The sequence below is a fragment of the Bacillus sp. FSL K6-1145 genome (genome assembly GCF_038003425.1).
Lineage (GTDB): Bacteria > Bacillota > Bacilli > Bacillales > Bacillaceae > Bacillus > Bacillus pumilus.
Genome location: NZ_JBBOPC010000001.1, coordinates 403,700 through 634,385, shown reverse-complemented (window position 1 = coordinate 634,385; position 230,686 = coordinate 403,700). Strand labels below are relative to the sequence as shown.

The following is a 230,686-nucleotide window of genomic DNA, read 5'->3' as shown; positions in this document are numbered from 1 at the left end:
CTCCAGTAAATTGATAATCAACTGTTACAGAATGCCCCTTTTGCTCTATTTTATTGATTTTGATTCCAATTCCATGATGCTTTGTTTTGAACTGAACAGGCAGCTTTGTCTGGAGAGGAATGATTTTGCTTTCTTCTTGTTCGTCTGTCACACCTGTGTAAAATGTTAATTCAGTTGCCTCTGGATCAATCGGCTGATCTAAAATGGTCAAATGATTTTTTCTAGTTTTGTCAGGAGTCAGTTGTTTTTCTCCTAAGACTGTTCCAATTTCGAACTGATAATCATTCCCTAGATTATCCTTCATTCTTTCTATACTAACTATATCGTCTTTAGCAAAACCATTGTAATCAATGGTATATTGAATAACAGAGCTTTTCACTCCATTTTCTACCTGTACATTTCTTAAGTGATAACGCCCATTAAAAATAGACACGTCTTTTTGTCCCGCTAATAAAGTGGTTTTTTGCTTGACCACTGGTACTTTGAAGCGCCAATTCCCTACAATATCCCCAATTTTCGAAATGACAAGTGGCACTTGTTGACCTTGTTTGATCGTTTGACCATTTGTATAGACTGTCACTTGCCCAACATAACGGCCATCTTTTAATTTTTTCAATTCATGATTGTAGGAACTCGATTGGGAAGCTTGATTTACTGGATCTAAGTCGACTATGAAAGGGACAACATCTTTCTTTGTATTCAAACGATTCACAGTAAATGTATAAACAAGCCGCCCTGCATCATAATACACACTGTTCACTTCCACATTAACCCCTCTTGATTCAGCTCCCTCATTGACATGCTTCACCATCTCACTCTGAAAAAGAGACATTCCTACTTTATCGTGAAACATCATATAAAACTGCCCAATAATCGGGACACGTGCCATCGCTGTATTAAGAGAAGGAAAAAGGAAGCCTGATGACAAATAAAGAACGATTAGTATGATGACAGAATATATTGGCGTTCTCCAATTCCATGTGAACCAACGTCTTTTCTTTTCCGCTTTCACATCTCCTATTGCTTGGCGAATTGCAGAGGTTACTTCAACCTTTGGTACTTCAATCTCATCATAAAGCTTTTTCATTTCTTTTCGTTCCATCGACACTCTCCTCCTTTTCCAATGTTTGCTTTAATAACTTTCTTGCGCGATACAAATGAGTTTTAACCGTTCCTTCAGGCATATCCATCTGCTGAGAGATCATTGAAATCGAATAATCTTGAAAATAAAATAGCTGAATCACAATCTGGTATTGCTCATCTAACACATCAAGAGCATGTTTTAAATCTAGCTTGTCTTCCAAAAAATCATTCCGCTCAACGCTTTCGTGCTGCTGTTCAAACGGCACAACATCTTGCTGCCTTTTCTTCATCGCAAAAATCGTATTGACCAAAATCCGAGTCAGCCAGCTAGAAAAATAAGCTGGTTCTTTCAAGCCAGATAGATGCTTAAACGCTTTAAATACTGTCTCCTGAACAGCATCTAACGAATCCTCTTTATTTCTTGTGTAGAGAAAAGCCGTTTTATATAAACGCTCCTGATACATCAGCATTAATTTCTCAAATGCCGGGACATTCCCTTTTTGTGCTTTTTTAATTAGACGCACATGCTTCATCTCACTCACACCTCCTACACCTGTTAGAGCACGCTTTCTCTCAAACGGTTTCAACAAACGGAAATTTCTTTTACTTAGCATATGTCGGATAAAAATTGAGAAAGTGAAGAATAGAGTCGAAAGAACAAGTTGGATATTTGATATAATGGAAGAAATATCTACAAAAAGGAGTATGTCGATTGTTTCGATTCGAAGAACCCACTTGTGCTAGCTGTCAGAAAAAAATAGAAGGAAACGAAGAAGTGTACGTCAAGCTGGTCTATCCAAAGAGAAAAGGAATGACAGAGGTGAAGGCTTGGCTGAGGAATGAAGGGGTTTTTTATTGTAAGGCATGTTATAAAAAAACAACATAAAAACGAGCATTTCAATAGAATGCTCGTTTTTACTTTCTACTATTTCACTCCTGCTTACTACGAAGTTCAATGAGTGCTAGTGTATTATCATTGAAAAAGAACTCCAAAATGATACCGTTTGATTGATCTTGATATTGTATACCTTTGCTATACCCTTCGACAAACCAGAGCTTCTTGAATTGATCTCCATATGTTTGTATAACAGATGAATAATCTTCTCCAATTTTAACTCCCTTAGATGTTTGAAGATTTTTTTGTTTTGATTGATTGTAAATAGATATAACTCGATGATTTTGATCAACTGATAAGACAAAATCTTGATTTTCTCTTTCCATATAGACTGTCTGTTTAGGATGAGAGAATTGAGAATTCTCCACAAAAGTATGATCTCCCTTGAATGTTTGACCGATCTTAAAATCACCAAGTGATTCATCTGTTAAAGTGATAGAGTGAAAATTAAAAAACATTGCTATCCATACAACTAGTACAGCTCCTCCTAAAACAAAACCTACTATCACTAACACTTTAGAACGAATGATTCCCTTTTTAAATATATAAATCACTGAAGATACGGTGATCATCACGATACAAATCATGATTAGAAAAATGCCCATTGCTCTTATCCTCTTTCTCTTTAGTATAATTCACATGTAAATGATTACCACGATGATAATTTCATATTATACCAAAGCATTCCACAAATTCGACCAGTACAGGTATAATTTAAATAAAATAAACAATAGGAGATAAATATGACTAGAGATAAATTGATATTTCCACAAACATTTCCAACTATTCATACCGAAAGACTAATCTTAAAACATGCAACGACCGAAGACGCTAAGGATATGCACATCTATTTATCTAATGAAACCGTGTGCCGCTACATGGGCATTGATGCACATGAAACCATCGAAGACACAAAAGGAGAAATCAAGTGGTATGACAATATCTTCAAAGAACAAACAGGCATCCGCTGGGGCATTTCTCTAAAAGACAATCCAGCCATTATCGGCAGCTGCGGCTTTCTCCATCTAGAAAAACAGCACTGCCGTACGGAAATTGGCTATGAATTACATCACGATCATTGGAGAAAAGGCATTATGAGCGAAGCGATTGCTGCGGTGCTACGATATGGGTTTCAGGAAATGAACCTGAATCGGATTGAAGCGATTATTGATCCTGAAAATACGTCGTCTGTTCAATTATTGGAGAAGATTGATTTTGTGAGAGAGGGATTATTGAGAGAGTATGAATTGGGTCAAAAGGGGTTTGATGATGTGTATATGTATTCGATTTTAAAGAGAGATTACGAAAAATCCTAATAGACAGAGGAGAAACAAATGAAAACGGATATTCATTTCATCCAAAAGCCGCAATCAGAGTATGTTTCTTTTCACATTTATGAGCTAAATCCTACTATTGAAAAGCTAGTTCAACAAGTGGAGCAATCATCACCCTATTTCCTAGCGCAAGAGCCCACAAAAGAAAGAATGAAGAAGGTCTATTATCACGAGGTTTTATATATAGAAAGCGTCGATAAAAGATCGTTCTTGTATACGTCAGATGGGGTGTTTCTCATAAAGGAAAAGTTATTTGAACTTGAAGAACGGCTTGAAGCGCATGATTATTTGAGGGTATCTAAATCGATGATTCTTAATATTGATCAGATCGCCGCTATTTCTCCTAAAACGAGTGGCCGTTTTGAAGCAAGCCTTATGAATGGAGAAAAGGTAATGATTTCACGTTTTTATATTCAAGCATTAAAAGAGAAGCTTGGGTTACGGAGGAAGTGAACAGGATGAAACGTTATATCACAAATCTTTTGATCACATTTTGTCTGATCTTTACTGCACTCGTATTGATTTACTGTTTCACGTTTGGAACAATGCCCATCTATATTTTACAAGCAATCATGTTCAGTTCCTTTTTTTCAAGCGCCCTGACCTTCTTGCTATATCCAAAACAAACGTACAGCCACAAACGGATTCTTTTTCAACAAATCTTATATATCGTCCTTGTGATGTGTATGATTATGACAACCATCATCATCGTCAGCGGTGAAATCAGTCTCCTTTCGTTCATCGTGAATTTCCTTGTGGTCATGGCATTATTCTTTTTGATGAAGTACCTATTGTATAAAAAAGATCAAGCAACTGCTGAGGAAATCAACGAACTTTTAAAGCAGCGAAAGAAACGAACAACATCTTAAAGTGCATCTTAGGGCTAAATATTGACATGTTAGGAAGATTTAATTGTGACTTATGCTTGATTCCACTACTCTGACGTTAGAGGGGGAATCAAAACATGAAACCAATCACAATCATTCGAAAATCAGTACTTCTACTGTTGTTTTCTTTAATCATCCCAACAAGTGCAGGTGTCTATATATCCATCAAAGAAGTAACCGATCCAACGAACATCTATCTCATCAATGGCTGTGCGATGCTGGCTGGGTGTCTTTTACTTCTATTCATTATTCAAAAAAGTCGTTTTCACTTGAAAGAAATAGGTTTTCGAAAAGGGTCTCTTGGTGTGTGGATATTTCCCATCCTTATCATCGAGGCCATTCCATTTATTGCTGGATTAAATAAGGATCTAACCCTTTCTTCCTTTATAGCACTTTGTTTCTTCATGGTGTGTGTCGGTCTGTTTGAAGAAGGAATCTTTCGAGGCATTCTGTTTCAATATTTAAGACAAATTAACTTGAGCACTGCCATAGGGGGCTCCGCTGTACTATTCGGCCTCGGTCATTCTGCTAATTTACTAAGCGGAAAAAGCCTCACATTAACAGTGGCACAAATCATATTCGCCTTTTTATTTGGATTCGTTGCAGCTGAAATTGTGGCACTCACTAACAGCCTGCAATGGGTCATCATGTGGCACGCGGTGCATAATATCGTGGATCAAATGACAAGTGGGCAAACGTCTGTTGAATTGCAAATGTTTTTACTATCGATTCAATGTGTCATCTTGCTGGTTCTTGCGCTCGTGTTGTGGAGATATTTAAGAAGGAAAAAAGTGAAACATCGTCTATAAATGTATTTTCGACACCGATAAATGAAGTGAACAGGAGATTAATTTTACTCCATCACCCCAATAGAGTAGATCAGTCTTTGATTAATAAGCAAGGTTTAGAATAGCTCAATATCACCAGATGTAAGTGTTACTAGAAACTAGTCACAGAAATGAATTGTAAAACGCCTTATATGTCGCATTCTCCTGCTTTGAAATCAAGTTTAACTTAAACTAGATGTTCACACCTGAAATTTCATTTTGTTTTAGGTTGAACGAATTAAAAAAGGCGTAGTATCACCGCCTTTTTTAATTAAGATTTAGTCTTAAAATTTTTGGGGAAGTCTCTCGTCGATTTATCTGCGTAATTAGGATTGTCTGTCCATCCACTACTTATGTTTCTTTCTTTACATGTACGATATGCTTCTTCTCCAATTAACAATCTTGTTTTCTCTAAATTTTCAGGTGTGGCATTAGATTTGATACCATCGTGAGGTATCCATTTATAAAAATAAATTTTATTTTCTTCTTCAACAATTTTTCGATAGGGAGCAATATCAGCAGGAACAAGACGATCATTTTCTGATATATTATGAGGAACTCTGTCATTGACATAACTTAGAAAAGCATTAGTGCTAAATTTGTTTTTATCATCTCTCTTTATACCTAATATCTCACATAATCGATAATACTTATCTTTTTCTATGTAAGAGTTGACTTTAAAATCTTTTTTAATTTCAAATTCCAAATAAAAATTCTTTCCTCTAGCTGCTAATATTAATTTAAATGGGGCCTTATCAATAAGAAAAAGACATTTAAATAGTACTCCCTTAATTGAGAATTCAAATTTGGATCGATCAATATTTTTTCTTCTCATATCCTTATAAAGTAATTTTAGGTTATTTAATTCCAAACATTCGACACCTCTCTTTTATTAGAATAACTACGTTCTATGTTTCTACGCCTGAATACCTTGAAAGGTTTCATTTGCATGCCTGTTTGTTTCTGTTGTGTAAACAAACACCTTTTTCCTTATCTGAATGTATTTCAACATATTTGAAATTTTCTGTTCCAAGACATAATTTTGCAATTTATTGAACAAGAGCCATCTGGTATATGTAAGAAATTATCTAAGGGAATTTGATAAAGTTGGGCATTTTAAGTGGGATGCTTATTTTGAAAAAGAGTAACTTGACTGAAAACCAAGAGTTTTTAATATCTGAAAAGTCAACTCCTTATATTGAAGGAATTAACTTTGCCAAAGCACCATAATTTTATATTTTGTTTTGTCACATAATACATAAATTGAGTTTTTTCGTTCAAAGATAAAGATGATTACTCTGGATATAAATTTGAATTATGTTCTTTTATTTTTTGTAACAACTCTAAAGTATTTTAAGTTTCACTCCACAAATTAGTAAGCTTGATGTCATCACTAGCTGGGCGGAGCGATTTTTCTTTATCAATTTTCACAAATACAGGAACTTTCATAGCATTACCCGTTATAATCGCTTCACCTTGTCCTAAACTTGGAATCATCTGATACGAACTTTTATCAAGTGTAGGCATAGTGTTCTCAAGCATTCTTAAATCTTTCTCATTCACTAAACGATGAATCAAGTAGTTATGCGTTTGTGAAAGAATCGTGGGGGAAATATCTGCAGGCCTCTGACTTGATAAAGTTAAGAAAAAACCAAACTTTCGTCCTTCTTTAATAATTTCTTCAAAAATAGTTAATCTATAATCTTGCCAGTCATCTCCATTATTCTTATACTCAGAATTTAAAATATTATGAGCTTCATCAATAATTAAGTGTTTAGTTTGATTAACACTGTTTCCAGAAACTAATCTTTTTTGCTCATCATATATCATTTTAGATAATAACATAGGGATTAAGCGAGTGATTTCTTGATTTGCATGAACAAGTGAAATAATATTTATCATTTTATAATCTTCGATAGCCATATCTTTTACTTCTATGACTTTCTCAAGACTCTGAAAAGAAGAGTTAATTCGGCTAAATAGCGGATTTAAATGTTCACGATTTATTTTTCCCCAAGCAGTTCGGTGGACTCTCTGAAAATCTAAAAATATTTTCAATTGGTTTAATGGTGTTATTTCCATATACTTAAAATATCTAGTAAGACTCTCAGATATTGCTTGGATTTTTGAATAATGTAGAGAAGATGGAGCAATACCTTCGTCTGAGCCACTATTGAACCAAATATCTAATGAAGGAATCTTATAATCCCCATTATTATATTGCACAATTTGGTCTAATTCCGAAAAAAGAGACGAATCTTGCAAGTATTTTTTCGCTGTATCTATCCAGTCTTGTAAACTATCTTGATTAGCAGACTTTCCAGATGTTAAAATTTTCTTGAGAGTTCCTGTTACATATACACCAAAACAAAAATTTATCTCTTGAGATATTTCATTAAAACTCGTTATCGAACTTCTTAGAAAAGGGACTTGTGTTGCAGGTCTTGCATCAAAAAGTATTGATAGAATGTCTGCATCAAAAAGGTACTTCTTTTTAACTGGCAATTTTTTTCCTTCATTTAGATTCTGAGTATTAATTTCAAATATTTCTTTATCTTCGTTAGGAACACCAAAAACCCCTTTTTGAGTAACTTCATCAATTTCTGGGGATGAATATTCTCCGTTAAAATCAATTAAGAAAAATTGGGATTTATTTATTATTTGTTTATAAAAATTCGATCTAAATAGCTCCAAATATAATTTATGTAAAGTATTAGACTTCCCACTTCCTGTGTTACCAAATATACCTATGTGAGAAGCAAAGAACTTATTAATTGATAATTGGATTGGTTGATTTTCTAAAATTGATTTTCCAATTTTAATTGTTGATTCATTAGTTTCAATTCCATAAATAATTTTTAACTCTTCTATACTAGTAAGAGAAACCTCATTACCAATCATGGGTACATATTGACTTGTTAATTGAAATTTCCCTTCTTCAATGACTCCTCTAGTCTTCACAGAAATAATTCTATTTATTGAATTTTTAGAATATCTGTTATCAAATTCAGTACTTTTTATAGAGTTTTGTTGATCAATTACTTTCTCATTTGAAACAGTTACTATTATTTTAATCTCATTTTGATTAATAGTAAGATAAGCTCCAATTTTTGGCCCTGCCAATATTTCACCATACCAGATGAATTCTGCGTCATTTGACATGCTGTACATTCCAACTTGTGAGATATCACTATCAACAGAAGTAATTACTCCTAGTTTTTTCTTAGGACTTTCCATCTTTTATGGCCTCCAAACTTGTACCAGATAATAGACAAGTTAAATTTGATAGGTTAAAACTGTGCCAGACCTCTTCACCATTATTCATGTTTACTGTTTTATATTCATCAGAAAAATTTTCAGGAGTTAAAATAGTAAAATTACTTCGCTCTCTCTCGAATCCTAAATTCTGTAAAAAAAACACTCTATCTTTGTCAGTAAATCCAAAAACATATACCATTAATTCTGGATTTTGAATTGCTCTTTTAACCATTTTTGCAATATGCTTATCTTGAAAAGAAAATCCAATTACAAATAAAACTGCTTGTGGCTTGTCTAACTCTAACTGAAAAACTCTAAGCATCTCATGGAAATGATTATTGTAAAAAGTCTCTTGTTCTTCATATCCTGTGGGTTTTACAAGAAGTGGATCATCAACAACACTATTTCTAATAAACACTGTGCCATTATTTATTTCCCAATTCATAGAACCATGAGGTTTTATTAGTGTCAATGAAGGTATTTCATTTGTATAGTTATCATTCAATCCCTTATAAGATACAGTTCGATTATAGTTAGAACCATCAAGTTCTCTTTCAAAATAACCACTAGCACCATCATTAACCACAAATCTATAATTTTGTAGTACTTTGTCAAAAGCTTTCTCAATGAATAAATCATAGTTTGTCGTAAAGAGGTTTGCTGTACGAGAAGTTTGTCTTGAATTTGACAAGTTAAGTATATCTATTATGGTTGAAAGGAAATTTATATAATTATTCAATGTGATAGATATTTCTCTACATCCTTCAATATTATTTAATAAATCTTTACTTACTGCTTTAACTTTTTGTTTTAATTTTTCATTTCTTTTTTCATAATCTTTCTCATCAATCATTCCCATTAAAGGTATAGCAGGTAAGGAATTACCCGAACCAATCAAAAAATTCAACTGCTTTGTAATTGCCATTTTTCTAAGTGTTTTTACTATTTCATCATTGTTATTATTTATCCGTTCGTCAACCATATTACCCTCCTGCTCAACTATTCATTACCACAATTATACAACAATTCACAAAAAATGAATTTAATTTGCAGAAAATATCTATTGATAAAATAACACTAAGTTTACACAGGTCCTCTTCATATAATATTAAAATTCATGGCTAAATTCACAGATAACAAGTTTGAAATTGTGAAAATCACCTTTAAACTCTCACAAATCCCCATTAAATATCATTTTAAGATACCATCTTATTTCTATTCAATCGAAGCAGGCGGCCTAATCCTAATATCAAACACAACACGATTAACATTCTTCACTTCATTCACGATACGTGTTGAGATCTTTTCAAACACGTCCCAAGGGATTCTTGCTCAGTCATTCGTCATACCATCAATAACTGTAACGCACGGATGTCACTTGTGGCTAGAAGGTTCGTTCTAAAATTGCAACATAGCACAAAAAGTCAAGTTTCCTAAAGAGTATTTCCGCTATACTAAACTCGTAAAGCAAGGAGGTGCTCTGTTGTCCTATCAAGAACATGAGAAAACAATTCAAGAAACATTAAATTATATTGAACAACATTTGAAAGACGATTTACCGCTTCAAACTCTAGCGAAACACGCTGGTTATTCTAGGTTTCACTTTCACCGTATGTTCAAAAAAGTGATTAAGAAGTCAGTGGTTGATTATATACGGGAACGTCGAATGACCCAAGCGGCGAAGGATTTAATTCATACGGACCAACGGGCGATTGACATCGCATTGCAGTATCGATTTAGTTCACAGGAATCCTTCACTAGAGCCTTTAAGAAGATATATGGCATGTCACCCGCACGTTATCGGAGATTATTAAGGAATGTGATTAATGAGGAGGAAACAAATATGGCTGGTCATCATAATACACCTACTGGCTGGATTATGACGGGGGATACCCCATCTGACTATGAAACAGGTTTGGATAACAGAATTGTACACAGTGGGACTAACTCCGCTTATTTGAAATCAAAAGATGAAAAAGCTGGAGGTTTCGCAACATTGATGCAGCAAATTAAGTCTGATCGTTATCGAGGAGAACGGCTTCAATTTTCTGCTTTTGTTAAAAGCGAAGATGTGAAAGGCTCCGCTGGTTTATGGATGAGGATAGACCATTCTTCAGGTGAAATTCTTGCGTTTGACAATATGATGAACCGTCCTATTACAGGAACAAATGGATGGAATCATTTTAGTGTCGTACTAGATGTTCCAGTAAAAAGTGAAGTCATTGCGTTTGGCATATTACTACAAGGTCCAGGTCAAATTTGGATGGACGAACTTAGTTTTAAAATTGTAGATGAAAGTGTGCCAGTGACAGAACAAAATACTGTGGATCATTTAGAGGATGAACCAGTGAATTTAAATTTTGAAGGCTAACAGACTGAAGTGAAGAGGAGGTTAATTGCCATGAAAAAAATCAGTGCCATTTTATTGTTCGCTGTGAATTCACTTACCTTTATTTGTGGCCTTGGATTTTTATTTGGTGAAGAGGATACCACATTAAAACAGAAGTAAATGAAGATAAGACACCCATAGGACAAAAAAAATCAATTGAAAAAGATATCCCTACCACTATCTCTTTTTTGTAATCTTGGTATAATAGAAAAAATCAGAAAAATTAGAATGCGATGATAAGGAATAGTACTTGCCGAAATGTTTTCAGAAAGTTGCTGGTTGATGAGAAGCAATAACAAAAAGGCAGGGAACTCACCTTAGAGTAGCCTTAGTGAAATGAAAAAGGATTGATGTAGTTAAGGTCGGTACCCCACCGTTATATGGGAAGGATATAAGATACAACAATCTGTATCCGAATAAGGGCATGATAATGTATGGTTATCATGAAACAGGGGTGGTACCGCGTAAGAAGAAGTCTTTCGTCTCCAAGTTCAATCTTGGAGATGATAGGCTTTTTTTATATTCCAATTACAGGAGGAATCGATGATGTTTAACCACAAAAAATACGAAAAGAAATACTTTTTGCCACCGAACCTTACTTATGATTGGGTGAAGAATGAAACATTAGAGAGTGCTCCGATATGGTGCAGCGTGGACTTACGGGATGGAAATCAAGCATTACCTATTCCTATGAACTTAGAAGAAAAATTAGAAATGTTCCAGTTACTAGTAGAGATAGGTTTTAAAGAAATTGAAATCGCATTTCCAGCTGCTTCTGATACGGAGTTTAAGCTATTAAGGACACTGATTGATCAACATATGATCCCAGACGACGTAACGATTATGGTGATCACACAAGCAAGAGAGCATATTATCCGCCGAACCTTCGAAGCAATTAAGGGGGTACCGAAAGCGATTGTTCATTTATATAATTCGACTTCAGAAGCACAGCGCAGACAAGTATTTAAGAAAACAAAAGATGAAATTAAACAAATTGCCATTGATGGAGCTATTTTAGTAAAAGAACTGGCAGAAAAAACAGAAAGCGATATTTATTTTCAATATAGTCCTGAAAGCTTTCCAGGAACAGAAGTGGATTATGCGTTAGATATTTGTAAGAGTGTTTTAGATATTTGGAAACCGACACCAAATCATAAAGCAATCATCAATATTCCGACAACAGTTGAATATTCAATGCCTCATATCTTCGCAAGTCAGATTGAGTATATACACAAAAATCTGTCTTACCGAGACAGTGTGACATTGTCTGTTCATCCTCATAATGACCGTGGCTCTGGGGTGAGTGATGCAGAATTTGGTGTGCTAGCTGGTGCAGAAAGAGTCGAAGGTACATTATTTGGTATCGGTGAACGTACGGGGAACGTAGACTTGATTACTTTGGCGATGAATATGTACTCACAAGGTTATGATCCAAAATTGAATTTCAATAACCTAGAAGCGATTCGTAAAAAATATGAAAAACTAACCAAAATTACTGTTCATGAGAGACAGCCATATTCTGGTGAGATGGTTTTCACCGCATTCTCTGGGTCACATCAAGATGCTATATCTAAAGGTATGAAATATAGAAAGGAAAATCATGTTGATAAATGGGACGTTCCGTATATCCCAGTAGATCCAGTTGACTTGGGGAGGAATTATCAAACGGATGTGATTCGAATCAATAGCCAGTCTGGAAAAGGCGGCATAGGCTATATACTAGAAACAAATTATGGCATTCAACTTCCTTATCAAATGAATGAAGCCATGGGATATGAAGCGAAGAAAGTATCTGATCAGACAAATAGGGAATTGTCTGTCGAAGAAATATATCATGTATTTGAAGAACAGTATGTTGATTTTCACCCTCATTTCCAGGTGCTTGATTATCAATTTCATAAAGGAGAGAAGCAGGAAGTCACCTTAACTTTGCTGAGAGATCATCAACAAATTGAAATACAAGGAACTGGCACTGGAAGTTTAGATGCAATCAGTCATGCGTTAAAAGCTTACTTTAATCTCGAGTATGTTTTGGAAGTCTATGAGCAGAATTCTTTGGGCAAGGATTCTCAAGCAAAAGCCTGTGCACAGATTGGTATTTCATATCAAGGAAAAATGCATTGGGGTGCTGGAATTGATAAAGATATTATTGAAGCAACAGTGAAGGCCCTGGTGGTTGCAGTAAATAAGCTAGAGGTTTGGATGTAGATGGAAAAAGATAAACTTGAAAAACATGAAGCGATGCAATATTTAAGAGAATATAACGAGCAAGAAATCTTTTATCAACAATACCAACAGAAAAGGCATGACAATCAATCATTGCAATTATTTTTGAAGGATTATGATCAAAACAATTTAATGCATAAGCAAATATATATAGAAGAATTTTTGCTTAAAGGGCAGAACGAATTTGAAAAAGAGGATACCATGTGGTTAGGTCAGGAGAAAGATATCGAAGTGAGAAAGTATAGCCGTTTTATGCCTCCATTGTCGGCTATCCATGATTTCTTTGAGATGATCTATGTTCTGGAAAATGAGATGTATTTAGAAGTGGAAGATAAAAAAATGACTTTAAAATCAGGAGATATTGCCTTTATTCCACCTGATACAATACACAAGCCAATTGTCATGGAGAATACAATCGCAATCCAAATCATGATCCGTAAAAGTACTTTTCAAAAAGTGTTTTTTAAAATGTTAAAAGGCAATCATGTCATTTCAGAGTTCTTTTTGAATGCATTGTATATAAAAGAAAATAAAAATATTCTTATTTTCCATAGTCGCTTGGATGAAAATTTGCTAGACTGCTCTCTTCAACTATTTACAGAAAATTATAATCGGTTTCCTAGTTACCAATTGATTATGAATAATTTGTTTGAGATATTATTATGCCTCTTATTAAGATTCAAACCAAGTCATATGAACGTAAATCAAGTCAAACAATATAGTGATATACGTATTATTCAAATGCTCCAATATATTCAGCAATGTTGTGAGCATATCACAATCCAGGAGATGGCAGAGGAATTTAACCTTTCACAATCTTATCTGTCAAAATATATAGCTCGTAAGCTTGGCAAATCATTTAGTGAGATTCGACAAGAAATAAGATTGGAAAAAGCCTGCGAAATGCTCACTGGTAGTGATTTGAAAATAGATGATATTGCGACAGCTGTTGGTTATCAAAATGTAGAGCATTTCATTCGTTTATTTAAGAGAAAGTTTCACCTAACACCACATCAATATCGTTTAAATAATAAAGTCGAGCAAACTTCAAATCAATACTAATAAAAAGGAGAAATCATCATGTCGATCAAGAAAGTAAAAGATTATTTTAAACAATATGATATGGATACTCGAATTCAAGAATTTTCAGTATCTAGTGCAACCGTAGACTTGGCTGCTTCTGCATTGGGCTGCGAACCTGAAAGAATCGCAAAAACACTCTCCTTTCTAGTAAATGGACAAGCTATTTTAGTTGTGACCTCTGGCGATGCAAAAGTTGATAACAAAAAATTCAAGGAATATTTTAAAACAAAAGCTAAAATGCTGCCTCCTCATGAGGTCGTTGACTTGGTCGGTCATGAAATTGGCGGAGTATGTCCTTTTGCTATAAAGAATGGCGTTTCTGTTTATTTAGATATTTCACTAAAACGTTTTGAGACAGTTTATCCAGCCTGCGGGAGCAGTAACAGTGCGATTGAACTAACAATAAAACAATTAGAAAAATACTCCGGTTATTCACAATGGATTGATGTGTGTAAGGGATGGAATGATTCATTAACGCATTAAAACGGAAGGAAAAAGTGCAATTAAAAATAAAAAAGAGCTAGAGACCCTTGATACACAAAGGTTTCTAGCTCTTTTATAACTATTCCCACTCAATCGTAGCAGGCGGCTTACTCGTAATATCATACACCACGCGGTTCACATGCTTCACTTCATTCACGATACGAGTAGAGATCTTTTCAAGTACATCCCAAGGGATTCTTGCCCAGTCACTCGTCATACCGTCAATCGAAGTAACAGCACGGATGCCGATTGTGTAGTCGTATGTTCTTGCGTCACCCATAACACCTACACTGCGGATGTCTGGGAGTACCGTGAAGTATTGCCAGATGTCGCGATCAAGACCGAAGTTGGCAATTTCTTCGCGTAGAATCGCATCCGATTCGCGGACGATTTCTAGTTTTTCTTCAGAAATTTCACCTAGTACACGGATACCTAGTCCTGGACCTGGGAATGGCTGTCTCCAGACGATGTCGTCAGGAATACCCAGCTCTGAACCTAGGGCACGGACTTCATCCTTGAATAGCGTATTGAGTGGCTCAATCAATTCGAACTGCATGTCTTCTGGAAGACCACCTACGTTGTGGTGAGATTTGATTGTTTGTGCCGTTGCTGTTCCGCTCTCAATGATATCTGTGTAAAGTGTTCCTTGTGCTAAGTAGTCGATTCCTTTTAGCTTGTCCGATTCATCATCGAATACATAAATGAATTCGTTACCGATGATTTTACGTTTTTGCTCAGGATCAGACACACCTTTTAGCTTGTTTAAGAAACGATCTTTCGCATCTACTTTAATCACGTTCATGTTGAAACCTTCGCTAAATGTCTTCATAACCCCTTCTGCTTCGCCTTTGCGAAGAAGACCGTGGTCAACGAAAATACATGTCAGCTGATCGCCGATTGCTTTGTGGATCAATACCGCCACAACAGATGAATCTACACCGCCGCTTAGTGCGCACAATACTTGTTTGTCGCCTACTGTTTCACGGATTTTCTGCATTTCGATTTCAATGAAGTTCTCCATTGACCATTTGCCATCGCAGTCACACACGCCGAAGACAAAGTTTTTCAAAAGGTCATTTCCGTACTCAGAGTGACGAACCTCTGGGTGGAACTGAACGCCATAGAAATTCTTCTCAGCTAAGCTCATCGCTGAGTTTGGACAATGTGCACTTGTTGCATCAACTGTAAAGCCTTCTGGTACTTCAACAACAAGGTCACCATGGCTCATCCATACGACTTGATCAGTCGGAAGGTCTTTGAATAAAGCAGGCGTTCCATTAATGTGGATATCTGCTTTTCCGTATTCACGCTGGCTTGCCGCTTCTACTTTCCCGCCTAAATAGTGAGTCATAAGCTGCATGCCATAGCAAATGCCTAGAACCGGAATGTCTAGATCAAAAATCTTTTCATCACAGCGGAAAGATCCTTCATCATAAACACTGTTTGGTCCGCCAGAAAGGATGATTCCTTTAGGCGCCATTTCTTTAATTTCTTCAGCAGTTAAAGTGTGCGGATGAAGCTCACTGTACACACCAAATTCACGAATACGGCGTGTGATCAGCTGATTGTACTGACTGCCGAAATCTAGAACCAAAATCATTTCATTTACTAAATTTGTCATGGTGTCACCTCTATGTCCAATATAGTTTTTATAAACGCACAGAAAAAATGAGAGGAGAAAACCTGCTCTCAGTGTGAATCACGCTTTTGAAGCGCCCAGACTCACATCCGAACGCTTCAATTTCATGTATTTTAGAAGGTTTTAATATTCACCTATTCTAACAACAGGATGGTACGCGGTCAAGACTATCTCCTGTTTATTAAATTTTCCCATAACTTCGCCGACTGCCGCCAAAGCGCCGATGCATCTTCTCGTCGATAGAGCGCCCGCTCATAGAGCTGCGTCAGCTCTGACATCCGATGATCTCCATCCTTGTCATCGATCAAAGAAGCGAATTCTCTCAGCGTCATGCCAGGTTTTTTCTCAATTCCTCTGCGTTTCAGCTGCTTTAATAGAGCAGCATACGCATAAAAGAATGCTTCCTCCTCTGGCAGACGTTTCACCTTGCTCACAATAAAGAATGGCAGCCAGCTTGCTCTGAATCGATAAAGCAGCCAGCTTATCAATCCTAGAAGGATCATAGCTCCTGCCGCAAAACCAAGGATTGAACCAACATGTACCATATTAGGCTTCGCTTGCGCTGTTTGTTTCTTTGGTTCAGCCGGCTGCGCTGTCTCCTGCTGCTGTGGCTGTTCTGCCTGCTGATCTTCGTTTGTATTAGAGCTAGGCTGATCTTCTTCCTTTTGATCATCATCTGTCTGATCGCTAGAAACCGATTCATTTGTAAAGGTCTCTGGGTTCGTAAACCCTTTTGTCGGTTCGAAGGTCACCCAGCCTCTATTTGGAAAATACACCTCTACCCATGAATGCGCATTGTTATTGGTTACTTCATACACATTGTTTCCATCCATCTGTGTTTCATATAATTGACCTGACGTGTACCCTTTCACCCATCTCGCCGGAATCCCGATCGAACGGAGCATCACAATCATAGAGGATGAAAAATTATCACAGTAGCCGATCATCGTATCAAATAAAAATTGATCCACATAATCTTCATTACGACTAGGCACAGCGACATTTTGCGTTTCATATGAAAACTTCGCTGACCCTAAGTAGTCCTCAATCGCTTTGGCCTTATCGTACATATTATCCTTCGTTTCCGTTAAGCTGTTTGCCAATGTTTTCACTCGCTCTGGCAATGAGGAAGGAAGCTGCAAGTATTCACGGCCAACCTCCTGATTGACCTTTTGCTTTGTCGGTACTTTGATGCTCTGCAAATCCTCAAGGATAAATGTAGGCGATAAGAAGCTGACTTGGTAGTTCCCTAAATTTTTAGGCGGATTTTGAATGGATGGGACGATTTTCTCCGTTTTACCCATTATTTGCAGCGGAATGTTTTCCATTGGCGTCAGCATGATCGTCCCAATCGGATAGACGGCATGATTAAATCGATAGTCCGATTCCATATCGATCCTCGTTTCATGCTCCTCAGTTTTCACACGATTAGTAAACCACCGATTCGGCACATCATGGTCCTTTAGCCGCGTAGGCTTCGTATCATTTGAGGCATCCTCCCAGCCCTTTCCGGTGTAGATGCTCTTTGTTTCGACACGAAAGTAGGACGGCTCCTTACCGATCCATTTAAAGACCGGCGTGCGGTCCTCACTAAACGGTCCGCCAAGCGAAGAATCATCTGTACTATATCCCACCTTATTCTGTCCGGCAGAGCCATCTTGATTCGTCACCGCCTTAAAAAATGGGACAGGATCAGGCCATTTCGGATCAGACTTTGGTAAAGAAGCGCCGAGTGTCGCTGACAGAAGAACGAGCGCCAGCATGGGCAAAAACCACTTTAGGCGCGCCTTCTGCGACACCCGAATGCCTTCAGCCGAACGCAGTCGATCGAAATACAGCAACCCAAGCAAACAAAAACCAAACACCATAATACGAACGATCGCAAAGGTTGCATCATATGGCGTAAACGTATCCAGAATGGTGACATACACAATCGTCATGAGTAAAAAGAAAAAGATACGCTGCTGATAGACCACCCAATAATGAAGCAAGTAGACAAGCAGCCATAACAAAATATAAAACAATAATGTGCGGAAGGAGGGGTACATGTCACTCCACATGCCTGTGCTCATCAAGGTGATATTATCTTTAATATCACCTAATAATGCAGCCGGATAGCTTGGCTCTGCTTGATAAAAGATCAAATATAAGGCGAGTAGAATCAAGCCAGTACAAATAGGAAACGTCACATACCATTTCAAACGAAAGAATGTAAACAAACATGTAAGCCCTATAAAAATGATGAAATAAGACGTATGACTCGTCTCTGTAAAATCTTGAAGCGGTCGAAGCCACTCCCAAAGCAGCAGAAATGCTACAGCATAATAGATGAACAACTCAAAACGGCTTTGCCGCTGATGCGTATGCAGCATAAATGTTTGTCACCTCACAGTTCTTTCGTACAGCCGGTCTTCAAATAAAACGGTCGTGCGTATTCCAGATGCCCTAAGCCGGTCTACAAGCTGTTTTTCTTTTGTCGTGAATCGATCCACGGCTCTCTTCACTAAAAGAACAGTGATGTTCTTTCTGTTTCGATTTCCAAAGAGACTCGCAGCAAGCTCCTCCTGCAGCTGACCCGTGATGACATATTTTCCAGAATGCTGATACTCACTCGCTGCTAACGCCTTATACTCTTGTACGCGAGAAGGGTGATGCTGCACTCTTGTTAAATAATAAAGCATGTCCTCTAAATGAAGTTCTCCTTGATCCACTCGAAAGGCATGCTGATCTCCTAGAGGTACAAGACCTAACGGCACCCCTTTTTTCACTGCCGATTGTAGGACAGATGCTACAATAGACACGACGGTCTCAAAAACTGCTTCATCGGTAAAATCAGCAAACACGACAAGATCCTTTGTTTGATTCTGTTCAAATTCCTTCGTCATCAGCTGACCCCTTCTAGCCGTCGTCTTCCAGTCCACCCAAGCAAAACGGTCGCCTTGCTGATATTCCCTTACGCCTGTTGTCACATGGGTCGGTTCATTTAACCACGAGTGAACCGCTTTGCCTCCATTTTCATTCAATGACTCAGCAGACTCCACCTGAAGATCGAGCATTTTCGGATAAACAAGCAGCTTTTTTTCTAACGGAATGATGACTTCTTTCTCCACAAAACCAAACATATCACCCGTTTTGATTCGAACTGCTGACAAATGATGTTCTCCGCGCATGACATCATTCAATTGATAGGAAAAACGCCACGTTTTCCGAAACCAAGGAAACAGCATTTGCTTCATTTCAATTTGTTCCTGTAAACGAAAGGTGTCCGGCGGATCATCCTCAATCAAGACGTAAACGTATGGAAATAGATTTGTCCGCTTAATTTCAAGGTCAACAGGCAGCACGTCTCCCGCCTTCAAGCGGGTTTGTTGTAAAGTCCTTTTCGCTGTCACTCTCAGCGGAACGAGCGCAAACAGCAAAGCATACAAAGTATATGGTAAAAATGCATAAAAAAGGAACCAGCTCACAAACCCTCCCTGAAACATGGCATAACAAAAGACTGCCGCAGTGAGGATGATAAGCATCATCACCCGTAACCATAATGAAAAAGCGAAACGATGACCTAATTTCATTGAGTCATCGACTTTTGAACTGGCACGCCAATTTGCTCAAGCATTTGTCGCAGCAGTGTCTCCGCCTTCTTCCCTTCATACGTCGCTTCTGAAGTCAAAATCATTCGATGCGGCAATGTATAAGACGCCAAATACTGTACATCATCAGGAATTACATAATCTCGCCTGTTCAATAGTGCATACGCCTGAGCCGCTTTCATGAGGGCGATCGATCCCCTTGGACTCACACCTAAATAAACAGATGGATGCTGCCGCGTCGCTTGTGCAATTTCAACAATATATTCTTTAATGGATACATCCACATGAATAGTCTGAACCGCTTGCTGCAACGCATGGATATGATCCTTGGTCATGACTGCTTGGAGCGTATCAATCGGGGACTGCTTTTCCTGCAAGTTGAGTACCTCCAGCTCCTCCAGCATGGTCGGATACCCCATTTTCAGCTTGAATAAAAACCGGTCCATTTGTGCCTCTGGCAGTGGATAAGTCCCTTCATATTCAACTGGATTCTGCGTAGCCATGACGAAAAAAGGATCAGCAAGCAGCATTGTTTCTCCGTCCACTGTAACACTTCCTTCCTCCATCGCTTCGAGCAATGCCGACTGTGTTTTGGGAGAGGTCCGGTTGATCTCATCAGCCAAAATAATCTGCCCCATAATCGGTCCTTGTCTAAATTCAAATTCATTTGTCTTTTTATTATAAATCGACACGCCTGTTACATCTGAAGGCAAAAGGTCAGGAGTAAATTGGATTCGCTTAAACTCACAGCCAATGGATTTTGCCAAAGCACGAACCATCATCGTCTTCCCAACACCAGGCACATCCTCTAGCAGCACATGCCCCTTCGCCAAAATCGCAACAAGGCTTAATATCGCAATGTCTTTCTTCCCAACCATGACTTTATTGATGTTATCTACGATTTTTTGTAAATCTGAATGCATCGGTTCATCAAATGCCATCCTGATCCTCCTATCACGTTTCCGTTAAATTTCATATAGTCTAACTTTACCATACAACGTGCAATAGCATAAAACATCAACACGTAGAAAAAAAGAAGCCTTCTCACGATGGATAAGACTTCTTCTCTTCTTTTGGCTCACCTGCTGGCTCCATATGAACATGAGAGTGTAAAATATCATGTTCCTTCTTCATTCTACGTTCGATCTCATCTGCAATATCATGGCTTTCTGCAATGTTCAAGTGCGGCTCGACCTCCACTACTACATCCACATGGACCGTACTTCCGAGATACCGTGCCTTAATATCTTTCAAATCGCCCACCCCAGGTGTTGCTTCAATGGTCTCTTTATATTTGGACATATCTTTTATATGAAAACCGTCCGTTAACGAATGAGAGGCATCTCTGAAAATCTCCCACGCCGTTTTACAAATAATGAGCCCAATCACAAACGCTGCAAGCGTATCAATCCATGCCAGTTGAAACTGAGAGGCGATAATCCCTACAAATGTTCCGATACTCACATACGCATCTGATTTATTATCAGCTGCTGCTGCATGAAGAGCTTGGCTATTGATCCGTTTGGACAGATTGCGGTTGTAAATATACACACCATACATCACCACAGCACTTCCTGCTGCCGTCCAAGCTGCGATCATATCAGGCGTTTGATGCTTAGATGAGAAGAGCGACTGGCCTGCACTCAGCAGAACCTGAAGTCCAACAAGCATCATAATAAAGGACGCCACAAGAGACGCAATATTCTCTGCTCTAAAATGACCGTATGGATGATCTTCATCAGGCGGCTTTTGAGAAATACGCAATCCAATCAACACTGCAAGGGATGCAATAATATCCGTCGTATTATTCAATCCATCTGCCGAAAGAGCCTCTGAATGAAACGTATACCCAATCAGAAGTTTCACCGCAGATAAGATCACATAGGCAATGATACTGACCCAAGCACCTGTTTCACCTTGTCTTAATTCGTTATAGCGCTCCATGTCGAACCGCGCCTCCTCACACATCACTTTTCTATTATTTATCTTACAAAGCAAAGCCCGTGTGGGTCTACAGCAACATGATTCGCTTGTGTCAGCAAAATAGGATACATAGAAATGTGTTGACCTAAGTAAACTTATTTTTATAAGGTCAATTGACCTCAAGACCTACTCCCATCAACCTTTCTCCAATTCACTCTGTGATGATTATATTGGCAATATCACTCTTTCTGAGAAATTATCAGAATAATTTTATTTTGAGACACAACTTCTCCCCATCCGATCTTATGCTATTTTTAAGAATGAACAGAGGAAAAAGAGGGAACATAATCTCTCAAATCCTTTATACTTTTTAACATCATGTTAAGAGGTTTGAAATGTCAGTTTGATAACCTGTCCAATGCTGAATGACAATTCAGTATGATAAAATTTAAAATATTCTAAAAACAAAATCTCTATAAGGAGAAATGTTTGGAGGTAAAGACATGTCCAACATGACAAACGGTCTTCAAAAAAATCTGAAAACAAGACATATTTCAATGATCTCCATTGCTGGGGTTATTGGCGCAGGGCTATTTGTTGGTAGCGGCGCTGTCATTCATTCTGCAGGGCCTGGATCCATTCTTTCCTATTCTTTTGCAGGACTTCTCGTAATCTTTATTATGAGAATGCTTGGAGAAATGGCATGCGCCTATCCGACAAGCGGATCCTTCTCACAATATGCGAGCGATGCCATCGGTCCATGGGCCGGCTTTACAATTGGCTGGCTTTATTGGTTCTTCTGGGTGATTGTCATCGCGATCGAAGCCATTGCCGGTGCTGCCATTATTCAGTATTGGTATGGAGATGCACCTGTTTGGCTCACAAGTCTTATCCTCACTATCCTCTTAACATTAACAAATATCTTTTCTGTTAAATCTTTTGGCGAATTTGAATATTGGTTCTCATTAATAAAAGTCGTCAGCATTATTCTCTTTCTACTCATCGGTTTTGCATTTATCTTTGGTTTTGGTGGTCATCATACTGTAGGTCTTGCCAATTTAACGGGGAACGGCGGTTTCCTTCCAAATGGATTCAGCTCTGTTTTACTCGGAATTGTCGTCGTCATCTTTTCCTTCATGGGAACCGAGATTGTGGCAATAGCGGCCGGAGAATCAGCAGACCCCGTCAAGTCTGTGACAACAGCTACCCGCTCTGTTGTATGGCGTATCATCGTGTTCTACGTCGGTTCCATCGCTGTCGTTGTGACCTTGCTTCCATGGAATTCAGCGAGTATTTTAACAAGCCCGTTCGTTGCGGTATTAGAATACATCGGTGTCCCATCAGCTGCTCAAGTGATGAACGTCATTGTTTTAACAGCTGTTCTATCTTGCTTAAACTCTGGGTTGTACACAACGTCCAGAATGCTTTATTCATTGGCAGAAAGAGGCGAAGCACCGAAACGCTTTATGAAAATCAGCAAACGTGGTGTTCCTGTAGCGGCTACAGTCGCAGGCACCTTCTTTTCCTACATTGCCGTGATGATGAACTACTTTTATCCTGAAACCATCTTTTTGTTCTTAGTCAACGCATCCGGCGCGATTGCCCTTCTTGTCTACTTGGTCATTGCTGTTTCACAATTAAGAATGCGCCGTAAAATCGAAAAAGAAAATCCAGAACAGCTCAAAATCAAAATGTGGCTGTTCCCATACCTCACGTATTTTACCATTTTGGTCATTTGCGCCATCTTGGCATCAATGCTGTTTATCGAATCAATGAGACCGCAGCTCATTTTGACGAGTATCATTACCTTCGGTGTGCTTGCCGCTTATTTCTTCTTTAAACCGAATAAAAAAGTGCCTGCAAATGCAGCGCTTGAAAATAAACATCCGTAATGCTCCCGCTGAAAAGCGGGTTTTTTATTTTATTCACCTATTTTGATGTCCGCACTTATACTGTATCAAATTGGATTTTAAGTGAGGATTAGATAACATGAACCTAGAAAAATTTGTTGACGAGCTGCCAATTCCAGAAGTTGCGAAGCCCGTCAAAAAGAACCCAAGACAAACGTATTATGAAATCGCTATGGAGGAGGTATTTCTAAAAGTTCATAGAGACCTGCCCCCAACCAAGCTATGGACCTATAATGGCAGTTTGCCTGGTCCAACCATTCATGCGAATCGAAATGAAAAAGTCAAAGTGAAATGGATGAACAAATTGCCACTTAAGCATTTTCTACCGGTCGATCACACCATTCACGAAGGCCATCGTGATGAACCAGAAGTCAAAACCGTCGTTCATTTACATGGCGGCGTCACACCAGCAAGCAGTGACGGCTATCCAGAGGCTTGGTTTTCACGAGACTTTGAAGCAACCGGCCCCTTCTTTGAACGAGAGGTGTACGAATACCCAAATCATCAGCAAGCCTGCACATTGTGGTATCACGATCATGCGATGGCATTGACACGATTAAATGTGTACGCCGGATTAGCTGGATTTTATTTGATTTCAGATGCGTTTGAAAAATCGCTAGAATTACCGAAGGGTGAGTATGATATTCCGCTAATGATCATGGACCGTACGTTTCAGGAGGATGGCGCGCTGTTTTATCCAAGCAGACCAAACAACACGCCAGAAGACAGTGACATACCAGATCCGTCTATCGTGCCCTTCTTTTGCGGAGAAACCATTTTGGTCAATGGAAAAGTATGGCCGTATTTAGAAGTAGAGCCGCGAAAATACCGTTTTCGTATTTTAAATGCGTCCAATACAAGAACTTACGAGCTGCATCTAGACAACGATGCGACGATTTTGCAAATTGGATCTGATGGCGGCTTTTTACCAAGACCTGTTCACCATCAATCCTTTAGCATTGCTCCTGCTGAGCGATTTGATGTCATCATCGATTTTTCAGCTTATGAAAACAAAACGATCATCCTTAAAAATAAAGCCGGCTGCGGACAGGAAGTGAATCCTGAAACAGATGCGAACATCATGCAATTTAAAGTCACACGTCCGCTAAAAGGGAGAGCACCTAAAACATTACGGCCTATTTTCAAACCGCTTCCACCGCTTCGTCCTAGTCGAGCTGATAAAGAGCGTACGCTCACACTTAGCGGCACACAGGATAAATACGGCCGCCCCATTTTATTGCTAGATAACCAATTTTGGAATGACCCTGTCACGGAAAATCCTCGTCTTGGAAGTGTGGAGGTTTGGTCTATTGTCAATCCAACAAGGGTCACTCATCCTATTCATTTACACCTTGTTCAATTCAGAGTGATAGACAGAAGACCATTTGATACAGAGGTCTATCAATCGACAGGGGACATTGTGTATACAGGATCAAACGAAGCACCTCCCTTACATGAACAAGGCTACAAGGACACCATTCAAGCGCATGCCGGTGAAGTCATTCGGATCATCGCTCGCTTTGTTCCATACAGCGGCAGGTATGTGTGGCATTGTCATATATTAGAGCACGAGGATTATGACATGATGCGGCCGATGGATATTATTAAGTAACATGAAACCGATCTCCCGTCACATGCGTAAACACATATATTGACTACATCATTGCGAAGGGCTAACAGACAGCGATATATTAGCCCTTTCCTTCCTTTTCATTGAATCATTCTAAAATAAAACAATGCATGACTTGAAATGGCATTTATTTGTACATTCAACACTTAAAAAATTGACGAAGCAAACCGATAATACTACTATATACCCATTGCATCTATCAAAAGGCACATTTGCCACACTGAACGAACAAATGGAAAATTGCGATAAAAAACGGAGGAGTTCAATTTGAATGAAGAAAAAGAGACTTGCCAGATCACACAAGAAACAACGGCAGGTAACATAGAGAAGCTTTCAATTCAAAAAAACGAGAGCATTCGATCAAATATTGAACAGCTAACAATTGAACTCGGTGAACAAAAAGAATTCAACCACTTCATTTTAGATGAAAAACAAAAGGCCATCAGTACATTATCTGCCCTCATTACAAAAGGCGATTGTGATGAAGAATTAAAGACTCATTTTGAACAAGCATTACATATCGGACTTTCTGTCATAGTAATTATGGAGATTATTAAGCACTGTACAAAGGTTGCTGGATTCCCTCACTCCATTAATGCCCTGTTTATCTTTCAAAACTTATTAGACAATAACACCAAATAAATCAGAGAAAACGAGAAGCATCTGTCCTCTCGTTTTTTTATGTCCACTCATATTACTCTCTTTCCTTTCCTCTGTCACTTAAGCAAAATATGAAAATACCACACGTTTCCCACCTTAAAAACTGATTTTCCTTACATAAATTCCTTAATTTCTGCAACATGTCAAATGGCAAAATAAAAAAACGTCCAGTTATATAAAAATAACTGAACGTACCTTTTATCGATTGACAGTGAAATTGTTAACAATCCCGCCATCCTTCTCCCAAACGGCTTCCACTGTTTTCTTCTTGATATTGTATTCAAATATCGTTCTTACCTTTGCTTTTCGACCGGTGTCATCCTTTAATTCCTTTGCGTTTTTAGCAACACCTAAGAAATAAATAGAAGACCCATCCGTAGAAAATTGCGGCTGTGCGGCACTTAAAATATGCACATCCTCACTGTTCTTAACGAGTGTCGCCTGTTTTCCTGTTTCTACATCAAGCATTTTAATAGAGGCTACTTCTTTTTCGTTTCGCACCTTCACTTCTGTATAAATCAATGTCTTATGATCTGGTGAAAATGAAATATCATTGATCGTTTGCGAGATACGTGCAATTCGCTTCCCCTTCACGCCTGTTTGAAGGGTGATCTTCATGGTCGTTGGTTCAGGGTCTCTTCCCTTTTCATTCGCTTCATCGGTTTTCTTGTAATCTTCTTTTAAGGAATAATGCTGGATTGCCAGAAGGTTTGACGCAGGATCATATGCAAAAGAACTTACCGTGTCATCCTTGCTTTTTTCTGGATATAATACCTTCACTTTGTGTGTCTTTACATCAAACATAGCGACATAAAATTGTTCCCCAGAATCCTTATTATACCTAAGATATAACTGTTTCCCGTCTCCAGACAGCCTCATACTGTCGATGGAATCTTCACTCGTAAATAGCGTTTTTTCTTCATCCGTTTTTACATTCAGTTCTCGAATACTCACTTTTTGCGTGTCTTCATCCGTATACGTGTAATATAAAAGCTGTTTCGTAGAATCATAAGCAATCGAAGGATAGGCTGTCAGTTTCTCCGTATGAAGTGCCCGGTCATGCAAGTAATACGTATTGTTTAACTGTTGATCTGTAAATGAAACGAGTAATTCGTCTTTTGCATCCTGATTTGTTTTCACTTTTACCGCATGCTTCGGCTCTTGCCCCGGCTTCATCATAAAGAAAATGATGGCCGCAATCACTGCGACTCCGATGACCGTGATGATCCACCATGTTGATTTTTTCATTGCCTTTCAGACCCTCTCTACAAGAAAAGAAGCCAGAAAATGAACTTTTCCCGCTTCTTTGCATGCCTATGTATTAATAAGTGTAATGTCCTTTTACGACACCTTTACTTGTTTTAAACCCTAGTGCTTTGAATGCTTTTGGGCTGACGTCTAATACAGCGTTTGGCATTCTACCTACATCATATTTATATACTGTAATCACTTTATGTGGTTTCGCTTTTGTTGTCACTCTTAGTTTTGTACCTTTTTTTGGTACGTCAAATCCCATTTTAGTTGCTGCATCCCAATGACCGAGTTTTTTTCCATCTGCGCCTTTTTTACCGACACCATTATACCAAGTAATATTGCCGCTTACTTTTTTTGCACTTGCTCCATGTGAGAAACTAAACGCCAAAAATAAACTAGCTACTGTTACGATTGTCGCGATAAGCTTTTTATTCATTAAAAAATCCTCCGTATTTGGTTTCTGCACTTATTATACATGAAGATGCCCCCAGTTATTTTACAGTCACATTACAATTCGAATACAAATTGACCACTTTATGACCGATTTTGTTCATAAAAAATACCAAAATCAGCCAGAACAATGTAAGCAACTCCTCTCTTTCATTTTATATAATAAAAATGAATCAAATATAAGGAGGAATTTTTATGAAAAAGTGGTTCATCGTTTTGAGTGTGAGTTTAGCGTTGGTTTTGATGCTTTCAAGTCTTCCTGCCTCAGCAGCTAGTCCTCGTCACGGTGCGATTGTGACACAAACGGATGAAGCCAAATGGTCAGGCATCTCCGCTGATATTGTGCTTCCGAAAACAGCGACGATTAAAAATGGCTATGCGGACTGGTACCTCGGTCTCGGCTCTGCCGTTATAGAGAGCGGTATTTCAAAAACGTCTTCTGGCTATAAAGTCTTTCTAGGCAGCGGCTCACAAGGTGGCAGCCAATATTGGAACAGCGAATATGATAAGAGCATTAAGGATGGTGCACGTGTCAACTTAAAGCTCATCAACAATGGTGATGGCACAGTGTCACTATACGTCAATGGGACATTGCGCTATAAACAGCCTGTTTACAAACCTAGCCGTCTGAAAAACCTCGATGTCGTCAAAATGGTACACGGCGTTCAGGATAATGGGGCAAACAGCTACACACAAGCAAGCTTCTCGAATGTACAGCTTCGTGCAGATACATCAGGAAGCGTCTATAAAAAATGGGATGGGTCCATCAAATCATCGCTTTTACGTAAAAATTTAGAATCAGGTGCTGCAGCTCCTAAATTCACCGTCATTTCTTCTGTTCCATTAAGTACAAGCCTTTCCGCACAATAAGAAAAAAGCGCCCTTTTTGGGTGCTTTTTATTGTTCACAGCTTATCAACACTTCTCTTTTAATCCAAACAAGGATTCGTGGTAACATAAACATACATACTTCGAAGAAAAAAGGAGAACGAACGTGAAAAAAAGTCTACTTGTTTTCATGAGCCTAGTTGCAAGTCTCTTCATGCTAGCAGCTTGCTCAAATACAACAAACGAACAAAAAACAGAAACGAAGGCACTTCCAACGATCAATGAACGCATTCAAAAAGAAACGAAAGAAGTCATGGAACAGTCTAAACTCATAAAAGACACAGCGATTACCGTTGATCAAAAGAAAAAAGTCATTTCATTAAACGTGATCGCTTCCTCTGACACCAATAGTGATTACGCTGAAGTCATCGGTTTAAACTTTGCCAAGACACTGGCCATTGGAGCTTCAACTGAAAAAGAAAACAACCTGCACAAACCGGAAAATGACAGCCTTGGTGCTCTCTATTCCTTTTACGACCTAAACATCACCGTGAAACAAGAAAACGGTAAGGTGCTGGCAAAGGGAACGAAAAAAACAAATGAAACAAAGATTACTTGGGAAAGAGCCCAGTAATTTAGAAAGGCTTGTAGAGGATCGCTCTACAAGCTTTTTTCAAGTTTATACAGACAAATCGTCTCTCATCGCATCGACCAGTGTGTGAATATCTGAGTGAGCCCACGATGCTAATCGTACCAACAGATCATCTATACACTCATACAAATGATGTTCCCTCAAAATATACTCCTTATAAAATGGAATGACAAAGAAATAGAGCAAATCAGCCAATTCAAGTGCAACGTTATCGTCATCCTCATCTTCTAACGCCTGTCCAACACTTTGAATCAACCAATGCAAATCTGCTTTCTTTTCAATCGGAACATACATCAGTTGATGAATATTATCCGTATCGTTCGTTTGTAAAATCCGCTCAGCCGCTTCCTTTGACAGCGCCCCAATTTCTGTAGAAGAAATATTCACAACAGCTAATTCATCCTCTGATCTCACTTGATTCATTTGCAGCAAGTTTTGGTCCATCTCGACTCACTCCCCATTCTCAGATACTTTTATTATAAGGAATTGATCTGATTTTTTATGGAAATAGTGGATTTTTTATGTAATTTTAAAGAAAATGTGACATTATAAGTCAAGGTATCTCATATCTCTCTGAAAACAAAAAAGCACTCTTGATTATAAGATTGGTTTTCTTATACGTCCTTTACTCTCTCTTTCATTGTTTCAGCCATTTCCACTTCCCCCCTCTGCATCAGCTTTTCAATGATGCGAGCACAATCTAAAGCCTACAGTGCTTTTCATTTTGCTTCTCTTAATAGTTCCTCAGACAGCGTCTCCCATAAAAACTCTCTGAAGTCGGTCATATCAACCACTTCAATTTTTTTTATATATGATCACAATGACAAATAACATCATATTTCACAACTTAGATTTTTCTATTTTAGAAATATTTTTATACAGAGGATAATTTTAGATTAAAGAAGAGACAATCTTGAATATACTAACAGGTTCTATTTTGAGGTACAAAACCACAAATAAACATCAATTTATAGTCTAGTTTCAAAAGTATGAGGTATAATCATCTTATAAAAAATACCAATTAAAAAGGAGAAGCATTAATAATGAAAAAGTTCGATTTGAACATCGAAAAAGTATTAGAGCACTGGACTATTCCTCACGCCTTAAGAGAAATCATAGCAAATGCACTGGATGAATCAAATTTAACGAACACGAAAGAGCCCCTTATTTTTAAAGATGAAGATAATAAATGGCATATCAAGGATTTTGGGAGAGGTCTAAAGTATGAACATCTAACGCAAAACGAGAATATAGAAAAGACAGAGAACCCAGATAAAGTCATTGGTAAATTCGGGGTAGGTTTAAAAGATGCATTGGCGACATTCGATCGAAGGAACGTAGAAATCCTCATCCAATCAAAATATAGTGATATTACAATAAAGAAGTTATCTAAGGGAGACTTTGACGATCTGGTAACCTTGCACGCCATCGTCCATAGTCCGACTAATCCTAATTTGGTAGGCACAGACTTTACGTTTACTGGTCTCAAAGATGATGATATCGAAAAAGCCAAGGATTTCTTCTTACTTTATTCCGGAGAAAAGACAATTGAAAAAACGAAGTATGGGGAACTCATTGAAAACAAAAAAAAACGTTCAAGAATTTACGTTAACGGAATTTGTGTAGCTGAGGAAGACAATTTACTCTTTTCTTACAATATCACTTCCACCACTAAGAAACTTCGTCAATCTTTAAATCGGGAGCGAACAAATGTAGGAAGAAGTGCTTACACAGACAGGGTGAAGTCTATTCTCTTAGAATGTAAGAGCCCAACATTTGCTAGAAAGCTGGTGGATGATTTACAAAGGATTCAAACAGGAGATTATCACGATGAATTACAATGGGTTGATGTTCAACTACACGCCTGTAAAATATTAAGTAGCAAGGACAAAAAAGTGATGTTTTTAAGTGCTTATGATTTAATGGATGGCGGTAAATACTTAAATTACGCAAAGGAGGAAGGGATACGTATCATTACTGTTCCTGATTCACTAGCGAATAAACTTGAAACTAGTAAAGATCTGAATGGTAATAACTTCAGAAATTTGGAAACTTATGCGTTAGAATGGAACGAACAATTCGAATTTGATATCGTAAAAGTCAACCAGTTAACGGCTAAAGAAAAAGAAATTTTCAATTACAAAGATATCATTGTAAGTTGGTTCCCAAAAAAGAGTAATCTCGTCAATGATATTGTGATTTCCAATTCAATGCGGCCAGACAATTATACGGGTAATGATGCACTTGGGTTATGGGAGCCGTCCACTAAACGAATTATCATTAAACGTAGCCAACTGAAAAATATACAATCATTCGCAGGTACACTTGTGCATGAGTTGGTTCACGCTCATACAAATACTGATGATAACACCTTAGAATTCGAAAGTGAATTAACTGAAATGCTTGGGAAGTTATCTACCCTTATCCTTGAAAGTTCAAATCCTGTAAAACCCAAAAGTATGCTAAAAAGATTATTAAACAAATAGAATGTGTGAATTATACAAAGATTTATCAAATCACATATAAACAATAAGGAGCCGCTCATATTGTGGAAGAGCGACTTCTTTTTTAATATTTTTCTGCCCTAAAAACGATGTATAAAACCGCTACAAAGAAGCACAACATCAAGTAATCGAACGAACGACTTATTACAATGTTAAATAATAAATGAAAAAAGAGGCTTCCCACAAGTTTGTTCAACTTAAGAGAAGCCTTCGTTAAAAACTTCATGTTAACAACCCGCTCTATTCTTACATAAAATCCCTATATATTAAGGGATTGGAGCGCGTATTATATCATTCTACCAATGCATTGCCTAGTTATATGTATTTTTATGACCTTATGTAAAATGAAGCGGGGAATTTCCTAAAGGTGATTTAATATGATCACTTTTACTTCTCTATATTCAATTATACAGCTTTCAACATCAAAAAAGTCTCCTTCTGAGCGGCCATGGTGCGAGCTAACCAATGCAATGTATGAATTTTCAAATCAAAAAACTCATCTACATTACAAAAGACAGAAAAAAAGAAGCTTCTCAAAAGTTCGGAGAACTAATGAAAAGCCTCTAATTTTTCTATGTGGTATCAAAATGGCACCAAAATGAGTGCGACTTACGGTTAAACCCTTGATTAATAAGGGGTTAAATCCGTAATTACATCATTCCACCCATTCCACCCATGCCGCCCATATCTGGCATTCCGCCGCCTGAGCCGCCTTCTTCTGGTTTGTCAGCAACGACTGCTTCAGTTGTTAGAAGCATTGCTGCAACAGAAGCTGCGTTTTGAAGTGCAGAGCGAGTTACTTTTGTTGGGTCAACGATTCCTTTTTCGATCATGTTTACCCATTCGTTTGTTGCTGCGTTGAAGCCTACGCCAATTTCTTCGTTTTTCAAGCGCTCAACGATGACTGATCCTTCAAGACCTGCGTTGTGAGCGATTTGACGGATTGGCTCTTCAAGAGAACGTAGAACGATGTTCACGCCAGTTTGAACGTCACCATCTGCTTCGATTGAAGCGACTTTTTTGTATACATTCACAAGTGCTGTACCACCACCGGATACGATACCTTCTTCAACTGCTGCACGAGTTGAGTTGAGTGCATCCTCGATGCGTAGTTTACGCTCTTTTAGTTCTGTTTCAGTTGCAGCACCAACTTTGATGACAGCGACGCCACCAGCTAGTTTAGCAAGACGTTCTTGTAATTTTTCTTTATCGAATTCAGAAGTTGTTTCTTCAACTTGCGCACGGATTTGGTTTACGCGTGCTGCGATTTGAGCAGAATCTCCTGAACCTTCTACGATGGTTGTGTTTTCTTTTGTCACAACGACTTTAGACGCGCGGCCAAGCTGACCGATTTCAGTTGATTTCAGGTCAAGTCCTAGATCTTCTGTGATTAACTCTCCGCCAGTTAGAACAGAGATGTCTTCAAGCATTGCTTTACGACGATCACCGAATCCAGGTGCTTTTACTGCCACTGCGTTGAATGTTCCACGAAGTTTGTTCACAACAAGTGTTGCAAGTGCTTCGCCTTCTACATCTTCAGCAATGAGCAATAATGGTTTTCCTTGTTGTACAACTTGCTCAAGTACAGGAAGGATTTCTTGAATGTTTGTGATTTTTTTATCAGTGATTAAGATGTAAGGATTTTCAAGAACCGCTTCCATCTTATCAGAATCCGTCACCATGTATGGTGAAGCATATCCGCGGTCAAACTGCATTCCTTCAACCACTTCAAGCTCAGTTGTGAACCCTTTAGATTCTTCGATTGTGATCACGCCGTCGTTACCTACACGCTCCATTGCTTCAGCGATCAGGCTTCCAACTTCTTCATCTGCTGCAGAAATAGACGCAACTTGAGCAATTGATTCTTTGCCTTCGATTGGTTTAGAAATCTCGTGCAAGCCTTCAAGTGCTACTTTCACTGCTTCTTCGATCCCTTTACGAACGCCAACAGGGTTTGCACCAGCTGTTACGTTTTTAAGACCTTCACGGATCATCGCTTGAGCTAGAACTGTTGCAGTCGTTGTACCGTCACCAGCTACGTCGTTTGTTTTGCTTGCAACTTCAGCCACAAGTTTTGCACCCATGTTTTCAAATGCATCTTCTAATTCGATTTCTTTTGCGATCGTTACACCATCATTTGTGATAAGTGGAGAACCGAATTTTTTCTCAAGAACCACGTTACGTCCTTTAGGTCCTAAAGTTACTTTTACAGCATCTGCAAGTGCATCTACACCACGTAGCATCGCGCGACGTGCTTCTTCACTGAACTTAATATCTTTTGCCATAATAACGAAACCTCCTCAGTCTTTTTAAAAATGTATCTCAATGTTTTTTATGTGATTAACCAATAACAGCTAAAATGTCGCTCTCACGAAGAATTAAATATTCTTTGCCTTCATATTTCACTTCAGTGCCTGCATATTTTGAGAAGATAATGCGGTCGCCTGTGTTTACTTCTAACGCAACGCGCTCACCACTTTCAAGTACACGACCTGAACCTGCTGCAACAATTTTACCTTCTTGCGGTTTTTCTTTTGCAGAATCCGGTAACACAATACCGCTAGCGGTTTTTTCCTCAGATTCAACGAGTTCAATGATTACGCGATCGCCTAATGGCTTTAACATAAGAAACAACCTCCTCAATTTTTATATGTAGTCTTTTTTTAGCACTCATCACCAGTGAGTGCTAACACATTTATTATAATAAAGAATGTCTTCTGCAATTTCAAGTAAAAACCTTTAAAAATTTTTACGCTTTCATGATCTTTTTTCATCTCAGATTCTTTCCTTTTCATCGAAAAAGAAGACTTGTGTTACAATAAATCTAGTTCTTTTAGTAAAGGGGTTTTCGTTACTTGAAAAAACAATATTGGTACATCATCTTAACGTATATATTGGTGCAGTTTTCTGCGTTTCCGTATGTATTCATCATGAAGTGGTTAGGTTACATTCAGACACCGATGACACAAGCAGAGCTCTCTAAATTGTCAGGTACATGGACAATTATCAGCTTCTGTGTCGGATTAATCATTATTCTGCTCATTCTTCGGACTGTGCCAAAAGCTTCACTTCGAAATGAGGCACCGGCTTCAGTCGGCGCGGCAATCGCTTGGATCATTGGTGGTTTCTTTCTTTCCCTCTTTGCACAATCGATTGCAGGAGCGATTGAACAATATGCATTTGGCATTGGCCGTGAATCCGAAAATACTCAAAACATTTTAGCCATAATGGATGCAGTTCCATGGCTTGTGATCGTCATCGCCCTGATTGGACCGATATTAGAGGAAATCATTTTTCGAAAAATCATCTTTGGTGTGGTTTATGAAAAAACGAATTTTTTCATTGGAGCACTTGTCAGTTCAGTGGTTTTCGCTGCTGTACACAATGATTTTCCCCATATCTTGCTCTATACCGCAATGGGCTTTACCTTTGCCTTTTTATATGCGAAAACAAAACGAATCATTGTTCCAATCGGTGCTCATATGCTGATGAACTCACTCGTTATTCTTGTGCAGATTGAGCCAGTAAGAAAAATGATTGAAGAACAATCTCAAACAATGCAAATGATTATTGGAGGCTTTTTCTCATGAGAAACCCTGTTGTATGGGGCATCATTTATTTTGCCGTAGGTGTGGCTTTCACCTATATGGCCATTCAAAATCCAGGTGACATGTGGTCATTTTACAGCATTTTGCTGATGGTGTTTGCGGCCTATAATATTAATATCGCGCTTAAAATGTTTGCCTTCTCTGTCAAACTCAAAAAACAGCAGCAAAAATAAATCAAAAACCATTTTCCGCACTTGGAAAATGGTTTTTTTATGGAGGACAAGTTTTCATGGAACAAGAAAAACTGAACATCTTAAATGAGCAGCATGAAACGATTGGAGTCGCTGCCCGATCAGATATCCATGCCCAAGGCCTTTGGCATGAAACCTTTCATTTTTGGCTTCTCAAAAAGGAACATGACACCAACTATCTCTATTTTCAGCTAAGAAGTCCCGCAAAAAAGGATTTCCCTTCTCTTTTTGATATCACCGCAGCAGGTCATCTTCTTGCAAATGAACAGCCTTCTGACGGTATGAGAGAGGTAGAAGAAGAGATCGGTCTTACTATACCTTTTGAGGATTTGACCTTTGCAGGAGTTATACAGGATGAAATCCATCTACCCAGTTTTACTGATCGTGAATGTTGCCATGTCTATCTTTACGTCCATCAAGAAGAGCAGATGAACATTCAATTACAAAAGGAAGAAGTCGCTGGACTTTACAGAGCAAATCTAATGGATGCACAGCAGCTTTTCACTAGAAAATATGAAAACATGCAGCTGGAGGGCTTTGAAATTGATGAAGCCGGAGAACGACGTGAGGAAAGCAGAGTAGTCTGTATACAAGATTTTGTCCCGCATGAGCCTTCCTATTATCAGCATCTATTTCAAGCGATCAATCAATTCCTTTCACAATAGAAAAAGCATCGTGACCCTTATTCGGATCACGATGCTTTTTTATGTGACATCATAACTTTCTTTCTCCTCTGTTTGCTGCATTTTGCGATAGGTCACTCTCGAAATGACGATACTCACTTCGTATAGAACGAGCATCGGCAAAGTGACCATGAGGTGAGAAACAAGCTCTGGTGGTGTAATGAGTGCGGCAATGACAAGGAGGACAAAATAGGCATACTTCCGTATTTTTGATAAAAACATCGGTGTGATGATGCCAAGTCTTGTGAGAAACATCAACACAACGGGCATCTGAAACAAAAAGCCAAATGGAAGTGTTAACTGCATCAGAAATGTAAAATACTCATGAATCCCAATGACTTGCTCTACATTTAAATCATTCGACATTCGCATCATAAAATCAACGACAAACGGAAACAAAATAAAATAAGAGAAAGCCACACCGCTCAAAAATAAAAGCAGTGCAATCGGAATATAAGCAAGTGTCACCTTTCTTTCTTTTTCATATAAGCCGGGGCTCACAAACGCCCAAAGCTGATATAAAATCACGGGACACGTCAAAACCAAAGCGATGACAAATGCGAACTGCATAAACACGTACAGCGGATCTGTGAGCTTAAATGCATTCAGTGTCAGTGTGGCCGCTTCATCGGTATTTTGTAAATACACAATGACCGGCTTAGCAAGAAAAAAACCAGCCACCATAAAGGCGACAAAAAACATCGCAATGATCACTAAACGTTTTCGCAGTTCCACAATATGCTCCATAAGCGGCATATCTTTGACATTCATGAAGCTCATCCTATTCTACTGATCTTCTTTTTTCTTTTTTTCTTCCTGATCATCAGCTAAACCTTTTGTGGCATTTTTGAATTCACGTAATGTATCTCCTGCTGCTCTTCCTAATTCAGGAAGCTTTTTCGGCCCAAAAATAATGAGCGCAACAATCGCAATCAGAACCAAACTTCCAGGACCGATCGGACCCATTTGCTCCACCCCCTTTACCCCTTTTCGTCAATCCTCCTGTGTAACAGAGTAATGCTTTAAGAAATACACAAGTGACTGAAGTTCAACCGCCAAATCTATATGATGAATTCGAATGTGTTCCGGCACATTCAATCGAGCCGGCGTAAAATTAAGGATTCCTTTGATGCCAAGGGCAATCAAACGATCTGTAATGGGTTGAGCTGCTACGGCAGGTACTGTCAAAATGGCAACAGGAATATCTCCTACCTCTTGAACATGCTCTTCAAGCTTATCCAAATCATAGACAGGCACGCCGCCTATCTCACTTCCTATTTTACTCTCATTGACGTCAAAAGCCATTGAAATTTTTGTATTATTGTTTTTGATGAAATTATAGTGTAAAAAAGCAGTCCCTAAATTCCCGACACCGATGAGCATGACATTGGTCATTTCATCTTGGTCAAGTGTCTTTCTGAAGAAGGTCAAAAGGTAATCGACATTATAGCCATACCCTTTCTTCCCAAGTGCACCAAAGTACGAAAAATCTCGGCGAATGGTAGCAGAATCCACTTTGACTGCATCACTAAGCTCTGCTGATGACACCCTTTGTTTTCCTGATGCATGCAGATTTTTTAAAAAACGGTAATATAGCGGCAAACGTTTGGCTGTCGCTTGTGGAATTTTTGACTGATCTATATTCATATAAGGTCCTCCAACTTAAATATCAGATGCTCTGTGAAAATCACCGTTTTTCCCGCCTGTCTTTTCAATTAAATAGGTAGGACCGATGATCATGCCTTTATCAATCGCTTTGCACATGTCGTAAACAGTCAGTGCACATACTGAAGCAGAGGTGAGCGCTTCCATCTCCACACCCGTACTTCCTTTTGTTTTCACTTGTACTTGTATGTTCAGAATGTGCGCATTTCCGTCTTCCTCCCAATCAAAGGAGATATCCACACCTTTTAGTGCAAGCGGATGACACATTGGAATGATGGTAGATGTCTGCTTTGCTGCCATAATGCCAGCAACCTGTGCAACAGACAGCACATCGCCTTTTCCAATTTCACGTTGCTCTATTTTATGAAACACTTCTTTTATCATACGAACACTTGAAGCAGCAACGGCGGTTCTCACGGTAGACGATTTGTCACTAATGTCGACCATCTTTGCTCTTCCTTGTTCGTTAAAGTGGCTAAATTGACTCATCTTTTCAACGCTCCCTCACTCAAATGATACACTATTTTTTCCTATCTGTCTTTCATTTGAATATGGCGATTGTATGTAACATTTGCTGGTTTACTGCTGATAAGCTACACTTAACATATTATAGCAGAGGTGAAGTTACATGATGATTCTACAAGTGAATCAGCTGTCCAAATCGTTTGGTGCTGATACCGTTTTAACGAATATAAAATTGGAAGTCAAAGCAAGGGATCGGATTGCCATTGTAGGTCGTAACGGCGCAGGCAAATCCACCCTTTTGAAAATCATTGCCGGTCAATTGTCTTACGAGCAAGGTGAGATCATCAAACCGAAAGACCTATCGATCGGCTATTTAGCACAGCATACCGATGTGACGTCTACACGTACGTTAAAAGACGAATTATTATCGGTTTTTGATCATTTGAAAAAGATGGAACAAGAGATGAGAACCATCGAGGAGAAAATGGCTTCCTCTACAGGTTCTGAGCTAGATTCCCTCATGAAAACCTATGACAGACTACAGCAGGAATTTAAAGACCAAGGCGGCTATCAATACGAAGCAGACGTCCGCTCCATTCTTCATGGGCTCGGCTTTAGTCACTTTGAAGATGGGACAACCGTTCAATCCTTAAGCGGCGGCCAGAAAACCCGTCTAGCGCTTGGAAAGCTCTTATTAATGAAACCAGAACTCTTAATTCTGGACGAGCCGACCAACCATTTAGATATTGATACCTTATCATGGCTGGAGCAGTATTTGCAAAATTATACAGGCGCCATTCTGATCGTGTCCCATGACCGCTACTTCTTAGACAAAGTGGTGAACCATGTTTATGAAGTCTCAAGAACTGCCATGAAAAAGTTTGCAGGCAACTATAGTAAGTATCTTGATCTGAAAGCTGAGCAGCTAGAGCGCGATATGAAGCTTTACGAAAAGCAGCAAGAAGAAATCTCAAAGCTTCAGGATTTCGTAGATCGCAACCTAGCAAGAGCCTCAACCACAAAGCGCGCTCAGAGCAGACGCAAGCAACTGGAACGGATGGATCGTATAGATAAGCCATTAGGTGATGAAAAATCTGCAAACTTTCATTTTGATATTACGAGACAAAGCGGCAATGATGTGCTGAAGGTACATGATCTCGACATTCGTTATGATGAAAAAACACCGCTCCTATCCTCTCTTTCTTTTCAGATCAAACGAGAGGATAGCGTGGCACTCATTGGTCCTAATGGGATCGGGAAATCAACCCTTTTAAAAACGTTAACGAACACAATAAAGCCTGTAAAAGGCGACATCACCTTTGGATCTCATGTCACAATCGGCTACTATGACCAAGAACAAGCCAAACTGACATCCTCCAAAAAAGTGCTGAATGAGCTTTGGGATGACTATCCTCATATGAATGAAAAAGAAATTCGAACATGTTTAGGGAACTTCCTCTTTTCCGGTGACGACGTCTTAAAGCCCGTTCATGCATTAAGCGGTGGAGAAAAAGCGCGCCTTGCCCTGGCAAAGCTGATGCTCCAAAAAGCCAATTTCCTGATACTTGATGAGCCTACGAACCATTTAGACTTAGATAGTAAGGAAATTTTAGAAAATGCACTGATTGATTACCCAGGAACCATCTTATTTGTGTCTCATGACCGTTATTTTATCAACCGTCTGGCAACGAAAGTATTCGAACTGTCGCCTACAGAAACAAAAGAGTATCTCGGTGATTATGACTACTACCTTGAAAAGAAAAATGAACAATTAGAGCTTGAAGCGATTCAAGAAAATGAGGCGCTGAAAAAACAAGCAGCCAAGCCAGTTGAAACGGCAAAGCTTTCTTATGCGGAAGAAAAAGAACTGAAAAAGAAAGAGAGACAAAAGCAGCGCAGAATCGAGGAAATTGAAGAACGGATTGCTGTCATTGAAGCGAAGCTTGGTGAAAATGAAGAGCTTCTATGTGATCCTGCTATTTTTCAAGATCACGAGAAGGTCCAAAACATTCAAACAGAAAACGATACACTTCATCAAGAGCTGGAATCCCTTTTGGCAGAGTGGGAAGAGCTATCCGAATCGTAAAGAGTGCCCTAATGGGTGCTCTTTTTTCTTTTAGTGAAGATTTCTTATCCACATTAATATCCACAATAACTTCTTTATTATTCTTTTAAAAATCGGACTTATCCACTTTATACACAGAGATTTAATCACATATCCACATAAAAGAACGTATTTGCGCACATCCACTTCATTTTAAAACGAAATTTTCTAACAATTGTGGATATATCACGTTTACTTGTGAATAAATCGCTTTCATTAAAAATGAAAAAAACCTGTGTATCCACAGGAGTTTTCATTCATATGAGACAAGCGGTAAGCCTGGCTGCCCATTCATCGCCATATCGCCTCTTATACCTTTTTCAAACGCAATGGTTCCAGCAGCAGCGATCATGGCTGCATTGTCTGTACAAAGAGATAATGGTGGAATAATGACCTTCACGTCAGGAAGCTTCGTGAATGCTATCGTTAAGGCTTCTCTCAGTCCTTTATTGGCAGCGACTCCACCAGCTAGGACAACCTGCTTGACGCCATAGGCCTCAGCCGCTTTTAATGTTTTCCCAACAAGCACCTCAATGACACTTGCTTGAAAACTTGCTGCCAAATTCTCTGGAGCAATTGTTTCTCCCTTTTGAGATGCATTGTGTAGTGTGTTAATAACAGCTGATTTTAATCCACTAAAGCTAAAGTGATAAGAACCTTCTTCAAGCCATGCACGTGGAAGCTTAATCGTTGGCTCTCCTTCATGTGCTAACCGATCAATATGAGGTCCGCCTGGATACGGGAGACCCATCGTCCGGGCCACTTTATCGTATGCTTCTCCAGCCGCATCATCTAATGTTTCTCCGATAACCTCAAAAGACCCGTGCTCTTTCATTAGTACAAGCTCAGTATGTCCACCAGAGACGACAAGAGCCAAACATGGAAACTGCAATTCATCTACAAGTTGGTTTGCATAAATATGCCCCGCGATATGATGTACACCAACAAGAGGAATTTGATGAGCAAAGCTCAGTGCCTTGGCTGCATTGACACCGATCAGAAGAGCACCAACTAAGCCCGGTCCTTCTGTGACAGCAATGGCATCTAAATCCTGAAAGCTCATATTGGCCTGTGCCATCACTTCTTCTAACACGATGGTGACTTGCTCCACGTGATGCCTTGAAGCAATTTCTGGGACAACTCCGCCAAATCGTTTATGGCTTTCTATTTGCGATGCGACAACATTCGCTACAATTTCTTTCCCATTTTTCACAATAGATGCCGCTGTTTCATCACAGCTTGTCTCTATACCTAATATAAATCGATCTGTTTGTTCACTCATTTATATTCACCCACATGACCAATGCATCTTCCCCATTATCCGTATAATAATTCTTTCGAATAGAAGCTGGTCTGAAACCAAGCTTTTCATAAAGGGATTGTGCAGGTGTATTCGACACCCGCACCTCTAAAGAAAGATGATCTGTCTTTTTTTCTTTACAAAATTCCATGACATATCGCAGCAACGCTTCCCCGTAACCCTTTCCTCTATGCTCAGGGAGAATCGCAATGTTCGTAATTTGTGCATCGTCCATGACGATCCAGACCCCGCAATAGCCAACAGGCTGCTCATCTTCTTCAATGAGGAAATAATGGCTGTACTGGTTATGGAGAATCTCATAGACAAATGATTCTTTTTTCCAAGGCGCAGTAAACGAATGCACTTCAATCGTATATACCTCTGGAATGTCCGCTACCGTCATTTTTCGAATCTCGGTTATGTTGAGATTATTTTTGTCCTTCAAGCCATTTCACTTCCGCTTCTGCCAAACGAATATAGTTAGGAACAAGCTGATGGACATCTTCAGCAGGACGATATGCCCCTAAAAACGCAAGCATTGAAGGTCTTGGGTTATGAAAAGCTCCCTCCGCTATCACAGCCGTTTCTCCTAAAATGGAGCCAATGCTTTCTTCATGAAGATGCACATCCTGTCCAAGGAATAGGACAGGCTTTCCTGTCTGCTTCAGCTCATGAAGCCAATCCGTGAGCAAGATATTTTGGTCTGGTTTGATCTCTTTGATTTTTCCTTCTTTAAACGTATATAGCCCAGTATATACTTGTCCTCTTCTCGCATCGAATAGTGGCGAGATCCATCCATCAAAGTATTGACCATTTGCCGCAAGTGTTTCTAAACTCGAAACAGCTGATATCGGGATAGACAGCGTCCATGCGAGTGTTTTGGCAATGGTCACACCAATTCGGACCCCAGTGTAGGAACCAGGTCCTTTTGCTACAACAATTTTACTTAGTTCACTTGGGGCTACACCACATTCTTTCATCAATGCCTCAACAGTCGGCATCGCTCGGACGGAATGGTTCTTTTTTAAATACGTAATGCTCTCGCCAATCACTGTGGAATCTTTGACAAGGGCAATTCCTAGTGTATGGTTTGACGTATCAATTGCCAGTATGGTCAAATTCTTTCATCTCCTTACAAAGGGTCTCATAGCGTTCCCCTTTTGCACTAAACGTGAGATGACGTTCTTCTTCACGTTCTGTTCTTAGCATTTCTATTTTCAAGTAGGAGGAAGGCAATTGAGGTCCAATGAGATGTGCCCACTCAACCAAGCATACACCTTCGCCCTCAAAATATTCTTCGAGCCCGATATCTTCTTCCGCATCTTCCATGCGGTACACATCCATATGATAAAGTGGCAGTCTGCCATCGGTATATTCTTTAATAATCGTAAAGGTAGGGCTGTTGACGATACGGGTAATCCCTAAGCCTCCTGCAAAACCTTTTGAAAAAGTCGTTTTGCCTGCGCCTAAATCTCCTTCTAATGTCAAAACATCGCCTGGCATCACAAGTTTGGCCAATGCAGCGGCAATTCGTTTCGTCTCATCCGCACCTTTTGTCGTCCACGTTAATTTCACAGTGGATGTCACCTCATTTCTTAAAATGATTATATCCTTTTTTCATTAACATTGTTTGCTGTTCATTGTCTTTTAATAGTACGCTTGCTGCTTGATCACCTTTGACTTGTCCAATGCGTTTGACTTGAATGTCTTTTTTTCTACATTGCATTTCAAAGCTATCCCAATCAGCCTCTGAAATTGTACCAGTTAATACAAAGTCTTCCCCGCCAAATAACACCCATTCCAGCCAGTCTTTACGCAGCACTGGTAAATTTGGATGTACTGGGAGCTTGTTTGCTTCTATCTCTATCGTCACACGACTCGCTTCAGCTATCTCATTCAGCTCACTCGCTAATCCATCACTCACATCATTCAAGGTGACCCGCGGGAAGCTTGAGCAAATGAGGCCAGCAGCAATGTGGGGCTGAGGCTTTTTATGACGCTCAAGAAAAAAGGCTGTGTCGACTGCCTTGGGAGGGGCTACTTCGTTCATTAAAAGTGATAAGCCAGCAGCTGATGAACCAAGCTCACCTGTGACAAAGACGACGTCTCCTGTCTGAGCACTGTGACGATAACAAGCTTTTCCATTTGGTACCTCGCCAATGACCGTCACTGTAATGACAAAGTCACTGCGAGTGGCAACCGTATCTCCACCAATCAAATCCATATGATAAGTATCAGCCAATGCTCTCATTCCCTCGTAAAGAGCTGAAACGATCGTCTCATCACCATGAGGCGGGATCGCAATTGATACAAGATAATACTTTGGGGTTCCTCCCATTGCGGCGATATCACTGACATTGACCGCTAGTGCTTTAAAGCCAATCTCAAAAGGTGTGGAAAAATCAAAGCGAAAATGAACATGCTCCACCATTGTATCAACACAAACGACCTCTTCACAATGTGAATGAGGTTGATAAACACTTGCATCATCTCCGATACCCATAACCAAAGAACGCTGATGTGTTTCTTTTGGTGTAATTCGGCGAATAAGATCAAATTCATCCATAAAAAGACAGCCCCTTCATGCAATCAATTGATTGAATAGACACGATGTCAGACATAATTAGTATTAGTGTAAGCCAATATGAGTTTCAGTTTCAATTAAAAATGATATAAAGAAAGCCTGGTATGAAAAAACCAGGCTGGGTTGAAGTGATCTATCTTTTCTTTTTACATAACGTGTAACCAAACACAAAGCCATTCAATGTATATTGGATACGTATGAAAAGAAAAAGACATAAAAAAAAACGAAACTATACGTTTTCGTTTACAAGTCATAAAAATGGCGGTCCGGACGGGACTCGAACCCGCGACCTCCTGCGTGACAGGCAGGCATTCTAACCAACTGAACTACCGGACCATTTTGGTTGCGGGGGCAGGATTTGAACCTGCGACCTTCGGGTTATGAGCCCGACGAGCTACCGAACTGCTCCACCCCGCGACGATATAAATATAACAAGCTTGGCGGCGTCCTACTCTCACAGGGGGAGACCCCCAACTACCATCGGCGCTGAAGAGCTTAACTTCCGTGTTCGGTATGGGAACGGGTGTGACCTCTTCGCTATCGCCACCAAACCTGATGGAGAGAATGTTCTCTCAAAACTAGATAACAATGTTCAAACTTCACATTAGAATATAGGTTAAGTCCTCGATCTATTAGTATCTGTCAGCTCCACGTGTCACCACGCTTCCACCTCAGACCTATCAACCTGATCATCTTTCAGGGATCTTACTTCCTTGCGGAATGGGAAATCTCATCTTGAGGGGGGCTTCATGCTTAGATGCTTTCAGCACTTATCCCGTCCGCACATAGCTACCCAGCGATGCCCTTGGCAGAACAACTGGTACACCAGCGGTGCGTCCATCCCGGTCCTCTCGTACTAAGGACAGCTCCTCTCAAATTTCCTGCGCCCGCGACGGATAGGGACCGAACTGTCTCACGACGTTCTGAACCCAGCTCGCGTACCGCTTTAATGGGCGAACAGCCCAACCCTTGGGACCGACTACAGCCCCAGGATGCGATGAGCCGACATCGAGGTGCCAAACCTCCCCGTCGATGTGGACTCTTGGGGGAGATAAGCCTGTTATCCCCGGGGTAGCTTTTATCCGTTGAGCGATGGCCCTTCCATGCGGAACCACCGGATCACTAAGCCCGACTTTCGTCCCTGCTCGACTTGTAGGTCTCGCAGTCAAGCTCCCTTGTGCCTTTACACTCTGCGAATGATTTCCAACCATTCTGAGGGAACCTTTGGGCGCCTCCGTTACATTTTAGGAGGCGACCGCCCCAGTCAAACTGCCCACCTGACACTGTCTCCCTGCCCGATAAGGGCAGCGGGTTAGAAGGTCAATACAGCCAGGGTAGTATCCCACCGATGCCTCCACCGAAGCTAGCGCTCCGGTTTCCAAGGCTCCTACCTATCCTGTACAAGCTGTACCAACATTCAATATCAGGCTGCAGTAAAGCTCCACGGGGTCTTTCCGTCCTGTCGCGGGTAACCTGCATCTTCACAGGTACTATAATTTCACCGAGTCTCTCGTTGAGACAGTGCCCAGATCGTTGCGCCTTTCGTGCGGGTCGGAACTTACCCGACAAGGAATTTCGCTACCTTAGGACCGTTATAGTTACGGCCGCCGTTTACTGGGGCTTCAATTCGCACCTTCGCTTACGCTAAGCGCTCCTCTTAACCTTCCAGCACCGGGCAGGCGTCAGCCCCTATACTTCGCCTTACGGCTTCGCAGAGACCTGTGTTTTTGCTAAACAGTCGCCTGGGCCTATTCACTGCGGCTTCTCGGGGCTTTAACACCCTAAGAAGCACCCCTTCTCCCGAAGTTACGGGGTCATTTTGCCGAGTTCCTTAACGAGAGTTCTCTCGATCACCTTAGGATTCTCTCCTCGCCTACCTGTGTCGGTTTGCGGTACGGGCACCTCTCACCTCGCTAGAGGCTTTTCTTGGCAGTGTGGAATCAGGAACTTCGCTACTAAATTTCGCTCGCCATCACAGCTCAGCCTTTATGGGAAACGGATTTGCCTATTTCCCAGCCTAACTGCTTGGACGCGGATATCCAATACCGCGCTTACCCTATCCTCCTGCGTCCCCCCATTGCTCAAATGGTGAGGAGGTGGTACAGGAATATCAACCTGTTGTCCATCGCCTACGCCTTTCGGCCTCGGCTTAGGTCCCGACTAACCCTGAGCGGACGAGCCTTCCTCAGGAAACCTTAGGCATTCGGTGGACGGGATTCTCACCCGTCTTTCGCTACTCATACCGGCATTCTCACTTCTAAGCGCTCCACCAGTCCTTCCGGTCTGACTTCACAGCACTTAGAACGCTCTCCTACCACTGTTCGTAAGAACAGTCCGCAGCTTCGGTGATACGTTTAGCCCCGGTACATTTTCGGCGCAGAGTCACTCGACCAGTGAGCTATTACGCACTCTTTAAATGGTGGCTGCTTCTAAGCCAACATCCTGGTTGTCTAAGCAACTCCACATCCTTTTCCACTTAACGTATACTTTGGGACCTTAGCTGGCGGTCTGGGCTGTTTCCCTTTCGACTACGGATCTTATCACTCGCAGTCTGACTCCCAAGGATAAGTCATCGGCATTCGGAGTTTGACTGAATTCGGTAACCCGGTAGGGGCCCCTAGTCCAATCAGTGCTCTACCTCCGAGACTCTTACCTTGAGGCTAGCCCTAAAGCTATTTCGGAGAGAACCAGCTATCTCCAGGTTCGATTGGCATTTCACCCCTACCCACACCTCATCCCCGCACTTTTCAACGTGCGTGGGTTCGGGCCTCCATTCAGTGTTACCTGAACTTCACCCTGGACATGGGTAGATCACCTGGTTTCGGGTCTACGACCACGTACTCATGCGCCCTATTCAGACTCGCTTTCGCTGCGGCTCCGCATCTTCTGCTTAACCTTGCACGGGATCGTAACTCGCCGGTTCATTCTACAAAAGGCACGCCATCACCCTTTAACGGGCTCTGACTACTTGTAGGCACACGGTTTCAGGATCTATTTCACTCCCCTTCCGGGGTGCTTTTCACCTTTCCCTCACGGTACTGGTTCACTATCGGTCACTAGGGAGTATTTAGCCTTGGGAGATGGTCCTCCCGGATTCCGACGGAATTTCACGTGTTCCGCCGTACTCAGGATCCACTCTGGAGAGAACAACATTTCAGTTACAGGGCTGTTACCTTCTTTGGCGGGCCTTTCCAGACCTCTTCGCTTATATCGTTCCTTTGTAACTCCGTATAGAGTGTCCTACAACCCCAAGAGGCAAGCCTCTTGGTTTGGGCTGTTCCCGTTTCGCTCGCCGCTACTCAGGGAATCGCATTTGCTTTCTCTTCCTCCGGGTACTTAGATGTTTCAGTTCCCCGGGTATGCCTTCTCATACTCTATGTATTCAAGTATGGATACTACTCCATTACGAGCAGTGGGTTTCCCCATTCGGAAATCTCCGGATCAAAGCTTGCTTACAGCTCCCCGAAGCATATCGGTGTTCGTCCCGTCCTTCATCGGCTCCTAGTGCCAAGGCATCCACCGTGCGCCCTTTCTAACTTAACCATTTCTTACTTTAGAAAGAATCACTATGTGTGATGAACTTTGCATTGCATTCAATGTGAATGTATTACTTATTGTTATCTAGTTTTCAAAGAACAATCCTGTCTCGCTAGAGACATGTCTTGAAGGAATGATCCTTCAAAACTAAACAAGACGAAAACGCACGCTGCTCCATATATCCTTAGAAAGGAGGTGATCCAGCCGCACCTTCCGATACGGCTACCTTGTTACGACTTCACCCCAATCATCTGCCCCACCTTCGGCGGCTGGCTCCATAAAGGTTACCTCACCGACTTCGGGTGTTGCAAACTCTCGTGGTGTGACGGGCGGTGTGTACAAGGCCCGGGAACGTATTCACCGCGGCATGCTGATCCGCGATTACTAGCGATTCCAGCTTCACGCAGTCGAGTTGCAGACTGCGATCCGAACTGAGAACAGATTTATGGGATTGGCTAAACCTTGCGGTCTCGCAGCCCTTTGTTCTGTCCATTGTAGCACGTGTGTAGCCCAGGTCATAAGGGGCATGATGATTTGACGTCATCCCCACCTTCCTCCGGTTTGTCACCGGCAGTCACCTTAGAGTGCCCAACTAAATGCTGGCAACTAAGATCAAGGGTTGCGCTCGTTGCGGGACTTAACCCAACATCTCACGACACGAGCTGACGACAACCATGCACCACCTGTCACTCTGTCCCCGAAGGGAAAGCCCTATCTCTAGGGTTGTCAGAGGATGTCAAGACCTGGTAAGGTTCTTCGCGTTGCTTCGAATTAAACCACATGCTCCACCGCTTGTGCGGGCCCCCGTCAATTCCTTTGAGTTTCAGTCTTGCGACCGTACTCCCCAGGCGGAGTGCTTAATGCGTTAGCTGCAGCACTAAGGGGCGGAAACCCCCTAACACTTAGCACTCATCGTTTACGGCGTGGACTACCAGGGTATCTAATCCTGTTCGCTCCCCACGCTTTCGCTCCTCAGCGTCAGTTACAGACCAGAGAGTCGCCTTCGCCACTGGTGTTCCTCCACATCTCTACGCATTTCACCGCTACACGTGGAATTCCACTCTCCTCTTCTGCACTCAAGTTTCCCAGTTTCCAATGACCCTCCCCGGTTGAGCCGGGGGCTTTCACATCAGACTTAAGAAACCGCCTGCGAGCCCTTTACGCCCAATAATTCCGGACAACGCTTGCCACCTACGTATTACCGCGGCTGCTGGCACGTAGTTAGCCGTGGCTTTCTGGTTAGGTACCGTCAAGGTGCGAGCAGTTACTCTCGCACTTGTTCTTCCCTAACAACAGAGCTTTACGATCCGAAAACCTTCATCACTCACGCGGCGTTGCTCCGTCAGACTTTCGTCCATTGCGGAAGATTCCCTACTGCTGCCTCCCGTAGGAGTCTGGGCCGTGTCTCAGTCCCAGTGTGGCCGATCACCCTCTCAGGTCGGCTACGCATCGTCGCCTTGGTGAGCCATTACCCCACCAACTAGCTAATGCGCCGCGGGTCCATCTGTAAGTGACAGCCGAAACCGTCTTTCATCCTTGAACCATGCGGTTCAAGGAACTATCCGGTATTAGCTCCGGTTTCCCGGAGTTATCCCAGTCTTACAGGCAGGTTACCCACGTGTTACTCACCCGTCCGCCGCTAACATCCGGGAGCAAGCTCCCTTCTGTTCGCTCGACTTGCATGTATTAGGCACGCCGCCAGCGTTCGTCCTGAGCCAGGATCAAACTCTCCGAGGTATGCAGGATGCATATCACACATGCGTTGCTACACGATGTAGCGAACTTAGCATGTGATCATTTCCTGCCTCGCCAGTTTGACTGACTACCTATGATATAACATAGGATTTTTTATAAAAACTCGAATTAACAGGTACGTTTTGTCTTGTTTAGTTTTCAAAGATCATATTTCAAAAAATGGAGCGGGTGATGAGAATCGAACTCACGACATCAGCTTGGAAGGCTGAGGTTTTACCACTAAACTACACCCGCGTGGTTTGTATTGGCGCGCCCGAGAGGAGTCGAACCCCTAACCTTTTGATCCGTAGTCAAACGCTCTATCCAATTGAGCTACGGGCGCTTAATCAGGCGACTTAATTATCTTAACATATCGTTTTTATCAAGTCAATATCTTTTTGAGATTTGTTTGTCGCATGTGTTTGAATGTCTTTGTTTCAAATACGTCATCAGCGACGAATAAAAATATACCATGGATCACATAAAAGGGTCAATACATTTTTCTAAAAAAGTTTCATGTTTTTTAAGAAGTCGTTTTTTCTTAGATAAATAGAAATGCAATAGCCCTATTTTCTTCCCTTTCTTCATAATTCCAATGATTCTTAAATAAAATCTTTCTAAATCCAAAGGAGGACAAAACATGGTCACATAGAATTTTTATTTATTGGAAAATTCTTAAAATTTTCCAAGCATTTAAAGGGGGTAGGAGATGATGAAAAAGTTCGTCGCTTTTCAAATCATGATCGCTTTGGTGATAGGAGCTCTTATCGGCCATTTCTTTCCTGACTTCGGGATGGCTCTCAGGCCAATTGGAGATGGATTCATCAGGTTGATTAAAATGATTGTTGTTCCTATCGTTTTCTCTACCATTGTTATTGGTGCAGCCGGCAGTGGTGGTATGAAGAAAATGGGAAGCCTAGGATTAAAGACGATCATTTGGTTTGAGGTCATCACAACCATCGTTCTAGGAATTGGTCTATTGCTGGCTAATGTTCTAAAGCCTGGCGTTGGCCTTGATTTCTCTAAATTAGCTAAGAAAGATATTGGTGAATTAGACGGCTATACGCAGAAAGTCGTCGACTTTAAACAAATGGTACTCGATATCATTCCAACGAATATCGTCGATGTCATGGCTCAAAATGATTTACTAGCTGTCATTTTCTTCGCCATATTATTTGGTGTAGCGGCTAGCGGTATCGGTAAGGCATCCGCTCCTGTTCTCAACTTCTTTGAATCAGTGGCACAAATTATGTTTAAGCTAACGCAGATGGTCATGGTGACAGCACCTATTGGAGTGCTTGCATTAATGGCTGCTTCTGTTGGTCAATATGGCATTGTGTTATTAATCCCGATGATGAAGCTTGTTGGGACTGTATTTTTAGGTTTATTCATTATTCTCTTTGCTTTGTTCCCTCTGGTCGCACTGATCTTCCGTTTTAACTACTTCGAAGTTTTAAAAATGATTTGGGATTTGTTCTTGGTTGCCTTCTCTACTACAAGTACAGAAACCGTCCTTCCTCAGCTTATGTCACGAATGGAGAAATACGGCTGTCCGAAAAGAATTGTCTCCTTTGTCATTCCATCTGGTCTTTCTCTCAATTGTGATGGGTCCAGTTTATATTTATCGGTTTCCTGTGTGTTTCTTGCACAAGCGTTTGGTGTCGACATGAGTTTGTCACAGCAGCTTTTGATGATGCTTGTTCTTGTGTTAACGAGTAAAGGGATTGCAGCGGTGCCATCCGGTTCACTCGTCGTCCTTTTGGCAACCGCCCATGCAGTAGGTCTTCCAGCAGAAGGCGTCGCCATTATCGCCGGTGTCGATCGAATTATGGATATGGCACGAACAGGTGTGAATGTTCCAGGTCATGCCGTTGCATGTATTGTCGTATCGAAATGGGAGAAAGTATTCCGCGAGTCTGCTTGGGAAGTTCCAAAAGCAGGTGAAGAAACAAAAGGAATGTAGTGTTATATGAAGGAAAGGGCTTCCCCTTTCCTTCAGCGTGTAGACAAACCCTCGCATTCGTTGTCAGTCCTGCGCTCCGGTGCTCACGAATGTCAAATTCGCTCCGCTCCGGTACTCGTCCTTCCTAGACTTCAAAGGTTTTCTATCACGCTGAAAAGAAAACAAAAGGAAAGGGCTTCCCCTTTCCTTTTCTTATGATAAAAATGCTTGCTTTAGGACCGCTTTGCCTTGAGGTTGCAGCTGCACTTCTGCATATGCGCCATTAATTAGCGTCATTTGCGGCGGGACATGCCCACAATCTATATCGTAAAAAATGGGGATTTGTAATTCCTTTTGTAATTCTTCATATACATCATGATACTGATACCCTTCCACAGGCACATCTACTGCACTTCGCCCAAACATAATACCTGAACAATGGTCAAACCATCCTGCTAGTTTCAATTGAACAAGCGATCTCTTCACGCTTACAGCATTTAATTCACAGTTTTCAAAGTACCAAAGAATTGGTTCATCTTTTAAGAATGTTTTTTGAAAAGCTTTGACATCTCCAAAAGGCGTCCCAGCTAAGTGGCGTATGACATCAATACAGCCGCCCATTAGCCTCCCCTTTACCATCTTTTCTTGTCGATCAACCGTATGCCATGCGGTCGGTTCTGTTAAATGAAAAACATGTTCAATCGGATTGTCATACTGCCATTCCTTTTGATACATTGATGAAGAATATTGGCTGATGTCCATTTCCCCTTTTGTTGAAAGTACTTCTTCCCACATGACAGTCGTTTGATCAAGCTCTTCTCCCTGAAGATCTACTAGGTTCGGTCCATGCGCAGTGGCAATGCCTGTTTTTAAAGTTAACGCCAGCAGAAGCGCACTCGTATCTGAGTAACCAAGAATCCACTTTTTTTGCATCGATGAGAAATCAAGGTGCTCTAACACCTCCATCAGAAGCTGCCCTCCCCATGGCGGGATGATGTGATCAATCTCATCACAGGTCATCATGTACTGAAGCTCCTTTGCTCGTTCTACGGCAGGAGCTGATTTTGCCTTTTCCTGGTGCCATACCGTATCTCCACATATGACATCATAGCCTCTTTTTTTCATTCGCTCGCATGAGAGCTGAAACATGTCATGCAAAGACGGCTGTACACCTGAGGAAGGTGCTGTGACGCCAATTGTTTGTCCTTTTTGTAATTGTGGAAATTGTATCATCCTATTTCCCTCCATCCTCTCTCAATCTCTCATTTATAAAGAGGAGCCCCTATTACAAGGGACATCTTCTTTTATTCCTTTTGACGCAGCACAGTATAGACACCTGCAAAGATACATAGAATGCCAATGAATGAGCGTAATCCCATTTCTTCTCCCAAAAGCAGCCAGCCAAGAACGGCACCTACGATCGGTTGAAAGAAAAAGAACAAACCGCCGCTTGAGGCATCCATTAATTGAAGCCCTCTATTCCATAAAAAGAATGCTAGAGCTGTTGAGATGATGCCTAGATAAAGAATACCGCCCCAAATCTCCGGCCTTGCCATCTGTTCCACATCTAGGTGAGGTAAACGAAATAATACAGGCGGTGTTAAAACAATGAATGCAATGATGATCGCATATGTGGTTGTCACCACCTGAGGGTACTTTCCTGGGACACGTTTGAGCAAAACAGACATCAGCGCCCATGTTAAAGCAGCGAAGACCAATGAAAGACCACCGACAAATTCATCTGTCTGTACTGCAACTGGTCCAATCATGAGCCATACACCTGCTGTAGCAAGCAGGATGGATGCGCATTTTCGAACAGTCATGGCTTCTTTTAATAGAAAGAAAGCAAACAGCACCATAAACGCAGGAGTTGCAGATGTAATAACAGCCCCCATTTGTGCAGAGGTATACATCGTCCCAATTTCTTGGGTCACGATTGAAAGGAAATTTCCGATCAGCCCAATCAACACCATAAGGGGGATATCTTTTTTATCTAATCGAAAGGAATAGCCCAAGCGCCAAATGGTGATCACCAACACGACTCCTGCTACAGCATATCTCATCCAGACGAGTTCAAGTGGCGGAACAACCGCTACTGTTACTTTGACAACAACGTACATGCCGCCCCAAATACTTGCTGCGATTGCTAGGTAAAGGGCGCCTATATATTTTTCATTCATCATTTTCCCTCCGTTATTGGATATTTTGAATACCATATCCACAAACGGAGATCACTCTCCGTTATGGACGGAGGGCATTTGGAACATCATGTTCAAACAAAGGTTTGCACAGCATTGTCGTCACTCCAATTTTTTTATTTTCTGATACTTTATAACAGATTCTGGATGACTTCAATCCTTTTTGCACCTTTTTTCTTTATATAATAGAAGATAAGGGGATATTGACATGCTAAATTCGTTTTCATATAGTAAGTAAAACTATAGGTCGTCACGCAGAAAAGGAGTAGAGGTCGTTGGATATTGAAGCTAAAAAACATATTCCCAGCACGGAACATGAACCATTTCTCGAGGGAATAAAAGATTGTGTGCCAACCCTGCTTGGTTATATGAGTATCGGGTTTGCCTTTGGAATTGTTGGAATTAGCGCACAGTTGAGCCTATGGGACATTGCGCTTCTAGCAATCTTTATTTACGCAGGTGCTTCACAGTTTATTATCTGTGCACTGCTTGTCACGGGAAGCCCCCTTTCCGCTATTATTCTCACTACATTTATTGTGAATCTGCGTCATTTATTACTAAGCCTGACGCTGGCTCCTCATTTTACATGCTACTCTTTAAAACAAAATATTGGATTCGGTCTATTGCTGACTGATGAATCCTTTGGCGTAGCCATGAATAAATTAGCTCAGCATGGAAAGCTGAATAACCGGTGGATGCACGGGCTGAACATAACGGCTTATTTGTGCTGGATTGCTGCCTGTATACTTGGCGGCATTTTTGGACACTGGATCTCAAATCCTGAAGCACTTGGTCTTGATTTTGCTCTTTCCGCTATGTTTGCTGCACTGCTGGTTCTTTCTTTGCAAACTGTGCCTAAAAGTAAATTAACCCATCGCCTGTCACTTGTTTTGTATATGGTCGTTGCGATGTTTGTCCTGCTTCATTTTGTTCCATCACACGTGGCTGTTCTATTAGCCACCATAATTGTCGCAACCATTGGGGTGGTGACAGATAAATGATCAGCAGTTTTATGATGTGGCTCATTCTCGGCTGTATGATTGTCACTGTGATTCCAAGGGTCGTTCCCTTTATATTTGTACGAAGTATCGAGCTGCCTGAAGTGGTGCTCAAGTGGTTATCGTTTATTCCCATTTGTATCTTTACGGCTTTAATTGCAGAGCATTTGTTCATTCATACCACAACAGGTGTCACCATTCACTGGATGTACCTTGCTGTCTTGGTTCCTACCGTCGTGATCGCTGTTTGGACAAAGAGCTTATCACTTACTGTTCTTGTAGGCGTCCTGCTGATGGGGACTGCCAGATGGTTTTTTTAAAAGAAAAAGCTTAACCGCATGTGGTTAAGCTTTGTTTCATTTTACGATTCCGTATACAAATCCATCGTAACCCTTTTCACCAACAGTTTGAATGGCTGTAGCCTCTATTCTTGACTCTTGTTTGAGTAAATTGAAAAATTCACGAGTTCCTTGAACTCGCTCATCCCCATCAGAGTCATGAAGGACTGCTCCATTTCTGACGACATTGTCTGCAATAATGACTGTTCCCTTTTTTGAGAAGTGTAACGCCCACTTTAGATATTTCGGGTTGTTCGGTTTGTCTGCATCAATGAAAATCAAATCGAATGGAAGCACATCCCTCTCTTTTAACTGAGATAGCGTATCCAATGCCTTTCCTTGCAAAATGCTCACCCGTTCCGATAAGCCCGCTCTACTAATGTTTTGCTGCGCAATCTGTACATGGTGGCTGACAGCCTCTAATGTGATGAGTTCTCCATCCTCTTCAAGAGCACGCGCCAACCAAATGGTACTGTATCCACCAAGTGTCCCGATCTCTAAAATGCGCTTTGCATTCTTGGTTTTTGCTAATAAATAAAGCATTTTCCCTTGAGCTGGTGACACATCAATTTCTGGCAGGCCTGCTTGCTTATTATGAGTAAGAGCTTGCTCCAAAACATCATCTTTAGGAATCAACTTGTCTGTGATATACTCGTCAACTTTCTCCCACACTTGCTTCATCTCAACCATCTCCCTTGATCATGTCTTCTGTCTCAAGTCTACATGATGATAGCGAGCGCGTATAATCAATTCTTTTCACACATCTATTCATTTTATTGATGAAAGACATGTCATGATGGAGACATGAAGCAGTGCCATGTTTTCGGATTTACTGGTTCAGGTGATTTTTCAAATCCCCTTTTTTATCTTGAAGCTTTCCTTTGGCTTGATCCTTTTTCCCTTCTGCTTTCAGGTTTTGATGATCTGTTGCTTCGCCAAGCTTCTCTTTCAATTGACCTTTGGCTTGATTTGTTTTTCCTTTCGCTTTATCCATATGTCCTTTTTCTTCACTCATTTGTTCCACCTCCACGTTTGATACTATTCATTTAGCCTTTTTCACAGATACAAAACATCTGAGTGTGCGATCCAAGAAACTACAGCAACAAGAAAATCCAGCCAAGGTCGGCTGGATTAAAAATAATGATCTATAAGATAGACTTAAAAGCTTTAACCTGTTTTACTCTGATCGTACTCAACAAGATCACCTAGAATTTCGTCAATCTGATTCATCATCTCAGTTTCAATTTTCACCTCAGATGCTAAAGCATTCTCCCTCACCTGTTCTGGACTAGATGCACCGATAATTGCTGCAGAAACGTTCTGATTTTGCAGTACCCATGCTATTGCAAGCTGAGCGAGAGTAAGATCAACCTCTTGTGCGATGGGCTTAAGCTTTTGGATCGCCTCTAAGGTATTATTATTCATCCAGCGTTGAGCAAGGTTTTTAAAAAAGGGTTTTCCAGCAGGTGAGTTAGCACGCGAATTAGTCGGAAGTGATTTTCCTGGGAGATACTTTCCAGTAAGGATTCCCTGGGCCAAAGGCGACCATACTACCTGGCCAAGTCCTTCGCGCTGACAGGTCGGTATTACATCACTTTCAATGATTCTCCATAACATGGAGTATTGAGGTTGGCTGGCAATTAGGGGGACTTTTAGCTCTCGTGCAAGCGCTGCCCCTCGAGTAATTTGTTCTGCTGTCCACTCACTTACACCAATATAGTTCACTTTCCCCTGTCTTACTAAATCTGCGAAAGCTAACATCGTTTCTTCCAGAGGTGTAGTTGGATCAAACCTGTGTGCATAGTAAATATCAATATAATCCGTTTGTAAACGTCGCAAAGAGGCATGACAGTTTTCCAAAATATGCTTGCGTGATAATCCTCTATCGTTTTTCCCAGTACCGGTTGGATGACATACTTTTGTACATAGTTCAATGCTCTCCCGCCGGATCCCTTTTAAAGACCTGCCTAGTATCTCTTCAGCCTTGGTGTCTGAATAAACATCAGCAGTATCAAACGTCGTAATACCAACATCAAGAGCAGCTTTCACACAATCATGGGCAGTTTCTTCATTTATCTTACCACCATGATTAATCCAGTTTCCGTATGCAAGTTTACTAATTGTTAATCCACTATTTCCAAGTTTACTATACTCCATAATAATGCCCTCCTTTTGAAAGAATACTTTCATTATAAAAAGAGGCCGTTAATATGTATAATATATATATTAAGATAAATATATATATATATTATATAACTAAAAATATTTCCATTAAAAAAACACAATAAGCAAGGTTGAAATTTATAGGGGGCATAAAAAATGGATCTGAGACAAATACGTTATTTTATCATGGTTGCTGAAGAACTAAATTTTAGCCGGGCAGCTGAACGTCTTAAAATGGCACAGCCTCCATTAAGTCAAGAAATTCGCAAATTAGAAGAAGAGTTAGGTGTTACGCTTTTTCATAGAACGAGAAGACAGGTTGAACTTTCAGATTCGGGGAGAGTATTTTTAGAAGAAGCCCGCCGTACGCTTCTTCAAGTAGATAGAACGATTAAAGCAACACAGCTTGCAGATGACGGAAGAATAGGTCATTTGACGATCGGTTTCGTTGATTCTACTGATATTGTGATTGATATTATTAAAAGGTTTCGAGAAAGTTTCCCTAACATCCATCTTGTCTTATGTGAAATGGCTACAGAACAGCAGTTAAAAGCACTATATAAGAAAGAAATTCAAATAGGATTTATTCGTTCTAACCAAAATAATAAGATACTTACCTCAGAAATTTGTTGTGAGGAATCATTAAGCTTGGTTTTGCCAGAAAATCATCCTTTAGCTTCATTTCCCAAAGTTCCAATTCATTTATTAGCCAATGAACCATTTATCATGTTCCCACGTCATCTAGGTGCAGCATTTTATGATTTAATTATCAGCTACTTTTGGGAAAATAGCATAAGTTTAAACGTAGTTCAGGAAGCTATTCAAATGCATACGATTGTGAATTTAGTTGCTGCAGGAATGGGAATCTCTGTGGTTCCATCCTCAGTAGAAAGCGTAAAACGTTCAGGGGTTGTTTATAGAAAAATCCAAGAAACTACACCAAAAGTAAATTTATATGTTTCATGGAGACAAGATGAAACATCAACCGTCGCTGACCACTTTTTAACAGTTGTGAGAGAAGCCTATTTAAGTTCTCAGTCTAAATCATGAAAATCCAGCCAGGGTCAGCTGGATTAAAAAATAATGATCTATAAGACAGACTTAAAAGCTTTCACCTGCTATGTACACGTTTCAGGTATGATAGACATAATGGAAAGAAAGGTTGGTGTTCTATGATTACCTCTGAAAACATATTCACCGTTCGTGACTTGACCTATCGTATTCGGTCTGCTGCAATTGGCGATGCCAAGCAGTTATCAGCGCTCAGACTGAAAATTGATGGTGAAACAGAATATTTAGACCGTGAACCAGGCGAAGCCTTTCTTCATGAAAAAGATTTTGAGGTGTTGATTCAAGATGATACCAAAAAAAGCAGGCATTTATTTTTGGTCGCTGATATTGAAGGAGAAATTGTTGGTTTCTCCAGATGTGAGGGACATTCACTCAAGCGCTCTGCTCACAAAGTGACTTTTGGGGTCGCCATTCAAAAGGATGTTTGGGGCTATCACATTGGCAAAGAGCTTTTAGCCGCTTCTATTGACTGGGCTGATCAGCAAGGCATCCAGAAGATGTCACTTCAAGTGCTAGAAACGAACCAAAAAGCCATTCGGTTATATGAGCACCATGGCTTTCTGATTGAAGGGGTATTAAAAAAGGATAAACGTCTGGCAGATGGACTTTATTACAATACTGTTGTGATGGGCAGGCAGCGGCCAAGCTTCTGACTACTTACATCACATAACCCCATACCATTGAAATCGCACTGTATATTAGAAGCAGCCCCATGACATACTGGAACGGTCTTTCATAAGCAGTCAAAAAGCGCTTATACAAAGAGCCAAATAGGCTCCAGCTAAATGTACCGAGAAATCCAATAAGTGCGAGAATCAGCGTCCATATGACATACTGCATATTCGATTGTCCATATGGCAAAACAAATGTTGAAATCACAGTCAATCCATACAAAATCGCTTTTGGGTTGATAAATTGCAGCATCATACCAGGGACAAAATGATTGTAACGATCAAGTGTTTCGTCATCCCCGCCTTTACTTTTCATGATTTTGACCGCTAAATAAATCATGTATGCAGCTCCGATGAACGCCATGACCCAGCCTATTTTCGGCATCACTTGATAAAGAATGATATTAAAGAAGCAACTCAAACACAAAATAACGAGAAATCCGATACCCACACCTAAACAAAATCGAAATGTTTGCTTGACCCCATATTTATTCGTAAAGACCATGGCCATGATGTTGTTTGGCCCTGGGGTAAAGCTGCTCACAAAAGCATAGATCAACATAGAAAGAATCATAGTTGCCGCCTCCCTTGTACGTTATTAAGACTTTAATTACTTTATTGCGTATGTTACGTTTTATTGTAACGTTCGGTCTTTATAAAGTAAATAGAGAAAGGAGTTTTTTTCATGGAAGATGTACAATCGATTATTTCTAAAAATGTGAGGCTTCTTAGAGACCAAAAGAAATTAAGCCTCGAAAAGATGGCAGAATTAACAGGTGTCAGCAAAACCATGATTGGACAAATTGAAAGAGGAGAATCAACCCCTACCATCACGACTTTATGGAAAATCGCCAACGGATTAAAGGTATCTTTTAGTGAGCTCATTCACGCACCACAGCCTGAAATCAAAGTAGTACGCAATGAAGATGCACAGATTTTAACGGAAGATGATGGGCGATATCGCGTATATACGACTTTTCCTTTTGATAACCGGGGGAAATTTGAAGTGTACCGAGTAGAAATTGATCCTGGCGGGTCGCTGCATGCAAATGAACACATTGGCGGGACAGAGGAATTGATTACCGTTTTTGAGGGAGCGCTTGATATATCCATTGGAGATGAGCAATACAGCTTAAACGCCGGCGACTCCATTCGTTTTAAAGCGGACCGTACGCATGCATATAAACAAACCGGAGAACAAATGGTCCGGCTGCAAATGATTCTTTATTATCCTCATGAAAAAAGCTGACAGGCTTGTCCACCTGTCAGCTTTGCATTTTATTTAATTAAATCCTGGATCGCGTACCACTGTTCCAGTAAATGTGACACTATATTTTCCTAATCCCAATTCTTTAATAGAGGTTTGTTTTAAAATACCGACCCAGCCATCCTCTGCATATACAATACTTTCTGGGATGTTTGATGTCGTATATGTTCTTGTTACTGAAACAGTTCGACTGGCCTGAGCCGTTATTTCACTGTTTGTTTGCTCCTTTGCTTCCACTGGAGTAGTTGTGACCCCAGCACCCGTTAAGACAATTGCTCCAACTAAAACAGAAGACATGACCTTTTTCATAAAAAAATCCCTCCCTTTTTTTGTAGAACATAATAACCATACCATAATTCAGTACTTATATAAGATATTTTTTCATTTTTTTGAAAATTATGATATGATTGTCTTATGTTGGATAGAGAGTGTTTTATACTTCTGTGCTTTTATCCTCATCTCATTCCGTCAAACAATTGTGAACGGAGGTGATTTCATGAAAAAATGGCTCATCTGTTTTCAACTTGTTTTTCTCTTCACCTTGACGACCACACCACTTGCTTCTGCTGCTTCATGCCCTACAGTGAAACCTTGTGTCATTGATCCTTAAGCATCAAAAAGGTCGATCAAGCCTATTCACTTGATCGACCTTTTTCGTTATGCTTGCTCTGCTTCCCAGCGGGCAACCTCTTCTCTTACTTTAGGAGCGACTTCTTTTCCAAATAGCTCAATGGCTTTTAATACTTGATCATGCGGCATTGAACCAACTGGTACATGAAGCATAAAACGCGTGATTCCTACATTTTTTCTTAGGTGAATCACTTTCTCTGCCACTGCATCTGAATCTCCTACATACAGCGCGCCTTCTAACGTTCTCGCTGCATCAAATGTAGAACGAGTATAAGGTCCCCAGCCTCGCTCTCTTGCTAACGTATTCATCACATGCTGTGTGGAAGGGAAGAATTGGTCTGCTGCCAGTTCTGTTTCTTCCGCAACAAATCCATGCGAATGTGACGCCACGGTTAATTTCTCAGGGTCATGTCCAGCGTGCACTGCCGCTTGCTTGTACAGCTGAACGAGCGGTGCGAACTGTCTAGGACTTCCGCCAATGATGGCAAGTACTAAAGGCAGTCCCAATAATCCAGCACGTACGACAGATTCACGGTTTCCTCCACTGCCGATCCAGATTGGAAGCGGATCTTGAACAGGTCTTGGGTACACCCCAACATCCTGAATAGCTGGGCGATGCTTTCCGCTCCATGTGACACGCTCAGACTGCTGTAATTTGAGCAACAAATCAAGCTTTTCTTCAAATAATTCTTCATAGTCATCAAGGTCATAGCCAAAGAGCGGGAATGATTCAATAAATGAACCACGGCCTGCCATAATTTCTGCACGCCCGTTTGATAGTCCATCTAGCGTTGCAAAATCCTGAAAGACACGAACAGGATCTGCTGATGAAAGGACTGTCACTGCACTTGTCAGGCGGATATTCTTTGTTTGTGTTGCCGCAGCCGCTAAGACAACAGCGGGATTCGATGCAGCGAAATCCTCACGGTGATGCTCACCTACGCCAAATACATCGAGACCGACTTGATCTGCTAAAATAATTTCTTCGACTACTTCTCGAATACGCTGTGCGTGACTGACTGTTTTTCCTGTTTGAAAATCAGGTGTTGTTTCTACAAATGTACTAATTCCTAGTTCCATGAGTGGAACCCCCTATCTTATAAATATGTCACAAATTCAGAGACAGGCTTTCGGTAGCCTCTCGGTTGTCTGCTCTCTACTTTTTCTTTTCCTAGTGTGATCATTAACACGGGAACCAAATCCGACTCGATGTTGAGCACCTTTTTCATGACATCAGGGTCAAAGCCGATCATTGGGCACGTGTCCCAGCCCTTGTTTTTGGCGGCGAGCATAAACAGCATCGCAGATAATGAAGCATTGCGGATTGCCTCTTCTTTCTGAAAATCCGCTCCTCTCTGTTCATAAAAGCTCATCGTCTCTCTGACCATTTCTTCGTATTGCTGCGTGTTTAAAATGCCAAGCATTTTCAGACCTTCATAAATGTTCGCCGCTTGCTGATAAGCCTTTGGGTCTCCCAGTACAATGATCGCTGCTGAGGCGGAATGCACTTTATATTGTCCAAATGCAGCTCCTCTTACTTGTTCTTTGAGACCTTCTGTTTGGACGACGACATATTGTGTGTGCTGTAAGTTAAAAGCAGATGGTGCCATTTTGACCTCTTCAAAAATGCTGTTAAGCTCTTCTCTCGAAATCGAGATATTTGGCAAAAAATTTGATGCGGATCGTCTTTCACGTACCAATGTATCAAAGCTGAGAGTCATCTTGTTTCCCCTTTTCGTGAAGTTGTTTTGCACCTAAACCGACTTTTTTTAATAATTCAATGAGCTGTTCTTTTTCTTCTTTTTCAATAAAGGATAGGTTTTGTGAAATGACATCTGTGTGTTTAGGAAAAATGTCGTCAAACAATTGCTTTCCTTTTTCCGTCAGTAATACATGAAATACACGTTTATCAGAGGGCGCACATTGCCTTTTCACGAGCTCTTGTTTTTCTAGTTTGTTCACGACATATGTCATACTTCCACTTGGGATTGACAGGATGTCGCTGATTTTTTGGACGGGATGCGGTCCCTTACTATAAAGCAATTCAAGGATCTGAAAGTTTTCAAATCCGATATCATAACGTTCAATGTCTGTTTGAATATTTGTAAAAAGAGCTTGATAGGCTTTCATCCACACGCGGAATAGCCTTAAGTCTAATTCATGTTCATGCTGCACCATGGCAACTACTCCCTTTTTAAGAAATCCTAAAACTAGGATAAATTTATCCTAACACTAGGATATATCATTGTCAACGAGTTTGTTTCATAAAAAAAAGACCACCTCAAATCAGTGATCTTCTTCTTTTAAGACAAAATGCAATTCAGCTATCTGCTTGTATTGTTTGACTTCTTTTAATGAAAACCTGGATTCTATATCCGCTGGGGAAAACAGGGGAATGCCTCTCCCAATCATGACAGGAGCAATTTGAAGATAAAGCTCATCAACCAATCCTGCTTTTATGAAAAACTGAAGCAGTTCCCCGCCGCCGACAATCCAGATATGCTGACCTTCTTCATGTTTTAATTTTTTCATAAAAGATAAGATATCTTCACGAATGATATGGGTTCCTTTCAAACTGTCTTGTAAAGTACGTGACATGATATAACATGTCTTTCCTTCATAAGGAAACTCATCTGGTGACAGCTGTAGAACCTGCTCATATGTATTTCGCCCCATGATCAGCGTATCAACTGACGCATAAAAGTCATCATACCTCGTTTCTTCTTCGCCCTCTGTTCCTATTAACCAATCGAGCCTGTGATCCTCTCTCGCTAAATAGCCATCGATACTCATTGCCCCATAAAAAAGCAGCTTCCTTTTCTGACTCAATTCCATCACTCCCTTATCTTAAATGAGAACATATATTCTATTTTAATTGTATCAGAAAGGAAAGACAAAGTATATATGGATTTTTCATCATCCGTTTTCATGCCTTCAACACCGTGATTCACTAAGGTATCCTCTTCAAGTAATGATATAATAAAATCAGTTCAATCAATGATCATACTTGGAGGAGAAACTGATGATACGACGACTTGATCATATCGTGTTGACTGTACAACATATGGAGGACACCATTCGCTTTTATACAAACGTATTAGGAATGAAGGAAGAAACCTTTGGAGAAGGCCGTAAAGCGCTTCGTTTTGGTTTACAGAAGATCAATCTTCATGAAGCTGGTCATGAATATGAGCCGGCAGCGGCTCACCCACTTCCAGGCTCTAGTGATTTGTGCTTTATCACCGATTTAGATATGGACAGTTTGCTGCTGCACCTTCGCAAGCAAGTGGTTCCTATTGAAGAGGGGCCTGTCAGGCGCACAGGTACATTAGGTCCGGTTGAATCTGTTTATATCCGTGATCCTGATCTGAATTTAATTGAAATATCTCGATATATAGAGGAGGGTGATCCGTCATGACCCGCTTATTTTTGAGACCGATTGAAGAACAGGATTATCCGGGTATTCAAAGAGGATGCCAGCATGAAGAAACACTTTACATGACTGGCACACGAAAAACGTTCACACTAGAAGAAATTCGTTCAGCCTACACCCGATTTTTACAAGATGACAGCAGACGAGATTTCGCCATTTGTCTGTTAGACACGAAAGAAATGATTGGGGATGCGGCGATTGTGGATATTGATCCAATCAATCATACGGCAAGCTTCCGCATTGCGCTTCATGGACCAGAACATTTCCAAAAAGGCTATGGCACCGAAGCTGTCCGAATGGTTCAAGCATTCGCCTTTGAGACATTAGAACTCAATCGCCTTGAGCTCGAAGTCTTTTCCCACAATCCGAGAGCCTTCAGAAGCTATGAGAAAGCCGGATTTCAATATGAAGGAAAAAGGCGCCAAGCGCTTTATTTCAATGGTACCTACTCAGATGTGATCATCATGGGCATCCTTCGTGAAGAATACAATCAGATGAACAGTGGAGATGCCCCTGCTTAAGAAGGGACATCTTTTTTTAAAAATTGAATCGCTGTGACGATGATCAAACAAATCATGGAAGAGAGAACGATAGAGACGCTTGATATACTAAGCGCCATGCCTTCCCATCTGCCAATGAAGAAACTCGCTATCAATAAAACCAATCCAAATAGAATAAAGCATATAGGGAGGATCAGACCCGCATGACGGTTTCTGCCTTTTTTCCCTGCCCACCATGAGAGACTCAATACAACGATTGTAAAAATAGCGGTTTGCAGCCAAAACATGTTGTTTCAACTCACTTTCTCTTTTTTTATTTTATGACGATGGAGGTACTTCCAATGAACATGAGACCCATTGAGCAAAAAGACAACCCGTATATCGCAGCGATTATCCGCCAGTCACTAGAATCGGCGAATCTGGCGATTGAAGGAACCGCCTACACTGATCCCCACCTTGACCAGCTGTTCGAATACTATCAATCATTGACTCATGCAGCCTATTGGATTGCTGAAGAGAATGGCGATATTCTGGGCGGCGTAGGCATTGCTCCATTTACTAACGGAATATGTGAATTACAAAAGCTTTATCTGAGTCCAAATGCTCAAGGAAAAGGTGCTGGCAAAAAACTGATGGATACAGCGCTGCAATATGCCCTACATACTATGAAGCATGTTATTTAGAAACCCGCCAGGAATTAACTGCAGCCACCGGCCTTTATCAGCGATATGGCTTTTCTCTTCTTTCAGAGCCGATTGAAGGCTCTGAGCATTCTGCAATGGATGCTTGGTATCTCAAAACCTTCTCATCATGAGCTGTAAAACAATCGATAGGTTTTTGTCCGCTGCCAGTTTGATCGAAGTTAGGTGATGGACATCGCAATCCCAATGCGGTGTCCTCTTATTTTCAAGACAACTCTTGATCATATGCTGACCCGCCAGCTGCGCTAAACCTTTCCCCCGGCAGGCTTCTTCTGTCCAAATATCTATCTCTACACGATCTTCACTTGAAAAAATGGAGACACATTCACTCACCACGTTCTCACCATCTAAGATGGCAACTCCGATTCCTTTTGATAGAAAGCGCGCCGCTCTCCCCCAATAGGCTTCGTAATAGCTAGGCGTGAAAGCCCTGCTTGCATTGATCACCTGTTCTTTTGTCCGCTCTACTCTGTAGCCTGAATGAGACGCAGAAACATAAGATTGTGCTTGCGAAAAAACGTACGCATGTCTTTCCATCTCTTTCAGATGTGATCCAAGACAATTTTTCATCATCACATCTGTCGATTGATTCGCTGAAAATATGGTAAATCGGCCGTTTTGTCTTTTCTGCCTTTCGTAAATATCCACAATAAACGCCGAGAAGTGTGACAGCTCTTCTTCTCTCTTGCCTGCAACATAATAAATGCCGCATGCTGTTTCGAGAAAATAAATACGAGGGTGCACTGCATCATCTACATAAAGATTCCCTTGTATGAAACCATCCATGACCGCATCTACAAACACTGGATATGCCGGATCGATCTGGCGAATCCCTTCTTTTATCGATGCTGTCCTTTGCTTTTCCAAAAGATGCATGGCGCTCCCCTTTTCCAAACATGTTCTTTCCTTCCATTATATATAAAAAAATGCGCGCATGCAGTGACTCTTTGCAACTAATAAAATTCTTTCTCATTTGCTTTCCTCTATTGCTATGCTCATTGTGAAAGGAGGTTTATGAATGAGGGTTTGGTTTTATTTAGAAACAAGAAAAGGTTATGACATAAGTAAACGTCATCAACCATCCACATGGCACAGGCATTAAAACACCTGAAGCCGCAGTCTTAAAAAAAGAGACCTCGTTTAAAAGGTCTCTTACTTCTTCATTCATTATTCTGCTGCTGTCTCTTCTGTCGCCTTCACCTTCCAAATAAGGGGTAAGCCTACCTGCGAATAAAAATGGGACATGAATATTTTGATCGGATAATATGCCGCCAAGTGCCGGGTCAAAGATCGTACCATTACTTATGTAGGCAGAGTTCATTTTCCTACACATACTGAAACCGCAGTGGAAGAGATAATAAATCACTTGACGCTGAAACTTAACAGAGCAATGTTTCTTGTCATCATCTCATATGATCATTCGCTCTCTCTAAAAATGAATCATCCCTAATTCTACTGCTGCTTTAATTGCTTCCGCTCTTGAAGTGACCTCCAGCTTTTGATAAATATTTGTTAAATGAGCTTTGACAGTTCTCTCAGAAATCCCCATATCAAATGCAATTTCCTTACTTCGAAATCCTCTAGCCACTGCTTGCAAGACAAGCATCTCTTTTTCAGTCAGCATGTTTATTTCTTTTTTCAAATGGTTCGGAGTCACTTGATGCTCTGTTGATTCAAATACCTTAGCAGCGACGTTTGCTTGAAGAAGAATATCTCCTCTGATAGCTGCTTCAATTGTATAAAATAAATTTTCCCTGCTGGCATCCTTTAAAAGATAGCCCTTTGCTCCAAGTTGCAGCCCTTCAATCATTAATTTCTCTTCGTTATAGGTAGTGAGAATCAGGACCGGTACTTTTAATTGAAGAGACTGCATCTCTTTTAGCATCTCAAGCCCACTCATGTTAGGCATGTTGAGGTCAAGTAATACAAGGTCTGGAGCCTTCTCTTTCAAGACATCTAACCCCTTTGCCCCATCCTCTGCTTCACCAACAACATCAAATCGTTGATCTGTCTCAAGAATTAATTTTAATCCTTCTCTAACAACAAAATGATCATCGACAATCACAATTTGATAAGACATTGTTTTTACTCCTTTTTCAAAGGTATGGTTACCGTCACTTGTGTACCTTCATTTTTTTCACTTTTTAAGTGTAGCTGTGCATCAAGCAGTCGGGCACGTTCTGACATACCTATTAGACCGTAATGCCCGGAAGTGGATTCTTGTTTTTTCTCATCAAAACCCACTCCATTGTCTGTGATTTGCAAGGAGATGTGATCTTCTTTTTGCTCCATCACCAATTCGACTTTACTTGCTTTGGCATGCTTGGCAATATTCGTCAAACATTCACTGACAATGTATACGGTATGTTCGATGAGAAAAGGGGACACTTGATAGGAGACAGCCACTTTTGTATGAACTGGAATATTCGTCGCCGTCATAAACCGATTCACTTCATCTTTCACAGAATCAGCTAAGTCATATTGATCCTGGCTATATGTTCGAAGGTCGTCAATGACCAATCTCGCCTCACCTAATGTCGTCCGCGCATGGCTCATTGAACCTTTAATAATGCTTTGAGCACGCTCAACATTCTGATTCTCTAAATGTGCATGGGCCGCTTCTAGCTGCATAATAATACCTGCCAGTCCTTGTGCAAGGGTATCATGTAAATCTCTCGCCATTCTTTGACGCTCATTTGCAAGTGTCAGCTCTTCCACTTGTTGATGTGCCAATTCAAGTTCCTTTAAAAATGTTTGTGTACGAATTCTAGCTTTGACTTGTCTAAAAAATAAAATGGAGTATGCGATGACTACAATCAGAATCAAAAACAAAATAGGAATGTATACCGTCAAATCATCTGTATCATTGACCAAAATAAGGGCAAGAAAAAAAAGGACATAAAAACTAAGCCCTGTCAAAATCACCTTCAATGTATGATAATATACCCCAATACTTTGCGCAATTAGTACCGGTAACAGACCAATTAAGATCACAGGGGAAGCCGCCTGCATGACTGAAACACACAGTAGAATCACAATTCCTTGAATCAGAAAATATACCCATGGATTCTGCTGAAACCAGTAAAATGCCCACCAATGCAGAATCAGATGTATGGCAATAAGTGCAGAAAAAAACAGGCCAGAAATTGCTATTGGGGTGGTTATAAACTGAAATATCATTGCTGCAATATAAACAAGAATGACCCATAATAATGTTGGAATCCGCGAATAGATCATTTCATTAAAAGGGTATACCCGTCGTTTCGCCATAAATAATCACCATCCGAGCCTCATATTCACTCAAAAAATACCGCCCACCCTTTATCGAGGTAATGGCGGTATCATCAATCATACCATGTAAGACTATCAGTGACTAAATCACCTTCTCTTCTTTCTCATCTTTCTGAGAAATAGACTCACCTTCAATGTCTATACGTGGAAGCCAGCTTTCGAACCATTTGGGTAAGTACCAAGCAGCTCGTCCGATCAGCATCATACAAGCTGGGATAAAAGTCATTCTTATGACAAATGCATCAAACAGAACGCCGAATGCCAATGTTAATCCCATTGTTTTAATGATCAAGTCATCTGCAAAGATAAAACTAGCAAAGACGAGGATCATGATTAAGCCTGCGGCAGTCACTACTCTTCCACTGTGCTTCAAACCTGATACAACGGACTTTTTCGCATCACCTGATAGAAGGAAATCTTCTCTCATTCGACTGACTAAAAAGACTTCATAATCCATTGCAAGACCAAATAATATTCCTGTCACTAGTACAGGCATAAAGTTTAACAATGGGCCATTTGCTGGTATTCCAAACAATGGCGCAAGGTGTCCATCCTGTAAAACAAAGACTGAAAAACCTAGTGTAGCCGTCAATGTCATAAGGAATCCTAAAACCGCTTTTAATGGAACAAGGAATGATCTAAACACAAGAATCATCAAAATCAAAGCAAATCCAATAATGACTCCTGCAAATTTCGGTAACGCTTCACTGAGTCTATCTGAAATATCTATATTAACTGCCGTAGAACCAGTAACAAGTAATTTCGTATCATACTTTGCAGCAGTCTGACTAGATTCATTTCGTATATCTTTGACTAATTGCTTTGTCGCCTTATCTTCTGGACCGCTTTTCGGTAAGATGGTCAGCATGGCGTACTTACCCGATGGATTAGGAACAGCCGGTGCCACTTGTTTGATGCCATCCATCTTCTCTAATACTTTTGTTGTTTTCTCAATAGATTTCATTGCGTTATTTGCATGGGAGGCATCAATGATAACAACCAGTGGCCCATTAAACCCTTTGCCAAACCCTTCTGCTAACAGGTCATAGCCCTTGCGTTCAGTTGTTTCCTTCCCCTTCATACCGTTATCAGGAAGACCCAACTCCATATGAAGTGCTGGCCAACTGAGTAGAGCAGTCAATACAATGACACCTAGGATGATTTTACCTGGATACTTTTTGATAAACCTTCCCCAAGCTGTTGTTTCTTCTTTTTGTTGAGATTGTAATTTAGAGAACCATTTATTCTTTCTTGAAGGGCTTACTTTATCACCAATAATCCCTAGTATCGCAGGAACAATTGTCAGAGACACAAGCATAACTGATAGTACCATGAATGCAGCTACAAGACCCATAACGCCTAAAAATGGTATACCGACTAATACAAGTCCGCATAGTGCAATCACGACGGTGACACCTGCAAACAATACAGCACTGCCTGCTGTAGCAACAGCTCTAGCAGCTGCTTCTTTCAATTCGTAACCCTCTGCTAATAACTGTCGATATCGAGAAATGATAAATAATGCATAATCAATTCCTACGGCAAGTCCAATCATCACAGCTAATGTAAGACTAAATGCAGACATATCAACAAAATTTGAGGTAATTAATATGACCATCACGCCGATTATTAACCCAATGACAGCCGTCAAGATCGGTAGTCCTGCAATCAATAATGAAGCGAAGGTAAAGGCTAAAATAAAGAAGGCCATGACAATACCTATGACTTCCGAAATCCCGCCTACCTCAATTTCTGAGAATGTGACGGAGCCTCCTAATTCTGTTTGGATGCCAGCCTTTCTTGAAATCTTAATACTATCTAATACTTTCTCTTTTGAGGATGCTTTTACCTCACCCGCCTTCACCCGGTATGTAATATCCGCATACCCTATTTTCTTATCTTTACTAATAGCAAATGTCTGATATAAATCCGTCACTTGCTTGACTGCTTTATCCTTTTTGACTTCTTTGATCGTTTCGTTCAATTTATTTTTTACTTTTTTTGTTTCTAATGTTTCGCCCTTAGGTGCTTTAAAGATCAGACGAATCGTCCCGCCATCATCACCTGCTGGGAACTTTTTCTCCAAGAGATCCATTGCCTTTTCTGACTTTGTTCCTGGAATCGACATATCTCCATTAAATGAAACACCTGTCCCTATTGTTGCCGCCACAACAGCTACTAAAACAAGTAACCAACCGATAATCATCCGTTTCGGCTTAGAAAAAGCACTTTTTCCTAAATGATATAAAAATTTTGCCATTCACTTACTCCTTTTTCTTCAACTTCATGAACTTCATCTTTTTATTCTAAGCAATGAGATGATCGATTAAAATTGTACTTTTGGGCAAAAAGCACTGTACTTTTAGGCAACAAAAAAAGGGCATCTTCTTAAGATCCCCTTTAAATCGTTTATGAGGCGACTGTTTTTCGTCTCGTTCTGTTGATTTTACCGACAAACATATAGCCATATTTATAATGATTTGCTAACCGAGACAATAGGATAGGTCCAGCAATTGCAAGTGCTGATATTATGAATGTCCCCACAAAGAATGGATAATCTTTTAATTGTCCCCATAGTAACACAGAAATACCTAGAAAATACCCGTGAAGCAAATAGATGGTGAATGAATATTGACTAATGACAGCTACGAAAGGTGGAACGCTTTTTACTTTAGAAAACAAGAGAAAGCATAAGAAGACAATACTGATTGTATAAAGAACAACATCTGGCCTCTTAGAAGAAGGCTCGAAAAAGCCTACATATGTATTGCTTAGAAGGGTCACTGCTGAAATCAGAACAAGTCCATACACGGCAAACTTAAATTGATGAAGTCTTGTGATAAACTGCTGATAATTCACTCCACAATAATAGGCTAAACAAAAATAGAATAACCAACCTGGAAATGGAATCCATTCTAAGCCGAACATTGGATTAGGTAATTGAGGTTGTGGGATTTTGACGAGGTTCATGACACTTAAATAACCAACTGTGATGATAAAGGAGATCGGCAATACCCATTTGGCTGAGGTACGCTTAGCCATTTTGTGAAAAAACATATGCAAAAAGTAAAATTGAAAAATAATCAGAACAAAATAACCAATATAATTTCCCAATAAGACATTTGCTGAAGCTCTTTTAAAGAAGTCAGCTGCCCCTCCATTTAACGATGCAGAATACAAAAACCCATCGACAATCCCAATAAATGCAAATGGGAAAAAGATGGCTTTCACTCTCTTCCACATAAATCCTTTAGGTGTACCATTTGGATAAGAATGCGCCAATAAAAACTCAGAAATGAAAATAAAACTCGGTGTACTGAACATGAGTAGTGCTACAAGAATAGATGATGATTGTGGGCTAGATAAAATGGCTATTGCATGAATGAGCACAACACTCAAACACGAGATACACCGAATATAAAAAATCTCTTTAATTTGCATTAAAAATCCTCCTTTAGCATTTTGGTAAAATATGTATCATGTTAACATGAATAACACCTCATCAACAGGGACCTTGTGATTATTTCAATACTCTATCCACAGGAACAAAAAAAAGAGCCCTAGTTAGAGCCCTTAATTAGATACAACCGTCGCCTTCCCCTTCCAAATAAGGGTTAAGCCTAATCCGAGAAATAAGACAACACCTGCGAATAGAAATGGGAAATGTATATTTTGATCGAATAAAATCCCGCCAAGGGCTGGGCCGAAAATCGTACCAAGGCTTGTGTAGGTAGAGTTCATCCCTGCGACAAATCCTTGCTGATTGCCAGCGATTTTTGATAAGAAGGTCGTTAATGCTGGACGCAATAAATCAAACGCTAAGAAAATCACACATGTGACAATGAGGACTACCATAAATCCTGAGACGACAGTTGAAACAAAAGCGAGCACCGCTCCGACAATCAAGCAGAGCTGAATGACTCTTTTTTCCCCTAGGGTATTTACGAGTTTCCCAAAAACCAGCACTTGGATGATAACCGCCACAATCGAACTGACCGTAATAATCACCGCAATATCTTTTGGACCAAAACCAAACTTATGATTTGTAAACAAGCTGAAGACCGTTTCATACGCAGACAGTCCAAACGCGAGGACAAACACAATGATAAAAGCGATGAGATAGCTTGGATGGATCGATTTTTTCAAATCCTTAAAGAAGGTCGATTCCTTCACTTGATCCATCTGCTTCGCTCGCTCTTCTTTTGTTAATGGCTCCTTCAGCAAAAGCATAGACGAAATGACGGCTATAAAGGCAATCCCTGCTGCAAAGAAGAATGGCAGGCGTACACCGTATTCTGCAATAAATCCGCCAATCCCAGGTCCGATAATAAAGCCGGTACTAATGGCCGCTGATACATATCCCATTGCCTTTGATCTTTCTTGAACGGTCGTGATATCTGCGACATAAGCAGTCACAGCTGGCATAATAAATGCCGCACTAATACCGCCTAACAGCCTTGCAAAATACAGCACATACACGTGTGTCCCAAGACCGAAGACGAGTTCTGATAACGCAAATAGAAATAGTCCTGACACAATCATAATCTTTCTTCCATAGCGGTCTACCCATCTCCCTGCAATAGGTGATGCAATGAGCTGAGCCACAGCAAACGCCGCCACAAGGTATCCCATCGTACTCCCTGTTAGATGCATCACATTCATGAATAGCGGCATGACAGGAATAATAAGACCAATGCCTAAAAACGCAATAAATATGTTACTTAATAAAATAACGAGTACAGCTTTTTGCTCACGAATCGGTTTTTGCATGATGTTTGTTTCCCCTTTATTGATTCAATTGTTACTCATGATGGTTGATTCCGTGAATAATCAATGAGATCGCTTGTTTTTGTAATTCTTTTTTCTCTTCGATTGGATCATTTTTATACAACACGTCTAATCCGTAAAAAACGGATAATAATATTTTCACCGTTGACTCGACATGCTGGATCGACCAGCTGCCATCTTTGTTACCTTCAAGTATGATGTCTCTCATCACATCATCAAAGTCGGCGTCAATCTTGTTCAGCCGTTCCATGACCTCGTCTGATGTAAAGGCACTTGCACAAAATTCCTCACTTGCTCTCATTAATGGGTAGTTAATGCCCATTTGACTGAGCAGCTCTGCAAATCCTGCGAGCTGATCAATGGCCTGGTGCATCGTTTGTTTTTCCTGATGCCACGTCTCCATCATCAAGAGGTGATCCTCTTCCATGATATGAAGGAACAAAAACTCTTTTCCTTTAAAATGGTGATAAAGATTGCCTTTACTCACTTCAGCCGCCTCTAGAATATCTCGCACAGATGTTTCTGAGTACCCCTTTTTTGCAAATAAATCACGTGAAGCGGTGACGATTTTTCGCTTCGTCTTCTCGCTCTTTTCAGCCCCGCTTTGTGTACTTGTCATCTTTTACAATCCCTTCTATCTTGCTTTTCTTCATCAGGACAATTCAAAACCGACCAGTTGGTTTATTTTTTTATTATAAATGGATCTTTTTCAAAATACAATGAAAAAGTCGTCGAAACAATCACTCATGCCATCTCCTCATTTAAATTACCTTAATATTTAACTTCACTTAACTATAAACATTGCCTATAATGGAATAGAGGTGATGTCATTGGATGCAGAAATCATTCATTACAGTAAAAAAATCATTGAATACTCGAATGCACTAGGCTCCATCTATGTAGAAGAGTATCAACGATTTTTAAAACATGAATATGCAGATTTATCAGCCAAACAAGAGCTGACACTTGAATTATTACGGACAAAAACAAGAACAATCAACGAACTAGCTGATTACTTTTCCATTTCGGCAAGTGCCGCCAGCCAGCTTGTATCAAAGCTTGAACAACTCGGCTATGTCAAACGAGAAATTAATCCACATAACCGGCGGGAAATCATTGTTGATTGTGCTCAAAAGGGTCATGACTTTCACAAGAATACAGAAGAAATTCAATTGCACCTCATTCAAAAATACTATGCAAAGCTTCCAAAAGAAGATTTAAAAACATTATTGTCTCTATACGAAAAAATCTATCAGATTGCGAAAGAAACGCCTTAATCCGGTGTTTCTTTCTCTGACATTTAAGTTAGATAAACTATTAAGGGGATGAAAGTATGGATAGTATTCATTTACAAGATGGACGTCATATTGGTTTGTGTGAATACGGGGATCTTGAAGGGTTTCCAGTATTCTTTTTTCATGGAACTCCTGGATCAAGAGTGATGTTTTTAGATGATGACCCCATTTCTAAAGAGCTCGGTGTTCGTCTCATCTGTTTAGACAGACCAGGATTTGGTTTATCTACCCCTCAACCTGAACGTACGATTTTAGATTGGGCAAAAGATGTGTTGGAAGTCGCAGATCATCTTGGCGTTCACCATTTTTCAGTGATGGGTGTATCTGGAGGCGGCGCATTCGCTGCTGGCTGTGCTTATCAATTGCCGAACCGAGTCCTTTCAGCCGCTCTGATTTCAAGTACAACGCCATTTCAGGACGGAAAACCGCCTAAAAGTATGCTCAAAGAAAACAAATTGGCTTTTTTCCTCAGTAAGAAGTTCCCTTGGCTATTAAGAGCAAGCTATCGTTCCCAGAAGAAAATGATTGAGAACAAACCAGAGAAATTTAAGAAGCTGGCCAAAAATGGGAACAAACATTTACATCCATGGGACCGTCAATTTCTTCAAACCGATGAGCAATTAGAGATGATGATGACACATTTACACGAAGCCACTCGTCAATCGGTGGATGAATGTATTCATGAACCAGATTTGCTCTCGCGTCCGTGGGCATTCGATATGAAGGATATTCAAATCCCTGTTGATGTATGGCATGGAAAAGAAGATGCGATGGCTCCGTTTGTCGAAATAGAAAAATTAGCTCCTAGCATTCCAAACGTCAAAACCTATTATATCGATGAAGCGGGACATTTTCTTACAGATGTAGACGATATTTGGCGAGATATTTTACTCTCTTTAAAAACACGTGCAGAACGTGCAGAAGAGCATCATCAGGAGCACGCATAAAAAAGACCCGAAGCTTCGGGTCCCTTTCTTCATTAATACTTTTCATAATATGCCTGCACTTTACTTGGATCTTTTGTCTTCGTTAGAGCGAGCATAAGCAGAATGCGTGCTTTTTGTGGATTCAATGAATCTGATGAGACAAAGTGATGTTCATCATCCATTTTTTCATGGGTCACAATCCCATTTCCTGCACGGCTTGACCTCACGACGACTACATCTTTCTTTACGGCATCTGTTGCCCCTTTGATGGCTTCTGTGGACATCGTTCCATTGCCTGCTGCGGCAACGACTATCCCTTTCGCTCCCGATTTTACTGCTGCATCATACATGTATTTTTGATCATTTTGATAGCCGTATAAAATATCGACTTGTGGTAATTCTTTTATTTTTGATACATCAAATTCACTTTCAGACGTATGTTTTCTTGTTGGTTCGTTATAAAAGGAAACCACTTCACCAGCAATTTCTCCAATGTAGCCTTGCTCAAGAGACTTGAAGGAATCGGTTGTCGTCGTGTTTGTCTTTGTAATAAAACGAGCTGATGCAATTCGGTCATTTAATGTGACCATGACCCCTTTGCCCTTTGCTTCTTTTGTAGAGGCAATTTTGACAGCATGATACAAGTTTAGCGGGCCATCCGCACTGATAGCAGATGCTGGACGCATTGAGCCAACGACTACAACTGGTTTATCACTTTTGACAACCAAATGTAAAAAGTAAGCGGTCTCTTCAAGTGTATCTGTTCCATGTGTGATGACAATCCCATCGACTTGATCATCGTTTAAGAGTTTATTGACTCGTTTAGCTAATTTTAAAAGAAGAGCATCATCCACATTTTCACTACCTACGTTTGCCACCTGCTCACCTGTTACGTTTGCAATATCCTTGAGCTGAGGAACTGAAGCAATGACTTTATCGATGCCAAGTGAACCAGATTTATATCCTGTCGTATCTGTATCACTGTCTGAACTGCCAGCAATCGTCCCGCCTGTCGCTAATACCTTAATATTAGACAAGGACTTATTCCCTGTTTCTACGGCTGTCGTTTTGTCCTTTGATTCCTTAGATGCGGTTTCGTTTTCGCTTTGATTTTTCTCTTGGGTACTTGTATTGGCACAAGCTGCTGTCGACATTAATAAAACTGAAAGAAGGACAGCACCTAACCATTTTGTTACGTTCATTCGATCATCTCTTTTCTTAAATATGATGGATTCAAAGCTAGATCTCTTTCTATAGGGTTTACTTTATAACATTCCTTCATTCATCAGCATGAGGCGAAAGTTACAGAACCAAATAAAGGCAAAAAGGTCATTATCACAATCATTTCTTTACATCTAAATACCTGAATTTTTTTTAAAAAAAGGTAATATTGAGGTTGTTCAATTATTAACAGTAAACGATGCTAGATCATCAATTTATGATAAAATATAGTAAATTTTACAAAAAAGGAGTATACATATTGCAAAAGCTTCAATCATTTCACAAAATCCTAATAACACTATTCCTTAGTTCGATTTTACTCAGTCTGTTCGTATGCTTCTATCCACCGATTCAGGGAGAGCCTGCGTTCATGGTATTTTACGTTCCCATCTTTTTTGTTTGTTATTTCGTCTTTGCGGTTCCTTTGCAGTTGTTGTTTTCTTTGCAGCCAAAGGCTTTCCATCCACTTTATCTTGCTGCTTATTTACTGATCGCAATGGTTGTCATGCTTTTTGTGATCGATGGTATTGGGAGTTCAGTATCTATACCTATCATTATCATGAGCAGTCTCATCTACTGGATCTTTGATTCTTTGCTTTATCAAAGAACGCATGAAAAAAACACCTAATGTGAAGGTGTTTTTAGCTGCTCAAGTATATGTTCACAATGATCCAAGTACGCTTGGCTAAGCAGGAAGTCTTTCGGTGCGGCGATCGCTGCTAATGTGATCAGAGTATTTGAATGATGAATGAGCGGATTCAGCATTGAATGCTCTACATCTCTTATTGTTTGAATATGCAACCATTGAGGTGCTACTTCTTTCTCGTAGATCGTTTTTGTTTCAGCGGAATCTACGTTTCGGTCATTTTGTGCCAAAACCAAATAGATCGGTGATTGGATGCGCTTGATATCTGAAGTGGCATCGGCTTTCATGTTCTTTTGTATGAATTCAAATCGATCTTTTGTCATCTCTTGATCGTCCGTTTTCTTTTGATATGTGCGAAATGCCGCGCCTTCTTCTAATAATTTGTTTTGCTCATCTTCTTTTTCGATTGTTTTTTGAATTTGTTCTTGAGATGCATTCGTTTCTTTTAATGTTTGAAGTGTATTGTACCTTCCCTGTCTCATCCAATTGATAGCAGGCCCGACAAGGATGGAGGCTGTGATATCGGTTCGATCTGTCATTACTTTTGGGATCACCCAGCCCGCTTGGCTTGCTCCCCATAAGATGATTTGTTTTGATTGAAGATTATGCTCTTTCTTCGCCCATTTGATCACATTCTCTACTTCCTTTGCACGATCATCCATGGATTGATGCAGCCAGTTTCCTCCTGATTGACCCACCCCGGGCTTATCCCATGATATAGACGCATAGCCTTGCTTTGCAAAGCGTTCCATTAAAGGTCTGTATCCTCCGTCATATGTGGCATTTTGTGGACCATCTCCGTGTACAAAAAGGACAATTCCTTTTATTGACTCCTTCTTAGGTGTTGTGACGATACCTGATAATGTCCCATCCGCAGTCTCCATGACGACTTCCTTTTCATTCATAGCAAAGCTGTTTTCATAAAATACAAATGCTGTGATACAAATGAAGGCCGCCACTGCGATGATCAGCCAAACCCTTTTTTTCAATTTCTATTCCCCGCTCTCTGTTCAACTGTGTACACCATGGAATCTTGGTACGTGACAGAGACTGGTACATTCTCATATAAGATCATATAAGAAGGCTGGTCAAACGGAGCTTCGTGTAGAAAAGCCTCAATTTCTTCAATGACTTTCTCTTCATCCCCGGCTAAAAAACTTTTGACCGCGTAAGAACCAGCATCCAGTCTCACATCGTAATCCTGTTCATTTGATACATAATAAGAAATGGTTGAGTCATCTTGCAGATTGATCACATAATATCTCTCCTCAAAAAGAGACAGATCCAGCTCCTTTTGGTGAACGATTTGTTTAAAGTCGAGCTCTGTTTCACTCTTTAGAAGATGATCTGGGATCTGTTTTAAATAACGAATTGGCCGATCTTGAGTCGTTGTTTGATTAAGCTGAAGGCTGTTTTGAATCGACAGCATATGCTCCAGACGCTGTTTCACTTCGCTCAATTCCTGTAGTTGCTTCTCGACCTGATCCAGCATACCTCGATAGGACAGAGTCATACCGGGTTCTTTCGAAAAGCTCTCGCTGATATCTTTTAAAGAAAACCCCGCCTTTTTTAAGAAGAGGATTTGATAAAGGGTGTAAATTTCTTTTTCATCAAATAATTGGTATCCATTTTGAGCGACCTTCGCAGGGCGGACGAGATCCTGTTCTATATAATGACGAAGCGTATACTTTGTGATGTTTAATAGCTTACATACTTCTCCACTTGTTACATACGTCACTAGATTCCCTCCTTGTGTACATAGTCTAAACCATGTGGTTACCACACAGTCAATCATGCCATAAAAAAATCACCGAGGACATCTTCCCTCAGTGATGTGTCATTTCTATTTCATACTTGGACCAGCATGTGAAAAAATCGGATCTTTCAATTCAAAATCAAATGTCTTGCCGTCAACAATACCGACTGTTTTCTCATGATCATACAGCTCGAGCAGACAAGCTGCCATTTCTTTTGATGTATGATATTTCTTGATATTGCCTTCATATTCGAATTGATCTACATCTAATGAACGCTTTGCAAATTCCGATTCTGTTGCAGAAGGTGCTAATATTTTTGCCTGTAACTTAGCTCCCTTTTCTTTCAACTCTAGTGCCAGTCCTTCTGTAAAGGCACTCACGTAAAACTTTGTGGCCGAATAGGTGACGGCATTGCCGACGACTGTATAGCCCGCTCTTGAAGAAATGTTGATCAGCTGAGCCCCTTCTACTTGCTCATAATCACGAACAAATAAAGTGGATAAAATCGTTAAGGCTTCGATATTCAGATGAAGCATATCTCCAATTTTACTTACATCCTGTTCTCCTATCGAGCCGAAATGGCCGAATCCTGCATTATTAATGAAGGTGTCGAGCTCATATTCAGCCAATGATTCATAAAATGAATACACTTGCTCCATGTCGGTTAAATCGACAGACTGTATATTTACTTCGATATCGGGATATTGATCAAGAATTTCCTTCTTCAGTTCTTGGAGTTTCTCGAGCCGGCGTGCAGCTAAAATAAGATTTTTGCCTCGTGCTGCAAAGGCCAGTGCCGCCTCATATCCAATACCTGAACTTGCTCCTGTAATGACTGTATAGCTCATTTTATATCCCCCTATGAACGTCTTCTAACTAGTTAAATTATAACGACAGCACTTCGCTCTAGTCAATTTTGAAGAGAATCACAGGGGTGATTAGCTTGTCTATCTTCATTCATCATGTTGGAGGATGTCATGTTGAGATTTTTTTGTTAATTTGTGAAAAACCAATTGGTAGGAATGTTCGATTAACTCCTCTACAAATGAAGCTGGAATGTCTGCATCAAGGTAGATGGAATTCCAATGAGTCTTATTCATATAATAGCCCGGAATAATCCCCTCATGCATCTCTCTTAGTTCTTCAGCACGTTGAGGGTCACATTTTAAAGTGATCACAGGCTTTCGATTCGCATCCCCGCCCATCATAGCAAACATCTTTCCACCAATATGATATCGATCTGCCTGCCATTCTGGCTGATAATCATGGGTGACTCCTTTTAAAGAAAGGCAAAATGCCTGTAGATTCTCTTTTTCCATTAGATTTGCTCCTTTTTAAGTCGTCTTCTATCTTTCTATTATATCGACAATGAAGGCATATATCTGATTTTTTTCATTCACTTCACAACAATAAAGCACAGACCCGCTGGGTTCTGTGCTTTTCTATCAATGCTTCTTTCTTATTCAAATGCCTTCTTCAATTGATCACTCATGAGATGCCAAGCTTCTTCAGCTATTTCTAAATCTCCGGCATGCGTGAAGGCGTGAGGGACTCCTTTAAACTGTCTGTACGTGACGTCTATCCCTGCTTCTTTTAACTTCTCAGCATATTGTTCGGCTTCTTGAGCTAGCGAATCTCTTTCAGCTGTGATAACGAGAGCTGGTGGCATTTGTGCCAAGGATGAACGATCGGCAAAGATTGGAGAAACGAGCGGATTGCGCGGATCTTGGCCTTGCAGATAGAAGGCATTAAAGAGCCTCGCCATTTCAACTGGGATCGCTTCTTCAAACGCTGGCTTTTGTGCTGGATCAGTGGCTAAATCAAGTGGCGGATAATCAAGCACTTGATAGACAATCGGGAGTTGGTTCCCTTTTTGAATATTTAAGAGACAAGCAGCCGTTGCCAAGTTTCCTCCTGCGCTATGTCCGCCAATGGCTATTGCTTTGGGATCTATTTGAAGCTCATCAGGGTGTTCATACAGCCACTTCAGCACATCGTAGCATTCATGAAGAGCGGCTGGGAAAGGGTGCTCTGGAGCAAGCTGATACTCGACATTGACGACGATACATTGGGCTCGGTCTGCAATGACCGGACACCAGTGGTTATCCATTTCAGCACTGCCTAGAATAAATCCTCCGCCATGTAAATTCACAAAAACAGGAAGCGACTGCTTTGATGTGTTGACCGGCTTAAATACCCATACCTTTGTTTCGCCAGCACTTGTTGGAATGTCATATTCCATTTTGTTCACTTCAGGTGGATGGACTGGTTTTAGTTCCGATTGACTCGGTAATGAACCTTCAGATGGTTGACGTAATGACTCAGCGATTTTGATTTGTTCTTCTAAGTTCATGATCTCAGTCTCCTGTCTTATTTATTTCTTCTTAACTCATTCGTTTCTTTTTCCTCTTTTCCTTCTACTGAATCAGCAGCACATTCACATTGGTTCACTTTTTATCTATCTCCCCATTTTCGCCCTCTTTGAAACAAGCATTGAGAAAATAAAAAAAGCACTGCGGCGCTAAGTCCTCAGTGCTTTTCATCTGTTTTATGAAACTTGCTGTTCTACCTTCACTCGTTTAATGAAGAAAGCGATGATCAAACCAATGACTGTCATGATCACAGCAAAGATAAATGCATGCTGGACGCCATTTGTAAAGGCGAGCAGCTTGTTCATCGGATTTGCAGGATCAGCCACATTTTCCATAAAGCTGCGGGTTCCTGATGAAAGGATTGAAATACCGACCGCAGTACCAATGGCTCCTGACACCTGCTGCAATGTATTCATAATCGCTGTACCATGCGGATATAGCTCTGGCGGCAGCTGATTTAATCCATTTGTTTGTGCAGGCATCATGATCATCGCGATTCCGACCATTAATGTAATATGAAGAGTCACAATGTATCCAATTGATGTATTCACACTTAGATTGGTGAAACCTAACATCGTCGCTGCGACGATCGCAAGCCCTGGAATCACAAGCCATTTCGGTCCAAACTTATCAAATAAACCACCCATGATAGGAGATAGCAGACCGTTGATAATTCCACCTGGCAATAGCATTAAACCTGCTGTAAAGGTCGTTAGTGCCAAGGATGTTTGCAAATACAATGGCAAAATCATCATAGCAGACAGCATCACCATCATACACACTAAGATCAGCAGTAACCCAATGACAAACATCGGATATTTAAACGGGCTTAAGTTCAGCATCGGTTCCTTCATATTCAACTGTCTGAGAGAGAATACAAGAATCCCAATGACACCTACTACAATTGCCACGATCACATGCATACTGCTCCAGCCGCCGCCTTCACCGGCGCTACTAAAGCCATACACAATTCCTCCGAAACCAATGGTTGAAAGCACAATCGATAAGATATCGATTTTCGGTCTTGTTGGCTCAGTAATATTTTGCATGAAGATAAAACCAAAGACGAGTGCAGCTATTAATAGCGGAAGTGAAATCCAGAAAATCCAATGCCACGTCAGCGATTTCAAAATAAGGCCAGAGACTGTTGGACCAACAGCTGGTGCAAACATGATCACAAGACCTATAATCCCCATAGATCTACCTCGTTTATGAGGCGGGATGATTACCAAAATCGTATTGAACATCAATGGAAGAAGCAATGCTGTTCCGACTGCCTGTACGACACGTGCCACCATTAAAATACTAAAGACTGGCGCAACTGCTGCGATAAAAGTTCCAATGATCGAAAAGACGAGCGATGTCATGAAAAGCTGTCTTGTTGTAAACCATTGAAGAATGAGTCCTGAAATTGGTACGAGAATACCAAGTGTTAATAAATATCCTGTTGTCAGCCACTGAGCTGTCGTCGCTTCAATTCCAAAGTCTAACGTTAAGCTTCTCAGCGCCATATTTAGTGCCGTTTCACTGAACAGGCCAATAAAACCGGCTGTGATAAATGAGATAATAATGGGCAGCGTTCGAATATGAGAAGCTGCTGCTTGCTGTTTGTTCATAGTAGGTTGGCTCCTTTTCTTTTTCAAATTAAATCAATCATAGGAAGTAAGGACGGTCAGAAATGAGCCACTTCAATGTCTATTGAAAACAGATAAAATCTGTTTTTCTGCAGCGAATTGAGCGATTTTTTCGATTGAATAACCAGATTCATGAATATAAAACATCAGTTCAGGCGTCATCGGAGAGGACATACAAAGTGTCGTCAGTTCAATATCCTGTATGTTCGCTTCCCCTTTTTCATCTGCTTCTTCTAGCAAATCACGAATCATTTGCCTAAGCGATTGACTGTAATGACAGTCATACACTTTGCTTGTCTGCTCTAAATTCCCAGATATCGTAAGCATCCGAATCCAGTCTAAATGATGACCGACAATGAGATGAATTTCTTCGAGCACATAACGCAAACGTTCACGAACTGGCTGGTCACTGATTTTGCTCAAGTAAAGATGCAAAGCAGGGATCAGCTGTTCAAATCTTTCTCCAAGGATCGAAAGGCACAAATCACTTTTATTGGCATAACGGCGATAAAGAGTACCCTGCCCAACACCAGCTGTTTTGGCAATTTTATGCATGCTGACATTTTCCACACCAAATTCCTGAAACAAAGTAAAAGCGACTTCTTCAATTTCCTTCCCAATATCCTTTTCCATGATGCTTCACCTTCTTTACCTTCATCCATATTGCACTTCTCTCTATGTGTTCAATCAAAACTTTTTGATTTTCATTAGGACAATTGTACCGGTATTATCTTACGGACAACTGTCCGCTTTGTCAATCATTCTTTAGTAAATCGCCTGAAAAAGATCATTTTCTTTCATAACTTCCTATAAAAAAATAGAAGAGTCTAGTAAAATATCCTCTTTAATATCATATATTAGACCGATTTTCCATTTCGAGAGAATCATGTATGATCAATTAAGAAAACGCTTTCAAAACAAGAGAGGGGAATGCCTACATGTCTTACCGTGTGAAACGAATGTTAATGCTGCTTGTCACTGGAATCGTCTTGAGTTTGTCCACATTTACTGCGGGTGCCTCGGCCCAAACAGGCGGGTCGTTTTATGAGCCTTTTAACAACTATAATACGGGGTTATGGCAAAAAGCCGATGGGTACTCGAATGGAAACATGTTTAACTGTACGTGGCGTGCAAACAATGTCTCCATGACGTCGTTAGGGGAAATGCGGTTATCGCTTACAAGTCCTTCCTATAATAAGTTTGACTGCGGAGAAAATCGTTCCACTCAAACATATGGCTACGGGCTTTATGAAGTCAGCATGAAACCAGCCAAAAATGTTGGGATCGTGTCTTCGTTCTTTACTTATACAGGACCGACTGATGGTACGCCTTGGGATGAAATTGACATCGAATTTCTAGGAAAAGATACGACAAAGGTTCAGTTTAACTACTATACCAATGGTGTAGGAAATCATGAAAAGATCGTCAACCTTGGTTTTGATGCAGCAAACTCTTATCACACGTATGCATTTGACTGGCAGCCTAACTCGATTAAATGGTATGTGGACGGACAATTAAAACATACTGCCACTACTCAAATCCCTCAAACACCAGGAAAGATTATGATGAACCTCTGGAATGGTGCAGGTGTCGATGAATGGCTCGGCTCCTATAACGGTGTTACACCACTCCATGCGCATTATAACTGGGTGCGTTACACAAAAAGATAACCACATTACAAAACCTGTGACTTGTCACAGGTTTTTCTTCATTCAAATGGAATTGGTTTTTAGTTGATGAACGAGCTTTTGTTCATAACTGTGGATAATATCTTCATAACTTTCTATCTTGTAATCTAACCGCTTAATCGTCTCTTCGATTTCCTTTTGCTTTTCTACAAGTCTTTCTCTCTCATTGACCAAAATACTTTTCCGCGAGGACAGGGTATGATCCTCGCCCTCGATAAATAAAGCCGTATATTCTCGAAGTGCATCAATTGAGAGACCCGCATTTCTCATGCATTTTATAAATTCAATCCACTGAATATCCTCTTCTGCATAATCACGAACACCGTTTTCATCCCGCCGGATCGGTCGAATTAACCCAATATTCTCATAGTACCTGAGCGTAGCAGTAGATAAATTGAGCTGCTTGGCGGCTTGTGCTATTTTCATTGTTTTCACCCTTCTCTTCTTCTTTCACCTTATGAAAAATGAAATTCCTTCTTCTCATCATCTCCAATTTGATAGAGAACGCAAGATGCTTTTGGCTCAATTCTTTATTTAAGGATGTTGAAAAGCCTGAAGAGGGTTCTCTATTGACTTAGAGTTCACTTTAAGACGTACAGTATAGAAGTAGAACAGAATCTTACTTTTGAAAGGATGATCCAGAATGTGTCAGACGCACCAATCAAACGTTTTAAGTGTTTCACATGCAAAAGCGAATTTTGAACGGACAACCATTGAACGAAGAGCACTTCGTCCACATGATATTTTAATTGATATTCAATTTAGCGGGATCTGTCATTCAGATATCCACAGCGCCTTTGATGAATGGGGCGGCGGTATTTTCCCAATGGTTCCGGGTCATGAGATTACTGGAGTTGTTACGGCTGTCGGTGATGCTGTGACGAAATTTCAGATTGGAGACCGTGTAGGCGTTGGCTGCTTTGTTGATTCCTGCGGCACCTGTGAATATTGCCAAAACGGAGACGAGCAATATTGCACGAAAGGAGTCGTCCAAACCTATAATAGCATTGATTATGACGGAGAACCAACTTATGGCGGCTATAGTCAGAAGATTGTCGTGACAGAGCGCTTTGTCGTCAGCATTCCAGATCAACTATCCCTTGATGCCGCAAGTCCTCTTCTGTGCGCTGGCATTACCACTTATTCTCCGTTAAAGCACTGGAAGGCAGGCCCGGGTAAAAAAGTGGCCATCGTCGGGATGGGTGGACTCGGTCATGTCGCCATTCAATTCGCACGTGCACTTGGCGCTGAAGTCACGGTATTGAGCCGCTCTATGAATAAAAAAGAAGAGGCACTGTCATTTGGTGCAAAAGACTATTTTGCCACAAGTGATCCCGATACATTTAAAACATTAGCCGGTCAATATGACCTCATTCTCAATACAGTCTCTGCCAATATCAATGTAGACGCCTATTTATCCTTACTTCGCGTGGATGGAACCTTAGTGAATGTCGGTGCACCGCCTAATCCAGATCAATTCCATGTCTTTTCATTAATTTCCGGCCGCCGTAGCATTGCTGGTTCACTCGTTGGCGGCATCCAAGAAACACAAGAAATGCTCGATTTCGCAGCTGCTCACCATATCGCACCACAAATTGAAGTGATTAACGCAAGTCAAGTTGATGAAGCGTATGAACGTGTGCTGAAAAGTGATGTGCGTTATCGGTTTGTCATTGATATTTCGACATTATGATCGGATTCTATCTGGAAAGACCAGCTCAATGGCTGGTCTTTTTTAATGGTGGATATCCTGTTTTTCTTGTAGTGAGATTTTAGAGGATATGTTCAAAAATCATCCAACATTTTCATGAAATCATCTCTTTTTTTTAGAACTAAATTTATTGACAAAAAATAAATAAACATGTTATTATTAAAAATTTGATTATTTTATCTCTAAGTGTGGTACCCTTAAAGTAGATACATGATATGGAGGCGGATGATATGTTTCAAATTGGTGATAACATTGTTTATCCAATGCACGGAGCAGGTATAATTGAAGCCATAGAAGAAAAAGAATTTTCTGATGAAAAACAACAGTATTATGTGATTAATATGTCAATCAGTCATATGAAAGTGATGATTCCAACACGGAAAATATCGGGTTCACGCATTAGACCTGTTACAGATATACTGGCATTAAACAATGTGATGGACATTTTCCAGCATGGCAAATCAGAGCAAATACTGACATGGAAAGAACGACATACAATTAATACAAACAAAATAAAAACGGGTAGCATCCAAGACGGTGCTGAAGTTGTACGTGACCTGATGCGTATGAAAAAAGAGAAAGCACTAAATGCAAGTGAAAAGAAAATGCTAGATGATGCCCATGAATTTTTGCTAAGTGAATTAGAGGTCATCAAAGGGATTACAGAAAAACAAATCAAAAGTTTCTGTTAAGAACTCTGCCGCTCTTTTGGGCATCCCTCACCATTTTTGAATTCAAGTTCTCTGACCCACCCTTCAATTAATGAAAGAAAAAAGAATTTATTTAGGCAAATTCCGCATATTGTAAATCCAATATGCTATACTGTTGATAAACCTTTGAAGCATGAATTTTTTTACGATTACCTTGTAACATCTCCCTACTTGTACGCTGAGTAGGGTTTTTTATTGAAGAAATAAATGAAAGCACAAAAAAACAGGCTCTCTACAGAGAACCTGTTTTAAAAAAATGAAGATTAAGCAGTTTTTTGAACGTTAGCAGCTTGAGCTCCACGAGAACCTTGCTCTACGTCAAATGTTACTTTTTGACCTTCGTCTAAAGATTTGAATCCGTCACCTTGGATAGCTGAGAAATGTACGAATACATCGTCGCCTTCTTCACGTTCGATAAATCCAAAACCTTTTTCTGCGTTAAACCATTTTACTGTACCTTGTTCCATGTTTGTTGCCTCCTAGTGCGTTATCACACAATGTATTATACTATCCTTGCCCAAAGTATCCTCAAGACGAAAAGTCTTTCTTCATGCTATCCTTTACGCCGAACAAAAATAATTAATCTTATTGTAACATGATTCGGAAATAATTGCAATTTAGGATTTAAAAGAGCACAAAATGTGCTATGGTAACACAAATAAGACAGGGATTTAATGATGAAACGTTCATTTAGCTATGTTAAAGAAGAATGTTGGTTTTGGTTAAAAAGAAGAAACTCTCCTTTGTGCATAAAATCAGTTTTTTTCAGCACGAAAAGAAATCTTTATCTAAATTCTCTCTAAAATCGACTGAACAAAGTTAGTTTTTCCGTCGGCATATTTGTGTTTGTCATTTTTATTTAAACTAGATAGGTTCAATTTGAGCTGCTCGTACTCATTTCTCACTAATTCGTCACTTCTTAAAAAATCCCTAAAATTTAACTGTTCGAGTAAATATCTATTGCCTGTTTGATACATATGGATTTGGTGAGTACGTGGTTCTCCTTTGTTGAAATAGTGTCTTTCAGGTAAAACATTGGTCCCTCTATATGAATAACCAAGCCTTCGCAAAGCTGTTACGCACTGTTTCCCGTCAAGAAAATGATCTATTTCAATCGCAATATCAATAATAGGTTTCGCACTCAAACCATTTACTGCTGTACTTCCAATATGATGCACATTCACCGTGTACTGCCCAATGACCTCTACTATTCGTTTCTTTTCCCTTTCAAATTCTTTGCCCCATTCAGCAGACCAAGGAACTAAAAAAACTTCCCCTCTTGGTAATCCAAGCATTTACTCAACTCCACTTTATGTTTTCGTTGTTTAGTTGGAAATTTTAATACAACTAACCAGAGAGCAATCTCAAACAAAAAGTCCACTTATTTAAAATGCTCCTTCATATTCTAAAGAATCGATCAAATATCTGCTACAATAAATTGACAACGTATACATTGAACCGCATACTCTTCATTCACGCTAAAATATAAAATTCCGAGAGGAGAAATCAAATGAATCCTTTGTTTTTAGATATTCCTTTACAATTAGAGACAGAAAGACTCGTTCTTCGAGCACCACACCAAGCAGGAGACGGGAAAATTGTAAACCAAGCAATAAAGGATTCCTTTTCTGAATTAAAAGCGTGGTTGCCATTTGCTCAAGAACTTCCTAGTGTTGAAGAAACAGAGATCAATTTAAGAAATGCTCATATCAATTTTTTAGAGAGAGAAAGTTTTCGTTTTCTTATTTTTGATAAAAACAGTAATCACTTCATCGGGGTAACTAGTCTTCAGAGGATTGACTGGACCATTCCTAAATGTGAGATCGGGTACTGGGTAAATACAAAATTTAGTGGAAATGGATATATGACAGAAGCAGTGGAGAAATTGGCTGACTTCGGATTAAACAATATCAAATTTAGAAGAATTGAAATAAGGTGTGAATCAACAAATCTCAAAAGTCGAGCTATCCCAGAAAAACTTGGCTTTGTATTTGAAGGCACTTTGAGAAATGATGATTTATCCGCAGATGGAAGCAAGCTGACTGACACTTGTTTTTATTCCATAATAAAATAACATTGTACGCTTAATATAACGGATGCTATTAAAACAAAAAGGCATAACATATTTTATAAAAGTAAGTGGTCAGTTTTGGTTACAAAAAACAACAAGGGACTCACCCCCTTGATATCATTGATGCGGCCGAGAGGACTTGAACCTCTACGGGTTATTTATACATACTATTACACTTTCCAAAGAATGTGGGCAATTCATGGCCAGCTTTAACAGATTGAAATATCTATTTCAATTTATTAAATACAAGTTCATGTTACAAGCCTGCCAAATGAATTTACATAATAAATTTCTATCGTGGAGTCTTTGTAAAAACACATTCGTTTCATAATGACCAACCATTCAACTTTATTAAAGGAAAAGTAAAATTAATCATATAATTCTTTCATCATTAAAATTCCTTATCAATTTACAAACTAACATCCTTTTACATTTTTCGGAAAAATTGTATACTTAGTTCATAAACTATTGAAAGGATGTATATTTTGTTTGATGCTGTTATTTTTGAAAGAGCTATATTGTTAATAGGTAGCGGAATAATACCTATTGTTGGCTTGTTCTTATCTTTATCACAAAATCGTCTTAAAAGAGAAAAAGAGTTTCAAGAGTCTCAACAACAAAACTATAATTTTATACAAAATGGCTATTATAATGAATTTAATGTTGCTATTCAACACAATCATGCTCAAGAACATTATTATTACCATCAACAAAAAAAAGAAGAATTTAAAGAAAAACAAGCAAAATTAAATTCTCGTGCAAATTTTATAGAGTCTATTATGACTAAAACATTTTTAGTTTTGATTATTATAGTAGCGTTAAATGAAATTTTTTCATCTTTTAAAAAATTCGAATTAAAAGATATTATTAATTATAGTTATATTTTTTGGGATTCTTTCCAAGTTGCAGGAACAATTGTTATTCACGCATCGTTCGGTTTAATTACAGCTGTTTTTCTAAGTTCTCTTTTAACAAAAAATGCTCTAATTCGAAATCTTTTTATAATCTTCTTTACAGCGATAGCAAATTTTAAAACTCTAAATTTTTGGAATAACAACCCTATAAACATGAAAATAATTCAAGAAAATGCACAAAAAATTTCTGAACAAGTAACAGTGAATTCAACCATTGATCACTTTATGCCATTTCTTCTAATAATTCATGTTATTACTGCCGTTATCGTTACAACATACATCACTAAGGTTCTTTATTTACCAGAAAATAAAAACCTATCAAGAACATTTTCTTTATCTTTAGCGTTTTATATCCTTTTTCCTTTCCTTTATGAAAAAGTTCTTGCTTTGCTTTAAACAACTTATTGAATAATACAAAGTAAAGTGAAACAGAAAAATAATAAAGTTCCTAATTATATAAAAATATCTGTTTTATACAAAAAAATCCACTTACTTAAAATAAGTGAATAGATTTATTTAGATATTATAAAAAAACCAAAGGTTTACCACCTTTGGTTTCTTAGATGCGGCCGAGAGGACTTGAACCTCCACGGGTTATTCACCCACTAGGCCCTCAACCTAGCGCGTCTGCCATTCCGCCACGACCGCGTGTATGATGTGCTCATATATTCATAAGTGCACTGTTTGAAAAAACAATGCGGGTGAAGGGACTTGAACCCCCACGTCATAAAGACACTAGATCCTAAGTCTAGCGCGTCTGCCAATTCCGCCACACCCGCGTGACAATGGTGAGCCATGAAGGACTCGAACCTTCGACCCTCTGATTAAAAGTCAGATGCTCTACCAACTGAGCTAATGGCTCATCTGCTATGCAGAAAAACATATAAAAAAATGGCTGGGCTAGCTGGATTCGAACCAACGCATGACGGAGTCAAAGTCCGTTGCCTTACCGCTTGGCTATAGCCCAACGAATGAAAAAAACAAAACATGACCCGTACGGGATTCGAACCCGTGTTACCGCCGTGAAAGGGCGGTGTCTTAACCGCTTGACCAACGGGCCATAAAATAATGGCGGAGAAGGAGGGATTTGAACCCTCGCGCCGCTCGCGCGACCTACACCCTTAGCAGGGGCGCCTCTTCAGCCACTTGAGTACTTCTCCATTATGGCTCCGCAGGTAGGACTCGAACCTACGACCGATCGGTTAACAGCCGATAGCTCTACCACTGAGCTACTGCGGAATAATAAGACATGTTTCATTATATATATGCCAGAAAAATGTGTCAAGAATTTTTAAGCGTTTCATTCCTGCTCAATTTGCGACGGCTTTTATAATTTAACATATACTAATATAACAGTCAAGCCTTTTTCCATGCCATTTGTTTAACTTGGCAGAAAGCCCCCGACCTCTTCAAGTAGACCAAGGGCCTTGATGCAGCCTTCCATGAGATTAAGACAGATGAAACTTTCGCATCCACTTATAAAAAGTACTTCTTGGCACCCCTGCTAGCCTCGCTGCTTCTGACACATGACCTTTCGTTTTATGCAGTGCGTCTATCACTGTTTGCATTTGAATGCGTTCCCTGAATGTGAGTTCTTTTGGAGTCTCGGTACACTCTGCTGGATGCAGCTTCTGCTTTTTCTGATCAACCGCCTCTAATACTGAAGCGTATTGCGATTCACCAATCCATCCGCCTTTCGGAAAGAGGACCCTTAGATGCTCAAACAGATTAAAAAACTCTCGTATGTTTCCTGGCCAATGATACTCTTGCAATTTCTGAAAAAATGATTCAGGAAACGCTGCATTCCAGTGGTGCTTCTTTTGGTAATAACGATATAAATCATGAATGTCTTCTTTTCTTTCTCTAAGCGGCGGGATATTGATCGGATAGACATGAAGACGGTAATACAAGTCTTCTCGTATTTTTCCTTCCTTCAGCAGTTCGTTCATATTACGGTGAGTCGCTGTAATAATCCGAATATCCAAAGGGATTTCGTGTGTCCCGCCAAGCGGTACGACTGCCCTTTCTTCTATCACCCGAAGAAGCGCTACTTGCATCGCATATGGGATTTCGCCTATTTCATCTAGAAAGAGTGTTCCTTTATGAGCTTGTTCAAATTTGCCTTTAGCTCCGTGACGTTTTGCCCCTGTAAATGCCCCTTCAGCATAGCCAAACAGCTCACTTTCTAACAGGCTTTCAGGAATGGCTCCGCAATTAACAGCAATAAACGGCCCTTTATGCCTTTCACTGGCGGAATGAATGGCTCTAGCGGCGAGTTCCTTCCCTGTCCCTGTTTCTCCCCAAATATACACATGAGCATCTGTTTGTGCTGCTCTCTTCATCTCGTTAAGCGTCTGTTGAAATACCTTACTTGTTCCTGATTCCCCGGGAAATTGAGCAAAAGAAACGGTGATGCTGCTTTTCGCTGCTTCTTCAAGGGAAAGGGACATGCCTAGCACCTTCCTGTCTTGCTCTGATTGAATGATCTGCTTTCCCCGAATAACAAATGGATGACCCTTAAGCCGCTCGACATCCATTCCATACCAGTCTGAAAATCGTTCTCTAATCGACCTGCTGGCAGACACAATTTGCTTTTTTTCATTACAGACCACATACGGTTCGTCTGTTTCCACCTGCTGGAGACAATGAGTGATGAGCTCCAACTCTCTCCTTTTTTGCTGGACTTGAATTTCTCTCTCGATGGCATAAGCAACCGTTGAAGCCATTCCAAGCATAAAAGGGTGCTTGTTATCCGTCATACAAGAGATGTCAATCACCCCTATGATTGTACCACCTGCATCGCGAATAGGAGCGGCTGAACAACTCCAATGGTGAGAGGCGATAGAAAAATGCTCAGTTCCGTTGATCGTCACCGCTTCTCCGATGACGAGTGCCGTTCCGATCGCGTTTGTCCCTACATCTGTTTCAGTCCAGCGTGAACCCTCCATAAAATTAATTCTTTTTGCTTCCACCATCGTTCTTTCGCTTCCTGTCAGACTTAGCACATAACCGTCTGCATCGATGAGTAAGGCCAGCATGTCAGATTCTTTTAATTGCTGACTGATTTTATTTAAGTAAGGAAGAGCCGCATTTAGGAATAATGAATATTTCTTTTTTTGGGCACTGAAACGCTCCTTTTCTAACAACGACTGTCCTTTATCTAAATACGGATTCACATTTGCCTGTTTACACCTGTGCCATGATTCTACCACTCTCTTATTCAGACGAGACTGATCAAGCAAACCTTCACGAACAAAACGTTTCCACGTATTTAAATAACAAGGCGTCGGATTCATTCCATCCTCTCCTCTAGGGGCTTTTTATTCATTATAGATAATTATAAAAGCGCTTTCAATTATCATTAGCTAACCCTAGAAGTCAATCGGATAGAAAAGAAGCCTTTTTCAGCAGTGCACCGCTCGTCCAATGGTTTGCAGAAAGGCTTCGTGTATCGCCTCTGAAAGTGTCGGATGTGCCGCAATAAACTGCTCTAATGTATCAGCGGTCAGCTCTGTATGCATCATCACCGCCGCTTGTCCAATCAGTTCTGTTGCATGCGGTCCGATAATTGAAACACCTAATATTTCTTGATATTGCGGTTCTACAATGACCTTTACGTGACCGGCTGGTTGATTTAAGATTAATGCTTTTCCATTTGCAGAAAATGCACATGTCCCTATCCGAATCTCCTCATATTGTTTTCTAGCACTCTCTTCATTTAAACCAACACTGGCTATTTCTGGAGAGGTGTATATGCACCTCGGAATCACTTGCTCATTGACCTTTACATGCTCACCTGATGCATGGGATGCCGCAACCGTTCCTTCATGAAAGGCAGTATGAGCAAGCTGGACCCCACCTGTCACATCACCGCACGCATAGATATGCGGGAGATTGGTTTGCATATGTTCATTGACGTAGATACCGTTTCTATCAAATGCAATACCAACCTGATCAAGATTCAACTCTCCAAGCCGCGGAGTTCTGCCAATGGCCACTAAGCAAAGATCCGACTGGATTTCACACTGCTCGCCTTGATTATTCTCCACCACTACTTTACTTGAAGAGGAATCAAGCTGCTTGACTGCGGCGGACGTCAAAATGTCTACACCCGTTTCTTCGAGCTGCTCGTGAAGACATTGTGCAATATCACGATCTTCTTCAGGTAAAATGTGCACTGCCCGTTCAACCATGACAACCTTTGATCCCATTCTGCTAAAGATGCTCGCAAACTCACAGCCGATCACCCCGCCCCCAATGATACAAAGCGAATTTGGAATCGAAGAAAGTGACATGGCATCCTTGCTGTGAATAATCCATTCGCCATCAAAAGGTGCAAACGGTAAAGCAGCAGGCGCTGCCCCTGATGCAATAATGATTTGTTTTGCTTGAATGATTTCAGACTTTCCTTCACTTTCTATCAATAGCTCATGTGCTGATAGAAATGAAGCCTTCCCATTTACCACGGTGACTTTGTTTTTATTCATCAAGTAGCGAACACCATCAGTGAGCTGCTTGACGACAGACTGCTTCCGTTTTTGGACAGCATCCCATTGGATGGTAGGCTCATGTTCTGGAAGCTCAATTCCAAAATGTCCAGCCGATTTCACATGCTCATACATATCGGCGCTTTGCAAAAGTGCTTTGGTTGGAATACAGCCCTCATTGAGGCAGGTACCTCCCAGCTGACCTTGATCAATTAACACAACCTCCCTGCCAAAACGAGCGGCTGTTATGGCCGCCACATAACCTGCTGGTCCGCCTCCTATAATGACCAGTGTCATGGTACGTTCACCTTCTTCCTATAAAAGAATGGATATTGGTTCTTCTAAATGTGCTTTGACCGTTGATAAAAATGCGGATGCCGGTGCTCCGTCCAGTAAGCGGTGATCAAACGTAAGACTGAGAGGCAGGATGGTCCCTTTGCACAATTCATCCTCTCGATAAACAGGGGTGTCATACATTGTTCCGACGCCAAGGATACCTGCTTCCGGAGGATTCAAAATTGGCGTGAAATGCTCTACACCATACGCTCCAAGATTGGTCAATGTAAAGGTCGAACCTTGGATTTCATCATGGAGAAGCTTTCCTTCACGTGCTTTTTGACCATACAATTTAATGCTCTTCGCCAGCTCTATCAGCGTTAACCGCTCCGCATGCCGAATGACCGGTACAGCCAATCCGTTATCTAACGCAGCAGCAATCCCAAGATGGACATTCTCAAAGGTTTCCACAACTCCGTTATGATATTGACTGTTCATCGCAGGGTGTTCTAACAACGAAAGGATCGCTGCTTTGGCTACAAAATCGGTGATGGTCAACTTTGTATCGTAACGTGCTATGGCTGTTTCATTCAGCTGTTGTTGTAAGTTTGTAAGTTTTGTCACGTCCGCTTTCATCGTAATAGTTAATTGTGCACTTGTTTGCAGGCTTTCCATCATTCTTGAGGCAATTGTTTTCCGCATCATGTTAATAGGTTGATGCTCTGTTTCGTTTTGTTTTTTCTCTTCTTGTTTTTTCTCTTTCCGTTCAGGAAGCGCATGAAGCACATCCTCTTTCGTAATTCTTCCACCTGGTCCTGTCCCCACGAGCGTATCAATGTCTAGGTTGGCGCTATTCGCCATTTTACGGGCAACAGGAGAGATTTTCTTTCTCTCTTTCTTAGGTTTTGGCTGCAGGTCTTTTCCTTCCACTTGTTCATTTCCTTCACCGATATAGCAGATGACCGTGCCAGGCGGTACACCTTCTCCCTCAGATACTTTTATATCCAATATGGTTCCTTCAGCAGGTGATTCGATCTCCATTTCAATTTTTTCGGAGTTGATGCTTGCAATGCTTTCCCCTTTATTTACGGTCTCACCGACCTCCTTATTCCAGACAGATACCGTTCCTTCTTTCATCGACATGCCCAATTTAGGCATCACAACTTCGACCGCCATCTCCCTCTCTCCTTTCTTTAGTTCAAGATCTTGTCATGGCTCTTGCCAATCAGCTCTAATACGGTGTTCACAACTTTATCAGGTGTTGGCAGATATATATCTTCAAGAGGTGGTGAAAATGGTACCGGTGTATGAGGAGCCGTTACTTTTTTGATTGGAGCGTCAAGTAAATCAAATCCTTTATCTGCAATCAAAGAAGAGATATCTGCGGCAATTCCGCACCTTGGATTTGCTTCATCGACAATGACAAGTCGATTTGTTTTTTCTACTGAAGTCAGAATGGCCTCTTCATCGAGCGGCGACAAGCTTCTTGGATCAATCACTTCCGCTTCAATACCTTGAGCAGATAATTGCTCTGCCGCTTCGAGTGCTGTATGCACTTGTTTGCCTACTGCAAAGATGGTTACATCAGATCCTTCTCTCTTCACATCTGCTTTACCAAGCGGCAGTGTGTAATACCTCTCCGGCACATCTCCTGTGATATTGTAAAGCGTCTTGTCTTCAAAAAAGATGACAGGGTCCTGATCCTCGATGGCTGCCAGCAGCAGCCCTTTGGCATCATATGGTGAAGAAGGCACAACTACTTTCAATCCAGGGATGCTTGTAAATAGTGCATACAAACTTTGTGAATGCTGGGCAGCTGCTCTAAAACCCGCCCCATGTGTCGTTCGAATCGTGATTGGAACCTCTGCTTTTCCGCCAAACATGTATCGGAATTTTGCGCCTTGATTCAGGACTTGGTCCAGACAAGTACCGATAAAATCATTAAACATGAGCTCCGCAATTGGTCTTAGCCCTGTTGAAGCAGCTGCCATAGCCGCGCCTACATAGCCGGCTTCACTAATCGGTGTGTCAAGGACACGCTCACGTCCAAATTCCTGGACGATTCCTTTCGTTACACCAAGAACACCACCCCATGCTTCATCATCCTGTAAGTGATCTACATGAGCGCCACCCGCAACATCTTCTCCCATTAAAATGACATCTTCGTCTCTTCTCATTGCCAGTTTAATCGCTTCATTCAAAGCACTAGACATGCTGATTTCTCTTGTCATTTCCCTCTCCCCTTTCAGGTTTATTAATATGAAACATACACATCAGTCAGCAATTCAGTATGATCTGGATATTCACTTTCTTCACTGAATCTCACGGCCTCATCTATCGCTTCTGCTACAGCCGCTTCAATACTTGATATCTCTTGATCCGTTAGCAGCTGCTGCTTTAATAATTCATTTTTAAAAAGAGTGATGGCATCTTTCTCTTCTTGATGTTCGGTTTTTTCCTGATTGGTTTTGTAGCGCTGGGCGTCTCCTTCAAAATGACCATAATTCCGATATGTCATGCATTCAATCAATGTCGGACCTTCTCCATTTTTTGCTCGTTCTATCGCTTGTTCTGCTGCTTGATAAACGGCTGTCACATCTTTTCCATCTACTTGAATACCCGGAATACCATAACTGGCGGCTCGATCCACAATCGATTTGCAGCTTGAAGCATAGGAAAATGGCGTCGCTTCCCCGTAACCATTGTTTTCTGCGATGAAAATGACTGGCAGTTTCCAGATGGCAGCGAGATTGATTCCTTCGTGAAAAGTCCCTTGATTGTTAGCACCATCCCCAAAAAAGCAAACGCTTACATTATCTGTCTTTTTATATTTAGCTGTGAGGGCTGCCCCGCACGCAAGTGGAAAGCCGCCTCCAACAATTCCGTTGGCACCGAGCATTCCTTTATCAAAATCTGCAATGTGCATAGATCCACCTTTTCCTTTACAAAGGCCTGTGGCTTTTCCATAGATTTCTGCCATCATTCCTTTTAGATCACAGCCCTTAGCGATACAATGACCGTGGCCACGGTGTGTACTTGTAATACTGTCTTGTTCATTCAGATGAGCGCAGACTCCTACAGCAACAGCTTCTTCACCAGCATAAAGATGGACAAAACCTGGCAAGATCCCCTTTGTAAAAAGCGTGTGTACTTGATCTTCAAATTGGCGAATTTCCTGCATTTTTCGATACATCCAAACGGCTTTTTCTTTTGTGAGTGCCATTTCCATGATAAAACCTCCTATCTTTTTTGCTTGCACTTCTATACAAGCAAAAAGCGTGCCAACATCATGGCGCTTGAAAGCTTAGGTTTTTGAGCGATTCACACTGATCAAAAAAGAGACAAAATGAGACTTGCGTCTCTATTTGTCTCAATATGTCTACTTCATCTCACAAAAAAAGCATCCCATAAAGGAATGCTTATCACTCTGAACCGATTGTACGCTGCCATTTTAATTTTCCTTTGCAGACGCCGCACACATAACGAGAGGTATCAACTCGCCTTTTCCTGATAAAATACTGACCGCATCCTGTGCAGACATATTCTTGCCGTTTCTGTACACGCCGTTTATTTTGTACGGTCTTTAGCGGTGTACAAAAACGCGGGGCTCCTACTTGTTTTAATAACTCTTTAAAGGAACGGTCACGATGCTGATAGCCTTTTCCCTCAAGATGCAGATGATAATGACACAGCTCATGCTTGATGATCCCGATTAATTCTTCTCGTCCATGTTCCTCTAGGTATCGGCGGTTCAGTTCGATATTGTGTGTACCAAGTAGATACCGCCCGCCTGTCGTTTTGAGACGGTCATTAAAAACAGCCTGATGGCGGAATGCCTTACCAAAGAACTGCTCAGAAATATGCTCTGTTAACTGCTGTAACTCTCTCTCCTTCAATCAAGATCGTTCCTTTCTATAAAAACATCGAACGGGACAATTTCCCCTTTGCATACATTGAAGGTACACCCACTGTTTCGATCAAAGGAGGAATGGGCGATGCCCAACTGGCTGAAAAATCAGATGCAGAAGGCTTTTTTCGAAAAAAATCATTACCAAATCAAGTTGTTGAATCAATGCTGGTACTTCTACAGAAAAAAACATTCAGTCGCATCAAGGCACACCCCATCCTGAGGTGCGCCTCGTTTTTTGTTTACTCTGGTTTCAGCATGGAGAGGGCAACGCGGCCTTTTGCCTGGTCAACGGAGTCCACCCATACAGTCACAATGTCACCAACTGATACAACGTCAAGCGGATGCTTCACAAAGCGGTTGCTGAGCTTGGAAATATGGACAAGCCCGTCCTGTTTTACACCAATATCAACGAATGCGCCGAAGTCTACAACGTTTCTCACTGTACCTTGCAGCTCCATTCCTTGCTTCAAGTCCTCTAATTTCAACACATCTGTTTTTAAAAGAGGTTTTGGTACTTCATCGCGCGGATCACGCTCAGGTCTTGTCAGCTGATCGACGATATCTTGTAATGTAATGATACCAATATCAAGCTGCTCTGCTGCTTCGTCCAGCTTGACCTCTGCGATTTTCTCCTTTAATTGCTCTGTGCCAAGATCATTTGGTGTCATCTTGATCATGCGTAAGAACTGTTTTGTTTCTTTATAGCTCTCTGGGTGAATGCCTGTCCGGTCAAGTGGATCTTGTCCGTCTGCAATGCGCAGGAAGCCGATACACTGCTCATAAGTCTTAGCACCAAGTCTTGGAATGTCCTTTAGCTCTTTTCTGCTTGTGAATCTTCCAATCTCTTCGCGGCGCTTGATGATATTCCCTGCGACAGCTTTTGAAAGACCTGACACATATTGCAGCAGCGCCTGTGAGGCCGTATTGACGTTCACACCGACTTGGTTGACGACCGTCTCTACCACGAAGGTTAACGAGCTGTTTAATTGCTTTTGGCTCACGTCATGCTGGTATTGGCCCACTCCGACAGACTTCGGATCAATTTTCACGAGCTCTGCTAAAGGATCTTGTAATCTTCGAGCAATGGATATGGCGCTTCGTTCTTCGACTTGCAGGTCTGGAAACTCTTCTCGCGCCAGTGCAGACGCAGAGTATACACTTGCTCCTGCTTCATTCACAATCAAATAGGAGACTGGCTGATCCAGCTCTTGAATGAGGTCTGCAATGAATTGTTCGGTCTCTCTTGAAGCTGTTCCGTTTCCAATCGCAATGACTTCAATGTTAGATGATTGAATGATCTCTTTCACTTTTTGTTTCGCTTCCGCTTTTTTCTGTACAGGCGGGTGCGGGTAAATGACGCCGATATGATGGACTTTTCCTGTATCATCCACGACGGCTAATTTACAGCCTGTACGAAACGCAGGGTCCACTCCAAGTACACGCTTCCCTTTCATCGGAGGCTGAAGCAGCAGTTTTCTTAAATTTTCAGCAAAAATATGAATCGCTTGTTCCTCTGCCTTTTCTGTCAGCTCTTTGCGTATTTCTCGTTCGATGGAAGGCTGAATGAGACGTTTATACGCATCGTCAATTGCCGCTTCGATAAACGGTCTCGCCGTCGTCTGTTTGCCTTTTATGACTTGTTTGTCGAGATAGAAACGAATATTTTCAGCAGGTGGCTCGATGGCTGCCTTTAAGATGCCTTCTTTCTCTCCACGATTGACCGCTAGTACGCGGTGAGGCACTATCTTTTTGATGGGCTCTTGATAATCGTAATACATTTCATAGACATTTTTCTCATCGCTCTCGATGTCTTTTCCTGATGTGACCAGACTTCCCTTTTGGTACGTTTCGCTGCGAATCCATTTCCGCATATCAGGATCATCTGCCAGCTGTTCAGCAATGATGTGCTGCGCGCCTTCAAGTGCCTCTTCTACACTTGTTACTTCCTTTTCTCCGTTGATAAAAGAAGCGGCCTTCTTCTCGATCTCATCGCTTGGCAGGGTGAGTATATATTCTGCCAGCGGCTCGAGCCCTTTTGCTTTGGCTACATTCGCCTTTGTTTTACGTTTTTGTTTGAATGGTCGGTATAAATCTTCGACCTCTTGCAGTTTATGAGCTTGTTCAATTTTTTGTTTTAATTCATCCGTCAGTTTGTCTTGTTCTGCGATTAAGCGAATGACTTCTTCTTTTCGGTTCATGACATTTTGGATATATGTATAGCGCTCTGAAATGGTTTGAATTTGCACCTCATCCAGAGAGCCTGTCTGCTCTTTCCGGTAACGGGCAATAAACGGGACGGTGTTACCATCCTCTAAGAGCTTGATGACACTTTCAATTTGTTTTGTTGAAAGCTTTAATTCTGTTGCAATTTGTTTCAATAAAAAGTCAGATGTCTTCATACTTTGCATCCCCTCACTGTGTCTTCTCTTTTAGTGTATCAAAAAAATCGGCAAAACAGAAAAAAGGTCAGCTATTTTACGTGAGCTGACCAAGTACATAGGTGAGATCGTCTTTCTTGTCTTGTGTGTATGTTTCAAGCTGTTTGGCAATGTCTGCAACTGAATGACTATGCTTTAAACACATTCTCATGTTTGGCACATTCAGTCCGTCTGAATACATAATGAATGTCGATCCTTTTTCGTAGGAATAGGTGTATGTTTTATATTTTCTAGGTTTCCCTGATAAGTATCCTGATGTCGGAAGTGGATAAATATAGTCGCCAGAAGGGGCATTCAAGATGAACCGAATATTACCAACCGAACAATAGGTAAACTGCTGCTGGGAAAAATTCACCTTTAATATGGCTACAGTGGCTCCGCGTTTATTTTTCATCGCCTGATTGCATCTGTCGATGAGGGTCGTCATATCCTCATGTCCATATTCTTCGACAATTTCGCTGACTAAAGAAGATGATTCATTGGCGAACTGACCGCTGCCTAATCCGTCTGCCACAGCACAAATTAGTTCTTCATCATCTGCTTTAATAAAAAAACTGTCCCCGCAGCATGATTTCCCTTCTTTATTCGATTGATAGATAATGGCATTCACATGCTCATGCTGTTCAATCTGCTTCATTACCCTAGCTCCATAGACGCATCTTCTGATAATGCATCTCGTAGCTTTTTAACTGCCTTCCGTTGCAGTCTCGATACATGCATTTGGGATATCCCTAGTAAATCGCCTGTTTCTTTTTGACTCTTATTTTGCAAATAAGTCAGATTGATAATCTCTTTTTCTCGGTCTGTCAGAACATGAAGCACACTTTCAAGCATCATTTTTTGGTTTACACGTTCGTAGCCCTCTTCCTGTGAGCCAACAACGTCTAAAATGGTGACTGTGCTTCCTTCAGAATCAGCCTCTACGCCTTGGTCAACAGACAGTGCTTGATAGCTTTTGCCCATCTCCATGGTTTCCAGTACTTCTTCCTCTGTCACATCTAGGTATTCTGCAATTTCTTGGACTTGCGGTGATTTTTGCGTCTCTGTTGTTAGATGATCAACAGCCATCTTGATTCTTGGTCCAAGCTCTTTGATTCGCCTTGGTACATGGACACTCCATGTTTTATCTCGTAAAAAGCGTTTGATTTCCCCGATGATGGTTGGAATAGCAAAGGCTTCAAATGATTTACCGACTAGCGGATCGTATCGCTTAATGGCGCCAAGTAAACCAATCATTCCAACTTGTCTGAGGTCCTCATGAAAGCTTTTTCCTTTTGAATATTTTTTTGCCAGCATATCAACCAAGTTTGTATAGCATTCGACCAGTGTGAGCTGCGCCTGCTCATCTTGGTTGGATTGATAGCTTTGGATAAGGCGATCCACTTCATCTTTAGTTAGTTTCATAGTTTTGGATGGTTGTGTCATGGTCAACTCGCTCCCTGTTTAAAAACTTTGTCATCGCAACGGTAACTCCGGAGTTTGCTTGCACCTCGACTTCATCCATCAATGTTTGCATTAAGTATAAACCAAGACCTCCTTCTGCCAATTGATCCACCGTATGAGCAGATGTATACGGCCCTAGGTCTTCCTGCTTTTGCTTAAAGTCAAAGCTACCGCCTTTGTCCGCGACAATGATTTCTAGACGATCCTCGTAGACAAGAAAGCGAACAGCTACCTCTCCATCTTCGCCATTTTCACCTTTGTAGGCATGCTGAACTGCATTTGTACAGGCCTCACTGACCGCAATTTTTAAGTCCTCAATCTCTTCATAGGCATAACCCATTCGACTTGCTACGCCTGAAAGAGTCAGGCGGATGATGCCTACGTATTCTGGTTTCGCTGGGATTTTCATCTCGATTAGATCTACTGATTCGTTCATTGTACCCCACCCTCTGTCTTTGCAGAAATGTCAATGATGTCCTTTAGTCCAGTAATTTCAAACAACCTTACAAGCCGATCTGACAAGTTCTCAAGCTTTAGTGTTCCACCTGCTTTTTGAGCCGCTTTAAACAGCCCAACAAATACACCTAGTCCTGTACTATCCATATACGTAACATCCTTCAAACAGATCTCAAGATGCTCTCCCGCCTCGGCTTTAGGCATGAGTGTTTCTCTTAGCTGAGGAGCAGAGTACACATCAATTTCTCCGCTGACACTAATTTTCGTTTTTTGATCTATTTGATGCTCTTTCACTGTCATATTCATTATGCATTCACCTCGAAATTCTTGTTTCCTAGAATTTTATATACCCGCATCTTCACTTTCTAAACCTTTCTTTTGAGCACAAGTAAAGTGAAGTCATCGTGAAGCTGAAAATCTTGTAGCTTGAGTAAGCTGGCATAGATGGCATCGACCATTTCCTGAGCTGAGTAGGGTAGGTGCTCTGCTATAAGCGCTTTGATATCCTCCCGCTCTAAAAAGCCGTCCTCCGACTTAGATTCTGTAACACCATCGGAGAATAAGATCACCATATCTCCTACGTCCAAATGCTTCTCATACTGCTTATAATCAAAATCTGGTGCGATTCCAAGTACAAGCCCTTTTGCATCTAAATCGTAAAATTTGTTCTCTTTATTGCAATAGAAAAAGCCCGGCTCATGACCAGCCGATGCATATTTAAATTCATGCGTTTCTTTATTATAACTGCCATAAAACATGGTGATAAACATACTTGGGTCTACGTTTTGCTCGACAACACGATTAAGGGTTTTCAGCACTTTAGTTGGACCGCTCCCTGACTCAGGCAAGGAATCCATCGCATATTTAATCATCGACATACAAAGCGCAGCTGGGATTCCCTTTCCAATGACATCTGCGATCGCAATATTGATCGTATCGTGATCAGTGACAAAATGGTAATAATCTCCACTCATCTGTTTTGCCGGTACACTGATCGCCCCAATATCGAACGTATCTCCTTCTGGAATTTTCGTTTCCAGAAGGGTTTGCTGAACGTTTGCAGCAATTTCAATTTCAGATTTAATTTCTTGCTGAATGCCTCTAAGTGTTAAATGTTCCTGATAGGCAAGTCCGTACCCAATCATGACTTCAATTAAGAAGTCTAGTGAATGAAAAACATCTTCCGGCAAATCAGGGTAAAGCTCCTGAATCACTTTTCGGTGAACACTCACTATTTCTTCAGGAGGTATTTGATGCTCAATGGTTTTACGGCTAAATTTTTGAGCTTGATAAAGCGATGTTTCAGTTAAATCACTGATATAACGACTGAGCAGCTGATGGTACCGCTGCTCCATTACCTCCTTAAAATCCATGGTTTCCCTCCTAGCGAAGCCACTTAACAGCTTGTATCTCCGTTCCTTGTTCTGGTGCAGAATCTAATTTAAATTCATCCATCAGTCTTCTGACGCCCGGCAAGCCTGCTCCGAGTCCGCCTGATGTAGAAAATCCGTCTTCCATCACTTTACGTATATCCATGATGCCAGGCCCCTCATCGGCTGCGATGACCTTGAGTCCACGCTTTCCGCGCTCCATCACTTCTTCTATACAAATCTGACCTTTACCAGCGTATAAATAGATGTTTCGAGCTAATTCTGAAATGGCCGTCGTAATTCTTGCTTGGTCAACTGTTCCAAAACCAAGTTCTTTTGCAACATTGCGCCCCAATTGTCTTGCTGCGACTATATCCCATTCCGTCAATATTTTCACACAGGATTGGTCTTTCATATCTATTCCCCCAATTCCCGCTTCAGTGTCTCAAGCCCTTGTTCAAGATCTAGTGCTGTTTGAATTTCTTCCAGCGATATACCAAGTTCAATAAGCGTCACAGCGACTGCCGGCTGTATTCCTGTTAATACAACTTTTGCCCCCATGAGCTTGGACATGGTGATCACATCGCCTAATACCTTTGCGATAAATGAATCAATCATATCGACGGATGTTAAGTCAATGACAACACCGTTTGCTCCTGTTTCATGAATTTTATTCAGTAAGTCTTCTTGAAAGTGAAGAGCTGTTTGATCATCAAGCTCCCACTGTATTGAGATCAGAAGACAATTATATAATTTTAAGATTGGAATCTTCGGGTGATTTCTCAATTGGTTATCCCTCCAATGAAACAATTTTTCGATTTGTCATTTCCAAAGCAGTTTGAATTCCTTTTTGAAGGGTATTCTTTGTTGTAACCTGAGATAAATCAATTCCAAGGTTAACGATCGTTTGGGCTATTTCTGGGCGAATACCGACAAGTAAACACTTCGCTCCTACTAATCTCACAGCCTCTGACGCTTGAATGATATGGTGGGCCACCATTGTATCCACGACAGGTACCCCCGTGATATCAATCAAGACGACCTGTGAGCGATGTTTGACGACACCATTGAGCAGATTCTCCATAATTTTTTTCGCACGATCTGTATCAATTGTTCCAACAAGTGGCATGACGGTGATGTGCTCAAATACAGGAATAAGCGGGGCAGAAAGTTCCTGTAGCGCCATTTTTTGAAGGCTGACGGTTTTTTCCCATGAGATGGAGTACTGGTTTAAGATCTCGTTATGGATGGGTGTGATGAATCGATCGATTTGCCAAATGAGGTCATGACTTTCTTGTGTTGTATCTTTGTCATCGTTCATTTTTTCATATAAATGTGTACGGATTTCCGTTAGACCGTTTGCCAGTAACTTAAGTGATATACCCATTTGAACAATTTTTAAAGCAAAATTTTGCACTTTTTCTTCAAAATCCTCACTATACCCCTCTGAAAGAGATGTAATGATCAGTTGAACATATTCCGAACAGATGGTTTCATACATTTTGTCGTTCAGCATCATGTCCGTTTCTTTTTCTCCGAGTCGTTTTAAAATGTCCGTCCACTCATTTTCTAATTCCTTTTGATGCTTTCTTGCAAAAGCTAACACGATATGATTCGACATGTTTTACCCCCTACTTACATTTAAAACTCTTCTTTAGTCTGTCTTCATTATAACGTTAATAAAAATTGAACACAAAAAAAGTTGCTCCCAGTAGAGCAACCATATCTCACCATATTAAAAATCAATAAGAGCCAAACTAACTTGTAAGGCTTCATCAACCTTCTCCATCATCTCATCATCAAGATGTGTGATTTTATCTGTCAATCTTTGTTTATCGATTGTACGAATCTGTTCCAAAAGAATGACAGAATCTCGTTCAAAGCCGTAGCGCTTTGCATTAATTTCGACGTGAGTCGGTAATTTCGCTTTTTGTATTTGGGCTGTTATGGCTGCAACGATAGCAGTCGGGCTAAAGCGATTTCCAATGTCATTTTGAATCACCAATACCGGGCGAACCCCGCCCTGCTCGGAGCCAACAACAGGAGATAAATCAGCAAAGTAAACATCACCGCGTTTAACAATCAAATGTTTAACCCCCGCTGACTAATCGCTCAACTGTATTCTCAGCCTCAAACTCTGCGTATTGTGCCTCTGAAGAGATATTCAGATTAATTTTCGCCATCTCCATGTAGCCGCGTCTCATCGATTCACGATTTTGTCGAATATTACGTTCACGAATATACGTTTTTGTCGCTCGGTAGATCAATTCATTTCTTGTTACCTTATCCTGCTCTGCTACTCGTTCGATCTCAGACATTAAAGCCTCCGGCAGTCGAATCTTCATTTCATTTGTTGCGCTGGATTCAGACAAAAAACATACACCTCCACAAAACTTACGGATACCGTATCGATCCATTCCAAGACTAATCATACCATTATTCAATGCACAAGCAAAGCTGTTTTTTCATGAATTCTTATTAGAACATGAAGCGGCTCGCCACCCGTAAATCAAGATGATAATGGAGTTCCTCTTTCCCATTATACGCTTTTTTCCGAAAATCATACGGTATTTCCAAAATCTCTAAAAAAGGGAGAATGTTTACCCTACTTTTGTCGAATAAAAAAGAACGAAGTCAGTTTGACTATCGTTCTTTTGAATGTTGTTTATAAAAAACTTGGCCCGCCTTGAAGGAGCGGATTCCGCACATGCACTCTTTCGCCGTCCTCTAAATATACTCTTGGGACGCGGTGGCCAATCGAGCAAGTGACTTCATAGTTAATGGTTTCAAGCCTTTTGGCGATTTCATCGACTGATACCATGTCTTCTCCTTGCTTACCAATCAAAACGACCGGCTCGCCTACTGGAAGCTTGTCTTTCAGTTCAATCATGAATTGATCCATACAAACCCTTCCTGCGATCTTCCGGCGTTTTCCGCCAACAAGCACTTCCGTTGCTGCCAGCTTCCTGATCCACCCATCTGCATAGCCGACTGGAACCGTGCCGATCCACGTATCTTGATTGGCTGTATACGTCGCCCCATAACTGACACTCTCACCCTCTTGAATATGCTTTACATGGGCAAGCTTTGTATGAAGAGACATGGCTTCTTCGAGCTTGAAAGGCAATTCATCTTTGATTTCTTCAGACGGTGACAGCCCGTACATACTGATGCCGAAGCGAACCATATTAAACAAAACGTCTTTAAACCTTAAACCTGCAGCACTGTTGGCGCAATGAACGAGCAGCTTGTCCGTATGAAGCGGCTCAAGCAGTGTTTGAAAGGTGTCGACCTGCCGATCAAAGTAGGCTTCACCCTTTTCATCTGCTGTCGCAAAGTGAGTAAATACGCCTTCCAGCTGTAAATAAGAGTGCTCGCTGACAAGCTTTTTCACTTCGTTCACTTGCTCTATCGTTTTCACACCTAATCGGTTCATTCCGCTGTCTATTTTCAAATGAAAACGTATCGGTTGTCCCATCTGCCCTTTCACCATTTTGGTGACGTCTCTCAGCCAATCGATGGAGTAAGCGGTCATGATGACATTGTAACGAACGGCGACTTTGACATATTCCGGGGGTACTGCGCCGAGTACAAGTATTGGTGCTTTGATGCCTTTATTTCTTAAAGAAACCGCCTCATCTAAAAAGGCGACGGCTAATACGTCTGCTCCTGCTTTGAGAGCAGCTCTCGCCACTTCTATATCTCCATGTCCATATGCATTGGCTTTCACCACAGCCATCAGTTGAACACTTTGACCGATATGATCTTTCATATGTGAAACATTATGCTTGATTGCTGATAAATTAATTTCTGCCCATGTGTCTCTATAAAAGGCATTTGTGTCCATCCGTCACACTTCCCTATTGAATGATTCAATCCCCTCATATGATACTAAAAATCAAGAATAATGTGAAACAAATCAAAGAAAATCAGCCCATGCATAGGGCTGATGTTTCATTTCTAAGGCTCTCGCCTGAGGTATTTATTTAGCTGACTGGCCTTCTACACTCTTTGCAACCATCAAGAGCTCTTCCTTCGATAGATCACTTGAAGAAATCAAGTAGTCCACTCCGTCAGATGTCCATGAAAGGGATTGATCTGTGAGAACCCCAACTGTCATGCCAAGGTCGACTGGCTCACCGTTCATTGTCACAGGCGTAGATGCTTCAGCGACTCTCGCTTTTTCCTGAATGAGTGTGAAGGATTTCTTTCCGCCATACGTCATGACATAACGCTTACCTGCATCTGTCATCATTTCTTTCTCTTCCATCTTCTTCACACCCTCTGGCATGTCAACTGGCGTTTTCACCGCAAAGCTGTCAGATGGGTCTGCACTTGTGGCAACATCCATTTGAGAGAGTGTCATGTTTTTCTTCTCATCAAATGCATCTTTGTCAAAGGATTTATTGAATTCAAAGTGAGAGAATTCCACTTTCACCATTGGCTTTTTGTCGCTATCCAGTACTTTCACACTGGCAGGCGCCATTGTTTTTTTATGAAAGGTAATCTCTTGGGTAGGCAGCATTTGGTTGTGCTGATAATTGGTTTTGGTTTCAAACACATACTTTGAATCTTTCGCTTTGAACTGAGCGGCACTGTCATTTTTAATGTCCTTCACGAGTGACTCAAATAAGTAGACCTGACTGCTATTATTTGGCCAATCACTGTGGAAACGGAAGCTCTTGTTCAATGAAGGTGTCAGCACAAACACACCATTGCCATTTCTTAAAATGACTTGACTCTGATCCTTTTTCGGATTTTCTAAATAGACACGGTAAAGTTCCGGCTTCTTGTACCAAATTTCTACTTGATACTCCTGCGGGTCATTTCCTGTCTCAATGGTCATTTTTGCTTTGGCTTTGTATGATGTCATTTCCCCTGCCTTTTTGTTTAAATCTCCAACGATATCCTGCTGAGATTTTTGACCGCATGCGGAGAGAATCAGTACAAAAAGGATTCCCGTTACAAGCAAAACAAAGCTTTTTCTCACCCTTTTCAACCCCTTCGTTAATTGTGTTAAAAGGAAGAAACCGCTTGTTTGACTTTAACAGTACGCCTCAAGAGTTAACTGCGTACCGCGAACCATCAAAGCCTGTTAGCAACTCGCCCTTCCTTATCGCACTACCCAATATATGAAGGGGGGACAAACAATATGCAGACTAGCTTGACAACCTTTCAATTAAAACTTGTGCAGCAGCATATTCTTTCGTGTGAGTGATGGACACGTGAACCTGGTCACCCTTCGTCTTTTCGCTTTTGATGAAAGGTTTTCCAAGTTCGTCTTTCTGGATCTCCATATCATGAAAGCTTAAATGCCGGCCGATTCCCGTTCCGTATGCTTTAGCGAAAGCTTCCTTTGCTGCAAAACGTCCTGCCAAAAATTCCAGCTGCCTCTTTTCACTGAGTGTGTGAAAGATGTCTTGTTCACTTAACGTTAAAATCCGTTCTGGTAAACGAGGCTGTCTACTAAGCACGCGCGCGAGCCGGTTGATCTCTACTATATCAATACCTATTCCTTTGATCATGAGGTACCTCCTATGAGACTCGTACTAATTTGGATGTTCTCTTCATAAACGTGTTACTATAAACTTACCATTATCTAGTCAAAAGGGGTTTGTTATGTTTATTCGAACGGAGAGCTTTCAACAATTTATTAGATCGTATCCAATCGTCACAACGATCCTTGCTTTGCAATTTGGTCTATGGCTTATATTTGCGCTTCCTATCCCTCTTATACAGCTTGGTCACGACCATCTCGTCGGTTTCAATTATGGTGTAGCTACTGGAGAATGGTGGCGGCTCGTCACACCTATTTTCCTTCACGGAAGTCTGACCCATATTTTGTTCAATTCTATGTCTTTGTTCTTATTCGCTCCAGCGCTTGAGCATTTGCTTGGGAAGGTTCGATTTCTCATTATCTATCTTGGTGCAGGGTTCATTGGCAATCTCGGAACCTATTGGGTGGAGCCTTTAGAGTATGTACATGTCGGCGCGTCTGGTGCGATCTTCGGTTTGTTTGGCGTTTATTTATACCTTGTTCTATTTAAACCGCATATGATGGACCGCGGCAATTCTCAGGTGATCTTAACGATTCTTGCCGTCTCTGTCATCATGACGTTCGTCAACTCGAACATCAATATCATGGCTCACTTATTTGGATTAATCGGCGGCATGCTCCTAGCACCTCTTACGCTATTTTTCCATTCAAAAAAAAGACGCTACTAACCTCATAAAAAAATGTCGATCACTCCTATGAACAGGAAGCGGATCGACATTTTTTGTTTAAGAAGATTTATTTTTTTCATACGAATACCAATCCATTACACGTGCTGCATCTTCTTCCTCAAGGTGATGCACACCAAAGGAATCAAGCAGCGCAGAGGATTTCACAAAGGTGTGAATACTCGCCACTCGGCCTTTCTTTTGGAAGAAAGATTGCGTCATCGTATAGTTTTGCATTCGTTTTCTCAAGACAATGCCAGTGGTTTTGCCAATGCCTCTTGATGTCAGTTGAATCAATGGATCTTTGATCTTATAGCCTGATTGTTTATAAGCTAAATAACCAAAAAACAAAGCAATAGGCAGCGGAATAAGTGCCAAATACCCCCATGGCGGAAAACGGACAGATAGGATTACGCCGACAAGTAATGGCACAAAGCCGAAAGAGATCAGGTAGCGCTTGAGCGAACGCTTTGGCACCTTTTTCAGTTCAGCTTCTGGCGCCAAATGATAATCATCTGTGAATTGAGAGAGCAGTTCGTTGATTTTTTTCTTCCGAATCAGTGGAAATAAGACGGAAGAGGTTTCTTTTTCTGTAATAGAACCTCCTGCACTCACAAGCATCACCGTCGCAAAGCCAAAGGGTTCACGAAGAATATTTTCTTTGATTTTCACTGCTTGAATTCTCGCAAGCGGAATGGTCATTTGATGCCTCTCAATGAGCCCTCTTGTGATGATGATGTCTTTCCCTTTTCGTTTCGCGGTAAAATTCGCATATTGAAGGGCTGTTACCCCAACACTAAGAATCCAAGCAATCAATACGGCAATAAATATGAGAATCGCATAAATCTCAACACTCGCATGACTTAAAAAAGAAAACCGCTTGAGGAAACCGTCCAAAGGAAGAATTTCATCTATTTGTGTGTAAATGGCGAGGCACCCAGAAATAATGACTCCGATCCCACTGGAAGTGGTCGCAGCCAAAAGCAGCTCTGGTATACCCATTCGGTAGGAAACATTGATTTCTTTTTCTACAGGTTGCTGCGCTGTCAGAGGATCATGCGGGACATCCCCATTTTCATCCACTTCTTCTTGCTGCAAGCTTTTCTTCCGGTTGAAAATCGATTGCTTTAATTGTTCCGCTTCTGCTTTTGTAATCGCCGTCAGACTCACTTCCGGACCGTCTGTTCCGCCAGCTGTTTCGATTTGGACCCGCACCAAACCAAAAATCCGTTGGAAGATACCTTCACTTGTATTCACCGTTTGAATTCGCTCTAACGAAATATATTTTTTCTTTTTTGTGATGACGCCCGATTCCACGCGAAATTCATCCTCTTCCATCCGGTAGGTGAAGCGCCTCCATGCTAAAACGGTTAAAACAGCTTTCCATAAAAGAAGCACACCAAGAAAGATAAATGCATAAAAACGAATGCTCGAATTCGAGTTCACAAAAATAAGCACGAAAAAAGGGATAATGAAGTTTTTAATCATGGATACGGCATCTGATATAAAATCAATGAACATCGAGATTGGATGTACACGTTTTGGTTCAGACATCATCTTCCGTCACCCTTGCTAAACGAGATATGTAATCACGAAGCTCATCTGCTTCTTCTAATTCTAGCGCCGGTATATCATGAACTGTGGCAGCAGTCGATATTTGAACAGATGCCAAACGGTAGCGCCTTAAGAGCGGCCCTTGTGATGTATCGACATGCTGGACACGCACCATCGGTACAATCACACGTGTAACGCGAATGAGTCCATGCTGAATTTCAATTTCATTTTCGAATACTTCGTAGCGCCAGATGCGATGACGTATTTTCGGTATAAGCCAAATGCCAAAAATAACCTGTAAGACCCATAAACCGGCGAGGATGGCGCCAATCCAATATGGCCACTGTAGATAATAACTAGCAACAAATACCCCAATGATGATGAGTAAGAAAATCAATGAGATAATTCCATTTTGAAGACGCCATACCTTTAAACCATTTAAACTAATTTGACGTTGCGGCTGTTTTCTCACATTCTTCCCCCATTCTCTTACTTTTCTATCAATATATTACGAAAGAAAGCCTAAAAAGTTTCAGTAAACCTGTTAAAAAAAGCGAATCCTGCAAAGGATTCGCTTTTAAATTAGCTATTATAAGATTTCTTTTGACGGCGATCGCTAGAAGAACGATTGCGGTCATTTGAAGAACGCTTTTTATCACCGTAAGATGAACGACTTTTTCCGCGATAGCCGCCTCCGCCGCCACCGTCTCTACGTTTAGAAGAGCTGCGGTTGTTACGATTGCGTTTTGAAACCATTGGTGCTTCATCTGTCAAACGAACAGGCGTTGCATCTGGCTCTTTTGTCATCATTTTGATGGCAGCCGCAACCACTGTGACAGAATCATGATCTTCTAGTAATTCAGCAGCAGCTGTCATGTAGAAGTTTAAGTTGTTTTCACTGATGATTGTGCGCAGACGATCAATTGTTACTTGTTGTTGTCCCTCGATTGCCTCATCTAGTGTTGGTTCTTTCATACGATCCATTTTACGTTTAGTTGTTTGCTCAATCGCACGAAGCATATCTTTTTCACGCGGTGTGATAAATGTCACCGCCATACCTGTACGTCCAGCACGTCCAGTACGTCCAATACGGTGTACGTAACTTTCTGGATCTTGTGGTACGTCAAAGTTATACACGTGTGTTACGCCTGAGATATCAAGTCCACGTGCTGCAACGTCTGTTGCTACAAGCACATCGATTGAACCTTCTTTGAATTTACGAAGCGCAACCATACGTTTCGCTTGAGTCAAGTCACCATGAATTCCTTCAGCTGTATAACCTCTAAGGTTAAGTGCTTCAGTCAATTCGTCAACGCGGCGTTTCGTACGGCCGAAGACAATTGAAAGCTCAGGTGATTGAATGTCAAGAAGACGAGTCAATGTATCAAACTTCTTACGCTCATGGATATCCAAGTAGAACTGTTGGATGTTAGAGACAGTCATTTCTTTCGCTTTTACTTTTACGTGTTCTGGGTTTGTCATGAAACGTTCTGCAATGCGCTTAATTGGTGCAGGCATTGTCGCAGAGAATAAAAGTGTTTGGTGTTCACTTGGTACATTTGAAAGGATCGATTCAATGTCTTCGATGAAACCCATGTTTAGCATTTCGTCTGCTTCATCAAGCACAACAGTTTCAACATTTTGAAGACGCATTGTACGACGGTTAATGTGATCGAGTAAACGTCCTGGAGTCCCTACGATGATATGAGGATTTTTCTTGAGCGAACGGATTTGGCGACCGATATCTTGTCCACCGTAAATCGGAAGTACACGCGCACGCTTGTCTTGGCCAATTTTGTATAGCTCTTCAGATACTTGAATCGCTAATTCTCTTGTTGGCGCAATGATAATCGCTTGGATATTTGGAGACGCTGGGTCAATTTTTTCTACAAGAGGAATACCAAACGCTGCAGTTTTTCCTGTTCCTGTTTGTGCTTGTCCAATGACATCTTTATTCTGAAGACCGAGAGGAATTGTTTCCGCTTGAATCGGTGTTGCTTCTTCAAATCCCATGCGGTTAATAGCTTTCATGAGACTTTCGCTTAATTGAAAATCTTGAAACGTTATAGTCAAATTATTCAAACTCCTTCTAATTGCTGTTTCAGTAATCTCGTGAATGATCATTAAAAACTGCCCTTACCCGAAAGGACAGGTCCATTATATACAAAGCCCGAATTACCCTACCTTATATCTTACCATTACACTATTTGTTTTTCAACAAGACAGAAATGGATATATCTACTGTTCCACAATGACAGATTCACCATCACTTTGATCGCCATCCATCCATTTCCACTTTTCGAACAGTTGAATTTTTCCGTTATCCAACTGCTTAGGTGTAGAATTGCAAGACCCGCTTCTCATGCTGCCGTCTTTGCTGACATGGTGGTACCTAAAATGAAGTGTTCCATCCTCATTTACAGTTCCTACAAGTACACCAGATACAATACTGCCGCCTTGATATGTGCCCGTTAATATATTCCCGTCCTGACGATATTGAAATATGGTGCCTGCCGATACTTCTCCGTTACTCGAATTAGACTGCGGGACAAAGGTTTTTCCGTCGTATTGAAACAACCGAATCAGCCACCTTTTCTTTCCTATTGTACCATAGGCTTGTCACTCATTCGACAAAAATGATGCAATTTTTAACAAGTGGGATTCAATTTATATTAGTTTAGCCACATTTTCGCTTTTCTATAGATTAAATTGTTTTTTTAGAAATTGCTCTACTTTTTCAAACAATTGCTGTGCACACGGCTCGTGACAAACATGATGTTTACAGTCAGGTAAATAAAACACTTCTTTCTGACGAGACGGGATTTTATGATCAATAAATTGTGCACTTGAAGCTGGCACAATCCCATCGCTTTCCCCTTGAACAATTAACACAGGGAGGTGTAGTTTCTCAAGGGAGCTCTTCGTTTGCTTCACCAGCTTCATAAATTCAACAGCGGCTGACAGCGGTGTGCTCGTTAGCTTATGACGGTATCTATCATACAAAGGGTTCGTATCAATCAGCCCAGACAATGATTCTTTCACCAACTGCCTTGTGTCTTGAATCATTTGTTTTGGATTCACATATTTCGCCGCAGCACTTAAAAGGACGAGACGGGCAACCGGATACTTCGATGCAAGATAAGAAGCAATCATTCCTCCCATGGAAAACCCGATCAAAAAAATGGTATCACATGTTCTGTAAAGAGAAAGAAGTTCTAATTCAGCTGTCGCAATCCATTCTTGATAGAGAATACCCTTTAGCTGAAGTTCATCTCCATGCCCCGGAAGCGTGACAGACTGAACGTTCCAATCTGTCTTCTGCTTTAAATATTGCGCTAGCGGTTCCACTTCATAGGGGGCGCCAGTGAATCCATGTATACATAGACAGCCAATCATTCTGTCACCTTCTTTGCCGCTCACTTTTTATAGCGCAGTAATGACTTCTTCTAATCTCATGCCGCGTGAGGCTTTGACGAGAACAACATCGTCAGGACCTGCTACACCAGCAAGTTTTTTCTTCAGTTCCTCTTTGTCCATAAATGAGGACACGCGCGCGTCACCGAATGATTTCTTTGCTCCTTCAGCGATGAATGCACCTAGGCGGCCATACGTCATCACATGATCAATGAATTCAGGCTTGATGTAGCGGCCTAGTTCATAATGATACGTTTCTTCCTCGCTGCCCATCTCAAGCATGTCTCCAAGTACAAGAATCCTATTTGCAAAGCCGTCCATATCTCCTACAAGATCAATGGCAGCTTTCATGGAAGTAGGACTTGCATTATACGCATCATTGATAACAGTGATTCCTTTTTCTGTTTTAAACAGTTCAAGACGCATTCCTGTTAACTTTGTTTGCATGAGTCCTTGGGCGATTTGTCTTTCATTCAGTCCGAAATGCTGGCCTATGGCAATGGCAGCAAGGGCATTCTTTACATTATGTTTCCCTAATACAGGAATGAGAAACCCCTGGGCATACCCTTCGACCTGAAATTCAGTTCCTTCTGCAAGCTGGTTGATATGCGTTACCTTGATATCACAGTCCTCTGCTTCTCCAAAGGTTTTCACTTGCTGCGAAAGTGCAGTCGCTCTGTCGCGGATCAAAGGTTCATCTCCTAAATAATAAAAGGTACCATCCTTTTTTAGCCCTTTTGTGATCTCACATTTTGCATCAGCAATGGCTTCTCTTGATCCTAAATCTTGCATATGAGATTCTCCGATATTGGTGATGACTGCTGCATCAGGCTCAGCTAGGTTCGACAAGAACTCGATCTCGCCTTTTGCACTCATGCCCATCTCCAATACAGCTATCTCTGTACCTTCTGGCATCGCAAGAATGGTGAGCGGAAGACCGATATGATTATTAAAGTTACCGTCTGTTTTATGAACTTGATACGTTGTTTGTAAGACGGAATGAATCATATCTTTTGTCGTCGTTTTCCCGTTACTTCCTGTAATACCGACAACACGAGGGTTTTCTTCTTTTAAATATGATTTTGCCAATTGCTGCAGTGCTGCCAGTGTATCGTCGACAAGAATGACAGGTACACCGAACGGTGGATTGGCTTCTTTTTGATTCCAAAGAACGGCTGCGGCTCCAAGCTCCACTGCTTTAGAAGCAAATGTGTGACCGTTAAAATGTTCTCCAATTAAGGGGATAAACAATGCACCTTTTGATACTTTTCGTGTATCTGTCGTCACTCCGTAAATTTGCTCTTCGCCAAAAGCTTGATTAGATAGTGTCCCACCAGCCATTTGGGCGATTTGATTCACTGTACGTTTGATCATGATTTTTTCGCCTCTCTTTCTCATTTCACGTTTGAAGGAAAAGAGACACTACCTAAGGATAGTGTCTGCTTGTTGCTCACATTAAAAAGTCGTTTTAATGGTTTGTTTTTCTTGATGGCGTTCAATTGCAAGTGACACTAGCTTTTCAATGAGCTCTGGATACTCTACACCAGTGTGCTTCCAAAGAAGCGGGAACATACTGAATGGTGTGAATCCAGGCATTGTATTCACTTCATTGATCAACACTTCGCCTTTTTCTGTGAGGAAGAAGTCTGCACGTACAAGACCAGAACCATCTAGGGATTTAAATGCCTTAATCGCCATATCATGAATCGTCTTGTATTCATCTTCTGACACACTCGCAGGAATGATCAAATCTGTATCGCCATCTTCATATTTTGCTTTGTAGTCATAAAAATCTGTTTTAGGTGCAATTTCACCAACGACAGAGCACTTCGGCTCGTCATTTCCTAATACACCTATCTCGATTTCTCTTCCTACGACGCCTTCTTCTACGACCACACGACGATCATATTGGAAAGCCAAGTCGAATGCGGTTTGCAGCTCTTCTTTGCTGCGGCATTTGCTTATTCCAACACTTGATCCCATGTTGGCAGGTTTCACAAAGCATGGATAGCCAAGTACTTGTTCTACCTGTTCTAAGCTGTCTGCTGTGGCTTTCTCATAGTCTTTTTTATTGAAGGAAAGGTGCTTTGCTTGTGCAAGTCCTGCTTGAGCAAAAACATCTTTCATCATGACTTTATCCATACCCGCGGCAGAAGCAAGAACGCCGTTGCCGACATACGGGATATTTAGCAGTTCAAGTAATCCTTGCATCGTTCCATCTTCACCATTTGGCCCGTGCAACAATGGGAAGACAACATCAATCTTCTCATCAGCGGATGTAGGCTGTGGAAACATGCTCTCATTTAAAGAAGTTGGTAAAAACGTCTTTGCGTTCTGTTCAAATTGAAGCATTCTGACGTTTGATACTGGTTCAGTGAGTTTTTCTCCTCTTAGCCATTCGCCCTCTTCTGTAATATAAATTGGATGTATATCGAACTTCTCAGTGTTAAGTGCTTTTGTAACTGCAAGGGCTGTTTGCAGTGATACATTATGTTCGGCTGACTTTCCGCCGTAAATCAATCCTAAACTTATTTTCAATGGATACTCCCCCCACTAAAATTCATCTTTACTATCTTATCACTTTCAAGCAAAAATGCTCTAATTAATTTTTGTTGTTACGGAATTGAAATGATTTGTAAAGTTGTAAGCGCCTCCCGAGCATTTGTATGTCATTCGCCTTTATTTTATATTAAAATGACATTGAAAAGGAGTTGTGACAAATTGAAAAAAATCACAAGTACTGAACAATTCAATGAAATCATTCAATCTGACAAAGAAGTCATCGTTAAATTCTTTGCAACATGGTGTCCTGACTGTACAAGAATGGACATGTTCATTCCAGACATCTTAGAGGCGTATGCTCACCATGAATGGTTTGAAATAAACAAAGATGATTTCCCTGAATTAGCAGAAACATATCAGGTCATGGGTATTCCAAGCCTTTTAATTTTCAAAAATGGCGAAAAAACAGGTCATTTACACAGCGCAAACGCAAAATCACCTGAAGAAGTGACAGAGTTTCTTCAAGGGCACGTTTCTTAAATCTTGAAACGAAGGACATCAGCTAACTGCTGGTGTCTTTTTTTCTCCATCCCTTACATCAAATCTCTTCATAAGACGATTTGTTCAATCAAAACGTTTCAATGTGCGAAAGAATGTTTTATATAGATGCTTCTCTTACGACAAGAAATGACAGGAATTATTTCCTGGGAAAGAATGAGCGTCGACTAGGCTTCGAATTTGTCGATTACGTGAATTTTCTGAATATAATCTTTACTTCCGACATTGCGCTTTGTATAATAGAGGTGCTAATTGAAAATGATTATCAATTTCATCTATGTGAAATCCTATAGACGTCTATTCTTATAAAGGAGCGATGAGTCACATGTCTAAGAAGAAAATCAAAACGTATCAGCAATTGATTGAAGAGAACAAGAAAGCCATCATGCGCGATCCTAAAATGATGGAAAGTATATACGAAACCATCGACAAAAAGCATCAGAAGCAGCTTGCAGCTGCTGGACGTGAATCATAAACATTAGGGGGAGCAGTCAAAGCTGGCTGCCCCTCTCTTTTGTCTTTTCCAACAAAAAAGCCGATAAAATCAAAGCATAGATTTTATCGGCTTTTGTTTTAATGTGATTTCGCTACACGGTCCTGCTTCATTCCTAAATAAATGAGCATATATGTGAGATAACCCATTGTCATTGTTAAACCACCGAAGAAGAACTGAGAAAAGACAGGTTCCTCAAATGTTGTGACAGCAGCAAGAATGATCCAGCTCGCATATAAATAAACCATGAACCATTTCATGTTTCTTTTAAGTGTATACAGAAAGAAAAGACCCGCTAACGAAAAGATCCCCAGCGCTAGTCTGAAATAAATAAGATGATCAAACTGGAAGGCAAAAGACACGAACGAAAACGACAGCAGCAACAAAATAGGTAAAGCCGTAATGAAATTTTTCACGATAGTGCCACCTCCAAGACTCCCTCTTATTATAAGACAAAATCAGCCGGTTATCGTGAAATGCAGACTCGTTTTCACAAAGATGTCACGAATTTTTCTTGTTATTTGACACAATTTTTACACATTTACATCGCGCTTCCAAAAAAGAACCCAAGCCGTTCCAACAAAGAAAACAAAATGCGCCCCTACCATAAATAGAGAAAACAAAGGGCTCATGCCATGGAAGGGCGGCGGTCCTTGAAAGCTGTACTGAGTAAAGTCCGTATTAGCAAAAAGCAGGATTTTCCCCCACTGATTTTCTAAAAGAGACATAATAGGCACAAGTGATTTAGCCGCATATAAAACAAAAAACGAGGTCACAAGCGCAACGAGGCTGTTCCTAAACAAGCTGGAACACATAAAAGCGAAGCTTGCCATCATCAACACTTCCACCCACTGAGATCCGATCACAGCAAACGTATGCTGAAATAATCGTCCCGTACTTTCGTCAAATGCAGTACCAAAGAAAATAAAGCCAAATAGGAAAGCAAGTACATAATAAAAAACAAACAAATAGATGACCGTCAGCACAAGTGTGATGTATTTTGACAGGAAAATTTGCAGCCTAGTTTTGGGCCGTATCAATAAAAACTTGATCGTTCTTTTTTGAAATTCTGTTGAGATCAAGGTCGCGCCAATGACAACTGCAAGCACCTGTAAAATAAATACGACGTTTGTGGAATAAGCAAAATAGTTGGCGACAGTGTCTTGTCCACCAAAGCTGGAAATGACTCGTTTCAATGCTAGAGCCATCGCCAATTGAAACACAACGATTAATCCAAGTGCAATGAACGTGATCTTTTTCCTTATCATTTTCTTATGCTCATTCTTGATGAGTTGAAGCATCTGCCGTCCCGCCTTCCGTCCATTTCATAAATGCCTCTTCAATTGATGGCTTTTGAGGCGTCATTTCAAGTACAGCAAATCCAGCCAGAACAAGCTGTTTGTTCAGCTCAGGCACTTGGTCTTTGTTCAATTGAAGTAATACATGCGCTCCGTTTCGTTCATATGTATAGGCATGTGTATCAAGCCATGCAGCCGCCTTTTCCACTGGCTGAATATTCATGAGCATCTGTTCTTTCCCCTCTATGTCTCGAAGCATGGCACTGGCTTTGATCTGTCCTTTTTGAATGATGATCATGCGGTCACACAGCTCTTCAACCTCATGCAATAAATGTGTGGCGAATAAGACGGACGTTCCTTCTTCTCTTACTAGCGTTTGCAAGTGCTCCCTGAATTCCTTCATACCTGCAGGATCAAGTCCATTTGTCGGTTCGTCTAAAATGAGCAGGTTCGGCTGATGTAATATGGCTTGTGCAATCCCAAGCCTTTGTTTCATCCCCAGTGAATATGTCTTCACCTTCTGATGAATGGCGTGCTCCAGACGAACTCTTTTCACCACTTCCTGTATTCGTTCCTCTGTCACTCCATCGTGCATCGCCGCATACAGTTCAAGGTTTTCGAAGCCTGTTAAATAAGAATAAAATTCGGGATTTTCTATGATTGCACCAACAGATGACATCGCATGTAGGAAATCCTCATCCTGTGAATATCCATTGATCATGATTCGGCCATTGTTTTTTTTCATCAAGCCAACGATCAAACGAATCAAGGTTGTTTTTCCAGACCCATTTGGTCCTAGTAAGCCGACGATTTCCCCTTTCCCTATTTCTATAGATATATCTTGTAAGATCATTTTCCGGCCAATTCGTTTATCGACTTTCTCTACTTTTAGAACAGCAGATTCCAACGTGGTTCCTCCTTCTGATGTAAAACCTAAAGCGGCAAATAAGACCGCTCATTCTGTTAAAAGTATATCACGCAAGACAAGGGACTCCATGAAAAAAAGGCTGATCGAGTCAGCCCTTCTTTTACATTACATGGATAGGTTCGGTGATGCTGCGTCTGTCTCGTGTTTTTTCTCCGTTTCTGTCACAATCACCGCACATGCGGCGTCACCTGTAATATTGACAACGGTTCTTGCCATATCTAATAAGCGGTCTATGCCAAGGATGAGCGCAATGCCTTCAACCGGCAGATTCACAGAGTTCAGTACCATAGCGAGCATGATGAGCCCAACTCCTGGCACACCCGCTGTACCGATACTTGCTAAGACAGCCGTTAAGACAACCGTCAGCATTTGGACAAGCGTCAGTTCAACTCCATACACTTGCGCGATAAAAATAGTCGCGACCCCTTGCATAATCGCTGTGCCATCCATATTAATGGTTGCACCAAGCGGCTGTACAAAGCTTGAAATCGGCTCCGGCACCTTCAAACGTTTCTGGGCTGTTTCCATCGAGACTGGGAGGACTGCGTTACTACTTGACGTACTAAATGCGACAACCATTGCTGGAGAAAATCCTTTGAAAAATGCCATCGGATTTCGCTTCGCTAAAATGGCGACAGTTGACCCATAAGTTAGGAAGAAATGCAGCACGAGCGCAACTAACACGACCGAGAAATAAAGGCCCATCGCTTTCATCGCATCAAATCCCTGACTGCCAATGGCAGTTGCGATCAAACCGAATGTTCCGTACGGTGCGAACTTCATCACTATGCCGACAAGGTACATCATTAATTCATTTCCTTGTTCAAACAGCTTTAGCAAACCTTCCGTCTTCTTCCCAAGCATGGCAATGCCAAGACCTAAAAATACACAAAAGACGATGATTTGAAGCATGTTTCCTTCAACTAAAGATTGGACTGGATTGGTTGGGATGATGTTGAGTAGTGTTTCTGCCATTGATGGGGCTTCCTCTGCGGAATAATCAGCTGCTTTCGTATCAAAATGACCGAATGCTCCCGGCTTGATTAATAAGGCTAATGAAATGCCAATGATGATGGCAAAAGTAGTAGTAAGCAGGAAATAAGTAATGGTTTTTACGCCGATTCTGCCAAGCTTTTTCGGATCACCTAGACCTGCTACACCTAGTGTAATGGAAAAGAATACGATCGGCACCACTAACATTTTAATCAGGTTTAAGAAGATTTGACCTAGAGGCGTAAATAGATAAGGGTCTAACACTTTGAATACATTTGGAGCAAAAATGTTAAGCAATAGTCCTGTGATTGCACCTACAAACAAGGCAATAATAATTTTCGTCGCTAGCTTCAATAAAATCTCCCCTTCCTCATCAAAAAAGACCCACAAGAGAGTTTTCTCGTGGGTCTTTGTTTCCATACACGTACCACTGTTTACTCTCTTCACGCCGATGAGGTTAGCTGACGGGTTAGGACGAAGAGATGTCCTTTTTTCTCACAGAGAAAAATTCACCCCAAAAACATGGGTCCCCCATTCCTTTAGAAGGATTAAGCGTGTGGTAATATGATATTTTCATACTATTTATACCTTATTTTCGGAAAATTGTAAACAGGTTCATATGAACTTTTTAATTACTTTCTTCCTTATTCGTGACCTCCAAAATATCTAAAATGAACACAAAGATCGGGATACCAATAATCAGTCCCCAAATGCCGATGTAGTGTTCAGAGAAGATCAGCACAACAAATGTGAAGAAGATAGGGAGTTCTGTTTTTGCTGACATGAGCTTCGGGTTTAGGAAATAGGCTTCAATGGCATGGATGATGACGATCACAAGCACGATATACAGGACATACATGCCGCCTCCAAGCGTATACGCAATGATGCTGAGTGGAATAAGTGAGATAACCACACCTGCCACAGGGATTAAGCCTAGCAAAAAGACCATGACCGCTAATCCAAATAATTGCGGGAATCCCATAATACCTAGCGCAATGGTTGTTAAAACACAGTTAACAGTTGCAATAATAAACTGTGCTTCGAGTACCTTTCCGAACGTTCTGGAAAATTTACGTCCAAAGAAGGCGATTTCGTTATAGAACACAGAGATTTTACTCGTTTTGAACTTGTTCATGAATTGAATGAGGCGTTCCTTTTCGAACAGGAAGAACATGCTTAATATTAAGGACATAATGACCTGGATACTGAACGTACTGAAATCAGTTAAGTATGTATAGAGGAAATTAAACCCTTTCTCAAAGTAAGCTGATATTTTAAAATCTCCGAATACGTTCGTGATGACATCAATGAAGGGTAAATCTTGTGGATGATCTGCAATTTTCTTTCCTAAATGAAATAGCTGCTCCACCTGTTTGGCGATGATTGGCACAAACACGAATCCGCCAACCGTCAATCCACCAGCCAAAAGAATATACAAAATGGTAATAACCGATTTCTGCCCTATTTTCAGGAAGCGACTTAAAAAGCCTCTAATGACCTCTTCTAACCGATTCATCAAAAAGGTGAATATGAAGGTCAAGAGAATTAAATTCATCATTCCTCTTAATAAATATAAGGCTGTGGCTAATACTACAAATACAGAAAACCGCTTAACACCGGGTTTTTCGAACAATTTTAAAAATGCTGCCATTTCGTTATACACCTGCCAGGACTAAAGTCTATTTTTCATTGGATCTGATATACATTATATCGGATCTTTCTGTAAATTATATAACAAAAGGTCATTTAGGTCTTACGATTCGACCTAAATTTATCAAGCTTTCATGTTTTTTCTTTTCAACACAAGAAAAAACCGAACCCCATGTAGACATAAGGTTTCGGTTTTTGGTTGTTTTTATACTATACAGCTTGCTTCATATTGCGCATTTCTTGAAGGGCTGTTTTGCTCTTCGCTTCGTCAAATTCACCTTCACTTTTCGCCACAACAATTGTCGCGATTCCATTTCCAATGAGGTTTGTGATGGCTCTTCCTTCGCTCATGAATCGATCTACTCCAAGCAGAAGTGCAAGCCCCTCTAGCGGAATGACCTGTAGTGCAGCGAGTGTAGAAGCCAGCACGATAAATCCGCTTCCTGTCACCCCAGCCGCTCCCTTTGATGTGAGCATTAGAACAAGGATAATGGTGATCTGCTGGCCGATAGACAAGTCTACACCAAACACTTGCGCTAAGAAGACCACAGCCATCGATAAGTAGATCGAGGTTCCATCTAAGTTAAAGGAATACCCTGTTGGGATGACAAGACCCACAACAGACTTAGAGCACCCGTAGCGTTCCATTTTATCCATCATTCTTGGCAGCACGGATTCTGATGAGCTTGTGCCAAGAACAATTAAAATTTCATCTTTGATAAATCGAAGGTAACCAAACAGGCTGAAGCCATACATTTTACAAATGATATTCAGCACAACGAAGATGAACAGGAACATGGTCAAATAAACGGAGAGCATCAGACTTGCGAGCGGTTTAATCGATGCCAAACCAAAGTGTCCGATCGTATAGGCCATTGCCCCAAATGCACCAAGCGGCGCAGCACGCATGATATATCCAATGATTTTAAAGAAAACAAGTGACAGCTTATCAAGCCACTCAATGATTCCTTTCCCCTTCTCGCCAAGTGCAGCAAGCGCAACACCGAATAAAATAGAGAAGAATAAGACCTGTAAAATATCACCCTTTGCAAAAGCATCTACCATGTTAGATGGCACAATGTGTGTGACAAATTCCATCCAGTCGATACCCTGTCCCCCGTTTTGGGTATACTGTGAAACATCCCCTTTTTCAAGCTTGCTATAGTCCAGACCTGCACCTGGCTTCATGATATTTACGACAAAAAGACCGATGACCAAAGCAAGCGTCGTGACGACTTCAAAATAAATAAATGCTTTTCCCCCAACTTTTCCAACCTTTTTCATATCCCCCATCTTGGCAATACCAAGAACAATGGTTAAGAAAATAATTGGTGCGATGACCATTTTAACGGCATTGATAAAGGTGTCACCAAGCGGCTTCATTTCTTTTCCGACGTTTGGCCAAACCATCCCGACAATGATCCCGATAATGACAGCTGCAATCACCTGAAATGTCAGGTTCTTCAAAAGCCTCTTCATAAAAAAACAACTCCCTCACCCTTTGATGTAAACGCTTAACTGTTATCTGTAGCTAAATGATAGCGATTTCATCAAAGGCTGTGAAGCTTATGAACATATCGTACATTTTGGTCTTTTTGGTCTCTTAGTCAGAATGTACGATATATTTATTGACAGGCCGGCCTACCCCGCCATATTGCATATCTAATTTCAGCTCGCCTTCTTTCACTAAGAAGTCTAAATACCGGCGTGCCGTGACACGTGCAATGCCGAGTGCATTGGCAACTTCCTCTGCAGACTGCGGACCTTCCTGCAAGCTCATATAGGCTTTAATTTCATTCATCGTATGCACATTCAGCCCCTTAGGGAGCCAAGTATCCTCCTGCTTAACAGCAGGCTTTCGTATGATATCATCCAGCATCTCTTGAGAAAATTCTGTTGTTGTACGAATTTTAGATTTAAACGCTTTATAGCTTTCAAGTGATTCTTTCATACGTTCGAACTTAAATGGCTTGATGATATAATCTCGTGCACCATTTTGAAGCATGGTGCCAATCGTCTCTTTGTCCTTTGCCGCAGAAATAACGATCACGTCCACCTGTATCTTTTGCTTTCTAATGTCTTGAAGCGTCTTTACGCCATCTTTTTTTGGCATATATACATCGAGGACAACAAGGTCTGGACGAATTTCTTTGATGAGCTGGATGCCCTGCTCCCCATTACCTGCGATTGCCGCCACTTGAAAGCCAGGAACACTCTTAATGAACTCCTTATTCACTTCTTGCACCATCGGATCATCTTCAATTAATAGCACCTTAATCTGAGTCATCTGTCTCTCTCCTCTATGATCATTGGGAATTCGATTGAGAAGGTGGTACCAATGCCGATGCTTGATGTGACTTCTACATTTCCCATCCCTTTGTCGATAATCGTTTTTACAATATACAGGCCATAGCCTGTTCCGCCTTCTTTGCCGTGTGTGAAGCCTTTATCGAAAATAGAAGGAATCATTTCCTCTTCAATCCCGGAGCCATTGTCTTCAATTAAAATCGCGAGGACATCCTCGGTTTGATCAATACTAATCGAAATGCGTTTTGTGTCTCTTTCAACAGTATCATAGGAGGCAAAGGCGTTCTCGATCAGGTTGCCAAGCAGCTTCGTCATATCATGCTGATCTAGACGCTCAGGGAAATCACGCAGACAGCTATGTTCGTCTACTTCGACCTTTATGCCTAGCTCCTTGCCCCTTCTGATTTTACTCATCAATAATCCCGAAACGGCATCATGCTGTATGACGCGGTGAAGAAAGTCCAGCACATGTTCTTGCTCTTCCGTCGTTTGAAAAGCTAGATCAAGTGCCTGATCGGGTTTACCAAGCTGAATCAGCCCAGCAATCGTATGAAGCTTGTTCATATGCTCATGATTTTGTACCCGCAGACCATCAACAAAGTTCTTAACTCCGGTTAGCTCCTCTGCCAATTTTGCCGCTTCTGTCCGGTCCTGAAAAATGGCGACCGCTCCGATAATTTTCTTTTTCATGACAATCGGAATCCGGCTGCTCATAATCCGCTTTCCGCTCATATGAATTTCTTCATTATAGACAGGCTCAGCACGATCAATGATCTCTGGAAGTCTTGTGTCAGACAGCACATCCCAAATATTCCGGCCTACGACATCCCCTGTCACGCCAAAGATTTGCTTCGCCTTTTCATTAAAAATGGTGATCATGTGCTGATTATCAATGGCGATGACCCCTTCATTAATAGAGTGAAAGGTTGCGGTGCGCTCCTCTAGCATTCTGACAATCTCATGCGGCTCCAGCTTAAACATTTGCTGTTTAATATGACGAGCGAGTAAAAATGAACCTACAAGCCCAAAGCTGAGCGTCAGCAAAAGGATCATGAGGATATCCCGCTTCATTTCTCCTAATATATCGATCATACTTGGCAGCGTCCTCCCTACAAGGACGACCCCTGTTTGATTAAATTGGTCATCCTTCACTGGATAAAAGGCTCTGATGGCGGTCCCAAGCTCTCCCTCTGCTTCTGAGAAATAAATATGCTCGGCAAAAGCAGGCTCTTCATCTGTCCCCTCCGAACGCTGGCCAATCCTTGCTTTCACTGGATGCGTTAATCTCACATGCTCCATATCCATGACGACAATGTAGTCAGCGTCTTGAATAATCCGAATCTCTTCGATGGCATGCTGTAATCGGTCACGTTTCTTTGTTTGATCAGCTAACGCCTGCTTTACCTCATTCATCTCCGCAACTGTTCTCGCTGTGTTCATGAGCCTTTTTCGAAGCTCTCGTTCCTCTGTTTGCTGGATTCCCCCAACAAGGACAATTCCTCCGATTAAAAGGGCGAAAATGACAACGAAATATGTGAGGATGGTGAGCTTCCATCTAATAGATAATTGTTGTAATTTCAATCGATTTCTCATCATTTTTTTCACCTGTATCTTTACGAATTCTTCCTCGGTCAAGTATGCTTGACATAAGGGGGATCGGACGCATGAAGAATTTACTCGCCTATACACTATTGCTCTTGATCGGTTTTGTAACCGCTTTATACTTTGGTTTCTATCATATGATGCCAAAAGCAGCGACGACCTTTGACGATGAACAGACAGGGCTGAAGGATCAGCTTGTGTTCAAATTTAGCCATGTCGTGGCAGATAATACACCAAAAGGACTTGCCGCAAAGAAATTTGCTGAGCTTGTGCACGAAAAATCCGATGGGAAGATCACCATTCAAATTTTCTCCAACGGAAGTCTTTATTCTGATATAGAAGAAATTAATGCACTCAAAGAGAATCAAGTTCAATTTATCGCACCATCTACCTCGAAGCTCGGCATGCTATCCTCTGAGTGGCTGGCACTTGACCTTCCTTTTGCTTTTTCTAATTATGATGCGGTTCAGGAAGGCTTGCACGGTGCAATTGGACAAAGATTGTTTGGCACCCTGCAAAAAGACGGGCTAAAGGGAATGGCGTATTGGACAAATGGCTTTAAGCAAATCACCTCTAATAAAGGTCCAATCAAACAGCCTAGTGATTTAAAAAACCAATCTCTCCGCATTATGCAAAGCGACATGATTGAAAAACAATTCAAACTTCTTGGCGCAAAGCCCTATCAGGAATCGTTTAATTCGACGTTTCAGCTATTAGAAACAAAAAAAGTAGATGGTGAAGAAAATACCATTTCAAATATTTATTCAAAAAAATTCTATCATATACAAGACTATATGACGATCAGTAATCACGGGTATTTAGGCTATGTGGTCTTAACAGATCAATCCTTCTTTGATCGCCAGACACCTGAAACGAAACGAATTTTACTTGAAGCGATGGAAGAAACAACAGCTTGGAATGAAAAACATGCAGAACAGATGAACAAAGATCAGCTGGAGGACATTAAACGGGAATCGCAGATTGCCATTCATGAATTGACGCCAGCAGAAAGACAAAAATGGATGAAAGCCCTCGATCCTTTGTATGAGGAAGCCGAAAAAACCATTGGTTCTACCCTAATCAAACAGATTCGTGAGCTGCGTGCGCGTTATGAACATTCTCCGATCCATGCTTTTCAAGAAGAGGATAAGACCAAATAAAAAATCCCTTTGAGAAAGGGATTTTTTATGCACCAGATTCACTCTGTTCTTGCTGCGTGAGCTCTTCTAATCTTGAGACAATTCTTCGCTTTCGGTATTGCATCATGCCTGTTTCGGCAATACTTTTTAGTTGTGAGCGGTTGGAAACTGCGCCAAATAAAATCCCTGCTACGGGAACAAGCTGAAACAGTTTCTTCCAGCCAAATGAATCTCGGTAATTATAGACTACCTCACGCCATCCTTGGATTTGTGAGAACATGTTTTCGTGTTTCCCTTCGGAAGCATGATAGCTCCTGAGTTCTTTTAATATCGATTTCTTCCCAACCACATCAGCAGAGGTCAACTGTAAGCATTTTATGATGAAGACCCGCTCTTCCTTGTTTTTAGGATCATAGCCATAGGTGACGGCAATATCCTGTAATGTTTTAAGGGAGAGACCAAGTACCGCAGGAATATCTGCAGCCAGTGTAAACATACCACCGACACCCGTTGTCGCCCCTTGTACCGTGGCGAGATTCGTCCTATTTTTCCCCATATGTTCACTAATGGCATCCATGATTTCAATTGGAGCTTTTTCTATATCTTCTATACGCTGAATCGATTCGTCGGCACATTTCTTTTGAAATTGATGGATGATGCCTTTTTCTGATGTCAAATAGGCACCGCCTGATTGAATGTAATGCCCCATTTCATCTAGCAGCACACCGATTTTTTTCTGGATAAAGGCAGGCGTCAGCTTGTCCAGCATTTGAAATGGCAGGCGGCTGAGTTTCTCCCAAAACCATACCTTTTGCTGATCTTTCTCCCACTGTTCAATCTGCTTTAATTGTGCTTTTAGCCACTCTCTTTCCTCCATGCCTTTTTCCTCCTTAGATGCTGCTGAAGTATTTGTTTGTTATTATACACAATCCTTTTCCATCATACGTATAGAACATTGAATCGGTTTCGAAAGGTTTGAAACTTTTTCAAAACGGTTATTGCTTAATACACAAACAAAAAGAGGAGTGATCAACATGTTAGGATTTCTGATTTCATTAGTTGTGGCGATTGTCATCGGCCTTATTGGCAGTGCACTCGCTGGAGGTAGTGTACCAGGAGGATGGATCGGTTCAATGATTGCAGGACTTGCAGGTGCTTGGATTGGTCATGGATTACTTGGAACGTGGGGTCCTAGTTTGGCAGGCTTTGCGATCATTCCAGCAATCTTAGGTGCAGCGATCTTTGTCATCATCTTAAGCCTGATCTTCCGTAGTGTGGGATCAAGGGTATCTTAAAAAAACAAATAACAGAGGAAGCAGTAGGGACACCGTCTATAAAGGCGGTGTTTTTTATGTGTTGGATTGACAAGGTATCTATTTTTTTCACTTACATATGATAAACAAACCTATTAGTTCAGATAGTTGACTTTTCATGAAGATGGGCATATGATGATTAAAAATTGCATCAAGGAAACATTTTGTGCCCAAGCAAAACTTTGTAGAATCTAGGTGATGACATATGACAAACAAATACATCGAGGCACAGGCACACATGTCAGAGGCAGCTGAGCGTGCACTTGAAGGAAAAGTCAAGGGATTTAGAAGACTCCTTCCTTTTCTCGGTCCTGCTTTTATCGCAGCCATTGCTTATATTGATCCAGGAAATTTCGCCACCAACATTGCGGCTGGCTCCAAATATGGATATCTCCTTTTATGGGTCATTCTCATATCAAATCTCATGGCTTTGCTCATCCAGTCTTTATCCGCAAAGCTTGGAATTGCGACAGGCAAAAACTTACCTGAAATCGCACGTGAAGAGTTTCCAAAGCCCGTTTCGATCGGTTTATGGATTCAGGGAGAGCTCGTCATTATTGCCACGGATTTAGCTGAGTTTATCGGGGCGGCACTTGGTTTATACTTGCTCTTTCGAATCCCGCTACTTGAAGCATCCATTATCGCGGCTATCGGTTCATTTGCGATATTGGAGCTGCAAAGACGAGGATATCGAGCATTAGAAGCAGGTATCACAGGCATGTTGTTCGTTGTCGTGATCGCTTTCGCTGTACAAACCTTTGTCGCCAAACCAGATATCGCAAGTGTCGCTGGCGGACTGTTCATTCCAAAATTTGATGGCGCAGACAGCGTGCTGCTTGCAGCTGGAATTTTAGGTGCCACTGTCATGCCTCACGCAATCTACTTACATTCAGCTTTAACCCAAAGAAGAGTCGTCGGCAGAACGGAAAAGGAGAAAAAGCAGATTTTCCGCTTTGAGTTTTTAGATATCCTCATTGCAATGATCGTCGCCGGGGCCATCAATGCCAGCATGTTGATTGTGGCAGCCGCTTTATTTTATAAAAATGGTCTTTTTGTTGAAGATTTGGATGTTGCGTTTCAGCATTTTGGTACACTCGCAGGGCCTGTATCAGCCTTCTTATTTGGTGTAGGTCTGCTTGTAGCAGGACTATCCAGCTCTTCTGTCGGTACATTGTCAGGCGACATCATTATGCAGGGCTTTATTCAATACCGGATCCCGCTGTATGTTCGCCGGCTGATTACCATCATTCCTCCGATTGCGATTATTGCATCTGGAGTGAATCCGACCTCTGCGCTTGTGATGAGTCAGGTCGTCTTATCGTTTGGGATTGCTTTTGCTTTAATTCCGCTCATTTTATTTACAAGTAAAAAACGAATTATGGGTGAATTAACGAATGCCCGCTGGGTGACAGGAATATCTTGGGTGATAGCAGCTCTTGTTGTAGCACTTAATCTCTTCTTAATTGTAGATACGTTTATGTAAAAGACCGTGTTGAGCTGTCTTTTTCTTTCCATTTGGTTATGGTAGAATTCCCCTGAGAGGATGTGGGTACATGTTTGTTTATCAGGATCAAGAGATATCCATGCGGCTGCTTGAGCCAAGAGACGCAAGAAGTCTGTATTTGCTCATCCAGCGGTCGAGAGAGCATTTACGTGAATGGATGCTTTGGGTGGATTCAACGCAAACAGAGGAAGACAGTATGGCGTTTATCCAAGGTGCGATGCAGCAAGCGATGCAGAACAACGGTTTTCAAGCGGGCATTTGGTCACATGGAGAACTTGTCGGCATCATTGGCACCCATCAAATTCATTGGATCAATAGAACCGTTTCAGTCGGCTATTGGCTCGGAGAAGGCCATCAAGGAAAAGGCATCATGACAAAAGCATGCCAAGCAGTCATTCGCTATTTATTTGAAGAGTGCGGGCTGCATCGTATTGAGATTAGGGCTGCTGTCGATAACCAGAAAAGCAGACGCATCCCAGAGCGATTATCCTTTTCGCTTGAGGGAATTTTAAGACAATGTGAATGGCTGGGCAATCGCTTTACCGATCATTGTGTGTACGCCCTTTTACAGCCTGAATATATAAAACAAAAAACGCATTCGATGAATCAGCCCACTTAATTGTGTCGATTGCATGAATTATTTTACAAAGTGAAGCTTTGTAGTATCCGTTGTGATCGGCATCTGATAAAATAGAAGGAAAAATCGAGGTATGATGTATGTCTCTTATTATTTTATTTTACTTATGGATTGTCCCTTTGTTATTTGGTATTTTCTTCTCCTTCCTAACAAAGAAAGCCACCTACAAACGCCGCTTTGTCCCATCCTATAGCATGATAGGACTCAGCATCGTTTTTCTCATTCTGGCACTCGTCTTTTCAGCCAGCCATTTTCTATTTATTTGCGGTATGTTCCTATTTGCCACCACCCTTGTTGGCACAGGCATTCCCTTATTCTTAGCCTTTGGAAAAACACCATCCTAAACAAAAACCACCTTTTCACGATGGAAAGGTGGTTTCTTTTTATTGAAGCGGCATTCGGTATGTCATTGTGGCATTTGGATGTTCTTCAATCGTCTTCATCATGTCTTGAAGGATCTCGGCTGCGCGATCATTTGAGTCATACTTGCCGAGCATCTTTGCCCAGGAAGTACTCCCCAAGATCATCCCTTCAATTTTTTTGCCGCTTACTGAGACTTCTTGGACATGAATCAGCGTTTGTTGGTTTTGTGTGAGGATCCATAGCATGGTTGTTTCTCCTTTTCAATTTGTAATGACTTCTATTTGATTTCTTCTCATTTTAAGCTTTTTTAACTGATAATTCATTTGACCATTGATCATTCATTGAATTTTTCAGCATATATTAAATCTGATTCATTAGGTTCTTCCTTATACTCTTTCACATGACCATCTTTATCATATTTTATGTAAGTCATCTCTCGGCCAGCAATACATTCACACTCATACTTTTTATTTCCATTCTCAAAAAACTCCACTTGATATCCCTCTGTAGTGTTCTTCCTCATATACCCTATTTTTTTCAAACTGCCATTTTGGTAAAACTCCACGTACTTCCCCTGTTTAATACCTTTCTCTACATAGAAATAACTTTCAACATGTCCGTTTTCGTACATATCATAGGCTAGTCCCGTAAATAGTTTTTCTTTCCCTCCTTGAGTATATTCTACAATCGCTAGTTCATAGGGTCCCCCATACTCTAGAGACTTTTCAAACTCAATACCACTTTCTACAACTAACTTCTTTGTCAATATATCATTCAATATTTAAAAACCCTTTCCGTTTCTATGTTTGAACAAAACAAAAAACAGCTGTAAAAAATTATATAATCCGTTTTCACTTGCTCATGAGGTGGCTTCTAGCACTTTCTTGATAATGAAAAATTCCTTCACCATATTCATCACTATCAAATAATTTTCTAAACTCCGATCAACACAAAAAACCTTTTAAGACATTTAGTCATCAAGGTTTTTGTATTTCATAATACTCTAATTCAATGCATCTTCTAATGTTTTCTTTTCATGTTCTAACATACCACTTATGATAATACCACATACTACTTCTTCTTTATCCAAAGCAAATCCTACTGTATCATTTTGTAAAATAGATACTGCATCATTTTCTGAGAATGAAATGAATACCTTATCCCTACCTATATACACGTCTAATTTACCTTTTTCGTCTATATAGGTATTATCATTAGATTCTTCTATCTGAAAACTCGGTACACCTTTAACCATAATTATATCTTCCATATCTAATTTCAAACTTTCCATTTTGTGTACATTTTCACTTAACGTTAGTGTAATTGAACGAATATTACCCGTATATTTCCCTAAACCTATTTCAATTAAAGATTTCTTGAAATCTCCAGTTCTCCAATATATCGTTGGCTCTTTTGATATATTCCAACTACCAAATTCTATATTAATCGGTGTATAAAGATCATATTCAATGTTGATAGGTTGACTGTCTTTATATTCTATTACTTTTAACATCATCATTTCTCCTTTTAAGGCATATACACAGCATGCTTTATTACTGGTAGCAATCCGTCTCCGCGAGGTTTACTAAATATTAATTCCCAATTACCTACCTTCATAATTTCTTCATATTTAATTCCTTGCTTGGCAGCATTGTTAACAGAGCTTTGGAAACTCGACAATAAAGTTTGACTATTTATCGGCATACCATGTGTCGTTGCATCTCTAGTTATATACTCAACCATATGTTTTGTCCCATTAGGGTGCACCCAGAACTTTCCATCAACTGTTGCTAATTCAAAAGATTTTGGGATTTTTGTACCTTCATAAAGTGGTTGAGTAACTTTTATATCCTTCCACACTGTACCATTATCCACATTTTTACCAGTACCACCTTTAATCCCCATCTTCCCATTGAACCCCTTCGCCCCAAACGGTAAAAGCATTCCCAGAGCCGCATTCATACTCGCTTCCTGCTGTTCTTTTGAGATCTTATTCCCAAACATATCACGCCCTGTAATCGCTTCGCTGAAGCCGTTGGTGGCGGTGAGACCATATAAGCCTTTTTGAGATGTTTTTAAGGCGTCAAAGGATTTTTGCGATGTCTTGTAAATATCGACTGCTCTGACTGCGGCTGATGTGGCTTGAGTTGTTTTATAGACGGCTTTACCACCTTTGAAAATACGACCTGCCCATCCGACGATTGGGATATAACCTGCTGCTGCCATACCGCCTGCTGCGACGCGCTGTCCTGCGGTGAGCTCTTCACCTGTGATCGGGTCAACGCCTGTTGCGGCGCGTTTTGCATCGTTCACGCCAGTCAGTTCATTGACGATATTCCCGCCATAATCAAGTGCTTTTTCATACCAAGGACGGTTGGCGAGTGCTTCTTGTTCCTTTGCGATCTCGCGGGCTTCCTGTTGTTCTTTTTTAATGTTGAGATATTCGGAAGTTTGCTTCTCAATATCGCTTTTTGCCTTGTAGATTTCGCTATTTTGATACGCTTTCTTGTCAAAATTCATAGGCGAAATGGCTTTTCCATCATTTGTGGCATTCATCATTTCCGTATACAATGCCATTGTAGCTTGCTGCTCCGTTTCTGACAAAGCATATTCATCTTTTAAATTTTGATCAAGCTCTCTTAGATCTTTGATCGTCTTTTTTCGCTCGTCTTCCGCATCTGCAATTTTTTCATCAAAGGTTTGACTATCAAATACTTCTAGAGAAATGAGGTCGTCGATGTCTTGAAAAATCGTTTTAAGCGCCTTTTTTTGATCCTTCACAATGCTTTTGGCATTTTTGATGCCCATATGTACAGCGTTGTCTAAAAAGTGTTCTTCTACGAAGGTTTCGCCGCCAAAACTCGTATCATCAAGTGTCCCAGAAACACCTTCATGAAAGGCTTTTTGCTTATCAATGAAGCTGATAAACATATCTACATTTCCAGCCAGTTCTTTATAAAAGCTTTTAATGTTATCGGCACCTTTTCCAGTGAAATCATCACCGAGGTTTGCCACGCCTTGAAGTGTCTTTTTCAAGTCTACCATTTGTTCACGGAGTTCCTGGTAGTGTTTTGCCCTTGCGTCCATGGCACTTGTTAGTGCTTTTGCATCAAGTATCTTGCCCAGAAGAAGTCACTCCCTCCATTATTGATCATAAAGTCTATTTTACCTTTCTCAGCGAATTGGAAAAACAGGCTTTAAGTTACAAAAATTATTTCCAAATATTTTAATAGAGATGAAGGCAAGTGACAATTGAAATATTTTTCCTAATCATCGCAAAAAAAGTCAGCCCTCTTTTCAGAAGACCGACTACTTTGTGTTTAGAAAAAGCGTTTGAGGCTTTTCTTGAGTGGAGGGATATCCAGCTCACCTTTTTCAAAGAATTTTTTCAATAAATATTTACTGAAGCCTGCTGCTTGGGTGTAAGTGATTTTCCCAGGTAACGGAGGTTCATTGGCGACAGCGACATCAATAATGACTGGTTTATCGGATTGAAGAGCTGTATCAAAGGCTGGAGCTAATTCTTCATGTGATGACACGGAGATTCCTTTGCCGCCACACGCTTCTGCAAACTTAGCAAAATCAATATCCTCCAGCTCTATACCATAATTTATGTTTCCTTTTACCTGTTGTTCATATTCAATCATCCCTAAATTGTTGTTGTTTAAGATTACGACAACGATCGGCAGCTTATACTTTACAGCTGTCACAAAGTCTTGCATGACCATTGTGAAGCCTCCATCACCACAGACGGCAATGGCTTGTCGGTTCGGTTCATTCAATTTAGCTGAAATCGCACCAGGTAAACCGCAACCCATTGTGGCAAGCCAGCTGGAGATAATGAAATCCTGCTGTTTCATTTCAAAATGACGTGCCATCCATACCGTGACATTACCAACATCAACTGAAAGAATGGCATTGTCCTCGACTGCTTCTTCTAGTCTAGCAATGACTTGCTGCGGTTTAATTGGTGAAGTAGCAACAGATTTTTCTTTATCCATTTCTTCTCGCCACTTCATCATATGCTCTGTACAAGCTTCAAGAAAGCCACGCTGTTCTTTATATTCAATGTAGGAAGTTAGTTCATGCAAACCACTCTTGCTGTCGCTCACAATTCCCACATCTACCGGATACCTTTTGCCGATTTGATCTGGTTTAATATCTAGTTGAATGGCTGGCGTGTCCTCTGGTAAGTAGTCTCTATATGGAAAGGAGGTGCCAAGCATAATTAAGAGATCACATTCTTCCATCGCTTCATATGCCGGCTTCGTTCCAATTTGACCTAAGTTACCTAAAAAGTATGGATGCCTGTCTGGCACAACCCCTTTTGCAGGAAGCGTGATGACGATAGGAGCAGCTGCCTTTTCTGCAAATGAAAGAAGCTCTTCTTTTGCATGTCTTAATCCTTTACCTGCTAAGATGACTGGCTTCTTAGCATTGTTAATCAGCTGAGCTGCCTTTAGCAATTGATCTTTCTTTGGCCGTACTTCTCCCTCAACATACAGAGGAGATGTATAGACGGGTTTACGCTTTATTTTTTGAGAAAATAAGTCATCCGATACGGTAAGAACTGCCACACCTTTATGGGTATAAGCTGCTTTGATGGCTTGATTCAATAAGTCAGGCAGCGCCTCTGCTGTCTGTACCTGCTGATTAAAGACAGCGACATCGTCAAACATTCGCTCCAATTTGATTTCTTGGAATGCGTCTCTGCCTACTTCGGCCGAAGCAACCTGCCCTGCAATTGCTAAAACTGGTGCACCATCTGCTTTTGCATCATACAGCCCATTTAATAAGTGGACAGCACCCGGCCCAGCGATTGATAAGCAGACACCAAGTTTACCTGTTAGTTTGGCATCAGCCGCCGCTGATAGTGCTGCCACTTCTTCATGTCTCGTTTGGATAAATTTTATTTGGCTTGATTCATGCCTAAGTTCTTCAATCAATTCGTTTATACTGTCGCCGGGCATTCCATAAATATGTTTCACGCCCCACTCTTCCAGTAGCGCTGTTACTTCTTTTCCTGCGGTTCTTTGCGGCATGTGAGAAAACTCCTTTTTTCTTACTCCATACCACCGCATCCTTTTGATCAAACGTTTCAACCTGCTCCTGCTACTTTTTAAAATGATAGGGCAGGGTTGCCACCACAATATCCCGCTTCCATAATAGGCGGAATCTTAATAAAAAGGCAGATTGATTATGCAAAATGGTGTGCCATCTTTTTTTCGGTATAAATTGTGGCACGAGGACCATCACTTTATATTGATGGGCATTTGCTTTTGTCTCAACTGTCTCAAGAAATTTATCTAGCGGGTGAATGAGGCTTCGATAGGACGAATGCAGCATCACAAGCCGTACACCGCTATTAAGTTTTTCCCAATCTTCTTCAATTTTCTTATCCTTTTCTTTATCAAAGGATACATGAACCGCTATGACTTGCTCTGATAAAGATTTTGCATACTGAACAGATTGTTCAACAACACGTGTGACTCCTGCTATCGGTACGATGACCACATTTCCTTTAATCTCAACTGGCTCTGTTTCATTCAATAAACGCAGTTGTTCTCCCACAGACAAATAATGCTTTTTAATGGAATGAAAGATAAATAAAACAATAGGCAGGAAAACAAATATTGGCCATACGAGATGGAACTTGGTCAAAATGAGAATCATAAAAACTGTAAAAGAAATCAGTGCTCCGACGATATTGATTGGCATTTTCGTTTTCCAGCCCTGCGGTTTTTCACGAATCCACTTCACACACATGCCGGTCTGCGACAGGGTAAATGGAATAAACACACCGACAGCATATAGCGGGATGAGATGTTCTGTCTTCCCATCAAACAACCAGATGAGCAGCATAGAGGCTACGCCTAGAAAGATAATGCCATTAGAGTAACCAAGCCGGTCTCCTCTTACAGTAAACATACGCGGCATATATTTATCCTTTGCTAAATTGACAGCCAATAACGGAAAGGCTGAAAAGCCGGTATTTGCCGCTAATATTAGAATTAGCGCTGTGACTGCCTGAATCACGTAATAGAAAAACGTACGTCCAAAAGTGTCTGACGCAATTTGTGATACAACCGTTTCTTCTGGCTTTGGCGAGATGCCGAAACCAAATGCAAGCAATGTGACTCCCACAAATAAAACAGCTAGCAATCCACCCATCATCAACAATGTTCTCGCTGCGTTTTGTGCAGCTGGTTTTTTAAAGGATGGAATCGTATTTGAAATGGCTTCTACTCCAGTCAGAGCAGAACAGCCAGATGAAAAAGCTTTTAATAACAAAAATAATGTAATGCCTTGTACGTGTGTGCCTACCGCTGTATGTTCAGGTGCTGGCGGTACGCCGCCTGTTAATAATTTAAAACCGCCTACTCCAATTAATATAAGGAGTGAAAATACAAACAAGTATACAGGATAAGCCAGAATAGATGCCGATTCTGTTAATCCACGGAGGTTGAGCACCATAATCACGATGACCAATACAATTGAGATCAAGACATGATATGGATATAGTGTTGGAAAAGCCGATGTGACGGCATCGGTCCCCGCTGAAATGCTCACTGCTACAGTCAAAATATAGTCTACAAGCAATGATCCGCCAGCGATCAATCCCGGTTTTTCACCTAGGTTTCTGCTAGAGACGATATATGCCCCGCCGCCTTCTGGATAAGCATAAATGATCTGGCGGTAAGACAGAATTAACGCCATTAAAAGAATTAATACACAACCTGCAATCGGGAGTGAGTACCAAAATGCTGCTGCACTAACGACAGAAAGTACAATTAAGATTTGTTCTGTACCATATGCAACCGATGATAATGCGTCTGATGACAATAATGCCAACGCTTTGATTTTTGATAGTTTTTGTTCTCCTGCTGCCTGTGATTTTAATGGTTTACCAATTAAAATACGCTTCATCAAACTGTACATGTGATGCCCGCTCCTTTAGTGTCAAACGATTTAAGTTGCAAAAGATGGATCGCCAAAAAGACACAGAGGCAATAGAATGCCCCTGTGTCTATTGTTTAGATCACAGGTTGGTCTTTGCTCTCTTTAACGCTTACGAGGTTAGCTGACGGATTCGGGCGCATGAGACTTTGCCCTACCTTAAAAGGATTCACCCCACATGGTGTTTTATACCACCAAAATTGGTTCCCCCGCTCATCGAAATGATTCAGCGATTGGTCTTTTATAAAAGAGATCATACTCCCGTTTGACACCAAAGTAAAGAGATTTTTTCGAGGTCTTTTGACCGTTTATTAATCAGACTTTTTGCGGTTTTTTCGTACGAAATAAACAATCATCACAACGACAAAAATGATCAGTACAGCGATACATGCAAAGTAAATCCAAGAATCACCGACGCCTTGCTTTTCACCTTTTTTAAGATCATTTTTTGCATTGCTGACTGTTTGGTGATTAGAGAACACATCTTTGTTTTTGCTTTCTATTGCAACTGTTGCGGTCTCAGTATTTGTTTGAAGGAATCGAATCACTTCATTTGATATATCAGCGTCAGCTGCCGTCATTCCTGAAAAAACGGTCATGGTTTGTTCTTTATTCCATACGGATGGCTGCGTCCATACAATACGAGCTGTTGTTTCGTTGATCATGCCAAATGAGGATACATCATATTGACCCTTTTTCGCTGGAACGATGAGATCATCTGCTTTTTCTTTTAAAAGAGAGAATGTCTGGATGCCTCCGATGAAAATGAGAGAGTTCTTTTTCAATTGTTCATTTGTCACATTCGATGCTTCAATTAAATGATATTGAGCAGCTTCCGGCTGACTAAATGATTCGGTCAGCATAGCCATTTGATTGATTGAGGCTTGATTGATTTGATCTGGCATAATGATCAATGTGTTTCCTTGCTCCGTTTCTGAAGTGTAAGGAAGCGGCCATGCGGCTAAGTCCGGTGTATCACTAGTTGTTCCTTCTGGTATTTGAAGAGAGCTGTTCTTATCAATGTAAATCCAGCCTTCTTCATCTGTATGTCTACAGGATTCCATGTTTTTAAAACCTGTTGTGACAAACTGTAAGTCCACATATTCGTTCTTTTGAAGCACTTGTGAATCTACTGGAATCGACACATGGTAGAACCCATTCTCATCTTTGTTTCCTAGTTTTGTTAACGGTACGTCGTGCGGTTCGTTATTGATCATCACTGTTAGACGCTCTGCTTTGTTCGCTGGATCTGATTTTTTAAATGATAGATTTAGTTTTGCACCTGATTTTTGTTGAGCCATTAATGCTTTCGGATAATAGTAATGATCAGATGCTGTCTTTTTGGTTCCAACTTTGACATCATCTGCGCCAAAATCTATTAAACGAATATGATGCGATGGCTTAGAAGCACTAGCTGTCACCTTTTGCAGCAGCAAGTCTGTTCCAGTGAGCTGACCTGTCAGTTCTGGCTGAGTCAAGACATTGATTTTTTCAGCAATTGTCTTTGGCTGCTTAGCAGTGACAAATAAAATGGGCTGTTCTTTTTTCTTTGCTGTCAGGGTTCTCACCGCTAACGTAAGTTGATCGCCTTCTGTTTTAATTCCAGCCGCTTGCTCGAGCGATTTTATTCGTCCATTCCAGCTTCCTTTTGCTCCAACAGCAATAGTTGGGTGCGCAATTTGCTCGACGTCCTTTTCTTGAACGAGTTTGAGGTCTGCTAGGCGGTCTTTGTTTTTCAACGTACGATATACTTTCATAGCCGCTTCTAATTCAGCCGCTTCTGGTTTATTTGGAATCACAATATCTGTTTGTTCTTCCTGATCACCTGATGGAATAAATGGTGAAGGGAAGCTGTCTAACGTCACGTCTTTCGTTTGAACTCCTTTGAACGCCAGCTCACTTTCAGGATATACTTTCAGCCAATTGGCAGGCGTCTCTTGGTTGATACACACACCTTCTTTTAACACACCATAAAATGCGAGCTGAATTTGATGAGATCCTTTTTTCAGTTGCGTTTTGTTCAATTTGATTTGAATCGATTTTTTTGGGTTTTTCCCTGATACAGGGATCGTTTTTTCAATCTCTCCATCGATCATCACTGTGAAAGATGATGGCGATATTAGTAATGGTGAAGCCTCTATATTTAATGTAAGAGTGCTAGACTCTACTTTTTCTTTCTCCATTTGATAGGAAAATTCAGTGCGGTCTTCTTGACCATACAAGGTCACCACATCTTCTGATAGATGCTGCGTTTCTGTTTGATTTCCTTTTGATGAGTGAACCCAATCGTCTTTCACTTGTACTCGATTGGATTGCGCCATTGCTTGACTTGCCATGAAAAAAGGCTGAATGGCAAGGGATAGCGCTAATATTAAAAACATCCATTTGACCGATTTCAATTTGTCACCCGCTTTTCTTTTGTTGTTGATCGTAACGCTCTGTTTTGTACCATTTCACTTCTTGTTTCAATAATCGGCTCTTCACCTCTACACATAAGGAGTACACGACAAGCGCAATCCATACTTGAGAATAGGTGAAGTACATGAGGACCACAATGAGAATATTTTGTTTGGTGAGCTCTGTTTTCTCAATACTTAATGTAATCATCACTTCTGTTAGAAAGAGGAAGAAGGCTAATCCCCAAAGGATTAGTGCGACAGCCCCTACAGATAAATGAAGATCAACAAATAGGTTTACAATAAAGATGCCATTTGAGAGCAGAACGCCGAAGAAAAATAAGAAATACGTAAAGAAGAAATAAAACAAATCGAAAACCATTCGTTTTCGTTTCAGCTTCATAAACTGCCTTAAAAATTTAAGGACAACATATTGATTCCCTCTAGCCCAGCGCGTTCTTTGCCGCCACCAGACCTTCCATGTCTCAGGCTCTTGTTCCCATGTGATCGCAGCTGGAAAAAATCGAATCACATATCCCAGGTTATACACACGGATCGTTAATTCGGTGTCCTCGGCCAAAGCTTGGACATCCCAGCCGCCGAGCTCTTCTAAAATGTGCCGGCGGATGGCGAAGTTGGTACCTGGTATTGTCGCAATACCAAACCATTTCCATCTCCCGCCCTGCGCCATCCATTGGAAACAGATGGTCTCAATATTAATAAATTTGGTCAGCAAATTTTTGGTTGCATTGATCACCCTGAATTTCCCGACAACAGCGCCTGCTTTTGGGTCATTTAATAATCCAAGAACCAAATGATAGACAGCCTTTGGTTCAGGCATGTTATCTGCATCGTATACGCAAATCACTTCTCCTGTTGAAGCCTTCAAACCTTCATTCAGTGCAGTGGATTTTCCCTTCCCTGCAAATGGCGGCTTCGTTTCAATCATATGGACATGATCATATTGCTCACTGAATGATTGCACAATCTCTCCTGTGCGATCAGAAGAATTGTCATTAATCACAATGATTTCAAGGAGGTGTTTAGGATAAGATAGCTGAACCATCGCTTTTAATGTCTGCCGAATGACGACCTCTTCATTATGAGCAGGAATCAGGATACTGACGGTCGGCAGCTCTTTCCCTTGTTTTGTCCATTTAGGCAGCACTTTTTCATAGGTGAGGTAATGCTGAAAGCCGCCCTGCATGAGAAACATGTGGTATAGAAGCATGATCCAAATGAGCATTAATGAAAGATAAAATAAGACATCAGCCACCTAATTTTCTCTCCTTAAAAATTCGTTTTTTCATTGTCAGTCTTAAATACAATGTGTATAAAGCAAATGCCGCAATAAACAGCATGACCACGACCGTGAGAATTCTCAGCATATTTTCCATGCCACTTCGTTTGACTGTTTTTGTTTCGGCGATGTTGGATTCCTCTACTTGAATATGTCCATTCCCAGATGTTTGGATTTTTACATGTGCAGTTTGGACCGTCTGTTTTGTTTTCTTTACATCCAGCCATTCGCTAGAAGGGATTGCCTCCATCTGTGTGATTAAATTCTGTAACCCTGCTATCCCTAACTCCACGTCATAGGACAGCCCGATTGCGGCTGATTGCAGATGCTGCACGGATTGAATCGTCTGTTCAGTTAAAACATTTGAACCTTCTTTGTCAGACACTTGCTCAACTTGCTGCTGAGGATATAAGGTCATGCTGTGTAACATGGCAGGAGACGTCACGAGCGGCGATGCACCGGCTGTTTTCCAAGTGCGGTCTGACAGCTGCACCTGTCCAAATAGGCTGGATACATGCTTTGAAATTACTTCATAACCTTTTTGTGATATCGCATCATGCGGCACCTCGAACGCAAGAGGATATAAGCCTTGCCTAGCAAGAAGCTCAATGCCCTTTGTCAGTTTTTCTTCTGTATAGGCGACTTCTTGCTGCTGATTCAATTTGGTATACGTATGAAAGTCTTTTTCATTTGGGAATTGGCTTTTACTTCGTTTCTTCTCTGCATTTTTTGGATCATTTGTCGTGATGGGCTGATCATATTTTGCATCCCAGAACTCAAATCCCTGACCAGATTCCTCCGTTCGATACGTACGGCTAAAGCCATGAAGAATGATACTCGCTCCATTTTCTTGCAATTGTTTTAACACATTCACGAGCTTCGGGCGGTCGCTCAGTGTGACTTCATCACCTGTTGCTCGATCTATCCAAACAGGGGTCACTGCAATTTGATAAGGAATATGCTGTGCGGATACGTATTGTCCAAGTTCTAGTAGCTTCTTCTCGTCACTTGCTGGACTGATGTTCCCGAGCATTAAGTATTTTGTCTTCATTTGCACAGAAGATGGCATGTATTTTTCTAGCACTTCTGCAAGAAGCTTGTTGTGTTGCACGACATCTAAGATACCGATATATGCCGTACCTTCTTTTGTCTGAGTCACAAATGGCAGATCAGATTGACGTTTTTTCACTAGAAATTCATTTTCCAAGTCTGTCCCTCGAACCGTTAACACATTGATCCTTCTCTCTAGCTGACGGTATGTCTGATCATGTGTATGTTTCAATTGACTGATATGATCTTGTTTGTGAAAAGTAAGCTTGGAGAATGGGCGAAGCTGTTCCGCATTGTATCCAATGGCGATGAATTGCTGTGATTCGTTCATCGCACGAATGGTTTGTTTTGACAGGGTTCTCTTTATTTCTCCAAGATAAATGACTTGCTGAAATTCATTCATCCTCTTTTCAGCCAAATGTTCATCAGATACAATCGTCATCTGTTTTGAAAAATGACCGGCGAGTAGATCCAGCATATGAACGGCTGGAGTCACTTCCCCCGATGGTGTGGAATAAACGATCAGTGTATTTGGCTGCGTGACGAGCGCATCGGCTGAAGCCATGTGTTTAAACGAAAGAATCGAAAAAAGCGTGATCATCAAACAACATTTCATCAAAGAATTAAAGTTCATTCATCATCATCTCTTTTTCTAGTTCTTCTAAAAACTGCTCTGGCGTACGATAATCCGAGCTGCTTGTTAAATGACAGACATGAAATGTCAAGGTCACTTCACGACCGTTTAATAGGACATGCGTTTGCAGTTTATCCTTTAGCTTATCAAGGACAACTGACACATTTTCTTCTGGTGTATGGGTTAGCAGCAAGCCCATTCGTTCTTCAGATAACCGAAATTTTTTATCGGTTTCTCTTACGCTTTCGCGTATCTTGAGACTTAATTGCTGAAATAGATGCTGCATTTCTTTTTCTCCATATAACGATTTGAATTCCGCTGCGTAATTCATATGAAGAAGGATAAAGACAAATGGCTGTTTGTACCGTTCTGCCCGTTTCATTTCCTCGGATAATTCGAGCTTCATCCGCTCAGCATTGTCAAATCCTGTTGTCGAGTCAATCGCCACAAATTGTTTGATGGCCTGCTTTTGTTGTTCAATGGTGTGACGCAGCGTATTGATCCGTTCATGCAAGCTTCCCGCTGAAATAGCGAAAAAAAGAAGTGCTACGCCCCAAATTACTACATCTTGCAATGTTTGATTTGAAAAAAGGGAATTTTCATGACCAAGCTCTGTAAAGAACATGACGCTTCCAATAAAGAACAAAAACAGTAAGGTGAAAATTAATGCTGGTAGGATACCAAATAAAATACCACAGCCTAACACGACAAATGTCAGTGCGATGATCATAAAGCTCTCCGCATCTTGTACGTTAAGGTAGCCCATAAACAAAATAAGGCCTGCAAACGTGAGGAGCAGAGAATAGTACAAGCGATACGTGTTACTGAACAACCGATTCATTTAGAAGCTCCCTTTCTGCAATTAAAGGCAATAAGTTATCAAATGAGTGTGTCTCTTTTTCGTTCATGTATCCTCCGTAGTAAGGCTTGAGAGGATCTTGAGTTTGTAATTCTTTCATGCGGTGATAGACAGTCTTTGCGAATTTCAGCTCGTTTTGTTTAAGGGCATACAAAATGACGAGTGCATATACCGAAGGCGATTCATATGTGACAGATGGCTTCAATGTGCTCAGTTTGTATCTTCCGTACAGTTTGCCTTCTTGTTTAAACGACGTTTTAAGCCATTTCATGATCTCGGACGTATTCACCTTTGCATGATATGCATGTAAAGCTGTATAAAGTTGATCGATCATATTGATTTCTTGATCGAATGAATAGGTTTTTTTCTTTATGTCATAGGATTTAGGAAAGAATCCTTTTTTTCTCGGTGCTTGTTTTAGAATGGCTAATTGGTTACTGGTCATTTGTTTCGTGAATATTTGGAGGGATTCCAATTCTTTGATTGCTTTTGGGTCTATATATGAGAGTGTGATTGTATGTGAAGTTCGATTGGTTGATGCATCATAATAATCGGACAATATGCCTTTGAACATGTTTTTTTCTTTTAACGCTTGAGCGATTTCTTTTGCTGTCGTTTGATACGCTGACTTCTTCCACAAATGATTTGCCTTTTGAAGTGCCGTCACTACACGTAAATCATCGACTAAAGCATTGGCCTTATTTTTTTGATCGGATTCAATTTGCCAGCTGAGAAGATGATGGTCTAGTAAAAATCGATCTTGCAGAACATCAAATTGTTGGTCAAATGAATTTTGATCTTTTTTTCGAACAAGATATTCCATCCAAAGTCCAAGTGATTCAGATAAGTAGATGTGCTGCTCTGCAAAAGAGGTGCGAATTAAGCCTTGATCTGTCATTAAGTGGTGAGTGATAAAATATTCTCCAGGCAAAACGGGCTGAGATGATACTGGATCAGCTGATTCTTTCTGCTGTTCCCAGGTACATCCGCCTAGTAGAATGACAATGAGTAAAACAATTGCTGTACGATATATGCGTGTATGCATTCGTGTCCCCTTTCAATTCCGCGTTCTCTAAGCATCTAACGATTTATTATAGAGCGTTTTTGTTTAAATTTAAATGAATATTTTATGCCAAATTACGAGCCTTTTCGCATATTTATTCCCATTTTCAGAAAAACAATATATCTATATACTTAATAATACTGAAAAACCCATGCGTTTCCGCACGGGTTTTTATAGAACTATTGATCTAATTTTAACTTCTTTAATTGTTCAGCTAGTGCGTTATTAATTGGTTCTTCCACTTTCTTTTGTTTCTTCATATATTTAGACACATCGTGCTTACTGGCTTTCTTTTGATTGGATTGAGATTTGCGTTTTTCGAAGACAGACAGTTTTTCTCTATGGCCGCATACACAAGCAAAGATTTTGCCATCGCCTTCTCCGCGCAGCTCGAGCTTTTTATGACAGTTCGGGCAGCGTGCGTTTGTTTTCTTCGCCACATTTTTACGATGGCCGCATTCTCGGTCCTGGCAAACGAGCATCGTGCCATGTTTTCCATTCACTTTCAGCATGAGTTTACCGCAGTCTGGACAATGGGTGCCAGTGACATTGTCATGCTTAAAGGTCTGGTTCGTCTGTTTGATTTCAGATACAGCTTGTTTGGCATATGACTTCATTTCACTCATGAATTGAGAAGCTTTCAATTGCCCTTTGGCGATTTTAGAAAGCTTTTGTTCCCATTCCGCTGTTAATGCAGGAGACTTTAAGTCCTCAGGCACTAACGAGAGCAGCTGCTTCCCTTTCGATGTGATGAAAATGTCTTTGCCCTTTTTCTCGATTAAGAAGCTATTGAACAGCTTTTCAATAATATCGGCTCTTGTTGCTACTGTTCCTAGTCCACCTGTTTCACCAAGGGTTTTCACTAAGTCCTTTTCCTCGTTCTGCATAAATGCCGCTGGGTTTTCCATAGCAGATAATAGGGTCGCTTCATTAAAACGTGCAGGAGGTTTCGTTTCTCCTCTTGTCTCTTTCAGCTGTCGTACATCTAGTGACTGTCCTTCTGAAAGCAGCGGCAAATGTTGATCTGCCTCGGCTGATTCCTCTTCTTCATATGAGTCATCGTACACGGCTTTCCAGCCAGCTGCTTGCACGGTTTTCCCTTTTGCTGTGAACGTTTCACTGCCTATTTTGGTGATGACCGTTGTTTCCTCATACTCGAAAGGATTCATGAGTACCGCAAGGAATCGTTTGGCAATGAGGTCATATAATTTACGCTCTTTATCGCTTAATACTCCTGGGTACAGCTCTTCCTCGGTTGGAATAATCGCATGGTGATCTGACACTTTGGCATCATTGACGAAGCCTTTGTGCGCTTTGACACCTGATTGTAAAATCCGGTTCACATGCTGGGCGTACGGTCTGACGTTCATTCCTTTTAAACGATCTTTTAATGTAGGAACGATATCCGCTGAAATAAATCGTGAATCTGTACGTGGATATGTTACGAGCTTATGCTGCTCATACAATCGCTGAAGCGTAGATAATGTTTCTTTGGCTGAAAAACCATAGCGTTTATGTGCATCACGCTGCAATTCAGTCAGATCGTACAGTCCCGGCGCGAAAGCTTTTTTCGCTGTTTTTTTCAACGCATCAACCACTGCTGGTTTTCCTTCGCAGGCTGTCAAGCGTTCTTTGATCACACTCTCTTGGAATGTCCGGTTTTGCTTTGTTTTGGCATCCTGCCATGTCAAAGTCAGTCCATCTACTTGTGCAGTCAATCCATAGAACGGCTTCGGCTGAAATTGCTGAATGTCTTCTTCTCGTTTGGCGATCATGGCGATCGTTGGTGTTTGCACCCGTCCGCAGGAAAGCTGTGCATTGAACTTCGTTGTCAGCGCTCTTGTTGCGTTGATGCCGACAATCCAGTCTGCCTCTGCACGTGCAACGGCTGAGCGATACAGGTTATCGTATTCTTTGCCGTCTTTTAATCGTTTGAAGCCTTCTTGAATGGCTTTGTCCGTGACAGATGAGATCCATAATCGTTTCAAAGGCTTTTTCACATGCGCTTTTTCAAGAATCCATCGAGCGACAAGCTCCCCTTCACGTCCAGCATCTGTTGCGATGACAATGTCTTTGACATCTTTCCTCGCAAGCTGCGCTTTCACTGCTTGGAATTGTTTTCCTGTCTTTTTCATCACCACAAGCTTAAGCGGTTCGGGAATGATTGGTAAATCCTCTAAACGCCAGGATTGAAATTCTTTTCCGTAGCCTTCTGGATCAGCCAGTGTGACCAAATGGCCAAGCGCCCACGTCACAATGTATTGATCTCCTTCTAAAAAGCCATTTCCTTTTTTATGACACTTCAGTACACGTGCAAGATCACGTCCGACTGAAGGTTTCTCTGCTAATACAACTGTTTTTGACACTAGATTTCACATCTCTTTCTTCTATCCATCCTTTTATTATAGCAGACGTGGAGATGCGGTTCTAATGGCGAACATCAATTAGAAATGGATTTGTAACAGCAGAGTAAGAACAACACTGAAACTCATTCAGCAAATCACTCGCCGTAAGAGTTTGGAGTGCCGCTCAATCAACATTTTTCCAAAAGTTCGCTCTATGGGATATATTTTTTAAGCATAAAAAAACACCTCAAGATGAAAAAAGGTGTTTATTTCGCAGAATTATTTTGAGGCTTAAAGCTTAGCTCACAGTCTTTGCAGTACAAATAACTAACTTTTTTTTCTCTTAACCCAGACAAATAAATAAAGATGATGAAAAACAAAATAATTCCAATCGTCTCTTTTATAAAAGGGATAAACACTATTTTTGTTATCATATAAGGTATATAAAAAGAAATACCTAAAATGAGAAGTATTGAAACACAACCTGCACTTTTTACTCTCTTTCCCACACGATTACTATTACACCTAGGACATCTTTGCCATTCCAAAAAAACAACCTTCCTTCCAAATTTATGTATAATTTATCATATCATGAAATATATCCCTTTTTTGATCATTTTATTATTTAAGATGAAGCTCGATTCATTTAATCAAATAATTTTTAAAATCTAGAAACGTAGCATCATTCCCATTTTTTAAAAATAACATGAACATATTTTGAATTTTTCGTAGATTTTAGCATGTCCAGACGATCTTTCGTTTATATTAGAAGATGAGAAACTAGCTTTTATACAGGAGGATTTGTTTATGCATACAAGTATTAGCCGTCTTCGAAAGGCGGGTTTTATTGAGGGTATGTCTCTTTTAACCCTTCTTTTAATTGCCATGCCTCTGAAATATTTTGCGGATATTCCGATGGCAGTCACCATTGTAGGCTCTCTTCATGGCGCATTGTTTGTCATCTATATGCTGATTTTGGCATATGTGACCTTTAAAGTTCGCTGGCATTTGAAATGGTCGATCGCTGGTTTTTTTGCGGCGTTCATTCCTTTCGGCAACTTCGCCTATGATAAGGTGCTCCGCCAGTATGATACAAAAGCTTAATCAAAAAGGGCTAAAACGAAATTCATTTTAGCCCTTTTTCTACACACTGAAGTATTTTTTAAATCGAGGCATATTTCACTATGGCTGCTTGACGCGTCATTTCGTGATATGCCACCCATAATTCATCACCTGGCAGTACGCTGGTGATTGGATCGATTGGCTGTTTCACTTCATACATCATGCCATCTCGCTCAATCTGAATGATCGCTAGCGGCTGGTTGCCGATGACACCAGCAAATGCGACATGGGTCACTTTTGCACTTCCTTGTTTCTCTTGCATGAGACTGATTTCTTTATCCAGCTCTTCTTGTTTTGTCTGCATCGTGATTTGAGTTCCTGGCGAGACATCCATATGATCAGGGATGAATTGACTGACCGTTTTTGTGATGGACTGATCTCCGCTAGAAACCGTCACATCTAGCATGATCGGCTTCTGACCATGAATCGTGACTGGATATTGCTTCACCCGCTGGATGGTTCCTGTTAATGTCACGTCTTTCCCCGATCGATTCCGCACTTCATGGCCATAGGCTGCCATTTTCAACTGACCGCTAATGTCGACGAGGTCGGCTTTTTCTCCTGTTCTAAATTCAAAACCAGCGGCTTGAATCATCGGAATGGTATACCTTTTCTGATCTGCTTCAAATGTAAGCGATAAGACCGTGCCTCGTCCTACGGTTCCATATGATTCTATATTTCTTAAAACAGCGCCTTTGATGAACTTTGGCTCACTTGTCTGTGAGAAGTCCCCCTCTTTTAAGAGCATCGCCTTTTTCTTCTTCGGATTGTAGAGAATGGCGATACGCTGACCCGGCTGCGGTATTTGGGTGTAGGATACAACCGTTTTAACTGCCTTCTCGATATTTTCCCCATCGTATTGAAATTGCAGCTGCATTTTGACAAGCGGCTGTTCGTTGATGTAGGTACCCGTTTCTTTGACAGATACAATATTGGCTTCTAATGTGACACTGTCTTTCATCTTGTTCTTTCTCACCAGTCTCAAAATCGGCGGCAGGAAGATGGCTAGCACAAATAACAGCAGTGGAATAAACAGCCATATCGCCCAGTTGAGAATGAGCGGTCCGCCTTTCATGACATATTGCATAAAGGTGTCTACAGACGTTTGGTGAGCAGGACTGGCGTTTTCGATTGAGATCATTTTTTTCAAAGGAAATTCCTTTAGCTCTTTGCTCTTCGTCTCAAATGCACCCGTTAATTGATTGTCGATTGAATAATAGATCCAATCGCTTTTCACATTTTTATTGAAAGAGAGTCCTTCTCTTTGTAACGTTTCATATGAAAACGACTGCAAAAGTTTGCTGACGGACGTCGTCTTATTCGTGCGGTGGTTATAAATATAACCAGTCAGCTTGCCTTTTGCTTCGTCCTTTGCTGTAGAGCCTGCAAGAAGAACTTCTTCCTCATTAAGCTGGTAGATAAGGGTTTGATAAATCGGTTTTGGTGTTGGAACGACTTCCCCAAGCCTTCCCTCTGCATTCACTTTCCTTGGTCTTTTTGGATAGTTAGATTCGACAGCGACTGCAAAGTTTTGGGATGTTCCGATCGTTTTTTCCAGCTGCTGCTCCACTTTATCTTCAATGAGGCTAAACGGTTCAGCGTTTTTGGAGACATAGACCCCAAGCTGATTCTTATCGTTTGAGACTCCGCTGACATATGCCTTCTGGTCATTTTTCAAAGTCAATTCAAATATAGGAATAGGCGTCTGTCCTCTAAAGGAATTCATGACAACATCCATAGAGACTGGCCTTGCTGGCAGCTTTAGCTCGCTTAGATTGTGCACATGAAACTGACCATACTTTAGCTCACCAAGGACTGCAGCGGCGCCTTCCATTTCTCCTGTAAACACAAGCCGTCCATTCCATTGATATGTATTCGTTTTTAAAAACGAGGGTATCTGTAGATTTTGCTTAACGAGCTCTTTCTTTTCTCCGCTTGGCGTTAGTTTCTCGATCAACAGCTGCCCGTCTTTATTTTTTAAAGCAAGTAAGAGATTGTTACCTTGAATGGGTGGCAGCATTTCATTAAACGAATCGCTTGCTGTCGTCCATTCACTAATTCTTTTTCCTGATTGAGGATCATACATTTCAAAATGGAGCTGCTGGTCTTTTGATACAGCACTCACCACTCGTTTTCCTTCATCAAATGTAAATATTCGTTTGACGTCATATTCCGTCACTTTCCCTGCTGACAAATCATCTTGGTAATGGTTCCACACCAAGACACTAAGAATGATCGCTGGAATAAAGAAGACAATATATCTGAGAAAAATCACTGGTATTCTTTTCACTTGATCGCTTCCTTTCATGAGGTTCCTTTATCTTATACGTCAGTGCAACGAGAATGTTTCATGCTAGAAGAATACCATTCCAGCCTTTAAGTTCCATATTTTACAAACTTGGTAGTTTGCGATAAAATCCAATTAAATTCGAAAAAAAGGATGTTATCACAATGAGTAAGCTATCATCGATCATTCTAGCGGCTTGGCTGCGTGTTCCCCGTTGGTTCAAGCAATGGGTGCTCGTATCCATTTCCATTTTCTTTTTTTATATGTGTTTTGTAAAGGGGCTGACTAGCTGGCATACCTTGCCGCCTGTCACTTTACTATCATGTGTCATCGGTTCTTTCTTCATTTGGCTGTTATGGCTAAAAGGTCAAAAAAATAAGTGAAAGGGGGAAAATCATGAAAGAATCCATTAGTTATTTTGCTATCTCTTTTGTTCTGCAATTGGTTTGGTTTGGCATTGTGCACCCAAATAGAGGCGTGACACTCTTGGACATGTTCATTTTTTCTATTTTGTTTGCGGTGATGTTCTTTTTTATTCAGAAGATTTGGCGTTATCAGAAGAAAGGAAGAAGTGAGTGATCATGAAATGAATCCAATGAAAAAGGCTGCCAAATAGATGGCAGCCTTTTCCTTGCTTTTTTCATGCAAATAAATAATCAATGTGTGATCTCCGTTACGGAGTGTATGAATTAAGATTCGATCATATCAGTGTGTCATATGTGTTCCGAGTGAACCTACGTTTGAAAGTAAACGCCATGGAAGTTCTGGATAACAAGACAACGAAAGCCCTACCTCTCATTCGTCCTTACGGCTCCGAAGCCGTGCCAGTGTGAATTGTAAATCAAAACGTCTTTTTTCCACTCTTCCGCTTTTATAGGGGGCGGGTGCAGAAGGAAAAGAATAAGTTTGTTCGCTTTGACAGCGTCTCGTTCTTATCTAGTAGAAGCTCTATTGCTTCTCATTATGTCATAGAAAAAAGAAAGTTTACTTTCTTTATTTATTTGCTTATTTCAACACTTAATATAAAAATATAACACATCCCCCCATCTTACGCAAGTGTTAAAGTGATAATTCAGCTGGAGTACGGTTTCCTTCATTCATGTAACGAATAGATGTTGGATCAATCTTCAGAATCACTAGGTTCGGATCATCTTTTCCTTTAAACCATTTCTCCATCTCCTCAGACCAAAGGCGGTCGATCAGTTCTGGATCATCGGTTAATGTGGCGGTACCTGCGATTTCTGCATACGTGTCACCGAATCCTTCACCTGAATAACCAATGAGAATATGGACATTCGGGTTTTTTTCAATTTCGTCTGCTTTATGTGTTTCTTTGCTCGTTGGTGTATATAATGTCAGTCCCTCATGGAAAAAAGTCATGTAGCGGGTATGCGGCTTATCCTGTTCAACGGTCGCCAGTGTTCCGACCTTTTGTTCATCTAATAGATTGAGTACCTTTTGTTTTAATTCTTCTTGTGACATATCGTTTCACTCCTTCAAATTTCATCCGTACTCTTAGGTTTCCACGACAATTCATTCATTAAACAAAGAAATGTGTTTTTCATAAAAAGAGATCTTCTGGCTGATGCTATAGAAAACAGGCTCAATGAAGGGAGAAGTTGAACATGCATCATGAAACGATGTTCCATTTGAGTTCACTTGTCATTGCGGCAGTTGTTGTGGGCATTATCGTATGGTCTGTCTCATCTGTGCAGAAAAATCGCAAGAAATACTAAACACACCGCCCAATCAGGTGGGCGGTGCGCTATTGATCATGTATTCATAAAGGAACCGCCGTTGACGTGAAGTGTTTGTCCTGTCATATAAGACGATTCGTCAGAAGCAAGCAGCACATAGCAGCCGACATGCTCTACAGGCTGTCCTGGTCTTCCCATTGGGGTTTCTGCCCCGAAGCTTTCCACACGATCCTCATCAAATGTAGATGGAATGAGCGGCGTCCAAATTGGACCTGGCGCTACACCGTTCACCCGAATCCCATCCTTCACAAGCGACTGAGCCATAGAACGCGTAAAGCCATTGATGGCACCTTTTGTCGCCGTATAATCAATCAGCACTTTGTTGCCTCGATATGGGTTAATGGATGTTGTATTAATAATTGTACTTCCCGGTTTTAAGTAATCCAGTGCTTTCTTCGTAAAATAAAAATAGGAATAGAAGTTGGTTCTAAAGGTTTGGTGAAGCTGTTCACTAGATATATCCTGAATCCGTTCTTTCGGATGCTGTTCAGCCGCATTATTCACTAAAATATCTAATTGCCCAAAGGCTTCAACTGTTTTTTCTACCGCTTTCTCGCAAAAGGCTTCGTCACCGACATCTCCTGCAATCGTTAAACATTTGACGCCTTCCTGTTCTACGCGCTTTTGCGTATCCTTTGCATCCTCATGTTCATTTAAGTACACAATGGCGACGTGTGCCCCTTCTTTTGCATAGGCAACAGACACAGCACGTCCAATTCCACTATCTCCGCCTGTAATCAGTGCGACTTTCCCTTTGAGCTTGCCAGACCCTTGATATGATTCATCCTCAAAGATCGGCGCAGGATTCATTTCCCTTTCACTGCCTGGCTGCTGATCCTGTGTTTGGCGCGGAATGCCATTTGTTAAATATTCACGTAAATCCATGTGTAAGCTCCTCCTTGATTTGTTGATGTATCCTTTCATTACCACCTCACTTTTTCACTCAAACATCCCGGTGCGGCACAGATGCGTTTTGAAAAACGGCATGTTTCAAGATGGATAAAATCGGTTACTAGATCATTAAAAAGGAGCGTTCTCACATGCTGTCAACCATTTCGAAAACCTTTAGCAAACCAAAAGGCTGGCTCGGAAGCATTGCAGGTTTCATTATGGCAAATGAAAATAAAGCACTGAATCAGTGGGCGATCCAGCATTTAGATTTGTCAGATGGTGAAAACATTTTGGAAATCGGCTATGGACCCGGCTACAGCATCAAGCATATGCTTAAGCATTATGAAGGTCTCCATATAGATGGACTAGATGCTTCCTCCACCATGCAGGAGCAAGCAAAATCCCGCGTCAGCAAACGGTCAAAAGACAAACAAGTCCGGCTGTATGTAGGAAAAATCGAGAAAACACGTTTGCCGGGAGAGCAGTATGACAAAGTACTGTCTGTGAACAACTTTACGATTTGGGATGATCCAAAGACTGGCCTACTCAACCTTTATCACACGTTGAAACCCGGCGGAAAACTCGTCATTGTGATGCAGCCAAGAGAAAAAGGTGCTGATGCGAGCCGGACAAAAGAGATGGGTGAAAACATATTGAATGATTTACAGTTTGCGGGGTTTGACCATTTTTCTGTTGAGTATGAGGAAATTCGTCCAACGCTTGCTGTCTGTGTCACAGCCAAAAAGCCGAGAAGCGAATAAGCTCTCGGCTTTTTTCTTACCACTTTGCCTCTTTGACAAATTGATAGAACAGCTGATGCAATTTCTGTTCAATGTCTTCCTTTAACCCATGACCATAAAGCGTCATGCTTTCCTCACTTTCAATGATGGATGAACTGATCAGACTAAACATTTCTGACCCTTCCTTGCCTAGCTCTAGCGGCGCCAGCATCATGAGCATTCGTGACATCTGCTGCTGCCCGCCGTCCATGCTTTTGACCTCGTATGCCTGATCAAGATCATAAATATGAAAGATGGGTTCCTTGATGAACGTATGCTTTAAATGAAAAAGAGCAAATTCTGTACCAGGAATCCCTAAACCACCTTGCTGTTCACGTTCTAGTAAACCACTTGCTACCTCATCCGCATGTGTGATAAATCCTTCCTCTTCAAGCTGACGAAGCAGCTGACTGATTGTTGCCTCATGCTGCGGCATCGCCTTTCTATTGTCGATGGTGAAATGGGACAAGATGCTGCGAATCACAGACATGTAATTCGTCACCTGCTCTGCAACCGCCATCATATTAATGGATTCTTGTACCGGTTCTTTGGCAGCTTCTTTCATCCTTTTTTTCTCGATCATATAAGGAATCTTTCGTTTAATATGAGCCTTCACACGCATAGCATCATCCTCGTTTAAGAGCGGACTGACCATGATGTAATCGATATGCTCATATGGGATAGGAACGGTCGAGACAATCATGTCATAGCTTGATGCATCGATTTCTTTTAGTTCCATCAAGGAAGACAGATCAAATTCGGCGATCTCTGGCAATTCTTTTTTTAACCGAGATGCGAGCATTTTAGAGGAACCGATCCCGCTTGAGCACACGACCAATGCATGAATGTTCGTTTCTTCTTTTTTGATCTCAAGCACTGAGCCAAAGTGAAGCACAATAAAGGCGATTTCATCCTCTGGAAATTCGATCTCTGGAAAGAAACGTTCGACTCCTTCTTCAATCGCCATGAAAAGTAAAAAGTAGTCCTTTTTAATTTGTTGTGTAAGTGGATTGTAGATTCTCATCTTTTCCTTTAAACGGTTCATGGCAGGTTCAAGATGAGACACGAGTCCCTCATACAATGAATCATTCTCATTTAAATGATAGCCAGTTTTATTTGAAATAAAATCAATGAGCTTCTTCGTTCTAATCGCGATATCCAGCTCGATTTCATCAATACGGTATTCTGCCCCAAAGCTGCGGTTTGCACTGCGCAGATGGATCGTCATATATCCGACCTCTGCTTCAGGGATCTCGACATTAAACATGCGTTCAAGTGCTCTTGCGATTCGCAGTGATGATTCAAATTCTTTCGTCCGCTTTAGTTCAAGCAGCTCTTCCTCTTCCATTCGAATGGTTTCGCCAAGCTGAATCCGTTCGATAGCATAGGTTAAGTGAACGACAAGCGCAATATAGGCACTATCAGATAAAGAGAGTGACAGTCGATTTTTCAAATGAAAGAGAAGTCTTTCTACCTTGAGCAGCTGCCCTCTGCTGACAACGCCAAACACTTTTTCCGTCGCTTTCGTTCGTTGCTTGATATTCATTTCAATCGTTTCTAAAAATAATTGAATATCGAGCCGGTCGACAATGAGGTTGCCGACAATCTTTCGTTTTGCTTCCTCCGGTCCTTTTAATTCAATGCCATACCCGCGTTTTCGGATCAGTTGCAAACCGTATGGCGCGATCCACTCCGTCAGTTCATCTAAGTCATAGCTGATCGTCGCATTTGTGACCTGCAAATCGGAAGCGAGTGTATATAATTTCACCGGTTCCTTTGCTTCAAGCAGCGCACATAATATTAAGAGCTTCCGTTCATCAGAGCTATATTCAATTTGATCCTCATTTGACATATGAGCAAGAAGCCGCTGTTTATCCTCCTGTTCACCGACTGCCTTCAAGCCTTTCCCCGGCTGTTTATCTAGTGAAAGATCATAATTCTTTAATATGGGTTTAATCGATTTTAGTTCTCTATGAATCGTTCTTGTACTCACCTGAACAGAATCGGCTATCTCACGAATCGTGACATAACGATTTTGCTGAATGATGTATTTGATGATCTTCTGTTCTCGTGCCGTTATGTACATGAAATGCCTCCTTCTGCAAAAATAGGTCTATTGTCGTACCCTAATATAAAACGCTTTCAACAAAAGATGCAATCTTAAGTTGATCTGACTTTGGCACATCAGCTGTGACAAAATTAAATACAACGTCTGATCATACATTTCTCCAAAATGACGGTCCATAATCCTTTTGATGAAATTGAACCTTTTGTTCATGAAAAGGCAGTGAACCCCCAGCTTTTAAAGAATACGTCGGATTGTATATTGGAGAGCCAAAGCAATAATCCATCGTTCCTTCTTCCGGACGGAAGATGACGGTTCGCATTGTTCCAAACAGCTCCTCATAATTGTGCACAGCCAGACCATCAGGATATTCTGTCTGAAACAGCTTAACAAGAGAATCACTTGTTTGTTGTTCTTTTAATGCCTCTATTAGCATGTCATATCTGACAACAGAATGATGTTTCGTCACCCCTTTTGCTGTTTGATCAGCAAGCGGATGATTTGTGGCTGCAATATAACCTTCCTCCGGTCTTCTCACCATTTTACGGCCATCAATGATTTCAATCACAGCCGCTTCTCCTTTTCGATCAGTAAGCATGAGGTGGACATTTGAGGCAACGGGCATTTCCTGAATAGAGCGAATGGCTTCCTCAACCGTTCTACAGGTTTCCAGAACAGATCGAATCACATGATACACTTGCAAGCCGGCAACTGCTGGAGGCTTTAAACCGGGTTCATTTCCAACCGGCGGACCACATGCAGAGAATGTGACAGAAAGACCATGCTCATTCATCCCATCAGATCTGCCAAACAAAAGCAGCGACGAGCCTGTATGATATGCCAAGCCCTTCACATGTGTCGTCACAAGACGCATATCATCAAATATCGGAGAGAAATCATAGTTACGCAGCATGACCGTTTGTTGACCTGTCTCCATATTTCCCTGCCTCACGCAGTGGGAACAGCCTGGCTGTAGATGAGATGAATAGAAAAAGGTCAAATAGCGCTCATCTAATTGCAGTTCATCACAAAATCCAGCAATCTCTTCTTCTAACTGAGGAAGATAAGGGCGCATCAGCTGCTTCGTTTCTTTCACAGCCTCTTTTGCAAGCGGTTCTGTTCGAATGTATTGTGTCTGTAGCCATTGCTTTTTCTTCATCCAGACAGCCTGCTGCTTTCCCACTTCATAAGCGGTTCCTTTCATTTCTTGAAAATATGCACTGATTTCCTCCATGCCTGCACACCTCTTTCGCTTTCGTTTCTTTTATCATATCGAAACCCTCCTTCATTTAAAAGGATGAAAAAAACTGCAATCCCAATGGATTACAGCTGTTTACAGGATTGTTGAAACAATGCTTTTGCCATTGCTTCATATCCTTTATGGTTCGGATGAAATTGATCAATCGATAAGTACTCATTTTCATGTCCTTCAAACGCCCGGTACACATCCACAACCTCTACATGCGGATTTGCAGCAAGCGAGCGAAGCTGATGATTGTATTGCTGAAGCCACCGCCCGGCTATAGGTATTTGCGGAAAAGGATTATATAAATTCATGAGATACACGCAATAGGGCTGCTTCTGCCCTCTTTTGATCTGAGCGATTTCTTGAATCATTTTGCTGAAATTCGCTTGGCAATGCAGCGTCGCTTGCAGCAATTTCTTTTCATCTTCACCCTTTTCATACTGCTGAATCGCTTGAACAAGGTCATTCCCACAGCCTGTGATGGTGATGATGTCAGCTGCTGCAATAGCACGCCTCACATCAGATCGTTTGAACAGCTGTAAAATCTGATCTGTTGTTAACCCTGACTTTGCAAATACAGACAGCTCAACTGGCGCACGTGTCTTTTTTTCAAGCATCCACTGATACCGCTCTCCGAAGCCTCCACCAAATAAACGTGCCCCCACTCCAACTGTTAAGGAATCTCCAATCGCAACATAGGATCGTCCCACTCTTATCCCTCACTCTCTCCTGCCTTCTCTTATATATACGAAATCGAAGAACAGATGCTTGTAGCAGATGACTTAGAGGCATTCATCTTTTTTTCATGAGACGTCTTTACAAACTCTTTACTTGCGAGATCGACTGATTTTTTGTTCAATAAGAATAGGTTGAGATCATGAAATTTGCACCTGCATGCGTTCCAGAAAAATTTACAAACTTTTTATCTTGATTTCGAGACTTTATACCTTGACTTCAAACTACATTGTGATTACAATAAAAATATCAGTTTTTATGTAACTGTGCTTGTTACATCTTTTTCATAGCATTCCACTATGATTAAAGATGCCACATATTCAGTGTATCTTTGGGATACGCTAAAAAAACCACTGAAACAGAAAGGATTGAATAAACATGGCAAAAGTTTTATACATCACTGCACATCCGCATGATGAAACAGTTTCTTACAGTATGGCTACTGCTAAAGCATTTATCGAATCTTATAAGGAAGCAAATCCAAGTGACGAGGTTGTACATATCGATTTGTACAAAGAAAACATCCCTCACATTGATGCAGATGTATTCGCTGGCTGGGGCAAGCTGCAATCAGGTGCTGGTTTCGATACACTTTCAGCTGAAGAGCAAGCGAAAGTTGCTCGACTAAACGAATTAAGCGATCAATTCGTTTCTGCTGACAAATATGTATTTGTTTCACCACTTTGGAACTTCTCATTCCCACCAGTTCTTAAAGCATACATCGACTCTGTTGCTGTAGCTGGTAAAACATTCAAATACACGGAGCAAGGTCCTGTTGGATTATTAACAGACAAAAAAGCTCTTCACATCCAAGCACGTGGCGGATATTACACTGAAGGTCCTGCTGCTGAACTTGAAGCAGGTCACCGTTACCTTGGTACAATTGCGAGCTTCTTCGGAATTCCTTCTTTCGAAGGTCTTATCGTTGAAGGTCACAATGCTGAACCTGCGAAAGCAGAGCAAATTAAAGCAGATGCAATCGAACGTGCAAAAGCTTTAGGTAAAACTTTCTAATAAACTGAACGCGAAAAGCCAATGATCTTAACGGTCATTGGCTTTTTATTTATCTAGATGAAAGCCTAATTCTCTGGAGATACCGCTCGCGGCTTTTTTGACTTGTTCAATTAAGTATGGAAGACGTTCCTTTTGATAACCTGCTTCAAACCCAGCAATGCTAATTCCTGCTGCGACTTCCCCAAGGTGATTGAATATAGGTGCTCCAACCGCAGCTGTATAGTTTTCAAGCTCCGAATAACTTAACGTATAGCCCCGCTCATTTGATTCTTCCAGTATGTTTCGAAGAACCTCTTTATCTGTAATGGTTCCGATTCCGATTTTCCCTAGCTCAATCGAATCGATATAGGCGAGTCTCTCGTTCTCTGGCAAAAAGGAGAGAATACTTCTCGCACAAGCACCCGCATATAAAGGAGAGCGCCTGCCGACGGCGGTGTAGAGACGAACAGGCTGCGTCCCTTCAATTTTATCCACGTAAATGGCTTCGTCTCCTTCACGAACGATGAGCTGTACAGCTTCTCCCACTTCATCCCGCAAGCCTTCCATAAATGGTCTCGCAATTCTCCGAATATCAAGGCGATCCGCCACAAGCTGACCGTATTCTAGAAACATCAGTCCTAACCGATAAGCACCTGAATCTTGCTTTTCTAATAACCCCATATCGGTTAACGAGCTCGCCATGCGGTGCACAGACGTTTTCGGCATGCTGGAAAGCTCGATCATTTCATTTAACGTTAATTGGTCACGAGCGATAAACAACCGCAAAATCTCCATTGATTTCACGACGGTTTTATTTGTATTTTGCATGGCCATCCCCTTTTCTAAACGAATGCTTCCAGCTTGATTCTAGCAGCAAGCTCCTTCAGTTCTGCTTCTTGCTTAAATACCGCCTGCTCTGCGTCCTGATGGTCGATTCGCTTAAAATACAAATTCGCCCCGGGCATCGCTTGTGCTATGAGCGGCAGATCGACCGTCGCAACTTCTCCAATCCGCGGGTATCCGCCTGTTGTTTGCCGATCTGCCAGCAGAATAATCGGCTGACCGTCAGGAGGAATTTGAATAGAACCAAAGGCAACCGCCTCTGAAATCAATTCAAGCTTTTCTTTTAAATGAACCGGCTCCCCCTTCAAGCGGCAGCCCATGCGATCTGATTGAGGCGTGACCTGGTAAGGCTGTTCAAAAAAGGTGTGTTGAGATGTTTCTTGAAAAAAAGAAAGGTGTCTCCCTGGCAGCACCCGAATCACGGGCGATTTCCGCAGCGGTAAAAAATGCGTATAACTTACAGTCCAATCGGGTGCGCTGTACGCCGCCTGTTTCAGATTGCTTTTGAGTCTATCAGACAATCGATTTGCTACGAGTGATGGCTTTCCAATGGACAGGACGTCTCCTTTTTCAAGCGGACGCCCGTTCAGTCCACCGATTCCTGCTCTCACATAGGTGCTTTTGCTCTCCATGACCGGCTCCACATCGAATCCACCCGCCACAGCAAGGTAAGAGCGGCAGCCCCTCTTACAAGGACCAAAGGTGAGCGTGCTTCCTGATCGAACAAAGAGCGGTTTCCATAAAGGGGCTGGCTCTCCATCGATGTCGATCTCTACATCAGCGCCAGTTACTGCAATAAGCGCATCCTTTTGACACGTCAACACAGGACCCGGCCCCATTAATGTGATTTCCAGTACGGCTTCGTTTTCCTCGTTGCCTGTGAGAATGTTGGCAATTCTAAGCGAGAGCGCATCCATGCCGCCGCTCGTTAAGACGCCATACTTTTGATAGCCTTTCCGCCCTTTATCTTGAATGGTTGTGAACATACCTGGCTTGATGACATGAATACTCAACATTCTGCCTCCTTCATGCTGAAAAATTCCTTTTCAGACATTTGGACAAATCTGACCTCGTCCCCTGCTCTCAATAGACTTGGGACTTTCTCGTCTGGACGAAAGAGTGGCAGCGGGGTTTGTCCAATGAGCTGCCAGCCGCCAGGTGTGGAAATCGGGTAAACGCCGGTCTGCTTTCCCGCAATGCCGACAGATCCTTTTGGAATGGACATTCTCGGTGTTTCCCTGCGCGGGGCTGCGATTTTTTCAGACAGCCCGCCTAAAAACGGAAACCCTGGTGCAAATCCAATCATATAGACAAGATACGTCCCTGCGGTGTGAATACGCACGACTTCTTCTGGTGTTAAATGATTGATCCGGGCGACTTCTTCTAAATCAGGACCCAGCTCTCCCCCGTAGCAGACCGGTATGTCGATGGTGCGGCGCTTAGCCTGAACCCCCTCTTGCCATTTCTCTTCAAGGAGTGTTTCAATATAGCTTTTCACCCATTCATAGGGGGACAAATCTTGTTGTTGAAGATGGGCAGATTGATAAACGGTATACGGCTCGTAGAAAACAGTCACGTTTGTAAAGGCTTGAACAGCTTCCACATATCCGGCAAATGGATGCTGTTCAATACAAGAAAACAGCTGCACAACACGCTCATGAATTTCTTCACATATGTCTGCTCCTGCTTGAATAACAATCGCTGCATCTCCTAACGGGTGGAAGGTGATAGAATTTTTTATTGTTGAAAATGCCACTTGAGGACCCCTCTCTTTCTAAAGCACACCAAGCTGTTGATCTCGTTGATCTGTGATGAACATATGCCCAGGTGCATGGGTAATCGCAATGTCTGGTTTTGTATGCATGACAATGGCTTGCGGCGTCACACCACATGCCCAAAACACCGGGACCTCTCCTTCTTTGATCACAGATGGTTCTCCAAAGTCCGGCTGATCCACATTGTCAATTCCGATCATCGCTGGGTCACCTATATGAATAGGGCCACCATGAACTGACGGGAACCTAGACGTCACTTGTACACTTCTTGTGATCTGATGCGCCGGAATGGGTCTCATGCTGACGACCATCGGGCCATGAAATGCCCCCGCCCTTTCACAAGCGATATTCGTTTGATACATCGGAACGTTATGGCCGTTTTCAATATGGCGAACAGGGATATCATTCAGCATGAGCGCATGCTCAAACGTAAAACTGCAGCCGATGAGAAAGGCAACCATATCGTCCTCCCAATAAGCAGAGATATCTGACACCTCTTCTTGAAGAATCCCTTTTCGGTAAACACGGTATTTAGGAAAGTCCGTACGAATATCCGCTTGAGGTGCAGACCGTCTCGGCACTGGATCACCCGGCTCCAGCACATCAAGCAAGGGGCATGCAGCCGGATTGCGCTGACAAAACAACAGGAAATCAAAGGCAAGTTCCTTTTTGACGATCATTAAGTTGGCTTGAGCATATCCCTCTGCTAGGCCTGCCGTTGGCCCTGTGATTTCTTTTTTACGAATCAACTCTCTGATCTGTGAAGGCTCATATGTTTGATAGATATTCATTCGATTCAGCTCCATAGTTTTGGAATTTCATTGATGATGGTATATCCGCCCATCATTGCCATGATGACAACGACAAATGCGCCTGATACTGTCAAAAAGAATGGATGTCGATAATCCCCGACAATGTCTTTCTTATAAGCCGCTACCAGCAAGGTGCCAAGCGCGAGCGGTAAGATCAATGCATTGATTGCCCCAACTAATATCAATATGTTCACAGGTCTTCCGATCGTAATAAAACAGATGGTCGAGAGGGCAATAAAGCCGATGATAATGCCACGTTGATTTTGCTCAATTTTTGGTGAGAAGGTTTTAAAGAAGGAAACTGATGTATATGCTGCTCCAATGACGGACGTAATTGCCGCAGCCCACATAATAATGCCAAACATTTTATATCCGATATTTCCTGAAGCTAGTTGAAATACAGAGGCAGGCGGGTTAGATGGATCAATCTGCAAGCCTTTTGCGACAACTCCTAATGTAGCAAGAAAGAGTGCTACACGCATGATGGACGTAATGAGGACACCGAAAATAGAGCTTTTCGTCACTTGGGGCAATGCTTCCTTCCCCTTAATACCTGCATCCAGCAAGCGGTGTCCGCCAGCGAAGACGATATAGCCGCCTACTGTTCCGCCTACAAGTGTCACAATGGATAAAATATCAATTTTCTCTGGGACAAATGTTCTCACTGCCGCTTCTCCAACTGGCGGTGCTGTTGAAATCGCCACATACAGCATCAGACCAATCATGACAAAACCCGCTATCTGTGTGAAACGGTCCATCGCTTTTCCAGCCTCTTTGATCACAAAGATCAGAATAGCAATAGCAGCACTGACCCCTGCACCGATTCGCGGATCGACTCCGAAAATGACCTGAAAACCGAGACCAGCACCAGCGATATTTCCGATGTTAAAGGCAAGTCCCCCAATGACAATCAAAACGGCCAGGACATAGCCGAGACCCGGCAGAACCATATTTGCAATATCCTGCCCTCGTTTTTCTGACACAGCGATGATGCGCCATACATTGGTTTGCGCAAAAATATCTAACAAAATAGAGATGAGAATGACAAACCCAAAGCTAGCCGCCAGCTGCTGTGTAAAGACAGTCGTTTGTGTTAAAAATCCCGGTCCGATGGCGGACGTCGCCATTAAAAAGGCTGCGCCCATCAGCATAGACCGGTTCCCCTTTGGTGCCTTCGTGTGCTTGACTTCCTCTTTTTTCATGCTGTTTCCCCCTTTGATGACGATTTTTATTGAAAGGCTTTGAGATGAATGCTCGCTTCTTTTAGCTTTGATGTAATAGTTTTGGCAAATTGGAGCGCATGGATGCCGTCTCCGTGAATACAGACAGTATCCGCTTTAAGCGAAATGTCTTCCCCTTGAACGGTATGAACCTTCCCTTCTCTCACCATACGAACGACCTGCTGAACGGCCAGTTCATCGTCTTCAATGAGTGCGTGTGGTTCGCGGCGGGATGTCAGCGTCCCGTCTGATTGATAGGTCCGATCAGAAAATACTTCATGCGCCACTTGAAGACCCATTCTCTCACCTGCTATCGCAAGTTCACTGCCTGAAAGCCCGTATAATACAAGACTTGGATCGACATGATACACAGCCTTCGCAATCAATTCAGATAATTCAGTATTTTTAGCCGCCATGTTGTACAGGGCGCCGTGTGGCTTGACATGCTGCATCGTGCCGCCTTCTGCTTTGAGAAAGGCTGATAGAGCGCCAATTTGATAGACGACGAGATCATAGGCTTCCTCTGCTGAAATCGCCATTGGACGTCTGCCAAATCCGACTAAATCTTGCAGCCCCGGATGCGCGCCAATTCGGACCCCTTTATCCAGTGCCATTCTGACGGTTTTTCTCATGACTGTTGGATCTCCTGCATGAAAACCACAAGCGATGTTGGCTGAGGTGACATATTCTAAAATTTGTTCATCCGAACCGATAGTATATTGACCAAAGCTTTCTCCCAAATCACAGTTGATATCTACTTGATACATAGGATCCCTCCTTGTTGTTCCGAATAACGGAACATAAAGTCCGAATATTCGAATTTATATTGATTATATCAATTTTGGATAGATTGCACATGACATTGTCAGAAAACATAACAATAGAACTAGGACATAAAAAAGCGAGAGGATATCGCCTCTCGCTTTTTCATCATGTTCTTTATTTAGACAGCACCCAATGCTGGATGGCTTTTGCTACACCGTGTTCTGTGTTAGGAGCTGTAATCCAATCAGCCGCTTCTTTCACAACTTCTTGCGCATTTCCCATCGCAATGCCTAATCCGGCTTCTTGGATCATGGCCATATCATTTAGGCTGTCGCCAAGCGACATGACATTGTCCATCGTACAGCCAATGCGTTCTGCTACCTTTGCAAGAGCTGCCGCTTTGTTAATGCCAGCTGCATTGACTTCGATATTGGTTGGACTTGAATTTGTAATCTCTAGATGACCATTTGTTTTCAGTGTATTGAGCACTTCCTCACGAACGTCATCATCATGAATATCAAAGCCAAATTTCAACCATTCATGGTCATGAATTCGTTCTGGAAATTCACCTCTCCACACCTTATCCACAGTGGAAGCCCAGTAATCGGTTTCGTACCTATTTTTTAGATCCCACATCATTTGGACATGATCAGGATGCAATAGATCTCGTTCGATCAGCTGGAAGTTTGAATCCCAGATTTCACTTCCGTTTGCTGTCACAAGGTAAGAGGACAGCTTGAGCGGCTCAACCAGCTCTCGGCATGTCATCAGCGTCCGCCCTGTGCTAATCACCACATGGACCCCTTTTGCTTCAGCATCTTTAATGGCTTGTTTATTTTCCTCTGGAATGACGTGTTCACTGTTTAACAGCGTGCCATCCATATCAATGGCAATCAATCGGATGTCTTTCTTATCAGCTTGAATGGACAAATTGAGTACCCCACTTTGTATCATTTTTTGTAACTATCTTTATTTTAATATAAAGAGGGAGATGGCACAAAGGGACGAGTTTGATCCCATAGAAAAAAGACCTTGTTACAGGTCTCTTCGCATTGGCTTAGCGTTCACATGCAATCCCGTCTTTATCACGGTCAAGTCGCTTATTTTTTTGGTAAAGTGCTTTTGACACATACGGCTTGTACTTTGTTTTGCCGCCTTTGTTTTTCGTGTTTTTGCTTTTCGCTACGCCGCCTTTATAGACTTTGTTCAGCGCTTTGCAGTTTTTGTAGGACTTGACTGTTTTTGCATCTGCAGTGTGGGTGTCGACTTGTGTAACGCTTAGTAAAAGACCTAAGGACAAGACAGCCACCATGATTTTTTTCAACATGTAGAATCCCCCTATTTTTTCTATTTTTACATTTTTATCATATGTCACCACTTTTTGTTTTTCAAGACTATCGAGCTAAATATATTGATTTTTTTGGAATAAAGCATGCTTTATATCCTATATGGTACACTGAGTGGGAAACCTTTCCGGTTTTGACACGTATATGAAGAGAGGAGTTTTTCACATGAAAATGAAATATACCATTCTATATGTAAACGATGTTGAGGCAAGTATTCATTTTTATCAACATGTACTTGGCTTTCCTATGAAACTCAGGGTTGAATCCTATGTTGAGTTTGACACGGGGGACGTGACATTATCGATTAACTCGCGTCAGGATGTCAAAGATGCACTTGGATTGCCTGTCCCTGAAGCAAATCAATCCTCGCAAACGTTTGAGATTGGATTTGTTGTGGATGATGTGGAACAAACCATTGCATCAATGAAGGAAAAAGGGGTTTCGATCATCAAAGAACCTGCAAAAAAACCATGGGGTCAAACCGTCGCTTATGTCGCTGATCCTGATGGTCATTTCATTGAAATATGTGATGCCGTCTCCTAATCCTGTTTAAAGGAGTGAACCAGTATGAGAAAAAAACATGCCTTTATCGCCGGTGTTTGTTCGATGATTGTGATTTGCAGTGCCGCTATTATTTTGCAGCACCATGAGTGGATAGGATGGGTCAGTGGTGGAATCTCTATTATCGGGATCATGATGTCTGGGCTTCTAATGGGGGCTTGGACAAGTGGAAATGAAACAAGAGCCGCCTATCATTCTGAAACGAAAGAACACCGCATGTGGCGTCTGGATACGGCCTTTCTCATGATGATCTTTGCACTTCCGCACATGGCAGTGTCGATCTTTTATTTTTTAATGTAAACACTTGTTAAAAGGAGTTCGTCATATGGCTGTTTTTATTTTATTCGTTGTATTTGGCTTCCCTATTCTTTCTGTGCTGATTGGCATTTTTGGCACAATGCTTTTGAAGAATGTTTGGATGCCGACTTTGATTGTCCTGTTAGCCAGCGTCATTCTCATGTACACATACATTGGCGGGGATGAATCCTTTCTCATTTGGGTCATCATCTACACCGTCTTTACGTTGATCGCTGCATGGATGACAAAGCGGTTTCGGTTCAAGTAAAAAAGAACAGTTTGCACTGTTCTTTTTTTGATCATATATCGGCGCACCATAGCTCAATTTCAATTTTCAGCTCAGGCCATCCTAAAGCTGATACATAAGCAACCGTCATTGATGGGTAAGCTGTTTTGAAGATCGTATCCCACTGAGGATATAGATGATCCCAGTCGATTTCTTCTGTTGCCCATATATTGACCTTGATGACATGCTCTTCATTCAAACCTTCTGATTCAAGGATTTTTTTGATATTTTCAAACGTATTGGTTACCTGGTCGTTTAAACTTGATGGTACCTGTCCATCGATATCTGTTCCGACTTGACCCGATGTAACAAATAATCCCGCGCCCTTTGGTACTCTTGTGATATGACTATAGCTGCCAACGGGCTTCGGCATACTTTCTGGGTTTTTTCTTGTGATTTTTTCCATATGATTTCCCTCACTCACTTTGATTTTTCTGCTAGATTTCTCTTCATGTAGACAGACTTCACCAATTTCTATCTATCCTAAAAGAAAACAGCAGTGGAGTATCCATAGCCACAAGGTAAGAACATCAATATTTTCTTTTTCATGACCGGAACACTCCCTTTTGATTGCGTGAGCAAGGTTTTGATTATCTATATAGTACCTGAAACGAGACGTTCAGTCAAAATGGTTTATAGACGATAGCGCGCAATATCGTGATTCAATCGTATGCTTAGTTCATTGAGCCTTTCTGCTGCTTTTGCCACATTGGATATGGCTGTCACTTGTTCGTCTGTGGATGCGGTGATCTCTTCGATCGCAGCGGCATTTTCCTGAGAAATATGGGCTGCGCCTTGCATGGCTTTTGTGATGAGGTCGTTTTGCTCTAGTAATGCATTCAGCTCTTTTGCCATGGCGTCTGTTTCAACGATGGTTTGTGAAATCGACGTAGAGATGGCATTGAATTCATGTTCTGTTGCATGTACCGCGTCATCTAACTCAGCGAAACGATCCATTGTGTTTGACATCATGTCGGCTGTTGCCGTCGTTTCTTCTTTAATGCCTTGTACCATTTGCTGAATTTGCACTGCTGATTGTTTTGTCTGCTCTGCTAAATTCCGCACTTCACTCGCCACAACCGAGAAGCCCTTACCGTGCTCTCCTGCGCGTGCTGCTTCTATGCTGGCATTCAGCGCAAGTAAATTCGTCTCATTTGAAATACTTTCAATCGTATCTGTAATTTTAGAGATATCCTGTACTTTTGTACTTAATTGCTCAATGCCTGCTCTAATGCCTTGAGACGCTTGAATGGATTGTTCATTTGATTGTTTTAATTGCTGAACAATTTGCTGGCCCTGCTGCGAAGATTGATTCGATTGGTCAGAGATTCGTTTAATTTGGTCACTTTGTTCTTTGACGTTCTCAATCGATTGATTGAACTGGGTCATTTGTTGATTGGCTACATCAAGGTCAGATGCCTGATGATGCGTTCCAGTCGATATGTCACCAATCGCTCGGCCAATCTCTTCACTGCTAGCTGAGGTTTCTTCAGATATTGCTGATAAATCTGTGGCTGATTCGACGAGTTGACTGCTCGTTTCCTGTAGACCGCTTACAAGTGTCCGGAGTTCTCCTGACATATGATTAAAGCCTTTTGCCAGCTGTCCAATTTCATCTGTTGTTTCTTTTAAACTCGTGCGTTCAATATTCCCCTCCGCAATTTCTTTTGAAGCAGCAGTGACTTGCTTGAGCAGTCTGACCTTTCCTCGAGCAGCTAAATAAAAGACGCCAAGGCTGAGAAGAGCGACACCTGCTGTAATGAGCATGATATAGAGCTTCATCTGCTCTAATTCTTTATAAAATTCATCCTGAAAGACGGCAATGCCGATACTCCAATTCCAGGGCGTGAACTGGCTCATATAGGCAAGCTTTTGCTTTTCTTCCCCAGTGGCATCGTCCTTATCTAAATAGGTCACATAGTGTGCATCCTCGCCTTCTGATTTGGCTCCAGCGACCATTTTTTCACGATTGGTCGTGTTATCTGGAATGACACCAATGTCATTGACAGGATGGACTTGAGAGGAATAATCTGCTCCATATGCGACAAGATAGCCTTTATTTTTATAGATAAAATCTGACTTTTGAAATTGGTACCCTTTCCCGTTGTCATTTTTTGGCCCGCTCAAGTAAATGCGGGCTTGTTCCTGTGCCTGTTCAATCGTCAGTTCTTTTTTCTCTACACGATCATTCAACTGTTCAAGTGTAGCCATTGCTCCGCTGACAATGTGCTTTAAATCTGCTTTCCCCGCATCAATTAAGACATGTTTCGCTAATAAATACCCCGTTGTCCCAACAAGTCCGCCGGTTAAGATCGTGATGACGATAATGGCAGACATTAATTGAAAAAAGACACTCCTTGACGCAAACATTTTCCTTTTCATATACAAATTCCCCCTTACTTCATATATCGACAAACGGGGTAAAGTATTAAAAAGTCATCAAAAAATCCCTTTCACTCGTTGGAAAGGGATTTTCTAATTATCGAGCTGTTTCTTTAAGAATGGCTTGATAGAGATCATCTGCTGGCGTGAGGCCACATACTTCTTCCAGCACACCTTCAATGCCTTTTTCTTTTCTTAATGCCTGCAAACGAACCGCTTCTTCGTCTTCGGCGAAGTCATAAGCAAGAGCTGCAGCAATGCCTTTGATTAAGTACACTGGCTGCTTGATCTTTTTCGCCGGTCCGATTAAACGGTCATCTGCTCCTAGCTTTCTAAGAGGAGAGCGTGCGACGCGAGTGACTTCGTCGGAGATAAAAGCATTCTCGAATCGTTTGATGATTTTTTGAATATACGCATCATGTTCTTCTTTTTCAAAGCCATAAGTGTCGATTAAATAACTGCCCGTTTCGTGCAGTGCACCTTCAACCACCTGGCGAATCTCTGGTGTATCGACGGCTTCTTTAATCGTTTGAACGCCTTGCTGATACCCGACATAAGCCGCTAGTGCATGTCCTGTATTGACAGTAAAGAGCTTGCGCTCAATATACGGCGTCAAATCTTGTACAAAGGTCGCTCCGTCAATTTGAGGAACGTCCCCAATAAAGCCAGCCTCATCAATGACCCATTCGAAAAATGGCTCGACTGATACTTTTAAAATGTCCTCATGGTGCTGAATCGGCACAATGCGGTCCACAGCAGCGTTTGGAAAACCAACTGTTTTTGATAACGCTTCTTGTTCCTCTTCTGTTAGATGAGAGAAAACGGCTTCTTTTAAATGAGAGCTGCCTCCAATCATATTTTCACATGCCACGATGTTGATGATATGGTCAGGCTTTTTCTGTTTCAATCCTTCAGCAATCGATGAAGCAATGATCTTCAAAACGGTTGGTCCAACAGCTGTTGTAATCAAATCGGCTGATGCCACCGCCTCTGTTAATGCCGCTGGGTCTTGTGCAGAATTGATCGCTGTCACTGGACCGACTACTTCTTGCTTCTGACCTGGTGCTGCGAGTTCAACCGTGTATTCTCCTCTTGCATTCAGCTCGTTGATGACCGCTTCATTTACATCAGTGAAGACAAGCTCAAAGCCTGATGTTTTTAACAAAGAACCGATAAACCCTCTGCCAATATTCCCTGCTCCAAAATGAAGTGCCTTCATGTTAGTTCACCTCGTTAAAGATGGCGATCAATTCATCCTGATCCTTTGCATGGATGATGCGTTCTACATTTTCCTCTTCTGAACAGACAATCGCAATTTGAGAAAGAATATCGAGATGTTCGTTGTTTTTACCTGCGATACCAAAGACGACTTTGGCGATATTTCCTTCGCCGTATTCAACGCCACCTGGAATTTGAATGATGGAAATCCCAGAATGAAGGACAGCTGCTTTCGCATCCTCTGTTCCATGAGGAATCGCAATCCCGTTGCCCATAAATGTAGACGAGATATTTTCTCTTTCAAACATTTTGTCAACATAATCACTTGTGACATAGCCATTTGCCACTAGGACTTCGCCTGCTTTTTTAATGGCTTCTTCTTTCGAGCCTGCTTGTTCGTTTAGAAATATATTGTCTTTTGATAGTACTTGTTTCATGAATGATCACACCTTTTTTTAGAATGGAAAATCAGGAAAACAACCAAAACGGGGAGTTCAATGAAGAAAAATTGAACTCAACCCGTTTCGCCATGTTATTTTTTCAATTTCTCAATTAGCTCATCGTATTTCGGGCTGTTTAAGAAATTATCAACTGAGATATGCACAGCGCCTGGCAATTTTGCCTTGGCTCTGTCTGTTAAATCTTTATGAGTGAAGACCACATCAGCATCATTTGGAATGTTGCTGATGGATGTGTTTGTCACATCAATATCAAGCTCTGCCTTTTTGACTTTATTCTTTAAGATGGATGCGCCCATCGCACTTGAGCCCATTCCTGCATCACAGGCAAAGATGATTTTGTTCACATCATCTGGATTGACATCACTTGGAGATGCTGCTTGCTCATTTGCTTCAGCGTCTTCTTTTTGTGCTGTAAGAGCAGAGGCGGCTGCGCTTTTCTTCCCTTTCATGTCCTGCATTTTTTCTGTTGCTGCTGTTAAGTCTTCGTCAACTGCTTTTGAAGCTTTTAAAATCACAGAAGCGACAAGGAATGAGACGACGGTAGCCACGACAACACCTGCTAGAACAGCAAGATGTCCGCCTTTTGGTGACATCAGCATGAGAGCGATAATACTTCCTGGTGACGGCACAGCCTTTAAGCCTGCATTTAACAGGGTAAAGGTCAGAACGCCGCTCGCTCCCCCTGCAATCACCGCCAAAATGAGCTTTGGTTTCATTAAGATGTACGGGAAGTAAATCTCATGAATTCCTCCTAAAAATTGAATGACAATCGCACCCGGTGCAGACTGCTTTGCATTCCCTCTTCCGAAGAACATGTATGCAAGTAGAACACCTAAACCTGGCCCTGGGTTTGTTTCAAGCAAGAACAGAACGGACTGCCCTGTCTTCGCCGCTTGCTCTACTCCTAAAGGACCTAAAATTCCTTGGTTAATCGCATTGTTTAAGAACAAGACTTTCGCTGGTTCAATGAAAATACTTGCTAGCGGAAGCAAATGTGCATTCACAATGATATCTACACCTGCCGCAAGGGCTTTATTTAGACCAAGTACCACTGGTCCGATGGCGTAGAAGGCAATCGCGACAAGAATGGCACCTAAAATCCCTGCCGTAAAGTTATTCACAAGCATTTCAAAGCCCGATTTGATTCGATCTTTGAAGAGCTGATCAATTTTCTTAATCAAGTAACCGCCAAGTGGTCCCATGATCATGGCACCTAAAAACATTGGAATGTCCGAACCGACAATGACCCCAATCGTCGCAGTTGCACCGAGTACCCCGCCTCGATGGTCGTATACGAGTTTACCGCCTGTGTAACCAATTAAGAGCGGCAGTAAGTAGTTGATCATTGGGCCAACAAGTGAAGCTAATTGTTCATTTGGCCAATAGCCACTCGGAATGAATAAGGCCGTAATGAGTCCCCAAGCGATAAATGCTCCAATATTCGGCATAATCATGCCGCTTAAATAGCTTCCAAAGCGCTGTACTTTTACGCGGAATCCGCTTTTTTCCTGCATCTATGAAAACTCCTTTCTTCTTTCCCTTTATTTAGGGCTTTATAGGTCAAAAGATATAAGAACAAGTGTCAGTGAAGCCCTTAACCTTATCGTAAAACGCTTTCACTTTCCCTTCAATTGAAACTAAATGTCACTTTGTCACTTAGTGTGTGACAAAATTGAAATATGATGTGAATTCTCTGTCAGAGCATAGGACAAATAGAGTAAAAAAGTTGATGTGCCGTGGTTTTGACGCAAAATTCATTGGAATTTCACAACTTTCAAATCGTCACTTCTTGTTTCCTCTTCTTAAATCGAATAGGCTTATACATGATCAAACCTATTCAATCAAGAAATGTCTGCGCAGACATGACACAGAAAAAGTGAACCATCTTGCTGTTTGTTTCGTTTACCTTTTAGAGTGAGCGGCACAATAGGAGGAGCGGTTTTTTCTGTGACTCACAGTTTACTGCCGCTTTCTTTCTGATACATGAGACATTTTCATAGGTAGAAAGGCGGTTATACACTTGTTGAAACATAGTAAGTGGCTTCTGCTCCTTATCGTTACGTTTGCTTTTTTCATTCCAAAGGAAGCATTTGCCCATGCATACGTCGTCAGCTCGAATCCAGCAGCAAATGAAGAGCTGGAGAAGCAGCCTCCTTCGGTCTCTATCACATTTAGTGAAGGAATTGAAAGTGGATTTCATGCCATTAAGGTGCTAAATGCAAAAGGGGATCGTGTGGATCAAGGAGATACGGTCATCAAAGATCAAAAAATCATGGAAGCAGCTTTAAAAAAGGATTTACCAAAGGGAATTTACACCATTCAATGGAATGCGGTATCAGCAGACGGACACTCTGTCTCTGGCATGATCCCATTTAGTATTGGCAAAGCGGATGGCGGTTTTGACCAATTAGATCAAGGTCAAACGAATGAATCCATCGATGTTGCCTCAACCATTGACAAAGCCTTTCTTTATACGTCGTTTAGCTTATTTCTCGGGACCATTTTGTTTGGACTGTTTTGGTTTAAAGCAGCCATTTCACCTGTATTAGCGAAACGAATGAAATGGCTTTTGACATTGTCACTGGTCATGATGGGCGGAGCACTCGTGTTCCAGCTGCCGATTCAAACAAAATCAGCAGCAGACGTGTCTTTTGGGGGAGCATTTCAGCCAGCGCTTTTACAAGAAACCATTGCATCGACTTCTGGCGGTAGTTTGTGGATGATGCTCATGGTGTCATTTGTGCTTCTAACCATTTGGAGCCTAGTTGCGATGAAAAAAGGGGATTTCACTTCTTTTCGGGTATGGTTGTTTCCACTGCTCCTATTCGCAGTACTTCTCTGGCTGAAGGCACAAATCGGACATCCAGCAGCAACGGATAATAAAATACTGACAACGTCACTTGATTTCATCCATCTCGTTTCTGCATCAATCTGGGTCGGTGGTTTAACAGCCATTGTGCTTTTATTGTTGAAGAAGCTGCCAAATGAAGATCAGCCGCTCTTACGGAATACGTTAACAGCGTTTCACCCTTGGGCACTGCTCTCTGTTGGACTCATTGTGTTTTCAGGATTTGTAAATGCGATCTTTATTTTGCAATCGTTTGATGCTCTTTTCGAATCAGCATACGGACGAACCTTTTTAATCAAGCTTGGCTTATTTATCTTGATGGGCCTTCTTGGGCTTGTCCATTACTTGATGCTAAGATGGGAAAAGAAACAGAAACAAAACGTTTCGTTACGAGCTGAGTGGATCATCGGAATCGCTATCTTGTTATTAACAGCTGTATTCACCAATATCCCGAGCCCTCCTCCGCCTGCACCTGAGCCGTTCTTCGGCGCAAACCAAGTGGAGCATCGTGACATTGTGTCCATGAGCATTACCCCTAATGCCCCGGGCAAAAACACATTCGAGGTCGCATTTACGAAGAAGGATGGACAAACGATTACTGATATTCAATCTGTGTCAGCCAAGATCCATAAAGTCACCTTATTCGGTGAAGAGAAACCGAGTGAATTTCAGCTGAAACGATTAAAAAATGGTCATTACTCTGCTGAAAACCTCTTGTTAAATGAAAAAGGTACTTGGAAAATTGACATCCATGCGTTAACTGGTTCTTTTGAAAATATTGATACCACATTTATTAGAAGAAACTAAAAGGAGTTCATACCATATGAAAAAATACGTTAAAGCTTTATTACCAATGCTTCTCGCTTCATTTTTATTGGCGATTCCTGTAAGTGCTCACGTCACAGTCAAACCTGATACGTCTGCGACAAATGCGTGGGAAACCTATACGTTAAAAGTTCCTTCTGAGAGTGACAGCCCAACGACTAAGGTTGTCTTGACAATACCTAAAGGCGTCGAATTCCAACAATATGAGCCAGTCTCTGGATGGAAAACGTCAACTGAAGAAAAAGATGGCAAGGTAACAAGAGTGACTTGGGAAGCAACGGGTAAAGGCGTGCTTGCCGGACAGTTCCAGCAATTCGTTTTTGTAGCGAAAAACCCTGAAAAAGCAGGCGAAGCTGCATGGGATGCGTATCAATATTATAAGGATGGAACGGTCGTTGAATGGACTGGCGATCAAGATGCTGATAAGCCGCATTCGATCACAAACATTGTCGCATCTAATACGGTAACGGATTCACATGGTCAAGAAAAACCAAAAGAAGAAAAGGCATCTGAAACAGCCTCCAATTCTTCTTCACCACTTGTGCTAGGGTTGTCCATTGCTGCTCTAGTCGTAGCACTGATTGCGCTTGTGCTTGCTTTTAGAAAGAAATAATTGATTCGTAAGCGATCGTTTTCACGGAAACGATCGCTTTGTTTCTTTCCACCTTGCCTGAACACGAGATGCAAGGCTTTGCCTGCAAGCTTGGACGATCAACCTCCATTTTCCCAACCTATTATTACCAATATAGGATTGAATAGGATGATGACGCATGCCATAATGAGACACATGACCACCTAGGAGGCTATAAGATGAACCATCTAATTATATTTGCTCATCCCCAGCAAAGCTTAAATCAAACCTTATTAGATCTTGTTGTCAGCACTCTTTTGAACAATGGTCATAAAGTGACTGTTCGTGATGTTTATGCTCTTGGTTTTTCACCAGAACTAAGCATCTTGGAAAAGGCTGCGATCAAACGGGGAGATGTCCCAATTGCCATTCAAACAGAGCAGAAGCTAATTCAGCAAGCAGATGTCCTAACGTTTATTTTCCCCATTTGGTGGACAGGCTTACCCGCTATGCTAAAGGGCTATGTAGAACGCGTTTTTTCTGAGGGCTTCGCTTATCAAATCAATGAGCATGGGGCTATTGAAAACCTGCTTCGGCACAAAAAAGGGGTCATTATCAACACGCACGATGCTCCAAGGACCTTTCTTGACTCTAACCGGATCGTTTCCGCTTCCCACCGAATGACATCAGATACAGAAGTCTTCAATTTTATTGGTGTTGAGCCTGTTGAACGACTTTTGTTCAGCAGCATGGAGCAGGCACCAGCAGATTACATCCACGACATTCTGAAAGAAACAAAAGAAACGGTGGAGCAGCTTTTTCCGCCGGCTGTTTAACATAAAAAAGACTGCCGAGATTCCTTATTCGGACAGTCTTTTTCACGTCTATTCGTCTAAACCAATGGATACATATTTGGTTTCTAAATAAGGTTCGATCCCTTCGATGCCGCCTTCACGGCCAATTCCGCTTTCTTTCATTCCTCCGAATGGTGCTTGAACAGCCGATGGGCCGCCATCATTCCAGCCAATAATCCCGTAATCAAGATTCTCTGAGATGTAGAGGCCGTTTCGATAATTTTCTGTAAAGAAATAAGCTGCAAGACCAAAAGGTGTATCGTTCGCTAATTCAATCGCTTCATCTAGCGTTTTGAACGTCGTAATCGGTGCCACTGGTCCAAAGGTTTCTTCATGCATGATGTTCATGGAAGGGTCCACATGTGTGAGAACCGTTGGCTGGACAAAATAATACGACTTGTCATCATCGAAATGCGTATCTCCGCCGACAAGGATTTTCGCCCCTTTATCGACTGCATCTTGAATTTGGCTGACAATTTTATCAAAGCCACGCTTGTTGATAATTGGGCCGATGGATGTGCCCTCTTCAAAGCCATTTCCCACTTTCAGCTTTTCGACCTCTTTGCTAAAGACTTGAGCAAATGCTTCATGAATGTCTTCATGCACAATTAAGCGGTTGGCACAAACACAGGTTTGTCCTGCATTACGGAATTTAGATGCCACTGCTTGTTTGACAGCTAGTTCAAGGTTGGCATCTTTGTCTACAATGAGCGGGGCATGACCACCAAGCTCCATTGATACGTGCTTGACTGTACTTGCACTGTTTTTGATCAAATGCTTTCCGACCGGCGTTGAGCCTGTGAACGTGATTTTGCGAATCAATGGACTATCTGTGAATATTTCACCGACTTCTTTTCCATCTCCAACCACCCATTGCAGGGCATCCTCTGGAATTCCGGCTTCGTGGCCTAATTTCACAAGTTCAATAGCCGTCAGCGGCGTATCTTCAGCAGGCTTCACAATAAACGTACAGCCCGCTGCAAGTGCTGGTGCTGCCTTTCTCGTGATCATGGCTGCTGGGAAATTCCACGGTGTAATGGCCGCAACAGGTCCAACTGGCTGCTTTGTGACAAAAAGGCGTTTGTTCGTCGTATGTGACGGAATGGTTCTGCCGTAGATTCGTTTGGCTTCCTCTGCGTACCATTCAATATATCCAGCCGCATAAACGATTTCGCCTAATGCTTCTTGATACGGCTTCCCGTTTTCTTCCGTGATGATTTTTGCGAGCCTTTCTTTATGTTCAATCATGAGATCAAACCACTTGCGAATGATATTGGCACGTTCATGCGCTGACGTTTTTGCCCATACTTTGAATGCTTGATGTGAGCGCGAAATGGCGTCTTCGATCTGTTCTTTTGTATGCTGAGCAACTGAAGCAATTTCTTCTCCTGTTGCAGGATTATACACTTTGAGTTCGTTTGTCATGCTCTACCGTCTCCTTCGTTCTTGGATTCATTACATATAGTATATACCCAATGAGTGCCCAACCTAAAAGCAATATCCATTCAGCTGGCCATGATAAGGAGGCCGGCATCCCTGGAAAATAAAATGAAAGAAACAGGAGACTCAGCCCGATGGCTAAAACGCCTGTCGTTCGCCAATACTTAATGCGGTACGGACGCTCAAGCTCTGGTTCTACTTTGCGAAGTCTCATAAAGGCAATGGACACAATTAAGTACCCGACGATGATCCCGACACCGCCTGCATTGACAATCCATACGAGAGCAGGGCGCCCTAATAATGGAGCGAAAAAGGCCATAGCACCAAGAAATAAAATAGCATTTGTCGGCGTTTTATACTTTGGATGAATATACGCAAACCATTTGGAAATCATGCCTCTTTCCGCCATCGCGTATAGAATACGGCTTGCACCGATAATAAAAGCATTCCAGCTCGTCACAATCCCTGCTACACCGCCAATGACAAGCACTGTCCCAAATGCTTGATGACCGAGAAGCTGCACCATGGCATCTGCTGTCGCCAATGAAGAGGCTTCAAGCTGTCCTTTTGATAGCCCCGCAGCTACCCCAAAGACAATAAGTAGGTAAAATACGACCGCACTCACGATGGAGATAATTAAAATTCTCCCAATGATTTTCTTTGGCGCATTAATCTCTGCGGCTACTTGCGGAATCACATCAAACCCAACGAATAAAAAAGGAATCATGACTAATACGGCCATAAGCCCGCCAACCCCGCCTTGAAACATTGGCTCAAGGTTTGCAAAATCTCCATTAAAAGTCGCGCCGCCTAAAAGGAGAAAGCCTGTCAAAATAATCGCTACTGTGAACACAGACTGAAAAATGGCTGCGGGCTTTGCCCCAATGTAATTCAGTGCTGTTAAAAACAGTGCACCGCCAGAACCAATCAATACCCATGTGAAATAAACGTCCCATCCCCCTATATTCCATAGGAAGCCAACATGCTGTGTTGGAATCACATAATCAATAACTGTCGGCAAGGCAACAGCCTCAAACGTAATGACGGACACATAACCAAACAATACGCCCCATGCTGAGACGAACGCTGATTTCATCCCAAATGCCCGCTGGACAAAGACGAGCCCTCCGCCTGTCTCTGGAATCGCAGACGAAAGCTCAGCATACGTCAGTCCAATAAAAATGACGAGAATACCGCCTATAACGAAGGCAATCACACTGCCTAAAAATCCAGCTGTTAAAATCCAATCTCCCGAAAGTACAACCCAGCCCCATCCAAGCATTGCACCAATGGATAAAAACAGTACGTCAGACTGCGACATGGTTTTTGCCATTTGTTGTTTTTGCATACAACCATCCCCTTTGTTGTTTAGCGTGCTTTGAAGGCGTCCTCGATGATCCCTAGTCCTTCATGAAGCAGCTCATCTGTGATGACAAGTGGTGTTAAAAAGCGAATAATATTCCCATTAATCCCTGCCGTTAATAAGAGTAGTCCGTGCTTGTTTGCATAGACTGCAATCGCTGCGGCTGTTTTCTTATCTGGTGTACGCGTTGTTTGATCTTCCACAATTTCAATCGCCGCCATTGCCCCTAATCGGCGTACTTCCCCGATGAATGAGTACTTACTTCTCCACTCATTCGCTTTGTCCTCAATGACTTGTCCGATGTGCTCAGATCGTTGATTTAGTTGTTCTGATTCAATAATATCAAGAACCGCTAGTGCTGCCACGCAGCCTAATGGACTTCCTGCATATGTTCCCCCTAGCTCCCCTGGATCTGCCGCATCAAGCAGTTCTTTTCTGCCGACGACACCGCTCAGCGGCAGGCCAGCTGCAAGTGATTTTGACACCGTGATTAAGTCAGGCACCACATCAAAGTGCTCAATCGCAAAATATTTCCCTGTTCTCGCAAAGCCTGTTTGGATCTCATCTGCTACAAAGACAATCCCGTGCTGCTGACAGAATGAAGCGACATGCTGAACAAAACGCTTCGATGGTACAATGAATCCGCCCTCCCCTTGGACTGGCTCCATGACCACACACGCAACGGTTTCTGGTGCAACGGCAGCGACGAAGAATTGATTGAATTGATCAATGATGTACTCATCGTAGGCTGCATCGCTTAACCCTTCTGGCTTCTGATAGTAATACGGGTATGGCGCTTGATACACCTCTGACGCAAATGGTCCGAACCCAAATTTATATGGCTTGACCTTACTCGTCATGCTCATCGTCATATTCGTTCTGCCGTGGAAGCCTCTTGTAAACGAGACAACGGCCTGTCTTTTCGTATATTTACGTGCAATTTTCACCGCATTTTCAACGGCTTCTGCGCCTGAATTGAGAAAAATGGCTTTCTTGTCATGATCGCCTGGTGTGAGGCGGCATAGCTTTTCAGCTAATTCAATATACGATTCGTACATCATCACGTTGAATCCTGGGTGAATCAGACTGTCTGCCTGTGCTTTGACGGCTTCCACAACCTTTGGATGTGAATGCCCTACATTTAACGTACCGATAGCACCGGCAAAATCGATAAAACGTTTCCCATCGATATCGAACAGCTCGGCTCCCTTCCCTTTTGCTGCAAGATGACGGTTGCCATTACTCACGCCTCTTGCGACGTATTGATCTCTTTTCTCCTGCCATTCCTCAGTTGAAAAACGGTTTGTTGTCGTTTGACTCATTGTCATCCATCCCCTTTATGTCTTTTTTATTATTCTGAATATTTTTTGGTATGATAGAAAGTACCAATATCATTTTTTTCATGGTACCAGAGAGGAAGGAATGAAAAAATGCTGACAATTCAACTAGATCAAACAGGGGCAAACGGATTTATTTATCATCAAATATACTCGAAAATTAAAGGTGAAATTTTAAATCGAAACCTTCAGCCGCACGATCAATTACCTTCAAAACGCGAGTTAGCCGATACATTAAATGTCAGCGTCAATTCAGTGAATGGCGCATATCAGCAGCTGCTTGCCGAAGGATATTTATATTCGGTTGAACGCAAAGGTTTTTTCGTGGAATCACTCGAAACATTTCATGAGTCAGGTCAGCTGAAACCCTCTTCTCTTCCAGCAGATTTAAAGGAAGAGCCGATTGCACGAGACGATTGGTATTCCTTTTCACATATCTCTGTTGATACAGCCAATTTTCCTTTTAAAAGCTGGCTGAAAAGTGAACAAAAGGCGATCAGTCTCCACCAAGAAGCATTTGGTGAGCTTCCGCATCCACAAGGCGTGTACGAGCTTCGAGAAACAATTGCTCGGTTAATCGGGCTTGCACGAGGAGTCAAATGCTATCCAGAACAGCTCATTTTAAGTGCAGGCACGCAGTCACTTATCCATTCGTTATCAAGCATTCTTCCAGCCGATCAAGTATACGGGTTAGAAAACCCTGGCTATCGCCGGCTCTATCAAATGCTAAAAAACAATCATCACCGAATTGAAACGATTGGCATTGATCAAAAAGGAGTGCGGATGAGTGACATTCAGAAGAAAGAGCCGAATGTGTTGATCATTACCCCTTCACATCAATTCCCAACAGGGGTGATTATGCCAATTTCCCGGCGGATTCAGCTCTTAAACTGGGCAGCCGATGAGCATGACCGTTATATCATTGAGGATGATTATGACAGTGAATTCAAGTATGGGACTGACAGCATTCCAGCACTGCAAAGTTTGGATCGATATGACAAAGTGATTTATATGGGAACCTTTTCAAAATCATTGCTGCCAGGCTTAAGGCTAAGTTACATGGTGCTCCCGCAGCATTTATTGAGACGTTATAAAGAAGAACAGCACTTCTTCATTCAAACAGCCAACCTTTTTACACAATACACCCTTCTTCATTTTATAAAGGATGGGGCGTATCAGCGACATATCAAAAAAATGAATGGTTTATATGAGGAAAAGCGGAAGCAACTCATTGAAGAGCTCGACACGGTGTTTGCTGACAACGTGCGGATTATTGGGGAAAATGCTGGACTTCATTTTATCGCAGAGTTCCGTTCAAACCGCACGCAGCATGAGATTTTACAGCGAGCCAAAGAAAGAAAGCTGAAAATGTATGGAATGGACCGTTTTACCCTTGATGAGCAATTACCGGGGCATCAGGAAGGATTTGTTCCGCTCGTCCTCGGCTTCTCTCATATGAGACCAGAGGATATTGAGCCGGCGGTAAAACGTCTGTATGAGGCGATTTATGGGAAATAAAACAGCCAGCTGCTCTTCATAGACAGCTGGCTTACCACCGTTCTTTATCTACAGCTAGAATGGATGATACGAGTCCAGGAAAAGCGGTCTCGATATCTTCTTTTCTTAAAGAATAGTAGCGGTGTTTCCCTTCAATCCTCACTTTCACGACGCCTGCCTCCCTCAGCACTTTGAAGTGATGGGAAAGCGTAGATTTGGCAATATTCATCTCATACGTACCGCATGTCCTCTCCCCCGCTTCTGCTAAGCAGCGGACAATTTCTAACCGAATTGGATCAGCCAATGCGTGCAAAACAGAAATCAGTCTCATGTCTTCTTGGGTTGGATGGTTTGGATTCGTCATACGTAAAATTTATCTTATTTTTTTCTCACAAACAATCTCATTTACAAGTAACGATACACATATTGGAACTTCAATTAATAGGGATAGCTCATACCACCGGAACTTCTATAATGAATTCCGAAAGAAATAGAAATAAAATGACCACTCCTCAAAAAGATGATATTAATGGAGTAAAGAATATTTATAAATAAAGAAATGCGAGGAAATTAAATGATTAAGTATAAAAAATATTATTTATTTTTATCTCACTAATATTATTCGTTACAATTTACATGTATTATCCTATTCACTTACCTAAAGAAAATGAACTGGAATCAGACTCTAAAAAAAATACTATTTTACTTTCAAAAGATTTTAATGTTGCTGATGGTATTGAAGAGATGGTATTACAATCTGATGTTATAGTTGTAGGTCACTATCAGAAATTACTTAAAAGTTGGAACATGTCTGGTTCCTCTGAACCTTCCGAATTTACTGAAGGCCATCTTTATCAATTTAAAGTAGAAGATACCCTAAAAGGTAATAGTGAAAGTATCATCAAAATTAACCATCGCTATTCGGAAACTGTACCAATTGAAGTCACATCAGGAGATGAGATAATTTCCGATGAAGGAATTTTAATTAAGGATGCATCAAAAAAGCAAGTATATACTGTTACAAATAAAGATCCTTTGTATATTAAACCAGAATTAAACCAAAAATACATTGCCTTTTTACAAAAAGGAAACACTGGGAACTATTTCGGATCTCTTGAACCGTATCTTATTAAATTTAATGAAGAAGACATTGCTATTCTACAAAGTAACTTAACTGATCTTCAAAAAGAAAATCTCTCCTTCAATAAAAATTTAGGTGGACAAAATATTACAGTTACTAACGACATTCATCAACAAGTTATAGATAACATTTCAGGGGACAAGTTTGATTCGATAAAAGAAAAAATAATTGAAATAAGCCAAAATTAGAATACAATAATATTAAAAGGAGGTATAAAATTGATTATCAAGAAAGTATTTACATTATTTATTTTTATTTCAATTATTTCGGTGTTAACTGCCTGTCAAACAGAAGAAAATAACGAAAAAGTAGTGTCAAAAAAGCAGACTGCTGCCGAAGTTTTAGCACTTGAAAAAGATGCTGATATTTTTCAGCTGAATGGAACAGTCTATAAAACTAATATCGATTGGGTAAACAAATTGACGTTAACGAAAAAGAAAAAAGTAGGGACAATTAAGAATACAGCAAATAGCTCTTTTAAAGACGGCACTGCATCTATCCTACAAAAAGGGACTGTGATTTTTTCAGTAAACGAAAGAGATGACATTTTGATAGCTGAAGTGGATGGACAAATAAAAAAATATTATGCTCTTACAGAAGGATGATTCGCTAATCTGAAATAAGAATATTGAACTCCAGAGACTACTCCATCATCGATATAATGATCATGGAAAGTAAGGGTGTTGAAACTCATTCGGGCGATTGATTATTAATTTTAATTGAATTCAGTCATTGTTATAAATTTCACTTGATGATTCATCTTCCAATTAATATAGTGTTTGTCGGAGAATAGTTATAAAACATTTCTAATTTTAAAAATGATCTAGAATATTACATTTAGGCATTATCAGAGAGCATCCTTACGGGACTTGCTCATGATAACGCCTTTTTTTCATTGCTGGACGCTATTATCACATACCTGTACTTATACTATTGTAAGAAAAATAACAATGAATGAAATTGATTTATATTGTATCAAGTGATATTTAAATTTTTCATAGATAACATTCTAGTGACTTCGAACAAAATGCACTGACACTCACTTTGGATATTAGTATTTGATAAGTTGACATCATAGCTGTATCTCCATTTATCTTAAGATATAAAGTGATTTTCTTGTCAAGAGTCATTTCGTTATGTAGGGTTAGCCATTATGCTCATCGGTACATTGCTAGCTACATCGGTACATTTCTTACCGATTTCTTTACAAATGTCAACAATGCTTGTTAGTGTGTTCATTATTTTATTTGGTACAGGTACGGCTTTACCAAACTGTTTAAGCTTAGCGCTCATTGACTTTCAAGACGTCATTGGTTCTGCTGGTGCGATATTTAGCTTAGGTTATTATTTAATCGTCAGCGCTATCATCTATGGGATGAGTGTGTTCCATAACGGAACAGTCTTTGCGATGCCACTATATTTTTTAGTACTAGGCATGGCTATGCTTTTAATAAGCTTGTCCTTACTTGTTCAAAAAGATGGAGGAAGAAAGTGGAGGTCATAGATTTACCAATAGAATTCGAGTTCAATGGGCAAACAAATTGAATTTACCCTAGTTTCATTGTTGAGAACACTTAGACCGTTTTGCCCTTGATGAGCAATTGCCGGAGCATCAGGCAGGTTTTGTTCCACTCGTCCTCGGATATGAAACGGCTGTATGAAGCCGTTTTCGGGAAATAAAACAGCCAGCTGCTCTTCACAGACAGCTGGCTTACCACCGCTCTTTATCTACGGCTAGAATGGATGACATGAGCCCAGGAAAAGCGGTCTCGATGTCTTGTTTTCTTAAAGAATAGTAGCGGTGTTTTCCATCAATTCTCACTTTCACAATGCCTGCCTCCCTCAGCACTTTGAAGTGATGTGACAGCGTGGATTTGGCAATATTCATCTCATACGTGCCGCATGTCCTCTCCCCCGTTTCCGCTAAACAGCGGACAATTTCTAAACGGACAGGATCAGCCAAAGCGTGCAGCACAGAAATCAGTCTCATGTCTTCTTGGGTTGGATAGATTGGATTATTCATACGATAAATGTATCGTATTTTGTGCCAACATACAATTTTCTTACTCGCCTCATAAAGTAACGATACATCCTTCGCAAACGACTATGACCATATACAAGCTTTCTTGAAGGGAAGGACCTCATTTGACACGAAAGATATGGACTTACTTATGTATGATGTTACTCGCCATTTGCTTATGTGGATGCCAATCCGTCCGGTATGCCGAATCTAAACCACCTAATGCAGAAGAGTTATTAGCTCTCGATGAACAGGCAGATTTATTTCAATGGGAAAAAACTGTCTATGAAGCAAATGTAGATTGGACCCATCAACTAACCGTCACTAAAGATCAGCAATTAGGTGTGATTCAGAAAACAGCTGCCGAACATTTTAATCACGGCACAGCTTCCCAGCTGAAAAAAGGGACAGCGATTTACTCTGTAAAGGAGCGAAAAGACCTTTTGATCGCCGAACTTAACGGACAGATCATCATATATGCCGCACATGCAGAAGGATAAAACACCTGTCATAAGATAGGTGTTTTTTAAGTTTCTTTTCTTGTCATAGGTCATTGGTTTTGTTATCATTGCAAAAGTGACCACTCGGTTTCCATTGTGACCATATGGTTTTGCCGATCGGAAAGGACTTATGAAGATGAATGAAAAGCAAGAAGAGATTTTGCGGGTTTCGAAGAAATTATTTTCTCAAAAAGGCTATATGAGTGTCTCCATGCAGTCAATTGCCGATGCCTGTAAAATATCAAAAGCGTCTATTTATAAGCTGTTTGATTCAAAGGAAGCTCTTCTATTAGAACTGATTAAATACAATCAGTGCAAAATGAGAGAGATTTCTCAAATCATTCATTCAGAAACGTCGCTGTCCAAAAAGGAAAAATTCACAAAGAAGATCAAGCTTGAGCTTGAAGAGTTTAAAGAGAATCATAAATTTTTGAATATGCTGTCCTTTGAAGCTTTTTCACAGCATTCGCCCATTGTCATTAAGCATTTACGAGAAACACGCTCTATTATCATGCAGCGCCACAGAGACATTATTTTAAGCACATATGGTGAATCTGTTGCGCCTTACGTCTGGGATCTTGTCATTGTCCTCAACGGATTAATGAGAGAATTCATCTTAATGTTGGCGATTGAGCGCAAGAACATCCAATTAGAAAATGCCGCCGAAATGATTATCGGTGTGATGGATCGTGTATCGAAAAAGCCCTGCTCTATTGAGCCTGTGCTAACAGATCAGCTGATGGACTCTTATTTGCTTTCCACACAGGACGAATATGATGAAGAAAAGCTTGTCATCTCGTACTTAACGAAGATCAAACAAGAGCTTCACACACTGTCAAACGGGGAAGAAAAGGACGATCTCCTGTCTGCGTTTGAACTGCTAAGTGAAGAATTATCAAAGGATCAACCGAGAACCTTTTTAATCAGCTCACTACTCGATTATTTAGGCAAAAACAGCGTTTTATCACAAAACGTGTCACAGCTGAAAAGCATCATCTTATAGATAAAGAAGGGATAACATGAACCAATCTACAACATCGTATAATCGATCTGTGATTGTGGGGATTTTCCTCGTTGGGGCATTCGTCGCGATTTTAAACCAAACGCTGCTCATACCAGCGATCCCACATATCATGGAGGAATTCAATATTGATGTCAGCAAAGGACAGTGGCTCACCACAGCCTTTATGCTGACAAACGGGATTCTCATCCCGATCACGGCTTTCTTAATCGAGAAATTTTCAAGCCGTTCTTTAGTTTTAACAGCGCTTAGCATCTTTACAGCCGGTACAATTCTTGCTTCATTCGCAACGAATTTCCCTGTATTACTTGCAGCGCGTATTGTGCAGGCAGCTGGCGCAGGAATTTTAATGCCGCTGATGCAAACGATCTTTTTAACCATTTTCCCGAAAGAAAAACGCGGGCAGGCAATGGGCATGGTCGGACTTGTCATATCTTTCGCACCAGCTCTTGGACCGACACTTGGCGGCTGGATTGTTGATTCCTTCAGCTGGAAGTTCTTGTTCTATATTGTTCTGCCAATCGGTATCATTGATCTCATTCTTGCTTTCTTCTTAATGAAAAATGTAACGCAGCAAAGAGAGACACGTATTGATGTTTTATCTGTCATCTTGTCGTCCTTCGGTTTCGGCGGACTGCTTTACGGATTTTCTAGTGTTGGCACATACGGCTGGACAAGTGCCACTGTCCTCATTTCGTTGATTGTCGGCGCTGTGAGCTTGTTCTTCTTTATTCTGCGCCAGTCGAATTTGACAAGGCCGATGCTTGAATTTGGTGTCTTTAAGTTTGCAATCTTTAGCTTGACGACCTTTCTTGGGATGCTTGTCTTTGCTTTATTGATTGGGACAGAGACGATTCTGCCGCTCTATACGCAGAATGTCAGAGGGTTGTCTGCTCTTGATACAGGACTGATCTTATTGCCAGGTGCTCTCTTTATGGGGCTCCTCTCACCAATTATTGGACGGATTTTTGATAAAGTCGGCGGAAAAGGGCTGGCATTAGGCGGGTTTACGATACTTACCGTGACGACCTTGCCATTTATGCTGCTCACCCTTGATTCATCGATCGCCCTCATTACGGTCGCTTACACGCTTCGCTTAATCGGGGTTGGGATGATCATGATGCCGCTGACAACAGCAGGTATCAACTCTTTACCGCCTCATTTGATCCCGCATGGGACAGCGATGAATAATACGATGAGACAAATGGGCGGTTCCATTGGGACGGCTGTGCTTGTCTCCATCATGAGCAGCTCTGCTGCAAATGCAGAATTAGCCAGCCCATTAAAATCAGCCGTTCATGGAATGAATACGTCATTCTTCATTTCTGGTCTGATTGCGGTCATTGGGCTTGTCCTCTCCTTTTTCTTAAAGGAAAAACGCAATAATAAAGTGATGAAGCAGGAGCTATCTTCCTCATCATCTTCTTCATAAGAAAAAGAGCTCGGCATATTGCCGGCTCTTTTTTCATATACTCACGCTATACCGTCCTCTCTGAAAACACATTTGTATTTCTAGTGAAGAAAAACCTTGATAATTTGAAGAAAAGAGTTGATAATAGGAACTATTCAATTTGTGAGAAAATTTTTACTATAGGAGATGTATGCATTGAAGGTCGTTAAATTTGGTGGCAGTTCACTTGCCTCTGGCAAGCAGCTGCAAAAGGTATTTGACATTGTAACAGCAGATCCAGCTCGAAAAGCAGTCGTTGTTTCCGCACCAGGAAAACGGCATTCAACGGATACGAAGGTCACCGATCTATTAATTAGCTGTGGTGAGCAATATTTACGTTTAGGCGAAGCACACGATTTACAGGAAGCCGTCATCAAGCGGTATGCCTCGATTGCGGATGAACTCGGGTTAAGTCATAACGTGATTGACACCATCCGGCAAGATCTAGATACCCTCTTACAGGCAGATACGTCTCATCCTGAGCGATATCTTGATGCCATCAAAGCAAGCGGTGAAGACAATAACGCAAAACTCATTGCCGCCTATTTCCGCTACCAAGGTGTCGAAGCTCACTATGTGAATCCAAAGGAAGCTGGTTTATTTGTGAGCGATGAGCCTGGTCAAGCGCAAGTCCTTCCGGAGTCATATGATCATTTGTATAAATTAAGAGAGCGCTCTGGCATCATCATATTCCCTGGCTTTTTTGGCTTTAGTCTATCGGGAGACATTGTCACCTTTTCTCGCAGCGGCTCCGATATTACCGGTTCCATTTTGGCAAACGGTTTGAAGGCAGATGTGTATGAAAACTTTACAGATGTGGATGCTGTCTACGCTGTCAATCCAACGATCGTTCATGAGCCGAAGGAGATTACAGAGCTAACGTACCGGGAAATGCGCGAGTTGTCCTATGCTGGTTTTTCTGTGTTCCATGATGAAGCACTCATTCCGGCCTTCCGTGCAGGCATTCCTGTGCAGATTAAAAACACCAATAATCCCTCGGCAAAAGGCACAAAAATTGTGAACCAGCGGGATCATACAAATGGACCCGTTGTCGGAATCGCTTCAGACAGCGGATTTTGCAGCATTTATATTAGCAAATATTTGATGAACCGAGAAGTCGGATTTGGGCGTAAGGTGCTGCAAACGTTAGAGGAATACGGGCTTACGTATGAGCACGTCCCTTCTGGCATTGATGATATGAACATTATTTTAAGGCAGGATCAGCTGGAGGAGCAGCATATTGAACAAGAGCTACTCGATCGCTTAAAGCTCGTGCTTGATGCAGATGAGGTCGTGTTAGAGCCGAATCTCTCCCTCATTATGATTGTAGGAGAAGCGATGCGTCACAATGTTGGCACCACAGCAAGAGCAGCAAAGGCGCTGTCAAAAGCGAAGGTCAATATTGAAATGATCAATCAAGGATCTTCAGAGGTCAGCATGATGTTTGGCGTCAAAGCGGCTCAAGAAAAAGAAGCCGTTCAAGCGTTGTATGAGGAATTTTTCTCTATGTCTACCGTCCCTGTCTCTCTTTAATCAGCAGGCTGCCAGATCCCAGGATCGGCAGTCTTTTTTGTTCTCACCCGATTCACATGGATTCGCGCATTAAAGTATATCTATTTCTCGTTTGATTTTGTATGATAGAGACAAACCAACTATTGTTCCGGCCTATGATCGGAGCTACAAGGAGTCCTAAAACAATGCCTCGTCAACAACTATTAAAACAGTTTCGCAATTTTCATGATGCTTCTACGAGTATTCTAAATATGATGAGTCAATTCACTGATGTGAATACACTGTTTATTGCTAAAAACGATCAAACCACCAATCAGATTGTCAAGGTGCTAAATCATGACGAGCAGCTTCTTGAAGAAGGAGAAGAAATTCCTTACGAGAAGACATTTTGCAAGCTGGCGGTTGATCATCAGGATACGCTTGTGATCCCTGATATATCATTGGATGATCGTTCTAAATACTTAGAAGTTACGAAACGTCTTCAAGGCGGATCATTCATCGGAGTGCCGATTGATTTTACAGATGGTACGAACTACGGAACGATTTGCGGGCTTGATTTAAGACCGCAGCAATTCACAGAAGAGCATGTGCATATGTTTGAAACGATGGCTTCTCTATTAAGCTACGTCCTCGAACTAGACCGTGCCAACCGGCAGATTCAGCAATTATCTGTACCGATCGTCCCAGTTGTTGACGGTGTCGCTGTGCTTCCTCTACTTGGTGATATCGAGGAGACACGTGCTCAGCATATATTAGAAACCATTTTACAGGAAAGCTATAGGCTGTCGCTCTCTCATTTGGTCATTGATGTATCGGGAACAAAACGCCTGAATGAACAGAGCATTCAATATCTGGTCAGCTATGCACAAACGCTGAGACTTTTAGGGATTTCGGCTGTTTTAACAGGGATTAAGCAAGATCTTGCTTTAAGTGCGATTCAATCGAATATTTCATTTAAAGACATCACCATTCGGAAAGACTTGCCGCAGGCACTTGCTCATATTGGGTTGACGTTTACCAAAATGGATTAAGAAATGATATATACAAAAAGGGCTAAAATGATGTTTATTTTAGCCCTTTTTCTTCTTTTTAAATCATGCCAACAGCTGCAAATAAGAAGAATCGTTTCCATCTTCAATAACTTGGACAATCTTCTGTGCATGTGATGCGTCTGTGACACTGTTTAATTTTTGCATGATGTCTTCTTTCGATAATGCGTGGCCTGGTGCGCCCCGCGGAATATCGACTCGTTCGCTAATGATGGTGCCATCAGATAAGGTAAGCTTCACAATCGTAAAGCGACCTTTTGGGACTGCATCTGGATGGGGTTCTATCGTTTGATCATATCCTCTGCTCACCCGCTTCATCCATGTGCGCATGTGTGATGGAATGGTTTTTTTCGTAAAGTGATCCAGCGTGAGCGTCTGTCCAAACACGGCAAGTGCGATCACATATTCAACACTGAATCGTCCTTCTTCTCCAGTCGAAGGTGCCCGCTCAATAAGCGCTGCATCTCCGCCAGGCGGGAATAGGACCTCTACTTGTTTCACCTGCTCCGGTAAGAAAGGATGCTCTTTCATTAAGGATTGGATCGCATCGGCTGCATGATGCGCAGCTGAACAGAACGGGTATACTTTGAACCACAGCCCCGGCGCGACAATACGCCACGCTATACCATACCCCTCTAGTAAACGACTTTCCGCACGCTCCTGATCTCCATAGAGAGAAAAGAAACCAAGCGTACCATCAAGAACCGATTCATTCCCGCCAAAACCTGAACAAGCTAAATCCATAGACCAGACGGCTGTTTTAGCCGCTAAGCCGGCTTGTAATGGTTTCATATCAGAGCCGAACTGCTTTCGCATTCCGGCCGATTGCGCTCCAGCAAAGCCGATTGCTTTCGTCAGCTCTTCCTGCGAGACTTGTTTTAAATACCCAATGGCACACACTGCTGCAATGGCTCCGAGAGTTCCGGTATTATGCCAGCCTCTCTCATAATGCGCTTTGCCGATGGATTCGCCAAGCCTTGCCATCACTTCAACGCCTGTAATGTAGGCTGCTAAAAATCGATCGCCAAACCCTTTGCCGTCTGATAGCTGTGATAGCAATGCTGGAATGATCACCGCACTGGGATGCCCTCTCACATCTGAATGCACATCATCATAATCAAGGGCGTGGATCAGGTAGCCGTTCAGCATGGCTGCGGATTGACGGCTGACCTTCTTCCCTTGTCCAATGACAGGAATTTGAGCTGCTCCGCCTTCTTGTTCCACCAGTGCCATGAGCTTTTGAATTCCTTCATCCTCTTTCGCAGCAAGCGCTGCCGCCGCAGCATCTAACAGACCATTTCGAGCCATTTCTACCGCCCGCTGATCTTGAAGTGGATAAGCAGACAGTACAGCCTCTGCCAGTTGTTTTGTTAGTTCCATGATTGTGACTCCAATGCCCGAACAGCAAGTTCAGCAAAGAAGGCAGCGGCAACAGGGAGTGCGCCTTCATTTAATGTAAAGGCAGGGTGATGCCATTCCTCGGTACCGCTTGTCCCCATCCATACGAAAAAGCCTGGAATGTGTTCTTGATAAAGGGCAAAATCTTCTCCGCCCGGTGACTGCTCTGCCTGAACTACTGTGAGATCCAGCGCACCTGCCGTTTCTTCGACCACCTTTGTCAAACGATCGTCATTCAACACAGAAGGCAAATACGGATGCCATTTCACTTCACCTTTCGCCCCAAATCCCTCGGCAATCCCACTCACGATTTGCTTCATAAGCTCTGGTATCATCGCTCTCACTTCAGGCTCAAACGTCCGAACGGTTCCTTCCATCTCAACACGATCAGGAATCACATTCCATGAAGTACCACCTTGAATGCGTGTGATACTGACGACTGCATGATGCAATGAGCTGATGCGGCGGCTAACGATTTGCTGAAGAGCACTTGTGATCTGCCCGCTGATGGCAATCGGGTCCACCGTATGATTCGGAATACCGGCATGACCACCCGTTCCTTTTATATTGATTTCAAACCGGTCTACACTTGCCATCAACGCTTTTTCTCTAATGCCTATAGTGCCAACTGGCAGGTCAGGTTTGTTGTGCATACCAAAAATCGCATCCACTCCATCTAAAACACCTGCCTCTATGACATGTTTCGCTCCTTGCGCGACTTCCTCAGCCGGCTGGAACAAAATGCGGACCGCTCCTTTGATCTCGTGTTTCCGTTCTTTTAATAAAAGAGCCGCTCCAAAGATAGAAGCTGTATGGAAATCATGTCCGCATGCATGCATTTTGCCCGGTACCTTTGAAGAAAATGGTTCGCCAGATGCTTCTTCAATCGGAAGTGCATCAATATCGGCTCTCAAAGCAATTGTCGGCCCCTCTTGTTCTCCTTTGATTTCACAGACAACGCCTGTTTGAAGAGCTGGAAAATCGAGTACGGTGATCCCTTCTTCTTTTAACCAGCCGCGCAGTTTTTTAGTCGTTTCATGTTCTTCAAATGCCAGCTCTGGATGCTCATGAAGCGCTCGGCGAATGTTAATTAAACGTTTGTTTAATGCTTCATTTCCTATTGATTTCACTGATACTCACCCCTCTAAAGAGTAAAAAGCAGCTTATGCTTCTTCAGCCGCTGCTTCTTTTTGGATAAATCGTTTTGTCCGTTCATTCTTCGTTTCATCAAATAGTTCAGTTGGTGTGCCCTGTTCAATAATATGACCATCCGCCATGAAAATCACATGGTCTGCCACTTCTCTTGCAAACGTCATTTCATGTGTGACGATGATCATCGTTGTTTCTTGAATCGCAATGGACTTAATAACTTGAAGCACACCTGAGACAAGCTCTGGATCAAGCGCTGACGTTGGTTCATCGAGCAGAATCGCATGTGGATCAACCGCTAATGCGCGGGCAATCCCGATTCGCTGCTGCTGTCCGCCAGATAACGTGACTGGATAGCTGTCCGCCTTTTGCTCTAACCCTACCTGCTTCAGCAGCTTCATTCCAATCTCATTTGCCTGCTGCTTCGTCATTTTTTTCGTCACAAACAGTGATTCTGTGATGTTTTGCAGTGCTGTCTTGTTTTTAAATAGATTATAGTTTTGAAACACCATGGCCGTTTGTTGACGCAGGTGATGGGCTTCTTTTCGTGTATATTTAGACGCATCGAGCTTCGCATCGCCAATTTCAATCGTGCCTTCATCTGGTATTTCTAATAAATTTAAGCAGCGCAGCAAGGTGGATTTACCGGAGCCAGAAGGTCCGATAATGGCCACAACCTGCCCTTTTTGCACGTCGAGATTGATTCCGTCTAAGACGACAAGGTCGCCGAATGATTTCTTCAAATTGGTGAGCTTGATCATGTCCACACCTCCTTAATTCCGGTAAGGTTTGCTAATTTTTCGTTCAAATAGGTCTTGAAGGAAGCTATAAATGATAGTCATCACCCAATACACAATCCCTACGGCTAAATAGGTTTCAAAGTATTTATAGTTCGCCGATGCAATCATCTTCCCTTGTGCAAACATTTCTGCCACACCAATGGTAAAGGCAAGAGATGTTTCTTTTAAAAGACCGATAAAGGTATTCCCCGTCGCTGGAATCGCGTTTCTGATTGCCTGCGGGAAAATAATTCTGACGTAAGATTGCCATCTTGTCATGCCGACAGATAGACATGCCTCTAGCTGCCCTTCATCTACAGAATTGAGGGCCGCTCTGAAAATTTCTGCTAAGTATGCTGAGTTTTTAATACTTAATCCGATAATGACCGCTGTTAGGGCATCCATTGAAGTCATCGCAGGGAATAGCTGCGGAAGACCAAAATAAATGAGAAAGAGCTGAACCAAGGTTGGAACCGCTCTGAAAAAAGAAATATACAGCTTGGCAAATTGGTATAAAACAGGTATCCGGTTTTTCGTAATGAGCGCGAATACCACACCAATGATAATGGCAAATACCATGGAGACAATCGCCATGAAGATCGTTATCGGCAAGTATTGGATCAATGTCGGAAAAACGGTCACCATATACTGCCAATCAATTTTGTTCATGTCTGCTCTTCACCGCCGCTGTCGTTATTTTTTAATTGGCACTGTGACATCGTCTTTGAAATACTTCTCAGACAATTTCTTAAGTGTCCCGTCTTCTCTTAATTCTTTAATCGCTTTGTTAAATTCTTCTCTTAGCTTGTCATGCTTTTTATCTTTGGCAAATGGGTAGCCTACTTCTTCATACACAATTGGGTTGCCAACGATTTTGAGTGGCAGACCTGTTTTTTCAATTTGAGCAAGTAATACACTGCGTCCGTTGACATAAGCATCTACGCGGCCATTTGCCACTTCATTTAAGACACCGTCTTGCGTTTCATATGTTTTAATATTGATTTTTTTGTCCGGGTCTTTGCTTTCTAAGTTTTTGGCGTGGTTAGAGCCAAGAACCGCCGCCACTGTTTTTCCTTTTAAATCATCAAGACCTTTGATGTCGTTGTTGTCCTTTTTCACGATGATTTGTGTTCCTGCATAAGCGTACGTATCAGTGAAATTAAACGTTTGTTTACGCTCATCTGTGACTGCGACTTGGTTTGACACTGTATCCAGCTTACCAGACGTCAGCTGTCCCATGAGTCCGCTGAATTCACTCAGCTGCCAGTCTAGTTTGTAGCCGAGCTTTTTCGCAACCGCTTCAGTTACTTCGACATCGAAGCCAACAAGCTTGCCATTGTCTTTATAGGCAAACGGATAGCTTTGTCCTGTGGCACCTACCTTTAATACTTTTTCATCTTTGCCTTCACCCTGATTGCCCCCGCCGCAAGCTGCTAAAACTGCCAGCATTGCTGCAAATAGAACGACTAGCCACTTTTTGTTTTTCATGTTCGTATACCCTTCTTTCCTTTTATGGTTGTGTGATATCTGATCTTAGTTGTTTTTTAAAATAAACCGTGATGTGCCCCTTGCCTAAATCCTTTTCTCCTGCTCTGACGTAGCCTTTGCGCTCATACATGTCGATGAGCCACGGATGCTTATCAGCTGTACCTAGAGATACGTATGGCACCTTCAAGGTATCCCTTAACACTTCGGTTTCCACCCATTCCAGCAAGACAGAGCCTGTCCCTTTTTTGGCGGATGGTTCTGAGGCAAACCACCAAATGTGAGGGACGCCGAACGGGCCTGGCTGTTCTCCCCAAGGCATACGGAGCGACAAGGTGGATAGAAGCTCTCCGTTTTCTTCCATCACATAGCAAAGATTCTTTTGTACATTTTTCTGAACGAGAGCAAAATCAGCATGTGCTGCTTGGAACTGGATGCCGAGCTCACGAATTGGCTCATAGGCTCTTGTTGTCAGTTCAAGCAGTGCCTCTATATCTGCCTCTGTTGCCAGACGAAACGTGTATCCCAACGTTAGTCACCTCACCCTTATGTCGTGTAGCGATTTTTTGGCTCAGTTAATCCTAGATTTTCTCGTAAGGTTTGTCCTGTATATTCTGTTTTGAATAAGCCTCTTTCCTGAAGGATTGGGATGACGCGGTCTACGAACATATCCAGCCCTTCTGGCAATAGCGGCGGCATGACGTTAAAGCCGTCTGCTGCTTCTTCATTGATCCATGTCTCCATCACATCTGCGAGCTGCTGCGGTGTACCAATGAAAATATTATGACCACGAGAGCCGGCAACCGATTGATAGAGCTGGCGAATGGTCAGGTGATCCTTTCTCGCCATATTCATCACGAGATCAAAACGGCTTTTTACCGCATTTGACGTGCTTGGATCAATCTCTGGAAGCGGTCCGTCTAAAGGATACTGAGACAGATCAATCCCACCTAAGTAGTTTTGCAGAATGCTCAGCCCAATCTCAGGAACAATCAGCTCCTGTAATTCTTCATATTTCGCTTTGGCTTCTCCCTCTGTATCAGCAATAATCGGGAAGATGCCCGGCATGATGCTGACGTCCTCTCTAGCACGACCAGCAGCCTCTACTTTCTCCTTTAAGCTTTGATAAAATTCCTTCGCTTTTTTGAGATCGTTTTGTGCTGTGAAAATGAGTTCAGCTGTTTTTGCTGCAAGCTTTTGACCATCTTCGGATGATCCTGCTTGAATGATCACTGGCTGCCCTTGAGGCGTGCGTGATACATTGAGAGGACCTCGTACTGAGAAGAACTCTCCTTTATGCTGGAGCTCATGAAGCTTACTAGATTCAAAGAATTCTCCCGTTTCCTTGTTTCTGACAAGGGCGTCTTCCTCCCAAGAATCCCAAAGACCTTTCACGACCTCGACGAACTCTTCTGCTCGCTCGTATCGTTTATGGTGGGCTAAATGCTCTTCTCCGCTAAAGTTTTTCGCTGTTTCTTCAATAGAAGATGTGACCACATTCCATGCCGCTCTTCCGCCTGATAAATGATCAAGGGAGGCAAACTGTCTTGCAATATGGAAAGGCTCACTGTATGTAGTGGATGCTGTTGCTGCTAAACCAATTGATGAAGTAGACTCAGCAATGGACGAAAGCAGGGTAAGCGGTTCAAATCTCGTCAGTACATTCGGATGAGAGGTTTGGTTAATGGATAAGCTGTCGGCTAAAAAGAGTAAATCTAGCTTTCCTTCCTCTGCTTTTTTCGCTAATTGTTTAAAATAATCCAGGTTCATGGCTGCATCTGATACGGCATTCGGATGTCTCCAAGAGGCAACATGATGTCCAGTTCCTGCGATGAATACGCCTAGCTTGAGCTTCCTTTTCGGCTGTGACACTTGTTCTTCATCCTTTCTATATCCTGCTGTATCAAACTGAAGTCCTCGTAAGATACATTTTTCTGATTGAATTAATCGGTTTTATCAATAAAAAAAGGGCAAATGTTGCGAAAAATGAAAAATAATTATTACTATATGCCCTTTTTACAGGATTGTCAACCGCCTTCTGAACCTCCAAAATTAGGGATTTCACCCGTTTATCACGGTGTATCGATTTCAATATTCCCAATGAGCCGATCTGTAGTATGTGTCATCAATTGGCTGCGTTCCAGCATGTTATGGGCGATCACGGAATGAGTGGAAGATATGGTGCGGACGGCAATCGCTTTTTGAGGAGATAAATTAATGATGTTATTCCGCAGCACACGGGCTGAGGCGGCTTGATCGATAAAGATCGCCGTCGGCTGTCCGATCGAACGATTTAAATAAAAGCGGTTATCTCCGATTTGTGGTGAACCGTTCTTAATATACATCACGACATATAAAGATGATTCTTCAAAGGAATTGTCTTTGATTTCTAATGGACCCGTCGTGCTGCTGTATACGGCGTAGTTTTGGTAGTGCTTAAAGCGATTTTGCCAAATGAAAGCCTTTGCATTTCCAGTGACACTGATCGTATACGAAGACCCTAGCTCTGGGTGTCCTTCTTGAATAAAGAGATTGCCGTTAACTCCAGCTTCTCCTTCCTGCACCCAGATCCCTCTGCTGAAATCTTTAAATTGATTGTGCTGGATCAGGATATTCGTTCCTCTCACCATCGCTCCATCAATCACCGAGTAAATCGTATTGTTTGAAAAGACGACGCTATCCGACTGATAGATACGCAGCGCTGCGCTTCTTTGCCCTATATTCGTCCCCGATTCAATATGATTTCCTTCTATTAGAATACGGTTCGCCATATAAACGGACAAAGCCGCATCTTCAAATAGACTGATCTTATTCCCTGTAATGTGAACACTATCGCCCCTCACATCAATCCCTTTTTCAAATCCCTCAATCATATTGCCAATAATGATCACATTGTTTTCCGTTTGACCAAAAGAGACTCCTAAGCTCGTAATCCCAGCTTTTGTGACGCCTCCTCCTACTGCACGGATCAAATTGTTGGCAATGATGGTTTCGGTGGCAAAGCCATAGGAGATACTGCTGTCTGTGTGATTGCCTTCAATGATGACACCATAGCCGTTGAAGTTATAAATGGAGCTTGCGGCACCACCTCTTACAATGTTGTTTCGAATTTGAATATTCAGTGGTTCCTCCATATTAACCGCATTTTCTCCGTAGCCTTCAATATCAATGCCCATTCTCGGCTCGACTCCGTCAACTCCTGCTCTCTCCAGCAGGCAGTCCTCCACAATGACTCCATCACAGCCTGTAATCGAGATATTGTTTCGTCTTGAATCTGTGATGTGGCAGCCAGAAATGTGAATAGATGAAGCAGGCGAGTACGATTCAGCTTGTGATAATAAACCGTGGGGACTGACAATGATGCCGTCTCCCGTACAACTCTTGATTTGTACACGATTCACTTCCACATCAGAGGCCCCTTCAATACATATCCCAAAGCCCCATTCATGGGTTTTTCGTTCAGGGGGAAGCGACTTGTACACATGCTCATGGCGATCCCCTTCGATTCGCCCACCCCGGATGGTCACATGCTGAACCTTTCCTATATAAAAGGCCGCATACCCCCACGAATCATTTGGCCTCACCTTAATGACGGCATCCGGCGCCATCTCAATGGTCATATGACTTGGCACACGTATACCCGCACCCCGGAAAGGAAAAAATTGATCACCTCTGTACACAGCATCGATGACATACGTGCCGCTCGGCAGCCAGACATGGGAATACCCCTGTGCTTTCGTCCATTCTAAGCATTCATTAAGCCTCGCTGTACAGTCCGTTTTCCCATCCGCCACTACACCAAAATCTTGAACATTGACAACAGGTTTTTTTAGATCAGATTCATTCAATTCCCCCAATCTAAACCCCTCCTTTTCACACATGTCCTCTTGTCATCCTATGCATGTGTAAAAGGTTTGCTTGTACAATCCTTCAAATTTTAAATAAATTCTTCCAATATAACTTTCTGACCATTCTTACTTGAAAGAATTTTTCGTTTTTTGAGTCTTTACGCCTATTTAACTAACATTTTCCTGTTTTAGAATAGTTTTATATTGACACAAGAACTATACAAGAATATCATTTTTCTCATATCTCTTTTTTTAAGAAAGGATCTATGCCATGTCAACAATTGACCACGATAAAATTGTTAAAAGTGTTCCTCAAAAAGGTTTTTTTGGACATCCTAAAGGACTTTACACACTGTTTTTCACTGAATTTTGGGAGCGTTTCTCTTATTACGGCATGCGTGCACTGCTTATTTACTATATGTACACAGAGGTGACAAAGGGCGGTCTTGGTTTTGATCAGACGACAGCCAATTCGATCATGTCTGTCTACGGTGCGCTTGTCTATATGTCAGGCATTATTGGCGGATGGCTCGCCGACCGAGTATTCGGTTCGTCCAGTACGGTCTTTTATGGCGGGGTTTTCATTATGCTTGGACATGTCATTTTGGCTTTGCCAAGCGGTGCAACAGCGCTCTTTATTAGTATGGGGCTGATTATTATTGGGACAGGTCTTCTGAAGCCGAATGTTTCAAACATTGTTGGCGACTTGTATTCCAAAACAGACCCACGCAGGGATTCTGGCTTTAGTATTTTCTACATGGGGATCAACATGGGCGGTTTTATTGCCCCACTAATTGTCGGAACACTCGGTCAAAAAGTGAACTTCCACCTCGGATTCTCACTTGCTGCCGTTGGGATGCTTGTTGGTCTGATTACATTTGTGATCACGAAAAAACCGAATCTTGGTCTTGCCGGTACTTATGTAACAAATCCGTTATCAGCTACTGAACGCAAGAACTTCAAAATTTTCGGAACATTAATTGCCATTGTGCTCGCTGTTTTTGTCGTCATTGGCATTCAAACAGGCGCACTCACGATTAATCTATTCACTTGGTTTGTCAGTGTCCTTGGTGTGCTCATTCCGATTGTGTATTTCATCGTCATGTATTTCAGTAAAAAGACGAGCCCAGTGGAGCAATCCAGGGTTCTCGCTTATATTCCATTGTTCCTTGCTGCGGTGATGTTCTGGGCGATTCAAGAACAAGGCTCAAACATTCTAGCCACATATGCAGATCAACGAACAAACTTGAATTTCCTTGGGATGACACTTGCCTCTTCGTGGTTTCAATCATTGAACCCAATCTTTATTGTGCTGCTGTCTCCTGTGTTTGCTTGGTTGTGGATTAGACTTGGAAAGAAACAGCCGTCTACCCCGATTAAGTTCTCACTTGGCCTTCTGTTTGCAGGATTATCCTTTATCATCATGATCATTCCTGCCTACATGTCTGGTCCGAATACACTTGTGAGCCCATTATGGCTCGTTCTGAGCTTCTTCCTCGTCGTGATCGGAGAGCTCTGCTTATCACCTGTTGGGCTGTCAGCGACAACAAAGCTTGCACCTGCTGCCTTCTCAGCGCAAACAATGAGCCTTTGGTTCCTTTCAAATGCGATGGCACAGGCGATCAATGCCCAAGTGGTCAAACTGTTTGATAAAGTGCCAGAAACCGTCTATTTCGGTATCATTGGATTGCTCGCCATCGTTTTATGCGGTGTGATGCTGCTCTTAACACCAGTGATTAAGAAAGCGATGAAAGGTATTCATTAAATAAAAAAAGAAGCCTCCCCATTGGGTTGGCTTCTTTTTTCTAGTTTAAAACCGGATCTCATCATCTCCATGAATTTGCAGCTTAAGCGGTTCACTTTTCGCCTGATGCTTTTTCACATAGCGGTGATAGACGACATACCCAATGATCATGAGAGGGACGCCGACATATAACCCGATGCGCTGCTCCTGATCAAAGGCAAGGCTGACCAAAACAATGGTGTTGAGTGTGATCGCAATAATCGGCAGCACCGGATAAAGAGGGGTTTTAAATTTTAAGTTTTCCAGCTTTCCGCCTGCTTTAAGATATCTTCTGCGGAATAGCATTTGTGATAAGGTAATGGTGATCCAGCCAGTCTGGGCACTCATGCCGGCAATGGACACGATCCAGGCAAAAACTGTTTTCTCTGCAAAGAACCCGGATAATAGCGAAATCCCTGTAAACAAGAACGTGAGCAGTAAGGCATTCATCGGAATACCGCGCTGATTCACGCGTCTAAATGCTTTTCCTGCCATTCCTTCTTTCGATAAGGAATAGAGCATTCTCGTCGATGCGTACAAGCCAGAGTTTGCAACAGATAATAAAGCGATGATAATGACAAAGTTCATGATATCTGCCGCAAAAGGAATGCCCGTTCTCTCAAATACAGTAACAAACGGACTTTGCAGCACACTCGCTTCCTTCCAAGGCACCATACCCGCTAAGACGAAAATAGATAGGACGAAAAAGACGAGTGTACGCCAAACAGTCTGATGAATTGAGCGAGGAACGGTTTTCTCAGGGTTTTCACTTTCTCCTGCCGCAATCCCGATCAGCTCTGTTCCTTGGAATGAAAAATTCACGGTGATCATCGTGACCACAACGGCAAGCAATCCATTTGGAAACAGCCCATCACTCACAAAATGACTGAAGTAAGGGGCAGGTTCACCGCTCGTTGTTTCAATAAAACCAAACATCGCCGCTCCGCCTACACCTATAAAAAGTAAAATCGCAATAATCTTAATGGTTGAAAAGAAAAACTCCGACTCCCCGAACGCTTTCGCCGACCGGGCATTTAATAAGAAAAGACACAGTCCAAATACGAGACACCAAATCCACACATCCACTTGTGGAAGCCAGCGCCTCATCAGCTGTCCTGCTGATAAAAATTCCAGGGCGACCGTTGCTGCCCAGCCAAGCCAATAAATCCAGCCGACCGCAAAACCCGCTGCAGGGCTGACAAATTTCGTCGCATACGTATGAAACGACCCGGACACAGGAAGTGCAACCGACAGCTCTCCAAGACACAGCATGGTTAAATACATAATCAATCCGCCCACAATATAAGAAAGAACGGCTCCAACTGGCCCTGCTTGTCCAATCGTATAGCCCGTTCCTAAGAAAAAGCCTGTCCCAATGACACCGCCAAGTGAAATCATAAATAAATGGCGGGAGGTCATCGCCCTTTTCAATTGCTCAGGCTGATTTTGTCCAACATCCACAATGATGCCCTCCTTCTTCTAAGATGATAACTTATCAAAACATGTCTCCATGTGATTCATTCCATTTTCAAAACAACCTACTAATTATACATCTTTTATAATAAATATGCTTCCTTCTATGGTCACTGTCTCAAAGTCTTTATTTTAATAATGTTCGCACAAATAAAAGATGAAAGGCTTTGTAGACGTGAGAGGTTTGAAAGAAACGGGTTGCGGGCATAAAGTTGGTGAGATTCGCTCAAGCTAGTTTCAAATGCTTTACTTTTAGGTTGCTTCTCTGTAAGATCATATGTTGTAAATACCAACAAGAAAAGTGGGGAATAAAATGAAAAAAATGTTCTTTGCCATTATGTTAGGCGCTTGTGTTGCATTGATCACGGCATGTGGATCTGGTGCAAGCGACAACGCGAATAAACAATCTGGGTCTAAGGAATCAGGCGACCTTTGGAAATCCATTCAGGATAAAGGTGTTCTGACGATCGGAACAGAGGGAACTTATGCTCCTTTCACATTCCATGACAAAAAGACAGATAAATTAACTGGCTACGATGTAGAAGTCATCACAGAAGTAGCAAAACGTCTTGACTTAAAACCTGAATTCAAAGAAACACAATGGGACAGCATGTTTGCTGGACTGAATTCAAAACGTTTTGACGTGGTAGCGAACCAAGTTGGTAAAACTGGACGTGAAAATCAATACGAGTTCTCTGATAAATACACAACGTCTCAAGCCATTGTTGTGACAAAATCAGATAACAACGACATCAAGAAACTATCTGATGTAAAAGGCAAAAAAGCAGCACAATCATTAACAAGTAACTACAATAAACTAGCTACAGATGCTGGTGCTAAAATTGAGGGCGTTGAAGGTCTTGCACAATCGATTCAATTGATTCAACAAGGACGTGCTGATCTGACGTTCAATGACAAGCTGGCTGTATTGAATTACTTGAAAACAAGCGGGAACAAAAACCTAAAAGTTGCATTTGAAACAGGAGATCCTCAAGAAACTTACTTTGCATTCAGAAAAGGCAGCGGCGAAGTCGTTGACAAAGTGAATGGCGCATTAAAAGAAATGAAAAAAGACGGTACACTTGCTAAGATTTCTAAGAAATGGTTTGGTGAAGATGTTACAAAGTAATACCCTAGGAGTCGTCATTCCTTGGGATCTTCTTCAGCAATCTTTTTGGCCAATGGTGATGCAGGGGATTTATTACACAATCCCCCTCGCCATCATTGCTTTTATTATTGGTATTTTTATCGCGCTTGTGACAGCACTTGCTAGAATGTCTAAAATCAAAGCCCTCAGATGGATTTTTTCCATCTATGTGTCGGCCGTTCGCGGAACGCCGCTTTTTGTGCAATTGTTTATTATTTTCTATTTCTTTCCGACATTTAATATCACACTGGATCCATATCCAAGTGCCATTATCGCTTTTTCATTAAACGTAGGTGCGTATGCATCGGAAATTATCCGTGCATCCGTCCTATCTGTTCCTAAAGGTCAATGGGAAGCTGGTTATTCAATCGGGATGACGCATCGTAAAACGCTCGTCCGCGTGATTTTACCGCAGGCTGTGCGTGTATCGATTCCACCGCTATCTAATTCATTCATTAGTTTGGTGAAGGATACATCTCTTGCCTCCCAAATCCTCGTAGCAGAGATGTTCCGTAAATCACAGGAAATTGCTGCGGCGAACTTGGATCAGATCTTGTTCATTTATATGGAGGCAGCCCTGATCTATTGGGTATTCTGCTTCATTCTATCGCTCGTTCAGCATCAAATTGAAAAACGACTTGATCGATATGTCGCAAGGTAAGGAGGGAACGACATGCTAACAGTCAAAGGTCTCAAGAAATCCTTTGGTGAAAATGAGATTTTAAAGTCAATAGATTTTACGATCAACAAAGGACAGGTTGTAGCCATTCTTGGCCCATCAGGTTCAGGAAAAACAACGATGCTTCGCTGTTTAAATGCACTTGAAACACCAAATGGCGGCTCCTTTACCTTCGATGATTTCTCGATTGATTTTTCGAAAAAAAATAAGTCAGCTGATCTGCTGAAGCTTCGCCGGAAATCGGGAATGGTGTTTCAAGATTATCACCTGTTTCCACACCGCACCGTGCTTGAAAATGTGATGGAAGGTCCTGTTCAGGTGCAGCGCCGTCCAAAGGAAATGGTTCGAAAAGAAGCCATTCAGCTCTTGCAAAAGGTCGGTCTGGAAGATAAAAAGGATCTGTATCCATTCCAGCTCTCAGGCGGTCAAAAGCAGCGTGTCGGGATTGCCCGTGCACTTGCCATTCAGCCAGAGCTCATGCTTTTTGATGAGCCCACCTCTGCACTTGACCCTGAGCTTGTCGGGGAAGTCTTAAAGGTCATGAAGGATTTAGCGAAAGAAGGCTGGACCATGGCAGTTGTCACACATGAAATCAAGTTTGCCCAAGAAGTGGCAGACGAAGTGATTTTTATTGATGGCGGCGTCATCGTCGAACAAGGTCCTCCAGAGGAAATCTTCAAACGACCAAAGGAAGAACGAACAAAACAATTCTTAAACCGGATTTTGAATCCAGTATGATGAAAAAAGGCTGTTCTCACGTGATGAGAACAGCCTTTTTTTATATTTCCTTTTGCAAGCGAAGCGCCAGTAAATCTTGCAGGAGCAGTCTCGCTCCCTCTGGACTGATAACCACTCCACCCGATAGCACTTTGTTGGAGCTCGTTACTTCCCCTGTGACGATACAAGGTTTGTCCTGCCAATACGGCTTTATGACAATTTGGTCTTCTTCTCGATAAATCTCCATAAAATCTTTTGGGTGAATTTTCAACCGTTTTCTCATATCTGTCGGCAGGACAATTCTCCCGACGTTATCTATATATCTTACATAGTCTTGATTTAACAAATTGACCCCCTCCTGCATCTCTAGATATAGGCAATTCCCTCTTTATCAAGGAATGAAGCGCTCCAATCGGTTCATGAAAGGATAAACTGCAGGCTGATCCAGTGGCTAAACACGCTTCCCATATATGATATATCTGTTTGGTGCAGGACCAATGAAAGAAAAAGGATAACATGTGGTGAGGATAAGTTCTTCCTTTTCCTGTTGCAATGTAATAATACTTTGATCATCTTTTTTCACAATCTTTGTTTTCTCAATTTCATAGGTAAATCGTCCATATGAAAGTTCAATGACGAGTTGATCCCCTTTCACCAGTTCTCCTGTTCGTCTAAACACAGTATCACGATGCCCAGATAAAACGATTTGTCCTTGTTCATTAGGTAAATAGCTTTCGTGATAATGACCAACGCCCTTTGCTAAATCCTCCGCTTTTGTTCCTTCTACAATTGGTAACTCAGCATTTAACTTTGGAATGTGCAAGAGCCCAATGATTTCACCAGCCTTCGGGACAAAAGGGGAATCTGTTTGCCCCTTTTGCTGGATGGCTGCTTGTGCAGACTGGAAAGATTGATCTACTTGCCTTTGCCCATCAACGATCCTCATATATCCTATCATCACAAGACAAATACCTGCTGTGATCAATAGAGTTGAGATGATTTTTTGAAACATGGACAATTATTCGTTTCTTTTTCTTCTTTTCCATACAATAAGGGAGGCACCTATTAGCACAAGTGCAAATCCTGCTAGTAAAAGGTTGTACATCGCTGTTGCAGTGTTCGGAAGATGATGACCAGGTGTATCCGGTTCTGAATGAGAAGGCTGTTCTGGATTCCCTGGCACCTCTGGCACATGCGGCGGTTCTACCGTTGTGGAGTTTTCAGGTTTGTCTGGTTCGTCCACATTCTCACCCTTCACAACTGCGATATTTTGAATGGTTTTACCTTCATATCCTTTAGCGATCTTCGCTTCAAAAGTAATCGTATGCCAGTCCGTATCTTTGATATCGCCAAATTGACCGGTTACTGTGCCTTTTGTGTAGTCTCCGTTGTCGTCATCTTTTGCATCTGTGACACCTTGTGCATCTACTTTTAATGACCCTTCGACATACTCAAGACCTTCTGGCAGTTGATCTGCGATGACTAGATCTTTGATGACACTATCTTCTACACTATTTTTTGTTTTGATGGTGTAAAGAAGGGTGTCGCCTACTTGAACTTGTTTTTCATCTGTATTACCTTTTGCTTTTTGAGAGATCTCAGATGTTTTTTCTGATTCAAGCTTTGGATCCTTTGGATCAATTTTTGTTTCGGTTGACGGCTCATCTGGCGGTGTGTTTTCGCCTGTTACTTTCGCTGTGTTTTGAATACTTTTACCTGATTGGCCTTTAGCGATCTTCGCTTCAAAAGTAACCGTATGCCAGTCCGTGTCTTTGATATCGCCAAATTGACCGGTTACTGTGCCTTTTGTGTAGTCTCCGTTGTCGTCATCTTTTGCATCTGTGACGGCTTGGTCATCTACTTTTAATGACCCTTCGACGTATTCAATACCTTCTGGCAGTTGATCTGTGATGACTAGATCTTTGATGACACTGTCTTCTACACTATTTTTTGCTTTGATGGTATAAAGAAGGGTGTCGCCTACTTGAACTTGTTTTTCATCTTTATTCCCTTCTGCTTTTTGAGAAATCTTAGATGTTTTTTCTGATTCAAGCTTTGGATCCTTTGGATCAATTTTTGTTTCGGTTGACGGCTCATCTGGTGGTGTGTTTTCGCCTGTTACTTTCGCTGTGTTTTGAATGCTTTTACCTGATTGGCCTTTAGCAACCTTCGCTTCAAAAGTAATCGTATGCCAGTCCGTGTCTTTGATATCGCCAAATTGACCAGTTACTGTGCCTTTTGTGTAGTCTCCGTTGTCGTCATCTTTTGCATCTGTGACGGCTTGATCATCTACTTTTAATGATCCTTCGACGTATTCAAGACCTTCTGGCAGTTGATCTGCGATGACTAAATTTTTAACGATGCTGTCTTCTTCAAGATTCTTTGTTTTGATCGTATAAAGAAGGGTATCTCCTACCTGAGGTGTCTTTTCATCTGTGTTACCTTCAGCTTTTTTCTGAATGCTTGCATCCTTTTCTGATGCTAGTTTTGGTTCACGAGGGTAAATTTCTGTTTTCGTTGTTGGATCATCTGGCGGCGTGTTTTCGCCTGTTACTTCGGCTGTGTTTTGAATGTCTTGACCAGCCTGTCCCTTTTCAACTGTCACTTCAAACGTCACAGTGTGCCAGTCCGTGTCCTTCACATCGCCAAAAGAACCCGTGACCTTTCCATCTGTGTAGTCACCGCTATCGTCATCTTTCACATCTGTGACGGATTCTCCATCAATCTCAAGAGAACCAGCGACATACTCCAGCCCTTTTGGTAATTGATCTGAGATCACTAGATTTTCAACAAGACTGTCTTCTATCGTGTTCTTTGTTTTAACCGTATAAAGAAGGGTGTCCCCTACTTCTGGATGTTTCTCATCTTTGTTACCTTCTGCTTTTTTCTGCAAAACCGCTGATTTTTCTGATTCAAGCTTTGGATCACGCGGATAGATTTCTGTTTTTGTTGTTGGATCGTCTGGTGGTGTATTTTCACCTGTGACACTCGCTGTATTTTGAATGTCTTTACCAGATTGTCCTTTTTGAATCGTGACCTCAAACGTCACGGTATGCCAATCGGTGTCCTTAATGTCACCGAATTGTCCTGAGACGGTTCTATTTGTGACATCACCATTGTCTTGATCTTGCTCATCTGTCACCGCTTGTCCGTCTACCTCAAGTGAATTTGGCACATATGCTAATCCTTCTGGCAGTTCATCTGAGATCACTAAGTTTTTAACGAGACTGTCTTCTATCGTATTCTTTGTTTTAATCGTATAAAGAAGGGTATCACCGACCTCTGGATGCTTCTCATCTGTATTACCATCTGCTTTTTTCTGCAGGACGGCTGATTTTTCAGAAGTCAGCTTCGGGTCACGAGGATAGATTTCTACATTCGTTGTCGGCTCGTCTGGCGGTGTGTTGCCGGTTGTGACACTCGCTGTATTTTGAATGTCTTTGCCTGCCTGACCTTTTTCAACTGTGACTTCAAATGTCACGGTATGCCATTTCGCATCTTTCACTTCACCGAACGTTCCAGTGACAGTTCCATCTGTCATATCACCGTTGTCGCCATCTTTTGCATCTGTGACTGGATTCCCATCTATCTGTAGAGAATTTGGTACATATGATAACCCTTGAGGTAACTTGTCAGAAATCACAAGATCTTCAATGAAGCTGTCTTCAACAGTGTTACGGGCTTGAATGGTATACAGTAATGTGTCGCCTACTTCTGGGTGCTTCTCATCTGTATTACCATCTGCTTTTTTCTGTAAGACCGCTGATTTTTCTGATTCAAGCTTTGGATCACGAGGATAAATTTCTATGTTTGTTGTTGGTTTGTCTGGCGGTGTGTTTTCCCCTTTGACATTGGCTGTATTTTGAATATCTTTGCCAGCTTGACCTTTTGCTACTTTCGCTTCAAATGTCACGGTGTGCCAATCGGTGTCTTTCACATCACCTATTTGACCTGTAACAGTACCGTTTGTAAAATCACCTTTGTCTTGGTCTTTTGCATCTGTTACGCCTGCGCCATCCACCTTAAGTGAGCCTGGAACATAGGCTAAGCTGCTCGGAAGGTTATCTGATATGGTCAGATTTTTAAGAATACCGTATTGTACCGTATTTTTTGCTCTAATTGTATAAAGCAAAGTGTCGCCTACTTCTGGATTCTTTTCATCTGTGTTGCCTTCTGCTTTTTTCTGTAAGGCAACAGATTTTTCTGATTCAAGGTTAGGAGGATATGGATCAAATTCGGGCTTCACCCTTGAAGCTAAGTCGTAAGATAATGAATCACCTGCAGTGCCCATATATGTTGTACTTAATGTTTTCGCATCAAGTGTGAAAAGAGTAGAATGACCGATAGAGTCATCTTTTCCTGATTGTAATAGCATTTGTCCATTTGGCAAAAAGCTAATTCCTCGTACTCCTCCCTCAATAGGTTTACCATCTGCATTTGTGATTGGAATCACTCGAATTACTTCAGCTGTTTCAGGATTCATTTGCGCAATGGACCCACTGGTATTAGATGCGAACCAAAGATAGCCATCCTTATCGACTACAAGGTCTCCGCCAATGTCTCCGCCAATGCCAGGGCCAACGTCATAACCGGCAATTTTCTTGGCCGTTTTTTGACCAGTTGCTAAGTCGTACGTTGCAAGGTAGGGTTCTCCACCAACCGCATACGAATGAATATATTTACCGTTATAAACAACGGCATTTGGCGCTCTTCCGCCTAAAACACCTACACGCTCTGCTTGTCCAGTGGTCGCATTTATTTTATAAAGAACTGGCTCTCCACTTGCTGTCGTAGTTGCATACACTGTGTTTTCTTGATCATTCACAGCAACACCGTTCACTACAGACGAATTAATTCCCTTCACCTGTACACTAGCCTTTACGTTTGTTGGGTTTTGCCCATCAAGCTGATAAAGAACTAACTTACCATTTCCAATCATGTAGGAATCTGTGTTATTGACAACCACCGTCCCAGCGGCTTTCGTAACAGGTGGTGAGACTGTTAATAAATTCCCAGCAATCAACACCAATATAAGAAATAATTGACTCGTTCTTTTTAATATATTCATTTTTTGACATCCCCTTTTCCCTGCTTTAATCATAATGGTATGTACCAGTTCACCTCCCACACTTTGGTAAAGAATATCAGTAAGATTTCAAAAGCCTCAACAGGACTAAATGACTATTTTCGACAAAAATAGACATTTTGAACTAAATACCTCCCGATGATTGATTTGCTTATGTTTTTCCAATAAAATAACCTTTTTCCATCCCGAAATTCCTCATCTATCTATTTTCCAAACAGGTCTTATAATGTGAATTACATACAATCCTTTCTATTTAAAGATAAATATTCTTTAATTGGGTGATGCTTATTTTTTTGTCAGTATATATTGAATTTTTTTCATTTTATCTTAAAAAAAGGGAATGATTGGTTCGCTTTGTTAAAAAAAACAAGTCGAAAGTCTTGCTCTTGTTTTGACCTTTTACGATGCGAAAAATTCTTTTTATAAGTAAGCGATTACAATTGAGCAAAGCCATTTAAAGGGGCGTGGGAGTATGTTACGATTGAATTCGAGTGTTTAAGAAAGAAGGGAAAGCTTTTGAAGCGGGAACATCTTTTACGTTGGTTTTTTTATTTTGTTGGATTGATCGTACTAGCTTTTGGACTATCGCTGACAGTGAAAGGAAAGATTCTAGGCATTGGTCCTTGGGACGCTTTCCACTACGGACTGTTTCAGCACTTTGGACTCACGATTGGACAATGGTCCATCATTATTGGTGCACTCATTGTGACACTGACTTCTGTCTTTACAAAATCATTTCCAAAGATCGGCGCATTACTAAACATGGTGCTGATTGGTATGTTTATAGATTTCTTTAATGCGGTTTTACCTGCACCACATGGATATTTACCCGCTTTATATGTGTTTATTACGGGCGTTGTGGTTTCAGGTTATGGTGTTGGCATTTATGTCTCAGCGAACCTTGGCGCCGGGCCAAGGGATTCATTAATGCTGCTCATCTCAGCGAAAACAGGATTGAACGTGCAGTGGGTGCGAAATGGCATTGAGTTAACAGTGCTTTTATTTGCATGGATGCTCGGCGGGCCGATTGGCGTTGGCACGATTCTGACGGCTATTTTCACAGGCCTCGTCCTTCGGTTCTCCTTGCCGCAATCGACACGGCTCCTGCAGCTGCTTATTACAAAAACAGCAGAGAAACCTGTTCAGACGCTTATCCGATAAGAACAAGCCATTCTACATAAGGAATGGCTTTTCTTGTGTTAAAATAAATAAACAGAATATTCTTATATTCATAAGAGGAAATCAACCCAACCCTTCCACTTCCTGTCATTTTGAGCTTTCGCTGAAAAGGAGGTCTGTTTCCCTTTTGTACGGCGCTCTCCAATGGTACAATCAATGTAAAAAATTAGAGGTTCATTATGAAGATTTTCGCTATCCAATTACAGCATTTAGATGACATCCATGCACGAAAACAAATCGATCAATTGAAACCCTTTGTTTCAGCTGAAAAACGTGCTGCGGCTGAGCGCTTTCGCTTTTTGGTCGATGCAAGAAGGACCTTGTTAGGTGAGGTGCTGGTTCGTCAGATGATCCATGATATGTACGATCTGCCTTTTGATGAGATCGTTTTTGAAACAGAGGGCAATGGTAAGCCTGTCGTCCGTCACATTCCTTCTTTTCATTTTAATCTTTCTCACTCTGGTGATTGGGTCGTATGCGCAATAGATGATGCACCTGTAGGTATTGATATTGAGGAGATCAAACCGATTGATCTAGCGATTGCTAAACGATTTTTTTCAGCAGATGAGTATGAGGATTTACTTTCACAACCGGCAGAACGGCAGGAAGCCTACTTCTTTCATTTATGGTCAATGAAGGAGGCCTTTATCAAGCTGACTGGAAAGGGATTATCTTATGGTCTTTCGTCCTTTACAGCCCGCCTGTCAGAGGATGGACAGGCGACGCTTGCATTACCTGATCATGAAGCGCCCTGCTTTGTTCAAACATACTCACTCGATCCTACCTACCAAATGGCGGTGTGTACACGAAAGCCTTCTGCGGCTGAACGTGTTGAGATACTCTCTTGTAGTGATGTACTGTCTCGTCTTTAATATCGCCCAATTTGCTGAAATGCTGTCTTTATCAAATCGACTCCACATGTGATTTGCTCTTCTTTCACATGCCAAATGTTCAACTGAAGAATGGGGTCTTTTTGATAAGTCGACAGATAATGGCGGTCGATTGACTGAATGGAAACAGATGCCTTTTTCAGCTGCTGAATGAGCTGGTTCATCGGAATTGACCGATCGAAACGTACATGTGTATGAGTAGCTGGCTCCTCTTCTCCCAGTTGATAAGCGATTTGATCGCTTTTCAGGCATGTCACTAGTTGTTTGGATCGGTTGCGATAAGTCGCCCGCATCCTGTCTCGATGCCGTTCAAACATCCCGCTTTTTAAATATATTTCTAAGGCTGCCTGTGACAGCATGGAGCTGTCGATGTCAATGAGCCGTTTGTGTTCGCTAAAAGGTCTAATCAGTTCCTCAGGTAAGACGACCGCTCCTGTTCGAAGTCCTGGAAAGATGATTTTGGAGAAGCTTTTTAAATAAATGACCTTCCCCGCCTGATCGTACGAATAGATCGGGTCTCTTTTTGCGTCGAATTCTAAATCGGCTATGTAATCATCTTCAACGATATAGACGTCATATGTCTCGGCAAGAGCTGCAATCGCTCTTTTCTCCTGCTTTGACAAGCTCGTTCCAAGCGGGTTTTGAAACCTTGGCATCGTATAGAAAAAACGAATCTCCTCTTCTCGAAAGATGCGCTCCAATTCCTGAAGGTCAATTCCCTTTTCCGTCCGCTGAATCCCCCGTACAGGCAGTTGATTTTTTTCTAAATATTGAAGGTATAGATGATAGCCTGGCTGTTCGACTAATATGGTCTGTTTGCCATTCGGAAAAGGGATGGTGCTTAAAATGGATAACGCCAGCTGAATACCAGAAGTCATAACGATCTGTTCTGGATTTGCAAACACTTGATAATCCATTAATCGCTTAGAAATGACTGGCAGCAGCGAGGGTAATCCGTTGGATGTGCCGTATATAAACAAGTCATTTTGATACAAATCGATGGCTTGGTTGATGCAGTGCTGGAAATCAACATATGGAAACACGACGGGATCAGGTGCAGATGAAGCAAAATCAATCCATGTGCTATCCTGTTTCCCCGCTGACTGCTTTGTTTTCACGACATAATAGCCACTTCTTTCTACAGAATACAGCAGATGTTCACGTTCTAATGTGTCTAGTGCTTTGATGACAGTGCTTTTACTCACTCCATATTGAGCCGCCAAATGGCGAATGGAGGGGATCTTCATGCCTGCATGGTATTCACCAGACGTCATCTTCTCTTTTAAGCTGAGAACAAGCTGATCATATTTCCTCACACCACTTCCTCCTTGTACCGGTACAGATATCATGTTCTCTTATTGTACACTTTAGATGATCCGATTACGATAGAAGAACAGAACCGGTCAATTCAACTGAAGCATGCATGCTTGTATAAGGAGTCAAATTGTGGACATTTCAAAACAGAAAGCGTATGCTGCCGCGATAGGCTACGCCACGATCATTGGTTTTTCATTTTTGTTTGTCAAAGTTGCATTAGAATCAGCAAATCCGATTGATTTATTGGCACACCGCTTTACAGTTTCTTTTGCAGCCGCACTATTGCTTTATCCATTTTTACGAAAGAAGATCCGCCTCTCCATTCAATGGCGTGATCTTCTCTACATCGTACCGTTTTCCTTGCTTTATCCTGTGTTGTTTTTTGCTTTTCAAGTATGGGGGCTGATGTATACCTCTTCGTCAGAGGCTGGTATTATTCAGGCAACGATCCCCATTCTGACGATGGTGCTTGCCGCGTGGTTTTTAAAGGAACGCGCGACATGGATCCAAGTGCTGTTTACCATTCTTTCAGTGTGCGGGGTGATGCTTCTCTTTGTCATGAAGGGAATTGATGTGAAGCATTCACACATGATCGGCTATGGACTGATATTACTTTCAGCCTTATCCTCCAGTGCATACAGTGTATTTGCCCGGGTGATTACACGGCGCTTCCATGTGATTGAACTCACTTTCGTGATGACATTCTTTGGATTTGTCTTCTTCAATGCCGCTGCGCTCATCCAGCATTCAGTAAACGGGACAATGCCGCAATTTTTCAGCCCATTTACACAACCATCCTTTGTATGGTCAATGCTCTTTTTAGGCATTCTTTCATCACTTCTCACGGCATATTTATCAAACTATGCCCTTTCTCAGCTTGAAGCGGCAAAGGTCAGCATCTTTAACAATTTATCTGCGTTTATTACAGTTGCCGCTGGGGTTCTCATTTTACATGAAACAATCGATTGGTATCATCTCATCGGAGGTGTGCTGGTCATTGGCGGAGTGATTGGCGGGAATGTGGTGAAAAAGCGGAATTCATAAGAAAAAGCGGTCCCTTTAAGGAGGACCGCTTTCTTTTAAAGTTTCATTAATTGTTGTTTGCTTGCAACGTCAATCACATGTCTCATCTGTTCTGCGAAGGGCTCGAGGTGTGTGTTGATATACATGTGCCCTCCTTCGAAATTGGTGCGTTCGATGGTTTTTGCCCATGGCAGCCAGCCATTTGCATCTTTCATGCATTTTTCATCTTTTGTTCCATTGAATAAATAAACGGGTGTTTCGATGATGGATTGATCTTTGTGCTGGAAGGTTTCCAGCGCCTGATAGTCTGCACGTAAGGACGGCGTAAAGTAATCCATCATTGGTTTGTTCTCTAATAATTCCTTTGGAATCCCGCCCATTTCGGCAATATGCTGAACAAATGCTTCATTCGATAAATGGGTCAGGATCTGTCGTTTTGTTTGCGGCGGCTGAATAGCCGAGATCACGACTGCTGCAGGATCGATTCCTTCCTTTTCTAGCAGCTGAGCCAGTCTATACACAACAAGTCCTCCCATGGAATGTCCGAACAGGATAAATGGGCGGTTCAAGTTACCCATGAGCCCTTCTTTGTATAGCTCAGCCAATCGGTCAATGCTCGTTTCGAGCGGCATGAGATTGGTTCCATGACCTGGGGGCTCTGCTGCTGTTACTTCGGCAGTGCCTTTTAGCTGTTCAAAAAGCGGGCGGTACGAGGCGGAATAACCGCCTGCAAAAGGAAAACAAATAAGTTGAATAAGGTCTGATTTTTTTTCAAAGGTTTTAAATAAATGGTTCATATGTTCTTACCCCTTTATCATCGTTTGAAGAATCCGTGCCAGTTCATCTGCCTGCGGCCTTTTCATCATGGTGACATGGTCTCCTTTGATGTGATAATACGAGCATGATCCTTTCGTATAAGCCTCCCAGTCTGAGAACTTCTTCTGAAAATCAATGGCGTGATCACTGCTTTGTACAATATAAAACGGCACATCGAATGGTTCTTTTTCTAATTCAATGGCTTGTGACATGATTGTATTATGCGTTTGCATTTGCAAATATTTATCTAAATACTGATCATTCATAAATTGATGAACCACTTCATCCTTTTCTGCCTCTTTGAGTATTTTTTGCTTCACTTCTTGGAAGCTCAGCCCTTGTAATGCTTCTGGCTGGATGCCGACAAGATTCCCCATTCCAAGGACAAGCGCAAGCATTTTCACTTCTTCTTCGTTCATATCCGCATGGAGCGCCTGATCTGCCTCATCTCTTAACACAGGGACGGTATCTAAAATGATGAGTCCTTTCGGCGCTTTTCCTGCATGGCAGAGCCGCTGATTCATTCCGTAGGCAAGGTGCCCGCCCATTGAATGCCCTGCTAGATAGTCAACACCAGGTCGATAGAAGGTCTCAATGGCTTCAACAAATATGGACACAAGCTCTGTGTAATGGAGGAATTGCGGTTCTTCATCCTCATATAAGCCAGGAGACTGCAAGGCGTACACAGCACCTTGATGTGTCATTAGCTTAGCCACATCGATATAGCCCATCACCGTTCCACCGGCAGGCGGTGCAAAGAAAATCCTCGGTACGGCTGGATCGCCTTTTTTCAGCTCAATCACGTAGTCCTTTGGAGACCTTTCGACGTGCTCTCCGGCCTCTGGCATTGCGTCCACATGTGCGGCTAGCTGAGCCGGCGCTGGATGCATGAAAATCCATTTTGGATCCACACGAATCCCCTGTTCTTTTAATTTGGCAACAGCTTGGATACTCATAATTGAATCGCCGCCTAAATCAAAAAATGAGTCATGTATGCCTACTTGTTTGACACCAAGCACGTCCTTGAAAGCTGTGACAATCAGCTGCTGCGTTTCGGTGACTGGTTTGTCATCCCCTTGAGAAAGAGAGATCGTTTCTGCTGGGTCTGGCAGTGCTTTTTGATCAACCTTTCCGTTTGTTGTGACTGGCATTTCGTCCATTACAATAAAGTAACTTGGAATCATGTAGCCTGGCAGGCTTTCCTGTAAAAATGCTTTCCAGCCTGAAACAGGATTCTCTCCGTCTGTAACAAGGTAGGCCGCCAGCCGTTTTGAGCTGCCATACGTTTTGGCGATGACTGTACATTCTTTTACTTGTGGATGCTTGAGGAGAGCTGTCTCTATTTCTCCACATTCAATCCGGTAGCCTCTAATTTTCACGAGGTTGTCTTTTCGGCCGAGATATTCAATGGTGCCATCTGAACGCCATGTACCTAGATCACCTGAACGATACAGCCTGTCTCCCCCTAGTTCAGGGAATGGATTGTCTATAAACCGTTCATGCGTCCGCTCTGGATCATGAAGGTAGCCTTTTGCCAGCCCTGTGCCGCCGATGTAAATTTCTCCTTTGACGCCTGCTGGCACTGGGTTGAGCGCATCATCTAGTATGACAACAGTTGAATTCGATACTGGGACACCAATCGGAACTGACCTTGCTTCCTCTGGCATGTGCATGACTTGATGTGTTGTGGCTAAGGTCGTGTTTTCTGTTGGGCCGTAAGCATTGATGAGTACACCCTCCATATGTGGCAGTGCCTTTCGTGCATGCTCACTGGACATCGCTTCTCCGCCAACGAGTAATGTGCGGTAGCCTGCTACACTTTTTGGATCGTGCTCCACCAGCCGATTGAATAAAGCGGTTGGCAGACAGTTGGCTGTCACTTGATGCACTTTGATCAGCCGTGATAATTCATCCATATTCAGTGCGGCATATTTCGGAATCAGAATGAGCTGACCGCCATTCAGCAGCATGCCCCACAACTCAAATGTAAAGGCATCAAAAGCATAGTTTGAGAGCTGAAGCATCTTATCATCTGGACCTAGTTTTATATAGTTTGTTTTTCGAACCAGACGGACAACTCCTGCATGGGGGAGCATGACGCCTTTTGGTGTACCTGTTGAGCCTGATGTGTAGTTGACATAGGCTAACTGGTCTTCTCCAATGATTGATTGTTCTCTTTGATACACTGCATCTGTTACTGGTAATGGCTTGTCCATCTCAATCTTTGTACCTGTAAAGTCTACTAGACGCTCTATTAAATGAGATTGAGTGATGATCACATCACTTTGCGTATCGCGAACAATGAGGCGGATTCGCGCATCTGGATATTCTGGTGACATTGGAACATATGCAGCACCAGATTTGACAATGCCTAGCACTGAGACAATCATGTCAAAGGAACGATCAAAAAGCATCGGTACAAGTGAACCTGGTGCAACTCCTTTTGATTGCAAGTAAGCAGCAAGCTGTGTTGCCTTCTCATCCAACTCTTGATACGTCATGTGCTCTTCCAAATAAGACAAGGCAATGCGGTGCGGATCACGCTGCACCTGTTCTTCAAACAGCTCTTGAATGGTGCGCTTTGGATATGGCGTAGCCGTTTGGTTTTTCCCTATGATCATCGCAGCCTGTTCCGCTTTGTCCATTAAGCAATAATCAGAAAATGTACGTTCAGGCTGAGCTGTCATACCATCTAGCAGATGAAGATAATAATTCATATAACGATGAATGGTCTCTTGATCAAATAAATCTGTATTGTATTCCACATGGATCGACAGCTGATCCCCCTGTTCAAATACATGTAAGGTGAGATCAAATTTAGACACTGTATGATGAACCATCACATGTTCACTTGTCAGCCCTTTGAGATTGACATGGAGCGAATCTGTTACATAACCCATCGCCACTTGGAAAATAGGCGATCGACTTAAATCTCTATCTAATGAAAGATCATCGACAAGCTTATCAAATGGATAACGCTGATGCTCGAAGGCTTTTAATGTCATCTCCTTCACGTTTTCCATGACATCAGCAAACGTATCTGCTGTGGAGATATCCTGTCTCAGCGCGAGTGTATTCACAAACATTCCAACAAGCTTCTCTGATTGCTTGGCACCTCGCCCTGCGATCGGCGAACCAATGATGATATCTGTCTGTCCGGACAGCTTGTGAAGCAGGACGTAGTACGCTGACAGCATCGTCATGAACAGCGTTGTGCCCTGCTGCTTGGACAAAGCCTGCAAACGGCGGATAAGCGTATCTTCCAAGACAATTTGCTCTGTAGCGCCGTTAAATGTTTGAACTGGCGGACGAGGACGGTCAAACGGCAGCTCTAACACCGGAAGATCACCTTGTAAATGATCGAGCCAATAGGCTTGGTCTAATTGATGATGCATTACTTGCTTATTTTCCCAATGGACATAATCTGTCCATTCGATTTCTAGCGCTGGGAGCTGCGGCGCTTCATCTGCAAGAAGCCCGTCATATGCCACTTCTAACTCCTGAATGAGCAGACTGAGCGACCATGCATCTGAAATGATATGGTGCTGCGCGCAAAGAAGATAAAATTCTTCATTGCCCATATCCACAATCGTCCACTGCGCAAGAGGCCCTCTTTCTAAATCATAAATGCGGTTCGCTTCTTGCTGAATAAGCTGCTTGAGTCTTCTCGTTCTTGTTTTTTCATTAAATAATGAGAAGTTCGCAACAGTGACGGATGGCGGAAGGTCTTCACGTATCAGTTGAACTGGCTTGCCACCAAGCGATTGAAAAGTTGCGCGTAGTGCTTCATGACGTTTCGTTAAGAGACCAATCGCTTTTGTTAACGCTTGAATGTGCAGTTGTCCTGTCAGCTTCCAAGCACCTAATATATTGTAATGATGGCTCTTTTCCAATGTGGATAAGAACCAAATACGCTTCTGAGCATGTGACAGCTCATAGCTTGTTCGCTTTTCCAACTTTGGAATATTGGCTTCCTGAACAGCAGGTGCCTCTTTGATGTCATCAACCATTTGCGCCAAATGTGCCAGATGCTTGCTTTCAAATAATATTTTTAAAGGCGCCTTGATTGAAAACTCATGATTGATCCGTGAAATGGTTTGAGTCGCCTTTAATGAATGTCCGCCAAGATCAAAGAATTGATCCTCTTTGTACACACGATCAACGTCTAAAATGTCCTCCCATATGGCAGCAAGCATTTGCTCTGTTTTCGTTTCTGGCAATTGTTTTTCAAGGTGTTGTCCATTTTTGTGATGATTCAGCTTAACGGCTTCATGATCAATAGAGCCATCTAGTTTTTTCGGTATTTCCTGTACTTGCTGAATATCCCAGTCACCTTTTGTTCCGCCTGCGATATCTTCCACATGCACTTCTTTGCCAGGCTGAACTGTGTAAAAAAGCTTTTTCTCAAAAGTCGGTATTGGCGCTGGCTGAAGATACGCTGCGATTTCTGGATTGGCTCCATCTAATCCGATAAATAGATGCGCTTCATTCAGCCGAGCACCTAGACATAATGAATGGAGACCTTGCTTCTTTCCAATCAATTGAAATCCCTTGCGGACGGTAAGGGCTGCGCCGGTATGCCCCTTAGACAAACCGAGATTATCCCACATACTAAAGTTTAAAGAGATCGCCCGTCTTCCTTCTTGAAAGGTGAGCGTGTGCGCAAGCCCATCTAAAAAGCTGTTGGCCGCAGAGTAAGCCCCGAATGTTGTACCGCCAAAAAAGCCATTTACTGATCCAAAAAAGACGAGTGGTACTGCCGGATCATGCTTGAAGGCTTCCTGCAGGACAAACGCTCCGTCTGCTTTCCCTGACAGTTCCTTTGTAAAATCCTCTTCTGACGTATGCGCCAATGTATACTTATCTGTATGCTGAAAATGCTCTGATACATTGCCAGCACCGGCTAAATGCAGCACACCCCGGATGGTTTGACCAAAATGTTTTTCTGCTTTGTAAATCGCCCGCTCCACGTCAGCTAAATCGGTCACATCCGCTTGTACATAGATAACGTCACCGAGACTTTTTAGCTGTAAGAACGCTTCTTTCTTTTCCAAGCTGTCTTCCAAAGAAGTCCTTCCAATCAATACAAGCTTTAGGCCAAATTGGAGCATCTGCTTAGACAGTTCAAATCCAATACCGCCGAGTCCTCCGGTCAGCAAATAAAGTCCTTCATATTCTAAAAATCCTTCTGTTTGAGGTGCGTTCATCATATTGACTTTTTCCAGCTTTGGTACGAGCCTGTGCCCTTTTCGGTATGCCACCTCTGCTTTTATATGAATCGCCGACAGCTCATCAGCAATGTGCTTTGCATCCTGCTCCACTTGCTCCGCTTCAATATCAATATGGGACACCTCTGCTCCTTCCCATTCTTGCGGGATGGTTTTTAATAAACCAACGAGCGACGTTTTCTCCACATGAAGATCGTCTTCAGGCCTTACAAATTGACCACCCTTTGTCACCACAACAAGCCGGACAGGCTCTTTGTTTTCTTGCCTCCATGCTTGATACAAGTACAAAATCGATTGATTGGACCTCGCATGCATTTCTGTGAACTGCGCAGGCTCAACAATGGCTTCTTTGTCTGCCACATTCCACAAATGGAGTATGCACCCTGTCTTTAATTCATCTGCTTCAAGTGCTGCAACGAGCCTGACATAATCCCCCTTGATTCTCGGATTCATCTGGTACATCCCTTTGGACAGACGCAAAAATTCATGTCCTTTTTTCACAGAAACATAGGGCTGATTTCTTTTTTCAAAATGGGCGTAAAGTGATTGGTAAAGCCCTTTTTCATCCTCGAAAACGAGTACATGATCAGCAGCAGGCTGAGACGGACCAATACGCTCCTTTGCCCAAGTGCGTTTGAAAAACCAATCTGGCAGTGTTTGTTCATTTTCAGAAGCAAGGTCCAGTGCCCTTTCAATGTCACGGAATACCCCTTCTTTTAGCGCCGCGCCTAATTGAGCACGTTGGATCTTTCCACTTTCTGTTTTTGGAAATTGGTCTTTTTTCACTGGAATGATGTGATCGGGCTCTATGCCAATTTTACGAATGATGGCCTCTCTAATCTGCTGAATCATCGTGATTTGTTCCTCTAGCGAATCCTTTTGTGTCACAAAGAAGACGGCAAGCGTGTCGTTGCTTGATTCGGGATTGTAGATGCCGTACGCAGCGGCAAAGGTGACTTCCACCCCGTCCACCTCTTCCACAACTGCTTCAATTTCGTAATTCAAATAGTTGGCTCCGTTGATGACGATGATATCCTTTTCCCGGCCTGTTAGAACAAGACGCCCTTCGTGGATAAATCCTAAATCCCCCGTGTGAAACCAGCCATTTTCCACAAATACCTCTTGATTGGCTTCCTCATTTTGATCATAGCCCATCATAATCGTCGGACTCTTCACCTGCAAGCGCCCGACCTGATCTTCTGGCAGCACATGATGATGCTCGTCTACAATCCGAATCCATACAGACGGAATCGGTGCACCGACTTCGGTAAACGTCATTTTGTGCGGATGATCTTGCGCCACGTATTGAATTTCACCTGTTAACGAAGTCTGATCAATCGTCAGCTGTCCATCCTGATCACCATGCCGCATGAATTTCTTTGATTGAACAATGGCTGAGGATGTTTCAGACATGCCGTACGCCGGCACCATCGCATGACGGCTTAATCCGTGCTGACCCATCATATGCATGAAGCGCTGCGTTACTTTTGGCACAACCGCTTCGGCTGCATTCATGATATAAGTCAGTGTGGAGAGATCCCAGCTCCCCTTGCGAATGTCGTCCTCATATTCATTCATCATCGCAAAAGCAAAATTCGGTGCCCATGTCCTTGTGACGCCGTATGTTTCTACCCAATCCAGCCACACCATCGGCCGCTCGATAAATTGATCGATGGATGGACTAATCTGCTGGCAGCCAAAGTAGACGTCATGCACATGAAACATGACAATGCCTCCTACATGATCAAGCGGCATCCAGTTAAGCGACACATCCTCATGCGTAAAGCCATTTGTCTGCTCAAAGGAGATGATTCGAGATAAAATACTTTGATGGTTGTGACGGATACACTTTGGCACACCCGTACTACCTGAAGAGAGCAGCTGAAGCACAGGCTCATCTGGCTCTGGCTCATAATGCTGTTCATCAGGTTCACACGAGAGCAATGTTTCGATTGTTAAAATAGGTATGTCTTTTGCCTCAAATGACTCACGCAGCCCAGCAATGTCCTCAGCACTTGCTTCATTCGTCATAATAAACGGTTCATTTTGCAGCCGAAACACGCCTTTCAGCTTGTTCACAGCTTGATTCGTTTCATCATAAACAGGCGGTACAGAAACCGGAGTCGGAATGATACCACCGAGAATACAGCCCCAAAACGCAGTGATGAAATCTTGATGATCTTTCAATTGTAGTAACACTTGATCGCCGTTTGTCAGGCCTGCTTTCCTTAAACCAGACAGAACCCGTTCTGCGTTTGTGAGTAACTCAGGATAGGATTGGGTCAACGTGCGCCCGCCTTCTTTTATATAGGTCACCCCGCGGTCAGGTGACATAAAGGCTGATCGAATCAACACCTCTGTCAGTGTGACAGGTGTGCCTGGTTTTTTGATGACATCCCCGCCATACACAAGTGCAGGCGGCTTTTCATGAGCGGATGCTTGCTTTGTTTCGCCCTCTTCATCCTTCGAGATCGATTCGTTCCCTTGCGCACGCTGCCGATTAGGAAACAGATCATCTAGGTGATAAGGCGTTTGTTTTTCTGTCTGACTTTCAATGAGAGCAGCCGCTTCCTCTACTCCATCTATAGCTTTCGTACGATCTTCTATCTTTCTCAAACTCTCTTCATCAATGATGTCAATCGAAAGCAGTGCTTCTGTATCGACCGCTCCACTTTCTGTCCTTGGCAAGGAAGGCAATAAGACGAGAGCGGCTGGCACTTCATCAGGGTGAAGCGCGCCTGTCATTAGATCCTCTCTTGCTAGCGAAGGGTCCTTCGCCTGTGCAAATAGCACAAGCGAGAGGCTACCTTCTTCATTTTTCTTCGGGATGAATGCACATTCCTTTAACGGAAAATGAAGCATCACGACCTGTTCTAATGCTTTGAGATCGATTCGTTTTCCGTTGATTCTGACGATATGATTTGCTGCATGTCCTTTTCTTCTACTCATTAACATCGTTCTTCTCCTCCTACACCCAATCCAAAATCTGAATCTTGTTTTTTTCAGTCCAAACGCCGACATCCCCTGTCGGATAGAGGTATTCGCCTGTTTGATGTTTGAATGGATGCGGAATTTTATGCGTCTCCATCCAATCGGCAAGCTCTCCGCAAAGTGCCTTGATATCCTTTGCACCGATAAAAATATCTCCAGGAAATCCTACCGGCATGAGCTGATGCTCTTCGCTCAGAACATAGATTTCCGTCTCACACGAAGGATCATGAATAACTGAATAGACCTCTTCTTGATCTGGGTACAGCACGCTGACTTGTGCATTTTTCGCCCAATCGGTGATCATCCGCTCTTTTTCTTTATTTGTCACGATCGTGAAGGAAGAGAGTGGTGTCTCCACTTGTTCTGTCATGGCTTCAAGTGTATGGACCAGCTGCTGCATCAGCGATTGTATTTGTTTTTCTTTATATTGATTGAAGCGGTATGTGACCCGAAGCTCCAGCGTATCTCCCGGGACAGCCACGAGGGTCAGGTCATAGTTGGTTTCTTCATGACTAGCTATGTCTAAGATCCGTACACCATACGGCTCTACAGATTCAATCGGGTAGTTTTCAAACACGACAATGCTGTTAAACAATGATTCTCCATTCGAAATTTGGGTCATCTGCTGAATATCTGGGAGTACGGTATACTCGAATTCTCGCATGTGAAAAACCGTTTCCTGCGTCTGCGTAAGCAGTTCGGCAATGGTCCTGTCTGGTGTGATCGGCAAACGAAGCGGCAAGGTGTTAATAAAGAGCCCTGTCATGCTTTCAACCTCTGGTAAGTCCGCCGGCCGGCCAGATACTGTGACACCGAACACGACATCCTCTGAGCCTGAATGAAGGTGCAAGAGCAGACCCCATGCCGCCTGAATCAGTGTGCTCATCGTGACCTTCTGTGTCCCTGTCATTTTCTCCAGCTTCTGCTGCATTTCAGGCGTCAGTTTGATACTAATTTGATCAATACCTGCTCCTTCATCCGAAGCTTGCTCTCCGTTTCCTGGAAGTGGTGTGGCTTCCTCTACTCCTGACATATAATGTTTCCAGAACTCTTGTGCCTTCTCTTGATCCTGCTTTTGCAGCCACTCAATAAAATCTTTGTATGGACGCACAGCAGGAAGGTTCATCTCTCGTTCATCCACAAGCGAGCGATACATTGAAAAGGATTCCTCAATCAAGCCGAACAGGCTCCAGCCATCAATTAAAATATGATGAAAGCTAAAAACAAACGTGCAAGTTTTCTCGTCACGATGGAACAAAGCGATACGAATGAGCGGTTCAGCCGTATTTTCCAAATCAAAATCCTTTGAACGATCGGATTGTAAATAACGCTCAATAGTTTTCTTCTGATCCATTTCACTCAGGTGGCGCACATCGTGCTGAGTGAGGTGAATGCTTCCTTCTGATTGAATCAATTGGACAGGCTCCTTTAGCCCCTCCCAAGCAAATCTTGTCCGTAAAATCGAATGACGTTCCACAAGCAGATTCCATGCTTTTTCATAGGCTTCGCCGTCCGTTAAGCCTTCGAGTGTCATATGCACCTGACCAAAATACGCCTGTGATGCTTGATCTAACAGTGCATGAAACAGCATCCCTTGCTGCATCGGAGATAATGGATACACATCTACCACATTGTCTGGAAGCTCATCTATTTGCTTTTGCGTCAGCTGGACCATTGGAAAATCAGATGGCGTAAAGCCGCCTTTTGCCTCTACACAATGCGTCAAAATGCCCTCCATTTTTTCTTTAAATCGTTCAGGTAACTGACGCACCTCTTCCTCCTGAAGCAGTTCACGATTGATCATAAAATTCATCTGAAGCTGACCACTGACAACGTATCCGTACACATCGATCAAATGCTGTCTTTCTGCTTTTGGGTCATGTACATGTCCATTTCGTTCATCTGCTATATACAGATTTGCCTCACCATCTATTTGATCTAATTGTCCAAGGTAATTAAAGCTCACCTGCGGCGCTGCCGTTTTAAGTAAACGTGATGCGGTCATGTATTGAAGTAAGCCATAGCCGATCCCCTTTTGCGGCACAGCTCTTAAGGTTTCTTTGACATCTTTAATTTGTCTCTCAACATCGGTTTGAATAAAAGGAATAAAAATAGGATAAGAGCTTGTAAACCAGCCGACTGTCCGTGACAAATCCATCTGTTCAAATAAATCCTCGCGTCCGTGTCCTTCTAACGTAATCAGTAGTGGCTTTCCAACAGCTTGCGCAAGTGCTGACAGGAGTAAATCGTTGACCTCTGTTCGGTACGCTTGTGATGCGTGCCTTAGTAAAATGTCTGTTTGATCCTTCGTCAATTGAATAGTCAGGATCTCTGCATGTTCTTCTATATTGAAAAGCGCAGGTGGTTGAAAAGGAGAACCTTCTTCCTCTTGATTCATGATCTTTTCCCAAAAAGGAACCTGCACTTGTAATTGATCGGTTTGTGCATATTCATAGAGTGCCTCTGCCCACTGCTGATAGGAAGCGGTTTTCTTTGCAAGCGTGATCTCCTGCCCTGCCGCAACCTGCTTTAACCCATTTAATACATCTTCCTGTATGATGCGCCACGATATTCCATCCATCACAAGATGGTGGGCTGCGATAAAGAGTTCAGACGTACGATCACTTGTCTGAAAAAGAATGGCTTTGATCACTTCTCCCCGCTCTAATGACAATGTTCCTTGACAAGCGCTTGTCTCCAAGCGAATTTGCTCTAGTGCTTCCTCGTGAGAAACATCCGTCAAATCAAAGAAAGTGAAACAAGGGATAATGCCAGGCGCACGAATGGTTTGAATCCATGTACCGTCTGCTGCTTTTGTATAAATGGCTCTCAGCATATCGTGATGATCGACAAGCTTTGAAAGAACTTGTGTTAACTGCTCGGGTTGTATCGATTGCTTGAATTCAATATGCGCTGATAGATTCCAATAATCTTGGTTTGTCATCGATTGTTCAAGGAACCAAGATTGGATTGGAAGCAGACGAACATTTCCTGTAACAGGTGATTGATCATAGGACACAGATACATCTGCTTTTTTCATAGCGCGTGCCAGCTGTGAAATGGTCTGTTTTTCAAATACATCTCTCGGCTGTATGATGTAGCCTTCCTGTGCTAGGCGTGCCACCATTTGTATGACAATAATAGAATCTCCGCCAAGCTCAAAGTAGTTATCATGAACACCGATTGAAGGAGTGCCAAGAAGCTGAGTCCACACCTTTTCCAGCACTCGTTCTTCCTCACTGAGTGCCTGATCTGCTGGTTTGTCTGCTTCTTCCTGTCTCCACACTGGCGGCGGGAGATGCTTTTGATCTACCTTGCCGTTTGGCGTGAGCGGCAGTTCCTCGAGCTCTATGAATAGGCTCGGTACCATATAATCTGGCAGTCTATCTTTTAACTTGCGGCGAAGGTCTTGCTGAGTCGATGCACCTTTTTGGACAAAGTAACCGATCAGGCGCTTATGACCACTCTCGTGCTGATGCGGAATAACCGCACATTCTACGATGTCTTCAACACTCAGCATAGCGGCTTCAATTTCTCCGCATTCGACGCGATGTCCGCGTATTTTCACTTGATGATCCATTCTTCCAAGGCAGTCGATGATGCCATTTGGGAGCCAGCGGCCCATATCACCTGTTTTATATAAACGCTCTCCTTTATGGAAAGGATGCGGGATAAATGATTGCGATGTTTTTTCTTCATCTCCAAGGTAGCCGAGTGCCAGCCCTGTTCCGCCAACGTAGATTTCTCCAATGACACCCTGCGGAACCGGCTGCAGCTGGTCGTCTAATACATAGGCTTGTGAATAAGCAATTGGCTGACCGATAGGAACGGTCGTCTGCCCTTCGTCTAATGAACGAATGTGATGCACACAGGAGAACGTCGTATTCTCAGTTGGTCCATAGCCGTTTAAAAGCCCTTCCGGTAAATACGGCAGTGCCTTGCGGATATGAGCAGCTGAGAGCGCATCACCACCGACCAATAATGCATCGAATCCAGATAAAGCTTCTGGATGTTCCTCTGTCAATCGGTTGAACAGCGGCACCGTCAGAAATCCTGTTGTGATCTTGTATGATGTCAGTGTATCAGCCAGTGTATCCATTGATAAAATCGTATTTCGATCGGTCAGGATCAGTCTTCCCCCGTTTAGCAGGGCTCCCCATATTTCATACGTAAAGGCATCAAAGGAGAAGCTGGCAATTTGTAAAATACGTGTATGTTCATCAAGGGTGACATAATCTGTTTCACAGACAAGCCGGATGACTGCTTGATGCGGGATCAATACCCCTTTTGGCTGTCCAGTTGATCCTGAGGTGTAATTGATATAAGCGAGTCCATCAGGTTTTAAGGCAGCAGGTATGAGTTCTGCTTCTGATAAAAATTCTTCATATCCTTCATCAAGACAAATGAGTTCGGTTTGACTGATGGACACCTTTTTCAGCCATTTATTTTTTGTCAGTAACAGCTGAATACCTGTATCCCTCAGCATATAATCAATGCGGGCATCTGGATATTCAGGATCAATTGGCACATAGGCGCCTCCTGCTTTCACAATCGCCAGCACCCCAAGAATCATTTCAGGCGACCTGTCGATGAGCAGCCCTACTGGTTCATGCGGCGTCACACCTCGCTGCTGCAGAGAAGCCGCAAGCCGGTCGAC

General features: G+C 41.8%; 214 protein-coding genes, 11 tRNA genes, 3 rRNA genes, 4 pseudogenes, 2 riboswitches and 1 other annotated feature (2 of these 235 cut by a window edge). Of the genes and pseudogenes, 73 read left to right on the top strand and 159 right to left on the bottom strand.

Annotation, left to right across the window (positions count from 1 at the left end; all coding sequences use genetic code 11):
- Both MHH41_RS03150 and MHH41_RS03145 read right to left on the bottom strand, forming a co-directional pair.
- Positions 1 to 1,102, bottom strand: the 5' portion of a protein-coding gene (locus MHH41_RS03150) for a DUF4179 domain-containing protein (protein WP_340865666.1). Its footprint begins 326 nt before the window's first position; 1,102 of the gene's 1,428 nt are visible here — the first part of the coding sequence; it begins with the start codon at positions 1,100 to 1,102; the stop codon falls past the left edge of the window.
- Complete coding sequence (locus tag MHH41_RS03145) at positions 1,071 to 1,616, bottom strand: sigma-70 family RNA polymerase sigma factor (protein ID WP_050945701.1); 546 nt, start codon at positions 1,614 to 1,616, stop codon at positions 1,071 to 1,073. Before MHH41_RS03145 ends, MHH41_RS03150 begins: the two co-directional genes overlap by 32 nt.
- 179 nt (positions 1,617 to 1,795) lie before the next feature.
- Here MHH41_RS03145 and MHH41_RS03140 point away from each other — a divergent pair, with 179 nt between their 5' ends.
- Positions 1,796 to 1,969: a Fe3+ hydroxamate ABC transporter substrate-binding protein gene (locus tag MHH41_RS03140; RefSeq protein WP_340865664.1), complete on the top strand. Its 174-nt coding sequence runs from the start codon at positions 1,796 to 1,798 to the stop codon at positions 1,967 to 1,969.
- Between the two features lie 44 nt (positions 1,970 to 2,013).
- Here MHH41_RS03140 and MHH41_RS03135 read toward each other — a convergent pair whose 3' ends face one another.
- Complete coding sequence (locus MHH41_RS03135) at positions 2,014 to 2,583, bottom strand: hypothetical protein (protein ID WP_340865662.1); 570 nt, start codon at positions 2,581 to 2,583, stop codon at positions 2,014 to 2,016.
- Positions 2,584 to 2,721: 138 nt separating this feature from the next.
- On the opposite strand from MHH41_RS03135, the gene MHH41_RS03130 reads away from it, so the two are divergent.
- The 4 genes from MHH41_RS03130 to MHH41_RS03115 all read left to right on the top strand — a co-directional run bounded on the left by MHH41_RS03130 (position 2,722) and on the right by MHH41_RS03115 (position 5,008).
- Positions 2,722 to 3,294 carry a GNAT family N-acetyltransferase gene (locus MHH41_RS03130; RefSeq protein WP_340865661.1) on the top strand — a complete coding sequence of 191 codons (573 nt, stop codon included), beginning with the start codon at positions 2,722 to 2,724 and terminating at the stop codon, positions 3,292 to 3,294.
- 18 nt (positions 3,295 to 3,312) lie between these two features.
- Complete coding sequence (locus MHH41_RS03125; RefSeq protein ID WP_340865659.1) at positions 3,313 to 3,765, top strand: LytTR family DNA-binding domain-containing protein; 453 nt, start codon at positions 3,313 to 3,315, stop codon at positions 3,763 to 3,765.
- Between the two features lie 5 nt (positions 3,766 to 3,770).
- Positions 3,771 to 4,181, top strand: a complete 411-nt coding sequence (locus tag MHH41_RS03120; protein ID WP_137055457.1) for a hypothetical protein — start codon at positions 3,771 to 3,773, stop codon at positions 4,179 to 4,181.
- Between the two features lie 95 nt (positions 4,182 to 4,276).
- Positions 4,277 to 5,008, top strand: a complete 732-nt coding sequence (locus tag MHH41_RS03115; RefSeq protein WP_340865657.1) for a CPBP family intramembrane glutamic endopeptidase — start codon at positions 4,277 to 4,279, stop codon at positions 5,006 to 5,008.
- A 289-nt stretch (positions 5,009 to 5,297) separates the two neighbouring features.
- On the opposite strand, the gene MHH41_RS03110 is transcribed toward MHH41_RS03115, so the two are convergent.
- The 4 genes and pseudogenes from MHH41_RS03110 to MHH41_RS03095 form a co-directional block, all read right to left on the bottom strand.
- Complete coding sequence (locus MHH41_RS03110; RefSeq protein WP_340865654.1) at positions 5,298 to 5,897, bottom strand: DUF6037 family protein; 600 nt, start codon at positions 5,895 to 5,897, stop codon at positions 5,298 to 5,300.
- Positions 5,898 to 6,379: 482 nt separating this feature from the next.
- Entirely contained in the window at positions 6,380 to 8,263 is a 1,884-nt protein-coding gene (locus MHH41_RS03105; protein ID WP_340865652.1) for an ATP-binding protein, read from the bottom strand.
- Positions 8,250 to 9,266: an SIR2 family protein gene (locus MHH41_RS03100; RefSeq protein ID WP_340865650.1), complete on the bottom strand. Its 1,017-nt coding sequence runs from the start codon at positions 9,264 to 9,266 to the stop codon at positions 8,250 to 8,252. The genes MHH41_RS03105 and MHH41_RS03100 overlap by 14 nt, the downstream gene beginning before the upstream one ends.
- A gap of 233 nt (positions 9,267 to 9,499) precedes the next feature.
- Positions 9,500 to 9,649: pseudogene (locus MHH41_RS03095) on the bottom strand (GMP synthase (glutamine-hydrolyzing)); the annotation flags it as partial.
- Positions 9,650 to 9,767: 118 nt separating this feature from the next.
- Here MHH41_RS03095 and MHH41_RS03090 point away from each other — a divergent pair.
- The 4 genes from MHH41_RS03090 (at position 9,768) to MHH41_RS03075 (ending at position 14,465) form a co-directional block, all read left to right on the top strand.
- Entirely contained in the window at positions 9,768 to 10,655 is an 888-nt protein-coding gene (locus MHH41_RS03090) for an AraC family transcriptional regulator (RefSeq protein WP_340865648.1), read from the top strand.
- A 242-nt stretch (positions 10,656 to 10,897) separates the two neighbouring features.
- Positions 10,898 to 11,163: a binding site (T-box leader), on the top strand.
- A gap of 56 nt (positions 11,164 to 11,219) precedes the next feature.
- Complete coding sequence (locus tag MHH41_RS03085; RefSeq protein WP_340865647.1) at positions 11,220 to 12,881, top strand: 2-isopropylmalate synthase; 1,662 nt, start codon at positions 11,220 to 11,222, stop codon at positions 12,879 to 12,881.
- A complete protein-coding gene (locus tag MHH41_RS03080; protein ID WP_340865646.1) occupies positions 12,882 to 13,961 on the top strand; it encodes an AraC family transcriptional regulator in 1,080 nt (359 codons plus the stop codon).
- Positions 13,962 to 13,979: 18 nt separating this feature from the next.
- Entirely contained in the window at positions 13,980 to 14,465 is a 486-nt protein-coding gene (locus MHH41_RS03075) for a YbaK/EbsC family protein (protein WP_310026611.1), read from the top strand.
- Positions 14,466 to 14,544: 79 nt separating this feature from the next.
- Here MHH41_RS03075 and guaA read toward each other — a convergent pair whose 3' ends face one another.
- The 5 genes from guaA to MHH41_RS03050 form a co-directional block, all read right to left on the bottom strand.
- Complete coding sequence (gene guaA / locus MHH41_RS03070) at positions 14,545 to 16,086, bottom strand: glutamine-hydrolyzing GMP synthase (RefSeq protein ID WP_113386774.1); 1,542 nt, start codon at positions 16,084 to 16,086, stop codon at positions 14,545 to 14,547.
- Between the two features lie 185 nt (positions 16,087 to 16,271).
- The gene (locus tag MHH41_RS03065; protein ID WP_340865645.1) at positions 16,272 to 18,476 is read right to left on the bottom strand and encodes a transglutaminase TgpA family protein; all 2,205 of its coding nucleotides are present in this window, start codon (positions 18,474 to 18,476) and stop codon (positions 16,272 to 16,274) included.
- A 9-nt stretch (positions 18,477 to 18,485) separates the two neighbouring features.
- Positions 18,486 to 19,571, bottom strand: a complete 1,086-nt coding sequence (locus MHH41_RS03060; RefSeq protein WP_284907745.1) for a DUF58 domain-containing protein — start codon at positions 19,569 to 19,571, stop codon at positions 18,486 to 18,488.
- A gap of 101 nt (positions 19,572 to 19,672) precedes the next feature.
- Positions 19,673 to 20,635, bottom strand: coding sequence for an AAA family ATPase (locus MHH41_RS03055; RefSeq protein WP_268458121.1), 963 nt, complete (start codon positions 20,633 to 20,635; stop codon positions 19,673 to 19,675).
- 103 nt (positions 20,636 to 20,738) lie between these two features.
- Complete coding sequence (locus MHH41_RS03050) at positions 20,739 to 21,638, bottom strand: cation diffusion facilitator family transporter (RefSeq protein WP_003214299.1); 900 nt, start codon at positions 21,636 to 21,638, stop codon at positions 20,739 to 20,741.
- Positions 21,639 to 22,120: 482 nt separating this feature from the next.
- Between MHH41_RS03050 and gabP the strand changes: the two genes are divergently transcribed.
- The 3 genes from gabP (at position 22,121) to MHH41_RS03035 (ending at position 25,799) form a co-directional block, all read left to right on the top strand.
- Positions 22,121 to 23,509 (top strand): GABA permease, encoded by a 1,389-nt coding sequence (gene gabP, locus MHH41_RS03045; RefSeq protein WP_137055467.1) that lies wholly within the window; start codon positions 22,121 to 22,123, stop codon positions 23,507 to 23,509.
- Positions 23,510 to 23,606: 97 nt separating this feature from the next.
- Positions 23,607 to 25,139 carry a multicopper oxidase family protein gene (locus tag MHH41_RS03040; protein WP_284907744.1) on the top strand — a complete coding sequence of 511 codons (1,533 nt, stop codon included), beginning with the start codon at positions 23,607 to 23,609 and terminating at the stop codon, positions 25,137 to 25,139.
- 285 nt (positions 25,140 to 25,424) lie between these two features.
- Positions 25,425 to 25,799: a carboxymuconolactone decarboxylase family protein gene (locus MHH41_RS03035; RefSeq protein ID WP_284907743.1), complete on the top strand. Its 375-nt coding sequence runs from the start codon at positions 25,425 to 25,427 to the stop codon at positions 25,797 to 25,799.
- Positions 25,800 to 26,015: 216 nt separating this feature from the next.
- Here MHH41_RS03035 and MHH41_RS03030 read toward each other — a convergent pair whose 3' ends face one another.
- Both MHH41_RS03030 and MHH41_RS03025 read right to left on the bottom strand, forming a co-directional pair.
- Positions 26,016 to 27,065 (bottom strand): hypothetical protein, encoded by a 1,050-nt coding sequence (locus MHH41_RS03030; protein WP_284907742.1) that lies wholly within the window; start codon positions 27,063 to 27,065, stop codon positions 26,016 to 26,018.
- Between the two features lie 73 nt (positions 27,066 to 27,138).
- Positions 27,139 to 27,507, bottom strand: coding sequence for a septal ring lytic transglycosylase RlpA family protein (locus tag MHH41_RS03025; protein ID WP_044141453.1), 369 nt, complete (start codon positions 27,505 to 27,507; stop codon positions 27,139 to 27,141).
- 209 nt (positions 27,508 to 27,716) lie between these two features.
- Between MHH41_RS03025 and MHH41_RS03020 the strand changes: the two genes are divergently transcribed.
- Together MHH41_RS03020 and MHH41_RS03015 are read left to right on the top strand one after the other, a co-directional pair.
- On the top strand, positions 27,717 to 28,391 hold the full coding sequence (locus MHH41_RS03020) for a hypothetical protein (protein ID WP_044141452.1): 675 nt from the start codon (positions 27,717 to 27,719) through the stop codon (positions 28,389 to 28,391).
- Between the two features lie 123 nt (positions 28,392 to 28,514).
- Positions 28,515 to 28,982, top strand: coding sequence for a hypothetical protein (locus tag MHH41_RS03015; protein WP_065099121.1), 468 nt, complete (start codon positions 28,515 to 28,517; stop codon positions 28,980 to 28,982).
- Positions 28,983 to 29,027: 45 nt separating this feature from the next.
- Here MHH41_RS03015 and MHH41_RS03010 read toward each other — a convergent pair whose 3' ends face one another.
- Positions 29,028 to 29,444, bottom strand: coding sequence for a hypothetical protein (locus tag MHH41_RS03010; protein WP_284907741.1), 417 nt, complete (start codon positions 29,442 to 29,444; stop codon positions 29,028 to 29,030).
- 599 nt (positions 29,445 to 30,043) lie between these two features.
- Between MHH41_RS03010 and MHH41_RS03005 the strand changes: the two genes are divergently transcribed.
- Complete coding sequence (locus MHH41_RS03005) at positions 30,044 to 31,486, top strand: ATP-binding protein (protein WP_137055472.1); 1,443 nt, start codon at positions 30,044 to 30,046, stop codon at positions 31,484 to 31,486.
- A gap of 668 nt (positions 31,487 to 32,154) precedes the next feature.
- On the opposite strand, the gene groL is transcribed toward MHH41_RS03005, so the two are convergent.
- Both groL and groES read right to left on the bottom strand, forming a co-directional pair.
- Complete coding sequence (gene groL / locus MHH41_RS03000) at positions 32,155 to 33,789, bottom strand: chaperonin GroEL (RefSeq protein ID WP_012009082.1); 1,635 nt, start codon at positions 33,787 to 33,789, stop codon at positions 32,155 to 32,157.
- A gap of 55 nt (positions 33,790 to 33,844) precedes the next feature.
- Positions 33,845 to 34,129: a co-chaperone GroES gene (gene groES / locus MHH41_RS02995; protein ID WP_003214120.1), complete on the bottom strand. Its 285-nt coding sequence runs from the start codon at positions 34,127 to 34,129 to the stop codon at positions 33,845 to 33,847.
- A 230-nt stretch (positions 34,130 to 34,359) separates the two neighbouring features.
- Here groES and MHH41_RS02990 point away from each other — a divergent pair, with 230 nt between their 5' ends.
- The 3 genes from MHH41_RS02990 to MHH41_RS02980 are packed head-to-tail and all read left to right on the top strand — an operon-like array spanning position 34,360 to position 35,968.
- Complete coding sequence (locus MHH41_RS02990; protein ID WP_226804708.1) at positions 34,360 to 35,094, top strand: CPBP family intramembrane glutamic endopeptidase; 735 nt, start codon at positions 34,360 to 34,362, stop codon at positions 35,092 to 35,094.
- Complete coding sequence (locus MHH41_RS02985; RefSeq protein ID WP_003213897.1) at positions 35,091 to 35,285, top strand: YdiK family protein; 195 nt, start codon at positions 35,091 to 35,093, stop codon at positions 35,283 to 35,285. The genes MHH41_RS02990 and MHH41_RS02985 overlap by 4 nt, the downstream gene beginning before the upstream one ends.
- Before the next feature lie 56 nt (positions 35,286 to 35,341).
- Positions 35,342 to 35,968: an NUDIX hydrolase gene (locus MHH41_RS02980; RefSeq protein WP_284907740.1), complete on the top strand. Its 627-nt coding sequence runs from the start codon at positions 35,342 to 35,344 to the stop codon at positions 35,966 to 35,968.
- 39 nt (positions 35,969 to 36,007) lie between these two features.
- Here MHH41_RS02980 and tatC read toward each other — a convergent pair whose 3' ends face one another.
- From tatC to moaC, 4 genes are read right to left on the bottom strand one after another with little or no spacing between them, the layout of a single operon-like run.
- Positions 36,008 to 36,757 carry a twin-arginine translocase subunit TatC gene (gene tatC / locus MHH41_RS02975; RefSeq protein ID WP_003214196.1) on the bottom strand — a complete coding sequence of 250 codons (750 nt, stop codon included), beginning with the start codon at positions 36,755 to 36,757 and terminating at the stop codon, positions 36,008 to 36,010.
- A 15-nt stretch (positions 36,758 to 36,772) separates the two neighbouring features.
- On the bottom strand, positions 36,773 to 36,952 hold the full coding sequence (locus MHH41_RS02970; protein ID WP_003214302.1) for a twin-arginine translocase TatA/TatE family subunit: 180 nt from the start codon (positions 36,950 to 36,952) through the stop codon (positions 36,773 to 36,775).
- 27 nt (positions 36,953 to 36,979) lie between these two features.
- Positions 36,980 to 37,633: a redox-sensing transcriptional repressor Rex gene (locus MHH41_RS02965; protein WP_003214118.1), complete on the bottom strand. Its 654-nt coding sequence runs from the start codon at positions 37,631 to 37,633 to the stop codon at positions 36,980 to 36,982.
- 15 nt (positions 37,634 to 37,648) lie between these two features.
- Positions 37,649 to 38,140: a cyclic pyranopterin monophosphate synthase MoaC gene (gene moaC / locus MHH41_RS02960; protein ID WP_003214058.1), complete on the bottom strand. Its 492-nt coding sequence runs from the start codon at positions 38,138 to 38,140 to the stop codon at positions 37,649 to 37,651.
- A gap of 139 nt (positions 38,141 to 38,279) precedes the next feature.
- Here moaC and MHH41_RS02955 point away from each other — a divergent pair, with 139 nt between their 5' ends.
- Positions 38,280 to 40,202: an ABC-F family ATP-binding cassette domain-containing protein gene (locus MHH41_RS02955; RefSeq protein ID WP_284907739.1), complete on the top strand. Its 1,923-nt coding sequence runs from the start codon at positions 38,280 to 38,282 to the stop codon at positions 40,200 to 40,202.
- A gap of 271 nt (positions 40,203 to 40,473) precedes the next feature.
- On the opposite strand, the gene tsaD is transcribed toward MHH41_RS02955, so the two are convergent.
- From tsaD to MHH41_RS02895, 12 genes are all read right to left on the bottom strand, one after another.
- On the bottom strand, positions 40,474 to 41,502 hold the full coding sequence (gene tsaD, locus MHH41_RS02950) for a tRNA (adenosine(37)-N6)-threonylcarbamoyltransferase complex transferase subunit TsaD (protein WP_050945670.1): 1,029 nt from the start codon (positions 41,500 to 41,502) through the stop codon (positions 40,474 to 40,476).
- A complete protein-coding gene (rimI, locus tag MHH41_RS02945) occupies positions 41,495 to 41,923 on the bottom strand; it encodes a ribosomal protein S18-alanine N-acetyltransferase (protein WP_003214231.1) in 429 nt (142 codons plus the stop codon). Before rimI ends, tsaD begins: the two co-directional genes overlap by 8 nt.
- A 25-nt stretch (positions 41,924 to 41,948) precedes the next feature.
- Positions 41,949 to 42,638 carry a tRNA (adenosine(37)-N6)-threonylcarbamoyltransferase complex dimerization subunit type 1 TsaB gene (tsaB, locus tag MHH41_RS02940; protein WP_322000738.1) on the bottom strand — a complete coding sequence of 230 codons (690 nt, stop codon included), beginning with the start codon at positions 42,636 to 42,638 and terminating at the stop codon, positions 41,949 to 41,951.
- Positions 42,619 to 43,095: a tRNA (adenosine(37)-N6)-threonylcarbamoyltransferase complex ATPase subunit type 1 TsaE gene (gene tsaE, locus MHH41_RS02935; RefSeq protein ID WP_003214433.1), complete on the bottom strand. Its 477-nt coding sequence runs from the start codon at positions 43,093 to 43,095 to the stop codon at positions 42,619 to 42,621. The genes tsaB and tsaE overlap by 20 nt, the downstream gene beginning before the upstream one ends.
- A 13-nt stretch (positions 43,096 to 43,108) precedes the next feature.
- Positions 43,109 to 44,086 carry a thiamine-phosphate kinase gene (gene thiL, locus MHH41_RS02930; RefSeq protein WP_322000737.1) on the bottom strand — a complete coding sequence of 326 codons (978 nt, stop codon included), beginning with the start codon at positions 44,084 to 44,086 and terminating at the stop codon, positions 43,109 to 43,111.
- A gap of 277 nt (positions 44,087 to 44,363) precedes the next feature.
- A tRNA-Asp gene (locus tag MHH41_RS02925) sits at positions 44,364 to 44,440 on the bottom strand.
- Positions 44,441 to 44,444: 4 nt separating this feature from the next.
- A tRNA-Met gene (locus MHH41_RS02920) sits at positions 44,445 to 44,521 on the bottom strand.
- Between the two features lie 18 nt (positions 44,522 to 44,539).
- Positions 44,540 to 44,655: ribosomal RNA gene (gene rrf, locus MHH41_RS02915) — 5S ribosomal RNA — on the bottom strand.
- 61 nt (positions 44,656 to 44,716) lie between these two features.
- Positions 44,717 to 47,647 (bottom strand): 23S ribosomal RNA (locus MHH41_RS02910).
- A 182-nt stretch (positions 47,648 to 47,829) separates the two neighbouring features.
- Positions 47,830 to 49,378 (bottom strand): 16S ribosomal RNA (locus MHH41_RS02905).
- The 16S, 23S and 5S rRNA genes sit together here with 4 tRNA genes alongside, the layout of an rRNA operon.
- A gap of 178 nt (positions 49,379 to 49,556) precedes the next feature.
- A tRNA-Gly gene (locus tag MHH41_RS02900) sits at positions 49,557 to 49,630 on the bottom strand.
- A gap of 11 nt (positions 49,631 to 49,641) precedes the next feature.
- A tRNA-Arg gene (locus MHH41_RS02895) sits at positions 49,642 to 49,718 on the bottom strand.
- 369 nt (positions 49,719 to 50,087) lie between these two features.
- On the opposite strand from MHH41_RS02895, the gene gltP reads away from it, so the two are divergent.
- Positions 50,088 to 51,338, top strand: a complete 1,251-nt coding sequence (gene gltP, locus MHH41_RS02890) for a glutamate-aspartate/proton symporter GltP (protein WP_034620243.1) — start codon at positions 50,088 to 50,090, stop codon at positions 51,336 to 51,338.
- A gap of 192 nt (positions 51,339 to 51,530) precedes the next feature.
- Here gltP and MHH41_RS02885 read toward each other — a convergent pair whose 3' ends face one another.
- Both MHH41_RS02885 and MHH41_RS02880 read right to left on the bottom strand, forming a co-directional pair.
- On the bottom strand, positions 51,531 to 52,550 hold the full coding sequence (locus tag MHH41_RS02885) for a S66 family peptidase (protein WP_226804703.1): 1,020 nt from the start codon (positions 52,548 to 52,550) through the stop codon (positions 51,531 to 51,533).
- 71 nt (positions 52,551 to 52,621) lie between these two features.
- Positions 52,622 to 53,497, bottom strand: coding sequence for a DMT family transporter (locus tag MHH41_RS02880; RefSeq protein ID WP_034620208.1), 876 nt, complete (start codon positions 53,495 to 53,497; stop codon positions 52,622 to 52,624).
- A 293-nt stretch (positions 53,498 to 53,790) separates the two neighbouring features.
- Between MHH41_RS02880 and MHH41_RS02875 the strand changes: the two genes are divergently transcribed.
- Both MHH41_RS02875 and MHH41_RS02870 read left to right on the top strand, forming a co-directional pair.
- Entirely contained in the window at positions 53,791 to 54,516 is a 726-nt protein-coding gene (locus MHH41_RS02875) for an AzlC family ABC transporter permease (RefSeq protein WP_335365542.1), read from the top strand.
- The gene (locus MHH41_RS02870) at positions 54,513 to 54,833 is read left to right on the top strand and encodes an AzlD domain-containing protein (protein ID WP_106030211.1); all 321 of its coding nucleotides are present in this window, start codon (positions 54,513 to 54,515) and stop codon (positions 54,831 to 54,833) included. Before MHH41_RS02875 ends, MHH41_RS02870 begins: the two co-directional genes overlap by 4 nt.
- A 36-nt stretch (positions 54,834 to 54,869) precedes the next feature.
- Here the strand turns inward: MHH41_RS02870 and MHH41_RS02865 are convergent, their stop codons facing one another.
- The 3 genes from MHH41_RS02865 to MHH41_RS02855 form a co-directional block, all read right to left on the bottom strand.
- Positions 54,870 to 55,532, bottom strand: a complete 663-nt coding sequence (locus tag MHH41_RS02865) for an O-methyltransferase (RefSeq protein ID WP_106066398.1) — start codon at positions 55,530 to 55,532, stop codon at positions 54,870 to 54,872.
- A gap of 148 nt (positions 55,533 to 55,680) precedes the next feature.
- Complete coding sequence (locus MHH41_RS02860; RefSeq protein WP_003213978.1) at positions 55,681 to 55,866, bottom strand: CsbD family protein; 186 nt, start codon at positions 55,864 to 55,866, stop codon at positions 55,681 to 55,683.
- Positions 55,867 to 56,018: 152 nt separating this feature from the next.
- On the bottom strand, positions 56,019 to 57,008 hold the full coding sequence (locus tag MHH41_RS02855; protein ID WP_050945658.1) for an aldo/keto reductase family protein: 990 nt from the start codon (positions 57,006 to 57,008) through the stop codon (positions 56,019 to 56,021).
- Between the two features lie 162 nt (positions 57,009 to 57,170).
- On the opposite strand from MHH41_RS02855, the gene MHH41_RS02850 reads away from it, so the two are divergent.
- Both MHH41_RS02850 and MHH41_RS02845 read left to right on the top strand, forming a co-directional pair.
- A complete protein-coding gene (locus MHH41_RS02850) occupies positions 57,171 to 58,064 on the top strand; it encodes a LysR substrate-binding domain-containing protein (RefSeq protein ID WP_034620209.1) in 894 nt (297 codons plus the stop codon).
- Positions 58,065 to 58,186: 122 nt separating this feature from the next.
- Positions 58,187 to 58,738 (top strand): GNAT family N-acetyltransferase, encoded by a 552-nt coding sequence (locus MHH41_RS02845; protein ID WP_335365543.1) that lies wholly within the window; start codon positions 58,187 to 58,189, stop codon positions 58,736 to 58,738.
- Positions 58,739 to 58,742: 4 nt separating this feature from the next.
- On the opposite strand, the gene MHH41_RS02840 is transcribed toward MHH41_RS02845, so the two are convergent.
- Positions 58,743 to 59,330: a LysE family transporter gene (locus MHH41_RS02840; RefSeq protein WP_003214091.1), complete on the bottom strand. Its 588-nt coding sequence runs from the start codon at positions 59,328 to 59,330 to the stop codon at positions 58,743 to 58,745.
- A 111-nt stretch (positions 59,331 to 59,441) separates the two neighbouring features.
- On the opposite strand from MHH41_RS02840, the gene MHH41_RS02835 reads away from it, so the two are divergent.
- Positions 59,442 to 60,005 carry a helix-turn-helix domain-containing protein gene (locus tag MHH41_RS02835; protein WP_003214401.1) on the top strand — a complete coding sequence of 188 codons (564 nt, stop codon included), beginning with the start codon at positions 59,442 to 59,444 and terminating at the stop codon, positions 60,003 to 60,005.
- A 33-nt stretch (positions 60,006 to 60,038) separates the two neighbouring features.
- Here the strand turns inward: MHH41_RS02835 and MHH41_RS02830 are convergent, their stop codons facing one another.
- The 5 genes from MHH41_RS02830 to MHH41_RS02810 all read right to left on the bottom strand — a co-directional run bounded on the left by MHH41_RS02830 (position 60,039) and on the right by MHH41_RS02810 (position 63,482).
- Positions 60,039 to 60,332 carry a hypothetical protein gene (locus MHH41_RS02830; RefSeq protein WP_044140610.1) on the bottom strand — a complete coding sequence of 98 codons (294 nt, stop codon included), beginning with the start codon at positions 60,330 to 60,332 and terminating at the stop codon, positions 60,039 to 60,041.
- Between the two features lie 348 nt (positions 60,333 to 60,680).
- Positions 60,681 to 61,733: an LLM class flavin-dependent oxidoreductase gene (locus MHH41_RS02825; protein WP_050945655.1), complete on the bottom strand. Its 1,053-nt coding sequence runs from the start codon at positions 61,731 to 61,733 to the stop codon at positions 60,681 to 60,683.
- 17 nt (positions 61,734 to 61,750) lie between these two features.
- A complete protein-coding gene (locus MHH41_RS02820) occupies positions 61,751 to 62,374 on the bottom strand; it encodes a nitroreductase family protein (RefSeq protein ID WP_340865618.1) in 624 nt (207 codons plus the stop codon).
- Positions 62,358 to 62,831 carry a MarR family winged helix-turn-helix transcriptional regulator gene (locus MHH41_RS02815; RefSeq protein WP_003213943.1) on the bottom strand — a complete coding sequence of 158 codons (474 nt, stop codon included), beginning with the start codon at positions 62,829 to 62,831 and terminating at the stop codon, positions 62,358 to 62,360. The genes MHH41_RS02820 and MHH41_RS02815 overlap by 17 nt, the downstream gene beginning before the upstream one ends.
- Before the next feature lie 108 nt (positions 62,832 to 62,939).
- Positions 62,940 to 63,482: a dihydrofolate reductase family protein gene (locus MHH41_RS02810; protein WP_003214351.1), complete on the bottom strand. Its 543-nt coding sequence runs from the start codon at positions 63,480 to 63,482 to the stop codon at positions 62,940 to 62,942.
- Between the two features lie 193 nt (positions 63,483 to 63,675).
- On the opposite strand from MHH41_RS02810, the gene MHH41_RS02805 reads away from it, so the two are divergent.
- Positions 63,676 to 64,071 carry a VOC family protein gene (locus MHH41_RS02805; RefSeq protein WP_003214262.1) on the top strand — a complete coding sequence of 132 codons (396 nt, stop codon included), beginning with the start codon at positions 63,676 to 63,678 and terminating at the stop codon, positions 64,069 to 64,071.
- On the top strand, positions 64,068 to 64,607 hold the full coding sequence (locus MHH41_RS02800) for a GNAT family N-acetyltransferase (protein ID WP_106030203.1): 540 nt from the start codon (positions 64,068 to 64,070) through the stop codon (positions 64,605 to 64,607). The genes MHH41_RS02805 and MHH41_RS02800 overlap by 4 nt, the downstream gene beginning before the upstream one ends.
- Here MHH41_RS02800 and MHH41_RS02795 read toward each other — a convergent pair.
- The gene (locus tag MHH41_RS02795) at positions 64,604 to 64,873 is read right to left on the bottom strand and encodes a YesK-like family protein (RefSeq protein WP_335365545.1); all 270 of its coding nucleotides are present in this window, start codon (positions 64,871 to 64,873) and stop codon (positions 64,604 to 64,606) included. The two genes, MHH41_RS02800 and MHH41_RS02795, sit on opposite strands and share 4 nt — an antisense overlap.
- 54 nt (positions 64,874 to 64,927) lie before the next feature.
- Here MHH41_RS02795 and MHH41_RS02790 point away from each other — a divergent pair.
- A pseudogene (locus MHH41_RS02790) lies at positions 64,928 to 65,400 on the top strand (GNAT family N-acetyltransferase).
- Here the strand turns inward: MHH41_RS02790 and MHH41_RS02785 are convergent.
- The 8 genes and pseudogenes from MHH41_RS02785 to MHH41_RS02755 form a co-directional block, all read right to left on the bottom strand.
- Positions 65,381 to 66,163, bottom strand: a complete 783-nt coding sequence (locus MHH41_RS02785; protein WP_340865609.1) for a GNAT family N-acetyltransferase — start codon at positions 66,161 to 66,163, stop codon at positions 65,381 to 65,383. The pseudogene MHH41_RS02790 and the gene MHH41_RS02785 overlap by 20 nt on opposite strands.
- A gap of 291 nt (positions 66,164 to 66,454) precedes the next feature.
- Positions 66,455 to 66,608 (bottom strand): annotated as a pseudogene (locus MHH41_RS18760) (MFS transporter); the annotation flags it as partial.
- Between the two features lie 108 nt (positions 66,609 to 66,716).
- Positions 66,717 to 67,367, bottom strand: a complete 651-nt coding sequence (locus MHH41_RS02780) for a response regulator transcription factor (RefSeq protein ID WP_212046662.1) — start codon at positions 67,365 to 67,367, stop codon at positions 66,717 to 66,719.
- A 5-nt stretch (positions 67,368 to 67,372) separates the two neighbouring features.
- Positions 67,373 to 68,557, bottom strand: coding sequence for a sensor histidine kinase (locus MHH41_RS02775; protein ID WP_340865607.1), 1,185 nt, complete (start codon positions 68,555 to 68,557; stop codon positions 67,373 to 67,375).
- A 103-nt stretch (positions 68,558 to 68,660) separates the two neighbouring features.
- Positions 68,661 to 70,838, bottom strand: a complete 2,178-nt coding sequence (locus MHH41_RS02770; RefSeq protein WP_309217909.1) for an MMPL family transporter — start codon at positions 70,836 to 70,838, stop codon at positions 68,661 to 68,663.
- A 149-nt stretch (positions 70,839 to 70,987) separates the two neighbouring features.
- Positions 70,988 to 72,019, bottom strand: coding sequence for an acyltransferase family protein (locus tag MHH41_RS02765; protein WP_050945647.1), 1,032 nt, complete (start codon positions 72,017 to 72,019; stop codon positions 70,988 to 70,990).
- A gap of 132 nt (positions 72,020 to 72,151) precedes the next feature.
- Complete coding sequence (locus tag MHH41_RS02760) at positions 72,152 to 73,348, bottom strand: MFS transporter (protein ID WP_137055580.1); 1,197 nt, start codon at positions 73,346 to 73,348, stop codon at positions 72,152 to 72,154.
- Positions 73,349 to 73,379: 31 nt separating this feature from the next.
- Complete coding sequence (locus MHH41_RS02755) at positions 73,380 to 73,985, bottom strand: TetR/AcrR family transcriptional regulator (protein WP_050945645.1); 606 nt, start codon at positions 73,983 to 73,985, stop codon at positions 73,380 to 73,382.
- Positions 73,986 to 74,190: 205 nt separating this feature from the next.
- Here MHH41_RS02755 and MHH41_RS02750 point away from each other — a divergent pair, with 205 nt between their 5' ends.
- Positions 74,191 to 74,643, top strand: coding sequence for a MarR family winged helix-turn-helix transcriptional regulator (locus MHH41_RS02750; protein ID WP_113386753.1), 453 nt, complete (start codon positions 74,191 to 74,193; stop codon positions 74,641 to 74,643).
- 56 nt (positions 74,644 to 74,699) lie between these two features.
- Complete coding sequence (locus MHH41_RS02745; RefSeq protein WP_310427637.1) at positions 74,700 to 75,608, top strand: alpha/beta fold hydrolase; 909 nt, start codon at positions 74,700 to 74,702, stop codon at positions 75,606 to 75,608.
- 32 nt (positions 75,609 to 75,640) lie between these two features.
- Here MHH41_RS02745 and MHH41_RS02740 read toward each other — a convergent pair whose 3' ends face one another.
- The gene (locus MHH41_RS02740) at positions 75,641 to 76,789 is read right to left on the bottom strand and encodes a type II asparaginase (RefSeq protein WP_253621817.1); all 1,149 of its coding nucleotides are present in this window, start codon (positions 76,787 to 76,789) and stop codon (positions 75,641 to 75,643) included.
- A 389-nt stretch (positions 76,790 to 77,178) separates the two neighbouring features.
- Between MHH41_RS02740 and MHH41_RS18755 the strand changes: the two genes are divergently transcribed.
- On the top strand, positions 77,179 to 77,436 hold the full coding sequence (locus MHH41_RS18755; protein WP_374726261.1) for a UPF0715 family protein: 258 nt from the start codon (positions 77,179 to 77,181) through the stop codon (positions 77,434 to 77,436).
- On the opposite strand, the gene MHH41_RS02730 is transcribed toward MHH41_RS18755, so the two are convergent.
- From MHH41_RS02730 to MHH41_RS02700, 7 genes are all read right to left on the bottom strand, one after another.
- A complete protein-coding gene (locus MHH41_RS02730) occupies positions 77,433 to 78,443 on the bottom strand; it encodes an alpha/beta hydrolase family protein (RefSeq protein ID WP_340865595.1) in 1,011 nt (336 codons plus the stop codon). The two genes, MHH41_RS18755 and MHH41_RS02730, sit on opposite strands and share 4 nt — an antisense overlap.
- Positions 78,440 to 79,192 carry a helix-turn-helix domain-containing protein gene (locus MHH41_RS02725; protein WP_340865593.1) on the bottom strand — a complete coding sequence of 251 codons (753 nt, stop codon included), beginning with the start codon at positions 79,190 to 79,192 and terminating at the stop codon, positions 78,440 to 78,442. The genes MHH41_RS02730 and MHH41_RS02725 overlap by 4 nt, the downstream gene beginning before the upstream one ends.
- 105 nt (positions 79,193 to 79,297) lie before the next feature.
- A complete protein-coding gene (locus MHH41_RS02720) occupies positions 79,298 to 80,059 on the bottom strand; it encodes an SDR family NAD(P)-dependent oxidoreductase (RefSeq protein WP_050945638.1) in 762 nt (253 codons plus the stop codon).
- 105 nt (positions 80,060 to 80,164) lie between these two features.
- Entirely contained in the window at positions 80,165 to 80,530 is a 366-nt protein-coding gene (locus MHH41_RS02715) for an MmcQ/YjbR family DNA-binding protein (protein WP_003213869.1), read from the bottom strand.
- Between the two features lie 140 nt (positions 80,531 to 80,670).
- A complete protein-coding gene (locus MHH41_RS02710; RefSeq protein ID WP_212046667.1) occupies positions 80,671 to 81,564 on the bottom strand; it encodes an alpha/beta hydrolase in 894 nt (297 codons plus the stop codon).
- Positions 81,565 to 81,759: 195 nt separating this feature from the next.
- Positions 81,760 to 83,199 carry a DHA2 family efflux MFS transporter permease subunit gene (locus tag MHH41_RS02705; protein ID WP_050945631.1) on the bottom strand — a complete coding sequence of 480 codons (1,440 nt, stop codon included), beginning with the start codon at positions 83,197 to 83,199 and terminating at the stop codon, positions 81,760 to 81,762.
- A gap of 72 nt (positions 83,200 to 83,271) precedes the next feature.
- Positions 83,272 to 83,850 carry a TetR/AcrR family transcriptional regulator gene (locus tag MHH41_RS02700; RefSeq protein WP_050945624.1) on the bottom strand — a complete coding sequence of 193 codons (579 nt, stop codon included), beginning with the start codon at positions 83,848 to 83,850 and terminating at the stop codon, positions 83,272 to 83,274.
- Between the two features lie 305 nt (positions 83,851 to 84,155).
- Here MHH41_RS02700 and bglS point away from each other — a divergent pair, with 305 nt between their 5' ends.
- The gene (gene bglS / locus MHH41_RS02695; RefSeq protein WP_003214284.1) at positions 84,156 to 84,887 is read left to right on the top strand and encodes a beta-glucanase; all 732 of its coding nucleotides are present in this window, start codon (positions 84,156 to 84,158) and stop codon (positions 84,885 to 84,887) included.
- Positions 84,888 to 84,929: 42 nt separating this feature from the next.
- Here the strand turns inward: bglS and MHH41_RS02690 are convergent, their stop codons facing one another.
- A complete protein-coding gene (locus MHH41_RS02690) occupies positions 84,930 to 85,331 on the bottom strand; it encodes a MerR family transcriptional regulator (RefSeq protein WP_113386745.1) in 402 nt (133 codons plus the stop codon).
- 217 nt (positions 85,332 to 85,548) lie between these two features.
- On the opposite strand from MHH41_RS02690, the gene MHH41_RS02685 reads away from it, so the two are divergent.
- Positions 85,549 to 86,598 carry an NAD(P)-dependent alcohol dehydrogenase gene (locus tag MHH41_RS02685; RefSeq protein ID WP_003213908.1) on the top strand — a complete coding sequence of 350 codons (1,050 nt, stop codon included), beginning with the start codon at positions 85,549 to 85,551 and terminating at the stop codon, positions 86,596 to 86,598.
- Between the two features lie 248 nt (positions 86,599 to 86,846).
- Positions 86,847 to 87,308, top strand: coding sequence for a CarD family transcriptional regulator (locus MHH41_RS02680; RefSeq protein ID WP_106030184.1), 462 nt, complete (start codon positions 86,847 to 86,849; stop codon positions 87,306 to 87,308).
- Between the two features lie 281 nt (positions 87,309 to 87,589).
- On the opposite strand, the gene MHH41_RS02675 is transcribed toward MHH41_RS02680, so the two are convergent.
- Both MHH41_RS02675 and MHH41_RS02670 read right to left on the bottom strand, forming a co-directional pair.
- Positions 87,590 to 87,793: a cold-shock protein gene (locus MHH41_RS02675; protein ID WP_003214229.1), complete on the bottom strand. Its 204-nt coding sequence runs from the start codon at positions 87,791 to 87,793 to the stop codon at positions 87,590 to 87,592.
- Between the two features lie 321 nt (positions 87,794 to 88,114).
- Positions 88,115 to 88,621, bottom strand: a complete 507-nt coding sequence (locus tag MHH41_RS02670) for a GrpB family protein (protein ID WP_340865584.1) — start codon at positions 88,619 to 88,621, stop codon at positions 88,115 to 88,117.
- 215 nt (positions 88,622 to 88,836) lie between these two features.
- Here MHH41_RS02670 and MHH41_RS02665 point away from each other — a divergent pair, with 215 nt between their 5' ends.
- Positions 88,837 to 89,400, top strand: coding sequence for a GNAT family N-acetyltransferase (locus MHH41_RS02665; protein WP_340865582.1), 564 nt, complete (start codon positions 88,837 to 88,839; stop codon positions 89,398 to 89,400).
- 482 nt (positions 89,401 to 89,882) lie between these two features.
- A complete protein-coding gene (locus MHH41_RS02660; RefSeq protein WP_340865579.1) occupies positions 89,883 to 90,707 on the top strand; it encodes a hypothetical protein in 825 nt (274 codons plus the stop codon).
- A 168-nt stretch (positions 90,708 to 90,875) separates the two neighbouring features.
- Here the strand turns inward: MHH41_RS02660 and MHH41_RS02655 are convergent.
- From MHH41_RS02655 to MHH41_RS02595, 13 genes are all read right to left on the bottom strand, one after another.
- Positions 90,876 to 90,959, bottom strand: a tRNA-Leu gene (locus tag MHH41_RS02655).
- A 48-nt stretch (positions 90,960 to 91,007) separates the two neighbouring features.
- Positions 91,008 to 91,090: transfer RNA gene (locus MHH41_RS02650), tRNA-Leu, on the bottom strand.
- A 7-nt stretch (positions 91,091 to 91,097) separates the two neighbouring features.
- A tRNA-Lys gene (locus MHH41_RS02645) sits at positions 91,098 to 91,173 on the bottom strand.
- A 30-nt stretch (positions 91,174 to 91,203) separates the two neighbouring features.
- Positions 91,204 to 91,278, bottom strand: a tRNA-Gln gene (locus MHH41_RS02640).
- A 21-nt stretch (positions 91,279 to 91,299) separates the two neighbouring features.
- Positions 91,300 to 91,371 (bottom strand) — tRNA-Glu (locus MHH41_RS02635).
- A gap of 9 nt (positions 91,372 to 91,380) precedes the next feature.
- A tRNA-Ser gene (locus tag MHH41_RS02630) sits at positions 91,381 to 91,471 on the bottom strand.
- Between the two features lie 4 nt (positions 91,472 to 91,475).
- A tRNA-Asn gene (locus MHH41_RS02625) sits at positions 91,476 to 91,550 on the bottom strand.
- 209 nt (positions 91,551 to 91,759) lie between these two features.
- Positions 91,760 to 93,607: a sigma-54-dependent Fis family transcriptional regulator gene (locus tag MHH41_RS02620; RefSeq protein WP_340865578.1), complete on the bottom strand. Its 1,848-nt coding sequence runs from the start codon at positions 93,605 to 93,607 to the stop codon at positions 91,760 to 91,762.
- A 108-nt stretch (positions 93,608 to 93,715) separates the two neighbouring features.
- Complete coding sequence (gene lpdA / locus MHH41_RS02615) at positions 93,716 to 95,095, bottom strand: dihydrolipoyl dehydrogenase (protein ID WP_284905675.1); 1,380 nt, start codon at positions 95,093 to 95,095, stop codon at positions 93,716 to 93,718.
- Positions 95,096 to 95,113: 18 nt separating this feature from the next.
- Positions 95,114 to 96,250 carry a dihydrolipoamide acetyltransferase family protein gene (locus MHH41_RS02610; protein WP_340865576.1) on the bottom strand — a complete coding sequence of 379 codons (1,137 nt, stop codon included), beginning with the start codon at positions 96,248 to 96,250 and terminating at the stop codon, positions 95,114 to 95,116.
- A gap of 17 nt (positions 96,251 to 96,267) precedes the next feature.
- Positions 96,268 to 97,305: an alpha-ketoacid dehydrogenase subunit beta gene (locus tag MHH41_RS02605; RefSeq protein WP_003214035.1), complete on the bottom strand. Its 1,038-nt coding sequence runs from the start codon at positions 97,303 to 97,305 to the stop codon at positions 96,268 to 96,270.
- Between the two features lie 23 nt (positions 97,306 to 97,328).
- Positions 97,329 to 98,303, bottom strand: a complete 975-nt coding sequence (locus MHH41_RS02600; RefSeq protein ID WP_284905678.1) for a thiamine pyrophosphate-dependent dehydrogenase E1 component subunit alpha — start codon at positions 98,301 to 98,303, stop codon at positions 97,329 to 97,331.
- A gap of 193 nt (positions 98,304 to 98,496) precedes the next feature.
- On the bottom strand, positions 98,497 to 98,970 hold the full coding sequence (locus tag MHH41_RS02595; RefSeq protein WP_003214448.1) for a SprT family protein: 474 nt from the start codon (positions 98,968 to 98,970) through the stop codon (positions 98,497 to 98,499).
- A 99-nt stretch (positions 98,971 to 99,069) separates the two neighbouring features.
- Between MHH41_RS02595 and cmpA the strand changes: the two genes are divergently transcribed.
- Positions 99,070 to 99,204, top strand: coding sequence for a cortex morphogenetic protein CmpA (gene cmpA / locus MHH41_RS02590; RefSeq protein ID WP_012009003.1), 135 nt, complete (start codon positions 99,070 to 99,072; stop codon positions 99,202 to 99,204).
- A 19-nt stretch (positions 99,205 to 99,223) separates the two neighbouring features.
- Here cmpA and MHH41_RS02585 read toward each other — a convergent pair whose 3' ends face one another.
- The 14 genes from MHH41_RS02585 to acpS form a co-directional block, all read right to left on the bottom strand.
- On the bottom strand, positions 99,224 to 101,383 hold the full coding sequence (locus MHH41_RS02585) for a Tex family protein (protein WP_340865571.1): 2,160 nt from the start codon (positions 101,381 to 101,383) through the stop codon (positions 99,224 to 99,226).
- Between the two features lie 76 nt (positions 101,384 to 101,459).
- Complete coding sequence (locus tag MHH41_RS02580) at positions 101,460 to 102,059, bottom strand: PP2C family serine/threonine-protein phosphatase (protein WP_003214034.1); 600 nt, start codon at positions 102,057 to 102,059, stop codon at positions 101,460 to 101,462.
- On the bottom strand, positions 102,059 to 102,847 hold the full coding sequence (sigB, locus tag MHH41_RS02575) for an RNA polymerase sigma factor SigB (protein ID WP_003214304.1): 789 nt from the start codon (positions 102,845 to 102,847) through the stop codon (positions 102,059 to 102,061). The genes MHH41_RS02580 and sigB overlap by 1 nt, the downstream gene beginning before the upstream one ends.
- A complete protein-coding gene (gene rsbW, locus MHH41_RS02570; RefSeq protein ID WP_003214356.1) occupies positions 102,813 to 103,301 on the bottom strand; it encodes an anti-sigma B factor RsbW in 489 nt (162 codons plus the stop codon). Before rsbW ends, sigB begins: the two co-directional genes overlap by 35 nt.
- On the bottom strand, positions 103,298 to 103,627 hold the full coding sequence (locus tag MHH41_RS02565; protein ID WP_003213847.1) for an anti-sigma factor antagonist: 330 nt from the start codon (positions 103,625 to 103,627) through the stop codon (positions 103,298 to 103,300). The genes rsbW and MHH41_RS02565 overlap by 4 nt, the downstream gene beginning before the upstream one ends.
- A 59-nt stretch (positions 103,628 to 103,686) precedes the next feature.
- The gene (locus MHH41_RS02560; protein WP_003213895.1) at positions 103,687 to 104,694 is read right to left on the bottom strand and encodes a PP2C family protein-serine/threonine phosphatase; all 1,008 of its coding nucleotides are present in this window, start codon (positions 104,692 to 104,694) and stop codon (positions 103,687 to 103,689) included.
- A gap of 10 nt (positions 104,695 to 104,704) precedes the next feature.
- Complete coding sequence (locus tag MHH41_RS02555; RefSeq protein WP_003214085.1) at positions 104,705 to 105,106, bottom strand: anti-sigma regulatory factor; 402 nt, start codon at positions 105,104 to 105,106, stop codon at positions 104,705 to 104,707.
- A gap of 2 nt (positions 105,107 to 105,108) precedes the next feature.
- A complete protein-coding gene (gene rsbS, locus MHH41_RS02550; protein ID WP_003214235.1) occupies positions 105,109 to 105,477 on the bottom strand; it encodes an RsbT antagonist protein RsbS in 369 nt (122 codons plus the stop codon).
- 4 nt (positions 105,478 to 105,481) lie between these two features.
- Positions 105,482 to 106,312, bottom strand: a complete 831-nt coding sequence (locus MHH41_RS02545; protein ID WP_003214372.1) for an RsbT co-antagonist protein RsbRA — start codon at positions 106,310 to 106,312, stop codon at positions 105,482 to 105,484.
- A 114-nt stretch (positions 106,313 to 106,426) separates the two neighbouring features.
- On the bottom strand, positions 106,427 to 106,777 hold the full coding sequence (ndoA, locus tag MHH41_RS02540; RefSeq protein ID WP_003214169.1) for a type II toxin-antitoxin system endoribonuclease NdoA: 351 nt from the start codon (positions 106,775 to 106,777) through the stop codon (positions 106,427 to 106,429).
- 4 nt (positions 106,778 to 106,781) lie between these two features.
- Positions 106,782 to 107,063: a hypothetical protein gene (locus tag MHH41_RS02535; protein WP_003214273.1), complete on the bottom strand. Its 282-nt coding sequence runs from the start codon at positions 107,061 to 107,063 to the stop codon at positions 106,782 to 106,784.
- 293 nt (positions 107,064 to 107,356) lie between these two features.
- Positions 107,357 to 108,538, bottom strand: a complete 1,182-nt coding sequence (gene alr, locus MHH41_RS02530) for an alanine racemase (RefSeq protein WP_340865566.1) — start codon at positions 108,536 to 108,538, stop codon at positions 107,357 to 107,359.
- Positions 108,539 to 108,673: 135 nt separating this feature from the next.
- A complete protein-coding gene (locus MHH41_RS02525) occupies positions 108,674 to 109,690 on the bottom strand; it encodes a LolA family protein (protein ID WP_106030172.1) in 1,017 nt (338 codons plus the stop codon).
- A gap of 160 nt (positions 109,691 to 109,850) precedes the next feature.
- A complete protein-coding gene (acpS, locus tag MHH41_RS02520; protein WP_050945549.1) occupies positions 109,851 to 110,216 on the bottom strand; it encodes a holo-ACP synthase in 366 nt (121 codons plus the stop codon).
- Between the two features lie 94 nt (positions 110,217 to 110,310).
- Between acpS and MHH41_RS02515 the strand changes: the two genes are divergently transcribed.
- A complete protein-coding gene (locus tag MHH41_RS02515; protein WP_050945548.1) occupies positions 110,311 to 110,916 on the top strand; it encodes a rhomboid family intramembrane serine protease in 606 nt (201 codons plus the stop codon).
- Between the two features lie 57 nt (positions 110,917 to 110,973).
- Here the strand turns inward: MHH41_RS02515 and MHH41_RS02510 are convergent, their stop codons facing one another.
- The 7 genes from MHH41_RS02510 to MHH41_RS02480 all read right to left on the bottom strand — a co-directional run bounded on the left by MHH41_RS02510 (position 110,974) and on the right by MHH41_RS02480 (position 118,419).
- Positions 110,974 to 112,470: a PH domain-containing protein gene (locus MHH41_RS02510; RefSeq protein ID WP_340865563.1), complete on the bottom strand. Its 1,497-nt coding sequence runs from the start codon at positions 112,468 to 112,470 to the stop codon at positions 110,974 to 110,976.
- Positions 112,460 to 112,939 carry a PH domain-containing protein gene (locus MHH41_RS02505; protein WP_003214135.1) on the bottom strand — a complete coding sequence of 160 codons (480 nt, stop codon included), beginning with the start codon at positions 112,937 to 112,939 and terminating at the stop codon, positions 112,460 to 112,462. The genes MHH41_RS02510 and MHH41_RS02505 overlap by 11 nt, the downstream gene beginning before the upstream one ends.
- Positions 112,940 to 113,049: 110 nt before the next feature.
- Entirely contained in the window at positions 113,050 to 114,540 is a 1,491-nt protein-coding gene (gene cshA / locus MHH41_RS02500; protein ID WP_003214093.1) for a degradosome RNA helicase CshA, read from the bottom strand.
- A gap of 165 nt (positions 114,541 to 114,705) precedes the next feature.
- Positions 114,706 to 115,044: a hypothetical protein gene (locus tag MHH41_RS02495; protein WP_003213982.1), complete on the bottom strand. Its 339-nt coding sequence runs from the start codon at positions 115,042 to 115,044 to the stop codon at positions 114,706 to 114,708.
- A gap of 120 nt (positions 115,045 to 115,164) precedes the next feature.
- Positions 115,165 to 115,863 carry an alpha/beta hydrolase gene (locus MHH41_RS02490; RefSeq protein ID WP_340865561.1) on the bottom strand — a complete coding sequence of 233 codons (699 nt, stop codon included), beginning with the start codon at positions 115,861 to 115,863 and terminating at the stop codon, positions 115,165 to 115,167.
- A gap of 27 nt (positions 115,864 to 115,890) precedes the next feature.
- The gene (locus MHH41_RS02485) at positions 115,891 to 117,255 is read right to left on the bottom strand and encodes a UDP-N-acetylmuramoyl-tripeptide--D-alanyl-D-alanine ligase (RefSeq protein WP_340865559.1); all 1,365 of its coding nucleotides are present in this window, start codon (positions 117,253 to 117,255) and stop codon (positions 115,891 to 115,893) included.
- 81 nt (positions 117,256 to 117,336) lie between these two features.
- On the bottom strand, positions 117,337 to 118,419 hold the full coding sequence (locus tag MHH41_RS02480) for a D-alanine--D-alanine ligase (RefSeq protein ID WP_340865555.1): 1,083 nt from the start codon (positions 118,417 to 118,419) through the stop codon (positions 117,337 to 117,339).
- Positions 118,420 to 118,602: 183 nt separating this feature from the next.
- Between MHH41_RS02480 and MHH41_RS02475 the strand changes: the two genes are divergently transcribed.
- Positions 118,603 to 118,923 (top strand): thioredoxin family protein, encoded by a 321-nt coding sequence (locus MHH41_RS02475; RefSeq protein ID WP_034663973.1) that lies wholly within the window; start codon positions 118,603 to 118,605, stop codon positions 118,921 to 118,923.
- A gap of 343 nt (positions 118,924 to 119,266) precedes the next feature.
- Complete coding sequence (fbpB, locus tag MHH41_RS02470) at positions 119,267 to 119,416, top strand: Fur-regulated basic protein FbpB (RefSeq protein ID WP_003214266.1); 150 nt, start codon at positions 119,267 to 119,269, stop codon at positions 119,414 to 119,416.
- A gap of 98 nt (positions 119,417 to 119,514) precedes the next feature.
- Here the strand turns inward: fbpB and MHH41_RS02465 are convergent, their stop codons facing one another.
- The 8 genes from MHH41_RS02465 to MHH41_RS02430 all read right to left on the bottom strand — a co-directional run bounded on the left by MHH41_RS02465 (position 119,515) and on the right by MHH41_RS02430 (position 128,206).
- Complete coding sequence (locus tag MHH41_RS02465) at positions 119,515 to 119,850, bottom strand: hypothetical protein (RefSeq protein WP_003214381.1); 336 nt, start codon at positions 119,848 to 119,850, stop codon at positions 119,515 to 119,517.
- 117 nt (positions 119,851 to 119,967) lie between these two features.
- Complete coding sequence (locus tag MHH41_RS02460) at positions 119,968 to 120,735, bottom strand: ABC transporter permease (protein WP_340865553.1); 768 nt, start codon at positions 120,733 to 120,735, stop codon at positions 119,968 to 119,970.
- Entirely contained in the window at positions 120,713 to 121,639 is a 927-nt protein-coding gene (locus MHH41_RS02455; RefSeq protein ID WP_050945542.1) for an ABC transporter ATP-binding protein, read from the bottom strand. The genes MHH41_RS02460 and MHH41_RS02455 overlap by 23 nt, the downstream gene beginning before the upstream one ends.
- A 126-nt stretch (positions 121,640 to 121,765) precedes the next feature.
- A complete protein-coding gene (locus MHH41_RS02450) occupies positions 121,766 to 123,007 on the bottom strand; it encodes a dicarboxylate/amino acid:cation symporter (protein ID WP_034620244.1) in 1,242 nt (413 codons plus the stop codon).
- Between the two features lie 78 nt (positions 123,008 to 123,085).
- Positions 123,086 to 123,218: riboswitch (cyclic di-AMP (ydaO/yuaA leader) on the bottom strand.
- A gap of 63 nt (positions 123,219 to 123,281) precedes the next feature.
- Positions 123,282 to 124,304, bottom strand: a complete 1,023-nt coding sequence (locus MHH41_RS02445) for an AI-2E family transporter (RefSeq protein WP_050945541.1) — start codon at positions 124,302 to 124,304, stop codon at positions 123,282 to 123,284.
- Positions 124,305 to 124,513: 209 nt separating this feature from the next.
- Positions 124,514 to 125,782, bottom strand: a complete 1,269-nt coding sequence (gene dctP / locus MHH41_RS02440; protein WP_050945540.1) for a C4-dicarboxylate transporter DctP — start codon at positions 125,780 to 125,782, stop codon at positions 124,514 to 124,516.
- 124 nt (positions 125,783 to 125,906) lie between these two features.
- Entirely contained in the window at positions 125,907 to 126,590 is a 684-nt protein-coding gene (locus MHH41_RS02435; RefSeq protein ID WP_340865550.1) for a response regulator, read from the bottom strand.
- Positions 126,587 to 128,206, bottom strand: a complete 1,620-nt coding sequence (locus tag MHH41_RS02430) for an ATP-binding protein (protein WP_445661602.1) — start codon at positions 128,204 to 128,206, stop codon at positions 126,587 to 126,589. The genes MHH41_RS02435 and MHH41_RS02430 overlap by 4 nt, the downstream gene beginning before the upstream one ends.
- Positions 128,207 to 128,274: 68 nt before the next feature.
- On the opposite strand from MHH41_RS02430, the gene MHH41_RS02425 reads away from it, so the two are divergent.
- Positions 128,275 to 129,372: a DctP family TRAP transporter solute-binding subunit gene (locus tag MHH41_RS02425; protein WP_137055552.1), complete on the top strand. Its 1,098-nt coding sequence runs from the start codon at positions 128,275 to 128,277 to the stop codon at positions 129,370 to 129,372.
- Positions 129,373 to 129,397: 25 nt separating this feature from the next.
- On the opposite strand, the gene MHH41_RS02420 is transcribed toward MHH41_RS02425, so the two are convergent.
- A complete protein-coding gene (locus tag MHH41_RS02420; protein WP_126741652.1) occupies positions 129,398 to 130,228 on the bottom strand; it encodes an EcsC family protein in 831 nt (276 codons plus the stop codon).
- 157 nt (positions 130,229 to 130,385) lie between these two features.
- On the opposite strand from MHH41_RS02420, the gene MHH41_RS02415 reads away from it, so the two are divergent.
- From MHH41_RS02415 to MHH41_RS02400, 4 genes are all read left to right on the top strand, one after another.
- A complete protein-coding gene (locus MHH41_RS02415; RefSeq protein WP_003214275.1) occupies positions 130,386 to 130,646 on the top strand; it encodes a GlsB/YeaQ/YmgE family stress response membrane protein in 261 nt (86 codons plus the stop codon).
- A 223-nt stretch (positions 130,647 to 130,869) separates the two neighbouring features.
- Positions 130,870 to 132,147 carry an Nramp family divalent metal transporter gene (locus tag MHH41_RS02410; protein ID WP_340865546.1) on the top strand — a complete coding sequence of 426 codons (1,278 nt, stop codon included), beginning with the start codon at positions 130,870 to 130,872 and terminating at the stop codon, positions 132,145 to 132,147.
- Positions 132,148 to 132,217: 70 nt separating this feature from the next.
- Positions 132,218 to 132,787 carry a GNAT family N-acetyltransferase gene (locus MHH41_RS02405; protein WP_003213957.1) on the top strand — a complete coding sequence of 190 codons (570 nt, stop codon included), beginning with the start codon at positions 132,218 to 132,220 and terminating at the stop codon, positions 132,785 to 132,787.
- 98 nt (positions 132,788 to 132,885) lie between these two features.
- Positions 132,886 to 133,149, top strand: coding sequence for a hypothetical protein (locus tag MHH41_RS02400; RefSeq protein WP_003214365.1), 264 nt, complete (start codon positions 132,886 to 132,888; stop codon positions 133,147 to 133,149).
- 39 nt (positions 133,150 to 133,188) lie between these two features.
- Here MHH41_RS02400 and MHH41_RS02395 read toward each other — a convergent pair whose 3' ends face one another.
- From MHH41_RS02395 to MHH41_RS02340, 12 genes are all read right to left on the bottom strand, one after another.
- Entirely contained in the window at positions 133,189 to 133,413 is a 225-nt protein-coding gene (locus tag MHH41_RS02395; protein WP_003214145.1) for a hypothetical protein, read from the bottom strand.
- Between the two features lie 89 nt (positions 133,414 to 133,502).
- Positions 133,503 to 133,949, bottom strand: a complete 447-nt coding sequence (locus tag MHH41_RS02390) for a toxin-antitoxin system YwqK family antitoxin (RefSeq protein ID WP_339162339.1) — start codon at positions 133,947 to 133,949, stop codon at positions 133,503 to 133,505.
- 222 nt (positions 133,950 to 134,171) lie between these two features.
- Positions 134,172 to 134,681, bottom strand: a complete 510-nt coding sequence (locus tag MHH41_RS02385) for a hypothetical protein (RefSeq protein WP_050945533.1) — start codon at positions 134,679 to 134,681, stop codon at positions 134,172 to 134,174.
- Positions 134,682 to 134,695: 14 nt separating this feature from the next.
- Entirely contained in the window at positions 134,696 to 136,255 is a 1,560-nt protein-coding gene (locus tag MHH41_RS02380) for a ribonuclease YeeF family protein (RefSeq protein ID WP_445213991.1), read from the bottom strand.
- A gap of 233 nt (positions 136,256 to 136,488) precedes the next feature.
- Entirely contained in the window at positions 136,489 to 138,210 is a 1,722-nt protein-coding gene (locus tag MHH41_RS02375; protein ID WP_335356141.1) for a pyruvate oxidase, read from the bottom strand.
- Between the two features lie 70 nt (positions 138,211 to 138,280).
- Positions 138,281 to 140,107 (bottom strand): APC family permease, encoded by a 1,827-nt coding sequence (locus tag MHH41_RS02370; protein ID WP_212046400.1) that lies wholly within the window; start codon positions 140,105 to 140,107, stop codon positions 138,281 to 138,283.
- Between the two features lie 112 nt (positions 140,108 to 140,219).
- A riboswitch (cyclic di-AMP (ydaO/yuaA leader) is annotated at positions 140,220 to 140,367 on the bottom strand.
- 69 nt (positions 140,368 to 140,436) lie between these two features.
- Positions 140,437 to 142,524: a cellulose biosynthesis cyclic di-GMP-binding regulatory protein BcsB gene (locus tag MHH41_RS02365; RefSeq protein WP_339161261.1), complete on the bottom strand. Its 2,088-nt coding sequence runs from the start codon at positions 142,522 to 142,524 to the stop codon at positions 140,437 to 140,439.
- Between the two features lie 4 nt (positions 142,525 to 142,528).
- A complete protein-coding gene (locus MHH41_RS02360; protein WP_249118349.1) occupies positions 142,529 to 143,767 on the bottom strand; it encodes a glycosyltransferase family 2 protein in 1,239 nt (412 codons plus the stop codon).
- 22 nt (positions 143,768 to 143,789) lie between these two features.
- On the bottom strand, positions 143,790 to 145,505 hold the full coding sequence (locus tag MHH41_RS02355) for a DUF2334 domain-containing protein (RefSeq protein WP_340865541.1): 1,716 nt from the start codon (positions 145,503 to 145,505) through the stop codon (positions 143,790 to 143,792).
- The gene (locus tag MHH41_RS02350) at positions 145,495 to 146,346 is read right to left on the bottom strand and encodes a GGDEF domain-containing protein (RefSeq protein WP_034620220.1); all 852 of its coding nucleotides are present in this window, start codon (positions 146,344 to 146,346) and stop codon (positions 145,495 to 145,497) included. Before MHH41_RS02350 ends, MHH41_RS02355 begins: the two co-directional genes overlap by 11 nt.
- Complete coding sequence (locus MHH41_RS02345) at positions 146,327 to 147,409, bottom strand: glycosyl hydrolase family 8 (protein WP_340865540.1); 1,083 nt, start codon at positions 147,407 to 147,409, stop codon at positions 146,327 to 146,329. Before MHH41_RS02345 ends, MHH41_RS02350 begins: the two co-directional genes overlap by 20 nt.
- Before the next feature lie 197 nt (positions 147,410 to 147,606).
- Positions 147,607 to 149,793: a DNA topoisomerase III gene (locus MHH41_RS02340; RefSeq protein WP_003214040.1), complete on the bottom strand. Its 2,187-nt coding sequence runs from the start codon at positions 149,791 to 149,793 to the stop codon at positions 147,607 to 147,609.
- A 786-nt stretch (positions 149,794 to 150,579) separates the two neighbouring features.
- Between MHH41_RS02340 and MHH41_RS02335 the strand changes: the two genes are divergently transcribed.
- On the top strand, positions 150,580 to 150,876 hold the full coding sequence (locus MHH41_RS02335) for a DUF3817 domain-containing protein (protein ID WP_003214125.1): 297 nt from the start codon (positions 150,580 to 150,582) through the stop codon (positions 150,874 to 150,876).
- 58 nt (positions 150,877 to 150,934) lie between these two features.
- Here MHH41_RS02335 and MHH41_RS02330 read toward each other — a convergent pair whose 3' ends face one another.
- A complete protein-coding gene (locus MHH41_RS02330) occupies positions 150,935 to 153,184 on the bottom strand; it encodes a hypothetical protein (protein ID WP_340865539.1) in 2,250 nt (749 codons plus the stop codon).
- A gap of 161 nt (positions 153,185 to 153,345) precedes the next feature.
- On the opposite strand from MHH41_RS02330, the gene MHH41_RS02325 reads away from it, so the two are divergent.
- Together MHH41_RS02325 and MHH41_RS02320 are read left to right on the top strand one after the other, a co-directional pair.
- Positions 153,346 to 153,564: a hypothetical protein gene (locus MHH41_RS02325; RefSeq protein WP_137055625.1), complete on the top strand. Its 219-nt coding sequence runs from the start codon at positions 153,346 to 153,348 to the stop codon at positions 153,562 to 153,564.
- 13 nt (positions 153,565 to 153,577) lie between these two features.
- Complete coding sequence (locus tag MHH41_RS02320) at positions 153,578 to 153,760, top strand: hypothetical protein (protein WP_003214089.1); 183 nt, start codon at positions 153,578 to 153,580, stop codon at positions 153,758 to 153,760.
- Between the two features lie 480 nt (positions 153,761 to 154,240).
- On the opposite strand, the gene MHH41_RS02315 is transcribed toward MHH41_RS02320, so the two are convergent.
- Both MHH41_RS02315 and MHH41_RS02310 read right to left on the bottom strand, forming a co-directional pair.
- On the bottom strand, positions 154,241 to 154,663 hold the full coding sequence (locus MHH41_RS02315; RefSeq protein WP_003213986.1) for a pyridoxamine 5'-phosphate oxidase family protein: 423 nt from the start codon (positions 154,661 to 154,663) through the stop codon (positions 154,241 to 154,243).
- Positions 154,664 to 154,953: 290 nt separating this feature from the next.
- The gene (locus tag MHH41_RS02310; RefSeq protein WP_003214206.1) at positions 154,954 to 155,823 is read right to left on the bottom strand and encodes an SDR family oxidoreductase; all 870 of its coding nucleotides are present in this window, start codon (positions 155,821 to 155,823) and stop codon (positions 154,954 to 154,956) included.
- Positions 155,824 to 155,978: 155 nt separating this feature from the next.
- On the opposite strand from MHH41_RS02310, the gene MHH41_RS02305 reads away from it, so the two are divergent.
- Complete coding sequence (locus MHH41_RS02305) at positions 155,979 to 156,590, top strand: class I SAM-dependent methyltransferase (protein ID WP_106036108.1); 612 nt, start codon at positions 155,979 to 155,981, stop codon at positions 156,588 to 156,590.
- Positions 156,591 to 156,606: 16 nt separating this feature from the next.
- Here MHH41_RS02305 and MHH41_RS02300 read toward each other — a convergent pair whose 3' ends face one another.
- From MHH41_RS02300 to MHH41_RS02290, 3 genes are all read right to left on the bottom strand, one after another.
- Positions 156,607 to 158,694 carry a BglG family transcription antiterminator gene (locus MHH41_RS02300; protein WP_212046387.1) on the bottom strand — a complete coding sequence of 696 codons (2,088 nt, stop codon included), beginning with the start codon at positions 158,692 to 158,694 and terminating at the stop codon, positions 156,607 to 156,609.
- A gap of 130 nt (positions 158,695 to 158,824) precedes the next feature.
- Positions 158,825 to 159,907: a C45 family peptidase gene (locus tag MHH41_RS02295; RefSeq protein ID WP_310026056.1), complete on the bottom strand. Its 1,083-nt coding sequence runs from the start codon at positions 159,905 to 159,907 to the stop codon at positions 158,825 to 158,827.
- 89 nt (positions 159,908 to 159,996) lie between these two features.
- Positions 159,997 to 160,629 (bottom strand): GDSL-type esterase/lipase family protein, encoded by a 633-nt coding sequence (locus MHH41_RS02290; RefSeq protein WP_340865538.1) that lies wholly within the window; start codon positions 160,627 to 160,629, stop codon positions 159,997 to 159,999.
- Between the two features lie 403 nt (positions 160,630 to 161,032).
- On the opposite strand from MHH41_RS02290, the gene MHH41_RS02285 reads away from it, so the two are divergent.
- Positions 161,033 to 161,668: an FMN-dependent NADH-azoreductase gene (locus MHH41_RS02285; RefSeq protein ID WP_003214444.1), complete on the top strand. Its 636-nt coding sequence runs from the start codon at positions 161,033 to 161,035 to the stop codon at positions 161,666 to 161,668.
- Between the two features lie 45 nt (positions 161,669 to 161,713).
- Here MHH41_RS02285 and MHH41_RS02280 read toward each other — a convergent pair whose 3' ends face one another.
- From MHH41_RS02280 to MHH41_RS02245, 8 genes are all read right to left on the bottom strand, one after another.
- Positions 161,714 to 162,475 carry an IclR family transcriptional regulator gene (locus MHH41_RS02280; protein WP_050945516.1) on the bottom strand — a complete coding sequence of 254 codons (762 nt, stop codon included), beginning with the start codon at positions 162,473 to 162,475 and terminating at the stop codon, positions 161,714 to 161,716.
- Positions 162,476 to 162,489: 14 nt separating this feature from the next.
- Positions 162,490 to 163,503: a 5-oxoprolinase subunit C family protein gene (locus MHH41_RS02275; protein ID WP_340865537.1), complete on the bottom strand. Its 1,014-nt coding sequence runs from the start codon at positions 163,501 to 163,503 to the stop codon at positions 162,490 to 162,492.
- Positions 163,500 to 164,246 (bottom strand): 5-oxoprolinase subunit PxpB, encoded by a 747-nt coding sequence (gene pxpB, locus MHH41_RS02270; protein ID WP_340865535.1) that lies wholly within the window; start codon positions 164,244 to 164,246, stop codon positions 163,500 to 163,502. Before pxpB ends, MHH41_RS02275 begins: the two co-directional genes overlap by 4 nt.
- Before the next feature lie 18 nt (positions 164,247 to 164,264).
- Positions 164,265 to 165,056, bottom strand: coding sequence for a putative hydro-lyase (locus MHH41_RS02265; protein WP_212046382.1), 792 nt, complete (start codon positions 165,054 to 165,056; stop codon positions 164,265 to 164,267).
- A 5-nt stretch (positions 165,057 to 165,061) separates the two neighbouring features.
- Positions 165,062 to 166,279: an NRAMP family divalent metal transporter gene (locus tag MHH41_RS02260; RefSeq protein WP_050945512.1), complete on the bottom strand. Its 1,218-nt coding sequence runs from the start codon at positions 166,277 to 166,279 to the stop codon at positions 165,062 to 165,064.
- A gap of 26 nt (positions 166,280 to 166,305) precedes the next feature.
- A complete protein-coding gene (locus MHH41_RS02255) occupies positions 166,306 to 167,064 on the bottom strand; it encodes a LamB/YcsF family protein (RefSeq protein WP_340865533.1) in 759 nt (252 codons plus the stop codon).
- 172 nt (positions 167,065 to 167,236) lie between these two features.
- On the bottom strand, positions 167,237 to 168,016 hold the full coding sequence (locus MHH41_RS02250) for a Cof-type HAD-IIB family hydrolase (protein WP_438264037.1): 780 nt from the start codon (positions 168,014 to 168,016) through the stop codon (positions 167,237 to 167,239).
- A gap of 103 nt (positions 168,017 to 168,119) precedes the next feature.
- Positions 168,120 to 168,389, bottom strand: coding sequence for an excalibur calcium-binding domain-containing protein (locus MHH41_RS02245; RefSeq protein WP_003214076.1), 270 nt, complete (start codon positions 168,387 to 168,389; stop codon positions 168,120 to 168,122).
- 184 nt (positions 168,390 to 168,573) lie between these two features.
- On the opposite strand from MHH41_RS02245, the gene MHH41_RS02240 reads away from it, so the two are divergent.
- The 3 genes from MHH41_RS02240 to MHH41_RS02230 are packed head-to-tail and all read left to right on the top strand — an operon-like array spanning position 168,574 to position 169,534.
- Positions 168,574 to 168,951, top strand: coding sequence for a VOC family protein (locus tag MHH41_RS02240; protein WP_003214168.1), 378 nt, complete (start codon positions 168,574 to 168,576; stop codon positions 168,949 to 168,951).
- A 24-nt stretch (positions 168,952 to 168,975) separates the two neighbouring features.
- Entirely contained in the window at positions 168,976 to 169,269 is a 294-nt protein-coding gene (locus MHH41_RS02235) for a DUF5316 family protein (RefSeq protein ID WP_003214359.1), read from the top strand.
- A 25-nt stretch (positions 169,270 to 169,294) separates the two neighbouring features.
- Positions 169,295 to 169,534, top strand: a complete 240-nt coding sequence (locus MHH41_RS02230; RefSeq protein ID WP_003214096.1) for a DUF2651 family protein — start codon at positions 169,295 to 169,297, stop codon at positions 169,532 to 169,534.
- Positions 169,535 to 169,565: 31 nt separating this feature from the next.
- Here MHH41_RS02230 and MHH41_RS02225 read toward each other — a convergent pair whose 3' ends face one another.
- The 5 genes from MHH41_RS02225 to MHH41_RS02205 form a co-directional block, all read right to left on the bottom strand.
- The gene (locus tag MHH41_RS02225; protein ID WP_034664057.1) at positions 169,566 to 169,958 is read right to left on the bottom strand and encodes a RidA family protein; all 393 of its coding nucleotides are present in this window, start codon (positions 169,956 to 169,958) and stop codon (positions 169,566 to 169,568) included.
- A 227-nt stretch (positions 169,959 to 170,185) separates the two neighbouring features.
- Positions 170,186 to 171,934, bottom strand: coding sequence for a methyl-accepting chemotaxis protein (locus tag MHH41_RS02220; RefSeq protein WP_340865528.1), 1,749 nt, complete (start codon positions 171,932 to 171,934; stop codon positions 170,186 to 170,188).
- A gap of 97 nt (positions 171,935 to 172,031) precedes the next feature.
- Positions 172,032 to 173,153, bottom strand: coding sequence for a mannitol-1-phosphate 5-dehydrogenase (locus MHH41_RS02215; RefSeq protein WP_340865527.1), 1,122 nt, complete (start codon positions 173,151 to 173,153; stop codon positions 172,032 to 172,034).
- A 1-nt stretch (position 173,154) separates the two neighbouring features.
- Complete coding sequence (locus MHH41_RS02210) at positions 173,155 to 173,589, bottom strand: PTS sugar transporter subunit IIA (protein ID WP_335364929.1); 435 nt, start codon at positions 173,587 to 173,589, stop codon at positions 173,155 to 173,157.
- Between the two features lie 95 nt (positions 173,590 to 173,684).
- A complete protein-coding gene (locus MHH41_RS02205; protein ID WP_212046378.1) occupies positions 173,685 to 175,127 on the bottom strand; it encodes a PTS mannitol transporter subunit IICB in 1,443 nt (480 codons plus the stop codon).
- A 506-nt stretch (positions 175,128 to 175,633) separates the two neighbouring features.
- Between MHH41_RS02205 and MHH41_RS02200 the strand changes: the two genes are divergently transcribed.
- The 3 genes from MHH41_RS02200 to MHH41_RS02190 all read left to right on the top strand — a co-directional run bounded on the left by MHH41_RS02200 (position 175,634) and on the right by MHH41_RS02190 (position 178,693).
- On the top strand, positions 175,634 to 177,268 hold the full coding sequence (locus MHH41_RS02200) for a copper resistance CopC/CopD family protein (RefSeq protein WP_340865525.1): 1,635 nt from the start codon (positions 175,634 to 175,636) through the stop codon (positions 177,266 to 177,268).
- Positions 177,269 to 177,284: 16 nt separating this feature from the next.
- A complete protein-coding gene (locus tag MHH41_RS02195) occupies positions 177,285 to 177,899 on the top strand; it encodes a YcnI family copper-binding membrane protein (protein WP_003214390.1) in 615 nt (204 codons plus the stop codon).
- Between the two features lie 197 nt (positions 177,900 to 178,096).
- Positions 178,097 to 178,693 carry an NAD(P)H-dependent oxidoreductase gene (locus MHH41_RS02190; RefSeq protein ID WP_137055609.1) on the top strand — a complete coding sequence of 199 codons (597 nt, stop codon included), beginning with the start codon at positions 178,097 to 178,099 and terminating at the stop codon, positions 178,691 to 178,693.
- A 48-nt stretch (positions 178,694 to 178,741) separates the two neighbouring features.
- Here MHH41_RS02190 and MHH41_RS02185 read toward each other — a convergent pair whose 3' ends face one another.
- Genes MHH41_RS02185 through gabT form a run of 3 tightly spaced genes read right to left on the bottom strand, consistent with a single transcriptional unit; the run spans position 178,742 to position 182,836 of the window.
- Positions 178,742 to 180,136: an NAD-dependent succinate-semialdehyde dehydrogenase gene (locus tag MHH41_RS02185; protein WP_253621852.1), complete on the bottom strand. Its 1,395-nt coding sequence runs from the start codon at positions 180,134 to 180,136 to the stop codon at positions 178,742 to 178,744.
- Positions 180,111 to 181,499, bottom strand: coding sequence for an APC family permease (locus MHH41_RS02180; protein ID WP_340865524.1), 1,389 nt, complete (start codon positions 181,497 to 181,499; stop codon positions 180,111 to 180,113). The genes MHH41_RS02185 and MHH41_RS02180 overlap by 26 nt, the downstream gene beginning before the upstream one ends.
- A gap of 20 nt (positions 181,500 to 181,519) precedes the next feature.
- The gene (gene gabT, locus MHH41_RS02175; RefSeq protein ID WP_340865523.1) at positions 181,520 to 182,836 is read right to left on the bottom strand and encodes a 4-aminobutyrate--2-oxoglutarate transaminase; all 1,317 of its coding nucleotides are present in this window, start codon (positions 182,834 to 182,836) and stop codon (positions 181,520 to 181,522) included.
- Between the two features lie 108 nt (positions 182,837 to 182,944).
- On the opposite strand from gabT, the gene gabR reads away from it, so the two are divergent.
- Positions 182,945 to 184,369, top strand: a complete 1,425-nt coding sequence (gene gabR, locus MHH41_RS02170) for a MocR-like transcriptional regulator GabR (RefSeq protein WP_340865521.1) — start codon at positions 182,945 to 182,947, stop codon at positions 184,367 to 184,369.
- Positions 184,370 to 184,400: 31 nt separating this feature from the next.
- Here gabR and MHH41_RS02165 read toward each other — a convergent pair whose 3' ends face one another.
- A complete protein-coding gene (locus tag MHH41_RS02165) occupies positions 184,401 to 184,712 on the bottom strand; it encodes an ArsR/SmtB family transcription factor (protein ID WP_050945503.1) in 312 nt (103 codons plus the stop codon).
- Between the two features lie 77 nt (positions 184,713 to 184,789).
- On the opposite strand from MHH41_RS02165, the pseudogene MHH41_RS02160 reads away from it, so the two are divergent.
- From MHH41_RS02160 to MHH41_RS02145, 4 genes and pseudogenes are all read left to right on the top strand, one after another.
- Positions 184,790 to 184,903: pseudogene (locus MHH41_RS02160) on the top strand (matrixin family metalloprotease); the annotation flags it as partial.
- Between the two features lie 81 nt (positions 184,904 to 184,984).
- Positions 184,985 to 185,677, top strand: a complete 693-nt coding sequence (locus MHH41_RS02155; protein WP_340865520.1) for a cardiolipin synthase — start codon at positions 184,985 to 184,987, stop codon at positions 185,675 to 185,677.
- Between the two features lie 30 nt (positions 185,678 to 185,707).
- Entirely contained in the window at positions 185,708 to 186,094 is a 387-nt protein-coding gene (locus MHH41_RS02150; RefSeq protein ID WP_310026018.1) for a hypothetical protein, read from the top strand.
- A 548-nt stretch (positions 186,095 to 186,642) separates the two neighbouring features.
- Positions 186,643 to 186,993 (top strand): hypothetical protein, encoded by a 351-nt coding sequence (locus MHH41_RS02145; RefSeq protein WP_310026016.1) that lies wholly within the window; start codon positions 186,643 to 186,645, stop codon positions 186,991 to 186,993.
- Positions 186,994 to 187,200: 207 nt separating this feature from the next.
- Here MHH41_RS02145 and MHH41_RS02140 read toward each other — a convergent pair whose 3' ends face one another.
- Positions 187,201 to 187,512, bottom strand: a complete 312-nt coding sequence (locus MHH41_RS02140) for an ArsR/SmtB family transcription factor (RefSeq protein ID WP_050945500.1) — start codon at positions 187,510 to 187,512, stop codon at positions 187,201 to 187,203.
- Between the two features lie 122 nt (positions 187,513 to 187,634).
- Here MHH41_RS02140 and MHH41_RS02135 point away from each other — a divergent pair, with 122 nt between their 5' ends.
- From MHH41_RS02135 to MHH41_RS02115, 5 genes are all read left to right on the top strand, one after another.
- On the top strand, positions 187,635 to 188,009 hold the full coding sequence (locus MHH41_RS02135) for a hypothetical protein (protein ID WP_251191126.1): 375 nt from the start codon (positions 187,635 to 187,637) through the stop codon (positions 188,007 to 188,009).
- A gap of 136 nt (positions 188,010 to 188,145) precedes the next feature.
- On the top strand, positions 188,146 to 189,012 hold the full coding sequence (locus MHH41_RS02130) for a TetR/AcrR family transcriptional regulator (protein WP_144495302.1): 867 nt from the start codon (positions 188,146 to 188,148) through the stop codon (positions 189,010 to 189,012).
- 16 nt (positions 189,013 to 189,028) lie between these two features.
- Positions 189,029 to 190,462: an MDR family MFS transporter gene (locus tag MHH41_RS02125; protein WP_050945497.1), complete on the top strand. Its 1,434-nt coding sequence runs from the start codon at positions 189,029 to 189,031 to the stop codon at positions 190,460 to 190,462.
- A 174-nt stretch (positions 190,463 to 190,636) separates the two neighbouring features.
- Positions 190,637 to 192,013 carry an aspartate kinase gene (locus MHH41_RS02120; protein WP_137055602.1) on the top strand — a complete coding sequence of 459 codons (1,377 nt, stop codon included), beginning with the start codon at positions 190,637 to 190,639 and terminating at the stop codon, positions 192,011 to 192,013.
- Between the two features lie 164 nt (positions 192,014 to 192,177).
- Positions 192,178 to 193,023 (top strand): GAF domain-containing protein, encoded by an 846-nt coding sequence (locus tag MHH41_RS02115; RefSeq protein ID WP_003213998.1) that lies wholly within the window; start codon positions 192,178 to 192,180, stop codon positions 193,021 to 193,023.
- A 63-nt stretch (positions 193,024 to 193,086) separates the two neighbouring features.
- Here the strand turns inward: MHH41_RS02115 and MHH41_RS02110 are convergent, their stop codons facing one another.
- The 8 genes from MHH41_RS02110 to MHH41_RS02075 form a co-directional block, all read right to left on the bottom strand.
- On the bottom strand, positions 193,087 to 194,421 hold the full coding sequence (locus MHH41_RS02110; protein ID WP_284905712.1) for an MmgE/PrpD family protein: 1,335 nt from the start codon (positions 194,419 to 194,421) through the stop codon (positions 193,087 to 193,089).
- Entirely contained in the window at positions 194,412 to 195,569 is a 1,158-nt protein-coding gene (locus MHH41_RS02105) for an amidohydrolase (RefSeq protein WP_277553198.1), read from the bottom strand. The genes MHH41_RS02110 and MHH41_RS02105 overlap by 10 nt, the downstream gene beginning before the upstream one ends.
- Positions 195,570 to 195,602: 33 nt before the next feature.
- Positions 195,603 to 196,349, bottom strand: coding sequence for an amino acid ABC transporter ATP-binding protein (locus MHH41_RS02100; protein WP_340865514.1), 747 nt, complete (start codon positions 196,347 to 196,349; stop codon positions 195,603 to 195,605).
- A 12-nt stretch (positions 196,350 to 196,361) separates the two neighbouring features.
- A complete protein-coding gene (locus MHH41_RS02095; protein ID WP_003214174.1) occupies positions 196,362 to 197,036 on the bottom strand; it encodes an amino acid ABC transporter permease in 675 nt (224 codons plus the stop codon).
- A 24-nt stretch (positions 197,037 to 197,060) separates the two neighbouring features.
- Positions 197,061 to 197,855 (bottom strand): amino acid ABC transporter substrate-binding protein, encoded by a 795-nt coding sequence (locus MHH41_RS02090; RefSeq protein WP_050945492.1) that lies wholly within the window; start codon positions 197,853 to 197,855, stop codon positions 197,061 to 197,063.
- A 22-nt stretch (positions 197,856 to 197,877) separates the two neighbouring features.
- Positions 197,878 to 198,381: a GNAT family N-acetyltransferase gene (locus MHH41_RS02085; RefSeq protein WP_003214146.1), complete on the bottom strand. Its 504-nt coding sequence runs from the start codon at positions 198,379 to 198,381 to the stop codon at positions 197,878 to 197,880.
- Between the two features lie 17 nt (positions 198,382 to 198,398).
- Complete coding sequence (locus tag MHH41_RS02080; RefSeq protein ID WP_340865513.1) at positions 198,399 to 199,724, bottom strand: LLM class flavin-dependent oxidoreductase; 1,326 nt, start codon at positions 199,722 to 199,724, stop codon at positions 198,399 to 198,401.
- A 200-nt stretch (positions 199,725 to 199,924) separates the two neighbouring features.
- Positions 199,925 to 201,709: a right-handed parallel beta-helix repeat-containing protein gene (locus MHH41_RS02075; protein ID WP_340865512.1), complete on the bottom strand. Its 1,785-nt coding sequence runs from the start codon at positions 201,707 to 201,709 to the stop codon at positions 199,925 to 199,927.
- Between the two features lie 262 nt (positions 201,710 to 201,971).
- Here MHH41_RS02075 and MHH41_RS02070 point away from each other — a divergent pair, with 262 nt between their 5' ends.
- On the top strand, positions 201,972 to 203,465 hold the full coding sequence (locus MHH41_RS02070; protein WP_044140493.1) for a peptide MFS transporter: 1,494 nt from the start codon (positions 201,972 to 201,974) through the stop codon (positions 203,463 to 203,465).
- A 45-nt stretch (positions 203,466 to 203,510) separates the two neighbouring features.
- Here the strand turns inward: MHH41_RS02070 and MHH41_RS02065 are convergent, their stop codons facing one another.
- Positions 203,511 to 204,944: an amino acid permease gene (locus tag MHH41_RS02065; RefSeq protein ID WP_080984802.1), complete on the bottom strand. Its 1,434-nt coding sequence runs from the start codon at positions 204,942 to 204,944 to the stop codon at positions 203,511 to 203,513.
- A gap of 325 nt (positions 204,945 to 205,269) precedes the next feature.
- Between MHH41_RS02065 and tcyA the strand changes: the two genes are divergently transcribed.
- From tcyA to MHH41_RS02050, 3 genes are read left to right on the top strand one after another with little or no spacing between them, the layout of a single operon-like run.
- Positions 205,270 to 206,085, top strand: coding sequence for a cystine ABC transporter substrate-binding lipoprotein TcyA (gene tcyA, locus MHH41_RS02060; protein WP_003213831.1), 816 nt, complete (start codon positions 205,270 to 205,272; stop codon positions 206,083 to 206,085).
- Positions 206,072 to 206,764, top strand: a complete 693-nt coding sequence (locus tag MHH41_RS02055; protein ID WP_012008905.1) for an amino acid ABC transporter permease — start codon at positions 206,072 to 206,074, stop codon at positions 206,762 to 206,764. Before tcyA ends, MHH41_RS02055 begins: the two co-directional genes overlap by 14 nt.
- Before the next feature lie 12 nt (positions 206,765 to 206,776).
- Positions 206,777 to 207,520 carry an amino acid ABC transporter ATP-binding protein gene (locus MHH41_RS02050; RefSeq protein WP_050945488.1) on the top strand — a complete coding sequence of 248 codons (744 nt, stop codon included), beginning with the start codon at positions 206,777 to 206,779 and terminating at the stop codon, positions 207,518 to 207,520.
- 40 nt (positions 207,521 to 207,560) lie between these two features.
- On the opposite strand, the gene MHH41_RS02045 is transcribed toward MHH41_RS02050, so the two are convergent.
- The 3 genes from MHH41_RS02045 to MHH41_RS02035 all read right to left on the bottom strand — a co-directional run bounded on the left by MHH41_RS02045 (position 207,561) and on the right by MHH41_RS02035 (position 212,567).
- On the bottom strand, positions 207,561 to 207,845 hold the full coding sequence (locus MHH41_RS02045) for an AbrB/MazE/SpoVT family DNA-binding domain-containing protein (RefSeq protein WP_340865507.1): 285 nt from the start codon (positions 207,843 to 207,845) through the stop codon (positions 207,561 to 207,563).
- A gap of 105 nt (positions 207,846 to 207,950) precedes the next feature.
- A complete protein-coding gene (locus MHH41_RS02040) occupies positions 207,951 to 208,511 on the bottom strand; it encodes a class D sortase (RefSeq protein ID WP_340866660.1) in 561 nt (186 codons plus the stop codon).
- Positions 208,512 to 208,517: 6 nt separating this feature from the next.
- A complete protein-coding gene (locus MHH41_RS02035; RefSeq protein ID WP_340865505.1) occupies positions 208,518 to 212,567 on the bottom strand; it encodes an isopeptide-forming domain-containing fimbrial protein in 4,050 nt (1,349 codons plus the stop codon).
- A 534-nt stretch (positions 212,568 to 213,101) separates the two neighbouring features.
- Here MHH41_RS02035 and MHH41_RS02030 point away from each other — a divergent pair.
- Both MHH41_RS02030 and MHH41_RS02025 read left to right on the top strand, forming a co-directional pair.
- A complete protein-coding gene (locus MHH41_RS02030; RefSeq protein WP_044140485.1) occupies positions 213,102 to 213,746 on the top strand; it encodes a YczE/YyaS/YitT family protein in 645 nt (214 codons plus the stop codon).
- Between the two features lie 197 nt (positions 213,747 to 213,943).
- Entirely contained in the window at positions 213,944 to 214,636 is a 693-nt protein-coding gene (locus MHH41_RS02025) for a 4'-phosphopantetheinyl transferase family protein (RefSeq protein WP_050945484.1), read from the top strand.
- Here the strand turns inward: MHH41_RS02025 and MHH41_RS02020 are convergent.
- On the bottom strand, positions 214,633 to 215,970 hold the full coding sequence (locus tag MHH41_RS02020) for an aminotransferase-like domain-containing protein (protein WP_340865503.1): 1,338 nt from the start codon (positions 215,968 to 215,970) through the stop codon (positions 214,633 to 214,635). The genes MHH41_RS02025 and MHH41_RS02020 overlap by 4 nt on opposite strands.
- 130 nt (positions 215,971 to 216,100) lie before the next feature.
- On the opposite strand from MHH41_RS02020, the gene MHH41_RS02015 reads away from it, so the two are divergent.
- Positions 216,101 to 217,015: a DMT family transporter gene (locus MHH41_RS02015; protein WP_251191141.1), complete on the top strand. Its 915-nt coding sequence runs from the start codon at positions 216,101 to 216,103 to the stop codon at positions 217,013 to 217,015.
- Between the two features lie 35 nt (positions 217,016 to 217,050).
- Here the strand turns inward: MHH41_RS02015 and MHH41_RS02010 are convergent, their stop codons facing one another.
- The 3 genes in view from MHH41_RS02010 to MHH41_RS02000 are tightly spaced (at most 13 nt apart) and all read right to left on the bottom strand, a layout consistent with a single transcriptional unit that may run on beyond the window.
- Positions 217,051 to 217,791, bottom strand: a complete 741-nt coding sequence (locus MHH41_RS02010) for a thioesterase II family protein (protein WP_212046361.1) — start codon at positions 217,789 to 217,791, stop codon at positions 217,051 to 217,053.
- 6 nt (positions 217,792 to 217,797) lie between these two features.
- Positions 217,798 to 225,993, bottom strand: a complete 8,196-nt coding sequence (locus MHH41_RS02005) for an amino acid adenylation domain-containing protein (protein ID WP_340865502.1) — start codon at positions 225,991 to 225,993, stop codon at positions 217,798 to 217,800.
- Positions 225,994 to 226,006: 13 nt separating this feature from the next.
- Positions 226,007 to 230,686: the 3' portion of a non-ribosomal peptide synthetase gene (locus MHH41_RS02000; RefSeq protein WP_340865501.1), read on the bottom strand. 5,451 nt of this gene lie beyond the right edge of the window; 4,680 of the gene's 10,131 nt are visible here — the last part of the coding sequence; its start codon lies beyond the right edge, outside the window; the stop codon is at positions 226,007 to 226,009.

What these genes read in the sequence shown, in the direction of transcription:
- MHH41_RS03145 (WP_050945701.1), bottom strand. Translation starts at nt 1,616, where the DNA reads ATGAAGCATGTGCGTCTAATTAAAAAAGCACAAAAAGGGAATGTCCCG.
- MHH41_RS03135 (WP_340865662.1), bottom strand. Translation starts at nt 2,583, where the DNA reads ATGGGCATTTTTCTAATCATGATTTGTATCGTGATGATCACCGTATCT.
- MHH41_RS03130 (WP_340865661.1), top strand. Translation starts at nt 2,722, where the DNA reads ATGACTAGAGATAAATTGATATTTCCACAAACATTTCCAACTATTCAT.
- MHH41_RS03125 (WP_340865659.1), top strand. Translation starts at nt 3,313, where the DNA reads ATGAAAACGGATATTCATTTCATCCAAAAGCCGCAATCAGAGTATGTT.
- MHH41_RS03120 (WP_137055457.1), top strand. Translation starts at nt 3,771, where the DNA reads ATGAAACGTTATATCACAAATCTTTTGATCACATTTTGTCTGATCTTT.
- MHH41_RS03115 (WP_340865657.1), top strand. Translation starts at nt 4,277, where the DNA reads ATGAAACCAATCACAATCATTCGAAAATCAGTACTTCTACTGTTGTTT.
- MHH41_RS03105 (WP_340865652.1), bottom strand. Translation starts at nt 8,263, where the DNA reads ATGGAAAGTCCTAAGAAAAAACTAGGAGTAATTACTTCTGTTGATAGT.
- MHH41_RS03100 (WP_340865650.1), bottom strand. Translation starts at nt 9,266, where the DNA reads ATGGTTGACGAACGGATAAATAATAACAATGATGAAATAGTAAAAACA.
- MHH41_RS03085 (WP_340865647.1), top strand. Translation starts at nt 11,220, where the DNA reads ATGTTTAACCACAAAAAATACGAAAAGAAATACTTTTTGCCACCGAAC.
- MHH41_RS03080 (WP_340865646.1), top strand. Translation starts at nt 12,882, where the DNA reads ATGGAAAAAGATAAACTTGAAAAACATGAAGCGATGCAATATTTAAGA.
- MHH41_RS03075 (WP_310026611.1), top strand. Translation starts at nt 13,980, where the DNA reads ATGTCGATCAAGAAAGTAAAAGATTATTTTAAACAATATGATATGGAT.
- guaA (WP_113386774.1), bottom strand. Translation starts at nt 16,086, where the DNA reads ATGACAAATTTAGTAAATGAAATGATTTTGGTTCTAGATTTCGGCAGT.
- MHH41_RS03065 (WP_340865645.1), bottom strand. Translation starts at nt 18,476, where the DNA reads ATGCTGCATACGCATCAGCGGCAAAGCCGTTTTGAGTTGTTCATCTAT.
- MHH41_RS03055 (WP_268458121.1), bottom strand. Translation starts at nt 20,635, where the DNA reads ATGGCATTTGATGAACCGATGCATTCAGATTTACAAAAAATCGTAGAT.
- MHH41_RS03050 (WP_003214299.1), bottom strand. Translation starts at nt 21,638, where the DNA reads ATGGAGCGCTATAACGAATTAAGACAAGGTGAAACAGGTGCTTGGGTC.
- gabP (WP_137055467.1), top strand. Translation starts at nt 22,121, where the DNA reads ATGTCCAACATGACAAACGGTCTTCAAAAAAATCTGAAAACAAGACAT.
- MHH41_RS03040 (WP_284907744.1), top strand. Translation starts at nt 23,607, where the DNA reads ATGAACCTAGAAAAATTTGTTGACGAGCTGCCAATTCCAGAAGTTGCG.
- MHH41_RS03030 (WP_284907742.1), bottom strand. Translation starts at nt 27,065, where the DNA reads ATGAAAAAATCAACATGGTGGATCATCACGGTCATCGGAGTCGCAGTG.
- MHH41_RS03025 (WP_044141453.1), bottom strand. Translation starts at nt 27,507, where the DNA reads ATGAATAAAAAGCTTATCGCGACAATCGTAACAGTAGCTAGTTTATTT.
- MHH41_RS03020 (WP_044141452.1), top strand. Translation starts at nt 27,717, where the DNA reads ATGAAAAAGTGGTTCATCGTTTTGAGTGTGAGTTTAGCGTTGGTTTTG.
- MHH41_RS03010 (WP_284907741.1), bottom strand. Translation starts at nt 29,444, where the DNA reads ATGGACCAAAACTTGCTGCAAATGAATCAAGTGAGATCAGAGGATGAA.
- MHH41_RS03005 (WP_137055472.1), top strand. Translation starts at nt 30,044, where the DNA reads ATGAAAAAGTTCGATTTGAACATCGAAAAAGTATTAGAGCACTGGACT.
- groL (WP_012009082.1), bottom strand. Translation starts at nt 33,789, where the DNA reads ATGGCAAAAGATATTAAGTTCAGTGAAGAAGCACGTCGCGCGATGCTA.
- groES (WP_003214120.1), bottom strand. Translation starts at nt 34,129, where the DNA reads ATGTTAAAGCCATTAGGCGATCGCGTAATCATTGAACTCGTTGAATCT.
- MHH41_RS02985 (WP_003213897.1), top strand. Translation starts at nt 35,091, where the DNA reads ATGAGAAACCCTGTTGTATGGGGCATCATTTATTTTGCCGTAGGTGTG.
- MHH41_RS02980 (WP_284907740.1), top strand. Translation starts at nt 35,342, where the DNA reads ATGGAACAAGAAAAACTGAACATCTTAAATGAGCAGCATGAAACGATT.
- tatC (WP_003214196.1), bottom strand. Translation starts at nt 36,757, where the DNA reads ATGAATGTCAAAGATATGCCGCTTATGGAGCATATTGTGGAACTGCGA.
- MHH41_RS02970 (WP_003214302.1), bottom strand. Translation starts at nt 36,952, where the DNA reads ATGGGTCCGATCGGTCCTGGAAGTTTGGTTCTGATTGCGATTGTTGCG.
- MHH41_RS02965 (WP_003214118.1), bottom strand. Translation starts at nt 37,633, where the DNA reads ATGAATATAGATCAGTCAAAAATTCCACAAGCGACAGCCAAACGTTTG.
- moaC (WP_003214058.1), bottom strand. Translation starts at nt 38,140, where the DNA reads ATGAGTCAATTTAGCCACTTTAACGAACAAGGAAGAGCAAAGATGGTC.
- MHH41_RS02955 (WP_284907739.1), top strand. Translation starts at nt 38,280, where the DNA reads ATGATGATTCTACAAGTGAATCAGCTGTCCAAATCGTTTGGTGCTGAT.
- tsaD (WP_050945670.1), bottom strand. Translation starts at nt 41,502, where the DNA reads ATGAGTGAACAAACAGATCGATTTATATTAGGTATAGAGACAAGCTGT.
- rimI (WP_003214231.1), bottom strand. Translation starts at nt 41,923, where the DNA reads ATGACGGTAGCGGACATTCCAGAGGTATATACGATTGAAGTGCATTCG.
- thiL (WP_322000737.1), bottom strand. Translation starts at nt 44,086, where the DNA reads ATGGATGAATTTGATCTTATTCGCCGAATTACACCAAAAGAAACACAT.
- gltP (WP_034620243.1), top strand. Translation starts at nt 50,088, where the DNA reads ATGAAAAAGTTCGTCGCTTTTCAAATCATGATCGCTTTGGTGATAGGA.
- MHH41_RS02885 (WP_226804703.1), bottom strand. Translation starts at nt 52,550, where the DNA reads ATGATACAATTTCCACAATTACAAAAAGGACAAACAATTGGCGTCACA.
- MHH41_RS02880 (WP_034620208.1), bottom strand. Translation starts at nt 53,497, where the DNA reads ATGAATGAAAAATATATAGGCGCCCTTTACCTAGCAATCGCAGCAAGT.
- MHH41_RS02870 (WP_106030211.1), top strand. Translation starts at nt 54,513, where the DNA reads ATGATCAGCAGTTTTATGATGTGGCTCATTCTCGGCTGTATGATTGTC.
- MHH41_RS02865 (WP_106066398.1), bottom strand. Translation starts at nt 55,532, where the DNA reads ATGAAGCAAGTGTGGGAGAAAGTTGACGAGTATATCACAGACAAGTTG.
- MHH41_RS02860 (WP_003213978.1), bottom strand. Translation starts at nt 55,866, where the DNA reads ATGAGTGAAGAAAAAGGACATATGGATAAAGCGAAAGGAAAAACAAAT.
- MHH41_RS02855 (WP_050945658.1), bottom strand. Translation starts at nt 57,008, where the DNA reads ATGGAGTATAGTAAACTTGGAAATAGTGGATTAACAATTAGTAAACTT.
- MHH41_RS02850 (WP_034620209.1), top strand. Translation starts at nt 57,171, where the DNA reads ATGGATCTGAGACAAATACGTTATTTTATCATGGTTGCTGAAGAACTA.
- MHH41_RS02845 (WP_335365543.1), top strand. Translation starts at nt 58,187, where the DNA reads ATGATTACCTCTGAAAACATATTCACCGTTCGTGACTTGACCTATCGT.
- MHH41_RS02840 (WP_003214091.1), bottom strand. Translation starts at nt 59,330, where the DNA reads ATGATTCTTTCTATGTTGATCTATGCTTTTGTGAGCAGCTTTACCCCA.
- MHH41_RS02835 (WP_003214401.1), top strand. Translation starts at nt 59,442, where the DNA reads ATGGAAGATGTACAATCGATTATTTCTAAAAATGTGAGGCTTCTTAGA.
- MHH41_RS02830 (WP_044140610.1), bottom strand. Translation starts at nt 60,332, where the DNA reads ATGAAAAAGGTCATGTCTTCTGTTTTAGTTGGAGCAATTGTCTTAACG.
- MHH41_RS02825 (WP_050945655.1), bottom strand. Translation starts at nt 61,733, where the DNA reads ATGGAACTAGGAATTAGTACATTTGTAGAAACAACACCTGATTTTCAA.
- MHH41_RS02820 (WP_340865618.1), bottom strand. Translation starts at nt 62,374, where the DNA reads ATGACTCTCAGCTTTGATACATTGGTACGTGAAAGACGATCCGCATCA.
- MHH41_RS02815 (WP_003213943.1), bottom strand. Translation starts at nt 62,831, where the DNA reads ATGGTGCAGCATGAACATGAATTAGACTTAAGGCTATTCCGCGTGTGG.
- MHH41_RS02805 (WP_003214262.1), top strand. Translation starts at nt 63,676, where the DNA reads ATGATACGACGACTTGATCATATCGTGTTGACTGTACAACATATGGAG.
- MHH41_RS02800 (WP_106030203.1), top strand. Translation starts at nt 64,068, where the DNA reads ATGACCCGCTTATTTTTGAGACCGATTGAAGAACAGGATTATCCGGGT.
- MHH41_RS02795 (WP_335365545.1), bottom strand. Translation starts at nt 64,873, where the DNA reads ATGTTTTGGCTGCAAACCGCTATTTTTACAATCGTTGTATTGAGTCTC.
- MHH41_RS02785 (WP_340865609.1), bottom strand. Translation starts at nt 66,163, where the DNA reads ATGCATCTTTTGGAAAAGCAAAGGACAGCATCGATAAAAGAAGGGATT.
- MHH41_RS02780 (WP_212046662.1), bottom strand. Translation starts at nt 67,367, where the DNA reads ATGTCTTATCAAATTGTGATTGTCGATGATCATTTTGTTGTTAGAGAA.
- MHH41_RS02775 (WP_340865607.1), bottom strand. Translation starts at nt 68,557, where the DNA reads ATGGCGAAACGACGGGTATACCCTTTTAATGAAATGATCTATTCGCGG.
- MHH41_RS02770 (WP_309217909.1), bottom strand. Translation starts at nt 70,838, where the DNA reads ATGGCAAAATTTTTATATCATTTAGGAAAAAGTGCTTTTTCTAAGCCG.
- MHH41_RS02765 (WP_050945647.1), bottom strand. Translation starts at nt 72,019, where the DNA reads ATGCAAATTAAAGAGATTTTTTATATTCGGTGTATCTCGTGTTTGAGT.
- MHH41_RS02760 (WP_137055580.1), bottom strand. Translation starts at nt 73,348, where the DNA reads ATGCAAAAACCGATTCGTGAGCAAAAAGCTGTACTCGTTATTTTATTA.
- MHH41_RS02755 (WP_050945645.1), bottom strand. Translation starts at nt 73,985, where the DNA reads ATGACAAGTACACAAAGCGGGGCTGAAAAGAGCGAGAAGACGAAGCGA.
- MHH41_RS02750 (WP_113386753.1), top strand. Translation starts at nt 74,191, where the DNA reads ATGTCATTGGATGCAGAAATCATTCATTACAGTAAAAAAATCATTGAA.
- MHH41_RS02745 (WP_310427637.1), top strand. Translation starts at nt 74,700, where the DNA reads ATGGATAGTATTCATTTACAAGATGGACGTCATATTGGTTTGTGTGAA.
- MHH41_RS02740 (WP_253621817.1), bottom strand. Translation starts at nt 76,789, where the DNA reads ATGAACGTAACAAAATGGTTAGGTGCTGTCCTTCTTTCAGTTTTATTA.
- MHH41_RS18755 (WP_374726261.1), top strand. Translation starts at nt 77,179, where the DNA reads ATGGTATTTTACGTTCCCATCTTTTTTGTTTGTTATTTCGTCTTTGCG.
- MHH41_RS02720 (WP_050945638.1), bottom strand. Translation starts at nt 80,059, where the DNA reads ATGAGCTATACAGTCATTACAGGAGCAAGTTCAGGTATTGGATATGAG.
- MHH41_RS02715 (WP_003213869.1), bottom strand. Translation starts at nt 80,530, where the DNA reads ATGGAAAAAGAGAATCTACAGGCATTTTGCCTTTCTTTAAAAGGAGTC.
- MHH41_RS02710 (WP_212046667.1), bottom strand. Translation starts at nt 81,564, where the DNA reads ATGAACTTAGAAGAACAAATCAAAATCGCTGAGTCATTACGTCAACCA.
- MHH41_RS02705 (WP_050945631.1), bottom strand. Translation starts at nt 83,199, where the DNA reads ATGAACAAACAGCAAGCAGCAGCTTCTCATATTCGAACGCTGCCCATT.
- MHH41_RS02700 (WP_050945624.1), bottom strand. Translation starts at nt 83,850, where the DNA reads ATGGAAAAGGATATTGGGAAGGAAATTGAAGAAGTCGCTTTTACTTTG.
- bglS (WP_003214284.1), top strand. Translation starts at nt 84,156, where the DNA reads ATGTCTTACCGTGTGAAACGAATGTTAATGCTGCTTGTCACTGGAATC.
- MHH41_RS02690 (WP_113386745.1), bottom strand. Translation starts at nt 85,331, where the DNA reads ATGAAAATAGCACAAGCCGCCAAGCAGCTCAATTTATCTACTGCTACG.
- MHH41_RS02685 (WP_003213908.1), top strand. Translation starts at nt 85,549, where the DNA reads ATGTGTCAGACGCACCAATCAAACGTTTTAAGTGTTTCACATGCAAAA.
- MHH41_RS02680 (WP_106030184.1), top strand. Translation starts at nt 86,847, where the DNA reads ATGTTTCAAATTGGTGATAACATTGTTTATCCAATGCACGGAGCAGGT.
- MHH41_RS02675 (WP_003214229.1), bottom strand. Translation starts at nt 87,793, where the DNA reads ATGGAACAAGGTACAGTAAAATGGTTTAACGCAGAAAAAGGTTTTGGA.
- MHH41_RS02670 (WP_340865584.1), bottom strand. Translation starts at nt 88,621, where the DNA reads ATGCTTGGATTACCAAGAGGGGAAGTTTTTTTAGTTCCTTGGTCTGCT.
- MHH41_RS02665 (WP_340865582.1), top strand. Translation starts at nt 88,837, where the DNA reads ATGAATCCTTTGTTTTTAGATATTCCTTTACAATTAGAGACAGAAAGA.
- MHH41_RS02620 (WP_340865578.1), bottom strand. Translation starts at nt 93,607, where the DNA reads ATGAATCCGACGCCTTGTTATTTAAATACGTGGAAACGTTTTGTTCGT.
- lpdA (WP_284905675.1), bottom strand. Translation starts at nt 95,095, where the DNA reads ATGACACTGGTCATTATAGGAGGCGGACCAGCAGGTTATGTGGCGGCC.
- MHH41_RS02610 (WP_340865576.1), bottom strand. Translation starts at nt 96,250, where the DNA reads ATGGCGGTCGAAGTTGTGATGCCTAAATTGGGCATGTCGATGAAAGAA.
- MHH41_RS02605 (WP_003214035.1), bottom strand. Translation starts at nt 97,305, where the DNA reads ATGACAAGAGAAATCAGCATGTCTAGTGCTTTGAATGAAGCGATTAAA.
- MHH41_RS02600 (WP_284905678.1), bottom strand. Translation starts at nt 98,303, where the DNA reads ATGGAAATGGCACTCACAAAAGAAAAAGCCGTTTGGATGTATCGAAAA.
- cmpA (WP_012009003.1), top strand. Translation starts at nt 99,070, where the DNA reads ATGCCCAACTGGCTGAAAAATCAGATGCAGAAGGCTTTTTTCGAAAAA.
- MHH41_RS02585 (WP_340865571.1), bottom strand. Translation starts at nt 101,383, where the DNA reads ATGAAGACATCTGACTTTTTATTGAAACAAATTGCAACAGAATTAAAG.
- MHH41_RS02580 (WP_003214034.1), bottom strand. Translation starts at nt 102,059, where the DNA reads ATGAAGCAGATTGAACAGCATGAGCATGTGAATGCCATTATCTATCAA.
- sigB (WP_003214304.1), bottom strand. Translation starts at nt 102,847, where the DNA reads ATGACACAACCATCCAAAACTATGAAACTAACTAAAGATGAAGTGGAT.
- rsbW (WP_003214356.1), bottom strand. Translation starts at nt 103,301, where the DNA reads ATGAACGAATCAGTAGATCTAATCGAGATGAAAATCCCAGCGAAACCA.
- MHH41_RS02565 (WP_003213847.1), bottom strand. Translation starts at nt 103,627, where the DNA reads ATGAATATGACAGTGAAAGAGCATCAAATAGATCAAAAAACGAAAATT.
- MHH41_RS02560 (WP_003213895.1), bottom strand. Translation starts at nt 104,694, where the DNA reads ATGGATTTTAAGGAGGTAATGGAGCAGCGGTACCATCAGCTGCTCAGT.
- MHH41_RS02555 (WP_003214085.1), bottom strand. Translation starts at nt 105,106, where the DNA reads ATGAAAGACCAATCCTGTGTGAAAATATTGACGGAATGGGATATAGTC.
- MHH41_RS02545 (WP_003214372.1), bottom strand. Translation starts at nt 106,312, where the DNA reads ATGTCGAATCATATCGTGTTAGCTTTTGCAAGAAAGCATCAAAAGGAA.
- alr (WP_340865566.1), bottom strand. Translation starts at nt 108,538, where the DNA reads ATGGACACAAATGCCTTTTATAGAGACACATGGGCAGAAATTAATTTA.
- acpS (WP_050945549.1), bottom strand. Translation starts at nt 110,216, where the DNA reads ATGATCAAAGGAATAGGTATTGATATAGTAGAGATCAACCGGCTCGCG.
- MHH41_RS02515 (WP_050945548.1), top strand. Translation starts at nt 110,311, where the DNA reads ATGTTTATTCGAACGGAGAGCTTTCAACAATTTATTAGATCGTATCCA.
- MHH41_RS02510 (WP_340865563.1), bottom strand. Translation starts at nt 112,470, where the DNA reads ATGATGTCTGAACCAAAACGTGTACATCCAATCTCGATGTTCATTGAT.
- MHH41_RS02490 (WP_340865561.1), bottom strand. Translation starts at nt 115,863, where the DNA reads ATGATTGGCTGTCTATGTATACATGGATTCACTGGCGCCCCCTATGAA.
- MHH41_RS02485 (WP_340865559.1), bottom strand. Translation starts at nt 117,255, where the DNA reads ATGATCAAACGTACAGTGAATCAAATCGCCCAAATGGCTGGTGGGACA.
- fbpB (WP_003214266.1), top strand. Translation starts at nt 119,267, where the DNA reads ATGTCTAAGAAGAAAATCAAAACGTATCAGCAATTGATTGAAGAGAAC.
- MHH41_RS02460 (WP_340865553.1), bottom strand. Translation starts at nt 120,735, where the DNA reads ATGCTTCAACTCATCAAGAATGAGCATAAGAAAATGATAAGGAAAAAG.
- MHH41_RS02445 (WP_050945541.1), bottom strand. Translation starts at nt 124,304, where the DNA reads ATGGCAGCATTTTTAAAATTGTTCGAAAAACCCGGTGTTAAGCGGTTT.
- dctP (WP_050945540.1), bottom strand. Translation starts at nt 125,782, where the DNA reads ATGAAGAGGCTTTTGAAGAACCTGACATTTCAGGTGATTGCAGCTGTC.
- MHH41_RS02435 (WP_340865550.1), bottom strand. Translation starts at nt 126,590, where the DNA reads ATGACTCAGATTAAGGTGCTATTAATTGAAGATGATCCGATGGTGCAA.
- MHH41_RS02430 (WP_445661602.1), bottom strand. Translation starts at nt 128,206, where the DNA reads ATGATGAGAAATCGATTGAAATTACAACAATTATCTATTAGATGGAAG.
- MHH41_RS02425 (WP_137055552.1), top strand. Translation starts at nt 128,275, where the DNA reads ATGAAGAATTTACTCGCCTATACACTATTGCTCTTGATCGGTTTTGTA.
- MHH41_RS02420 (WP_126741652.1), bottom strand. Translation starts at nt 130,228, where the DNA reads ATGGAGGAAAGAGAGTGGCTAAAAGCACAATTAAAGCAGATTGAACAG.
- MHH41_RS02415 (WP_003214275.1), top strand. Translation starts at nt 130,386, where the DNA reads ATGTTAGGATTTCTGATTTCATTAGTTGTGGCGATTGTCATCGGCCTT.
- MHH41_RS02410 (WP_340865546.1), top strand. Translation starts at nt 130,870, where the DNA reads ATGACAAACAAATACATCGAGGCACAGGCACACATGTCAGAGGCAGCT.
- MHH41_RS02405 (WP_003213957.1), top strand. Translation starts at nt 132,218, where the DNA reads ATGTTTGTTTATCAGGATCAAGAGATATCCATGCGGCTGCTTGAGCCA.
- MHH41_RS02400 (WP_003214365.1), top strand. Translation starts at nt 132,886, where the DNA reads ATGTCTCTTATTATTTTATTTTACTTATGGATTGTCCCTTTGTTATTT.
- MHH41_RS02395 (WP_003214145.1), bottom strand. Translation starts at nt 133,413, where the DNA reads ATGCTATGGATCCTCACACAAAACCAACAAACGCTGATTCATGTCCAA.
- MHH41_RS02385 (WP_050945533.1), bottom strand. Translation starts at nt 134,681, where the DNA reads ATGTTAAAAGTAATAGAATATAAAGACAGTCAACCTATCAACATTGAA.
- MHH41_RS02380 (WP_445213991.1), bottom strand. Translation starts at nt 136,255, where the DNA reads ATGGACGCAAGGGCAAAACACTACCAGGAACTCCGTGAACAAATGGTA.
- MHH41_RS02375 (WP_335356141.1), bottom strand. Translation starts at nt 138,210, where the DNA reads ATGCCGCAAAGAACCGCAGGAAAAGAAGTAACAGCGCTACTGGAAGAG.
- MHH41_RS02370 (WP_212046400.1), bottom strand. Translation starts at nt 140,107, where the DNA reads ATGTACAGTTTGATGAAGCGTATTTTAATTGGTAAACCATTAAAATCA.
- MHH41_RS02360 (WP_249118349.1), bottom strand. Translation starts at nt 143,767, where the DNA reads ATGCTCATTTGGATCATGCTTCTATACCACATGTTTCTCATGCAGGGC.
- MHH41_RS02355 (WP_340865541.1), bottom strand. Translation starts at nt 145,505, where the DNA reads ATGAACTTTAATTCTTTGATGAAATGTTGTTTGATGATCACGCTTTTT.
- MHH41_RS02350 (WP_034620220.1), bottom strand. Translation starts at nt 146,346, where the DNA reads ATGAATCGGTTGTTCAGTAACACGTATCGCTTGTACTATTCTCTGCTC.
- MHH41_RS02345 (WP_340865540.1), bottom strand. Translation starts at nt 147,409, where the DNA reads ATGCATACACGCATATATCGTACAGCAATTGTTTTACTCATTGTCATT.
- MHH41_RS02335 (WP_003214125.1), top strand. Translation starts at nt 150,580, where the DNA reads ATGCATACAAGTATTAGCCGTCTTCGAAAGGCGGGTTTTATTGAGGGT.
- MHH41_RS02325 (WP_137055625.1), top strand. Translation starts at nt 153,346, where the DNA reads ATGAGTAAGCTATCATCGATCATTCTAGCGGCTTGGCTGCGTGTTCCC.
- MHH41_RS02320 (WP_003214089.1), top strand. Translation starts at nt 153,578, where the DNA reads ATGAAAGAATCCATTAGTTATTTTGCTATCTCTTTTGTTCTGCAATTG.
- MHH41_RS02315 (WP_003213986.1), bottom strand. Translation starts at nt 154,663, where the DNA reads ATGTCACAAGAAGAATTAAAACAAAAGGTACTCAATCTATTAGATGAA.
- MHH41_RS02310 (WP_003214206.1), bottom strand. Translation starts at nt 155,823, where the DNA reads ATGGATTTACGTGAATATTTAACAAATGGCATTCCGCGCCAAACACAG.
- MHH41_RS02305 (WP_106036108.1), top strand. Translation starts at nt 155,979, where the DNA reads ATGCTGTCAACCATTTCGAAAACCTTTAGCAAACCAAAAGGCTGGCTC.
- MHH41_RS02300 (WP_212046387.1), bottom strand. Translation starts at nt 158,694, where the DNA reads ATGTACATAACGGCACGAGAACAGAAGATCATCAAATACATCATTCAG.
- MHH41_RS02295 (WP_310026056.1), bottom strand. Translation starts at nt 159,907, where the DNA reads ATGGAGGAAATCAGTGCATATTTTCAAGAAATGAAAGGAACCGCTTAT.
- MHH41_RS02285 (WP_003214444.1), top strand. Translation starts at nt 161,033, where the DNA reads ATGGCAAAAGTTTTATACATCACTGCACATCCGCATGATGAAACAGTT.
- MHH41_RS02280 (WP_050945516.1), bottom strand. Translation starts at nt 162,475, where the DNA reads ATGCAAAATACAAATAAAACCGTCGTGAAATCAATGGAGATTTTGCGG.
- MHH41_RS02265 (WP_212046382.1), bottom strand. Translation starts at nt 165,056, where the DNA reads ATGAATATCTATCAAACATATGAGCCTTCACAGATCAGAGAGTTGATT.
- MHH41_RS02260 (WP_050945512.1), bottom strand. Translation starts at nt 166,279, where the DNA reads ATGAAAAAAGAGGAAGTCAAGCACACGAAGGCACCAAAGGGGAACCGG.
- MHH41_RS02255 (WP_340865533.1), bottom strand. Translation starts at nt 167,064, where the DNA reads ATGTATCAAGTAGATATCAACTGTGATTTGGGAGAAAGCTTTGGTCAA.
- MHH41_RS02250 (WP_438264037.1), bottom strand. Translation starts at nt 168,016, where the DNA reads ATGATACAAAGTGGGGTACTCAATTTGTCCATTCAAGCTGATAAGAAA.
- MHH41_RS02245 (WP_003214076.1), bottom strand. Translation starts at nt 168,389, where the DNA reads ATGTTGAAAAAAATCATGGTGGCTGTCTTGTCCTTAGGTCTTTTACTA.
- MHH41_RS02240 (WP_003214168.1), top strand. Translation starts at nt 168,574, where the DNA reads ATGAAAATGAAATATACCATTCTATATGTAAACGATGTTGAGGCAAGT.
- MHH41_RS02235 (WP_003214359.1), top strand. Translation starts at nt 168,976, where the DNA reads ATGAGAAAAAAACATGCCTTTATCGCCGGTGTTTGTTCGATGATTGTG.
- MHH41_RS02230 (WP_003214096.1), top strand. Translation starts at nt 169,295, where the DNA reads ATGGCTGTTTTTATTTTATTCGTTGTATTTGGCTTCCCTATTCTTTCT.
- MHH41_RS02225 (WP_034664057.1), bottom strand. Translation starts at nt 169,958, where the DNA reads ATGGAAAAAATCACAAGAAAAAACCCAGAAAGTATGCCGAAGCCCGTT.
- MHH41_RS02220 (WP_340865528.1), bottom strand. Translation starts at nt 171,934, where the DNA reads ATGAAAAGGAAAATGTTTGCGTCAAGGAGTGTCTTTTTTCAATTAATG.
- MHH41_RS02215 (WP_340865527.1), bottom strand. Translation starts at nt 173,153, where the DNA reads ATGAAGGCACTTCATTTTGGAGCAGGGAATATTGGCAGAGGGTTTATC.
- MHH41_RS02210 (WP_335364929.1), bottom strand. Translation starts at nt 173,589, where the DNA reads ATGAAACAAGTACTATCAAAAGACAATATATTTCTAAACGAACAAGCA.
- MHH41_RS02205 (WP_212046378.1), bottom strand. Translation starts at nt 175,127, where the DNA reads ATGCAGGAAAAAAGCGGATTCCGCGTAAAAGTACAGCGCTTTGGAAGC.
- MHH41_RS02195 (WP_003214390.1), top strand. Translation starts at nt 177,285, where the DNA reads ATGAAAAAATACGTTAAAGCTTTATTACCAATGCTTCTCGCTTCATTT.
- MHH41_RS02190 (WP_137055609.1), top strand. Translation starts at nt 178,097, where the DNA reads ATGAACCATCTAATTATATTTGCTCATCCCCAGCAAAGCTTAAATCAA.
- MHH41_RS02185 (WP_253621852.1), bottom strand. Translation starts at nt 180,136, where the DNA reads ATGACAAACGAACTCAAAGTGTATAATCCTGCAACAGGAGAAGAAATT.
- MHH41_RS02180 (WP_340865524.1), bottom strand. Translation starts at nt 181,499, where the DNA reads ATGCAAAAACAACAAATGGCAAAAACCATGTCGCAGTCTGACGTACTG.
- gabT (WP_340865523.1), bottom strand. Translation starts at nt 182,836, where the DNA reads ATGAGTCAAACGACAACAAACCGTTTTTCAACTGAGGAATGGCAGGAG.
- gabR (WP_340865521.1), top strand. Translation starts at nt 182,945, where the DNA reads ATGCTGACAATTCAACTAGATCAAACAGGGGCAAACGGATTTATTTAT.
- MHH41_RS02165 (WP_050945503.1), bottom strand. Translation starts at nt 184,712, where the DNA reads ATGACGAATCCAAACCATCCAACCCAAGAAGACATGAGACTGATTTCT.
- MHH41_RS02155 (WP_340865520.1), top strand. Translation starts at nt 184,985, where the DNA reads ATGTATTATCCTATTCACTTACCTAAAGAAAATGAACTGGAATCAGAC.
- MHH41_RS02145 (WP_310026016.1), top strand. Translation starts at nt 186,643, where the DNA reads ATGCTCATCGGTACATTGCTAGCTACATCGGTACATTTCTTACCGATT.
- MHH41_RS02140 (WP_050945500.1), bottom strand. Translation starts at nt 187,512, where the DNA reads ATGAATAATCCAATCTATCCAACCCAAGAAGACATGAGACTGATTTCT.
- MHH41_RS02130 (WP_144495302.1), top strand. Translation starts at nt 188,146, where the DNA reads ATGAATGAAAAGCAAGAAGAGATTTTGCGGGTTTCGAAGAAATTATTT.
- MHH41_RS02125 (WP_050945497.1), top strand. Translation starts at nt 189,029, where the DNA reads ATGAACCAATCTACAACATCGTATAATCGATCTGTGATTGTGGGGATT.
- MHH41_RS02115 (WP_003213998.1), top strand. Translation starts at nt 192,178, where the DNA reads ATGCCTCGTCAACAACTATTAAAACAGTTTCGCAATTTTCATGATGCT.
- MHH41_RS02110 (WP_284905712.1), bottom strand. Translation starts at nt 194,421, where the DNA reads ATGGAACTAACAAAACAACTGGCAGAGGCTGTACTGTCTGCTTATCCA.
- MHH41_RS02100 (WP_340865514.1), bottom strand. Translation starts at nt 196,349, where the DNA reads ATGATCAAGCTCACCAATTTGAAGAAATCATTCGGCGACCTTGTCGTC.
- MHH41_RS02095 (WP_003214174.1), bottom strand. Translation starts at nt 197,036, where the DNA reads ATGAACAAAATTGATTGGCAGTATATGGTGACCGTTTTTCCGACATTG.
- MHH41_RS02090 (WP_050945492.1), bottom strand. Translation starts at nt 197,855, where the DNA reads ATGAAAAACAAAAAGTGGCTAGTCGTTCTATTTGCAGCAATGCTGGCA.
- MHH41_RS02070 (WP_044140493.1), top strand. Translation starts at nt 201,972, where the DNA reads ATGTCAACAATTGACCACGATAAAATTGTTAAAAGTGTTCCTCAAAAA.
- tcyA (WP_003213831.1), top strand. Translation starts at nt 205,270, where the DNA reads ATGAAAAAAATGTTCTTTGCCATTATGTTAGGCGCTTGTGTTGCATTG.
- MHH41_RS02055 (WP_012008905.1), top strand. Translation starts at nt 206,072, where the DNA reads ATGTTACAAAGTAATACCCTAGGAGTCGTCATTCCTTGGGATCTTCTT.
- MHH41_RS02050 (WP_050945488.1), top strand. Translation starts at nt 206,777, where the DNA reads ATGCTAACAGTCAAAGGTCTCAAGAAATCCTTTGGTGAAAATGAGATT.
- MHH41_RS02040 (WP_340866660.1), bottom strand. Translation starts at nt 208,511, where the DNA reads ATGTTTCAAAAAATCATCTCAACTCTATTGATCACAGCAGGTATTTGT.
- MHH41_RS02035 (WP_340865505.1), bottom strand. Translation starts at nt 212,567, where the DNA reads ATGAATATATTAAAAAGAACGAGTCAATTATTTCTTATATTGGTGTTG.
- MHH41_RS02025 (WP_050945484.1), top strand. Translation starts at nt 213,944, where the DNA reads ATGAAGATTTTCGCTATCCAATTACAGCATTTAGATGACATCCATGCA.
- MHH41_RS02010 (WP_212046361.1), bottom strand. Translation starts at nt 217,791, where the DNA reads ATGAACCATTTATTTAAAACCTTTGAAAAAAAATCAGACCTTATTCAA.
- MHH41_RS02005 (WP_340865502.1), bottom strand. Translation starts at nt 225,993, where the DNA reads ATGTTAATGAGTAGAAGAAAAGGACATGCAGCAAATCATATCGTCAGA.